The sequence below is a fragment of the Weissella soli genome, assembly GCF_001761545.1.
Lineage (GTDB): Bacteria > Bacillota > Bacilli > Lactobacillales > Lactobacillaceae > Weissella > Weissella soli.
On the sequence record NZ_CP017326.1, the window covers coordinates 461,372 to 692,057 of the forward strand.

The following is a 230,686-nucleotide window of genomic DNA, read 5'->3' on the forward strand; positions in this document are numbered from 1 at the left end:
TGAGACCAACGAAATGGATTATTCGTTATCATTTGAGGGGTCATTGGTGTTTGGCTTGATTCGTAATTATGAACTAGCAACTGGTCGCAATGTTAACCGGGATGCTAAGCAGGTCTTTGAAGCAGCTGAGGCTGGGGATGCCGTGGCCGCTAGTGTCGTGGAACGTTTTTATCTCAGCTTAGCGCATGGCATCTTGAACGCCGTGATGATGATTGATCCTGAGTTGATCCTAATTGCTGGGGGAGTGACAAACCGGAGCACATTTTTGGAAGAATTGCTCACAACATTAGACATTGTGATGAGTGATTTGTTGCGTTATCAAGATATTGAGTTACCACCGATTAAATTAGCCAAAATGAAGGCCGATGCGGGGATCGTTGGGGCGGCGCAATATGCCAAGACCACGCTTTAATTAATAAAGAGGTCATATGACGTGACTGTCCTGACCAGGGTTTTTGCATATTTAAACAATTTTGTTGACAATACATTAAACGACGGTTAAAGTAAGTATCATAAATTAGTTACGAACAGACGAGTAGGTAGTATTTCTTGCACAGAGAGTCGCGCTGAAATTGGGAAGCGATCAAGGAAACTATACGAACCACACCTGCGATTAACTGGTATAGAGACTATATCCGGGTCATTCCGTTATGAATGGGCCACCTGTAGACGTACAGGGGCATGAGTGTCAGGAGAGTAATCCCTGGCAAAATTGAGGTGGAACCACGAGTAATCGTCCTCAGCGTATCAAATATGATGCACTGAGGATTTTTTTGTGTTTAAAACAGCAAGATTTCGTGGTTCTGGTATGACTATTAGCATAAATTACAATGCGATTTGAAAGAGAAAGTGAGTATGAGTATGGAATATGTGATGACCATTTTACCCAGCATGTTATCAGGATTAAAGATGACGGCGGGGGTATTTATCTTAACAATTATTGGGGCTTTGCCTTTGGGCGTGATCGTTTCGATGGCGTTACGTTCTGAAATTTATTTACTACGTTGGTTAACGAATGGCTACATTTGGATCATGCGTGGGACACCATTATTACTACAAATCGTGTTTGTCTACTATGGTTTGAGCCTGGCCCATATCGCAACCTTCCCACGTTTTGAAGCTGCTATTTTTACATTTATTCTCAATTATGCTGCTTACTTTGCGGAAATTTTCCGTGGTGGATTGCAGAGCGTCCCTCAAGGTCAATACGATGGTGCTAAGGTGCTAGGGTTATCACAGTTCCAGACGATGCGAAAGATTGTTTTGCCACAAGTCGTCAAGATCGTCATGCCTTCCGTGGGTAATGAAGTCGTGAATTTGGTAAAGGATACATCACTGGTATATGTTATTGGGTTGGCAGACTTGATGCGTGCCGGTAATATTGCAGCCTCCCGAGATGTGACCTTAGTACCATATCTGATGGTTGGGGTGCTCTACCTCGTACTGACAATATTTGCCACAGTGATCATGCGTCGCGTTGAAACAAACTTGAACTATTACAAGTAAGGAGCTGGATTTATGTTAGAAATTAATGCTTTAACAAAAGCCTATGATGCGCGTGTGATTTTTGAAGATGTGAATTTGACCGTTGCCAATGGTGAAGTCCTAACGATTGTCGGGCCTTCAGGTATCGGTAAAACGACTTTTCTACGGATCATTGCTGGTTTATTGCCAGCTGATGCGGGGGCCATCACTTTAGATGGCTCAAACTTAGATATCACGGGCAACCGCACGGGTGCTGATGGTGCCAAGGTTGGTGTCATCTTCCAGGATTTCAATTTATTTCCACAATACACGGTGCGCGAGAATATCACTTTGGCACCCATCAATGTGGCCAAGTTGGACAAGCAGGTGGCCTTGGCCGAAGCCGATCAATTGATTGCTGATCTGGGTCTGACAACCCAAGCTGATTTATATCCATACCAATTGTCAGGTGGTCAAAAACAACGCGTGGCGATTGCCCGTGCTTTGGCGATGAAGCCTGGTATTTTGGCCTACGATGAGCCTACATCAGGTTTAGATGCAGAATCGACAGCGCGCGTGATTGAAGTAATTAATCAATTAAAGCAACAAGGCGTGACCCAACTGGTCGTAACGCACGATTTGCCATTCGCAGAAGCTGTTTCAGATCGCAAGTTTGATTTTGCGACCGATGTAAAGCGGGGTTAGTTATATGAAGAAAATCAATTGGCGTAAACAAATTATTGGTAACAGTATCGTGTTAGCAGTTGTGGTGGCTTTAATCGGATTAATCTGGTTCCGCGCATCTGCTAATCAGGATACCTGGGCCAAGACCACGGCGGATAAGACGGTCGTGGTTGGATTAGATGACACCTACGTACCCATGGGCTTCCGTGATAAGAACGGCAAGTTGGTCGGTTATGACGTTGATTTAGCGCGGGCGACGTTCAAGAAATTGGGCTTGAAAGTTAAATTCCAACCAATTGACTGGTCAATGAAGGAAACGGAACTCAAGACCGGTCACATCGACATGATTTGGAATGGGTACACAATCACCGCCCAACGTGCGAAAAAGGTGGCCTTCTCAACGCCTTATCACAAGGACCGCCAAGTACTAGTCTCAATGGTTTCCTCACAGATTAAGCAGACTTCTGACATGAAGGGATTGACGCTTGGGTTGCAAACGGGTTCCGCTGGTGCCAGTGAATATAACCAATACAAGTCAGTTTTGAAAGATCAAGTTAAGGATGCAGTACAATATGACACCTTTGATAAGGCGCTGAATGACTTGCAGGTTGGCCGGATTGATGCCGTTTTGATTGATAGTGATTATGCTGGTTACTATGTCTCTCACGAAAAGAATCCATCAGATTTCAAAATCACCACGATTAAGGAATTCCCACAAGATGAGTATGGGGTTGGCTTCCGTAAGGGTGACGCCACCCTGCGTGCGAAGGTTAATAAGCAGCTTGCCAAGTTCCAAAAAGATGGCACCATTGATGATATTTCAAAGAAGTATTTTGGTACCAAGAACAACGATTAATTTGATAAAAAATTAAAACCAGTGCGCAGCTTCAGTTGTGCACTGGTTTTTTGCATGTATCGCTGATGAGATGTGTTTAGCTGGTTCACTGCAATTGAGAAACCGCCTATGCTAAAATGGATAGAAACTGAATTTGAAAGTGAGTAGGGCAATGAGAATTAAAGTTCCCATGACAACGGCCGATTTGGGTCCAGGTGTTGATTCATTAGGCCTAGCATTGAATCGGTATTTAACGGTTGAGGTTGGTCCACTGGCCACGGATTGGCACGTTGAACACAACTTAGGTGCCACGATTCCCAGTGATGACACGAACTATATTGTGGCGGTTGCCACCAAGCTAGCCCCCGATTTGCAGCCCCATAGCTTAACCGTACAGTCAGAGATCCCCTTGCAGTCGGGGTTAGGATCGTCGACAGCGGCTTTAGTAGCGGGTATTGAGTTGGCGAATCAACTGGGTAATTTACAGCTGGATGATTACACGAAATTGGTCCTAGCAACCCGGACAGAAGGACATCCAGGGCATGTGTTACCAGCCATTTTAGGTGGCGCAACGGTGGGGTATTTTGCACAAGGTGAGTTATATGCGTCAGGTGTGGTAGTGCCAGATTATCGTGTATTGATTTATAAACCAACAGAGTCATTAACCCATGCGCGCGCAATGGTAAATGGTCCGGCAGCGACGATGTTATTAGCGGCTTGGCAGAATGGTCAGGTAGCCTTAGCAGGACGCTTAATTGAGGCGACTGAGGTAACCACGCCTGCATTGGAGCGGGTGCGCCAGGCAACCCATGCGTTGGATATTTACGGGACCTATCTGGCGGACACGCGTGGGACAGTCATGGTTTTAGTACCGGCTGATATGGTGACTGATCTCACCGATGTGTTAGGACATATGGATGATTTGACGGGTACCTACGAAGTGGTAGAGATCGCCCCACAAGGACTGGTTGTCGAGTAGCGTGTGTGGAGCTAGTGAATTTTATAAGATGGAAGTAAGTTTAAAATGACTATGAAAACAATCCTCGCCGTGGGCCTTGGTGGCATTATCGGTGGTGGTTTACGAGAATTAATCGAATTAGTAATGGCGAATGCAGCCCCAGTAGGCACAATCATGATTAACCTAACGGGGACTTTTCTATCAGCTTTAGCCGTTGTGTTAATCGCTGGCAATTTGCAACAAGTCACCCAAGTAACGAGTGATTTTGTCTTAGTAGGGATCCTTGGCGCCTTTACAACTTATTCATCAATGTTGTTAGAGATGGTGAAGTATCCAATCGGGGTGGCGCTGGCTGAGGTCAGCATTAGTATCATTGGTGGTGTGATCGCCGTCTTCTTGGCGCGTTGGCTTGGTGGAAAGTTGGTGAAAAACGGATGATGGTACAGGTTGTCATGGCTGGTGGTGGTGCGTTTTTTGGCTCGATTGGCCGATACGCGTTACTACAATGGGCACCAAAATGGTTTGGCAAAGCCAGCAAGTGGATGGTGATGGTCATCAATCTTTCGGCGGCTTTCCTGATTGGTTTAGCCTATGGTCTCAAGCTAGGAGATGTCGCGAGTGCTTTTTGGATGGCCGGCATTTTAGGGGGCTATTCGACTTTTTCAGCACCGATTGTCGAATTGGTCGATGCGTTGCAAGCACCGAGTGAGCTACCAGTAGTGGTTGGAAAAACAGTTCTGGCATTTGCTGGGGGACTACCGGTGTTAATGGCTGGTATCTGGGTGGCACAAAACTTATAATAGAGATATACATTTGATGATCTCTAACATATTGAGAGGGGGACGAATGTATAACACATTCGTCTTTTTTGGAAGGGGCCAATATGGATAACGTTATTGAAAATAAGCGGCGAGCAGGTGAATATGCCGCGACACTCGTTGAAGATGGCATGGTGATCGGCTTAGGAACAGGGAGTACTGTCCGTTATTTTGTCGAAGCGTTGGCTCGGCGTGTGCGTGAAGAGGGATTGGATGTCCTGGGATTCGTCACTTCAGGACGAACCGCGGCGTTGGCTGAACAACTCGGGATTCGAATTCATCAAGGTGACAGTATTATTCCGATTGATTTGACCGTGGATGGGGCGGATTCAGTGGATGCCGAACTCAACGGGATCAAAGGTGGCGGGGCCGCGTTGCTCTTTGAAAAGATTATCGCGACCAATTCGAAACGCAATATTTGGGTCGTTGATGAATCAAAGTTACATGAACGCTTATGGAATTTTCCGGTGCCCGTGGAGGTCGTCCCTTATGGCAGTTTCTCCTTGCTGCGGCGCTTTGAACAGCATGGTTATCAACCAACCATGCGGATGGCCAGTGATGGTGTCCCAATTGCCACGGATGCGGGGCACTACATCATTGATTTACACATTGAAGATCATCCGAATCCACAAGCCCTGGCGACTGAATTAAAGCAAACGGTCGGGGTGGTGGATCATGGATTATTTCTAAATATTGCCGATGCCGTGATCGTCGGTGGCACAGAGTTGCGCGTAGTAAAGAAAGTTACTACGATTCAAGAGGAGGTTATCAAATGATTGGTGTACTAAATTTTAAGAACTTAGTCGATTTTGAGCAGCAGTTGCAGTTTTTGGATGATTTGTCACATGAAGCGGTGGATTTTGAACTGTATGTGGCGCCGACATTGCCGGTTGCCAGTCAGTATGATAATTTCAAAATTGTCAGTCAGAATTTGACTATTCCAACACGGACGGTCGGTGAAATTTCACCCAGTGTGTTGCATCATTTAAACATTGATACCAGTTTTATCGGTCATCTTGAACGGCGTAAGTCATTAAATGAAGGTTTATTGATTGTTCGTGAACGTCTCGCGAACGCGTTGGCCAATAATATTCGACCAATCTTGTCGGTTGGACAATACAGTGATATTCGTTTGGTGGTCGAGGAATTGGACACCTTATTGCATGCACAACCGTTGGCTGGTCGACCAATCATCTTGGCGTATGAGTCACTGGCTTCCACAGAACTGGGCAAGGCTTTGTATTCCATTGATGAATTACGTGATGTGCATAACAATATTCGTCGGTATATGGCTCAAAATCAGCCTGAGGTCGAGTACAAATTTATTGTGGGTGGTCATATGGATGAAGTCGGTGCGCCAATTGCCCATGCGTTAGGTTATGATGGTGTGTTGATTGGGGATCGCTATCATGACGTAAGCGCATTCAAACCTGTCTTAACGGCGTTAAATCAATTAGCATAAAGCAGAATTTTACGACACAATCATGTAACAATGAGAGCAAATCAAGGCTGATTTGCTCTTTTTTGACGACTTAGGACCAATATTATAGAAATCATCCGAACATTAAGAAGTGTTAAAGATGCATTAGACCGGGGCTCTGGCGGTGACTGCCATTTCGTCATGGTTTGTGAAAACAATTGTTTGCGTATTGTAATACCACTGTTATTCAAAATTGGTATGATTGCGTCATGGAATTTTGTCTGATATTTATCGACAAAACAAGTAGCTGGAAGTTGGTTAGCAAATGATGTTTTCAGAAGATATTTGGCATCATCCTCAAGTACAGCGATTAACACTAAAAGGTCAGGTAAAGATACATATGAATGCAAAGAAAATGGTCGGTTTAGCAGTAGCAGCAGCGGGGGTTTCAGTCCCCTTCTTTGGAGGCCAAGCCTCAGCTGATGATTCATCATTCCGTGACAAGTCAGTCGATAACGCTAAGAACGTGAAGGCAGCCTCAAACAAGGTGCCTACATACACGATTCAAAGTGGTGACACGTTGAATTCAATTTCAGAAGCCACTGGCGTATCCGTGACAGACTTGCAAGCATATAATGACTTGTCATCTTCTGACTTGATTGTGTCAGGTTCAGAGTTGAAGTTGGCTGGATCAAAGACTACAACCACTAGCTCAGCTGCCGATGAAACAACTTCTGCTGCGGCGACAAGCGATTCAAGCACGGCGACGACCGCGACATCAACCACGACGACAGCAAGCACTAGTTCTTCTGTTCAAACTTCAGCCGATGCTACTTTGGCAGCCCTTAACGCGATGCGTAAGGCAGCTGGGTTGAATGAATTGATCTGGGATAGTTCATTAGCAGCTACAGCGACATCACGAGCAGCTTTGACGGCAGCTTCAGGTGTACCTAGTGACCACTGGAGCACTTCAGGTGAAGTGATCTCAATCGGGTTCGCTGCTGGTGCCACAGTCGTTTCAGCTTGGTACAACGAAACGAATATGACTTCATCAACTGGTACGGGTCATCGTGACTGGGAAATGAATAGTAGCTACACCCATGTTGGGTTTGGCTACGTTAATGGCGTTATCGTTGGTGAGGCTTACTAAACCAAAATAAATAAGGCTCAGCCGTTATCTCATCAAGAGAGGTATGTGCTGAGTCTTTTTATGTGTTCGAGGGCGATTTGAAAAAGGATAACTCGGATCATCTAATAGAACAGTTGAGAATTCAGGAGAGAAATCATGATTATTAAACATGCCATTTTGCATATTTTGGATAAAGATCAAGGTCAATTGATCGCCTCACAAGCAGAAATGGATATTAACCAGAGTGGTATTCATGAATATTTTGAAAAAATTATTGAAAAATTCAATCAGGGTGATTTCAAAACAGGCCAATTACAGGGTGATGACTACTTGGCAGCGGTGCTTGATGATGGTAATGGGCTGACTTTTGCTGAGAAAACAACCCGTTTAGCTGAAAAGCTATATGACGTGATTCAAGCGCAAACTGAAATTCCAGCCGGTGATATGCTCACACTGGAATTTGCTGAGGGCCAGGCTGACTTTTTTGCTATGTTTAAAGTCAATTTTGCGCCACGCTATTCACACATGGTTGATTATCAAGCAGACGCGATGGTTAATCAATTAGTGTTAAATCAAGCCATTTTGCCAGGAGCGGGTACAACACCCGAAGAAGGCATTATCGTCAATTTAATGACTGGTGCTTATCGCTTGATCGAGAAACAATATCGGGTTGACGGTCACCGGACAAACTATTTTTCAGAACGTTTTTTGGAGATGGTACCTTTGACCAGTGTGAAAGGAAATCTGCAAGGGGTGAAGCAAGCCGTTAAACACATTGCGAATAAATTTGATATTCCAGAGTTCGAAGCTTTAGCGACAACGCAAGCAACGATTTTTCAAAGCGTGTCAGAATTTAGTAAGATCGACACCGACGAAATCGCCGAAGCCGTCTTTAAGGATAATGTGACAGCGAAGGAAGCCTACCACGAATCTTTGCAAAACCGGGCGATTAATCATGAAATCAAGGTCGATAATTCAGAACGCTACCAAAAGAAATACAGCGTCCAAAAGTTCAAGTTGGCTTCAGGAATTGAGATTTCTATCCCCATGGCTGCCTATCAAGACCGTGATCAAGTGGAATTTGCGAATCATCCTGATGGCAAGCTGACGTTGATGATTAAAAATATCGATGGGATTGACAGTAAATTCAACGCTTAGGTAATGCTTGCAGCGCGAGGCGGTGGGCGCCCTGGTTTGATTTTTCAGGAACCCATTGGGTGATGATTAATTTAAACGGGGCGGTCACGGTGGTGAGTTGTGCTAGTAAGGTGGCATAATGGCCAGTATAATCCTTGCCAAGACTATCTGAAACGAGTCGGGAATCGGTGTAAAAAAAGATGGTGTCATCAAAGGCTGCATGCTCATGCAGAAATTCGAATCCCCGGATGGCTGCCAAAAATTCAGCTTCATGGTTGGTCAGATGGTCACCAAGAAAGACTGAGAATTGGTGCTGTTGCCCGTCGAGAACTGCGACCACACCAGCTGCACTGGCGCCCGTTTCATAGCGCGTGGCAGCATCAGTGAATAATTTGATTAACATAGACTTGGCTCCAATCTGGTATACTTTTAAATTAAGAGTAGCATAATGCATTAAAAAAGGAGACACTAACATGAAAGGCTTTTATCAACCAGCTGGCGTCGTGGGACTTGTCGGATGGGCGTGGATCTTAATGATTGCCCTTTTTTCATTAATTATGCAGTTGGAAGTGACCCACTTTAATGTTTGGACGGGGGGGTCATTGATTGTTTTTTTGGTGGTTGCAGGATTTGCGATTTTCCGGCGCCGCGTTGAAATCGATGACGCAGGGTTTGCCCATTTTACGCAACTTTTCAGTCCCCAACGTTTGTCAGTGCGTATCACTGGCTTACATCAGGTTCAATTCACGAAAAATGCCATTCTCTTCCAATACAATGGTGATCATTATTACTTTAAACTATCAAAGGCAATTTATGCCGAATTGAAACAACGAATTGAGGACACAAACGCGTGATTGAAACATTTATAGTAACAGAAAATACCGGACGCTTGGATAAGGTCATCGCCGATGCCTTACCAGACTATTCACGTTCACAAGTGAAGGACTGGATTGACCATGAATTGGTTACGGTCAATGGCATGGTGAAAAAAGCCAAGTACCAAGCAAAGACTGGCGAAGAAATTGTTGTGACGATTCCGGCACCGGTTGAAGTAGATATTCAGCCAGAAGATATTCCTTTGGATATCGTCTATGAAGATGCGGATTTATTAGTGGTCAACAAGCCTCAGGGGATGGTTGTCCATCCCGCCGCGGGCCATGAAAGTGGGACGTTAGTGAATGCTTTGATGTTCCATACGCCACTATCAACCATTAATGGTGAATTCCGGCCGGGCATCGTGCACCGGATTGACAAGGATACGTCTGGTCTACTGATGGTCGCCAAAAATGATAAAGCCCATGAAGCTTTGTCGGCACAACTGAAAGAAAAAAAGAATTTGCGGCTTTACTATGCCTTAGTGCATGGTGAATTCAAGGAAAATGAAGGCACGATCAAAGCACCCATTGGCCGTTCGAATGCTGACCGCAAGAAACAAGCTGTGATCAAGGGTGGGCGTGATGCAGTGACCCATTTCAAGGTTATGAAGCGTTATGTGGGGTATACCTTATTGGAAGTCCGATTGGAGACTGGCCGGACACACCAAATTCGGGTGCACATGGCCTACATTGGCCATCCGGTTGCTGGAGATCCATTATACGGTCCTAAGAAATCCGTATCGGCAACTGGTCAATATTTGCATGCGGCTACGCTTGGGCTAACTCAGCCAACGACTGGCGAAGACTTGACTTTTGAAGCACCATTGCCAGCCAACTTTGAAAAGTTCTTGTCAGAATTAGAGCCCTACGCAGAGATTGAAAAGTAAGCAACCTCCCGGAGTGATCCTGGTTGTTTAACGCCAGTTGCAGCGCATTTTTTACGGCGTCGTGGGCGATGAACGTGCCACCATGGCGGTAGTTTGCCAAGATCGGTGCGTAGTTGACAGAAGTAGAGTGTGTTCTGCTAGATTTTTTGATAAAATAGTACCCAGGGGGCGCTTTCTTAATGACGTACAGAGATACGTCAAGAAGGCAACGAATGAGTCAGTCAAACTCGACGTTGTCTATCAGATGGCGCCGAGTTTATTAATTTAATGAGGATATTAAAAATGGCTACTAAAGAAATTGTTGATGCAATGGCAATGCAACGGGCATTGACCCGAATTACTTATGAAATTATTGAAAAAAACAAGGGTGTCGGTAATCTTGTGATTGTCGGCATTAAAACGCGTGGTGTGTATATCGCACGTCGGATTGCGGAGCGTTTGCAACAACTGGAAAATGCCGAAATCCCTGTCGCTGAATTAGATATTTCAACCTATCGTGACGACAATAAAGAACGCCATGTGGCCGATATCACTGACTTAGGGGTGGAACTAGATGACAAGCGGGTCGTCTTAGTAGATGATGTTTTGTTCACCGGTCGGACAATTCGGGCTGCTTTGGATGCGTTGATGGACCATGGCCGCCCAGCCGCCGTTAATTTGGCGGTGCTCGTTGATCGCGGTCATCGTGAGCTGCCAATTCGGGCTGATTTCGTCGGTAAGAACATTCCCACTGCAGCCTCAGAGCGGATTAGTGTGAAGGTTTCCGAAATTGATGGCGAAGATGCTGTCGAGATTAACTAGTTATTGGCTGATTAATCAACGACTAATCGAGAGAATTTAGTGTGCTGCTTCCAGCACTGATGAAAGGAGTGGTGGTTCGCCACTGAACATCATGACAAAACGATTTTTAATTTTACAAGATGGTTCGGTGTTTGCAGGGGAAGCCTTTGGAGCGCCTGCCACAACTTTTGGGGAGCTGGTCTTCCATACTGCGATGACTGGTTACCAAGAAGTGATTACCAATCCCATTTATCATAATCAAATGGTCATGTTTACCACACCAACGATTGGTGCGGTGGGGGTGAACCACATGGCTGATGAGGCCATTGTGCCAACGATTAAAGGGGTGATTGTCCGTGAAATTGCGGACATTTCAACGAATCGTTTACAACAAATGAGCTTGGATTCTTATCTACAAAGGCATAATATTCCAGGTTTGGCACGCATTGATACGCGGCAATTGGCACGCCATCTCCGTCAAACCGGCACGCAAAAAGCTAGTATTGTCGATGTGCCAGATGACCATGCCTTTGACCAATTACGGGCAATGGTGCTCACGACCCGGCAAGTGGCCCAAGTTTCAACCCCTAAGGCCTATGCTAACCCTGGTCGTGATGCGAACGTGGTGGTGATTGATTTTGGACTAAAAAATGGTATTTTGCGTCAATTAGGTGATTATGATGCCAATGTCACGGTTCTACCTTATGATGCCACGATGGAACAGATTACTAATTTGGATCCAGACGGGATTGTCTTGTCATCTGGTCCAGGTGATCCGCGCCAAATGAACCCTGATTTGATTAAAATGATCCGTGTTTTCCAAGCTGAAGTGCCATTATTTGGCATTGGGTTGGGGCATCAATTATTTGCCTTAGCCAATGGAGCGACCTTGGAACAGCTGCCAGTAGAACATCATGGGATGAATCATCCGATCCGCGAAAAAATTACGGGTCATTTGTTGTTTGCTAATCAAGGCGCCGGTTACGTGGTCGATCCAGCCAGTTTGACAGATACCTCGCTGATGGTCACGCACGTTGACTTGATGGATCAATCAATCCAAGGATTACGCCACCGTGATTACCCAGCGTTTAGTGTGCAATTCTTCCCAGATGCGGCACCTGGTCCATACGAGGCAACCAGTATTTTTATGGAATTCATGGAATTAGTGAACATGCGTAAGGAGGCCCGTTAAAATGAGCGAAAAAATATTAATCATTGGCGGGTCTGCCAATGATTTTGGGCGTGAAACTGAGAGTGATTTAGCCAGTTATCAGATGATTTCAATGTTGCGTAAACGCGGCCATGAGATCATTTTGGTCGATGATAATCCATACAGTTTCACCTTCGAACGCGATGATATCCAAGCCATTACCGCCACGTTAGATGCACCGACATTGGTCACCATCATCACTGAACATGAGATTACCGCAATCGTCGCATCCCTGGGTGGCTTAACGGCGATTCGCTTAAGTGCTGAAATCCAAGAATTAATGCAAGCAGACGCCCCTGAGATTTTAGGGTTGTCTTTGGCGGTGATGCAAGCTACCCAAAATTCAAAGGCCTTGCAAGAACATCTCGCAACCATCAACGAGCCCGTTGTGAAAACGCGGTTAGCTAATACAGTGGCTGAAGCCTTTGATGCGGCGCGTGAGTTTGGGTTCCCGGTTGTGATTCGGCCGGTTGCACCAATGGGTGAAACTTTGCGAATGCAAATTGATGATGCTGAATCACTGGAAGATGGTATTGAAACAGCGTTACACCGTTCATTAACCCATCAAGCAAATATTGATCAGAGTATTGCTGGTTATCGGGAAGTGGCCGTCGTCGCGATGCGTGATCGCCAAGATAATATGCTGATGATTGGTGGTGTTGAGGATCTGGATCCAGTCGGTATCCATTCGGCCGATTCGATCTCGATTACCCCGTTGCAGACTTTATCTGATCCGGCGATGCAAATCTTACGCCAGTCAACTTTCCGCATTTTACGTGGTTTTAATATTCGTGGGTTGACTGAAGTCCGATTCGCAGTGGAACCAAATACGCAAGAGTACGTCGTCACCCGGGTGACGCCCTACTTTGACCGCACTTCAAGTTTGTTGATGGTCGCGACTGGCTATCCAGTTATTCCAGTTTTGACGGGATTGCTGTTAGGTGAGACTTTGGATAAAGTGAAGATTCCATCGGTTTATGCTGAAAACACCGCCATGTTGGAGCCAACAATGGACCATATCGTGGTACGCTTCCCAGTGTTTAGTTTTGGGGAATTAGAGGCTGATTGGATTGTGACTGATCATCGCTTGGGCACCGTACAAAAGTCGGTCGGCGCGACAATCGGGGTTGGTCGCAGTCTAGAAGAGGCTTTGGAGAAAGCGATTCGGGCGGCGCACTTTAATAATCGTTCGTTTTCACCGACTGTCATGAATTCCTTATCAGAAGATGATTTGATTGAACAAATTATTCATCCGCGGGACAACCGTATCTTAGTTTTGATCGAGGCCTTACGTCGCGGTTATATGGTTGATGAACTAGCTGAGCTTACTAAAATTGATGCGTTCTACTTTTATAAGTTGCGCCGCATTATGGAACTAGAGCGTGATGTAAGTACGGCACCTTGGGATTTGGATACTTTAAAGGATGCCAAATACTATGGGTTAAGTGACGGTTTGATTGCTAAACTGTGGGATGACGAATATGAAAACATTCGGCGTTATCGTTGGGATAATAATGTGTTACCGACCTATAAAGCGTTTGAACCATCAGCTGGTGAATTTGAAGAATCTGTTTCTCAGTATTATTCGACTTTTGAATCGGAAAATGAAAGTGAACAGCTTAGCGATAAATCGGCCTTGGTGATCGGTACCGGTGCGTTCCGACTAGGCGATGGGGCGGCGGCCTCATTTGCCATGGCGTCAGTGGCCTCTGAATTACGGCGTCTTAATGTGCCCACGATTGTGATGAATAACAATCCGCACGATTTGTTGTTTATCCCACAGATCGCCGACAAGCACTACTTTGAACCATTGGAGATTTCCGATGTGATGAATGTGATTGAGATTGAGCGCCCATACCATATCTTTGTGCCAGGTAATCGTATCAAGTTGATTACTAGCCTGCGTCAACTTGGGTTACGTGTCCATGTGATCCCTAAGTCCAAATATCTACCCGCAAGCGTCGAGTACGATGAAACGCAAACCATTATTAATTACTTCTTTAATGGGGAACGGCTCTATGTGTTGGCCGTGACACAGCATGATAATGAAGGCATTCAGATTGATCATAACGTGTTAACTGAGTCATTAGTTGATAGCTTGCCAACACCTGAGTTGGCAGTGCTGTCACCTGGCCTTTATCAATTAGTCACGGATCACTTGCCGATTACTGAAGCAGTGACGGCAGACGATATTCGACCAATGCCTTTTACCCATGTGGCGTTTTTGTCGAAGGTCACGGGAATCAATTGGTTACGGATGGTCGTGCGCTACATGCTGCATGCCCAAACGTCGGCTGACGAACACATTTTGACCCACTGGGATGAACAGGATTGGTTGATGGATACTGCACGGTTACGTTATGTTGACCCGGATTACGCTGAGCATCTGAACATCAAGGATGTCGTCGATAATGGTCGGTTTGCAATGGGGGCAACGCTTAAAAAGCTAGGTTAACGTGAAGCCCTGGTGCGTGCGATTTATAAAAATATGTGAAAGCTTTAATGTATTGGTCGATATTCACTGAAATTACTGATACAATAGACTTTGCTGAAAAATAGAAATGAGGTTTTTCCAATATGTGGAAGAAAGTACTAGGCTTTGTGGTAATCATTGCCGCTGCCGTCGGACTAGTCGTTTATGGAATGGGCGGTAACACAAAAAATGTTGCTGTCAGTGATTCTGGCTCAGTCTCTGAGGCAAGCTACTACAAAGAATTGAAGAAAACACCGGCCGGACAACAAGTTTTAGCCAATATGATTATCGAAAAGGTTTTGGCTAAGAAGTTTGGGGATGATGTCTCACAAAAGTCAATTGACAAGCAATATAACAAAGTCAAAAAGCAATATGGTAGTTCATTTGCAACCACTTTGACATCAAATGGGATGACGGAAGCTACTTTCCGTGACAGTTTGTATTTGCAGGCTTTGGAAGAAGCAGCGATGAAGGGAACGACGAAGTTCACGAACGCCGCTTTGAAGAAGGAATACAAAAATTACCATGCTAAGGTAAATATCTCAATCATTACAACTGATTCAGAGAGCGCTGCCAAGGATGTTATTGCTTCTTTGAAGAAGGGTAAGGACTTTGCTACCTTGGCTAAGAGTAAGTCTACTGACACGACTACTAAGTCAGCTGGTGGTAAGATGTCAGCCTTTGACTCAACGTCAACTACGGTGGATTCAACCGTGCAAAAGGCGGCCTTTAAGTTGAAGAAGGGTGAGTACACAACGACCCCTGTCAAGGTCACTTCATCATCAACTGGCACAACGACTTACTACGTAATCAAGATGAACTCACTTGATAAGAAGAAGTCATTTGCAGCGATGAAGGAGAAGTTGAAGAACATTATTGTGACTGATAAGATGAGCGACACGACAACTGTTCAAGCCATGGTTGGTGATCAATTAAACAAGGCCAAGGTGACAATTAAGGACAGCGATCTGAAGTCAATCTTGTCAACGTACTATGAAGCAGCTGAAAGTGCTAAGTCATCTTCATCATCAAGTAAGTAATCGATTAGGAAGATTCTTCAACAAATGTTACTGAGTTATAAAGTACTGAAAAGCACCTTACAAAGTTTTTGTAAGGTGCTTTTCAGTACTTTATTTTTTCAACTTATAGATTGAAATTAAGAGAAATGACGATTTCGTTAATAAATTTTATTAAGTTATTACGAGGCCGTGTGTCTAATTATGGGTACTGATTTGATATAACGTGAGAACACATAAACCTTGTGTTTGCTATAATGTAAGCGTAACCAAATTATAGATTAAGGATCCTAAATTAAAATTATGAGTTACATTTATGAGGAAATTAAACACATTACAGCAGTCGCAATTAATGTTTTTATCGCTTCAATCAACCATTCAAATTATCATTGGCATAATGATTATGAAGTTATGTTAGTGCTCGACGGGAGCGTTCGGTTAAGTTGCAAAAATCAGACAACTCTATGTTCGGCTGGAGATATTGCTTTAGTTAATTCACAGGAAGTACATGAGCTCATTGGTGAAGGTCAAGATAATTTGTGTCTCTTTGTACAAATTGATCGACAATTAATGAGTAATCCAAGTCACCCTGATGCACAGTATTATTTTTATCTGAATAGTGCAAGTGAAAGTTACGAACCTAAAGAAGGTTATGATGTTTTTCGACATACACTGGCAGAAATTGGATTGTTTGCAAAAAAAGAAGATCCAGGATCGCGACATTTATTGCAAGCAAATCTACACCTTTTTTTGGCAGAACTCTACAAAAACTGTATTTATGATGTTCACCCTAACAGTAATGTAGCGGTCGATCAAGAAGATCTTAAGCTATTAACTTTAGTTTTGGACTATGTTCAACTACACTTTTCATCAAAAAATATTCATCAAGATATTTGTGAAGATTTAGGTGTTTCAGATAAAACTCTCTACCGGTTTTTGAAAAAATACTTGGGATTTTCATTAAAAGATCTCGTATTGAAAAATCGAATTGACCATGCTAAATATCTACTTAAATTTGAAGATAGGCCAATAGGTTATATTGTTTCAGCTTGTGGATTTGGCAGCGATAAATCATTTTACCGTGCATTTAAAAAAGAAGTTGGCATGACACCCGCGACTTTTAAACAATCGGATAAAATTATCGAAAAAACCTCTTCGGTTAAAAATTATTTTTCTACAGATTTGGGTAAAGCAATGCGACTATTACGAGAATGGGATTGAAGACCGATCAAAATGTTGCATCTATCATAGAAATTGAGGATCGTAGGATGAAGGTAACAAGAGAATATCGCTTGAGTTTAACAGACAAAGCTCAGGCTATCGTTGACAAGCTTAGCTTAGAAGAAAAAGTTTCTTTGATGAGTGGGAAAGTAGACATTGAGTCGCTGATGGCTGAGGAAGCTCGCAATCCAAATGTGCATTACAATTATATTCCTTTTGGAGCAGGTGGTCTGCCTCAATTTGGTGTCGATGAAATGCTCTTCTGTGACGGCCCTAGAGGGGTTGTTAGTGGAACCGGACAATCGACTTGTTTTCCGGTATCAATGTTGCGCGGAGCTACTTTTGATCGAGAACTAGAAACCGCAATTGGACATGCTATCGGTCAAGAAACTAAAGCTTACGGGGGCAATTTATATGCTGGTGTGTGTATCAATTTACCCTATAACCCTGGATGGGGGCGTAGTCAAGAAACCTATGGTGAAGAAAGTTATCATTTAGGAGAAATGGGTAAGGCACTTACGGAAGGTGTTCAAGAAGAAAATGTAATGGCTTGCGTCAAACATTATGCCTTCAACCAAATGGAAATTTCACGTTTTAAAGTTAGTGTTGATACTGATAAGCGGACTGAAAGAGAAGTCTTTTTACCTCATTTTAAAAAGGTTATTGATGCTGGTGTCGCTTCAGTTATGAGCTCATATAATCTCTATGAGGGAGAAAAGGTGGGTCACCATAACTATTTGTTGAATGAGGTTTTAAAAGAAGAATGGAATTTTGATGGTTTTGTCATGAGTGATTTCTTCTTTGGTATTAATGATACTGTTGCAGCAGCAAACGGCGGTCAAGATATGGAAATGTGTGGCACTGAGTTTTTTGGCCCTCGCTTGGTCAACGCTGTGCGTGAGGGTCAAGTATCGGAAAGTAAAATTGATGATGCAGCGCTACGAATTGTGCGCACTATTTTGGCTTTTACTCAAAATGATGATAAAGCCTACGGAACTGATGTTTTAGCTAATCAAGAACATGTGGCTTTAGCCTTACAAGCTGCACGTGAAGGGATTACGTTGATTAAAAATCAAAATGTCCTACCCTTAGATAAAAAAACAGATAAAAAAATTCTTGTTCTAGGTAAACTAGCTGAGAAAGAAAATATTGGCGATCATGGTTCTAGTCGTGTATATCCACCATACGTGGTTACCCCGCTTCAAGGACTTAGCAAAGTATCACCTGAAAGTGAGTTGATCTACTATAGTGGTGAAGATCTAGCACATGCTAAAGAACTTGCAGAGAAGGCAGACGCAGTCATCTTTGTTGTGGGTTATAATTACGACGATGAAGGTGAATATATCACTGAAGATCAAGAAAATAATTATACAGGTGCAGTTGGTGGTGATCGGACTAAATCACTCGGGTTACATGAAGATGAAGTAGCATTACTTAAAGCAGTCGGACCGGTCAATACTAATAGCATAGCAGTTCTAATTGGCGGTAATATGATTATGATGGAAGACTGGAAAGATACAATTGGAGCTATTATGATGGCCTACTATCCAGGAATGGAAGGTGGCACTGCGATTGCAGAAATTATCTTTGGTGATGTGAATCCAAGTGGTAAATTACCATATGTGGTTCCTTTCCAGGAGTCCGATCTGCCACAAGTTAACTGGGATACTGAAAGTCAATGGTACGACTACTATCATGGCTATACTAAGCTTGAAAAGGAAGGCACCGTGCCCTCAGTTCCATACGGATTTGGTCTCTCATATACAACTTTTGAAACTAGTGCTGCAAGATTTGAGGTTAAGAATCAATCGATCGAAGCACAGGTTACAGTTACCAACACTGGGGATCGTTCCGGTGATGAAATTATTCAATGCTATATCGGTTTTGAAAATTCATCAGTGGATCGTCCAGTTAAAATATTGAGAGGTTTTGAACGAGTCAACTTAGCTCAGGGTGAAAGTAAAACGGTTGCAATCACGGTACCGTTCGAAGAATTGACATGGTTTAATCCTGATACTGATCAATTTGAATTAGAATATATGGAGTATACAGTGTATATCGGTACAAGCTCAGCTAATGATGACTTGCTTGCAGGAATTGTAAGTTTACAGGGAGAAAGTTACGATGTCTAATTTAAAATTAAAAATTGGTATCGTCAGTATGCTGGCACTAAACTTATCTAGTGTAGTCATTGGATCAGCGATTGTGGCGATCTCGCAGTCTTTCCCCCATACCCCGATTTCGACCATCCAGTTACTAAGCACATTACCTGGATTAGGTGTATTATTATCGACTTTGGTTGCGGGACAATTAGCGATGAAATTCTCCAAAAAATATCTGGTATTGTTAGGAGTAGCGTTGGTGACCATTGCAGGGATGTTACCAGCTGTATGGCATAGTTCAGTTATTGGACTTTTGGCATGTTCGGTGGTGCTGGGTGTTGGCCTTGGCTTTATTACAACAATTAATCCAATGTTAGTCTCGGAATACTTTAAAGGCGAGGAGCAATCTAGTATTCTTGGTATGGGAAACGGTGTGACTTCTTTGGTAGGTATGGTGCTGATTGCTGCGGGTGGTGCTTTAGGTGCGACACATTGGTATAACCTATATTGGGTATTTGGAATTGGAATTTTGGTTTTCTTAGTGGTGCTAATCTGTTTACCTAAAGATTTACCACAAACACAGACTGAAGAGAATATCGGTAAGACGTCTACCTTATCAATTATTAAGGCATTTAATCCTTCTATAATGATGATATTTGTCGCAGTTGCCATCATGGGAATCGCTTACACATCTTACCTTTCAAATTTATCGATCGTAGTCAATTCTAAAGGGCTTGGTGGTACGAGTCTTACCGGTATCGTCAGTTCAATTGGGACAATTGGCGGTATCATTGCTGGATTTGGCTTTAAATTCATTAGAAAAATGAGCAAGCCTAACACATTGGCTTTTGGGTTTATTTGTCTTTTAGTAGCGTTATTCTTAGGAGAATTTGCCACTAATGCCTTTATGTTAATCATCGCAGGTTTGCTGTCTAACATTAGTATGGTTACGATCACTTCAACAGCGCCGTTCTTGGCCGCGATGATTTCGGAACCTTATCAAATACCAATGGTCATGTCCATTTATAGCTTTATTAATGGGTTAGCATCAGCTTTAGCTCCAAAAATTATTAGTTTATTGGGCATCTCGGCTGGTGGTCATTCCTTTATATTTGCAGGTGGTTTGTGTGGCATAATGGCTGCTACTTTACTTATTAGTCAATTTGGTAAGAAAGCAGAGGGTGGTCAATTAGTATCAAAGTAATCCAAACTCGCGATGACTTTGAACGGCATACTTGTTCTGAGGAAACAACTATTTGACTAGCTGCTTTCTGACAGTCGATTAGAATCCTATGATGAATTTAAAAAACGAGTGCTCAAGTGGGGACACTCGTTTTTTAAACAATTTCTTTAGTAAATAGCCGTATGGTTTGTCCAAAAATATTTGTAAACTGCGTCACCTCGGTAAATGCGAGGCGTTTTAGGAGGGCGATTGAAGCAGCATTGTTTCCATCAACTTCAGCCGTTATCGTGGTTTGGTGGTAGGTCTGTAGCAAGGCAAGCAAAGCAACGGTCATGATACCTTGATGTCGCCAATCAGGGTGCAAGAAATAGCTGATGACATGCGTCGTTTCAAGCCTTTGACTATCGATATCTTCGTCGAGAAAAATGCCACCAACAATGGTGTTGTCCACACGAATGGCAACAGATGGGGTGGCTAAGTAATGGGTAAAGAGGGTGTGTAAATTACCAGTGACTTGTAAGGCTGTGTTGATGCTTTCCTCGCTCAGTAATTGGATAAAAATCGTTTCATTGGCTGGTTGCCAAGACCGTAATTCCATGGGGTATCTCCTCGAATATGATACAGCTAGCGTACCAAATTTAAGATAATCTGCCTATCTGTTTGACATTCTGTTGAAAGTCCAGTAATATCAATATTTGTAAATTAAATATGACATAGAGGTCGCGATCAACATGAGTAGGTTCTGGAGCTGGCAAGCTTTGAAGGAATCAAAAGGGGCGGTTGCCGAAATGAATGGCTTGGCAAAGTCATTTGTTGGTCTATCCGTGAATAACGTATGGACTGTCGCAGCAAAATTAGTCGGCTGCGGAGCGCTATCGACAAAACTAACGTACTTGATGAGTCCGTGGTCTGTTGTTTAGCAGGCTACGGATTTTTTTGTTCGTTCTGATAGACCTCTCTGGAAGGAGAATTGGTAATGTCACAAGAATCAAATGGATTAAGGCGTACGTTGAAAACACGACACCTCTCAATGATTGCTTTAGGTGGAACGATTGGAACGGGGTTATTCTTGTCATCAGGAGCGACGATCTCGCAAGCCGGACCGTTGGGCGCGTTAACCGCTTATGCAGTCATGGGTGCGATGGTGTTCTTTCTTATGACCAGCTTGGGTGAAATGGCGACCCATAACCCAGTCTCTGGTTCGTTTTCAGTCTACGCAGACAAGTATGTTGAACCGGCGTTTGGCTTTGCTATGGGTTGGAATTATTGGTTTAACTGGGCCATCACGGTTGCGGTTGAAGCAGCGACCGTCGGCGTGGTCATGCAATATTGGTGGCCATCTATTCCTGGTTGGATTTGGGCCGGCGCAGTGTTGCTCTTGATTACCTTGATCAACCTGTTCTCAGCACGGGCCTATGGTGAAACAGAATTCTGGATGGCCTTGATTAAGGTGATTGCGGTCATTTTGTTCATGATTGTCGGTGTGCTAACCATCCTTGGGATCATGGGTAACCAACCAGATGTGGCCAACAACTTATCCGCAGATGGTCACCATGGTTTCATTGGTGGTGCGGCTGGTATTTTGTCAGTGTTTATGGTCGCTGGTTTTTCATTCCAAGGAACTGAAATGGTTGGGATTACTGCTGGTGAATCAGAAACACCAGAAACCTCAGTACCAAAGGCAATCTCACAAGTGTTCTGGCGAATCTTGTTGTTCTACATCTTAGCCATTTTTATCATTGGCGCAATTATTAACTATAAGGATCCATCATTATTAAAGGCTTCAGAATCAAATGTGGCCGTGTCACCATTTACGCTGGTGTTTAAGCAAGCAGGGTTTGCCCTGGCTGCCTCAGTAATGAACGCGGTCATCTTGACCTCAGTCATCTCGTCAGCTAACTCAGGCGTCTACGCTTCATCACGGATGTTGTGGTCAATGGCGCAAAAGGGGATGGCACCAAAAATTTTTGGTAAGACCAATACTCGTACCGGTATTCCTGTACCGGCCTTATTGTTGACAGTGGCCGTTGGTTTGTTCTCATTCCTGACAAGTGTTTTGGGACCAGACATCTACTACTACTTAGTCGCTGCTTCAGGGTTGACCGGATTTATTGCTTGGATTGGGATTGCGGTATCACATTATCGTTTCCGCCGGGCTTGGATCAAGCAAGGACATAGTGTTTCAGAATTACGTTACCATGCTAAGTGGTTCCCATTTGGACCAATTTTGGCTTTGATTTTGTCATTCGTCGTTGTGATCGGACAAGATACCAGCTCATTTGCCGGTTCAATCACGCATTGGAACTGGGAAGCGATTATTACGACCTACATGTCAGTACCATTATTCTTAGTGTTGTACTTTAGTTACAAAATCAAGAATAAGAGTCGGGTACGTAAGTTGGAAGATATCGATTTGTCATCTTCACACTCTGACGTTGAATAAAAAATATCACAAGATTAGCGACGAGCACCTCGAATATTCGGGGTGCTTTTTGTTAGCTCTGACAAAAAATATTTGTAATACTCTAAAAAAGAGTATTACAAGTGAATTTTTCACATAAGTAAATTTATAAAAATTAATTGTATCCGCTTTCATTATTGTGGCAATGCGTTACAGGCTATAAAGCCTAATTTGACGGGGATTTTCGCTTGTGAAATACCGCATATTTTAATGACATTTTTGCAGAAAAACGTTACAATAGTGCTAGTTAGGTATGTTATTTACCGACAAAATAAAAGGAGATTTTTCAAATCATGAAGAAGACCAAGATTGTTTCAACACTTGGACCTGCATCAAGCGATGTAGAGACGATTGCCAAGTTGATCGACGCCGGCGCCAACGTTATGCGTTTTAACTTCTCACACGGAGACCACGAAGAGCACATGGGTCGTATGAACGCTGTGCACGAAGCTGAAAAGGTTACTGGCAAGCGTGTCGGAATCTTGTTGGACACGAAGGGGGCTGAAATCCGTACTACTGTTCAATCAACTGGTAAGATCGAATTTAACATTGGTGATGTTGTTCGCATCTCAATGGATGATTCTTTGGAAGGTACCAAAGAAAAGATTGCGGTGACTTACCCAGGATTGTACGACGACGTGAAGGTCGGCGGTCATGTTTTGTTTGACGACGGTAAGTTGGACATGGTCATCACTGAAAAGGATGACGCAACCAAGGAATTAGTTACTGAAGTTCAAAACCACGGTTTGTTGGGATCACGTAAGGGTGTTAACGCCCCTGGTGTTTCAATTAACTTGCCAGGTATCACTGAAAAGGATGCGGATGACATTCGTTTTGGTTTGACGCAAGGTATTAACTACATCGCTGCTTCATTCGTTCGTAAAGCCGAAGACGTGTTGGAAATTCGTGCCATCTTGGAAGAGACTGGTAACGAACATGTTCAAATCATCCCTAAGATCGAATCTCAAGAAGGTATCGACAACATGGATGCAATCTTGGCTGTTTCTGATGGTTTGATGGTTCCTCGTGGTGACATGGGTGTTGAAATTCCAGCAGAAAATGTTCCTTTGGTTCAAAAGGAAATGATTCGCAAGATGAACGCGGCTGGTAAGCCAGTGATCACTGCGACTGACATGTTGGACTCAATGCAAGAAAACCCACGTCCTACACGTGCCGAAGCTTCCGACGTTGCTAATGCTGTCTTTGATGGTACTGATGCAACGATGTTGTCAGGTGAATCAGCTAATGGTGATTACCCTGTCGAAGCCGTTGCAACGATGGCCCGTATCGATGAAAAGGCTGAATCAGCCTTAGCTTTGAACGGCCGTCACGTTGATAACTTTGATGCGTCAGACACGACTGAATCAGTCGCTGCAGCCGTTGCCGAAGCAACTAAGAACATTGATATCAAGGCCATTGTGGCTTCAACTAAGTCTGGTTACACAGCTAAGTTGATCTCAAAGTACCGTCCAAATGCTGATATTTTGGCATTGACGTACGATGAGAAGGTTGAAAAGGGCTTGATGCTGTACTGGGGTGTGCAACCAGTTATCGCTGAAGCACCAGCTGACACTGATGCCATGATCGCAGCCGCCAAGAATTTGGCAGTTGAAAAGGGCTTGGCAGTCAAGGGTGATAAGATCATCGTGGTCGCTGGTGTTGCGGAAGCCGCTGGTTCAACTAACTTGATGACAATCCAAACAATCGACTAAACTTACTAATCAGCGCTACCCATATTATGGTTGATATGCTGGCGTTATCGGTAAGATTATTGAAGAGACGTACGTTAAAAGCGTGCGTCTTTTTTTGTGGCGTCAACTGACATATCAGCTACTTTTGGCATCGTGCCCCAAAATCATAATTGGCAGACACAAGGTAAAAACGGGCGTTGCAAACGCTTACAAAATGAGTTATGATAAAACCATAAATTGGATTGTAACCACGGCGGTGGGCAAAACCAAACGATTAGCGCATGATTTTTTTGTGGTTCCACGAAAGATATTATGGCGATTGTTTGGTTTTTATTTTTGGCATGAACGATGGTTGGACGGCGCTAGTGAATGATGGTTCAATAGCATTCACTAGCTGAAGTTAGGTCACCAGTGCGGCTGGTGCCCACTTACCCGGTATACAATACCAATGGTGATAGTCGGTTAAGCGTGAAACGTCAATTGTATTAAATAAGGAGAAAACATGGCTTATAGTAAACAAATTCCAACTGGATTTCCCACCGATTTTCTATGGGGTGGTGCCACCTCGGCGAGTCAATTTGAAGGTGGTTGGAATTTAGATAATAAAGGGCTGACACAAGCGGAAGTCACACCAAAATCTGAAGATCGACGGATGAATATTGCCGAAGCCACGTTGGCTTCAATTGAAGCAGCGGTGGCAGATACAACCGATGCCCGTTATCCAAAACGGCGTGGTGTTGATTTTTACCATCGCTATGAGTCAGATATTGCGCTACTAGCAGAGCTTGGCCTTAAAGCATTTCGTTTATCGATTGCCTGGGCGCGTATCTTTCCAAAGGGCACCGAAAGTGAACCCAATGAAGCGGGCTTAGCCTTCTACGATAAGATTTTTGATACGCTAAATAAGTATGGTATCGAGCCGATCGTGACGTTATCACACTATGAAATGCCGATTAACTTAACGATTGAACGTAATGGTTGGTTCGATCGGAAAACAATCGAGGACTTCACACGCTACACTGAAGTTGTCTTCCAAAGGTATCATGACAAGGTCAACTATTGGATGACCTTTAATGAAATTAACGCTGCCCAATGGGGCTTCCATGCTACGGGTGCGGTTGATTTTGGCCTACCTGAAAATGAACAATTAAGCATTCGGTATCAAGCAATTCATCATCAGTTTGTCGCCAGTGCCATTGCGGTACAACAAATTCATGCACTCGATCCCGATGCAAAGATTGGGATGATGTTGGCTCGCATGCAAACCTATCCATTAACCCCTAATCCAGCAGATGTTCAGGCAGCGCAATTAGCCGATCAATTGAATCTATTTTTCGCCGATGTTCAGGTTCGTGGTGAATATCCAGAGTATATGAATCGTTATTTTGCGGCGCATGACATTGTGTTAGATTTTGCGCCGGAAGATGAGGCCACTTTAGCAGCGGGTAAAGTCGATTATATGAGCTTTAGCTATTACACTTCTAGTACGACTAGCGTGGATACCCATGATGTGACCGATGCAAATATGGCCATGGCGGGTGTGAATCCCTATCTGAAAGCGTCCGACTGGGGTTGGCAGATGGACCCAGTTGGCTTGCGGATTACTTTAAATGAATTATGGGATCGTTATCGCAAACCGTTATTCATTGTTGAAAATGGTCTTGGGGCCGTTGATGAATTGACCAGTGATGGTCAAATTCATGATGATTATCGTATCGACTATTTGCAACAACACATTGAACAAATGAAGGAAGCCATTATCGATGGTGTTGATCTGATGGGTTACACCATGTGGTCACCAATTGATCTGATTAGTTTTAGTACTTCAGAAATGAGCAAGCGCTATGGGGTCATTTACGTTGATCAAGATGATGATGGTCAGGGTACCCTTGATCGCATCAAGAAGGACTCCTTCTTCTGGTATCAAGATGTCATTAAAACAAATGGCGAAAATTTGTAAATTAGATATTGTAAGCGTTTACAAAGTGAGTTATAATAAGATTATAAACTTGGATTGTTACCATGATAGTGGGCAAAACCAAACGATGAGTGCATAATATATTTGTTATTAGTTTAGCGATATTATGTCATTGTTTGGTTTTTATTTTTTGTTAAAGTGAGGTGAGGAACGGCTGTGCTGGTTAAAAAGATTTTTAATAATAATGTTTTACTAGCTGAGGAAGCCTCGCAAGAGCTGATTGTGATTGGTCGAGGGGTTGGCTTTCAACAGAAAATAGGTGGACAGATTGATGTGAGCAAAATCGAAAAATCGTATTATCCGCAAGATGACCAGTGGATAAAACTATTCAATGAATTGACAGATTCTATCTCATCGGAATATATCGAAATTGCGTCACATATTATTACAATGGCTGAAGAACATTTAGCGACAACTTTTGATGATTATTTACTCATTGGATTAGCCGATCATATTCAATATGCGGTGACACGTTGGCAAAGTAAGTTGCCGATTAAAAATGAGTTATTATGGGAAACGCAACATTTTTATCCAGAAGAGTATCATATCGGCGAGTTGGCGGTTGACTATATTGCAACACGGCTAAATATTAAATTACCAGTAGATGAAGTTGGGTTTATCGCTTTAAAATTTGTTGAAAAGCGCAATGGTCCGCAAGAAAATGAACGGGCCACGCAAATGATCCAACTCATCGAAGGTATCTTGACCATTATTCGTTATGAATTATTACCCAATATTGATGAATCAGAATTGAATTATCAACGATTAATCGTCCATTTACGTTTCTTTGTCGATCGTTTGCTAGGAAATCACGTGGAAGACGAAGTTGAAAATTCGTTTGATCGCGTGATGGCCGAGCATATGGCGCAACGCTATGTAGCCGCATTTACTTGTGCTCAACATGTGATTACTTATGTTGCCAAGCAAACGCGGCGACAGGTCAATGACAATGAAAAAGTTTATTTAACAATGCACTTGCAACGGATTTTGGATCACTAAGAATTAAATCACGGGATTGTTACTATTCAATTAGGCAAAACCCAAAAGACACATTTTTGAGTGGCGTCTTTTGGGTTTTTTATTTTAAAAAAAGAGGAATGAACATGGATTACGAAGGACTTGCTAAGGATATTTTAAAAGAAGTTGGCGGCAAAGAGAATATTAATACCGCCTGGCATTGTGCCACCCGGTTACGTTTTAAGCTAAAGGATGAGGACAAAGCGAATACAGAAAAAATTAACGACATGCCTGGTGTTGTGACAGTTGTTAAATCAGCTGGCCAATATCAAGTGGTCATTGGTAATTCAGTTGCCAAAGTGTTTGAGCCATTGGCCAAAGCGGCTGGCTTAGATGATGCTGATCAGCAAACAACGACTGACACAACCGAAAAAACCAAAGAAAGTCTTGTAAATCGGTTCATTAGCTTCATCTCAGGTGTATTTACGCCATTCTTGGGAGCGATGGCTGGTACGGGTGTGTTAAAAGGATTACTTGCATTGGCAGTTGCGGCTGGTTGGATGCAAACAACAAGTGGTACCTATCAAATCTGGTATGCCGCTGGGGATGCCTTCTTCTACTTCCTACCAATTTTCCTAGCATTTACAGCTGCCGCCCGGCTGAAAGTCAATCAATACGTGGCAGCGGCGTTGGCTGGGTCATTGCTTTATCCTAGCTTGGTAACGCTTTTGGCTGGATCAAAGCCCGTTGATTTTTTGGGCATCACCGTGGTGGGTACCACGTATAGTTCAAGTGTGATTCCGATTTTATTGGCCGTATGGCTATTATCATATGTGGAACCAGTGCTAGATAAAATGTTCCATGAATCAATTCGTAACATTCTTACACCAATGTTTAGTTTGGTTATCATGGTACCGTTGACCTTACTCGTTGTTGGACCACTAGGAACAGGTCTTGGTTCAATTTTGTCATCAGCAGTTGAAAGTGTCTACAATGTTGCTCCATATGTAGCTGGTGCTGTGCTAGGCGGATTCTGGGAAGTCTTTGTTATTTTTGGAATTCACTGGACTTTCGTGCCAATTATGACGAACAATATTGGTCAACTTGGTCATGATTATATGCTACCAATGTTGGCTGTTGCCGTCTTGGCACAGGCCGGAGCCGCTCTAGGTGTCTTCTTAAAGACTAAGGATCAGAAGATGAAGTCGTTAGCTGGATCAGCGGCTGTGACTAGTATCTTAGGAATCACTGAACCCGCAATTTATGGGGTTACATTGAAGTTGAAGAAGCCTTTCATTTTTGCCTCAATTGCCGGTGCGATTGGTGGTGCGATTGCTGGTATCGGTGGTGCACAAGCGACAGCATTCACTTTGCCTAGTATTTTAGCTTTACCAACTTATCTAGGTAAAGGATTCGTCAGTGTAGTCGTTGGTATTAGTATCAGTTTTGTTTTGGCTACTGTCTTGACTTATTTCTTTGGTGTTCCAAAGAGTGTTGATGTAGCAGAATCAGAAAAATTGACTGACTTCCATGAAGAACAAGTTATGGCGCCAGTCGCTGGCACAATTATTCCATTATCAGCTGTTAAAGATGAGGTCTTTGCAAGTGGTGCGATGGGTTCAGGAATTGCGATCGTGCCAGATTCAAATGATCTAGTGTCACCAGTTGACGGTACCGTCGTAGCGGTTTATCCAAGTAAGCATGCCGTGGGCTTGATTTCTGATAGCGGTGCTGAAATTTTGCTCCATGTTGGTATTGATACCGTACAGTTAAATGGTGAACATTTCGAGCAGTTTGTCCAACAGGGCCAGAAGGTCAAAGTTGGGGATAAGTTGTTGACATTTGATCGGCAAGCGATTGCTGCAGCCGGCTATGACACCACGGTGATGGTCATTGTCACAAATACGGCTAATTATCAGGTTGAGGAAACACAAGAAACCGCAGCTAGCAATCAATGGGTGCTTGCATTAAAGCCCCAAGTACAACCACAAGCTTAAGTTGAAAGCAGGCTGATTCATCAAAGATGATGATGCAGGCGTTTCAGGTAAATGGGTGTGCAGACTTAAAAAAATTAAGTTACTCAACAGATGACCACTTTTAGTGGTCGTCTGTTTGCTGTTTACTGTTTACCTGGTTAAGGCAGGGGGTAAAATTTTAAAAGATGACGAATATTGAAGTCGCAGGATAGTGGGTATGGTATGCTATATGTAATAAATGATGAACGAGGTACCCGATATGGCTTGGCAAGAAATTATTGTCGACACCCAAACGGAAGCTGTTGAAGCCGTTAGTAATATTTTGATGGAAGCTGGGGCTGAAGGAATTCAAATTGAGGACGCGGCCGATGTCCAAAATTTTGAACCAAATGATGCGACAGTCATGGTTGACTGGGATACGGTCGCCCACTTGGAAACCGGTGCTAAGGTGGCGGGTTATTTTATTGAAGATGTCAATTTGCCAGAAGTCATCCATGACGTACAGATGCGAGTACATGGCTTGGCAGCCTTTGGATTGGACGCGGCCCCTGGTTTGGTGCATACGACCAAGGTCGATGAGGAAAATTGGGCGACGGTGTGGCAAAAATACTATCATCCTGTCCGGGTGACGCGTTATTTGACGGTCGTGCCAAAGTGGGAAACCTACACGCCGGCTGATGAGCGGGAGCAACAAATCGTCTTGGATCCGGGCATGGCTTTTGGTACTGGTACGCACCCAACAACTCGGTTGATGCTTGAGGCAGAAGAAGTCCATCTCCGCGGTGGTGAACAGGTCTTAGATGTGGGGACGGGTTCAGGGGTGCTATCCATTGCAGCAAAACTATTGGGTGCCAAAGCGGTCGTAGCGACCGATATTGATGAAGTTGCGGTCCGTTCTGCACAGTTGAATTTGGATTTGAATCCAGCGGCGACCGATATTGAAGTATTGGCTTCGGACCTATTAAATGATGTGCGAGTGCAACAATTCGATGTCATTATCGCAAATATGTTAGCTGAAGTGTTAGTGCCACTGGTGCCACAAATGAGTGCGTTTGTGCACCCGGGTACGAAGATCTTGTTGTCTGGGATTTACTTTGATAAGGCTGAAACTATTAAGCAATTATTAATAGAAAATGGTTACCAAGTCATTGAGATGAGCCAGTTAGGTGATTGGTTTGGCATTGTGGCTGAAGTACCAGTTGAGGACGCTGATTAATGCAACGATATTTTTTAAATGAAAATCCGACACAGCAGTTTCAATTACCTGCGGATGTCGCCCATCATTTTGTGACAGTGCTCCGCGCAAACATCGATGATCAAGCCGAATTTGTGTTACCTGATCAAAAAACAGTGGTGCTTGCCAAATTAGTGGCTTTTAAAGATGAAGGTGCATTGATGGAAATCATCACTGAAAAGACGGTTGATGTCGAGTTACCAGTTACAGTGACACTGGTGCTAGGATTGGCAAAGGGTGATAAACCTGAGTTGGTTGTGCAAAGAGGTACCGAACTAGGCGCCAGCCAATTTATCTTTGTTGAAACGGACTGGTCAGTGGTACACTGGGGCAATAAAGTGGATCGCAAGTTGGCCCGCCTTCGTAAAATTGCCCAAGGGGCTGCCGAGCAGAGTCATCGGTTAGTCATTCCAACGGTGACCTATGTTGCTCATTTGCAGGATATCAACCTAGCTGATGACACAGTCAAAGTGGTGGCGTGGGAAGAGAGTGCGAAACAGGGTGAAACGGCCCAATTTGTGCAGGCAGTTAAACAAGCAGTTGGCGTTGGTCAGATGGCCATCATGTTTGGACCAGAGGGTGGCTTAAAGGAAACCGAATTGGCGTCCTTGACTGCTCGTGGTTTTGTGCCAGTTGGCTTAGGACCACGGATATTGCGAGCTGAGACAGCACCTTTGTATGCACTGAGCGCATTAAGTTACGCGACTGAATTAGAACGAAATGGAGGATAACTATGAAACGTATAAGCGAAGTACTTAGTTGGAAATTTTGGATTTGGCTACCGGTTGTTGGGATCCTTTTGCCCCTGATCTTCAATCTATTACCAGGCGGATGGGTAAACGTGAAGTTGATGGTGGCCTTGTTCATAGTTAACATGCTGTTTAGCATTTATGTCGGTAATTTTTTGCGCCGCCATGGTGCGTTCTCAATCTTGTTAATTGTTTGGCCGTTGATTTTTTTGATTTCAGTTTGGTTGGGCATCAATTCAAAAATGTATGGCTACTACCTAGCCTTAGCTTACTTGGTGATTGAACTATTCGCCTTCACGCGAGGTCAAGAAAAAGAAATTGATATCGAAGATCAACTACCAGTTGATGGTGGTATGCAAGACCTATAAATAATATTTAGTAACACAACGCTGATAACATGTAGCGTTGTGTTTTTTTATTCCCCCCACTTTTCCCCACAAAAAGCGTCATCGACTAAAATCGAAAATAAGGGACTAACGTGATCATACCAGGGTTTAGAGCAACGATCGTCACGGTGAGATGAATGACTCAATTTTTAGGTAAATTGTAATGTTATCGAAATAATGTGCGACGGATGCCTTGCTTAGGGCATTCGTCGCTTTTTTAATGCCTAAAAACGTGGTGGGGGATAGTGTCAGTATGTGGTAAGCAGTGGGGAAAAGTGGTAAATTATACCTACAGACATGTCGACTAAAAAACTCAAATGCACTTTTTCTTTGTTGGGAAACGTGAAATTTTGGAAAGGGGGTTGTGGCCGATGTTTATAGGTACATACGAGCACACCCTTGATACCAAAAATCGTTTAATTATCCCAGCAAAATTCCGTAATCAATTAGGTGATAAGTTTGTCATCACTAATTGGATGGAGCATTCCCTCCATGCCTTTACACAAGAGGGCTGGGAACAATTCATGGCCGAAATAAGTGCGATGAAGTCAACGCGCAAAGAAGTCCGTCAGTTCCAGCGTTTTATCATCGGTGGTGCGACGGATGCTGAGTTTGATAAAACAGGTCGTGTCAGCATTCCTGGTAATTTAAAAGAATATGCTCGACTTGAAAAAAACGTCGTGATTATCGGAACAGGCGAAAATTCCTTTGAAATCTGGGACGCCGATGAATTTAAGGCATATAACGAGGCAACCGCCGAAGATTTCGATGAAATTGCCGAAAATTTGGATTTTGATTTTTAACTAAGAAATGGTGGATGGATAGATGGTTGAATTTAATCACGTGACAGTTTTATTGAACGAGGCTGTCGATAATTTGGCCATCAAGCCTGATGGCGTTTATGTGGACGCAACCCTTGGTGGTGGCGGTCATTCTCAACTACTGGCGAGCCATTTGACAACCGGTAAATTATGGTCATTCGATCAAGACATGACGGCGATTAATTACAACCGTGAACATCTTGCGGCTGAATTAGCAGCCGGAAAAATCGACTTTATTCAAAGTAATTTTCGCAACTTAGCTGAGGCCTTAGTTGAAGTGGGCGTGCATGAAATCGACGGTATCGTCTACGACTTAGGTGTCTCATCACCTCAGTTCGATGATGGCCAACGGGGATTCTCATATAATTACGATGCCCCACTTGATATGCGGATGAACCAGGGCCAGGAGCTCTCAGCGCGCACGGTAGTTAATGAATGGCCCTTTAATGATTTGATGCGAATCTTGTCACGATATGGTGAGGAAAAATTTGCCAAACAGATTGCCCGCGCGATCGAACGGGAACGCGCCATCAAACCAATTGAAACAACTTTTGAATTAGTCGAAGTCATTAAGTCAGCCATTCCAGCACCGGCCCGTCGTACGGGCGGTCATCCCGCTAAAAAGTCATTTCAAGCAATTCGGATTGCGGTGAATGATGAATTAGGCGCAGTGGAAGAGTCACTGCAACAAGCCTTGGAGCTGTTAAAAGTCGGTGGTCGTATTTCGGTCATCACCTTCCATTCGTTAGAAGATCGTTTAGTGAAGACGATGTTTAAAGAAAAGACGACTTTACCAGAATTACCAAGTGGACTTCCCATTATTCCAGATGAAATGCAACCAGATTATAAACTAATTAATCGCAAGCCGATTGTACCTTCTGAAATGGAAATGGCGGCCAATCATCGGGCGCATTCAGCCAAGTTACGAGTAATTGAACGATTGCGTTAGTTATTAGAAAGAGTGAGGACTGACCATGGCGCAAGCTGTTAGAACAATTTCATATCCAGAACAACCCAAGCGGCGTCGTGTCCAGGCCAAACCTTCTGAACGTCGTTTTAGTGTGGCCAATCAACCAGTTCCGATGCGCTTGCAAGATTTCTTATGGTATATCGTAGCGGGTATTGTGGCTTTGACTGCCTTTATTTGCTACTCGGTTGTCAATACCCAAATCGAAACAGCCAATCAATTGGCCGCAACTACCACGGTGCAAACACAGTCAGTGCGTGATAAAAACAACACCCTTAAAGAAGAAATTAGTGCTTTAACGACCCAAACTCGTTTAAATAAAGTCGCCAGTAAAGCAGGTTTGACATTGCAAAATGGCAATATCAAAAATGTAAAATAAAGTAATTAGATTAGGCTTTCTTTAGCAAGAAATTGTGAGAAAGCCTAATTTTGTTTACAATGGTAAGTAGAATACATTTGACAAGGAATACGAAATGGCGAGAAAACGGCAATCATCTAAATCACAAACTGCAACATTCTTGACCTTCGGGGCGATGGTGCTTGCCATTTTAGGGATGGCTTCTGTCTATGCCAGGGTTGCGACGACGCATAAAGTTGATGGTCGTGATCTAAAAGCACAAACGCAACAGATTTATCGTTCACAAAACATCATTCAAGCAAAACGTGGTGCCATCTATGATTCAGTGGGGAACGTGCTGGCAGAAAACGCCTCAACCTACACCATTGCGGCGGTCGTCAAAAAACAGACCGATGGTGATTATGTCAAACCTAAACAAGTCACGCATGTCGCTAAGCTCCTTAAGAAGCAATTGGGTGGTAAGACGAGTTTTTATGCGACAACTTTGCGTGACGGTATTAAAAATGAACAATACCAAGTTGAATTTAGTACGCGTGGGTCTAATTTGTCGGAGAGCGATCATAAAGCGCTCATGAAGTTAAATATTAAGGGGTTGACCTTTGAATCACACCCTGCACGGCTTTATCCAAATGGCCAGTTCGCATCTGATTTGATTGGATATACAAAAACGGTGACTGATTCGGAAACTGGGTTAGATAAGGTTGAAGGATTCATCGGTATCGAAGCGGCGTTTAATCAGAAGTTAGCGGGTAAGAATGGTATCAAGCAGACGAGTCTGGATGCCGCCGATAAGGAAGCCACTAAGGGGACCAAGGCTGTTAAGAATGGGTACGATATTTATACGACTTTGAACATGAAGTTACAGCAATTGCTGGAAACCAAAATGGACGACTTGGACGAACATCTCGCCCCCGAACAAGCGCTTGCAGTTGTGGTGGATACCAAAACTGGCAATATCGTCGCTGAAACACAGCGACCAACGTTTAACGCCACAAAGGGCTTTACGAATTCATGGCAGAATCTCTTAGTGCAATCAGCCTATGAACCTGGTTCAGTCATGAAGGGAATCACCCTAGCAGCGGCGATTGATTCCGGTAATTGGGATGCCAGTGCGACCTATAAATCTGGTACTTTGAAGATTGGATCGCAAAAAGTTACTGACTGGAATGACGGTGTGGGTTGGGGGACCATTAGTTATTCTGATGGGATTGCCTTATCATCAAACGTGGCGATGGCGATGACCGAACAAAAGATGGGGGCCACGACTTGGCGGAAGTACATCAATAAATTCAAATTCTTGAAGTCAACCAAGTCAGGCTTGTTAGGTGAAGAAGTGGGGAACATCCAATTCCGTTACCCCATTGAACAAGCCGATACCGCGTTTGGTCAAGGTATCAAGGTCACCCCGCTGCAAATGATCCAAGCTTATACTGCCATTGCGGGGGATGGTACTGAGATTCAACCACATGTGATTTCAAAAATTGTTGACCCAAATACACATAAAATAATCTACAGTGCCAAGCGTAAGCAGGTCGCCAAGCCTATCTCAGCTAAGACGGCTTTGGCGACGCGTAAACAATTAGAAGCGGTGATTTATTCAGCTAAGGCGATCGGTTCGATGTATGCCATTCCGAATGTGCGGACAACTGGAAAGTCAGGGACGGCGCAAATTGCCACTTCGGCTGGTTACAGTCAGGCAGGCGATAACACCAACGAAATCCACTCCTGGATTGGGATGGCTCCAGCGGATAATCCGCGCTACATGATGTACATTGTGGTGAAGCGACCACAAAAAAACACGAACGATATCTCAACGTCAATGTCAACGGTCTTTAAGTCTGTCATGCAACAAGCTTTGAAGATGGATGCCTCAGATAATAAAGTGGTAGTTAGTAAGTCAGCCACAATCAAGGTGCCTGTTTTGAAGGGTGAAAACGTGACGACGGCCAAGAAAGAAATCGCGGCCAATAATCTGCAAGTGGAGGTGTTAGGAACTGGTGATACGGTTAAGGCGCAATATCCGGCAGCAGGTACGAAGACTTTACAAAAACAAAAGGTTTTCATCAACACTGGTAAAGTGATCACTGTTCCTAATATGCATGGTTGGTCTAAAAATGATGTGACGGCATGGGGAAAGTTGGCAGATATCAAGATTAATATGACGGGTAGCGGTTTTGTCTACGCACAATCCGTTGTGGCGACGACGCGTCTTGATAGCGGTGTGCATGAAATTACGGTAGAATTTAAAACACCGAAGAAATAAGGACAAATATCTAGTTTGATGAAATATGGAGGAAGAGATGATGACGGCTTGGTTAACCGGTCTGATCGTAGCCTTTGTCGCTACGATTATCGTTGAACCATTGTTGCGTGATTGGTTTAAACGTATCAAGGTGCAACAACTTGTAATTCGTGATAATGAACATGGCCCACAACATGCGTTTAAAGCAGGCACGCCAACCATGGGTGGCGCAGGTTTCATTGCAGTTGTCGCAGTGGCTTATACGGTATTAATGTTTGTGTTTGGCTTCCATTTCCAGAGTGCGGGTGGTTGGGCAACGCTCCTCGCTATCGTGATCTATGCGATTGTGGGTGGCTTCGATGACAGTGTCAAAATCTTTAATCATCGTGATGAGGGATTACGGTTCATTCCCAAGTTGACGGCCCAAATCGTCGCCGCGATATTGGCGGTGGTCATTCTGGCCGCTGGCCGGTTTGAATTTATTGTGCATTTGCCATTTGGGCTGCCGGATATCCACAGCGTGGTGCTGTATAGCATCTTTACGATTATTTGGCTCGTTGGTTGGTCAAATGCGACTAATTTGACAGATGGACTAGATGGGCTAGCCACCGGTACTGCTGTGATTGCGTATGTCGCTTATCTGGTGATTGCCTTACAACAAGGTAACCAACCGATAGTACTGTTGAATGCTGTCATGGTTGGTGCGTTAGTTGGTTTCTTTGCCTTTAATCATTATCCAGCAACCATCTTCATGGGTGACACGGGTTCGCTGGCTTTAGGAGCTGGGTTGGCAATGAATGCGTTAGTATTGCACGTTGAATGGTCGTTAATTTTGATTGGGTTGGTATTCTTTGTGGATACGTTGACGGTGATCATTCAGGTGACGTCATACCACTACCGCAAGAAGCGTATTTTCTTGATGGCCCCCATTCATCATGCATTCGAAAAGGGCGGCATTACCATGAATCCAGACAAGCCATGGAATGAATGGCAAGTTGATGCCTTCTTCTGGGGTGTTGGATTGGTCGCCACATTAATTTACTTCTTGGTTTTTAATTAAGAAGTGTCGGGTTTTACCCGAATACATATATTAAAAAAGAAGGTAATTCATTATGGTTAAGCATGTTTTAGTTGTCGGATTTGCTCGTTCAGGCGCTGCTGCGGCACGTCTTTTACATGCAGAAGGTGCTGAGGTGCTGGTATCTGATCCCAAGTTGGATATGACAGACGCACGGGTCCAGTCACTAACGGCAGCGGGGGTGCACTTTACAACTACACAAACCAATGATTTATTAAATGGCATCGATTTGGTGGTTAAGAATCCAGGCATTCCCTATACAGCCCCAATTTTAGTAGAAGCCCAGGTGCGTCACATTGAGATTGTGGTGGAAGTCGCATTGGCCCAGAAATACCTTGTGGGTGATTGGATTGCCATCACTGGTTCAAATGGTAAGACGACCACAACTGAAATGGTGGCAGCCGTTTTACGGCAGGCTGAGACCGACGAACACCATATCTATGTCGCAGGTAATATTGGCGTTCCAGTTTCTGAAACGGCGCCGCAAATGACCGTCCAGGATACGATGGTGACAGAACTAAGCAGTTTCCAATTGTTTGGGACACCGGCGGCACATCCCCATATTGCCGTGATCACAAATATCTTTGCATCACACTTGGATTGGCATGGTAATCGGGATGCCTATATCGAGGCCAAGTTGAACATTACCCGCAACCAAACACCTGCCGATTATTTGATTCTTAACTGGGATCGACCTGAATGGCAGGCTTTAGCAACGCATACGCAAGCGACAATCATCCCATTCTCACGGTTGAACTTGTCACACGCCGGTGCTTACCTACAAGATGGTGATCTTTATTTTAAGGATGAACGAATCATGGCGGCTAATGAAATTGGCGTACCGGGTGATCATAATATCGAAAATGCCTTGGTTGCGATTGCCGTGGGTAAGTTAAATCATATTCCAACTGCAAAGATTGCCGCCGTTTTGCGTCAATTTAACGGGGTAGCACATCGCTTGCAATTTGTGACTGAGTTTGTTGGTCGCAAAATTTATAACGATTCAAAAGCCACGGACATTGAGGCGACGGAAATGGCCTTATCAGGTTTTGAGACACCCGTTATTTTGCTAGCTGGCGGTCTGGACCGTGGCGACGATCAAACGCGCTTGATCCCGGCAATGCAAAAGCATGTCCGGGCAGTCATCACGTTTGGTGAAAATGGGCCACAGGTCGCCGCCGCCGCTAAAGCAGCGGGCTTAAAGACGATGACGGTGGAGAATGCGCCAGCAGCCGTGGCACCAGCGTTTGCCATGAGTGAACCAGGTGACGTCATCTTGCTCTCACCAGCGGCAGCTTCCTGGGATCAGTATCCAAATTTCGAGACGCGCGGTGAACAGTTTATGCAAGCCGTTCATGACTATATTGAGACACACAAACAAGGGGAATAAAAATGAAGGTTGTATTTTCAGGTGGTGGAACGGGTGGTCACATCTATCCTGCACTAGCCACAATTGAAACATGGCAGAAGCAGGATCCAACGTTGGACGTGTTGTATATTGGTGGTGAACGTGGTTTAGAAAAAGAGATTGTACCGGCTGCAGGGTTAGCCTTCAAGGCACTGGCAATACAGGGCTTTGTCCGGTCACTATCGCTAGAAAATGCCCGCACAATTTATCTTTTTTTGACGGCGACGCATAAAGCAAAGCAATTATTGAAAGCATTCCAACCAGATGTCGTGATCGGCACGGGTGGTTATGTCTCGGGTCCGGTCTTGTATGCCGCCCAACAATTGAAGATTCCAACTGTCCTCCATGAACAAAATTCAGTGGTTGGGGTGACAAACAAATTTTTAGCGCGGCATGTCACTAAAGTTGGCGTCGCTTTTCCAGCAGCACTAAAGGAATTTAAACCTGGGTTAGCAGAAGTCGTGGGTAATCCGCGCGCCCAACAAGTGGTTGCTGGCGAAAATGAAGCGCGTTTTGATGTGACGACTTTGGGTCTTCAGCCAAAGGTGCCAACTGTGTTGATTTTTGGTGGTTCACAAGGGGCACCACGAATTAATAAAGCTGTTGCCGAAGCAATCCAACAGTTCAATGGGCGTCCTTATCAGGTCATCTTTGCGACTGGGAAAAAGCGTTTTGGTGATGTCCAGGCATGGTTGCAAGAAAAGCAGGTCACAGTCGCACCAAACGTCGCGATTGTACCGTATATTGCTGATATGCCCCATTTAATGCCCCATGTAGATGTCGTAGTCGGCCGAGCTGGGGCGACAAGTTTAGCTGAACAAACGGCTTTGGGTAAGGCTATGGTCTTAATCCCAAGCCCATATGTCACGAATGACCACCAAACTAAGAACGCCCAAAGTTTAGTCGCCGTTGGGGCAGCGGAAATGATTACTGAGGCGTTTTTGACAGGAACGACCTTATTTGCCACAGTGGATCATCTCATGACAGATCCTAAATATCGTGAAAATATGGCGATGATGTCACAACAATTAGGTGTTCGTGATGCCGCTGATGAATTTATTAAGCTCATCAAGTCAACGGTCAAATAATGACGAAAGGAGTGGGTTGAGATGGATGAAGAAAAACAATTAAATCATTCGGACAAGAAAATGTCGAATCGTGAACGTCTTGATCATCTCGACAAACTCCTTGCGGGGGAAGTGGAGCCGACACCAACGGTTGCAGATGATGTCGCGAGTGGTTCAACCGCGGAATCCGAACAAGTTGATCGCGAGGCTAATCAGAAAACGACCGATGCACCAAGCTATCGCTGGCGACCAACCTTTCACCTCATGCCATACGAAAGCACGGCATTAAAAGTGCTCAGTAGCTTAGTTGCGATTGTGGTGGTTCTGCTTGTGCTTAATTCAAACTTGATGCGCGTGCAAAAGATCACCGTCACTGGGTTAGAACAAATGACTAAAACTGAGGTGTTAAAATCGGCGCGTTTGACCAAAGGCCAATCCATCTTTTTTCTTCAAACTGAACGTAATTATTATCGCCAAAATGCGCAGAAAAATGCGCTAATTAAAGATATTAGCGTGAGCGTGGATAGTACCAATACGGTGCACGTCCTGGTGAAGGAAAATCTAAAAGTCGGTTACTTTGAACGGCATAATAAACGTTATTTCCTATTAGCTGATGGCCAAGTCATCGTCGATGCAAAGAATTATTCCGTGTTGGATTTACCGGAATTTAATGATTTTAACGGCCATGTGCCGACATTGAAATCAGTCGTCAAACAGTTGGGCCAACTTGACCGACCGATTCGGACATCGGTTTCTGAGATTACATATTCGCCCACTAAGGAAAATCCCAAACGGTTGATCCTCTTCATGGATGATGGTAATGAAGTGTTAGTTTCTTCTAATCAACTAGCTAGAAAGTTGAAATATTATCCAGCCATGATTGCCCAGATGTCAGAAAATGGGGTCATTGACTTGCAGGTTGGTGCATTTGCCACGCCGTATGGACAATAAAAACGGCTGCTCTATCGTGAATCGTTAAGTTAGAACGAATATACATTTTTAATCAGGGATATTTTGTCAACTTATTGAACAAATTGCCATAAAACACGCCGTATGTGTAGAAGCAACGGCGTGTTTTATGGTATTATTTTATTAATAATGTTTTTATTGCATTAGTAAAGATTGAATATAAAACCAAATGCAGAATGCGTTTATAATTTCACAGAATGACATCAAAATGAAGAGGGAGGCCTTGATATGGCAAACCATGGTCTTATCGTCGGCCTGGACGTTGGAACTAATACGGTGAAAGTATTAGTTGCCGATGTTCGCAATCAACAAGTCAACATCATCGCCGTTGGACGCACAGTTTCACATGGTGTCAAACGGGGCATGGTAGTCGACATTGAGGCGACAGCCAAAGATATTCAAGCGGCACTTGATCAAGTTGTCGAACAAACCGGGGTGCAGGTTAGTGAAGTGATTGCCAATATTCACGCCGCAGACATCCAGATGCAACATGTTTCTGGCACAATTGCGGTTCAAGATAGTCAGCATATCTCATATGCTGACGTCCAGGCAGCCGTGGATCGCGCGCTTCAAATTCCACTGGCTGGTGAACGGACGGTGATCGACTTACAACCAACCGAATTCGTGGTTGATGATTTTGACGGGGTCCAAGATCCAAATGACATGGTGGGTGTCCACCTAACGATGAAGGGCTTAGCCTATATTGGCGCTCGGCCGTATCTGACAAACCTACGCGCAGCGATCGAACGTGCTGGGTTGACCGTTCGTGATTTTGTGTTAGCACCGTTAGCGTATACCCAAACGATTCCATCAGATGCTGAACAAGATTTTGGCACGATTTTGATGGATATGGGTGCGAGTCGGACCACCGCGATGATTGTCCAAGATCATCAAGTCAAATACATCTCCACGTTCCCCGCTGGAAGTGATAATATTACGCGTGATATTAGTACTGTCTTGAACATCGGGGTGCATGATGCGGACGAATTGAAGTTAAATGCCGGGGTCGCAACCGCTGAATTGGCCAATGCTAAGAACCAATTAACGTTAAATGTTGTTGGTAAAGAGACCCCAATGCAAATTTCTGAAGCTGAATTAGCCGAAATTATTCAGGCCCGGGTTGAACAAATTGTCGGTAAGCTGGGTGATCGGCTAACCAAGGTTTCAGGATTTGAGATGCCGGGTGGTGTGATTATTACCGGTGGCGGGGTGGCCTTACGGGGCATTGAAACTAAGATTGCCAGTGAATATGGCGTCAAGGTACGGCTCTTCTCACCAAGTGATATTGGACTAGGCCATCCTGGTTATGCGGGTGCTTGGTCAATCGTCCATTATGCTGCCCAACAATCACAGGTCGAATTGATCGTCAAACAAGCATTATATGGCTTACCATTGACTTTTGCACAGGCCCGGCGCACAACCGTTCAGCCAGTGCGTGAATCCCCAAAGGCAGCTAAAGCTAAAGTAAAAAGTGAAAAGCCAGTCACAGAACCGATTTCTGAGGCCGAGCCACAGGAAAAAATTTCGCTTTGGGAACGCATTAAGCGGGTTGTCGCTGATTCATTCGAAAAAGAAGACTAAACGGAGTCAACCCAGGTTTCCGTTGATTGGCCAGAGAGTTTTCTCGCTATCAATCAATGGAAATCTGGCAAGATAACTCTGTGAATGAAAAAAATTACATGACATAAAGGAGTTTCTCATGGATTTGCAAATGGATAACAACCAAGTATATGGTGCCACTATCAAAGTTATTGGTGTTGGTGGCGGTGGTGGAAATGCCATCAATCAAATGGTCGCTGCGGGAGCCGATGGTGTGCAATTTATCGTTGCTAACACGGATGCACAGGCATTGGATGCCTCACCAGCTGAAATTAAAATTCAAATTGGTACCAAAGTAACCCGTGGATTAGGCGCTGGTGCACGTCCAGAAATTGGTGAGGCTGCTGCCAAGGAATCAGAACAAGAATTGCAAGACGCGCTGGCCGGTGCTGACATGGTGTTTGTGACGGCCGGTATGGGTGGTGGCACTGGAACTGGTGCCGCACCGGTGGTTGCTAAAATTGCTAAAGACTCTGGTGCTTTAACCATTGGTGTGGTGACACGGCCATTTAGTTTTGAAGGACCTAAGCGTGGCAAGGCTGCCGCTGAGGGCTTAGCTAAGCTGAAAGAAAATGTCGACACGTTGATCGTCATCTCAAACAATAGCTTGTTGCAAATTGTCGACAAGAAGGCTTCCATGTTGGATGCGTTTAAGTTGGTCGATTCAGTCTTGGTTGATGGTGTCTCAGGCATTTCACAATTGATTACTAATCCTGGGTTAATTAACGTCGACTTCGCTGACGTCAAGACAACCATGGCTGATAAGGGAACAGCTTTGATGGGTATTGGTGTTGCTTCAGGTGAATCTGCTGCGGCTGATGCCACACGCAAAGCCATTGAATCACCATTATTGGAGTCAAAGATTGAAGGTGCAACGGACGTTTTGCTTTCAGTTAAGGGTGGCATGGACATGCCTTTGTGGGCTGCACAAGAGGCAGCAGATGCAGTTATCGCAGCGACTGGTGAAGATGTCAACGTGATTTTTGGAACAACCATCGATCCAGACATGCAAGATGAAATTGCCATCACAGTTGTGGCAACTGGTATTGATCGGCCAGCTGTGCAACGTCCCGTTGCCGACTTGAATGTTAATACAAAAACAACAACATCCACGGAAGAGACGCCGACTAAGGCAACGTCAACACCTGCATCATCCAATGATCCCTTTGCTGTTTGGAACACGATTGGTGACACGACGCCTGCGCAATTTGACGAGCCCGCAGCATCTGCCCAAAGTTTCGATACTGGTTCAAGCGATACAACGGAAGAAGAAGTCGAACGGCCACCGTTCTTCTCATTCAAGAACCGCGATAAGAACTAAGGAGGTCACCAAATGGGCTATAAAGATACGAGTGTCTACAAACTCATCATGGGCGATGGTCAAGATGACTTTGAAGGTGATTACTATGATGATGCCGACACACAAGCGACATCGAAACAAGCAACCACGCAAGCTGAGTCACAAACAAATTCAGCACCGCGTTCAAATCGAAATGTGGTCAATATGACTTCTGGCATTTCGGCATCAAATGATGGTGGTAAGATTGTGGTTTTTGTTCCACGAATCATGAGCGATGCTAATACGATCGCACAACGAATGATTGAAGGCGAAGCTGCCGTCGTTGACTTCCAAAATATGGACGAAGCACAAAAACAACGCACACTTGATTTCTTATATGGGGTTAAGTTCGCGATCAAAGGTGAGATTAAGCAAATTGGCAGTTCGAATGTTTATCTGGCCGTGCCACAAAACTTCGAGGTTGGTGGTGAATTAACTCAAACTTTGAAGAATAATTTCTAAAGTAAGAGGTAAATATGTTGGTATTAATCAAATTGGTATATTATGTAATTGAAGGTCTTGAAATGATTATCATTTTAGCGGCTCTCATGTCATGGTTACCTGGCGCCACAGATTCCAAGTTGGGACGAATCGTAAATCGTATTGCTGGATTAATTGTTGATCCGGTACGCCGGATTATGCCACGAACTAGCTTTATTGATTTTTCACCATTGGTTGCCATCTTGCTTTTGCAAGCAGCGCAACTAGGATTAACAGCGATTGTGCGAGTGCTTATTGGAGGCTACTAAGATGGCGGACAATATTGCACAGCATTTCCGACCAAGCGAACAAACATTTATTGCGCAAGGTGAAGATTTTATTCGCCAAGCCCTCGATGAATACCGGGCGGTTTTAACAGATTTTTTAAATCCACGTCAGATCCACATTCTAACAACCATCGTTAATCGGCAAACTGAATTAAAGTTCAAGACTTTTGGTGGTTATGAAGGTGCTGAAAGTCAACGCATGTTAATTTTTCCGAGTTATTATGAAGCCACGTTGGCAGATTTTGACATGACCTTGCTAGAGGTTAATTACCCGACTAAATTTGCTGAGTTACATCATAGTACGATTTTGGGGGCATTAATTCACAGTGGTATTGAACGGAGCAGTATTGGTGATATTCTAGCTGATGATACTGGTCGCTGGCAGATCATCTTGACCAATCCGATCGCTCGATTTGTAATGAGTGAAGTCGATCATATTGGTAAAAATAAAGTCCGCTTTATTGACACACCGTTTGAACAAGTGATTGCCACGACCGAGGACTGGGAAACCAGTTCGTTAACCGTTTCATCGTTACGACTAGATACAATTGTGGCAAATGGTTATAATATCTCTAGGACGCATGCCAAAGAGCTCGTCGAACGTGGTGCCGTACGCGTTAATTGGACTGATATTGACCGACCAGATTTTATGCTAGCGGTAAATGATTTAATTTCGGTGCGTAAATTTGGTCGCTTGAAATTGATGGCCGAAAATGGTTTAACAAAAAAAGATAAGTGGCGCGTCGAGATGGCGGTCATTAAGAAATAGAATGGAGAACTTATTATGCTAACCCCACAAGAGATTCATGCAAAAGAATTTTCAGGACGTGGTCGTAATTACGACAAGGCCGAAGTTAACGAATTTTTGGATCAAGTTGTTATTGATTTCGAGACAGTCACTGAAGAAAATAAGACTTTGAAGACGAAGTTGGCTGAGGCTGATGCAGCTGCTAAGCAAGTTGAAGACATGAAGCAATCAGTTAACGCTTCAATTTTGATCGCGCAAGAAGCCGCTGATCGTTTGAAGAAGCAAACTGAATCTGAAGTCGCTGCAACTTTGCAACAAGCACAAGTTGAAGCACAAAAGATTGTGATGGAAGCGACTGCAAAGGCTAATAACATTACGTCTGAATCACAACAAGTTAATGCTGCTCTTGTTGAGGAGAAGCAGGTATTGACAGCTGATATGGGTAACTTCAAGAATAAGTTGACGAGCTTATTGCAAGCGCAATTAGACTTGATTAACAACTCAAGCGAATGGGCTGAATATGGTGCTAAGCCTGCCGAAGCTGAAGTAACACCAGCGGCCTCAGAAGCAGCTACTGAAGATTCAGCTGAGTCCGTTGAAGCGTCATCTGCTGTTGAAACCGTCGTTGTTTTCCCAGAAAAGAGCAACGAAGCAGATAAGTTCTTGAACAACGACGAAAATTAGACTATGATATAGGTATTCTTTTGACCAAACGGAAATGGTGATACTGTACAGCAACCTGGGTTTGATGCGAGCCAGGCAGTTCCTCATTATTTCTTATCAGCAAAAGAGCAACTCGAATAACTCTTTTTTTGAGGCTGTTTCAGGTACCGTTTACCGGCGAAGAACAGTGAAAACGGGTGGTACCACGTTTACTACGTCCCGCGTTGATAGCAATATCGACGCGGGACTATTTTTTTTGAAAGGCAGATATCGATTCATGAAGATTAAAGAAACGCTGAACATCGGTAAAACCAAATTTCCAATGCGTGGCAGTCTCCCAAAGACCGAACTTGAACGCGAGAATATTTGGTTCGAAAACAAAGTCTATGAGCAACGGCAGAAGTTAAATGAGGGTAAGCCAACCTTTATGTTGCATGATGGACCACCATATGCGAATGGTAACATTCACATTGGTCACGCAATGAATAAAATTTCTAAAGACATTATTGTCCGTTACAAGTCCATGAATGGCTTCCGGTCACCCTATGTGCCTGGGTGGGATACCCATGGTTTGCCAATTGAGCAACAATTGACAAAAGCGGGCCATGATCGTAAGAAGATGAGCAAGGCTGAATGGCGTAAATTGGCTGAAAAGTTTGCGCTTGAGCAAATTGACACGCAACGCGCTGATTTTAAGCGTTTGGGTGTTTCAGGCGACTGGGATCATCCCTACATCACCTTATTGCCAAAGTTCGAAGCCGCGCAAGTACGTGTTTTCGGAGCGATGGCTGGTAAGGGATACATTTTCCGTGGTGGTAAGCCAGTTTACTGGTCATGGTCATCAGAATCAGCTTTAGCTGAAGCTGAAATCGAATACCATGATATCACGTCGAAGACTGCTTTTTATGGCAATGTCGTGGTTGATGGTCGGGGTGTCTTAGAGCCAGGTACCCAGCTGGTTGTTTGGACGACAACGCCATGGACGGTACCGGGTTCTCGGGCCATCACTGTCGGAGCGGACTTTGACTACGCGGTTGTGGTTGTTGATGATGTCAAGTACGTGGTAGCCGAGCAACTCCTTAGTAACCTAGCTGAGTCATTTGGTTGGCAGAACTATACCATCGAAAAGACGGTTAAGGGATCTGAAATTGAGCGAGTTACCGCAGCCCATCCATTTATCGACGGGTTGGAGCTACTAGTTTTGAATGGTGCACACGTCACGCTTGATTCTGGTACTGGGTTAGTCCACACGGCGCCAGACTTTGGTGAGGACGATTACTTTGTCTCTAAGGAATACGGCATTGAGCCCAACACGAACTTGGTGGATGATCAAGGTAAGTTGACTGAGGAAGCCGGGGCTGCATTTGACGGCGTTTTCTATCAAGATGCCGACGATGTGACTTTACGCTTGTTAACTGAGAAAAACCTGCTATTAAAGCAAGTCGATGTGAACCACTCATATCCATTTGACTGGCGGACTAAGCAACCAATTATTTGGCGAGCCGTACCACAATGGTTCGCCTCAATTGATGGTTTCCGTGATGACATCTTAAAAGCGATTGATCAAGATATTAATTTCTTACCAGAATGGGGTAAGAAGCGTTTGTACAATATGATTCGCGATCGTGGTGATTGGGTCATTTCACGACAACGTGTCTGGGGTGTGCCATTGCCAATTTTCTATGCTGAAGATGGTACTGAAATCGTGGACGAAGCAGTCATCCGACATGTCGCTGATTTGTTTGAAGAACATGGATCAACCTACTGGTTTGAGCATGAAGCCAAGGACTTGTTGCCTGAAGGCTACACGAATGAGCATTCACCAAATGGCATTTTCACAAAAGAAGAAGATATCATGGATGTTTGGTTTGATTCAGGTTCCTCATGGAACGGTGTGCTAAACACCCGAGAAGACTTGACTTACCCAGCTGATCTATACCTGGAAGGTTCTGACCAATATCGTGGTTGGTTTAATTCATCATTGATTACCTCAGTGGCGGTCAATGGGCATGCACCCTATAAGAATGTCTTGTCACAAGGATTCGTGTTGGATGGTAATGGTGAGAAGATGTCCAAGTCTTTGGGGAATATCATTGCCCCAGCTGATGTGGTCAAAGAGATGGGGGCTGAAATTATCCGTCTCTGGGTAAGCTCGGTTGATTCATCACAAGATGTTCGTGTTTCAATGGATTTGCTCAAGCAAACGTCAGAAACATACCGTAAAATCCGAAACACGATGCGCTTCCTATTGGCTAACACAGCTGATTTTAATCCTAACGAGGATGCGGTTGCCTATGCTGATTTGACCCCAGTTGATCAATACTTCTATGCGAAGTTCAATAAGTTGGTGGCACAGGTTAAGATGTCATATGATGCCTTTGACTTCATGCGTGTTTATAAGTCAGTTGTGAACTTCATCAATGTTGATTTGTCGGCTTTCTACTTGGACTTTAACAAGGATGTTTTGTACGTTGAAGCACCCAAGGGCGCTTTGCGCCGTTCAGCACAAACGGTTTTGTACAAGGTGCTACGCGATTTGGACAAGTTGTTGTTGCCAATTCTGCCCCACACAGCTGAAGAAATTTTTGAGTACATGCCATATGAAACGGCAGATTTTGCCTACCTGACTGACATGCCAGAGGTTGAAGAGTTAGCTAACGCTGATGAATTGATCGCTAACTGGACTAAATTTATGGCTGTACGTGATGCCGTCAATAAGGCATTGGAAGCAGCTCGTGGTCATGAGTTGATTGGTAAGCCAGCCGAAGCTGCCGTCACGCTTTACTTGACTGATGAACAACGTGCCTTAATTGACGCGCTTGGTCAAGACGTCCGGGTGACGCTGTTGGTTTCTCAATTGCACTTGGCGGCAGTCAATGACGCCGATGCAGAAGTGCCAACTTTTGATGGCTTTAAGATCTTAGTTGAACATGCCGCAGGTGAGGTCTCACCGCGCGATCGTATGTTCCATATTGATCTGGGTGCCGATGTTGATTTCCCAATGTTATCAGCCCACGAAGCACAAATTATTCGTGAAAATTATCCTGAAGCAGTCACTGAAGGATTTGAAGTCTAATTTAAGCAGTAAAAGCGTCTAGTTTTTAATAACTAGACGCTTTTTTTGTAAAAACCGAACTTTAAAATAAATGCATAACTGTAATATTTATGTAAAAAACCCCTTTACAAAACAAAATCAACAGCCATTTAAAACGGTAGTAAACGTTTTATCAGTGAGTTAAATGAATAAAAAATGAGAAATGAAATTGTAAAGGAAAACGACACGCAAAAAAACAACATTTTTAGAGATTGACGAATGTATTGTTCGGGTATAAAGTTGGAAATAAGCATAAACGAAACATAAATCGCTTATGATAAATTTTTTTAAGGAGCATCATCTGATGTATAAGAAGTTCGTTGCTGGGGCATTGTTAGCCGTGAGTGCTGCTACTGCAATTACAGTAGCACCATCAAGCGCCGACGCTGCAAAGAAGAAGGTTTCTCTGAAGGAATTGAATGTGCAATTCGTTCCATCATCACAAGCTGACACGATTCAAGCCAAGGCTAAGCCACTTGAAAAGTTATTGAAGAAGCAATTGGGAATTCCTGTTCACGTAACTATCTCAACCGATTACAACACCATTGTTGAAGCAATGGGTTCAAAGAAGGTTGACATGGGCTTCTTGCCACCTGATGCTTATGTGCAAGCGCACAAGCAATACAAGGCGAAAGTGATTTTGCAATCTGAACGTTACGGTATTAACGACAAGAAAAACGATGGTTCAAACACTGACAAGTTGGTCAGCTACTACCGGGCCATGGTCTTAGTTAAGAAGGATTCAAAGATCAAGTCAATCAAGGACTTGAAGGGTAAGAAGATTGCCGTTCAAGATACAACGTCTGACTCTGGGTACTTGTTCCCGGCCGTTGATTTGTACAATAAGGGTGTGAACATCTTCAAGGGTGGCACCCAACTAGTTACAGTCAAGGGCCACGATCAAGGTGTCTTGTCAGTTTTGAATGGTGACACAGATGCTGCGTTCATCTTTGATGACGCCCGTAACATTGTTAAAGCTGACAACCCAAGTGTCTTCAAGAAAACTAAGGCATTGATGTTGTCTTCAAAGATTCCAAACGACACGATTGCTTTGCGTAAGGGTGTCTCAAAGAAGGATGCTAAAACCATCCAAAAGGCAATGATTAAGGTCTCAAAGACGACGCAAGGTAAGAAGATTTTGAATGATGTCTACTCTTGGGCTGGGGTAGCTAAGTCAAAGGATTCAAACTTCAAGGTTGTGCGTCAATATTCCGCACAACTTGAAAAATTGACTGCCAAGTAATTGCAAAAGTAAATTTAAGAATGGAGGTCTCTTTGGTAGACTTCCATTTTTCATCTATAGGCACACTGGCATACTCAGTGGCGCGTATTAATTAACGGTCCTATTGAGAGCCGTTAATCGTACATACAAAATGATTAGGAGTGAGAATATGGCTGGCCAAGCGGGAACCATTAAAATTAACCATGTTTCAAAGATCTATCCGAATGGAACAATTGGGCTTGATAACATCAATTTGGATATTGCAGCTGGCGAGTTCGTTGTGATTGTCGGCTTGTCGGGTGCGGGGAAGAGCACCTTGTTGCGAGCAATCAATCGATTACATGATGTGACCACGGGTGACATTTTGATTGATGGTCAAGATATTACCAAAGCGCGCGGTCAAGAACTTCGCCACCAAAGGCGTGATATCGCGATGATTTTTCAAAATTTTAACTTAGTCAAGCGCGCAACTGTTGCCCGCAACGTGTTGGCAGGTCGGGTGGGTTATTATTCAACTTTCAAGTCAGCTTTTGGTTTGTTTTCAAAGGCAGACAGAGAAAATGCCGCCAAGGCGTTGCAGAATGTTAACATGGTTGAAAAATACTATACGCGTGCCGATGAATTATCAGGGGGGCAACAACAACGGGTGGCAATCGCCCGGGCGATGGTACAGGCACCAAAAGTTGTTTTGGCCGATGAACCCATCGCGGCACTAGATCCTAAGAATACCAAGATGGTGATGGATGATTTGAAGCGGTTGAATACTGATTTGGGGCTGACGGTCATCGTTAATTTGCATTCGGTACCGTTGGCATTAGAGTATGCGACCCGGATCATCGGACTAAAGGCGGGTAAGCTAGTCTATGACAAGCCTATCGCAGCAGTTTCTGAGCATGATTTTACTGATATTTATGCTGAAGCTAAAGATAAGGGGTGAGCTTAAATGAACGCGATTATTCCAGAGCGTGCATTTGCAGCTAAGTGGCATCTAAAGGGTGCCCTCATCACGCTTTTATTGCTGTTAATTATGATTGGTTCAGGCATTAATACAGGGGTGTCAACTGACTTTAGCTGGGATCAATTTTGGCAGATTTTTATTAAGATGGCGCATCCCGATTGGGGCTACGCCAGCGCTGTCATCACACCACTTTTACAAACCGTACAGATGTCGATTGTCGGTACTTTGTTAGGTACGTTGATTGCAATCCCGTTTAGTCTGTTGGCAGCGCGTAATATTGTGAAAAATCCAGTCTTACGCAATCTAATTCGCTTTGTGCTAGGCCTAGTGCGTTCCTTGCCAGACTTATTGTTGGGGGCATTATTCGTGGCCATCGTGGGTATCGGTCCCATGGCCGGTGTGGGTGCCTTGACTGTGTTCAGTTTTGGGATGGTTTCAAAGCTATTTTATGAAGCGATTGAAACCATTGATGAGGGGCCGATTGATGCGCTCACAGCAACAGGGGCTAATGCCATCCAGACGATTGTTTTTGCGGTCATTCCCCAGGTGATGAATCAATTCTTAAGTTACTTCTTGTACACCCTTGAAATCAATGTCCGGGCATCTACTGTGTTAGGTTACTTGGGCGCCGGTGGTGTCGGACTGTTCCTACAACAAACGATGCAAATGTTCCGTTACGACCGGACGGCAATCGTTATCATTGCCATCTTCATCGTTGTGGTGTTGGTTGACGGACTATCAAATCGACTACGGGAGGCTTTGACATAATGACAACAATTCAACGCAGTCCATGGCAACACTTACGGCCCTGGTTAGTCACGCTGCTGGTATTGGCCATTGTTGGGTGGGCCTTCTCAGGGATTCCGCTAACCAGCTTGAAACCAACGGCCCTTGAAATTACCAAGTCCATTTTGCATGGTTTGTTCCATCCAGAATGGAGCTACGTTTATACTGGTGATGGTGAAGATTTATTGGCAGCTTTGGTTGAGACCTTAGCGATTGCATTCCTAGGAACCTTTATTTCGGCTATTTTGAGTGTGCCGTTTGCTTTCTTGGCGGCCCGTACGTCGCATAAGTTCTTCACGCCCCGTTCAACATTTGGGAAAGTGATTTTGACAATCGTACGTGTGTTCCCAGAATTGGTTTTAGCGATTATGTTCATCAAGGCGGTTGGTCCCGGTGCTTATGCCGGTATGCTGGCGGTTTCCATTCATTCAATCGGCATGTTGGGAAAGTTGTTTGCTGAAGCCATTGAAAACATTGATCATGGTCCAAATGAAGCCATTGTGGCTGCCGGTGGATCAGCGCTCGATGGGTTGGCATTAGCAACATTTCCGGCTGTTTTGCCAGAATTTATGAATTACACCTTATATCGCTTTGAAATTGCGGTCCGTTCGGCCTCTATTTTGGGGATGGTTGGTGCCGGTGGTATCGGTGCGCCCCTCATTTTCGCCTTACAGACCCGTAATTGGCCACGTGTTGGGATTATTCTCTTGGGCATCATCGTGATGGTGACAATCATTGACTACATTTCAGGCAAAATTCGGGCACGGTTAGTTTAGTTAAACCTAATTAATGCTATAATAAGAGTCAAATCATAGATTTGGCTCTTTTTTTGAGCGCAAAAATAAAATTCTTCAAGGTTGGGTCGGTGTGATGGCAGATTTGCTCGAAATTGCCTTACAACTGAATAGTGAACGGCAGATTGTCCATGTTGATATGGATGCCTTCTATGCCCAAGTCGAGATGCGTGAACATCCAGAGTATCGGCAACGCCAGCTTATTCTAGCAGAGGACCCACGGCATAATGGGGGGCACGGGGTAGTGGCAACCGCCAATTATGCCGCCCGTGCACTGGGAGTCCATTCAGCAATGAGTGCAATTGAAGCGTTACGGTTAGCGCCTGACGCGTTATTTGTACGGCCGAACTTCACATTATATCGTGCAGTGTCTGCGCAAGTTCATGAGATTTTCCATCGTTATACAGATATTGTTGAGGGGGTGGCCTTTGATGAGGCCTATTTAGATGTGACGGCCAATAAATTGGGCTTTACAGCCGCGATTGCCTTAGCGCATCATATGCAACAAACGATTTTTGATGAGTTGCACTTAACCTCCTCCGTGGGGGTGTCGTTTAATAAATTTTTGGCAAAATTAGCTTCCGAACACAATAAACCAGTTGGGTTCACTTTTGTCGGTGTTGATGATATTCGATCTTTCCTAGATCCCTTGCCCGTCGGTGATATTCAGGGAGTTGGTAAGCAAACGGAAATTAAGATGAAGGAGCTAGGTATCGAAACTGGCGCACAGCTTTATCAGACGGACCAAAGCACCTTGCTGGCCCATTTTGGTAAGATGGGGTACGAATTTTATCGTCGGATTCGTGGCGTTGATGATCGGCAGGTGGAGTGGCAACGGGAGCGGAAATCATTGGGCAATGAACGCACCTTTAACCCATTTTTGCAATCTGAGGAAGAAGTGCAAGCACAATTGACCCGGCTGGCTGAACTGTTAGCAACGGCGTTAACCAAACGGCAGATGCATGGGAAAACATTGGTGTTAAAAGTCCGCACGGAAGCCTTTGTCACTGAAACAAAACGACTGACGCAGATCGATTTTTATGCCAATGATGCATTGCTTTTTGAACGTTTAGCCCAAGAAATTTGGGAGGACTTGGGTGGCTTCCAGGAGCGGATTCGGTTGTTGGGGTTAACCATGACAGGACTGGCCCCCGTGACCTTTGAGAATTTACCGCTTGATTTATATCATTAAAAGTGTTGAACGTGATACAATAAAGGGTACTAAGCGATTATGTAGTTGTTACCAATAGGTAAGTATAAATTAGAAACGGGTATATCAATGACAGCGCAGACAGCGATTTTAGCGCAAATTAAAGCAGCTGACACCATCATCATTCATCGCCACCAACGGCCGGATCCAGACGCATTTGGCGCACAATTCGGTCTGGCTGAACTAATTAAGTCAAGCTACCCTAATAAACGGGTGCATGTGGTTGGCAAGTCATTTCCAAGCGGTGAATGGATGGGCGCAATGGAAGATATTGCCGATGACATCTATCGTGATGCCTTGGTGATCGTTGTTGATACGGCGAATTCACCACGTGTCGATGATCAACGTTATGATTTGGGGCACACCCTCATTAAAATTGACCATCATCCTAATGATGAACCATATGGTGATTACAACTGGGTTGTTGAGGGTGCTTCATCAACGTCAGCGTTGATTTTTGATTTCTATCGAACTTTCAAAGATGAGATGAAATTGTCCGATGCAGGTGCCTCATACCTGTACGCTGGTATTGTTGGTGATACTGGACGCTTTTTGTATGCAACTACTTCAGACACAATGAGCGTTGTTTCTGATTTGATGACGTTCAATTTCGATTGGTTCAAAATCAATCAGCAAATGGACACGATTTCACCGGTTGCCGCCCAGATGTCTGGTTATGTCTATAATCATATGACGATCACTGAAGAAGGGTTTAACTACATTATTTTGACTAAGGAGATTTTGGAACAATTCGACTTGGGCGATTTTGGAACTTCTTTCGTGGTACCGTTGCTTGGTAAAATTAATACTGTTAAAGTGTGGGCTGTGTTCCAAGAAGATGATGATGGCACTTTCCGAGTCCGTCTCCGTGCACGTAATACCGTTATCAACGGTATCGCTAAAAATCATGGTGGTGGTGGCCATGCCTTCGCTTCAGGAGCAAAAGCCAAAGATATTGATGAAATTAACGACATTGTTGCGGAAGCCAATGCCGTCTTGCGAAAGGAAACGAACTAGTGGCAAAATTTACTGACTATAATCTACGTCCAGAACTATATAAAGCGTTGGCGGAGATTCGTTTTACCACCCCAACAGCCGTTCAAGAAAAATTAATTCCAGTGGTCTTACAAGGACGCTCAGTCGTCGGCGAATCACAAACTGGATCTGGAAAGACCCATACGTTTTTAATTCCAATTTTTGAGAAGTTGGATCTTAAAAATCACAAGGTCCAAGCTGTGATTACCACCCCTTCCCGTGAATTAGCTTCACAAATTCATATCGCTGCTAAGCAATTGGCGAGTGGGTTTGCTGAGGAAGATCAACCCCATATTGGTTACTATATTGGTGGCACTGATAAAGCACGTCAAATCAGTCAGCTCGAAAATAGCCAACCCCAGATCGTGATTGGCACGCCTAGTCGTATCAATGACTTATACCGTTCAGGTGCTTTGGATGTCCACACAGCCACACAAATGGTTGTGGATGAAGCTGATATGACACTTGATGGTGGGTTCTTGCCAGATGTCGACGCCATTGCCGGTGCCTTGCCTGCAGATCTACAAATGATGGTCTTTTCAGCAACTATCCCGCAGAAATTACAACCATTCTTACGTAAGTATATGAATAATCCAGTGATCGAAGAAATTCCCACGGAGACGGTGATTGCCAATACCATTACGAATCTTTTGGTAAGTACTAAGGGTAAGACAAAAGATGAGATGATTTATCAACTCTTGACCATGGGAACACCCTATATGGCCTTAGTGTTCACTAACACTAAGACTCGTGCCAAGGAACTGGCCCATTTCTTGCGCGTACAAGGGCTCAAAGTCGCCGAAATTCATGGTGATATTCAACCCCGTGAACGTAAGCGGACGATGGCTGCCGTCCAACACCTTGATTTTCAGTATGTCGTTGCCACTGACTTAGCTGCCCGTGGTATTGATATTCCAGGGGTTGATTTGATCATTAATGATGGCATTCCTTCTGAACTAGAGTTCTTCGTGCACCGTGTCGGCCGTACTGGTCGAAACGGACAATCGGGAACCGCGATCACCATTTACGATCCTGATGAGGAAGACCGCGTCGCTGCGGTTGAAGGCATGGGGGTAGAATTTATTCCAAAGAACTTCTCCAAAGGGGAGTTGAAGGATGGTATCGACCGGCGCCGTCGTCGTCAACGTACTAAATCTACGGTGAAACTTGATCCAACCATGATTGGTTTGGTGATGAAAAAGAAGAAGAACATCAAACCAGGTTACAAGCGTCAGATTAAGAGTGCGATTGCCCGCGATGCCAAGTACAAAAAGCGGGTTGAAGAGCGTGAAGAGTTACGCTCAAAGCGTAAGGCAAAAAAGAATTCTAGCGGAAAATAAAATGTTCAGTGCATTGGATGGGTGTTTGTTTGCCTAGATGATGACCGATAGTTATTGGTTAAATCGATAATTTAGAAGAAGGTATTTATTTTGATTACATTGAAGTCACAACGTGAAATTGAGGCTATGGCCGAATCTGGTGCCATTATTGCTGGTATGCACCAAGAGTTACGTAAACTGATCAAGCCAGGGATTTCTACTTGGGCCATTGAAGAATTTGGCCGTAAGTATATCGAGGACCATGGTGGCCGTGCTGCTCAAATCGGGTTTGAAGGTTTTGAGTACGCAACCACGATTTCGGTTAATGATGAAGTGGCCCATGCTTTCCCACGTAAGGGATTGTTTCTTAATGAAGGTGACATTGTTAAGGTCGACACGGTGGTTGACTTGAATGGCGCCTACTCGGATTCAGCTTGGACGTATGCCGTTGGTGAAGTTTCGCCTGAAGTGCAACGTTTGATGGATGTGACGAAGCAAGCCTTGTATATTGGTATTGACCAAGCACAAGTGGGTAACCGCTTGGGTGATATTGGGGCAGCCATCAACGCTTTTGTCGAAGATGAAAACGGTTATGGTAACGTGCGTGACTACATTGGTCATGGTATCGGACCGACTATGCATGAAGAACCCGCTGTGCCTCACTATGGGGTGGCCGGTCATGGCTTGCGATTAAAGCCTGGTATGACCATTACCATCGAACCGATGGTTAATTTAGGTGGCTGGGAAGTTGAGACTGACCAAGAAGATGGTTGGACTGTACGCACTTTAGATGGCTCATGGTCTGCCCAATACGAGCACGTTATTGCGATCACTAACGACGGACCCAAGATTTTGACTTCACAAGATCCTGAGTTTGACGCAAAATATTTGTTGTAAAAAATCAATCTGATTCAGATCCGAATGGGGCTGGTTCAGATTTTTTTTGCGTCATTGGCTGACCTCGAAAAGTTAGCCAGCATTGTTGATGTTTTAAAAGCGAATAGAAATAAATTGAGGTGCACATGTTAAAAATTGGAAATGCCCAAGCCACGGCTAAACGCCCAATTATTGCCACCAGTATCACTGCTCAAAATGTGACCGAATTATTAGCACAAATGAAGCTTGCAAATGCTAGTGCGGCGGACGTCATTGAATGGCGGATTGATTACTTGCTAGCCAAGCAACCAGTTGATAGTGCCTTGATTCGACAGGTACGACAGACGGTCATCAAACCAATGATTTTCACTTGGCGAACGGCGACTGAAGGTGGATTATTTGGCTTTAATGCCAAAATGTATCGCAAGCTATACCTGCTTGCGATTAAAGCCGGGTTTGAGGCCATTGACATTGAGGCCGCCTGGTTGTTTGAAATGACCCCATTGCTGACGGCTGCTAGGCAACATCGGGTTGTCGTGATTGGTTCTTATCATCATCCAAAGCGGACGCCAAATGATCTGCGGGCACATTTTGATAAACTGTTTAGCGCGCCGGTTGACGTTGTCAAGGTAGCAACCTTCGCCAATGATGCCGCTGATGTCGACCGCCTCCAAACAGTGAGCGCCGACTATGCAGCACACCAGGTAAAACCATTGATTACGATGGCCATGGGTAGCGTTGGGCAGCGTTCACGGCTTGAAGGTCTTCGTTATGGTTCCGAGTTAACGTTTGGCGCACTTGTGAATGCCTCGGCCCCTGGTCAATTAGCTTTAGCTGACTTAGCAAAGCATTTTTCAACACACTAATGGACAGTGACTCTCTCTTGATTAGAATAATCAAAAGAGGAGCCATCAGATGTTAGTAGCGGTGACTGAAAACGGTCGTTTTGTCCAAGCAAATGAACTCACTGTCCAGGCAAAAACCAAACTGTATCATTGTCCAGCTTGTAAAGGGGCGGTGCGACTGAAGATGGGCGAAGTGAATCTACCCTATTTCGCCCATGTTAATTTGATTGAATGTGATAGTTTTGCTGAAGGAGAATCCGCCGGCCATTTGACTGGCAAATTAGCCATTCGTGATTATTTTCATGCGCAAGGGGCTGTAGTCACTTTGGAGCAATATTTTCCCGAGGTGCAACAACGGGCGGATGTCCTGGTTGAATTCAATGGTGGCCGCTTTGTCATTGAGTACCAATGTGCACCCATTAGCGTCCAAAAGGTCATCCATCGTACGGCAGGCTATCGCCAACTTGGACTACGAGTGATTTGGGTGCTAGGTGATACCTACCAAGCACGCCAGCTTAGCCGGGCAACCTGGGCCAAATTTTCACAGATTTTGCATGGAGAATTGCAGTTATGTGTGTGGCGCATGCAGCCAGGGTGCTTTGAGTGGCTGAGTTGGATGGAACAAGACTTTACTCATCGGCAAAAGCAACACGTGGTGAAAACGAAGTTAGCCGAAATTCAGCTCTTGAAACTACAACAACAAATCACCAGAAAAGACCCGTATTTACAACGCATTGTCCTGGAATTATATCGTTTGCAACGTCGTTTAGTCGGCATGCCATGGATGGTGCACAATATTATTGGACTACCAGGTGGTGTTAAGGGTGAAGCATGGCCGGTCAAGTTAATGCTATATCTAGCAATCGAAAGTGGTCCCAAAACGCAAACCCAGTTACTAAAACAGTTAGCAAATTGTGAATGGCAAAAGTTCGGGGTTGCTTCCGTCAGGCAAGTTCAAGCCCTGTGGTTGAATCGCATGTTAACGCAATGGTTTGAAGCGGGTGAAATCGTCGTGAATGACGGGCAAATCAGTCTGACGACGGCCCCAAATTGGTATGCTGATTACCAAGAAAAACTGGCTGGGTTAAATATAGCTCCTGAAAATAATGAAAAAACATCTAAAAAATGATAAAATGCTAATAATTTAAGGTTTGGTGTACCAAACGAAATAGAGAACTGGAGAAAAAATATGGCTACTGAATTACCAACACGTGACTCGTTGCCTGAGTCAGCGACTTGGGACCTTTCAAAAATCTACGCAACTGATGCAGCATGGGATGCAGAATATGCTGCATTAGAATCCAAGTTGGCACAGGCCGATAAGTATGCAGCTGATTTAACAACCTCTGGTGCTAACCTGTATGCTGGTTTGACATATGGGTTGGAAGTCATGCGTACCCTAGAAAAATTATATGTTTACGCCTCAATGAAGTCTGATCAAGATACCACTAATTCGAAGTATCTTGGCTTGGATTCACGAGCACAAGCATTGGCCGCTCGGGTTTCCGCAGCAATTTCATTCTTTGATCCGGCCGTTTTGGCGCTGTCAGATGAAGCCCTAGAAGCCTTGTTTGCACAAGAACCTAAGTTAGGTGAGTACAAGCACTACTTTGATAGTATTTTGACGCAAAAAGGGCATGTTTTGTCTGCCGAAGCTGAGGCCTTATTAGCAGGCGCTTCAGATGTTTTCGGAGCTTCACAAAATACATTTGGTGTCTTGGATAATGCTGATATCAAGTTTGGCGAAGTTGAAGATGAAAATGGCGAATTTGTCCAGTTATCAAATGGTGTCTACAGCCGATTGTTAGAGTCAACCGATGGGGATGTTCGCCGGGATGCTTTCCAAACCTTTTACGATTCATATATCGATTTGGAGAACACCTTTGCGTCATTGATTGCCAGTCATATGAAGGGACACAACTACTTGGCCAAGGTGCGTCATTACGACAGCGCCCGGCAAGCAGCCTTAGCAAGCAATCATGTCCCTGAGTCAGTTTATGATACCTTGGTTGACGAAGTGAATAAGCACTTACCTCTGTTGCACCGGTATGTCGCTTTGCGTAAGCAACTTTTGCACCTGGAAGAGTTACATACCTATGATTTGTATACGCCAATCTTAGGGACGCCCGATTTAGTCGTCGATTTTGAGTCAGCCAAGGCAGACTCGTTGCAGGCCTTAGCACCACTGGGTGAGGATTACTTGGATATTGTGCAAGAAGCATACGATAACCGTTGGATTGATGTGATCGAAAACAAAGGTAAACGTTCTGGGGCCTATTCAGGTGGTTCATATGACACTAACCCATATATCTTGTTGAATTGGGTTGATAACTTGGACAATTTCTATACCTTGGTGCACGAAATGGGCCACTCTGTACATAGCTATTTGACTCGCCATGCACAACCCTATCATTACGGCGATTACCCAATTTTCTTGGCTGAAATTGCATCAACGACCAATGAAAACTTATTGACTGCCCACTTACTGCAAACCGTTGAGGATAAAGCATTGCGGGCCTACATTCTAAACCACTATCTTGATGGGGTGAAGGGCACGGTGTTCCGTCAAACGCAATTTGCTGAATTTGAGCAGTGGATGCACGAGCAAGATGCAGCTGGTATCCCATTGACCGCCGATGTTTTGAATGAAGCCTATGGTGAGCTGAATCAACGTTACTACGGTGACGCATTGACATTTGATGAAGAGATTGCGCATGAATGGGAGCGCATCCCCCACTTCTATTACAATTACTATGTCTTCCAATATTCGACAGGCTTTGCAGCAGCAACCGCGCTGTCACAAAAGATCTTGACGGAAGGGGAACCAGCTGTGGCGGCATATAAGACTTACCTGAAAGCCGGCTCTTCAGCTTACCCAGTGGATGTGATGAAGGCAGCGGGTGTCGATATGACGAAGGCCGATTACTTGGTTGATACATTTAAGGTTTTTGCAGAGCGTTTGGATGAGTTCGAGGCCCTGGTTGCAGAGCTTGGCAAGTAGGTCAAAAAGTTTGCAAAACACTGATGAATTCGTTATAATAAACTATGTTGATTGAATAGCTCTTAATTGAGTGGCCGGAAGAAATTTTCCTGGCCGCTCATTTTTTTAGAGTAAAGCTGCTGTGCAGTGGTTGCACGATGCAACACCATCACATTGTGAAGGGAGGAGATGACCTATGGCAAATGTTGTAGAAACAGTAAAATCAGTCTTGGAACCGGCGCTTTTTGATAAAGGTTACGATCTTTGGGACGTCGAGTATTCCAAGCTAGGTTCAGATATGATTTTACGAATCTTGGTAGATCGCTTAGAAGGTGCTATCTCAATGGATGATTTAGTGTCTTTGACGGAGATTATCGGTGATTTGGTTGATGGTATTGAACCAGATCCATTCCCAGAAGCCTATATGATGGATATTGCATCGCCAGGCGCTGAACGTGAATTAAAACGCGATCGAGATTTTGATTGGGCAGTTGGCAAATTCATTCATGTGGATTTAAGCACCCCTTTCCAAGATCAAACATCATTTGATGGCGAACTAGTGGCGGTAACTGATGAAGCGCTGACTGTCGCAATCACAGTAAAGGCCAAACGTCAGTTGATCGAAGTTCCACGGGAACTTGTGACACTGGCCCATCTAATTATTGGTATGGAACGTATTTTAACGACCGATGCCGATTACCAATGGGCGTTGAACAAGTTAGTTCGCGTGACAACTTATCAGAAAATTGATGGTAAGAAAGAATTTGAGGGTGAGTTAGCAGAACTAAGTGAGGACCAGCTCGTAATCGTTGATCAAGAAGATCAAGCGTTTGCGGTTCCACGTTCTGCGATTGCACAAGCCCGACATGCAAATAACTTTTAGTGGAGAAAGATAATGAGTAAGGAACTTGTTAGTGCTTTAAACGCTCTTGAACAAGAAAAGGGAATTAAGGCGGAAACGCTTGCCGCTGCCATCGAAGAAGCATTGGCAAAAGCATATGCAAAGGATCACGCTGACGCTGAAAACGTTGAAGTAAACTTCGATTTGAAGAAGGGTGCGATTAAAGTTTTAGCTGTTAAGAAGGTCGTTGATGATGATGAAAAAGAAGATGACAACACAGAAATTTCCTTGTCTGACGCTTTAGATATCAATAAGGCCTACGAAATTGGTGATGAAATTAAGTTTGACCAAACACCAAAGGACTTTGGCCGCATTGCAATTGGCACTGCGAAGCAAATTATTTTGCAAAAGGTGCGTGAAGCAGAACGTTCAATTGTTTATAACCAATATTCAGAATACATTGACGAGATTATTACCGCTGAAGTTGAGCGCGAAGACACCCGTTACTTGTATATGATTTTGCCTGGTGGTCAAACGGCTGCTATGAAGCCAAATGACCAAATTGCCGGTGAAACCTACCGGATGGGTGACCGTATCAAGGTCTTGGTGACGGAAGTTGAAAAAGAAGTCAAGAAGGGTCCTCAAATCTTTGTGTCGCGCGCGGCTGAAGGTTTGGTGAAGCGATTGTTCGAGGCTGAGGTGCCAGAAGTGCAAGATGGCATTGTCGAAATTCGCTCAATTGCACGTGAAGCAGGTGATCGTTCAAAGGTCGCCGTCTACTCATACAATTCAAACCTCGATCCTGTGGGTACCATGGTTGGTCAACGAGGCGTCCGTGTGCAAGCAGTCGTCAACGAATTGTCTGGTGAAAACATGGACATCATTGAATGGAATGAAGACCCAGCACAATTTATCATTAATGCGTTGAGTCCTGCTGAGGTTGTCGAAGTTATCTTTGACCCAACCAACGAGCGCGGTGTGACAGTCTTAGTGCCTGATTACCAATTATCATTGGCAATCGGTAAGAAGGGCCAAAATGCCCGCCTGGCAGCACGTTTAACTAATTTCTCAATTGACATTAAGCCAGAGTCAGACCGTGAAGCTGTGATTGCTGAAATGGAACAACGGGTTGCAGAGCAACACAATGGACCAGTGCGACATGAGCAACCAATCGTTGAAGTGGCTGACGATTTTGAGAATTTTGATTTGGACGCTGAAGACTAAGCTTGTCCGCGCATAAGGAGAACTGTTATGAAACAACGAAAGATTCCAATGCGTAAAGACATCGTTACTGGCGAAATGGTTCCTAAAAAGGAATTGGTGCGTGTTGTACGGACAACCGAAGGAACTGTCGAACTTGATCCAACAAACCGGGCCAATGGTCGTGGGGCATATATCAGTTTAGATGTAGAAATTGCTAAGAAAGCCAAGGCTAAGAAAACGTTTGATCGCGTCTTTGAAACTAAGCTTGAGGACAGTTTCTATGACGATTTGATTGCCTATGTTGATCATCAACAAGCGCGTAAGGAATTGTTTGGCGATGCAAAATAAGCAAAAATTATTAGGATTACTTGGGTTAGCCCGTCGCGCTGGTAAGTTAGTTACTGGTGAAGATATGGTGCTTGGTGCAATTCGCGGTGGCAAGGCTAGTTTAGTCATTTTCGCGGCGGATGGTGGTGCAAGTAGCCTTAAGAAATTTACAGATAAAACAACAAGCTATGGCGTGCCTTTTACAACAGCATTGACCCGTCAAGAAATAGCTGACGCAACTGGCATGGCGCGCACAGTAATCGCTGTCGCTGACCGTGGATTTGCAAAAAAAATGCGAGAATACTTAGAAATATAGGAGGGTGAACATGACGAAGCGAATTTTTGAATTAGCAAAAGAAATGAACGTCTCATCCAAGGAACTAGTCGAAGCTGCCAAGAAAGCTGGCATGGACGTTAAGTCACACATGTCAACCATCGATGATGCACAAGAAAGTACCCTACGTAAGAGTGGTAAGGCATCAGCAACAAAGCCTGCAGCCCCAAAGGACAGCAAGCCTGCAGCCCCAAAGAATCACACTAACGGCAACAAGACTGAAAAGACAGCACCTAAGCCTGCTGCCAATAACCAGCCTACTAATGCTGGGGATGTCGAAGAGACGACGGTACGAATTGTGCGTAATGATAAGCGTAGCGATAAGAACCGGACGCAAAACAGCAATTCACGCCAAAACCAAAACAATCGTAACGGCCAAAATACTGGCGGTAACAAGAACTGGAATGGCAAGAAGGGCAAGAAGAATAATCGTAACAATCACCGTCGCGATGAAAACCGACCAGCCCCAACTGTTCGTAAGAATCAACCATTGCCAGAAGTTTTGGTCTATTCAATCGGGATGAACGTGCAAGATATTGCGAAGTTGATTCACCGTGATGCCAGTGAAATTATCAAGAAGTTGTTCATGCAAGGCGTGATTGTTAACCAAAATCAATCCTTGGATACAGAAACAATTGAATTGTTGGCTTTGGACTATGGTATCGAAGCAGAGCAAAAGGAAGAGGTCGACATCGCCGACATCGACCGGTTCTTTGAACAAGAAGTTGAAAATGACGAAAACCTAGTGCCACGTGCGCCAGTTGTTACAATCATGGGTCACGTTGACCATGGTAAGACGACTTTGTTGGACTACTTGCGTAACTCACATATCACCGAGGGTGAAGCTGGTGGAATTACCCAACATATTGGTGCCTACCAAACTAAGTTGCAAGATCGTTTGATTACTTTCTTGGATACTCCTGGTCACGCGGCCTTTACTGCGATGCGTGCCCGTGGAGCAGATATTACTGACATCACGATTTTGGTTGTCGCTGCCGATGATGGTGTAATGCCACAAACTGTTGAAGCAATCAATCACGCTAAGGCTGCTAAGACACCAATCATTGTTGCTGTGAACAAGATTGATAAGCCTGGTGCCAATCCAGAAAACGTCATCAACCAATTAATGCAATACGAATTGATTCCTGAAGATCTTGGTGGTGACACCATCTTTGTCAATATTTCAGCCAAGTTCGGTCAAAATATCGATGAATTATTGGAAATGATTTTGTTGCAAGCTGATGTCTTGGAATTGCAGGCTAACCCAGATCAACGAGCTGCCGGTTCAGTTATCGAAGCTCGTTTGGACAAGGGTAAGGGGCCAATCGCCACTGTCCTTGTCCAACAAGGTACCATGCATATTGGTGACCCAATCGTTGTCGGAAACACGTACGGAACTGTTCGTACGATGACAAATGATCATGGTCGTCGTATTAAGGAAGCTTTGCCTTCAACCCCAGTTGAAATCACTGGTTTGAAGGATGTGCCACAAGCTGGTGACCGCTTCGTGGTCTTTGAAGATGAAAAGACGGCCCGTGCAGCTGGTGAGGAACGTGCTAAGCGTGCATTGATCGCTGGTCGTAACCGTAATAACATTACATCAGTCAACGATTTGTTTGCCAAGATGCAAGCCAAGCAAATGAAGTCAGTTCCCGTAATTATCAAGGGTGACGTACAAGGTTCAGTTGAAGCATTGCGCGGTTCATTTGAGAAGATTGAAGTCGAAGGCGTACGTGTTGATATCATCCACACGGCCGTTGGTGCCATTAACGAATCTGACGTGACGTTGGCTGAAGCCTCTGGTGCAATCATCATTGGGTTCAATGTTCGTCCTACGCCACAAGCTCGTCAACAAGCCGATGCTGATGAAGTTGATATTCGTTTGCATTCTGTTATCTATAACGCAATCGATGAAATTGAAGCTGCGATGAAGGGTCAATTGGAGCCAGTCTTTGAAGAAAAGGTTGTGGGAACTGCTGAAGTTCGTGAAATCTTTAAGGTCTCAAAGATTGGTACCATCGTCGGAGGTATGGTTATGTCAGGTAAGATTACACGTAACTCAAAGGTACGTTTGATCCGTGACAGTATCGTGATCTATGATGGCCAACTGGGTTCATTGCGTCGTTACAAAGATGACGTTAAGGAAGTCAAGAATGGTTATGACTTTGGTTTGACGATTGATAACTATAACGATGAGCGTATCGGTGATCAAATCGAAGCTTATGAGATGGTTGAAGTACCTGTTAAGTAACCGAGTGTTTCTGTGATGTTACATCATGGTAACCCATGATTGAAATGGAGGGAGCATTATGGCTCAACAAAATTTCCGTGTTGGTCGTTTGGAACAAGAAATTCAACGCGAAGTGAACGACCTGCTTTTGAAGCGGGTGCGTGATCCTCGGATTGAAGGTGTGACCGTCACTGGTGTAGAAGTCACTGGTGATTTGCAACAAGCCACCATCTATTATTCACTTTTGTCTGAATTAGCGTCAGTCAATCAAAAGGCGGCCGATGGTTTAGAATCATCAAAGGGTCTCATTCGTAAGGAATTGGGCGCGCGTCTGACCATTTATAAGACACCAGAATTATTCTTTAAGAAGGATGAATCTGTGCAATATGGTAATAAGATTGATGAATTGATTCGTCAAATGAATAAAAACGATCAAGATTAATAATCAAAAACGCTATTCCAGTGATGGGATAGCGTTTTTAGTTGTCCACAGCCTAAAGTCATGGTTTGATAAAAACTGCACGGTGCCCAGTAAATCGGTAACAAATCAAGGGTGAAGCCTTTATTGTTGCTTGTTTTTTTGGTATGATGTTAGTTGACATAAAACGCGTATCGGATTTTCGTGGCACTGACGATAATGTTAGCAGACCACGTTTTTTAATCAGAAAGAGAGTCGTGATGACACACAAAATTGGAGAAGTCCTGACTGCAACTGTAACTGACGAAAATGAGCAGTATTATTTTGCTCAAGTTGAAGGTATTACCTACGAAATTGATAAAACCGAATTGCTAAAGCCCCTGAATGTAGGTGGCATGGTGACAGGGTTTACCTATGAGAATAAGCATAGTCGTTTGCAATTGACGAAAACTTTGCCAGAGGTTCGTTTGGGCCATTATGCATGGGGAACGGTCACTGACATCCGTCGTGATCTGGGTGTATTCGTCAACATCGGCTTGCCTAACAAGGACGTGGTCGTTTCTTTGGATGAATTACCAACCATCAAGGAATTGTGGCCACAAAAGGGTGATCGTCTAATGATTACGCTACGAATTGATAATAAAGACCGGCTTTGGGGTGAATTGGCACCTAACGAGGTTTTGAATGCGGTACGTATTCCAGCTAAGGCTGATATGAAGGGTAAAAAAGATGTGAAAGCCACGGTTTACCGGTTAAAGATGGTGGGTACATTGGTTATTACATCTGAATACAAGTTTGGCTTTATTCATCCTAGTGAACGTGACCGTGAGCCCCGTTTAGGTGAGGAAATCACGGCACGCGTGATTGGTGTCCGGCCAGATGGATTGATGAATTTGTCACTCAAGCCATTGGCATACAAAGCCATTGGTGAAGACGCCCAAATGCTATTAACGCTATTAGAACATGCAAAGACTCACAGCTTACCCTTTACCGATAAGTCGGATCCAAGTGATATTAAAGATTACTTTAGTATGAGTAAAGGACAATTCAAACGCGCAGTGGGAAATTTGTATAAGCAGCATAAAATCACCCAGGATGAGACAGGCATTTACTTGGTAGAAGAGGCCGATTAATGGCACTTTCAGCAACAAATACAGCCTACATTGAAGACTATCTGCATTATGTGACTGTCGAGCGGGGTTTGTCAGCCAACACACGGACATCATATGGCCAAGATCTACGTCAATTTTTTCAGTACTTAGAGCGTCCTGAACAACCGTTGTCACTGGTTGATGTGGATCGCTTTCATATTCTCAACTTTTTAAGTTATTTAGAGGCCAACGGCAAATCACGTAATTCGATTATTCATATGGTCTCGACATTACGTAAATTTTTCCAATATGCCACACTGACGGTGCAGTGGGTACCAGTGGATCCGATGACGCAAGTTGATCCACCCAAAAAGGCCCAACATCTCCCGGCTGTTTTGACTTTGGCGGAAGTCGAACGACTGCTGCAAGTACCTGATACCACTACTAAGTTAGGCGTGCGTAATCGCGCCATCCTAGAAGTGATGTATGCAACGGGTTTGCGCGTGAGTGAACTCGTGAATTTGAGCCTGGATAATTTACATCTTGAGCTCGGTCTGATCCAAACCATCGGTAAGGGCGATAAGGAACGGATTATTCCAATCGGTGATATCGCGGCAATTTGGTTGACACGTTATTTAAAGGATATTCGACCACAGTTGGGCCGGACACAGGATGATAAAGTGATTTTTCTAAATGATCACGGTCATCAGTTAACGCGCCAGGGTGTTTGGAAGTTAATTAAGCAATTAGTCAAAGCAGCAGGGATTACTAAAGATGTCTCACCCCATACGTTGCGACATTCATTTGCGACACATATCTTGGAAAATGGTGCTGACTTGCGTATCGTACAAGAATTATTAGGTCATTCTGATATCTCAACCACGCAAATTTATACCCATATTTCAAATAAGCGTTTGATGACAGTTTATGAAAAGGCGCATCCCCGCGCGTAGAAAGGTGGCTACCGTGTTAAGTTTAATTGATGATGAACAACCAAAAATTGCAATGGGTTTAACAGCTGGGTTGCCAGAATTTTCAACGTTAGCGGATGTCCAGCGTGAAATCGAATGGTATCAGAGTAATCAGGATCGTGAATTATTTATGTGGCAAGATCCGCTTTCGAAACACTACACCGTGGTCATCGGCGTTGAACAGGTCTATTCTTCGGTGATTGTGCGCTTGATTGCCTTTGGACCTGAAGTTGATGATGCTCATCGTAAGGCAGTGGGGCATGACATTTACCAAGCCTTACAGCAAAGGTATCCCAAACAAGCTATTATGGGGACCATTAGTAATCAAAAAATTGTGAGTGGTTGGGCAGCCTATGAGTGATGTGATTAACTACCATTTAAAAGATTTTGATGGACCCCTAGATTTGCTATTGCATCTAATTAAGGTCAACGAAATGGATATTTTTGATATTCCGATTGTTGAAATTACGGCCCAATATCTTGATTTTTTGCATGAAGCTGAATCACGGAACTTGGATATTGCAGGTGAATTTTTGGTTATGGCGGCAACATTGATGGCGATCAAGTCGACTTATCTTTTGCCACGGCCGGAAGTCACGATGGACGATGATCTTGCCCAGGTGATTGAAGATGCTGACCTCGATCCACGACAAATGTTGATGACCCAGCTCTTGGAATATCAACGTTATCAGCAAGCCGCGGCGGATTTGCGTGAGCGTGAAGATGCCCGTTTGTTACAATTTGGCCGCGCACCGATGCTGGCACCCGCTACGATCGAGGTAGTCCCCTTACCGGCGGGCTTACAACTGGATGATTTACAAAAGGCATTCAGTCACATGCTGACCAAGCGTATCAAAAAAACGGTACGGACGCGGACCATGCAGGGTGAATCTTGGTCAGTTGGCGAACGAATGACGGCCATTATGGCTAAAATACCGCTGACCACCCCCATCTTATTTGAAGATATTTTTGATGACAGTACAGATCGCGAGTTGCTAGTCACGACTTTTTTGGCATTACTCGAGTTAGTCCGGCATCAACAAGTGGCCATCAAGCAAACGATTGAATTTGGTGCGATTGCCATTACCCGTGGTCCGGTACCATTCAATGAGATAGAGAAGGAAATAAAAGATGACGAGCTTGCAACAGATTGAAGCCTTGCTGTTCGTCGCAGGCGATGAAGGCATCACAATTGCTGAAATTGTTAATGTGACCGGCTTTGAAAAGCCAGCAGTGACTGGCTTGTTGGAAGAATTAAATGACAAATATGACCAAGATAGTGATAGCGCGTTAACGTTATTGCAGACAGATGACCGTTATCAATTGGTGACAAAAGTTGAATTAGCAGCTGTGTTGCATCACTATTTTACGGCACCACTGACAACGGCGCTTTCTCAGGCATCCTTGGAGGTTTTGGCGATTATCGCCTATAAGCAACCAATTACGCGGATGGAAGTTGATGAAATCCGCGGTGTGCAATCGAATGCCACCATTCAGAAGTTGGTTTTACGTGATTTAGTGCAAGCAAAGGGGCAAGCCGATCAACCAGGGCGGCCTAACTTATATGGCACTTCGGACTATTTTTTAAATTATTTTGGGTTGCGTGAACTCACTGAATTACCAAAACTCGTCGATGCGCAGACGTTGGATGATTTGCGGCAACATCAACAGGATTCAATACCACTTATGCCAACGTTTGAAACAAACGAAACTTCAGTCTTTGATACTGGATTGGCTGAATTAAAGGAACAAACGGAGAATAACTAAATGGCAGAACGATTGCAAAAAGTGATGGCCCAGGCTGGGGTAGCGTCACGTCGTGCTTCTGAAAAATTAATTGCAGACGGACATGTGACAGTGAATGGCAAAACGGTCACGGAACTAGGTACCAAGGTTGAACCAAGTGATCACGTTGAGGTCAACGGGGCGCCACTTGAAGGACAAGAAAAATTGGTGTATTACCTATTAAACAAACCCCGTGGTGTGATCACGGCGGTTAAAGATGATAAAGATCGCCAAACTGTCATTGATGTCTTGGCTGATGTTCGTGAACGGGTCTATCCAGTGGGCCGTTTGGATTATGACACAACCGGGGCGCTGCTTTTGACAAACGATGGTGAATTAGCCAACCAGTTAATGCACCCGCGTTATAAGATTGATAAGGTCTATATCGCCAAGGTTAAGGGCGTCCCAACTAATGATGAATTGAAAACACTGCGATTAGGTGTGGTCGTTGCTGGTAAGAAGACCGCCGAAGCGCGTGCCGATATCACCAAGCTTGATAAGAAAAAGGGGACGGCGACCATTCAATTGACGATTCATGAAGGGCGCTATCACCAAGTCAAGGAAATGCTAAAGGCGGTTGGCCACCCGGTGATTAAATTACATCGTGAGCGCTACGGTATGCTCGATGTTAACGACTTACTATCTGGTGAATACCGTGAACTACGCTACGAAGAAGTGCAACAATTGAAATCTGGTAAGCAAGTGCGTCGCTCATCAGGCCGCTTATAAAATTTGCAGGATTATTTTGATATTTAATGCATAACTTGGGTTGAATATGTAAATACTTGCAATTCTAGTAGAATTCACGTAATATGAATTGTATTCAATTGAATATCTTCAGGGTAGGGTGTAATTCCCAACCGGCGGTAATCATCTTTAGATGTAGTCCCGCAACCCACAATATGTGGTTGATTAGGTGTGATTCCTAAACCGACAGTAAGCTAACTCGTTAGCAAGTCTGGTATAAAGAAGAAAGAAACGACAAAATGTTAGTCGCTTTTTTGTGCGCCCTGTACAAGAGAGTGGCTTTTTTCATGTCCTGGTAACGCTTGACGAAGTGGCACCAGTATGAATATCAGCACAGCTACTGTGCAAAATTTATTTTTGTCCGAGGGAAAGTTTTATGAATTCTACACGTCGTCTTACGTTGATTGGCTTATTGTCAGCCATTGCTTTTGTGTTAATGGTTTTTGCATCATTTCCAATTATTCCGGGAGTTTCCTTTTTGAAGGTGGATCTTTCATTTATTCCTGTCTTTATTGGCGCATTATTATTGGATTTGAAGGCAGGTTACTGGATTATTATCATTCGGTCTGTTTTGAAGCTCTTGCTAAATAACAGTGGGGTCAACGATTATATTGGCCTACCAATGAATATGATCGCCTTTGCCGTGCTGCTAACCATCTTGTATTTTTTCATCAAGAAGGAAACGGTGTTCACGGCGGTTGTCGGCTTGGTCCTAGGGACGGTGATGCTCACGGTCATGATGGTCTTGCTGAACTATGTTTATGCGATTCCGCTCTATACCAAGTTTGCTAATTTCAACATTCAACAGATTTTTGGTATCAGCAAGTATCTCATTAGCATGGTGATACCGTTTAATTTGGTGCAGGGTGTCATTCTCAGTGGGCTCAGCTACCTGATCTTTGTACCAATGCGTCGCTTTATCAAACATACGAATCCGGCATTTAGTTAGCGCCCATTCACTTGCGTAGTGCCAGTGAGTTGCATAGAATTGTAATTACAAAGCTATGCAAGGAGTGCCACTATGACGGATGATTACTTAATCACCTTGTTTTCGGCGGAAGAAGCGCGCCGAAACCGGGTGATTTTTCATTTACTGACGAACCAATCGACTGTCTCCAGCCTGTACTTTGGGCTACGTTATGGACTCTTGCCAATTATGGGCCTCGAGCCAAAATTGACGAAACCCCAGTTTGACCAACGACTCAACCGGTTGCTTCACGCAGGATTAATTGCCGATACCTCAACAACGGGCATTTTTATCCTCACGCGTGCCGGCCAGACCGCCCAAAAAGAGTTCATGCAAGCACATTATTTTCCGCAACACCTAGATCTCTGGTCGCAATACGATGTGGTTAATTTTCGTGATGGGTTTTTATTAGCCAATCAAGTCGTCTCTGAATTTTCATATGACAATACCCGCTATTATCCATTACAAATTAATTACGGCACGATGATGCAAGTAAAAAAATGGTATCGGCAGGTCTATGCTGATGATTTAGCTGTGCGGTGGAAAAACGATTTATTATCCTATCTAGCGACACTTGATGAACAAACAGCTAATCGTCTCACTGCACGGTGGGTGGGGCATACGGTGCCTGGTACCTTACTAGATCAAATCGATTTCCCTGTTAGTTGGACAGATCAAGATCGACAGTTTTGGGAACTTGATCGCTACGCTGAGTGGTCAGCGCAACTGGCCGACGCAGCCCAGCAACCATTACGGCTGTTATGGGAAATCTTAACACCAAAAACGCGCTTATCACGCCAAGCGCAGTTGAGTTATCACGAGTTAATCGCTGGAATACCACCAGCACAATCGGCGGCTCAGCGACACATTAAAATGAGTACGATCCGGGAACATTGGCTGATGGCGGCTATTTTATTGCCGATAGAGCAATTTCCCTATCGGCAATTCTTGACGGATGAGGTCATGACTTACTTTAATCAACGATTAACGGGTCCCATAGCGAAGTGGCAGTTTCACACGGTCCGTCAATCAGATAATCCCATGGAGTTCACTTTGTTTCGGCTCTATGAAATTTACCGTAGCAAAGAAGAAGGTAAGTAGCGATGACAAATTTGAATAAAGTTCTCAAAGAACGGTTTGGGTTCAATGAATTTAAACCTGGTCAAGCGGCAATTTTAGAGGCCTTGATTGCCGGTCAGAATGTCGTTGGTATTTTACCAACAGGGGGTGGGAAGTCATTGATTTATCAAATGATGGGTTCTTTACGGCCTGGGGTGGTATTGATTGTCAGTCCCCTCTTATCCTTAATGCAAGATCAAGTGGGCCGGCTCAATTTTTTAGGTGAGGCGAAAGCGATTGCCTTAAATTCAACCCTTGATCAGCAAACACGTACGGATGTATTACGCCATTTAGGCGATTTTCACTATATTTTTGTCTCGCCAGAAATGTTGACTAATCCCAGCATTCAACGGGCGCTACGTCAAGTGCAGATTAATCTGATGGTTGTAGATGAAGCCCATACGATTGTTTCTTGGGGACCCGATTTTCGGCCGGAATACTTACAATTAGCTGCTATCCATGCACAATTAAACCGACCCCAATTGTTACTATTGACGGCAACTGCAACACAAAAGATGTTGGCAAGTATGCTAACGGTGATGCAGCTGGATGTGCAACACACCAAAATAGTCCGGCTATCAGTCAATCGTGAAAATATCTATCTGCAAACAACGACCCTGGATAATGAAGGCCAAAAACGAGAAGAAGTCCGCCGATTGGTGCAGCAATTACGAGGCCCGGGTGTGATCTATTTTGCGTCACGTAAACTCGCGACGAGTATGGCCGGTTGGTTGAACGACCATACTGATCTACGGGTGGCAGCGTATCATGCTGGGCTAGATGCCGTAGCGCGCTTTACGATTCAGCAACAGTTTATGCAAGATGAGTTGGATGTTATTACAGCGACTTCGGCCTTTGGCATGGGGATTGATAAAAATGATATTCGCTATGTGATTCATTATCATTTAAGTCGCTCCATGGCTGATTACGTGCAAGAATTTGGCCGGGCAGGACGTGATGGCCAGTCGTCGATTGCGATTCAACTGTATGTGCCAGGGGATGAACGTTTACAATTAGATATGATTAGGAGTACCATTCCGAGTGAACAGACTGTGACACAGGTGTATGGTAAACAAATCGACGAGACATTGTTAGATGCCACGCAGCTTGAACTTATTCACTATTATCAAAGTCAAAATATCTCGGCCAGTGCCGCCAGTGCCATCTTTGCGCGGCGCTTACGGGAGCGTTTAAATGAGTTACAACACCTCTTGCATTATGTCACCCTTACCAGTGGGCTGCGGGATGAGCTTTTAACGACTTTTGATGAGCCAGTTAGTGGGGATGTTCACCATGAAGGCCAAGGCGTCCTGACAGTGGCGGATATCCAAAATTTGGGATTAATGCGTCAGCCGATCACCGTAACCGATACCAGCGATGCAAGACCCAGCTGGCAACAAAAAATTGATAAACTGTTTAATATAAAGTAAAGACAAGCCGTTTTTGATAGGAGCAAACTGGGATATGTGCTAAATTAATGTTTAGTAAATAAGGTGGTGAGGATACTGCTATTTGCGAATATATAGCATGATTTGCCACACCGAATCAGTTTGGAGGCCGAACAAAATGGACAAGCATGACAAAGAATCAAAGCCCTGGGAGGCTTCATTTTCAAGTGAAGAACCGGCTCAAAAATATTCTCGTTCAGCCAATCGTCGCAAGTCACGTCAAGTCAGCGTGATTGTGGGATTGTTTGTCACGATCATCATGATTTTGTCGTTTATTCCAATCTATAACTACTTGCAAGAACTTAACAAGCCTAATAACACCACGGCAATTTCGGCACTATCATCTGCCAAGACAACCACCTCAATTAGTAAGGTTGATAAGGTCACTAAGTCTGAGAAGAAGGCAGCCCAAAAGGCATCTTCTGAGAAGAAAGCTACGTCAGCTTCCGAGGCAAAAGCGAAGTCTGAATCAGTTGCTAAGGCAAAGTCAGCGTCATTGGCTAAGAGTAGTTCCGCAGCTAGCAGCGCGAGCGCATCTAGTTCTAGTTCTAGTTCAACCGGTACAACGGCGGTCTTTTCATCAGGCACTTTATATAGTTTTGCGGTGAGTCACGATACCACGCCAGAAGCTTTGTACACCCTGAACAGTGGGCTAACAGCTAGTAATTACACTAGTTACTATGGTAAGAGCCTCCGGGTCAAATAAACAAAGTTCAAAGGGCACAACTGTTTGCAGTTGTGTCCTTTTTTGATAGACTAAGTAAGGTAAATATTCAGGTGGAACATCATCCTAGAAACGAGTGTAAAAATATGGAACCAATACAAATTGCGATTGATGGACCGGCATCAGCTGGTAAATCAACGATTGCTAAAATTTTAGCGACAGATTTAAATTTTGTGTACGTGGATACTGGGGCGATGTATCGATCAGTTACCTTGGCAGCTTTGAAGCAAGGCGTTAATCCTGCAGCGGAGGCGGATGTGATTGCCTTACTCCCCCATCTTGAAATTTCGTTTGCACCAGGCAACCCAGTCCAAAAAGTGTTCTTAAACGGTGAAGAAGTCACTGATGACATTCGTTCTAATGCCGTGACGGGCAATGTCTCAGCTGTTGCTTCATATGGCGCAGTTCGGACGGCGATGGTTGCCCAACAACGGCAGATTGCAGCCCAGGGTGGGGTTGTCATGGATGGGCGTGATATTGGCACCACGGTCTTACCAGACGCTGAGGTCAAGGTATTCTTGATTGCTTCAGTCAAGGAGCGGGCCTTACGTCGTTTCAAGGAAAATCAAGCTAAGGGAATGACCGAAACACTGGCAGAAATTGAAGCAGCAGTTGAGAAGCGGGACTACTTGGATTCACATCGTGAAATTAGTCCTTTAAAAAAAGCGGCAGATGCGGTAGAATTAGATACTACGGGACTATCTATTGACGGTGTGGTTGATGCAGTTAAGCAAATCATCGCTGAAAAGGTTGGAAAGTAACCTGTAACGGGAACCTAGATACCCGTCATCCATCTAGGATTAATGTTGAAAAAGTCACACTAAACTACTAGTATTTGCGGGTATCATCACGTATAATAGTGAGTAGAGTCGTGTGACCAGGAGGATTTATTGTAATGAACGAAGAGAACAACGAGCTATTAGCAGCTCTTGACGCGCAACCAACTGTTGAAGTTGGTGCTGTTGTCACGGGTGAAGTTTTGGCAATCGACAACGACCGTCAAGTGGTTATTGGTATCGATGGCACTGGTGTAGAGGGTGTTATCCCTGTACGCGAGTTGACTTCAGACCGTGACGCTAACGTCGAGGACTTAGTCAAGGTTGGCGACAAGATTGAGGCAGTAGTTAAGATGCCAGTAACTTCAGAAACTACTGGTTACTCATACATCTTGTCAAAGAAGGCCCTTGATGCTCGTCGTGCTTGGGAAGAAGCTGCAAGCAAGCTTACCGAAGGTGAAATTGTTGAAGCACCTGTTTCTCAAGTCGTTAAGGGTGGTTTGGTTGTCGATGTTAATGGTGTTCGTGGATTTATCCCTGCATCAATGATCGAAAACCGTTTTGTCCAAGATTTGAACCAATACAAGGGTCAAACTGTTAAGGCAAAGATCATCGAATTGAATGCATCAGAAAATCGTTTGATCTTGTCACGTCGTGACGTATTGAACGAAGAACGCTCAGCAGCATTGGCACGTATCTTTGATACGATGGCTGTTGGTGATGTTGTTGAAGGTAAGGTTGCTCGTATGACTAACTTTGGTGCCTTCATCGACTTGGGCGGTGTTGATGGATTGGTTCACGTGTCAGAAATTTCACACGAACGCGTTTCACAACCTTCAGATGTTTTGTCAGTTGGCGAAGTAGTTAAGGTTAAGGTTTTGGGCTTGGATAAGGACAAAGAGCGTATCTCATTGTCAATCAAGGCTACACAACCTGGTCCTTGGCAAAAGGCTGCTGAAGAAGCTCCAGAAGGAACTGTTCTTGAAGGAACTGTTAAGCGTGTGGTAGACTTCGGTGCATTCGTCGAAGTATTCCCTGGTGTTGAAGGTTTGGTCCACGTGTCACAAATCTCACACAAGCACGTAGAAAACCCTTCTGATGTTTTGACGGCCGGTGAAAAGGTTCAAGTTAAGGTTCTTGATGTGAACCCTGACAAGCAACGTTTGTCATTGTCAATCAAGGCATTGCAAGAGGCACCTGCACGTGAAGAACGTAGCAGCAGCAACAACAGTAACAACAATAGTGGAGAGCGTCGTAGCAACAACGGTGGAAACCGTCGCGGTGGTAACAACAACCGTCGTAACAACGCGCCTATGAACTACTCAACTACTGAAGAAGAGGGTTCAGCCACTTTGGGTGACTTGTTCAACTTGAAGGATTTTGACTAATCTTTTAATTAAAGCATAGTTATAAAATAGCTGGCATACTATGTGCTAGCTATTTTTTATTCTATGGAAACAAAGCATTGTTCCGGGAAATGCGTTCGGAAATTGTGCTATAATGGATTGTTATGTAACCATCGCAGTAAAGGTGTAGATGGTTAAGTCTAGTATGTCGTGATGACATAGAAATGAGGTAGATATGGCCTATCCAGTTGTCGCCATTGTTGGGCGACCTAACGTCGGAAAGTCAACCATCTTCAACAATATTGTCGGTGATCGAATTTCAATCGTTGAAGATATTCCTGGTGTGACACGTGATCGAATTTATGCACGTGCAGAATGGTTAACTCGTGAATTCCGTATGATTGATACGGGTGGAATCGAGATGAGTGATGAACCATTCATGTCTGAAATTAAGCAACAAGCTGAAATTGCAATTGATGAAGCCGACGTGATTATCTTTATGGTGAGTGGTCGTGAAGGCCTAACTGATGCTGACGAACAAGTCGCTAAAATTTTGTATCGTTCAGATAAGCCAGTTGTTTTAGCGGTTAATAAAGTCGATAACGTTGAAATGCGTAATGACATTTTTGACTTCTATGCATTAGGCTTTGGGGATCCGTTCCCGATTTCAGGTACTCACAAAACCGGTATGGGTGATTTGTTGGATGCCATCGTTGCTCACTTCCCAAGTGATGCTGATGGGCAAGATGATGACACAGTTCGTTTCTCATTTATCGGGCGGCCCAATGTTGGAAAGTCATCATTGGTCAATGCCATGCTTGGTGAAGATCGAGTGATTGTTTCAGATATTGCTGGTACCACGCGTGATGCGATTGATACCAAGTTTACGACACCAGACGGCGATGAATTTACAATGGTCGATACCGCCGGAATTCGTAAGCGTGGTAAGGTCTATGAAAATACTGAAAAGTATTCCGTGATGCGTGCGATGCGTGCCATCGATGATTCTAACGTCGTTTTGATGGTTTTGAATGCCGAAGAAGGTATTCGTGAACAAGACAAGCACGTCGCTGGCTACGCGCATGAAGCTGGGCGTGCGATCATTATCGTCGTTAATAAGTGGGATACGCTTGAAAAAGATAATCATACGATGAAGGACTTTGAAGACCTGATTCGGAGTGAGTTCCAGTACTTGGCCTATGCGCCAATTGTGTTCGTTTCTGCGAAAACAAAGCAACGTTTGGATAAGTTGCCAGCGATGATTAAGCAAGTTAACGACAATCATCAACGTCGTATTCAATCATCAACTTTGAACGATGTGTTGATGGATGCCTTGGCCTTGAATCCAGCGCCTAATATGAATGGTAAGCGTTTGCGCGTCTACTATGCCACTCAAGTGACAGTGCAACCACCAACCTTTGTGGTGTTCGTGAATGATCCAGAATTGATGCATTTCTCATATGAACGTTTCCTCGAAAATCAAATTCGTAAAGCCTTTGATTTTACGGGTACGCCAATTAAGATTATCAAGCGTGCGCGTACTTAATCAAAGAAACAATGGTTATTTGATTTTACGAAACCAGCTAACTTAAAAATCACATCAAAAAACACATTGAAAGTCTTAAATCTGACATTGAGATGTGTTTTTTTGTAGGCAAATTTGTAAAAATGCTTACAAACCGCATGATATCAACGTTTTAAAACATAAATAACTTGCATCGAAGGTATTAATTTGTTATATTATAAAGCGTCATAAGGAACTGTTCTTATGTAATAGAAAATTGTGTATACACAAAATTTTGGGAGGATAAGTCTCATGGCTAACAAGCAGGACTTGATCAACAAGGTCGCTGAAGCAGGCTTCAGCAAGAAGGATGCAACTACTGCAGTTGACGCTACTTTTACAGCAATTTCAGATTTGTTGGCAAAGGGTGAAAAGGTTCAATTGATCGGTTTCGGTACTTTTGAAGTGCGCACACGTGCAGCACGTACTGGACGTAACCCACAAACTGGTGAAGAGATTAAGATTGCTGCATCACAAATCCCTGCTTTTAAGCCTGGTAAGGGATTGAAGGACGCTGTCAAGTAAGACTTTGTGCCTCCAAAAATAACAGAAATGTTAGTAAAAAGCACTTCCATATTAAGGAAGTGCCTTTTTATTTATTAACCAACAAATGAGCACGACCTGCTTATTTACCCCAAAATCTGATATGATTATAGTAATATGAACTGAAAAATGGGGATTCTTGATATGACAGAAAAAAAGTCGCTTTTGCAACGGCTCACCAGTAAATTTAGTGGTGTGAAGAAACGGTTTCGACGAGCTTATGTCCCGACCAACACACCTGAAGAAGTGACCCGTGCAAATGAATTGAACACGACTGTCCCAAGTGAGTATGCACATTATATTTTTGTGGCAGGCAAGTATGACCGTACCGACAATGTTGGGGTAGGTAGTTTCTTGATTCTGTCACATGAGACGGTTGCCGAACAAGGGGCACATCTATACCCAAGCTATAGTTCAGAGTATGAGGTGATCCTAGCAACCATCATCGAAGCACTTGCAGCAGTTAGCTTAGAGGATCGACAAACCGAAAATTTCGCAGTCGTCACCACTGATCTTAATATCATCAAGGCCTTTAATGATTTTACAATGTTAGCGCAATTTGGAACTTTACCAGAAAATCCGACATCAACTGACCAACTGCAACACGAACTCATCAAGCTTTCAATGACCTTCCGTTCACTACGTATGTCATATACGATGAATCACGAAAAACGGTTTCTTGATTTTTTGAATGAGAAAACGGAGCGAATTCTACACGTTTATATGGAGCAATAATATGAAATTGGTTTTATTGGGTTTGCTGGTTGGCGTCATTGTGATTTTGATAGTCCGGCGGCTGGTGCGACAAAATGGCAAAAAGGAAACCGAAAAGCTCATTGTCGCTTCCCAACACCTGGTTAACACGGCGATGCAAGAAGTGTTACCTAAATTTTATGCAAGGCTTGGTGTCTCAAATGCAGATGAACGCTTGACGTCGACCTTGGTTGCTAATATTTGGGGCCACAATGTGATGGCATTTGAGTTTCAGATCCCAGTGACGACTAAAGTTGAGCCGACGCAGTTAAAAATCGAACTTGATCGTGCTTTAGATCACTATGTGGCTGACCACCACTTGGTTTCAGCCTCGACAGATACAGCGATTCATTCGACAGATGTTTGGTTTGATCAAGTCAAACCGATTTTACATATTGATGTTGCACACGTTGTCAATGAGCAAACAGCCGCCTATATTCGTGATTTGCGGCGTTTGAATCAGACTTTGCAGCAGTGAAAATAGATTGAAGAAACCCTAAAAAACAGGCATAATAATTTAAGAAACTTTTGAAGGAGTACCCCAAGATGTATTTAATGAAAGACATCGTACGAGACGGTGACCCCGTTTTGCGTACATATGCAGCCAAAGTTGAATTTCCTTTGACTGAAGAAGATCAACAGGCGATGAAGAGTATGATGGAATATCTGGTTGTCAGCCAAGATGAAGATGAGAACGAAAAGTACGGTTTGCGTCCAGGGGTCGGTTTGGCCGCACCACAGGTTGGGATTGCTAAGATGTACTCAGCGATCTTGATTCCAAATGAAGACTTGGAAGAGCTCGAAAACCGGGACGATTTGCCAGAAGATGAACTTTACGCCTTTAAAGGTGTCATCATCAACCCAGTGATTACCCGACAATCAGTCAAGCATGCCGCCCTGACGATGGGTGAGGGGTGCTTGTCAGTTGATGAAGATTTACCTGGTTATGTGCCACGAGCAAATCGAATCACGGTTAAGTACCAAGATGAAACTGGTGCGACCCAGGAAATTAAGTTAGAGGGTTACCCAGCAATCGTTTTCCAACACGAAATCGACCACTTACATGGCACGTTGTACTATGATCACATTAATAAACAAGATCCATGGGACACCATCGACAACACGAAATACATTGGGTAAGCGCATGGCTGGTGATAAAAATTTTAAATACCCGATGTTAGATGGCTGGTCAACGCAAGACATTATCACCGTGAGTAACTTATACACGGCAGTTGCCAACGCGTACGAGGGCGGTGTGAACCGTGACGAACTATTACTGGCCTATGATCAGTTCAAGCAAGTCGTTCCTAGTAAAGCAGAAGAAAAGCAATTAGATCGCGCGTTTTGTAGCGAATCAAGCTATAGTATCTATCGCACAATCACTACGGCGCGCAATGCGCAAACGAAGCGCGTAATCATGGAGGGTTAGCCATGAACACAGTGCAGTTAACAAAACTAGATAAGACGGTCAGTGGTTGGATGCATGACATGCAAACACATGTGATGAAGCGACTTACCCAAAAGATGACGATCGAAACAAAATCGAATCATCGTGATCTCGTGACCAATGTTGATCGGGAAACAGAACAATTCTATGTTGAAGCGATTCGCACCTTTGACCCGCAAGCCAAAATTCTTGGCGAAGAAGGGCTTGGCGATCGCGTGACTGATATGGATGGTCATGTTTGGTTTGTGGACCCAATCGATGGCACCATGAATTTTGTGAAGCAACATGCTGAATTCGCATCTATGCTGGCATACTATGAAGATGGCCAGCCAGTGATGGCCTGGATTATGGATGTCGCTAATAATCAAATTGTGCATGGTGGCCCGGAGTACGGTGTGTTTTTAGATGAACAACGCTTAGAAAAGCCTAATTTGGAAAGTCTGGCGGATGGATTGATTGTTTTATCAGGCGCACGTTTGTTGTATGAACAGTATGGTTTCCCAGAAATCGCCAAGGCCGCTTTGGGCTATCGTGTCTATGGATCAGCAGGGATTTCATACTTACGATTATTAACCGGTCGGGCGGTTGGATATATTAGTTACATGAAGCCGTGGGATTTCGCCGCGGGCGTTTTATTAAGTCAGGCACTTGGATTGACCAACGGAACGATTGACGGTAGTACGCTAAATGTGCTACAATCAGGGGTAGTTCTGACAGCAAATGAAAAAGCCTTTGATGATATCATTCAGATTCAACAGAAATGATAGGTCTGGCAATGACGGGTCGTGCATTCGGCTCGTTTTTCTAAGTTGTTATTAAACATTGTTAATTAGTGACGTATACGTCGAAGGAGAAAAGAATTTTGGCTACTCGCGAAAACATTCGTAACATCGCAATCATTGCCCACGTCGACCACGGTAAGACAACTTTGGTTAATGAGTTGTTGAAGCAATCAGATACGTTGGACTCTCGTACGGAGATTGATGACCGTGCCATGGACACCAACGATATTGAAAAGGAACGTGGTATCACGGTTCTTTCAAAGAACACAGCCGTTCGACTTGGCGACAAGCAAATCAACATCTTGGACACACCAGGTCACGCGGACTTCGGTGGAGAAGTTGAACGTATCATGGGTATGGTTGACGGTGTTTTGCTTGTTGTTGATGCCTTTGAAGGTACAATGCCACAAACACGTTTCGTTTTGAAGAAGGCTTTCGAACAAAACTTGACACCAATCGTTGTGGTTAACAAGATTGACCGTCCAGGTGCTCGTCCTGAAGAAGTTGTTGATGAAGTGATGAACTTGTTCATCGAATTGGGTTCAGACGACATTGACTTCCCAGTGGTCTTTGCTTCAGCTATGAACGGAACATCATCATTGGATCCAGCTCTTGAAACTCAAGAGCACACGATGGACCCAATCTTCAAGTTGGTCTTCGAGCACATCCCAGCGCCAGTTGATAACTCAGATGAACCACTACAATTCCAAGTGGCTATGTTGGACTATAACGACTTCGTTGGTCGTATTGGTATTGGCCGTGTGAAGCGTGGAAAGATCAAGGTTGGTGACAACGTTGAATTGATGAAGCTTGATGGATCAACTAAGACATTCCGTGTTACTAAGTTATTTGGTTTCATTGGGTTGGATCGTGTCGAAATTGAAGAAGCCTTGGCCGGTGACTTGATTGCTTTGGCCGGTATGGATGATATCAACGTTGGTGAAACTGTGGCTGACGCTTCTCACCCAGAAGCTTTGCCAATCTTGCACATCGACGAACCTACTTTGCAAATGACTTTCCGTCAAAATGACTCACCATTCGCTGGTCGTGAAGGTAAGTTTGTGACTGCTCGTCAAATTCAAGATCGTTTGGAACGTGCCTTGGAAACTGACGTGTCATTGCGTGTTGAAGACACTGGTATTGCCGGTGCTTGGTTAGTTTCAGGTCGTGGTGAATTGCACTTGTCAATCTTGATTGAAACAATGCGTCGTGAAGGCTTCGAATTGCAAGCTTCACGTCCAGAAGTTATCTATCGTGATATTGATGGGGTGACTTCAGAACCATTTGAATCAGTTCAAATTGACACACCAGACGAATGGGCTTCAGGGGTCATTGACGCCTTGAACCAACGTAAGGGTGAAATGCAAAACATGGAATCTGTTGGTAATGGTCAAACTCGTTTGACTTACATGGCACCTTCACGTGGTTTGATTGGGTTTGCTACTGAATTCATGACTTTGACTCGTGGATATGGTATCTACAACCACACGTATTCAGAGTACCGTCCAGTGATTAAGAACTGGCAACCAGGACGTCGTAATGGAGCTTTGGTTTCAATTACGCAAGGTTCAACGACTAACTACGCCATCATGGGTGTTGAAGATCGTGGTCAAATGTTCGTTGGTGCCGGTGTGGACGTCTACGAAGGTATGATCGTTGGTATGAACTCACGTGACAATGACATCTCAGTTAACGTTACTAAGCCAAAGCCACAATCAAACGTGCGTTCATCAAACAAGGACCAAACTGCAAGCATCAAGACACCACGTATCATGGATCTTGAAGCTTCAATGGAATTCTTGAATGAAGACGAATATGTTGAAGTTACACCTGAAAGCGTTCGTATTCGTAAGCAAATTTTGAATACATCAGAACGTGAGAAGGCTTCTAAGCGTAAGAAGATGGCTTCTCAAGGTTAATTTTCAAAGTGAATTAGTATTCTTATGAAAAATTTAAAGGTCAGCAGGCATTCGCGTGTTGGCTTTTTTATTATGCTAAAATTGGAGTAATTGTATTCAAAAATAAGACATAATGAGGGGGCTGATGATGCAAGTTCCAAATGAACAATCAAAGCCAAAAAAGCACCGTGGCCAACGGTTTTTTCGGGGATTGGATTTACCGTTAATTACTATGATCCTAGCGATGTATGGTATTGGTATGGTTGCAGTAGCCAACGCAACCCCAATTACTGACGATCCAACCGGAACGCTCTTTAAACAAATGGGGTTTGATATAGTGGCCCTTGCAATCTTAGTGGCGATCTATCGGCTACCTATCAATTTTCGATCACGCGGTGAGACCTTTGGTTGGGCAGGGATTGGCATTTCCTTGTTTTTATTCTTTATCGCGATGTTTCAACCAGCAATCAATGGGGCTAAAGGGTGGATCCGGTTAACTGGAGTAAGTATTCAGCCAGTAGAATTTTTTAAAGTGGCGCTAGTCTTGTTATTTTCGAGTTATTTCAGTAGTGAGCGTTCATTTTACAAGCAGCCACCTGTTTATTCAGCTGAGGTGCAGGGTATCGTGCCTAAGCTCCGACGATTTATCCACGATCCAAAGTTCATGTTACGAGATCTACTCCAGTTCGTCACGCATGTCAGAAAGGGGCCCCTTTTGGCCTTTTTCATAGGGGAAGGTTTCTTGTTTTTGTTTCCAGACATGGGTGGTATCTTAGTCACCACTGGTATTCTTGCGATTATTGCTTTAAGTTCAGGTATTTTTAGGAATCATTTGGTCAAGGTAGTTGCTATCATTGCGTTAATTGCAACTGGCTATTATTGGATATTGCCAAATTTCACCCATCTGGTCACCTCTTGGATGCAGCCGTACCAAGCTAATCGTTTGACCGCGTTTCTAGACCCCTGGGCTTCTGCTGATTCGAGCGGGACACAAATCATTAATTCATACTATGCGATGAGTAATGGTGGTTGGTTTGGCCGTGGGTTGGGTGACAGTTTACAAAAAAATGGTTCCTTGCCGGAAGCTAACACGGACTTTATCATGGCCATTGTCGGTGAAGAAGTCGGTGTCATCGGCGTATTTGTGATATTAGCCATCTTATTGTATATTGTTTTCCGGATTATCTACTGGTCTTTCCAGACCAAAAATATGAATTTCCGACTCCTCCTAATTGGCGTTGCCGCATATCTTATGTTGCAAATCATCATCAATTTAGGTGGTGTGACGGGCACTTTGCCGATTACAGGAATTACATTTCCTTTTATATCAGCTGGTGGCTCATCAGCGGTATCGTTAGGCATGGCGATGGGTGTCGTGCTGAGTGTTATCCGCCGTATTAAGGAAGACAACCAAGAAAAAAATGAAGGTAAAGAGTGATGAGTTTTGAAATAACACCACGGCGGGCGTTAATTGTGCATTTGCATAACACGCGTCAAGCACGCCAATTACGACGTTTTGGGATTGTAAAATACATTTCGGACGCTGCAAAATACGCCATCATTTATATGAATGATGATGAAATTGAACAAAAAGCAAAGTTGATTGATCGGCTGGGCTTTGTCGCATCGGTAGAAATTTCTAATTGGCCAGAAGTTGATACAACGGTTGGTAGTGATAATGAAAATATCGAATTTGCGATTGATGATGAAGATTTAGCAGACGAAAATCCAATTACGGATGAAGAATTATAGAGGTATAACATGCGCATTGTAAGTGGAGAATTTGGTGGGCGGCCATTAAAAGCAGTGCCAGGCGACGCTACCCGACCAACAACCGATAAGGTCAAGGAAGCTATTTTTAGCATGATTGGTCCTTATTTTGAAGGGGGGACCTCACTGGATTTATATGCAGGATCAGGTGGCCTGAGTATCGAAGGGGTGTCACGTGGCATTTCGGAAGCGGTTTTAGTGGATCGACAGTTTGCGGCCATTAAAACGATTAATGAAAATATTACCATCACCAAAGCCCCTGAACGCTTTAAAGTCATCAAGTCCACTGCGGACGCAGCCATCCAACGCTTAATTGGTCATGCACCATTTGATATTTTATACTTTGATCCACCATATGCTAAACAAACGATCTTGGCAGACTTGGAAACTTTGTTGCAGCATCATCTGATTGCACCGGCGGCCTTAATTGTGGCTGAAACAGATCAAGCAGCTAATTTACCAGATGAACTGACCGGCTTTTCCTTGTTAAAGCGTAAGGACTACGGTATAACAGTTGTAACCATTTATCAGTATGAGGGGGAAGCGTAATGCGGCGAGTTTTGTTTCCAGGAAGTTTTGATCCATTTACAAATGGCCATTTGGACGTCGTCAAACGTGCAGCAGACATGTTTGATGAAGTCGTTGTGGCTGTTGGTACCAATATGTCAAAAAAGTACCTGTTCAATGGTGCCGAGAAGATTGCACTGATTGAAGCGTCTGTCGCTGAAGCGGCGTTGAGCAATGTGAAAGTCATGACCCTGGATGGGCTCACGATTAACTTCGCGCAAAAGATTGGGGCCGTCGCGATGGTGCGCGGCCTCCGTAATGAGGCGGATTATCTTTATGAACGAGATATTGCCGAAATGAATGAACGGCTTGGTGGGGTGGAAACTGTCTTCTTGATGGCTAAACCTGAGAATCAAAATATTTCTAGTTCGATTCTGAAAGAAGTGGCCTATTTTGGCGCTGATGTTTCTGCATTGGTCCCAGGACCGGTATATACCGCCCTGAAAGAAAAATTCGAAAAGAAGTAATGCTATATGAAAAAAATAAAAATAGCGAAAGCAAAGCGCGTCAAAATTTACAAATGGTCCGCGATTGTCTTAGGAATTGCGGCAGTCTTAGCACTGATTTTGCCGCTACCACTGTATGCTGAATCACCAGGTGAGGCATTGGGGTTGCAAAACTTTATTAAAGTAGAGAAGAAAAAGCCCAAAATTGATGGTGAATTCATGATTACAGCCGTCTATCTGCAACAAGTTAACGGTATTGGGGCAATTATTGGTTGGTTGGATCCAAAAGTTGATATCGAAACATCCTATCAAGTCAACGGTGATGGTACATCAGAGGATAATTACAAGATTAATCAAGTCTACATGGCAACGGCCCTAAATGAGGCTAAGGCGGTGGCTTACAAGGCTGCTGGGATTACCTTTGTCCGCAAATTTAATGGCATCTATGTCATGGCCATCCAACAGGACTCAAACTTTAAGAAGTATTTGCATGTAGGTGACACGATCACTAAAATCGATGGCAAATCTTTGGAGAGCACGGTGGCTATCCAGAAATATATTCGTTCACGTAAAATTGGGCACGCATTGAGTGTGACATACAAACATAATGGTAAGACCAAGACCGTGACCGCAAAAACGGTAAAAATTCAGGGCACTAAGAAGACGCCGGGGATTGGTATTGCGTTAACCGATAATGTGACGATGAAATCTGATACCAAGGTTTCCGCAAATATGGGTGATATCGGCGGTCCATCTGGTGGCTTAATGTTTTCTTTGGAGATTTATGATGCCTTGTCACCAGTCAATTTGGCGAATGGGCGTAAGATTGCAGGAACTGGTACGATTGATAAAGATGGGAATGTTGGTGAAATTGGTGGCATCGATAAAAAGGTCATTGTGGCCGGTCAAGAGGGTGCGAAAATTTTCTTCGCGCCTTATGTCAAGCCAACAAAAGCGATCTTGAAATATGAAGATAATCATATGACGAACTATCAATCAGCTAAGCAGGCTGCAAAAAAATATGCACCAAACATGAAAATTGTACCGGTCAAAAATTTCAAAGAAGCGGTTAAGTATCTAGAAACGCATCAATAAACGGATAAAGTAACTTGGTCCAAGTTACTTTATTTTTTTATTTCCAACTAAAATTATGTTTGTAAAAACTTTTCAGATATTTTTTTATTTTAAAATGATTTTGATAAAGTGGTATAGCTGTGTTATAGTGATATACAATTCATCTAGGAAAACGTTTTCATAAATATGAATCACAGGTTGTCCCGTTTTTATGCGATTTGTATAATCATTAAGGGACAGAAATATTGTGAAAATGTGGTTTGATGAATAGTATAATGAAATTGGTATAGGTAGTACAAATGCATAAACCAAAACTATTTCTCGATATGGATAACACATTGGTTGATACCTTGACAGTGTTAAATGCTAACGTGGCACATGTTGATGAATTCGGGGTTGCCAAGCCAGATCAAATCCCACACATCTTCCGAAATTTGCCACCCTACCCAGGTGCTATCGCTGGTATTCAGGCGTTAGCGCAGGATTGGGAACTGTATATTTTATCAACTGCACCATGGCACAATGAAAGTTCATGGTCGGATAAAATTGCCTGGCTAAATCACTATTTCGGTAATGATGTCGATTCACCATTTTATAAGCGGGTGATCATGACTCATGAAAAAGGGTTTGCCCGGGTGAATGGCGGGATCTTGTTGGACGATCGACCATACCATGGCGCTGCCGAATGGGATGATGAGGCGCATGGGTCAATCTGGATGCAATATGGGCATGACGAGCGGTTAACATGGGACAAAGAGTTGGTTCCTTTTTTGCATGCAGTGGCTCGGACCTTTGCGAACGATGGTGGCACCGAACGCGAGGCGCTCCTGAAGGCTAATGGCACGTTTAACTACGATTTATATGGTGCTCAAGATAGTTTTAAACAGGAAAATTGGGAGAAGTAGGATGACAATTGTTTCTGGTGCAAAAATGATTCAAACTGCACGTGAACACGGCTATGCGATTGGCGCTTTCAATACGAACAATTTAGAATGGACGCAAGCCATTCTACGTGCTGCCCAGGCACAACAAGCACCGGTCTTGGTAGCGGTATCAATGGGTGCAATTAAATATATGGGTGGTGCCAAAGTGGTGGCTGACCTGGTGCGAAACCTGGACTACGGCCTGAATATCACCGTGCCGGTAGCCATTCATCTGGATCACGGTAGTTTTGAAATGGCCAAAGAGGCAATGGCGGCGGGTTTTACATCAATCATGTTTGACGGCTCTGATCTACCAATTGCAGAAAATATCCTGAAGACTAAGGAATTAGTTAGCTGGGCGCACGGCCGGGGGATTGCGATTGAGGCCGAAGTTGGTTCGATCGGTGGCGAAGAAGACGGTATCGTCGGTGCCGGTGAAATTGCTTCCATCGATGAGGCAAAAGCGATGACGGCTGTTGGTGTGGATTACCTGGCGGCTGGTATCGGTAATATCCATGGACAATATCCTGCAAACTGGACTGGTTTGAAATTGGCGCATTTGCAGGCATTGGGCGCAGCTATCGATGAGGTCCGTGGTCGACCGATGCCAATTGTCTTGCACGGAGGTTCGGGAGTGCCAGACGAGCAGATTCAAGAGGCCATTACCTATGGCGTGGCCAAAGTAAACGTCAATACGGAAGCACAGTTAGCCTTTCATCAAGCTGTGCGTGATTTTGTGCTCTCTGATGAAGACCTAGTTGGTAAGAACTATGACCCACGTAAGTTTTTGAAGCCGGGGGTTGATGCGATTCAAGCTGCGGTTGAAGAACGCATTGCTGTGTTTGGTTCTGCTGGCAAGGTGAACTAAAATTAATTGAATGTATCATGCTAAATAGCATCGAGTTTTACACTCGATGCTATTTTTAAGTGAGCTTGCGCAGACTAATCAATCTGCAAAGTTATGCGGTAAATGTTAAAATATGACAAGTAACGTTTTTATAGAAATGAGAAATGACATGGCACAAAAAAATCGGGTGCGCGGGCAAATCTTAGATAAAGAATATACGATTTCAGCTGAGGAGACCCAAGCACATCTAAAAGCGACTTTTGAATTAGCAAATCAGCAATTAACGCAATTGAAAACTTTGCGGCCGCAAGCCAGCACGGAAGAGTTAGCGATCCTATTGGCGTTAAACGCCCTATCAGATCAACTTAAAATGCAAGCAAAGGTAGATCGAACATGATTTTATCAGCAATCATGATCATCTGGATGATCGGGGCCGCACTCTATGGTCGCCATCTTGGCTTGATGCGGACCATCACCGTTTGGGGCGGCCGGGTCTTGATTTGGGTCATTGCAGCCTTATTGTCCCATCGATTTGGGACCTTTTTAAGTGACACCTTTTTAAGTGGCATTCAGATAAAAGGGACCACAGCCTTACCAAGTACGCTGACTGATAAAGCGCTCGAATTCTTTAGTTCTGGGGTGGCTTTTGCACTGATCATGTTCGTCGGTTCATTAACCATTCGCGCAATCAATCGTAGTTTAACTTTTATTAACAAGGTGCCATTGATTGGTGGGTTAAATCGTTTATTAGGGATGCTGGTAGCACTTGTGATGGTTTATGTTGAAATCTTTTTGATTTTGAATATCGTCAGGATCTGGCCCAACACCTGGTTACAGACGCAACTGACTTCTTCACCAATGGCACAATATATTTTGAATCAAACACCGGTGCTTTCTGAGAGCATCTACACATGGTTTATTTCACAATAATTAAATGAGGCAAACAAAATGAATAACAAAGTATTAGCAACGCTAGAATATGATGCTGTCAAACAGCAGATTCGACCATATCTAGCGACAATTGCTGGTGAAATTGAATTAAATAAACTGCAACCAACGTCTGATGCAACCGACATGCAAAGTTGGTTGCAAGAGACCGCTGATGCTGCCAAGGTGCTCCGGCTAGCCGCTGGGATTACAATTCCACGTTTAGCAGATGTGAAGCCCTACATGCAACGGTTAAAAATCGCGGCTAGTTTAAGTGGGACAGAATTGTCACAAGTGGGTCGTGTCTTGTTTGCAGCAGGTCAAGTCCGCGCCTTCTTCGAAAATCTTGAAGCGGACAAGGATGAACATTTTGACGCGCTGGCACCGTACTATACGCGTTTGATGGCCCTCCCTGAATTGACGCGGCGGGTGAATACAGCAATTGATGGGGATGGACGGATCACTGATGAGGCTTCCCCTGAATTACACCGAATTCGTCAGGCAATTACTGGTACAGAAAATGGGATTCGCCAAAAGATGCAGGAATACACACGTGGTAAGTCGGCGCAATATCTATCTGATCCGATTGTGACGATTCGCAATGATCGGTACGTGATTCCGGTCAAAATTGAATACCGGAGCAAGTTTGGTGGGGTGGTCCATGATCAGAGCCAAACAGGTCAAACACTGTATATCGAACCAGCAGATGTCGTGAATATGAACAACCGCTTACGTGAGAATCAGTTAAAAGAACGGCATGAAGAGGAACGTGTTTTGGCCGAATTATCGGAGATACTCCGGCCGGAAGCGGATGCCATTTTACAAAACGCTGAAATCTTGGGCCACTTGGATTTTGTCAATGCAAAAGCGCGGTATGCCGTGAAAATTAAGGCCGTCGAGCCCGAATATTCACCAGACAATCATATTCGCCTAATGCAAGCACGACACCCACTGTTAGATCAGCAAAAGGCCGTCGCTAATGATATTATCATTGGCGAAGACTATACTGCTATTATCGTTACCGGTCCCAATACTGGTGGTAAGACAATCACCTTGAAGACTTTAGGCTTGTTGCAAATTATGGCACAATCGGGCTTATTTATTCCAGTTGGTGAATACTCAACGGTGGGGTTGTTCGATGATATTTTTGCCGATATTGGGGATGAGCAGTCAATTGAGCAATCTTTGTCAACGTTTAGCTCACACATGGTTAACATCGTGGATATTCTGGCCAAAATCACGCCAAAATCACTAGTCTTATTTGATGAGTTGGGCGCCGGAACCGATCCGCAAGAAGGTGCCGCCCTGGCGATGGCCATTCTGGATGCAGTTGGTGCCCAGGGAACATACACGGTGGCGACGACGCACTATCCTGAATTAAAAGTTTACGGTTACAATCGTGTTGATACGATTAATGCATCGATGGAATTTGATGTCGAGACTTTAAAACCAACGTATAAGTTTATGTTAGGCATTCCCGGGCGCTCGAACGCCTTAGAGATTTCAAAACGACTGGGATTGCCTGCCAATATCATCGAACAAGCGGCGTCCTTAACGAGTGATGATTCGCAAGAATTGAATGATATGATTCAGGATTTGGTTGAGCGACGCAATGAAGTCTTAAGTCAGCAAGTTGAATTGGCAAAACAAGTCGTTGAAAATCGCAAGTTAAAAAACGACTACGAGCAGAAGTTGGACAAGATGGAGATGCAACGCGCCCGTACGCTTGAGGAAGCTAAGAAAGAAGCCAACCATCTCGTGGCAGAATCGCGGCAAAAGGCCGACCGCATCATTGCAGACTTACAAAAGATGCAACGTGATGGTGCTAGCATTAAGACGAACAAATTGATTGATGCGAAGGGTGCCTTGAATGCCTTGCACCAAGAACCATCATTGGAGAATAATCGAATTCTGCGTAAGGCGAAAGCGGTAAAGGATCAAGCAATCAAAGTTGGTGACACTATTTTGGTGCGTGAGTATGGTCAACAAGGTGTCGTTAAACGCATTCTTAAAGATGGTAAGTACGAGGTCCAAATGGGCATTTTGAAGATGGTTTTGGCCAACGACGAGGTCGAGAAGCAAGAAGCAACGGCCGCGGTTAGCGCTGTCAAAAAGCCCAAATCCCAAAGCCATGGGGTCAACACTGCCAAGGCAATTAATCGGGCCAATGCGTCTGCAACACTTGATTTACGGGGGGAGCGCTATGACGCAGCTATGGCCAAACTAGATCGGTTTGTCGATTCTGCGCTGCTAAATAACTTATCATCAATTGAAATTATTCATGGTAAAGGGACGGGTGCCATTCGTAAAGGCGTTACCGAATATCTACGCTCACACCGAGCAGTGAAAAATTACAACTTCACGGGACCCGATCAAGGTGCAACTTACGCTGAACTTGGCTAGAATTAGTGACGGATTGTAAGTTCACAGAAAAAACATATCTTAACAACATTTCTTTGTCATATCTTTGGTAATCTGAAAATGTATGGGTACAAAAAATCAGTAGATGAGTAAGACAAGAAATGTTATTTAGTTAGGGGTATGGCATGCTTGAAAATACAGAAGAACGACAATTGATGGAGCGCTATCTGCGTAATTCGCACGTGTTCAATCTAGCCACAGCAGTGGACAATCAACCCAGTAATCGCTTCATGTTTTATTTTACGCCCGTTGAATTTAACGACACCATTTATGCGGTGAGCCCCTTTGATTCGCGTAAATTATTCGAAATTGAACAAAATGCGCAGGTATCATTTGCAACGATGCCAACCCGTGTCGACCAGGGGGTGGTGACATCTAATACAGCCACTGCGACCGTTTCAGATCGATCAATTCGCGATATTTTACCCTTGATTCAGGCACAAATTCCGAATTGGGAAGCCATTGCTGGTGATGTCAAAGACAACTTTGTCGTCATTGAAATTAAATTTCAGTCAGCCAAAATTTTTGGCCACCAAGGAATTACGTCACTATAGTTGCTGCACAACTTATTTTGATAGCATCAAGAAGTGAGAGTCTCTATGAGAGTCTCGCTTTTTTGCGTTTTATGTTAATATTAGTAATGATTTAGAAATATAAACGTTTTATTCCATTATAAAAAGAGAAGTGAGAGACCATGGAAACCATTATTTTCGATGTTGATGGCACATTAATTTCTACTGAAACAATGTACATGAAGTCATTAGATTTCACCTTACGTGCGCATGGGATTGAAAAAAGTTATGACGAATTATACAGTGTATTCGGACTACCCTCACTGGATTCGTTGATTAAACTCGGTATTGAGAATCCAACCGTCATCCAACAAGAGTGGCAGCACCACTACCACGATTTTTGGCAGGAAGTTCATTTATTCGATGACATCCAATTATTATTGTCATCACTGGATGCTGCCGGCAAACAGTTAGGCATCGTGACCTCCAATACACCAACAGAATATGCCGACCATGCGGATGCCTTTGATATCAACCAATATTTTACTGATTTTGTATTTGCTGGCCAAACCCCAAAGATGAAGCCAGCCGCTGATCCAATTCTCAAGGCCCTTGCCGATTTGCAAGCGGACCCCGCCACAGCGATTTATATCGGCGATTCAGTACACGATATGGCGGCAGCTCATCATGCTGGTATCGCATTTGGCATGGCTGCTTGGGGTGTTCGTGATCAGTCTGTTTTTAATGATGAAGCAGATTATATTTTCGCTAAACCAGCCGATTTGTTGACGTTTGCATTAAAAAATAGTTAACCTAGTTTACAGCTGGTCTATAATGACAGTAAGACATTAGTTGAAAGGAAGTATGTTCATGGATAATCGTGCGATTGGGTACATTGACTCCGGTGTGGGTGGCTTAACAGTCGTCAAACAAGCCTTGACTCAGATTCCAAATGAGCAAGTTTATTATATTGGCGATACATTACGCATGCCATATGGACCCCGGCCCCAGGAAGAGGTTCTTGATTTCACTTGGCAAATGGTCAATTACTTGCTAAAAAAAGACATAAAAATGCTCGTCGTTGCGTGTAACACAGCTACGGCAGCAGCGTTACCTGATTTGCAAGCCAAGCTGGCAATTCCAGTGGTTGGTGTGATTCAACCAGGGGTCGATGCCGCATTGGCCACAACGACAGCAGCTGACATTGGGGTCATTGCGACGGCCGGGACGGTGTCATCATTGGCCTATTATAATGCGCTCTTGCAGGGTAACAACACAGCCAAGGTCACGCAGTTGGCAGTCCCTGAATTTGTGGATGTGGTTGAAAACCATGACTACACGTCAGCTGCAGCCCAACAACTGGTTTTTGATAAACTTGGTTATTTTAAAGAGTATCAGGTGGATACGTTGATTTTAGGATGTACCCACTTTCCTTTATTAGAGCCATTTATTCAAGCAGCGATGGGACCAGGCGTGAAATTGGTCAATTCCGGGGCTGAAACGATTAATTTAGTGGAACAAACACTTGAACAATATGATTTGCGTCACGATGCAGGGGTGCCAGTCGACCACCACGATGATGAATACTTCACGACGGGGCATGTGGCTCGTTTTGCTGAATTAGGTGAAAAGTGGTTAGCACTTGAGCAGATGTCAGTTAAGCATCTGGAGCTCGTTGCCGACACCCTAATCATTAACAAAAATACGGAGTTAGATTAACATGACAAAACGATTGATTTTTGCGACTGGCAATGCAGGTAAAGTGCGTGAATTTGAGAGTATGCTGGCGCCAAAGGGCATCGAAGTAGTTTCGCTCAAAGATTTGGAAAATGTACCGACAATCATTGAAGACGGGGCGACTTTTTTAGAGAATGCCACGATTAAGGCTGAGACGATTGCACGTTTTTATAACGAGCCAGTGGTGGCTGAAGATTCTGGCTTGACAATTGATTTTTTGCATGGTGAACCGGGAGTTCATTCGGCGCGTTATGCTGGCGACCATGATGATGATGCCAACAACCAAAAAGTATTGGCTAAGATGGCAGATGTGCCAGATGATCAACGGCAGGCATCATTTCATACGGTGATCGTTGCAATCAAGCCAAATGGTGAACGGTTAGTTACTACTGGCCGGGTTGATGGCAAAATCATGCATGATTTAAAAGGGAATAACGGTTTTGGTTATGATCCACTCTTTTATTATGAGCCATTTGACAAACGGACAGCTGAAATGACGGTTGACGAAAAAAATGCCATTTCTCATCGAGGCAAAGCACTCCGTAAATTCATTGAACAATTTGATGCTTGGTGGGAGGATTAGTGATGGATTATCTTATTATTTCAGATGCACATGGTGACCGGTCTATCCTTGAGAAAATCGTCAATGCTTATCGTGGCAAAGTCCGGGCAATGTTTTATAATGGTGACTCAGAGCTTGATGCTAGTGACGAATTATTTAATGACTTGCTGCCGGTTATCGGCAATATGGATTACGACGAGATGTTTCCAGCTGATCGCGATTTCCAAGATAGTGAGTTGTCGTTGTATCAAACCCATGGTCATTTTTATCATACCGAAATGGATCTGAATCGATTGCGTGAGGCTGTGGCTAGTAAGCCTGCTACGGTGGTGACTTCCGGTCATACGCATGTGATTGGTGCAGAAATGATTGATGGTCGTTTATTCATCAATCCAGGGTCAATTGCATTACCCAAGGGTCCATACGCCTATCTTGGGGGCACATATGCGATTTTGACGGTGACACCAGCTATGTATCAGGTGACCTACTACCAACGTGATATGACGCCAGTGGCAGGTTTTAGCTTTACTTTTAAAAAATAAATGACACTCCAGATTTTTCTGGGGTTTTTTTCTGTCTAAGTCGGGTGTATTGTGTGATGGCACACAATCTAATTGTCAAGGGTTGCATAGTCGATGCTAGTTTATTGTGATAAAATAAAGGAATTCAAAACAGTTAGGTGACACAATCATCTATTCAGAAGGGCATGTTATGGCTACTAGTGAATCTTATAAATCAATCATCAAAAAGCTCGATCAATTACCTTTAATTAATCAACCGGCGGATCGTGTGGGGATGATGCAAGAAATTTTGCAATGGATGGGGCACCCTGAAGCTCGACTACGCATTATTCACATTGTTGGTACCAATGGTAAGGGTTCAACTGGTACGATGTTGGCCAACGTCTTGATTGAAAATGACTATAAAGTCGGTCATTTTTCAACACCGGCGGTCATTGATCAACGGGAAGTCATCACAATTAATAATCAAAATATTTCTGAAACTGAGTTTTTAGAAACCTTTCTGGAAATTTTGACTGAGGTTAAAAGACATGGGGGTGCCTTTGACACCTTGACGAAATTTGAGTGGCTAACGTTAATGGCACTGGTCTATTTTGACCAAAAAGATTTGGATTTTGTGATTTTAGAGGCCAATTTCGGTGGGGCCCAGGATGCGACTAATGCGATTACGAATCCATTCATGGTCATCTTTACTAAAATTTCAACCGATCATTTAGGCCGTCTGGGCAAGAATTTACATGAAATTGCGGAGATTAAAGCAGCCACCATTAAAAAAGATGCGTTGGTGATCTCCTATCCTGGCCAAGACCTTGAAGTTGAAAAGGTCTTACGTGAAAAAACCGTCGCCGTTGGGGCCATTTGGAATGACCAACCTAAACCACAGATTACGGTCTTGAACAGTTCACCAAAAGGTATTCATCTCAATGTTAATCAAATGCATGAATTGTACCTTTCATTAACTGGTAATTATCAAGCTAATAACTTGAGTACCGTGATTGCCGCGTTGAACATGTTGGAAACACACGGGTTTGCTATTGAAAAGGATAAGGCCGCCCAGGGCTTGGCCTACGTGAAGATCAAAGGACGTATGGAGTATGATGCTGATCGTAACATCTTGTTTGATGGCGCACATAATCCAGAAGGTATTCGTGGCTTGGTCGCCTCATTGCGGAGCTGGCATTTACCATTCAAACCAACGGTGATTCTTGGTTTGATGGATAACAACCACGTGCATGAAATTTTGGAAGAGTTGCTTCCACAAGTGGCGACATTAATTGCAGTCACGCCAGATAATGAGCGTGGCCTATCTGCCGATGCATTGGCAGCTCAGGCTGTGCTCATGAGTAACGTTGATGTTGAGATTGCAGATGATCCGTCAGCGGCTATTCAATTAGCCCGACGGATGCGTGAGTCATCACGATCTTTGATTGTGGTGACAGGGTCATTCTATACGTTACGTGCAATTTTAAGTGAGGATAATTTTTAATGTTACAGCGTCTAGTGATTGCCTCAAATAATACGGCAAAAAGCAAAGAAATTATCGATATTTTGACGGTGCTTGGCGTCGTCGCGGTCAATTATCGGGAATTGATTGCTCAGGTCAGCTTTCCAGCTGAGACTACGGACAATATGCGCGAAAATGCGCTGGTGAAAGCCACATTTTTGCACAAAAAATTACCAAACGAATATATCTTAGCAGATGATTCGGCGTTGTTTATTCCAGCCATTCCGGATCATTTTGGCGTGACCACAATGCGTGAATTTATCGCGCAAGGATTACACGAGGATGCTGAGATTAATGACTATGTCCTGGGATTAATACCAGCTGAGGCTGACCGGACGGCCTGGATTAGTTCGTATTTGGAATTGATTACGCCACAGGGCACACGATTCATGACTGAAGGGCGAACCGGAACCCGGGTGGCTAAAGCGCCACGGGGATCGGCCTTAGGATTAGACAACATTATGGAAACTGAAATTGGTCTGACAACGGCCGAAATTGCCATGCCAGCACGCATTAACTACTTGGCTCGTGGGCGCGCAATCATGAAAATGTTAGTCACTTTACGAACTGCCAACGAATGGCAAGGTCAGTTACCAATTGAAAAATAACCAGTATTGGTTACGCAACATGACATATCAAGGGAGGATGAAATGTTAACTGCAGAACAGATCACTAACATTTTGGAAAGTGAGTATTTGTTAGAAACAGCGCCTTCAATCGACGAAAAAACGGAATTTACACATATCTCGTATAACTCCAATGATGTTAGGGCAAATACATTGCTGTTTATCAAAGGCTATTTCAAGCCTGAATATCTTGATGAGGCGATTGCAAAAGGGGTGACTGCGATCGTCGCCTTGGATAGTTTTGTCCACGCAACGAGTCTTCCTACTTGGTCGGTGAACGATAATTTGGCAGCGATGAGTGTCTTAAGCATGGCATTTTACGATTATCCACAAAATAAGTTAGCCCTCATTGGGATTACAGGAACTAAGGGTAAGACATCCTCAGCATACATGGCCTATGAAATTTTGAAAGTTGCTACGGGTAATAAAGTCGCCCTATCTTCAACTTTAATGAGTATCACCGGGCCAAAACCAGAAAACCAACGGCGGGCACATTTAACGACACCGGAATCACTCGATTTATTTATGTGGATGCGCGAAGCCGTTGATAATGGCATGACACATATGGTGATGGAGGTTTCATCACAAGCTTTCAAGATGGAACGGGTCTATGGCTTGCGTTACAATGTGGGCATTTTTCTGAATATTTCACCTGATCATGTTGGTGAAAATGAACATCCTACATTTCAAGATTACATTGAACACAAGATGATGCTTTTTGATCATTCAGAACAGATTGTGTTGAATACTGATTCGCAACACTTTAGTGAATTAATTGAGCACGCAGCCGCGGCGGTACCGCGCGATGGGTTGTGGTTGTATGGTCAATATGACGAAGAAGATAATCGGGCCGATGTCAGCTTTGAAACTGTCGCTGCTAATTTGCAAGGGTCAAAGTTCATGGTCCGCGAAGAAAACCAACAGGCAGGTCGTTTGCGCATTGGTGGCCAATATGCCTTAGATATTCCAGGTGATTTTAATGAGAGTAACGCGACCGCAGTCGCGATTGCGACGCGGCTGGTCGGTGCAGATACGGAAGCCATCAAGGAAGGATTAGCAGTCGTCCAAATTCCCGGCCGGATGCAAATGATGACTTCAAAGATGCATGGCACGATTTACGTTGATTACGCGCATAACTATGCATCAATCTCAGCGTTATTACAGTTTGTCCGTAAAAATGAAACGGTTGATCAGCTCCGGATCGTCGTCGGCGCGCCTGGCAATAAGGGCGTTTCACGACGACCCGGCATTGGACAAGCGATTAATGAGGGGGCGGATGTCGCCTATCTAACTGCTGATGATCCTCAATATGAGGATCCAGCAGCGATTGCGGATGAAATTCAAGCGCAAATTACAGCTGACACGGTGGTGGTTAAGCGCGAAATGGATCGTACCAAAGCGATTGAGCAAGCAATCCGCGAGGCTGGTCCTAATGATGTGGTGGTATTGGCTGCTAAAGGTCTCGATGAGTATCAAAAAATCAAGGGGGTTGATACCCCATATGAAAATGATTGGGTCGTCGCACAGCGCGTGGTTGCCGAACTAGAAAATTAGTGATTTTTTTGGTATAATAGGAGAATTGACCTGTATTTTATAGGCATTGAATTCGGAAATACTGCAAATAAGGTAGATAAGAAAAGGGGTAGTATCGTGGCTAAGACGAACGAACCAGAAGTAAACAACTCAATCTTTGATTTGGGTGATTTTGTTGCCGGTAAGAAATTTGGTAATTTCGAACATGACTTTAAGGGCATTGTTGAAAAAATCTATGAACACTCGTTGTTAGTGTTAATTACTGAAAACGATCCTGAAGATAATGCGACGGTTAATGAATATAACCGTCGTGCCGTGGTGCGTATGTCAGAGACAAAAATTTTGATCAAGACTGAAAATCCAGCACCACGTGAAACACCAAAGGATGAAGAAGAAGAGGAAGATGCAATTCCAGAAGGCATCATTGATGAAGAAACTGACAAAGAAGAGGAGGAGGAATAACATGGACAACAAGGCTCTTGTGGCTCAAGCAATTGCTGTAGCAGTACCTGAATTGGATCTGGCAACCATTACTGCGAAGTTAGAGACACCAAAGTCAGCTGATCTTGGGGATGCAGCTTTTCCAACGTTTACGCTAGCTAAGGTTTTGCGTAAGGCACCACAACAAATCGCCACGGACATCTTAGCAAAGATTGATCAAAGTGCATTTGAAAAGGTTGTCGCGGTTGGTCCATACCTTAATTTCTTCTTTGATAAGAATGCTACGACCAATACCGTTTTGCGCGATGTTTTAGCGCAAGGCGCTGCTTACGGTCAAAATAATGATGGTGCCGGGGCAAATATTACGATCGATATGTCATCGCCAAATATTGCTAAGCCAATGAGTTTTGGGCATTTACGTTCAACGGTGATCGGGAATGCCTTCGCCAACTTGGTTAAGAAGAATGGTTACAACCCAATCAAAATCAATCACCTTGGTGACTGGGGTACCCAGTTTGGTTTGATGATTGCCGCCTATAAAAAATGGGGTAATAAGCCAATCGAGGAATATTCCGTCGATGAGTTGGTTAAGTTGTACGTTGAGATCAATAAGGCGGCCAAGACTGATGAAGCGGTCGCTGATGCCGGACGTAATTGGTTCAAAAAATTGGAAGATGGGGATGCTGAAGCCGTTAGCTTATGGCAAACTATCCGTGATGCTTCATTGAGTGAATTCCAAGAGGTTTATGAGCGTTTGCACATCACGTTTGATTCAATGAACGGTGAAGCCTTCTTTAATGACAAGATGATACCGGTCGTCGCAGAGATCAAGGATAAGAATCTGTTGACGGATTCACAGGGTGCTGAAATCGTTGATTTGCCAACCCTTTTGCCTGATGAGAATTTGCCAATTTCAATGATTTTAAAGTCAAATGGTTCTACTGCCTACATCACCCGTGATTTAGCAGCAGCTGAATTCCGTCAGCGTGAATACGATTTTGTGAAATCATTGTACGTTGTTGGTGCCGAGCAAACTGAGCACTTCCGTCAATTGAAGGCCATTTTGAAGTTGATGGGTCATGATTGGTCAGACGACATCGAACACATCAGCTATGGTTTGATCACCATTAATGGTGAAAAGATGTCAACGCGTAAGGGTAATGTAGTCACCCTTGTTGAGGTGCTAAACATGGCTCACGAAGCTGCCTTGAAGCAAATCTCAGAAAAGAATCCTGATTTGCCAAATAAGGACTTGGTTGCCGAACAAGTTGGGGCTGGCGCGGTTGTGTTTAACGATTTGATGAATGAACGTAAAAACTTCATTGATTTTACACCCGCGGATGCTGTCAAGTTTGAAGGGGATACCGGTCCATACGTGCAATATACGATTGCCCGTGCAAATTCAATTTTGCGTAAGGCTGGCGTAGAAGTGAATGTCAACGATTTGCAATTGGATGACGCTGCTACTTGGGATACCATTACCTTGTTGAAGAATTTCCCAACTGTTGTCCGTGATGCATGGTCAAAGCGAGACACTAGCATGACTGCTAAGTTCGCCCTGCGTTTAGCGCGGGCCTTTAATAAGTACTACGCTAATTCAAAGATTTTGGTAGACGATGAGCAACGCAATAGCCGTTTGGCCTTGGTTAGCGCGGTCATCATCGTGTTAACAGAAGCACTGAATATGCTTGGTGTCGAAGCACCAAGTGAGATGTAGGCTGTTTATCGAGTGACAGACCAATCGAACTAATTTAAATTACCTTAGCACTTGGAAAACTTTCCAAGTGCTTTTTTGTTGTGCGATCTTTCAAGGATTGCGCCGACATCAAAATTAATCATATAAAAAGTTGCCTAGTTGGCAAAATGGGTTAGGCCGGCTTTCATGGTTGACATGACTAGACATTTTAAGTAAAACTGTAAACAACAGTATTGTAAACGTTTTCATGAATGACTAAGATAAGGTTACAGGGGGCAACATGGAAAAATATCGACAAATTTATAATGACATTTTAGAACGGTTGCGCAATGGAGAATTTGATCATGATAATAAGTTGTTGCCGAGTGACCAACAGTTAGTCATGAAATACAAAACGTCGCGTGAAACGGTGCGTAAGGCGATGAAACTTTTAGCCGATGAAGGATATGTGCAACGGCTACGAGGAAAAGGGACGATAGCCATCGAACGTAGACAGTTCTTATTTCCGGTAGCTGAAATTAAAAGTTATCAGGAACTGGTCGATGAGGCGCATCTAGAATCAAAAACGACGGTCCTTTCAATTTCGCAAAGTGCCGTACCAGAATGGCTAGGTCCAGTCAATGATACATTGACCTGGCGAGTGGTGCGGTTACGTGAAGTCGAAAATGAACCTGACGTCATCGATTACGACTATATTTTATGTGACGTGGTGGATGAGATTCCGATCCATGTTGCGCAAAATTCGTTATTTGCTTATTTCGAACAAGAATTAGGCTTGACGATTGATTACGCCATAAAAAAAGTTACAGTTGAGCAGGCGACAATCGATGATCAACGGCATTTAAAAATTTCTGCGCACACACCGATTGTGGTGGTACGTAGTCGGACGTATCTAGCCGATAGTCGCATTTTGTCATATACCGAATCGCGTCATCGTGCCGATCGATTTTCTAGTGTTGAGTTTGCCCGACGAGTACATTAATTTGGAGGATGGAAATGTTTGGATTAGGTAAGAAAAAACTAGTTGCAGATGAACAACTATATGCGCCAGTGACCGGTGACGTCATCGATTTAGGTCAGGTCAGTGATCCGGTATTTGCACAAAAAATGATGGGTGACGGGTTTGCAATCGTGCCAGAGAATGGTGAAGTGGTTGCCCCAGTAACTGGGAAAGTGACGATTGCATCTGGTCACGCTATTGGGTTGCAACGGGCGGACGGGTTGGAAATTTTACTGCATTTGGGTATCGACACGGTGCAACTGAATGGTGCTCCTTTTGATATACAAGTCAAAGTAGGTGATATTGTTGCTGGCGGTGATGCTTTAGTTAACGTGGATTGGCAACAAATTAAAGATGCAGATTTGGACACTACAACCATGATTATAATTACAAACACGGCGGAGAGCCTGGATCAATTAGTTGTGACAAATGATCATTATCAAGCGGGACAAGTTGTCGGTTCAGCAACGGCCAAATAAGGAGTTCAGAAAATGGCACAAAAAGATTATAGCAAATTAGCAGATGACATCATTGAAAACGTTGGTGGCAAAGAAAATGTGAATACGGTGATTCACTGTATCACTCGTTTACGGTTTTATTTAAATGATGAAAAGAAAGCCAATACAGAAAAGATTAGTTCATTGGATGGCGTCGCTGGGGCGGTTTACAATGAGGCGTTGGGTCAATATCAGGTGGTGATTGGTCCGGCAGTTACGGATGTGTACGATGAGGTGATTACTAAATTAGGAGACGAGGTTGTCGATGAAGAAGCGACTAACGCTGCTGTTGCAGCTACTGGTGGTGCTAGTCAACCTGAAAAGCCTAAGTCGGCTTGGGGATGGCTTTCTCGAGCGTTTCAATTATTAATTGGCACGATTACAGGATCAATGATTCCAGTCATTGGGCTATTAGCGGCATCTGGTATTTTGAAGGGTTTTTTGACCCTATTTACGTTCAATTTAGGATGGATAAGCACAGACTCAACTACTTACACAATTATTAATGCGATGGGTGATTCAGCCTTTTACTTCCTACCCATCTTAGTTGGATTTACTGCTGCACAACAACTCAAGTCAGATCCTATTACAGTCGCGGCTATTGGAGGCGTATTGGTCCACCCAACGATCGCAGCTCTATGGAGTGCCCCAACCAAAGGAATGGCAGCCTTATTTGGTATTCCGTTAAATGCTACCTTCTTTGGATTACCGATTCATTTGCCACAGTATACTTATTCAATTTTCCCTATTATTTTCGCAGCTTGGTTGGCACGTCCAGTTGGGAATTGGTTGAAGAAAGTATTGCCATTAAGTTTACGTTCAATTTTCCAACCTTTGTTTACAGTTTTCATCGTCTCCGCTGCAGTCATCGTAGTAATGGGACCGGTGATTTCATTGATTTCAGCAGGATTGGCTGCCGTAATTAACTATTTGGTAACATTTAACGAAGCATTTGCTGGTTTGATCATTGGTGGTTTCTATCAGTGCTTGGTCATCTTCGGCTTGCATTGGATGGTGATTCCAATTATTTCAAATGATATCGCTTCAACTGGCCATTCAGTATTAAATGGATTGATTAATTTCACCATGATTGCGCAAGGTGCCGGTGCGTTAGCGGTTTGGGCAAAGACGAAGCGTGCTGATATTAAGGGCTTGTCACTAGCAGGTGCATTATCAGGTTTCGCTGGTGTGACAGAACCAGCCATGTACGGCATTAACTTGAAGTACGGTCGCGTATTTTGGATGGCTAACATTGGTGGTGCCGTTGGCGGATTCATTGCTGGTCTAATGAAAATTGACATGTTTGGATTCACAGGATCTTGGATCGGTTTTCCCTCATTTTTCTCAAAAACAAATCCAAATAATATTTGGGCATTCTTGATCGCGAGTGTCGTTACGACTGCTGTCTCATTTGGGGCTGTGTATCTTTGGGGATTTAAAGACAGTGATGTTGATAAAGCTAAGAATGCACAAAAAAAGAACGTGTTCAAGCAATCTTAGAACCAGATAGGAGAGCGAACATGAGTTTTTCAGATAAGGTAATCTATCAAATCTATCCCAAATCTTTTCTAGATACGACGGGCAATGGCATCGGTGATTTACGCGGGATTATACAAAAATTGGACTATCTCAAAGAATTAGGGATCGATATGCTTTGGCTAAATCCATTCTATCCAAGTCCCCAACGAGATAATGGTTATGATATTTCGGATTACACCGCTATTAATCCTGATTTTGGAACGATGGCTGATTTTGAAGAGTTAGTGTATCAAGCCAAGCAACATGGTATTGAGTTGATGTTGGACATGGTGCTAAACCATGTATCGATTGAACATGAATGGTTTCAAAAGGCGTTAGCTGGTGATGCAGATTATCAAGATTTTTTTATCCTGCGCGATGAACCAACTGATTGGGTTTCAAAATTCGGTGGCAGTGCCTGGGCGCCATTTGGTGATACTGGTAAATATTACTTACATCTATATGATGTGACACAGGCAGATTTGAATTGGCGTAATCCCAAAGTACGGCAAGCGTTGTATGATGTCGTTAATTTTTGGCAAGATAAGGGTGTTAATGGGTTCCGCTTTGACGTCATTAATGTGATTGGGAAGGATGCTAAGTTGCGTAATCATGCAGCAAACGATGGTAAACCAGAGTACACTGACAAGCCCATTACACATGATTACCTGCGTGAACTCAATGAAAAAACTTTTGGTAAGAATCCTAGTGCCATTACAGTTGGAGAAATGAGTTCCACAACAATTGAGAATTGTGTGCTGTATACTCGATCGGACCGCCATGAACTAACGATGACGTTCAATTTTCATCATCTTAAGGTTGATTATGAAAATGGTCAAAAATGGACTCTGCAGCGATTCGATTTTGCTAAACTACGACAGTTGTTTCATGACTGGGGAGAACAGATGTCACAAGCGGGTGGTTGGAATGCATTATTTTGGAACAATCATGATCAGCCGCGTGCCCTTAATCGCTTTATTGATGTGCAGCATTTCCGAGTAAAAGGGGCTACTATGTTAGCAGCTAGCATTCATTTATCACGTGGTACCCCCTATATCTATATGGGAGAAGAAATTGGCATGTTGGATCCGAATTTTGACACAATAACCGATTATGTCGATGTCGAAAGCAAAAACGCCTATCAGATGTTATTAAAACACGGTAAATCAGCATCAGAGGCACTGACAATAATTAAGGCTAAGTCACGGGACAATTCTCGTATTCCGATGGCCTGGGATAATTCGGCAAATGGTGGCTTTACAACGGGTACACCTTGGTTGAAAGCAGGATATTATGAAAGCATCAATGTCGCAAAAGACAAGGATGGCGAAATTTTTAAATTCTACCAAATGTTAATCCGTTTACGTAAGGAAATGCCTATAGTGGCCGAAGGTAATTATCATGCAGTTTATAGAGATGATGCTAACATTTATGCATTTGAACGCGAATGGCACGGACAGAGAATGCTGGTATTAAATAACTTTACTAATCATATTGCTAATTATGAACCATTAGCTACTTATAAAGATGCGACGCTGCTAGTTAATAATGATGTATCATTCACTGATGGTCAATTACAACCATATCAAAGTGTTGCGCTCATAATTGGAGGAATCTAATATAATGTGCCTCATCAATCTGATTGGACAATAGGCCACACACGGATGTGGTCGGAGTATCATTTATGCAACGCGATAGACATGGCCCATGAATTGGAGAGAGACCAACGCATGGGCTTTTGTGTATCTGATGATCCAGTCACGCTTAAAGCGGTCACGCAGATTGGGTGACAATTGTTTTAGGTTGAAAGGATTTTCAAAAAAGGTTAAAATATAATTAGAATGTACCAGTAATTGATGCATCAGTATTGGAGGGATATATGACACCAGGAAATATTGCACTTCTCATCATTGCTGTGGCAGTGCTACTACTAGTATTATTTATTGGTTTGTTCTTAGTTCGGTTGACCCGGACACTTGGGGTAATCACACGGGATGTCGACATTATTGCTCGTGAGGCTGATGAAATTTTGGCAAATGCGAATGTTTTGTTGACCGATGTCAATGATAAGATGGCTGCCATTGATCCAGTGGTCCAAGCCGCAGCCGACCTGGGAACGAGTGTCTCTGAATTGAACAATGCAACACACCATTTGACCAACAAGGTTAAGGGAACTGCATCAAATAAGAATGTCGCGAATGTCGCTTCTGCCTTTGGTGTTGTCAACAACTTGCGTAAGCATCGCAAGCGTACTGTCACAAAGTAGTCCTTGATAGCGATATCAAATATTTATGAATGCATGGGGTAAATAGTTATGGCAAAGGGATTTTTAAAAGGATTAGCATTGGGAACAGTGGCTGCGGCCGCTGGATACATTTATTACAAGTCACTTTCTGAGCAAGAGCGAGCCGACTTGAAGGCAAAGGCCGATGGCTACTACGGTGATGCCAAGACACAAGCCAAGTCATACAAGGCTAAAGCGCAAGAAGAAGTGAACAAGTATGCTGAAATCACAGGCTTGGCTGACAATGAAGAATTACAAGCCAAGTTGGCGGACCTTAAAATCAAGAGTGATGAATTGAAGGCCCAGGCTAAGGAACTGATTGCCGATGCCAAGGTGAAGGCTGAAGAGCAAGCAGCTGATTTCAAGGCTAAAGTGGCTCCTGAAGTAGCTGAGGAAGATATCGACATCGTCTTAGATGCCGATGCACCTACTCTAAAGGAAGCCTTTGAAGAATTGGATGCTGAGGATGTTGTGGCAGCAGCTTCAGAAGCAGTTGAACCAGTTGTCACAGAAGTTGCCGAAAGCGTCGCAGATATCAAGGATTCAGCGGCTGGCGTTGCTAAAGCCGTTGCAAAAGAAGTTGCCTCAGAAGCTGAGGGCTTGTCAGAATCAAAGAAGTCTGGTTTGAGCGGTTTATAATTAAAAATAGTTGAAGTAGCCACCCCGTTAAGCGGTGGCTACTTTTTAGCTAGAGGTGGCCAAGCATTAATTACAATCTACCAAGTGGGGTCGTTTGTCACCGACATTTGAAAGAAATATAAACGACCTGCTTGAATGAAGATGGAGGCGAGGATGTTCCAATATCAAAAAATCACAGCCGTCTCGGCGACCTATCTGTTAGTCGCTGATGAACACGGTAAACTAGTCTATATTGGTGAGCCAGATGGTTCGTTAGCCGAAATTGAGCACGCTTTTAAGACACAGGACTTACAAGCAAATCATCAATTATTTGCTGAAGCTGAAGGGGCCATGACAGCGTACTTAACCGGGGCCGTTCGTGAACTTAATCTGCCCGTTGGGTATGCTACTGGCACACCCTTTCAACAGGCGGTTTGGACGGCATTACAAAAAGTACCTTACGGAGAAACGGTTACCTATACAGAGTTGGCGACGATGGTTGGGCGACCAACTGCTGTCCGGGCAGTCGCTTCTGCAGTCGGTAAGAATCCATTACCGTTGATCGTGCCATGTCATCGGGTTGTTCGTAAAGATGGTACAATTGGTCAATTTCGGTGGGGGGTGTCGTATAAGCGCCGTCTGTTGCAATTAGAAGGAATTAGCCTACCTTGATCTCTAGTTATGGTGTCGTCTTATGGTAAACTTAGGGTATTAACGAATGAGAGTGAGTAATTATGACACCAATTGAAGCACAATTGTCAACCAAGGTTGATGAATTGAACGTTGACTTAAATTTGTCTGAGTTGCCAGTAAAAGTACTGAAACCAATTGTGATGCAGGGGATGGCTGCTGGGTTTTTGTATGCTTATAGAGAAGTTGTGGCTGATACGCAAGGTCTGAGTGAAGGTGACATGACTGCCGCATGGATTGACCAAGTGGAAGCAGCAGCCCAAGCGTCATATATTACGGTGGAACGAGGTGCGTATAACGCTACCAATGATGTTTACACGCAGATTAAATCAGTTTTAGCTGAAGAAATTGATGCTATCAAGCAGACCGATACGCAAAAATTAACCCTCCAAAACTTGATTATGCCCTATTATAATGGCTGGTTTATTGGTGCTTACTATGCTTACAGCGACTTATTTACAAAGTTAGCGCAGCAGGATCATACCAGTCATATTGATCGCACGCAAATGGCCCAGGCCGCTAGTGATCGCGCTGAAAAGCATGTTGAGATGGTGCGCAACCTATTTAACACCATTCCGTCAGAACGGCAACCGGTGATTACAGAGATTTTAGCAACATTCTAACGAAAACTCCGGGAGTCTCATACTTTCGGAGTTTTTACTTTAATAGGCGTCGGGTCTTTAATGGGGTAGCAAACAACTTGAATGTAGCTAGGATAGGCATCCTTTAAGTGGACAGGTATACTATATTTAGGCAAGATTTTAGTTATCATCAGTTATCAAGGCGTTGGTTTGTTGATGATAACCAAAATCAGTACGCGGATTAGAAAGAGGTTGATGATGGCAGAACAAAAACATGCGCATACGCATGAGGTACAGTTTACAGACGGTAAACGATATTTAGGGGCAACCCTCTTAAATGTTTTGATCTCAATATCAGAGTTGGTCGGTGGCCTGTTGTCAGGGTCATTGGCGTTGATTTCGGATTCAATTCATAATTTCACAGATAGCTTGTCAATTATTGTTGCCGGCATCGCACAGAAAATTTCTGGTAATAAACAAAATCAACGGAACACTTTTGGATATTGGCGTGCGCAGATTATTGCAGCTTTTGTCAATTCAGTTTTCTTGATTATTGTGACAATGATGCTGATTTATGAATCAATTCAAGGTTTTTTTGACCCGCATCCGATCCAAGGCACGGTGATGTTAATCGTAGCCGTAATCGGATTACTGGCCAACTTATTCACCGCTTTTCTATTAAAACCGGAGGGTGATAATTTGAATCGCAAGGCAGCTTTTCTACATATTGTCGCGGACGCCTTGTCTTCAGTTGGTGTTATTTTTGCCGCGGTCATGATCAATCTGTTCAACTGGGTTTGGGTTGATCCGGTGATTACTTTGTTGGTGGCTCTTTATATGTTGAAGGAAGCGTGGCCAGTCCTAAAGCAGGCGACCCAAATTCTGATGCAGTCGAATGTAGTCCTCAATTTGGATGAGGTACGCAGTTTTGTGCAAACCTATCCGCAAGTCAAGGGATGTCACCATTTTCATGCTTGGCAAGTTGATGAAAAGCGGGTGATGCTATCTTTCCACGTGACCCTGCAAGATATGCTGTTATCAGATGCGGAGCTAATCATTCGTGATATGCAACAAAACCTGGCAAAAAAGTTTGATGTACATCATGTCACAATCCAACCAGAAGTCGATCATGCAGATATGCAAATGATTGCTGACTACGATTGGAATGAGGAACAGTAATCGTTTACATTTTTTAGCTAGATTGTGAATAAAGGAACGTTCTCATGGAACGTTCCTTTTGTCGTGAAACTGTAATGTCCAATGGCGGGCTTTTCACTTGCATTCTTTGTCAACTAACTTTACAATAATCAAAGTCGAAAGAATCAGTTTTTCTGATTTTAAAAGTTAGTGAGTTTAAAATAAAATCTAACTAACAAAGTTATCGTGTATATGAGGAGGAAGAGATGGCTAACGGAAAAGAGCAAGCGCTCGATATTCATGGCAAGTCTTATAGCCGTTTTGCAATGGTCCTGTTGTTGTTGATTGCAACATTCGCTGGAATGCTGAATCAAACGTCACTAGGAACTGCATTGCCAACGTTAATGAAAGATTTTGATATTACGCTTTCAACAGCTCAACAAGCAACTACTTGGTTCTTGTTAGCAAATGGGATCATGGTTCCCGTGTCAGCGTTCTTGACCACTCGTTTTTCAACGAAGTGGTTGTACCTGACTGCATATATTGTTTTGTTTGCTGGCATGACTGTTGATGCAGTTACGCCGGCTGATAAAGATATGTGGGTGATGTTCTTAGCGGGACGTATTTTACAAGCTGCGGCTGTGGGTATTATGATGCCATTGATGCAGGTTGTCATGGTAAATATCTTCCCAGCTGAAGAGCGCGGGGCCGCGATGGGACTTGGTGGTTTGGTCATTGGTCTAGCACCAGCGATTGGGCCAACTTTATCTGGTTGGATCTTGGATAAGGATCATGTCATTTTAGGGTTAACATTAAGTGATTCATGGCGATCTATCTTTATCTTACCGATGATTGTCCTGGGCATTACAATTATTTTGACACCCTTCTTTATGAAGGATGTTATTGAAAATAAGCCGATGAAGCTGGATGTGTTGTCACTGATGCTGTCATTAGCAGGTTTTGGTATCTTCCTTTGGGGCTTCACCAACGTTTCAAATGATGGTTGGGGTGCAATGAACACAGTGATTCTGCCAATTGTTATTGGGGTGATCATTATCGGTTTGTTCTTCTGGCGTCAATTACGCATGGATCAACCATTCATGGATGTCCGGGTCTTCGCGAACAAGCAATTCGCTTTGACAACAGCTGGCACTGCGTTGGCGATGATGGCCATGATGGGTGTCGAAATGATGTTGCCAATTTATATGCAAAATGTGCATGGACAAACCGCACTACAATCAGGATTAGCTTTGCTGCCGGGTGCCTTGATGATGGGAATCATGTCACCAATCGCGGGAGCTGCTTACGATAAGGTTGGTGCTAAGCGCTTAGCTCGGGTTGGCTTCACGATCCTGGCAATTGGTACTTTGCCATTTGTATTCTTGAGTATTGACACACCAATGCACATTATTACCTTACTCTACGCATTACGTATGTTTGGTATTGCAATGGTCATGATGCCTTTGACAGCCTCTGCGATGTCAGCTTTGCCTCGTGAGGAAGCGGCACATGGAACTGCTTCAAATAATACCATTCGTCAGGTTGCTTCAGCAGTCGTGGTGGCTTTGTTAACTTCCGTCACGCAAAACATCATTAATACGAACACACCATCACATGCTTTGCAAGTGAATGATCCAATTCGTTATGCTGATCATATGTTACAAGCATCCTTGGATGGGTTCCACGCTTCATTCTTCCTTGGGCTAGTATTTGCCATCATCGGTATTGTCGTCGCTAATTTTTTGCATGACGGTAAAGTCATCGTTGGTCAAACTAACTCAGTCGACGTGCATGTCGAAAAGGAGGTCAAGTAATGATTATTTTTGTAATTGCGCTGCTTGCCGTTTTGACATTTTGGGCGTTCATGTATTTGAAGCATCCGGTTAATACGATTTTAGGCATTTTCTTCATGCTATTGCTTCTCGGCGCAACTTGGTTGACAACGCTGAATTTCCACGATCATTGGGGAATGGAAAAAGTTACCAAGACTGAAACAAAGCAGATTTACACAGCTGGCGAGACTAGTTCACCGGCTGGCATGTTGTTAACACAACAAATTGGTAAAAAATCCGGGAACTATGTGTTGGTGTTCCGTGATACAAAGGATGCTAAAAAGGCGACAGCCCATTATGCACCTGACACCAAGCATATTGTAAATGCAGTGAAGAAGACAGCTACTTATCGGTATGCTGACGTGACCAAGGCAACTGTTACCACGAAGACCACGCGTTGGGCCTGGTCAAATGATTTCGCCAAGTCATTGTTTGGCTTCACGGGGATGGCTGGTGACTTAGTTAAACAAAGCAACCAAGTCACGATTCCTAAGGACACCTGGGTTGCTATGACCCCAGCACAGGCTAAGGCCATGGCTGCAAGTCAGGCTGCCGCGAACAAGGACCCCAAGAAGGCCCAAGCATTGGCAGCACAACAAACGGCGATGAAGACAACCATTCAAAAGAAAGTCATGGCTTATGCGCAAGCACATCCCGGCAAGGATCTTACAGCGTACACGAACACAGTGACGGCAGAAGAGACTGCTAAGATGATTAAAGCAATGATTAAATAACTATTTGTTAACGACTCAGACACGATGTAGTGTTTGGGTCTTTTTTTACGCCATACGCAGGCTTACTGGTTAATAATGGTGTGACGGCGTTTGTTTATTAATCACTGCGGCAGCCAATCAATCTAAATTACTTTGACACACACAGTAGTTTGTGTATAATAATAGTTATAAAGAACAAGTAATTTAGGAGACTGCAATGGCGACAGATATTTCAAAAGACCTCATCCGTGGTCATACCGACACCATCGTGCTAAATATTTTGGCACAAGGTGATTCGTACGGGTACCAAATTGCGAAGACAGTACGCATGTTAAGTCAAAATCAATATGAAATTAATGAAGCAACGCTTTATACAATTTTCCGGCGTCTGACCAAGGCCGACGCCATCGAAAGTTATTGGGGTGACGAGTCACAAGGTTCACGGCGTAAATACTATCACATCACCAATGCTGGGCAAACGATGTTGACGGATGCCCAGGCTGCATGGGACTTTGCAAAAGTTGTCATTGATGAGTTAGTGACGGGTCAGGTCCCTAATCCATCTGGTAAGCCAAATGTTAAAGTAGCAGGAGACGAAGAGATATGAATCAAGTAGAATTAAACATCCGTACACGCTTGGATACCATGTTTGCACCATACACGCCTTCAACTGAATTAACTGAGTTAAAGGAAGAATTAGTTGCTGATTTGCAAGAAGCCTATGCAGAACACCTGGCTGTTGATAGTAACGAAGAAGAAGCCTTGGATGATGCATTTGAGCGCTTAGGTGATATCACACCATTGCTAGATGACATTACTGGCCAAGATCATCAGGCGGCGACAGAAGCGTCTGAACAGGCAACCAACGCCGAAAAGCAAACCAAGGACACTGACTATACAGAAGGAGTGTCATTTGAAAATGGTTTCCATCTAGGCAACTTGCACATTGATCATCAGGGACTGCGGATTGGTTCTGATATTGTGATTAACGGTAAGGATGACAAGATCAAAGTAGGTGACTGGTTAAATGTTGATCATGAGGGAGCCAGGGTTGGTAATAAACATTATCGCTTTGAAGATTTTGATTTCAATATTGATAATGTCCTCAATGGTGATGTGAGCGAAAAGATCGATATCGCACGAGAATTACGCGCTCCGGTTTGGACCAAGGCTGATCGCCAGACGGTTTATCCGGTGAATAATACTGAATTAGTGCAACAATTAATTTTCAATTACCGCGCCGCTGATATCGTTTTAATCGGGACTGATGATAATCAGGTGACAATTAGTGAATTTATTGATCATGATAATGAACGATATTTCACGACCTTCATTCAGGATGCTGAAGGCATTCAGTTTGAACAAGGTGAGATGCCGGTTCTTTGGCCATTGCGGGTTCGGGTGGTCGTACAATTACCGCTAGACGTGCTTTATAATGTCGCCCTCCATGTTAAATCAGGTAATGTGCGACTACTAAACACGAAGCAATTCAACGATGTTACGGGTGAAATCAATAATGGGGATGTCAAGATTATCGGTGGTAAAGCTAATAATGTGCATCTGTTGATGAAGAATGGTAACTTGCATGTGGTCACGAGTGAGTTGACGAGTCTCGATACCCAAGCGATCAACGGGAATATCAACCTGGTCAATGCTGATATTAGCCAAGTTGAACTCACCGCCAAGAATGGGAATGTCAAGGCGGAAAATTTCACGGGTGCTGGTCGGATTGCCCTGGTCAATGGTAATCTCCGTTTGCGCATGGCTAAGATGACTGGTGAGTTACACTTATTGAATAAAAACGGCTCTATTCGGGTGACACATGCAGCGGATCAGGCGGTGAGTTTCGATTTGGAGACTAGTTATGGTAATGTGAAGGTCCCTGAAGAGGTGACATTACATGAAAGTTCACAAACCGCCAAGCGTGGTTTCTTGGGTGAAGAGTCAGCAAAACATCTGATTACCGCTTCAACGCATACAGGTAATATCAAATTATATTAATCGAGATGAGGTAAAAAGATAATGAAGAATGGTCGTAAATTAACGCGTTCAAATAATCGTGTCTTGGGTGGTGTCATTGCAGGAATCGCTGAATATTTTGGGTGGGATATCACTTTGACACGGGTAATTTTTGTGTTCGTAGCGCTGGTCACAAATTTCCCGGGAATTTTGGCCTATCTGATTGCCTGGGTTTTGATACCAGAAAAGTAAGTATGTTTTGAAGAGCATTTTGAGCTATGGTTAGCTGAAAATGCTTTTTTTCATTGAAAAATGGTTTATTCCGGTGATTACCCCGGGTCTGTCAGTAAGTTATTAGGTCCAATCACGAACGGTTTTTTGAAACGCGATTAATTTACTTTTCGTAATCAGTCATTCTATGCGATAATGAAAACACTACTTTTCAAGGAGCAAAACATGAAGAAGCAAGTTGCAATCCTCACACTTGGAGGCCTCTGGAATTACGGTAATCGCCTGCAAGCTGTGGCTTTGTTTGAAGCGTTAAAAAAATTAAATGCTGAGCCAGTGGCTATTCGTAACGGCTGGGATTTGGATCCGATTCCATTAACTAATCACCAACCGGTCAAGGCCGCGTTTGAACACCCATTTCAAACCCTGCGTAAGTATCAGCGTAAGCAAAACTTTGTAAAATTCGCGACGCGTTACTTGGAGCGTTCGGAATTTTTAGACAATCCACGGACAAATCAGTTAAATGACTTGGTTGCGTTTGATTACGTGGTGACCGGATCCGATCAAGTTTGGAATCCAACGATCGTTAATGATCAATACTTTAATTACTTTTTGCTAGAACATATTCCCGCCCAGAAACGGATCTCGTATGCCGCCAGTATCAGTGTCGCGCGTGTTGATGAGGATGCGTCAGCTTTGTTTAAGCATGAGGTGCCAAAATTTAAGGCGGCTTCCGTGCGTGAACAGGCAGGCGTAGAGTTGTTGCAAGCAATTACCGGCACTGACGTATCAGTTGTTTTGGATCCAACCATGTTATTAACACAAGCTGAATGGTCGACGCTCTTTGACTTAGATCAAATTGCAGTGCCAAAGGGTAAGTATGTCTTTACATATGTCCTGGGGCAAAAGTCACCGGCAACCCTGCGTATGATCCAAGATTTTCGTGCGCAAGGTTATGCTATCGTTGAATTTCATAACACGGACTTCCATCAATTACGGAAGTATTTTACCAAGGATCCCGCTGAATTTGTGGCGTTTATCAATCATGCGGCAGCGGTCATCACCGACTCATTCCACGCAGCCGTGTTTGCCACTATTTTCCACACACCATTCACGATTGCCGAACGCGCTGATCAGGCACATCAAAAAATGAGTTCACGTATTGATACCTTATTAGACATGACCGGCCTTGCAAAACGCCGCATGGCTGAAGTTGATACGATCGCCGAAGTTTTAGCCGTTGATTTTGCGGCATCAGATGCACGCATTGCGGAACGTCGCGTCGAATCACTCACCTTTTTACAAGCAGCACTGCGTGACTAGTTTGTTGAGCAACCTAACTTTTTTAGTTAGGTTTTTTTATGCTATGATTTTTTTAAAATGTCAAGACAACATTATATAACTTATTCACAAAGCAATTAAAACACATGCTACAATGAAAATAAGTAAGTTAGATTCAAAGAGTGGGAGATGACAGATTATGAATGAATTATTAAAAGTTGAACAGTTAGGGATGACCAGAGATGGTCAAGAGTTGTTTAGTAACCTTTCATTCACTTTGAAAGAGGATGATTGGTTAACCGTTGTTGGGCCATCTGGTGGGGGTAAAAGTACCTTACTAAAGGCCTTGGCACACTTAGAACAGCCGACAACCGGGACAGTTGAATTAAACAACGGTAACAGTGACCTGACGATTGCTGAGTACCGGCAAACAGTGTCCTATGCTGTGCAAAGTGCGCAGCTATTCGGCAATACTGTACGCGATAATTTAAATTTGCCATTTGAAGTGCGGGGCCTCGAACCTAATGAAAAACGCCAACAAACTGGTTTAGTCCAGATGGGGCTGGACCCGCTTTATCTAGATAAGGAAATCGAGGAGTTATCGGGTGGGCAACGTCAACGAGTCGGTGTACTCCGTAATTTGTTGTTTCCACCAACAGTCTTGTTATTAGATGAGATCACGACGGGGTTGGATCAGGAGAGTAAGCAAGTTTTGTGGCAAGTCATTCGTGACTTACAAAAGGAACATCATTTTGCGGTGGTATCGGTGACACACGATCAGGGTGAAATTACCGGGGCTGCTTGGCAACTCACAATTGGCGAGGGAAAGGTAGGGTTCTCACATGAATGATCAAATTAATATTTCAAATGGTTCGTTAGCCATTGCGCTTGTTTTGGTGGCGATTTCATTGGGCATTAGCTACAAGCAAAAATTGCATTTGGAGAAGGATACCATCATTTCCGTGACCCGGGCAGTGATTCAATTAATTATCGTTGGGTTTTTATTGAAGTTTATCTTTAATTTGAACAATGTCTTTTTGACGTTAGCGATGATGGTGTTCATTGTCTTTAATGCGGCCTTGAATGGTAAAAAGCGGGCACATGGCATTCCAGGTGCTTTTGGGATTGCTTGGTGGGCGTTATTTCTCTCAACCACGATTACCATGACCATTTTGGTCTTAACAGGCGTTTTGAAGGTGGCGCCCTTTCAGTTGATTCCTGTGACGGGGATGATTGCTGGTAATTCTATGAACGCGGTGGGGCTGGTCTATCGCTCATTAAATCAAATGTTTAAAGATCAACATGAACAAGTCTTTGAACGCTTAGCCTTAGGTGCTACGCCGACCCAGGCTGCCAGCCATATTGCGCGTGAAGCAATTCGTTTTGGAATGCAACCTACCATTGATTCAGTCCGAACATATGGCTTGGTATCACTACCTGGCATGATGTCGGGATTGATTATGGCCGGGGTTGATCCAGTTTATGCGATTAAATATCAAATTATGGTAGTGTTCATGTTACTTTCAGCAACGGGCATTGCCTCGGTCTATGCCAGTTACCGGGCCTACAAGCAATTCTTCGATGACAATTGGCAATTACGCCTGCCAAAGGTCTAACGATATCACCAAAAAAATGTTGTTTCGTATGATGACATGGTTGTTTGACTGATTTTCTAAGCATTGTAAGCAGTGCGTAATGACCATGTAACCAAATCAGGATAAAATGGGTGCGGGCAGTTTAGGCTGTTCGCCTTTTTATGTATTGGAGAAAAAAATTGAGTAAACGACATGTCAAAAATTTAGTTCTGTTTTTCATGATGAGTGTGGTTATACTGTTGCCACAAATCAATCAGCATGCCATGATTTTGGGTGATGATTCATTGTTTCATTTGAATCGTTTCTACGACACAGCCATGCAATTGAAAGACCATAATTTACAGTATTTTATTTCAATGTATGGTTATTTTGGCTCTGGACGGATTGTGAACGCTCTGTATGGACCGGGAATCGCCTATTTAAACGGCGTGCTACTATTAATCGGTGGCTCTTGGTTTAAATATCAGTTATTAAGTGATCTGTTTGTCAGCATGTTGGCAGCTATTAGCATGTATTATTTAGTGAATCGTGCTAAAATCGCCCAAAGCCTGCAACCTTGGTTAGTAATCTTATACATGAGTTCCAACGGTGTCCTTGCATGGGCGACTGACCAACAGTTTTTAGGTTGGGGGACCGCAATTTTACCAATTGGCATTGCGGTGATTATTCGATTATTGCAAGATGATGAACCAGTCAACATTCTAGAGATGGCCTTTTCTGTAGCAATTATGGTACAAATGCATATGCTAACAGCAGTTATTTACGTTGCTGTTTTGGCCGTGATTTTCTTGATTCGAATGGTGCAATCGCCACAACGGTGGTCAATGGTCCGCAGTGCGAGTCTGGCGGCAGTCTTCGCACTTGGTTTGACGGCTAATATATGGCTGGGTATGCTGGAGGTTTTTGGAAGCAATCATGTTTTGTCGCCGACTACCCAGGTTACACCGATGGATCATGTGTTATTGATAAATAGTAACAATTACCTTAGTGGCTTATTTAAGATCATTTTTGGGTTGCAACTAGGTTTCGTGGGCCTATTTTTTCACAAAATTTCACGAGTTAATCGGTGGGTCACGATTACAGGTGGAATCTTACTGTTAATGACCATGCCATTTTTACCTTGGAACTGGTTATTTAACCATGTTCCTGGATTATCTATCATCCAATTTCCGTTCCGTTTTTTGCCATTTGCGACGGCTCTTTTAATCATCGGATTCGGATTAAGCTTGACGCAGATTATGGCCGAGATCAGGACAAATGGTCAGGACAAATGGCCGTCTAATCACCGCTTGGTACCGTTCTTTCTCACAGGGTTAGCAACAGTCGCCGTTTTGGTGGCCGCCAACCAGGTATATGATGCGTCCCAATCATGGTCAAATGGTACCGTGGTCAAAACCAGGGTGAATGTGAAACAGGAAGTTTCTAATGAGCAGTTAAAGGAATCCTTCAGTAATTTTTATCCGCTTAATACGGCCCTTGAAAATGTTTGGAAGCCGACGCCAGATTATGTGCCACTACCTAGTGGGAAAATACCAGCACATCCATACTATGAATACCAGTTGGAAATTGGAGACACACGGCATGCATTTACCAGAACAATCCGCAATGGCAAAATGTATGTCACATGGCAACAGAAAAAGGCTGGCTGGCAAGCAGTCAATGTCGTAAAATATGCTCATACTCAGCTAGTGTTAAACAAGCAGTCGCTGTCAAATAAAGATATTAAATTATCAGATATTGGGGTCGTGCGAGTTTACGGTCAAGCCGGTAAGAATGTGTTACAAGTACAATACCAACCACAACCGTTTATGCGGTGGGGCTTCATCGTATTAATTGTAAGTTGGATTAGTTGGCTAGGATTAGCAATATATCGTCACTGGAAAAGGTAATTATAAATAAAAAGCTGTTGAACAATTTTGTTCAACAGCTTTTTTATTTATTGTATAGCCATGAAAAGGGGGCTTAGAGTAGTACTATCAAAATTTTCATCATGAGACCAAACGACAAAATTTGCATGTGTCACGATTTTAGTGAACCCTAAATGGTCTAGCCAAGCATCACGTTCCGTGTTTGTCACAGTGATGACAGTGTTCACCGTGGTGATCAGTGCCTGTTGGTGACTGCTAAAATCATCTTGGGGAATTAAGGCCACTGCAAAGGTTACGTTACCGAGAAAACGATGGCCTTGTTGCATCGCTTCATTTAGCGTTAAGGGGAGATTAGAAAGTTGTTTATTAACAAAAATCCGGGTGTTTGGCATAGTGGCGTCAATGTTTTGGAAAAATTGGAAGCCGTACCAATTATCTAGTAAATGTGCTTCATAGATTGCCAATGAAGTATCATAGGTCGCCGCCAAATCAGCGATCTGATCGCGTAAATTAAAGGTGGCATCGGAGAAATCCTCGCCATTAACAACTAGTTGACCATGCTGATTACGACTCGTCATTTGGGACATTACTTCGGTGACACGTCGCGCAGCTGACCCATCATCATCATGAACGAAGCGGGTCACAAATTTAGCATATTGATCAGCATATTGTGCTTTAATACTTTCAATGTCTTCAATGTGAGTAATCAACTCAGTCAGTTGTTGCGTAAATGGTCCCGGCAATTCGTTAACTTCAAAATATTTGCCACGTGTCGTATCATAATCAATTTGTGTATCATAGAAGAGTACCGGCCGGCCAGTGACTAAAAAGTCAAAAAAGAGTGAAGAATAGTCAGTAATCAGGATATCTGTGTGGGCTAAAAGTACATTGGTTCCCCAAGCATCATCAACCAGAAAAGGAGCAAAACGGGCATCTGCGTTAATCGCTTCAGTAAAGTATGAATGCGGCTTGAACCGGATGGTGTAGGTCGGAAAATGTTGGGCTAGTGTCACCAAAGTGTGGAGATACTTCGTGAGTTCAGCAGTCGCATCACCAGCCGAACTGGCATCGCCAGCCCATGTCGGCGCATAGAGTATCGTCGGCTGACCATTGCGGTAGGCATTTTCCAGGGTGGTTAGTTGACGCTCACTTAACTTTTCAAAAAAAACATCATTGCGTGGGTAACCAAACGTGGATATTTTCCCCTGGTACAACCCAGCTAAACGATAATCACGGTTAAAAATTTTGGCCGTGTACGTATTTGGCATTACTAGTAAATCAGTCATCATGAGTGTCCGGATGACATTCCATGATCCCATGACACCGCCAGGCATGGCATAACCCATTTTTTTCCAAGGGGTACCATGCCAGGTGTTAACGAAACGTTGCCGTCCCCGCTTAACAAAAATATCACTGAAAATCATGGCATTGGTAATGACTGTTTCAGCGGTTAAGAGGGTGCGCATGTGTGCTTCAGTGAAACGATCTACAACTTTAATGCGCGGATCCGCAGTTAACTCCCAAAAAGCTAAAACTTTATAAGCCTTTTTTAAGCTGTCTTTATTTATTATAATAGTATGCGTGGCTTTTGGATTTGTTTTTAGTAAAGTCCGAAGCAAAACAAATGGCGCATCATCTAACTCATTACCGTCTTGCATCTCATACAAAAAGGTATTGGGTCTCACTTGCCAATCACTGTAATGTGCATCGTAATAGCGTTTGGCAATCTCGGCTGGTGTCGCGGCCGTAGCTTGTCGCTCATGAGCCCACTTGGCGTCAGCCTGTTGATACGCATAAAGCTTGTACATTTCTTTAAGTTTATTTATCATTCGTCTACCACTTTCAAGATATATCAATTCCATTATAACGGAATTTGTGACCGGTTGTGGTTAGAATGTAATGAATGTGTAAAGCACATTGCATATTTATCTGAAAAATTACATACTAGAAAAGAGTGTCTTGGAGAAGGGCACTCTGAGGGAGTAAGTTAAAACTATGGAAACATTATCAGTTATCGTCCCGGTGTATAACGAAGAAGAGAGCATTGCAATCTTCTACGATGCCCTGGAAAAAGTTCATCAACAATTAGCAACATATCGCTTTGAATATTGGTTTATTGATGATGGGTCAACGGACCGTACCATTCCTGAAATTCAAGCACTACAAACCAAAAGTGATGCTGTCCATTACGTGAAGTTTTCACGTAATTTCGGTAAGGAAGCTGGTTTATATGCTGGGTTGCAACATGCGACTGGTGAATATGTCGTTGTCATGGATGTCGATTTGCAGGATCCCCCAGAGTTATTACCTGAAATGTTAACAGGAGTAGCCGCTGGTGAATGGGATGCCATCGGGACCCGGCGGACAAATCGAGACAATGAACCTAAGATTCGTTCATGGTTCTCGGATTTGTTTTATAAGTTAATTAATCGCATCTCTGATTTGAATTTGGTCAATGGTGCCCGTGATTATCGCGTGATGTCACGAAAAATGGTCGACGCCATCCTTGAAATGACAGAATATAATCGTTTTTCAAAGGGAATTTTTAACTGGGTGGGCTTCCGCCAAAAGTATCTCGAGTTTAAGCATGTAGAACGTGTGGCGGGGACAACATCATGGTCATTTAATCGTTTAGTGGGTTACGCGATTGAAGGCATGGTGGCCTTTTCACAGGTTCCATTGACGATCATTTCTTTCCTGGGTGTAATTTCATTTTTCGCCTCATTATTGGCGGGAGCTTTTGTTGTGATTCGGGCTATCTTTAATTCTGGAGCAGCCATCGATGGGTGGGCTTCCTTAGTGGTGATTATTCTCTTTATGGGTGGGATACAGCTTTTGAGTCTGGGTATCGTCGGTCGTTATATTTCGGCTATCTACCTGGAAACGAAGAAGCGGCCCATTTATATTGCAAGTGAAGTCAAGTAAGCTATCGGGTTAACTACACACTAAAATAACTATTAAAAACATAAAGACTAATGAGATAGAGGATAGACTATTGAGTTCTGTAAATGTAACGGCTGCGATCGTCACTTACAATCGCTTGGATTTATTGAAAGAATCTTTGGCAGCGGTTTTGGCACAAACAGCCTATTTAACACATATATTGGTGATTAACAATCAGTCAACTGATGGGACTAAAGAGTATCTGGATAGTCTGACGGACCCTCGGTTGATTGTGATCCATGCCTCTGAAAACCTTGGCGGTGCTGGTGGATTTAATCTTGCTGTCAAGCAATTTATCACGGCTTTAGCTGACGACTATGTCTGGTTGATGGACGATGATACCTTACCTGAACCAACGGCTTTGGAAAAAATGGTATCTTTTGCTACCACGCATGCCAATATTGGCTTTACACAATCACAAGTACGTTGGCGTGATGTGAATGGGCCAGCGGCGTACATGAATGTCGTTGCACCACGGGCATTTTATTGGCAGGATGCACTGATCACGCCAAATAATCCGGCCATCGAAGTCGTGAACTCAACGTTTGTTTCGGTCATGATTCCACGTGAGCGTGTGCTGGCTGTTGGACTACCACAAAAAGAATACTTTATTTGGGGTGACGACATGGAGTATACCAATCGGTTAGTTGCCGATGAGATCCACAAAGGCTATCTGGTATTAAATTCTCTGGCTGTCCATAAATCAAAGGAGAATCTCTTGCCAGGAGACATCATCACGGATACGGATACGGATCGGATGTGGCGCTATGATTACGAATATCGCAATCGTATTTTGACGGCGCGACGCATCGGCAAAAAAGAACTCATCAAGACCCTGCTTCGGTCTGGCGTTCGTGATTTACTTAAGATCCTTTTGAAGGGAAATGTTGCCTATCGAGGTAAAAAAGCCGGAATTATTATTCGGGGCACTTGGCGGGGCTTATTCTTTAGACCGTCAATCGAATCAGCAAAGTAACAGGATTAAACCGCTACATTCTTAAAGATTGACAAAGAAGGTAGGTGGTTTTTTTGTTTTGATATATAATTAAATATTGTATGTAAAAAGACAAACAATAAATTACTTGAATACAAAAAGTAAGTTGGAGGAAATCATGGCTGAAAAAGAAGTCGCAACACAAGACCTCGCAAGTTATGACGAGCCGTTTACGCCAGTTGCGCCTTATAAGCAATTGGATGAACCGGGAAATGAAAATCCATCGAATCAACCGATCAAAGTAGCTGCTCGCTACGTGACCAAAGAGTATGACATGGGTTCATCGCGTAAGGATAAAATCGATGCAATTTTGAATCCTTTAAAGTCTGAAGATGAAAAGTTTTGGGGCTTGAAAGGTATTTCTTTCGATGTTTTCGAAGGAGATGTTGTCGGTGTGATTGGGGTGAATGGATCAGGTAAATCAACCTTGCTAAATATCCTATCAGGAGCCTTGGCAGAGACATCCGGATCCCTAGATATCAATGGGACGACATCCTTACTTTCTGTTTGGGATGGGCTGCGACCAAACCTAACTGGTCGGGAAAATATCCGGTTGAAGTCATTGATGATGGGGCGTTCAAATGCTGAAATCGAAGCCGAGATGGATGACGTGATTGAATTCTCAGAACTGGATAAGTTTATTGATCAACCAGTAAAGTATTACTCTTCGGGGATGCGTTCAAAGCTTGGTTTCTCGATTGCTGTTCATCAAGACCCTGACATCATGATTATTGATGAAGCCTTGTCAGTGGGTGATCAAACCTTCTCAAAGAAGGCGTTGGCCAAAATGAAGGAATTCAAGGCACAAGGCAAGACGATCTTCTTTGTGTCACACGCACTCGGTCAAGTCGAAGAATTCACCGACAAAGCCATTTGGATTCAATATGGTGAGTTGCGTGAGTATGGTGAGACCAAGAAGGTGTTGCAGGATTATAAAGACTGGACTGCCTGGTACAACAAGATGGCGCAAAAGGACAAAGATACGTTTGTGAAGGGCAATAAACAGGCTCAAAACGAATTTGACCGTGATCAATTGTGGACTCGCATTGAACAAGACGACCATTTAGATGATAAAGCCAAGACGCGGGCGTTTCGCCGTAATGCTGTGGGTGATCGGTTGCTAGTTTGGGACTGGTTGGTCATTATCGCTAGCGTGATTGCGTTCATCATGAGTGCGTACATGTTCACGTACTTAGCACATTTTTAAGGTGAGGTAATATGCGACAAATTTGGATTTTATTACTAGAAAATTTAAAGTTTTATCCGGTGATCTTTCGCTTAGCCAATTATGAGACGCGGGCGAAGTATAAGGATCATTCATTAGGTGTTTTGTGGGATATTATTAACCCCGTGATGCAAATCGCGACTTACTACTTAGTTTTTGGTATTGCGATGGGTCAAAGTCATTCAATGACTGATGGTGTGCCATATATTGGTTGGTTAGTGATTGGACAAGCCGTTTGGTTATTTCTGAACACCTCATTTATGGACGCAACGTGGAGTATCCGCGCAAATGTTAATCAAGTGTCAAAGATGAATTTTCCAATTTCAATTATGCCATTTGTGCGGACACAGATTAACATCTTACCATTTTTAATTACCTTGGCAGTTGGAATCGTGATGTCATTAAGTTCCGGGGTGACCTTGAGTTTGCACGTTTTGCAATTCGTGTATTATTTCTTCGCAATGTTGGTATTCTTATATGCGGTGGGTTTGTTCAACGCTACGATTACCGTGTTATACCCGGATTATCAACAATTAGTGCAAACAGTCATGCGGTTCATTTTTTGGATGTCAGGAGCCGTCTTTGACATTGGTCAGCGGATCGGTCCAGATCATGCCCGTATCGCACGGTTGATTGAAATTAATCCGTTTTACTATCTAATTAGTGGTACACGTGATGCCTTCCTAAGTACGGGTTGGTTCTGGGAACGGCCAGAGCAAAACATTGCCTTTTGGAGTTTAACTATTTTCTTACTCTTTGTTGGTTCACATTTGCATCTTAAGTTCCGTGCATACTTTGCCGATTTGGTATAATCTTATAATAGACTTTAGCGATTTGAGACCGCGTGACGAAAAGTCACGCGGTCTTTTGACATCAGGGCACGATGAAGGAGGGCAGAGATGAGAATATTACAGGCATATATTAATCGCGTTGCCTATGAATTAACCACGATCATCATTCCGCTGGTGCCATTGACCTATCTGGCCCATATACTTGGGCCAAATGGGGTTGGGATCATTGCCTGGTCATTAACCTCAGTGGAGCTATTCGTCATGTTGTTCTTGCATCCGCTGAGCTTACTCGGACAATTGACATTATCTAATCAGCGGCAAGATTTGCCGGCGCAAATCCAAACATTTGGGAATATTTTATTTCTGCGGCTGATCATGACGCTGATCACCGTCGGATTATTTTTCTGGTATTATCAGTCATCGGCGGGTTGGTTCATCCGGGATTATGCGCATGAACTCCAGTTAGCAAGTGGCTTAATTATTGCCGGCTTTTTAGATATTTCATGGCTTTATCAGGGGACTGGGCGTCGGACCAATGTTGTCTTACAAAGCTCATTTAGTAAAATTTTCCTGTTTTTGTTTGTCTTGCTGTTTGTTAAAACGTCAACGGACATTGATGCGTACATTATTTTAGTGGTCATCATTCAAATTTTAACTAACTTATTAATGTGGTTTCGAATTCCAAATGCCTTTTGGCAAAAAATTCGCCTCCGACCACAACGATACCTCAGACGTTGGGTGCCAATGATGCTATCTGTGGCCGGTTTGCAGTTATTCTATGTGATCGGTCGATTACTATTACCCTTGTACCCACTAGATTTTGAATTGTGGGTCGGTTATCTTGATAGTGCCATCAAGCTACTCAGTGTGGGGACCGTGATCGTCATATCAATTGGTTTGACCACTTTACCGAAGTTTTTTCATCTGGCCAATCATGGTAAGTTTGATGATATGTTAAACCATATGAATAATGTCTTAGAAAATGTGACCGCTTTTGGGATGGCGCTGATGTTTGGTACCTTAGGCATGGCATCAGGGTTGACACAATGGTTTCTTGGGGTCGAGTATCTGCGTGTTGGCCAGCTCATGATGGCTCTGTCACCAGTGCTCGTATTAGTCGGTTGGTCAACGGTTTTAGGTGGCCAATATCTACGGGTAGCCGGTAAGAATACTTTAGTCACGCTGTCGATGTTAGCTGGGCTGGCAACGATGTTAGTATTTGGGGTCCTCCTGGTACCAAACCACGCCGGGTTCGGCGCAGTAGTCGCGATTGATCTGGCACAGTTGGTCATTGTCATCATGCAAGCGTTTTTTGCGCGACAAGTATTAAGCTGGCATCTATTCTTCAAAATAAGTTGGCAATATCTGCTGGCGGGTGCCGTGATGTGGCTGGCAGTATTTATTATCGGTTACCGACAGATCCCGGCACCCTTTATCTCGTTTATGCAATTAGTTATTGGTACAATAGTTTACGTTGGCATCATCTGGGCTTTACGTAGTCCTTTAATCAATGATGCCAAGCAAATTTTGCGAGAGTATAGCCGCTTTTATCGCCGAAATGGATTTTTAAAATGAAAAAATATTTGATTTATAGTCTCAGTCTTGTTGGCATCATGGTCGTTGTTATCTTTGGCGCCTTGATATTTTTATGGGCTCTGCCAAATAACGTGATTCAAAAGCCTAACCAGGAGATGTTCAATCGGAGTACCCAATTATTTAAACACCGCGCTAGTAGTAGTTCCTCATCCGTTGCAAGTAGTTCATCCAGTGCTGTGAGTGCTGGTGATAAGGTCATCAAGTCACTGACCGGTAAAACACTGGACGAGGCAAATACTTATGCCAATAAAAAGGGCGTTCAAGTCATCATCATGTCGACGGTTAAAGGGACGGCGATCACAAAAGCCGTCTTGAATTCTGCGGGATTATTACTCTATATGAATTAAAGCAGGATGATCAAACGACAACGAATGCTGCTGCCCAAGATAAAAGACTGTAATGCAAACGCTATTGTATTACGGCCTTTTTTTAGCTATTATGAAAATCAGATATGAAAACGTGTCATATTTAACACGACTTTCAAATATTCTAGTGAAATCAGGAAAGAACATGCCACAAAAAATATTGACAATCGCAGGTTCCGATATTCTGAGTGGTGGTGGGTTGCAAGCTGATTTAGCCACATTTAATGAATATGGGCTGTTTGGATTGAGTGTTATTACCAGTATTGTCACCGTCACCGCGACTGATTTTATTGTCCACCCGATCGAGCTTAGCCTGGTAGAACAACAATTAGCTTCCATGCGAATGATGGATGATTTAGCGGGAATTAAAGTTGGCCTGGTGCCCAATGTCGCCATGATGCGCGTCATTGGGAACTTTCTGGCCGATTTTGCGGGCAAAATCCCGATTGTGATCGATCCAGTGATGGTTTTTAAAGAGGCTAATTCAGCTCAGCTGACGGCCATTGCCGATGGCATTGCCACTTATTTGTTGCCTTATGCGACTATCACCACGCCAAATTTGACAGAGGCCGAAATTCTAACTAAACAATCGATTCAGCGGGTCAGCGATTTACAACGGGCTGGACGTGTCTTACAAGCGACGGTTATGAATTATGTCATTAAGGGCGGACAACGTTTACCAGGTGAACAGGCCGTTGATTTGGTCGGCGTCGGTGATCAAGTTGAATTAATTACGGCATCAAAGCTAACAGCGCCATTTAATAATGGTGCCGGGTGCACATTTGCTTCGGCCATTGCAAGTAATTTGGTTTTGCAACAAGATATGATGAGTGCAGTCTTGGACGCCAAAGCATTCGTGCATATTGGTATCGAACATGGGGTGACCTTATCTGCGGATTTTGGTAATGTTTGGCAAGCTGCGCGACGTTTTAGTCATTAAGGAGAGGTAGAGAGCAATGAAGAAGACACTAACAACACGGAATATTGCCATCCTAGCAGTCCTGATCGGGGTGAACATTGTTTTGAATTTTTTCTTGCGAATTCCGACAGCTACTGGGTTTATTAGTTTGGTTGAAGCAGGCATCGTGATTGCTGCTTGGAACTTTGGTGCGACTGGCGGGTTGATTGTCGGTGGGTTAACTGGTTTTTTGTTAGATTTGATGTCGGGTTATCCACAATGGATGTTCATCTCATTGATCATCCACGGCGCCGAAGGAGCTGTCTTTGGGTACCTTGGTCGTGAAAAGAGTAGTTTATCACGACTCATCAGCATCATCGCCGGCGGGGCAGTGATGGTCACTGGGTACTTCTTAGGTGGCATTTTATTGCAAGTATTGAATCATGCATCATTCCAAACGGCTGTGTATGCTTCAACCGTTGATATCCTTGGCAATGTCTTGCAAGTTTTGGCGGGCGCGCTTCTAGCCGGATTGATTATTGAGCCAGTTAGTCAACGACTGCTTGCGGATGGTGTATAATAAAGATTAGCGCTTATTCGTTAACGCCTATGAGTTTAGGCTCGTCGGCTGGCTAATCGACGGTAGTTTCATGAGTGATTTGCGTATGTGGGCTGAAATTAATGCTGTGCATGAGCAGATTCCTTGCAAAATAAGCAAGTTGTAAAGTTAAGCAAAAGGCATGTGATATGTTCGCGTCATGGAGCATAACACACGTCTTTTAGTTTTTAATGAAGGATGGAGGAATTATAAACATCGTGGATGAAAAAGTATCAACCAAGACGGCCCTCAGTATTTTGGCGGTCGCATTAGTCTCATTTTCGGGCATCATGTCCGAAACCTCAATGAATGTTACCTTTCCGGTGCTTTCAAAGCTGTTTAATACCTCATTGAATACGATTCAATGGGTGACCACGGCCTATCTATTGTCAGTAACCGTTATGGTGACTACCAGTGCCTATTTAACGAAGCGCTTTTCAGTGCGGACGCTGTGGCTGACTGGGGTTATCATCTTTACCGCGGGGACATTGGTGGGTGGTTTAGCAAACAACGTTCCGGTCCTTTTGTTAGGACGGATCATGCAGGGTGTGGCTGCCGGGATCGCAATGCCATTGATGTTTAACATCATCATTGCGAACATTCCACAGTCAAGAATCGGGACTTGGATGGGGATCGGCTCATTAGTCGTTAGCCTGGCCCCTTCCTTTGGACCAACCTATGGTGGTGCACTAATTGATTCATTTGGATGGCGGTCAATTTTCTTTATTTTGTTAATTGTTCCCATCATATCATTACTGGTTGGGTGGCGGAGCGTGGCCCACACGACACCGGCAAAGTTGACACAAAAATTTGATAGTACGGCGTTTATCTTGTTAGCCATTACATTAACTGCTGCCCTGCTAACGGTTAACCAATTACAGGGTGGCCAAATTAATTGGTCCTTGTTTAGCGTGACTGTGGTCGCTTTGATGGTGTTTATCTGGCGGGCGTTAACTTCAAAGCAATTATTCTTAAATATTCGTTTGTTATTGCGACCACGTTACGCATCTTTGTTGTTAGTTGTTGGTTTATATATGTTTGCCAATTTAGGTTTTAACCTGATTGGACCAAATTTTTTGCAAGACATCCAACATACTTCAAGTTTTGCGGCTGGTTTTTCATTGCTACCAGGTACGTTATTGGGTGCGGTATTAAATCCATGGTTTGGCCGCATTTACGATCTTAAGGGTGCTAAATTACCACTGTATCTAGGTAATTTTATCTTCTTGTTAAGTGTCGTTGTAATGGCCTTGATCGCGCAATCCATGACGTTATGGGTGTTAATCGTGGCCTACATTGTCTTCACTTTTGGTCGCAACCTGGCCTTTGGAAATGGGATGACTGCTGCCGTGGCCGATGTTGAAGTGGATATGAAAGCTGATGCCAATGCGATTATGCAAACATTCCAGATGTTCATGGGGGCACTGGGGACAACTGTCGCAGCTCTGTATGGCGCTGGCAACGCGGGTATGGTCGCTGGGTTTGCGAATTTCCTTTGGGTCATCGTTGGCGTAGCCCTTGTCAATGTGGTATTATTAGTGATTCATTTTAAGAGTAAAGTGGTATAAGTGATTTAGCTCGGTTGGTCAAACTTGACTAACCGAGCTTTTTTTGATGTAATCATGATTTGTTCGACAAAGAAAAGCCACTCAGCTTGTTTGCTGAGTGGCTTTTTTGTCGCTGTTGACTATTTTGTCGCTCTAATTTCCACTTGACTTGGTCGTACCAGTATTCGTAGTTGCGGCCGTGCCAGTGTTGTCGGTTGCACCAGATGCAGGTGTCGAAGTTGTCGTGGCACTACTTGAGCTGCTACTTGAACTGCTTGAACTTACCGAGCTAATCGATGAGCTTTTGACACTTGATGAAGATGAACTGTAAGAAGAAATTCCAGCTGATGAAGAAGAGCTCGAGATGATCTGCGTTGTGGCATCTGCTGAATTCATGCCAATTCCAACGGAAGCTGTTAACGCAGTGCCCGAATCAGTCGTAAAGACACCAGTTGGATCGGCATCCTTAACGTTATAATCACCGGCTGACGTGGTCGATTCTTCAACCGTTGAAGGCATCTTCCACTTTGAACCGTCGGCATTAGATTCTTCTGACATCACATAGTTCATCAAAGCATGGTAAATCTGAAGTGGTAGGCGTGACGTGTTGCCACTGGCACTACCAGAAATACCGTCCAAAGCAACGTTAATGTTGTTTGGTTCGTCATAACCATTCCAAACTGAGATAACGGCTGACTTAGTGTAACCAGTGAACCACAAATCTTGGGCCTTTCCTTCGGCAAATTTTGAATCAGAAGCGTAGTCAGAAGTTCCTGACTTACCGGCTTGCGTGTATGAAGGTGACGTTGGGTTCAACGTAGAGTAGTAACCCAAGTCGTTCACAGTTGTGACTGATTTCAACATACTGGTGATCATGTAAGCCGTTGAGGTCTTCATTGCGCGCTTACCAGTTGACTTGATGGTATGGGTCACCCCGTCTTGCGTGGTCACACTATTGATGTAGTTTGGCTTGTAGTAGGTTCCACCGTTAGAGAAGGCACCAAAGGCGGCAGCTTCTTGTTCCGTTGAAATCTTAATACCGATGGCTGCTGAACCTGTTGAAAGCTTCACGTTAGACATGCCCAGCTTTGATAACCAGGGGTGGGAACCATTCTTTTGATCGATGTAGATTTTGTTATCCCACAAGTTTTGTAGGGTGTTTAGAGCGGGCACATTCAAGGAAGACGTAATGGCCTTACGCATCGTGATACCAGTCTTATAAAGCGGTGTTGAGTTACCCCAGTCACCAACGGAAATACTAGTGCCCTTATAGGTAAATGCTTTGATATCAGGTACTGGTTGCGCAGTTGACCAATTCAAATATTCAATCGATGGGCCATAGTCCACCAGTGGCTTGGCCGTTGAGCCAGATGAACGGGTTGTTTGCGTCGCCCGGTTCAAACCTTGCAATGTATCTGATTTACGACTACCGATTTGAGCCATCACATTACCATTACGAGGATCAGTGATGGTAATACCTGTTTGCACGTATGATTGGTTCCAAGTCTTATCATCAGGGAAGTTGATACCAGCTGCTGTTGCTTTAGCATCATCATTGACTAAGTCGTAGGCTTTTTGCTGAACCTTCATGTTCAAATTCGTTTGTACGGTCAAACCATCAGTATTGATGTTATAACCTTTAGTCTTCAATTCATTCAGTACTGAAGTGATGTAATCGTTTGAAACCTTGGTTGATTTAGCTACGGTAACTTCATCTTCATGTGTGGTGAGCAAGCCCTTGGTGATCGGTACAGCCATATATTTCTTGGCTTGTGCTTTTGTAATCACGGCAATCTTTTTCTTAGCGGTCGGATCGTAGTGAGGCTCTGACATGGCTAACAAAACTTCGTCACGACGGGCCTTGGCATACTTTGGATTGGTGTAAGGATCATAAGCGGTTGGCGATTGTGGCATACCAGCAATCAAGGCCATTTCAGGAATTGTCAAATCCTTCATATCCTTACCATAGTAGTAAGACGCGGCGGTCTTCATACCATAGATACCATTACCTTCATAAACTTTATTCATGTATAAGGTGAGGATTTGATTCTTTGAATATTGTTTCTCTAACTTAATTGCCAACCAAGCATCCTGGGCCTTACGCTTCAGGGTTTGGTCAGCGGCAGAAGTGGAGAAGACTGTTAGTTTAATCAGTTGTTGTGTTAAAGTTGACCCACCTTGTAGACCAAGTGAGGAACCTGTTAGATCGGCAAAAGCGGCACCAATGATTCGGCGCGGATCGACTCCATTGTGTTGGTAGAAACGACGATCTTCGACTGAAATCACCGCTTGACGCAACTTATCAGGAATTTCTGATTGTGCTGCGATTTCACGTTTTTGGTTACCACTAACCCAGATAACATTTCCTTGTTTATCAAGCAATTGTGATTGCGAGGTTCCAACAAGGGCAGCATTGGTCACTTTTGGCGATGATGACGCGTAATACGCAAACACGCCAATACCGGCAATGACACCGATGATTCCCAGCGTAACTAGAGCGAGAAAAACATTTAACAAAACTTTTTGCCAAGTCTTCAAACGGCTCCGTTTTTTGTTGTTAGGGTTGCGAGGGATATGATTCCTCTTTTTAGTGATGCTCGCACTTCCAGTGCGCGAGCCACGTGATGGTAAATGTTCAGCCATGGAACATAATCTCCTTGTCTATAAGTCCAAATTTAATGGTTAGCCAGCATTAAGCGATCAACAGCTTTAAGGTAGGGTAAGGTCGGCATGATATTCTGTTCAATGAGTTGACCGTTGGTAGCAATATCGACGTATGGGATTGATTTACGATGTGTCGCTTGTTGATCCCAATACGCAATCAATAAGGAGGCTTTAATCACATAGGTTTCTGATAATTTTGAGAAACGAATGATAAAGAAAGCCCAGCCACCTTGGTTAACAATATCACGGAGATGTGTTACCTGATGCTCATGGACATTGCTTAATGGAAACGACGTTAAACTAGTTGTTTCTTTGGCATCAAAATCAATATAGTGTCCTTGATAAATGCCATTGTAGTCGGTCGTCGAAGCTTGTCTGAAGTATGCTTCAGTAATTTTAGCTGCCGCGCGTTTAGGGTAGTCTACATTCACGATTTGAATGGGTGTCGGTTTCTTATGAATGTTAGCAATCCCCCGACTCAAATAATATTGATTCGCAAGATTTAATTCATTTTCTAAACTCATACCACGATTAGATTGAGAGTTACCACGCGCAACTGGTTTATCATTAGTATCAGGAACAAATTTGCGTCCATTTGGATAGTGAATCGCCATGAATTCGCCTCCTGAGGTTTGATTATCGTCTTCTGAAGATTGACAGAAATTTAGATATACCATTAAATTATAACAAAGAGTAGACTTAAAGCCAATTTATCTGAAATATTTAGGAGAGGGCGTATGTCACGTATTTGGATTACCGGGTTTCGCGGGTTTGAATTAGGGATCTTTAATAACAAGGATCCCAAACGTCAAGTTATCATCTTCGCGTTGCAAAAATTATTACGAAATGAAATCGAAGATGGCGCCGATTGGTTGATTACCGGTGGGCAAATGGGCATTGAGCAATTAGCTATTGAAGCGGCCTTAGAACTCAAGGAAGCGTATCCTGAATTTCGAGTTGCCTTAATGACACCGTTTAAGAACTTTGGCAGCCAGTGGAAGGAGGCTAATCAAGCAGCATTGCTAAAACTAAAAACGCAAGTCGATTTCACCAGCTCAGTGAGCCAGTTATCCTATACGAGTCCACAACAACTCCATGATTATCAAAACTTCATGTTAGCCCATACTGAAAAAGCCATCATTTTCTATGATGAACAGGCGGAGGAGAGTAAGGCCCGGTATGATTTCTTGGTTGCTAAAAAGGCCGCTGAAAACGCTAATTATGAATTAACGGTGGTCGACTTTGACCGACTACAAGAATTTGCTGATGAATATCAAGAATCCCAACGTGAATGGTAAGTCTATTAGGTTATGATTTTCTAATAATCGTTGTCATTCTGGGACTTTTATTGGTAAACTAGTATTATTGAAACCAATAATGACAGCAAATTGGGCAATTTGATTGTCTCAAGACAATGCAGTTATGCATTGTTACATTAAAAACGAAAATGAGGGAGCACAAAATGGAAAACGTGATGCACACACGCGACGAAATTTTCAACAAAGACTTTAAAAACGGCATGCGTGGTTATGATCGCGCTGACGTTGATTCATTTCTTGACGAAATCATGTCAGATTACATGGCTTATGATAGTAACATCCAAGAATTACAAAACAAGATTAAGGTTTTGCAAGATCAAGTTGATGAATACAAGAAGCAACTATCATCTACTTCGGTTGCCAGCGCCAAGCCTGCCGCACCGATGACAAACACCAATATGGATATTTTAAAGCGGCTCTCAAACTTGGAACGTCGGGTCTTTGGAACATCAACCGAGACGCCAACCGTAGTTGCTATGGAAAAAGATGCAAGTTCTGTAGAATAGGTGTATACTGTTTTACTGATGTGTTAGTGGGTAATTGCGTGCGGTCTATGCCGCATGAGGAAAGTCCATGCTCACACAAACTGCGATGTTTGTAGTGTTCGTGCCAGGTGAAAAAATAAGCCTGGGTAGCCAGCAATGGTTAACGGCCAACGAAACCGCCTAAGGGAAACTATGGCTGATTAGTTGTTAAGGTGCCACAGTGACGAGCTTTCAAAGAAATGCGAAAGGTGGAACGCGGTAAACCCCACGAGTGGGCAACCCAAACGATGGTAGGGGCGCTTGACCTAGCAAATTGAAGTGATGGTCGGGGGAGCAGCAATGCTCGAGATAGATGATTACCACCGATAGGTATCTGCCAGATATCTATCGGTACAAAACATGGCTTACAGCTAATACATTTGGCAACCGACAGCTCCTTGGAGTTGTCGGTTTTTTATTTACTGAGGGTCGCATGATTAACAAATAATCACTAAAATGGTCCTTTCTAAGACAAATTTAAGAAAATCCCGTATAATAGGTGACGTAGGGAAACCAAAACATTGCTGTTTGGCAACGAAAGAGGTATTAGATGAATAATTTTGGAACTGAAGAACCCCGTCTGGTAAATCCAGATCGTACAGGGTTGAATGCCTTCTTCAAGAAGGTTTACGGCTATATGTTCTTGGCTTTGCTGGTCACAGCAGCCACGTCATATGTCGGTGTAACGGTCTTCGCCGTTCAAATTGCAACGATGCTGTCAAATCCCATTGCCATTCTAATTTTGGCTGGTATTATGATGGCCGTGGCTAGTTTTGCATCAGGACAATCAATGTCAAATCCTGGTCGTTCGTTTGGCCTGATGATGGGTTACAGCGTCTTGATGGGTGTGTTCTTCACAGCGATTGCGCTGACAGTTAACCTAGGCATGATTTTTTCAGCCTTTGTGACAACTGCCGCTGTCTTTGGTGGTATGGCATTGTACGGCCTGAACACAAAGCGTGATATGTCAAGCATGTCAGCTTTGTTGTTTGGGGCTGTGATTGCTTTGATTATTGGTGGTATTATCAATTTGTTCTTCTTTAACAGTGTGGTTTACTTACTCATTTCTGTTATTGGGGTCGTGGTTTTCTCTTTGATGACAGCTTATGACATGAACAAGTTGAAGCAACTATACTTCTCAGTGCAAGGTAATACACAGAGTGAGCAAGGCGTTGCGGTCTTTGGTGCTTTGTCATTGTACCTGGACTTCGTGAACTTGTTTATCTACATTTTGCGTTTGTTCCAAATCTTTGGAAATAATAACGACTAAAAATAATATAAGTGTCGCTTTGGTTGGCACCACAAAATGGCAACGAGATTCAATTCGAATTTCGTTGCCATTTTCTATATAATAAAATTAGGGAAATTAATCTGAACAAAGAAAAAGAGGCGCTTATGGCAAAACCTACATTATTATTGATCGACGGAAACTCATTGGCTTTCCGTGCGTTCTATGCGCTATATAACCAAGTTGATCGCTTTACGAACCACGAAGGCTTGCATACGAATGCCTTGGTTGGTTTCAATAATCTACTTGATAAAATTGTGGATCCATTTCACCCGGATAAGGTCTTAGTTGCCTGGGATGCGGGTAAGTCAACCTTTCGTACGACAAAGTTTGATAACTACAAAGGGAACCGTGACAAGACACCAAGTGAATTGGTGGAACAATTTGAACCTTTACGCAAAATGGTGGCATTACATGGTATCAAAAATTATGAATTAATCGACTATGAAGCTGATGATATCATTGGTACCACTGCCAAAATGGGTGAAGCAGCGGGCTATTCAGTGACTATTGTTACTGGTGATCGCGATATGCGGCAACTAGTTTCAGAAGATATTAAGGTCTTGATCACGGTTAAAGGTGTCTCTGAGGTTGATGAGTACACGGTCGCAAAAGTTGCTGAAGTATATGATGGTTTGACGCCTAACCAAATTGTTGATGTCAAAGGGTTGCAGGGGGATAGTTCTGATAATTATCCGGGTGTTCCAGGGATTGGTGAAAAAACAGCTATCCAACTCATCAAGGAACACCATTCTATTCCTGAGTTGTATGAACGGCTAGACGACATGAAAAAGTCAAAACGTAAGGAAAACCTGATCACTTATAAAGCCGATGCCATGATGTCATTGGATTTAGCGCGGATTAGGACTGATGCGCCCCTTACAATTAGCCTGGACGATTTAGACTACCAGGGAATCGATTATCAAGCGTTGGTCGAGTTTTATCAACACCTTGATTTTAAGCAACAACTCGTGAAATTAGCTAATATGGGTTACGTCATTGGTGGTGGTCAAGCTGATGTGGCTGGTCAGGATGCGACGGTGACGCCCACCGATTTGCAAGTCGAGGTACGTGAACTGACCGCGAACAACCTGGCGCACATTGAAGAGTTAGGCAATGAAGTGACCTTCTACCTCGAGTTGGATGGCGAAAATTATCATACTGCGGCACCGGTTGCCTTTGTCATCGGTAATGCCGCCCATGGTTACTTTGCCTCACGTGATATTGAACTGTTATACCAAAAGACCCCGCTTAACGCAGTATTAACGGATGAAAAGGTCGTTAAAAATGTGTTTAATGCCAAAGCGGTTATTGTTGCATTGAAGCGCTTGGATGTCGCATTAAATAATATTGGTTTTGATTTGTTACTCGTAGCTTATTTATTGGATACCAATGACAACAACAATGATTTGGGTGCCTTGGCACAACAAAATGACTATTACGCTGTGCAAACAGATGAAGAGGTTTACGGCAAGGGGGCTAAATTTGCCATTCCCGAGGTTGATGCAGATTTGTTTGAGCATTTGGCACGCAAGGCGATGGCAATTACTAATTTAAAAGACCCATTGATGGCGAAACTAACGGCGCATGCCCAACTAGATCTCTATACAGATATTGAGCGGCCCCTCTCCATGGTATTGGCAGAGATGGAGTCGACTGGGATTACAGTCGATGCCAATCATTTACTGGAGATGCGGTCAAAGTTTGCCGAACGCTTATCAGAACTAGAACAACAAATTTACAACCAAGCCGGGGAAGAATTTAATATTAATTCACCTAAACAGTTGGGGATCATTTTGTTTGAAAAGATGGGTCTAAAGCCTATAAAAAAGACAAAGACAGGCTATTCAACAGCGGTGGAGGTCCTAGAACAGCTGTCTGATGTACCGGTTGTGGAGTCAATTCTACGTTATCGGACGTTGGCTAAGATTCAATCAACCTACATCGAGGGCTTGTTACGGGTTATCCATGGCTCAGACTCCAAGGTGCATACGCGTTACTTGCAGACATTAACGCAAACGGGGCGTCTCTCATCGGTAGACCCCAACCTACAAAACATCCCCGTGCGGATTGAAGAGGGTCGTCAGATTCGGTCGGCGTTTGTGCCTTCACAACCGGGTTGGAAAATTTTTAGTGCTGACTATTCGCAAATTGAACTGCGCGTCTTGGCACACATCACCGGTGATAAGCATTTGCAAGAAGCCTTCATTCATGATGAAGATATTCACGCGGCAACGGCCCGACGCATCTTTGGTCTGGCACCAGAAGAAACCGTTGATCCAAACATGCGACGGCAGGCGAAGGCCGTGAACTTTGGGATTGTCTATGGGATCTCTGACTTTGGCTTAGCTAAGAACATTGGTACGGATCGTAAAACAGCCAAAGCGATTATCGAAACTTACTTTAATGAATATCCAGGTGTTCGGACATGGTCAGAAGCCGTTATTGCCCAAGCTAAACAAGACGGCTTCGTGGAAACAGTGGCTCATCGACGCCGGTACTTGCCAGACATCAACGCCCGTTCATTCAATTTACGCAGTTTTGCTGAACGTACGGCGATGAATTCACCAATCCAAGGATCCGCGGCTGATATCATCAAAATTGCGATGATTCGCATGCAAACTGCCTTAAAAGAGGCCGGTATGCAGACAAAGATGCTCTTACAGGTGCACGACGAATTAATTTTTGAAGCACCGGCTGAAGAAATGGCCACGCTCCATGAAATGGTGCCACGTATCATGGATTCAGCCATGCAACTAGATGTTCCATTGAAAGTCGAGACGCATGAGGGTTTGACTTGGTATGATGCGAAGTAAACGTATGGTCAGTCCCAGTGATCACACAACAATCAGTGGAATCTGATTTTTCAAAACTAAAACAAAATGTTAAACTAGAAGATGCGGTTTTTGACCGCATCTTTTGTCGCTTAAGGGGTAAAGCTGGTCTACCAATGTTGGTTCGAATCCAACCAAAAGGATTAATTGTGAAAGTGAGGCATGGTAACATGCAATTAGAATTTTTGGGTACAGGTGCTGGTACGCCCGCCCGCTATCGTAACGTGACTGGCATTGCTTTGCGTCTGCTTGAGGAAATCAATGCGGTTTGGCTTTTTGATGTCGGTGAAGGCACACAACACCAAATCTTACGGTCAACGATCAGACCAGGGAAGGTTAATAAGATTTTTATTACGCATTTACATGGTGATCATATCTTTGGCCTACCAGGTTTCTTATCATCGCGGTCATTCCAAGGTGGGGAAGATGCCTTAGATATCTATGGACCTCATGGTATAAAGCAATTTGTTGAGACGAGTCTGCATGTGTCACAGTCCCATTTGACCTATAAATTACGCTTCCATGAATTAGCTGATGAAGGGGGCCTGGTGCTTCAGGATGACGACTTTACGGTGATGGCGTTACCACTTGATCACAAAATTCAGTCCTTCGGTTATCGGGTCATTGAGCGGGATCATCCTGGTGAGTTACAAGTTGCTAAATTACAAGATCTAAACATCCCAGCTGGTCCAGTCTATGGACAATTAAAGGCCGGTAAAGATGTTGTCTTAGATGATGGTCGTGAGATTAGGGCAGCTGACGTTGTCGGTGCACCTAAACCTGGCCGGATCATTACCATTCTTGGCGATACTCGGAAACATGAGAACATTGTCCGTTTGGCAGAAGGTGCCACCGTCCTGGTTCATGAATCAACTTATGGTAAGGGTGAGGGTAAATTGGCCCGTAGCTACTATCACTCAACTAGTCTGCAAGCTGGTCAAGCCGCGCATGATGCGGGCGTTGGCCGTTTATTCTTGACTCATATTTCAGCCCGTTATGCCGGTAAGCAAGCCAATGAACTGGCATACCAAGCACAAGGGATTTTTGAAAACACCCGGGTGGTGAATGATTTTGATGTATTTGAAATTCCGATGGGTGTGCAATCAAATAGTAAGCCAATTAAATTAAAGCCGGATCACGATCAGACGATTGTTAAGTAGCACACATCTTTAATGGAGGATAACTACATGATAAATGCTCGTTATGATTGGCATTTTCCAGAAGTGAAGAATGGCGCGGCCGTTAAAAATCTGATGGAAACCTTTGGTATTCCGGAATTAATCGCCAAAATTTTAGTAAATCGTGGTTATGAGGAGGTTGAACAAGCGCAGGCTTTTTTGCGCCCTGATATTGACCAACTCTATGATCCCTATTTATTGCATGATATGGATGCCGCGATTGAACGCATTCAACAAGCGATTGATCATGGTGAGCGCATTGTGGTCTATGGTGATTATGATGTGGACGGGATTACGGCAACGGCCATTATGACGATGGCCCTTGAAATTTTGGGTGCCGATGTTGATTATTTTGTACCCAATCGATTTACTGATGGTTATGGTCCCAATCTGAGTCAATACCAACGGTTAGCCGCTGATGGCATGAATTTGTTAATTACCGTTGATAATGGGGTGAGTGGACAGGAACCAATTGCCTGGTTGATGGCCAACGGCGTTGATGTGATTGTCACTGACCATCATGAATTACCCGTGACCTTACCTGAAGCCGTGGCCGTGGTGCATCCGCGTCACCCAGCTGGTCATTATCCGTTCGGTGGCCTTTCAGGTGCTGGCGTGGCCTTCAAGGTAGCCTCGGCGTTACTGGAGGTTCCAGCTGATGAATTGCTTGATTTAGCGGCGATTGGGGCCATTGCCGACGTTATGGACATTGTTGATGAGAATCGGACGATTGTGGCCTTGGGACTCGAGAATTTACGGCAAGATGCGCGTCCTGGGTTGGCCGCTTTGTTGGCATCAGCAGGGACTGACCCGGCGAGTCTTGATAGTGCAACGATTGGATTTACCATCGGACCACGTTTGAACGCCCTGGGTCGGATGGGTGATGCATCATTAGGTGTACGTCTATTACTGACTGACGATCCGCTGAAAGCTGGGAAAATAGCGGCCACGGTCGAGCAATTGAACCAAGAACGCCGAGAATTAGTTGATGTGATCACGGCGGCTGCTTTGGAAATGGCCACCGCCTTAGATGATGATCCTGTGTTAGTCGTGGCAGGTACCGACTGGCATGAAGGTGTGTTGGGTATTGTGGCCGCCCGGCTGGTTGAGCAAACTGGTAAACCAGCCATTGTCCTAAATACGGACGCAGGGGTGCTGAAGGGTTCAGCCCGTTCCGTGCCAGCGTTTGATATTTTTAAAGCTTTGGATGGTCACCGTGACCTGATGACGGCCTTTGGGGGTCATGCGAGTGCTGCTGGTATGACTGTCCCAGCTGAGAATCTGCAACCATTGCGCGATGTCTTGCGGGATGAAGCCAATCAGCAGGCGTTAGCGACGGCGGGCTTACCAACCTTGCAAATCGCTGATACGTTGTCTGGCGCAGATTTTAATGCCGATAACTATGCCGCTTTGAAAATTTTAGCGCCCTTTGGTGCCGGCAACCCAGAACCACTCTTTGCGGTGCCACTAACCGGTGTTGAAAATGTTAAAACGATGTCGCAAGATAAGCACTTACGGTTAACAGGAATGACCAAAACCCGTTCTGTCCCAATTGTGGCCTTCGGGCGAGGTGATTTGGCGACCGATCTGACGAGCCATTTTGATGAGTTAACTTTTGTTGGGACAATGAGTGAAAATACGTTTAATGGTCAAACGTCCTACCAGCTGCTGACCAAAGATGTTCAAGCTGTGGGCTCATCGATTTTGGACTGGCGAACGAATAAATTAACCAACCAGTTATTCTCACAACCGGCGCACTATGTGTTCTTTAATCAAAAGATGTATCAGCAGGCGACTGGTTTTATGAAAGCACCTGCACAAGCCGTTTGGTGGGAAGATGCCTTTAATATGACCAGTATCGGTACGCTGGCGATGGTTGATTTACCAGCCGATTTAGCGCAACTACATGAACTACTGGCCTTTGTACCAGCAAAACGGTGGGCCCCAATTTTCTACACCAAACATTCGGCATACCTGCAAAAAACGCCTACCAAAGCGGAATTTGGCTTGGTGTACAAGTTTGCAGTCGCGCATCATGATGTCAATGTCCGAGCCCAATTACAGGACTTAGCGATCTACTTGAAGATTGATCTACAGGTGCTTGTTCTGATTTTACAGGTGTTTAATGAGGCAAAGTTTGTTAAAATAGAAAATGGACTGATGAATTCGCTCCCTAGTCCGGCAAAAGTCGCACTAGAGACGATGCCTAGTTATCAAAAATTCTTGGCAAAACGAGAATTAGAAAAAGATTTAATTTATAGCACAACGGCGCAATTAGATGCATTGCTTTCAAAGCTCGCACAGCCATAGTGTATAGGAGAAAAATAATGACATTAGATTTGCACGATTACGTAGCAACGGTTCCAAACTTCCCCGAAGAAGGGATCATGTTCCGTGACATCACACCTCTTTTGGCAGATGGTGCTGCATATGCTGAAGCAACTCGTCAAATTACAGACTATGCAAAGTCTAAGGGTGTGACAGTGGTAGTTGCCCCAGAATCACGTGGTTTCCTGGTCGGCACACCGGTTGCGCATGAACTTGGATTGGGCTTTGTACCGGCTCGTAAGCCGGGTAAGTTGCCTCGTGAGGTCATCTCAGAGAGCTACACGTTGGAATACGGTCAAGCGACTTTGGAAGTGCATAAGGATGCCATTAAGCCAGGCGATAAGGTCCTCATTACAGATGATCTATTAGCCACTGGTGGGACGATTGCAGCGACGATTAAGCTGGTTGAAGCTCTGGGTGGTGAAGTGGTTGGTTTGTCATTTTTAATCGAATTGACGGACTTGCACGGCCGTGACAAGTTGACTGGTTACGACATCCAAGCATTGATGGAATATGGTGGCGAGTAATTCTTGCAATCTTCATCATTTCGTTAGATAATTAACACATAATATTGAACCGATGAAAAAGCTAACTTAGGTTAACGTATCATAGCGAGCAGGGGATGGTGTAAGCCTGTATACGCATCTTAAGGGGACACTTTTGAGGTCGCTGAACAAGCGCGCTGGCCACGTTACGGCATACAAGGCGGGAAACTGCCTTAGCCAAAAACAAGGTGGTACCGCGCAAAAGCGCCCTTGACGATTTGATCGTTAGGGGTGCTTTTCTTTGTATCGCGAGGCGTTCGGTTATAAAAAGAGAGGAATTTAACATGGCAAAGCAAACTTACCAAAAGCCAAAGGGCACAGCCGATTTACTCCCTGGTGAATCGCAAAAATGGCACTACGTAGAAGAGACGGCCCGTATCTTATTTGCCGATTACCAATACAATGAAGTCCGGACACCCATCTTTGAAAACTTTGAGGTGTTTTCACGAACATCAGGAGATACTTCAGATGTCGTCACAAAAGAAATGTACGACTTCCATGATAAAGGGGATCGTCACATTGCTTTACGTCCTGAAGGCACGGCCGGGGTTGTCCGGGCATTTGTTGAAAATAAACTATTTGGTCCAGAGAATGCCAAGCCATACAAGATGTTTTACATTGGACCAATGTTTCGCTATGAACGTCCGCAAGCCGGCCGGATGCGTCAATTCCACCAAATTGGTGTGGAAGCATTAGGCTCAGATTCACCAGCTGTCGATGCAGAGACCATCGCGATGGTTGTTGATTTCTTTCAGACGCTAGGCATTAGTAATCTAAAAGTGACGGTTAACTCGTTGGGTGATCAAGAATCACGGCAAAACTACCGCCAAGCGTTGATTGACTTTTTGCGGCCGCACTTTGATGAATTGTCACATGATTCACAAGTGCGTTTGGAGCAAAATCCATTACGGGTGCTGGATTCAAAGGATGACAAGGATCAAGAAATTGTGGCTGGCGCACCGTCAATTTTGGACTACCTGACAGAACCAGCTCAAGCACATTGGGATAAGGTGAAAACTTTCCTAGATGCTTTGGGGATTGAGTATGAAGTGGATGCCACCACTGTTCGGGGCTTAGATTACTACAATCACACCATTTTTGAAGTGATGACCCAATCACCCGCTTTGGGTAAGGGCTGGACGACGATTGCTGGTGGTGGTCGCTATAATGGGTTGGTTGCAGAATTGGGCGGTCCAGAAATGGCTGGTGTTGGCTTTGGGATTGGCCTGGAGCGTTTGATGTTGCTACTTGAAGATAGTCAAGCAGCTCTACCAACAGCCCTACCAGTCGATGTATATGTGGCTAATCAAGGTGCGGGCACAGATGTAGTAGCCTTGCAATTGGTTCAAGCAATCCGTGCATTTGGTTATTCAGCTGATCGTGATTACTTAGATCGTAAGTTGAAGGCGCAATTTAAGTCAGCTGATCGTGAAAATGCCCGCTATATTGTGACAATCGGTGAGCGTGAGTTAGCCTCACAAAGTGCTAACTTGAAGAATTTGACTACTGGTAAAGAAATTTCGGTTAAATTAACCGAATTGTACACCAACTTACCTGAATATATTGAAGAAGAAAATATAGAAGAGGAAGCAAAATAATGAAGCGTACAAACTATGCTGGCTTGATTGACGAGTCATATCTGGAACAAACTGTGACATTGCAAGGCTGGGTCCAAAAGCGTCGTGACCTGGGAGGATTGATTTTCGTTGATTTACGCGACCGTGAAGGCATCGTGCAATTAGCCTTTTCAGCAGAATTTGGTCAAGATGCTTTGGCCGTGGCTGAAAAAATGCGGACCGAATATGTGATCGAAATCGAAGGTGTGGTTAAGTCACGAGCAGCCGGTGCCGTGAACGATCACCTCAAGTCTGGTAAGATTGAAGTTCAAGTAAAAAGTGCCCAAATCTTGTCTGAGGCGAAGACAACCCCGTTTTATATTGAAGATGGCATCAATGTTTCCGATGAATTACGATTGAAGTATCGTTATTTGGATTTGCGCCGTCCTGAAATGCAAAAGAATCTACGCATTCGTTCGAAGATTACGGCTGCGACCCACGAGTTTTTGGATAACAATGGCTTCATTGACATTGAGACACCTTACCTAGCCAAGTCAACACCAGAAGGCGCCCGGGACTACTTAGTGCCATCACGTGTCTATCCTGGTGCATTCTATGCGTTGCCACAATCACCACAATTGTTTAAGCAATTGTTGATGGGAGCTGGCTTTGATCGTTACTACCAAGTGGCTCGCGCGTTCCGTGATGAGGACTTGCGTGGGGATCGTCAACCTGAATTCACGCAATTAGACGTTGAAATGTCATTCATGAGTCAAGCTGAAATCATGGATCTAGTAAATCATTGGGTCGCTGCGATCATGAAGAAGACAGTGGATTTCGATTTGAATATCGCTGAAATCCCAACTTTGGAATGGGCTGACGCGATGGCTCGTTTTGGAACAGATAAGCCAGATTTGCGTTTTGGGATGGAATTGCAAGACTTAACCGCGTTGATGGCTGATTCAGAATTTGGTGTGTTCGCAAATGCGGTTCAAAATGGCGGTCAGGTTAAAGCCATTGTTGTGCCTGGGGCAGCTAGCCACTTTTCTCGTAAGGATATCGACAAGATGGCGCAATACATCGAACGATTTGGTGCGAAGGGCTTGGCTTGGTTGAAGATTACTGATGAAGGTATCACCGGGCCAATCGCTAAGTTCTTGACGACCAAAGCCGCAGACTTATTAGCCCAAACTGGAGCCCAAACTGGTGATTTGCTGTTATTTGCTGCTGATCAAGCATCCGTTGTCGCACAAACTTTGGATGCCTTACGTCGGATGACTGCAAAGGAAATGAAACTCATTGATGAATCAAAATGGGCCTTTGCTTGGATTACCAACTGGCCATTATTTGAGTACCAACCGGAAGAAGACCGTTGGATTTCAGCACACCATCCATTCACAATGCCAAATGAAGCAGATTTGCCATTGATGGCCACAACTGAGGGTGCGCATAAAGCCCATGCCCAGTCATACGATTTGGTGTTAAATGGTTATGAGTTAGGGTCAGGTTCAATCCGTATTCATCGGATGGAAATTCAAGAACAAATGTTGTCAGCACTTGGTTTCACGAAGCAAGCTGCTCAAGATGCATTTGGCTTCTTGCTTGAAGGCATGGAATTTGGCTTCCCACCAATGGGCGGTATCGCACTTGGCTTAGACCGTTTGGCAATGCTCCTGGCTGGTCGCGATAACATTCGTGAAGTGATTGCTTTCCCTAAGAATTCAAAGGGTACTGAACCAATGACAGAAGCCCCCACGACAGTAGCTAAGGCTCAATTGGCGGAGTTGAATTTGATTGCACCAGCTTATTCTGATATCGATGCACCAAACATGGCGGAAGAATAACCGACGATGCATAATATATGTTAAAATGTACTAATTTTAGTACCAAAAACGAGGGTTATCTCGTTTTTGAATGCCACCATCTCGGTGATGGTATTCAAAAGAGACATAATCAGGCCGCACATAAAAGGAGTTGCGCATGGGACGCATTGAAGATTATTTTAGACAGCATGAGTATACAGGACGACTAAGCGCCGCGATGTTTTACGCGCTCGCTTCAGCGATTGCCTTGAATTTCTTTTGGACGCCTGGTCACATTTATTCATCTGGGTTCACGGGATTGTCACAATTAGTGAGCACCATATTTGAACGCACGCTTGGCATTACTGTTCCAGTTTACATATTGCTTTTGGTATTGAATGCGCCGCTGCTATGGTTGGCTTATCGAAAGATTGGCGCAAGGTTTACTTTATTTACAGCTATCTCATTGGTATTTGCTTCGATTGCGATGCGATTAATTGCTGGGCCTGCCACGCCTTGGGTAGCCGATCCTTTAATGGATGCCATCTTTGGTGGTGCGATTAACGGGTTTGGGACAGGCTTTGCCCTCCGTAATGGCATCTCAACAGGGGGTCTAGATATTATCGGTATCGTTTTGCGACGGACGACTGGTATCAAAATGGGTGCAGCCAATCTTACCTTTAACTTCTTTATTCTGATTAGTTCTGGGGTCATGTTTGGTCCTGAATATGCGCTATATACGGCCATTGGGGTCGTGGTGAACGCCCGCATCATTGATTTAGTCTATACACGTCAGCAAAAGATGCAATTGATGATTATCACCGAAAAACCCCAAGAAGTGGTCCACTCCATTCAGCAGCAATTGCGACGGGGGATTACCATCATTCATCATGCTGAGGGGGCCTATAATCACCACCCTAAAGAGATCTTATTTACCGTGATTTCCTTGTATGAGGAGGGGGATGTCTACAACGCCATTCACCAAGCGGATCCTGGTGCCTGGGCTTCAATGTGGAAGATTGAACGAACGTTTGGACGGTTTTACGAGCCGCGTTTATAAGTTGATGATATTAGTTTGGTCACTATGCGTAGTGGCCATTTTATTTATCTTATTTTTAAAATATACATTTGGGGATGACTGCGTGATTTTTACCGTGACGTGATATGATGGATGTATCGAAAAGAAATTGAGGTAACATCATGTCACAACGAGTATACTTAGCCGGACCATTTTTCTCAGATGCCCAGATTGAGCGTTTGGATAAGGTTAACGCATTACTAACTGCTAATGAAACTATCGGTTATATCTACGAACCCCGGGCACATCAAAATGATGAAATTGTTTCAAAATATCCATCGATGCATGAAGCGATGCAATCAAAGGAGTGGCAAGTTGCCACTTATCGTGCCGATGTGCAAGCCATGCATCAAGCAGATGTGATTGTGGCAGTCTTTGACTTCGATGTTGAAGGGGGCAATGTGCGTCCTGATGAAGGTACGATTTGGGAAATGGGTTATGCCATCGCGATTGGTAAGCCCGTCGTGATTGTCGAATTCTCGCAAAATGATGAGCCAATGAATCTGATGTTGGCAGGTTCATACACGGCCTACTTCTGGGGCACTGAAGATATTAAAAAGCTAGTGAACTACAATTTCATCGACTTGCCATATCACGGCACTGAGAAGGAAGTTTTCTAAGTGCAAGATTGCAGATACGAAGAGGCGCTCATTGGGCGTCTTTTTTATTTTGCCTAATCTTTAGCAAATTAAGACACGCGCTTTAAATTTTTATGAGATATCATCAAATTTTTTGTTGGTATGGCTGGGTGTCGGCCAATTATTCGGACCAATTACTCAAAGTTAGTCGTTGCAATAAATTTAATGATTTATTGAATTTAATAATTGCCAGCTATCTGTTGTCGTCAATTAGTGATACATTAGTGGTGTAACTGAGCCAAAGTGCTCTAGAACTTTGTTGAAACTGAGAAGAGTGACACGCGTCATGACGCACATCTGACACTAACTTTTACTCAATGCTTAAGGGGGCAGCACGATGCTTAATTTATATTTAATTCGTCACGGACAAACTTATTATAATCGGTATAACAAATTGCAAGGGTGGAGTAATGCGCCCCTCACAGACCAAGGTCGTGCTGACGCAGTCTCGGTTGGTAAGCGTCTGGCTGATATTGAGTTTAAAGCGGCCTATAGTTCTGACACCACGCGTGCCATTGATACAGCTAATATGTTACTGGCACAGAATGCATATGCGGTACCGGCATTAATCTCTGATTGGCATTTCCGTGAAGAATTCTATGGGTCTTATGAGGGATCAAATATGGATAAAGCCTGGCTAGATGCTGGTGCCCCAGTCGGCTTAACAACTTATGCTGAGATAGTTGATCAATATGGTGTCGATAAGACAAAAGATCTCCTGAAAGCAGCGGATCCGTGGCATGATGCAGAAGATAGTACCGCGTACTGGCAGCGCGTTGATGCAGGGTTTGCCATGATTTTGGCAAACCCTGCCTTACAAGATGGCGACAATGTCTTGGTCATCAGTCACGGCAATACCCTAATTTCTTTGGCTGAGCGCTATGGTGCCGGAAAAATTCAAATTCACGAGCGGCCAGCCAATGGTAGTGTCACGCAGATTGCGTTGACGACTGACAGTTTACATATCATTAAATATAACGATCAAGTTGTTGAATAATAAATAAACAGCCAACCTTTTGACGGGTTGGCTGTTTGTTTAAAGTTAAATTTATTTACCGGGTGTGACAATAATGCGATCATTATCGGGTTGCAAATTTCGGTTATTGCGTGGATAGATATCATGGAAACGCGCAAGCTGTGCCTCGCTCAAGGTCATTGTCTTAGGTAAGATATACCACTCAACATTTTCTGAGAGGGGTGGGGTCGTTAAGGATCCCAGATAGTGATAGTAGTTTAAATCATCAGGTAGTAGGGCCGTTAAATCAAAACTAAACCGATTTTCCTGTTCGATGTTTGTGAGAAGTTTTTCAAATTCGTCGTTTTTAGGTCCAACTTCAAAGAAAATGGCCATTACCGCAAAACTGCCGACGCGGCGCCGGTGAACAATGTGCAGTTCACCAGCGTGTTGGACACCATCAATGGTGTGTTCAGCGGGTGCGTGAAAGTGGACTTGTTGCGCTTCAAATAGGCGATGGTTAATCAGTGCGGCACCACTGATTGAAGCCTGAATGCTCATGCCAGTATCAACGACGTTCCAAGCAACGCCACTATATACTGGTGAAATCACTCCAAGGGTGTCATCCTGAATGATGTTTGACGTTTCAACGGCAATCGGTGATTGGCGGATACGTGATTCAAACGGCCAGGTTTCTTGAAGATTAAAGTCAAAATGCTCTGTCATGACAGCCTCCTTATGCTTGAAATTAAGTATATCAATGCTGTAAATAAATGCATAGCAACGAATTTTCAAAATTTTTTAATTAGTTCATTAATGTAAACGTTTTCATTGAATGTGAATTTTGTTACAATGAAGGTAATAATTGATCGAGGTGGTAGAATCATGACTGAAAGAACATTAGCATTAGTGAAGCCCGATGGCGTTTCTCAGAAAAAAATTGGCGAGGTTCTGCGACGTATTGAACGAAAAGGGTATGATATCGTTGCCTTGAAGATGGTGCAAGCAGACGAAACTTTATTACGTGAACATTATGCCGAGTTAGCAACACGTCCATTTTTCCCAAGTTTGATTAGCTATATGACTGAAAATCCAGTAGTGGCGATGGTGGTCGAAGGTGAAAATGTTATTAAAGGATGGCGTACGCTGATGGGTATCACGAATCCAACTGAGGCTGCCCCAGGTACGATTCGCGGTGATTTTGGACGTGAATGGTCAGGTGAGGCGGTCCGTAATTTGGTCCATGGATCTGATTCCAGCGAGAATGCTGCCCGTGAAATTAACATTTGGTTCCCAGAATTATCAAAGTAAAGCAGCACAAATAGGCCCGCATGGTAAATATTTACCATGCGGGCTTATTCTATGGCATTATAGTTCAACGTTATGGTAAACGTTTTGAACATCTTCGTCGTCTTCTAGCACATCGATTAACTTTTCGAAATTTTCAAGATCCTCACCTTCAAGCGTGATTTCGCTTTGAGGAATCATTTCAATTGCGGTTTGGTTAAATTCTTCCACCCCTGAATCACGCAAAGCTTGAATAGCTTGGTGGAGGGCAGTCGGCTCAGTTGTGACAACGATGTGATCACCTTGTTGTTCAACATCGCGCACATCAACGTCAGCTTCCAACAATGTTTCCATAACGGCATCTGCATCAGATCCCTCGAAAACAATTTCACCAGTTTCGTCAAACAAGTAGCTCACTGAACCTGAGTTACCAAAATTACCACCGTTCTTAGTGAACGCCATCCGTACATTAGCCGCAGTTCGGTTAACGTTTGAAGTCAAAGTATCAACAATGATTAGTGAACCCGCAGGACCAAAGCCTTCATAACGGCCGTCAGTATAAGCCTCGTCTTTTGCGCCCTTAGCCTTATCCAAGGCACGTTCGATGATGTGCTTTGGGACTTGTGCTTGCTTAGCACGATCAATTGTGAACTTCAAAGTCGCATTGGCCTCAGGGTCCGCTGATCCGCCACGTTGTGCAGCAACGTAGATTTCTACACCGAACTTACTATATACCTTTGCATTGGCGCCATCCTTGGCAGCCTTCTTCATCTTAATGTTTTCCCATTTACGACCCATGTCATTAAACCTCGTCAAAAAAATAGATATCGATTAATTATACAGGAATTTGTGACGTTTTTGTAGGGGAATGTTGTAAGTTGACGGTATTAAATCACTAGTTCATAATTGTGGGTAAGATCACAGGAAGCAAAAATGGAGGCAAAACATGAATTCTTTTAAATATACTAACCCAACCGATATTCGATTTGGCGTTGATTTGTTGGACGAACAACTACATGATGCAGTGGCGCAGTATGGTCAAAACGTTTTATTGGCCTATGGTGGCGGGTCAATTAAGAAGTCTGGCTTATACGATCGGGTGATTAAGGCCTTAGCTGGTTTAAATGTCGTTGAGTTGTCAGGCATTGAACCAAATCCAAAAATCGCGTCTGTTCGTGAAGGTCAAAAATTAGTCAAGGAAAACAAGATTGACGTTATTTTGGCTGTTGGGGGTGGGTCAGTGATTGATGCCAGCAAGGTCATCGGTTCCGCTGCGTTCTATGAGGGTGACCCGTGGGATTTGGTCATTAAGCCAAGTATTCGTCAGACCATTGCACAATTGCCTTTGGTCGATATTTTGACATTGGCAGCCACAGGGACTGAAAATAATTTTGGGTCGGTGATTTCAAATCCAGAAACGCATCAAAAGTTAGGCACCTATGGCCCAAATCGGCCCGCCGTTTCATTCTTGGATCCCTCATTGACAACCTCCGTTTCAAAGTGGCAAACGGCAGCTGGCTCAATCGATATCTTCTCTCATTTGACAGAGCAATATTTTGACCGGTCAAACAATACGATCAATGAAGGGTTAATAGAAGGAATTTATCGGACAGTCATTAAGTTCGGGCCAATTGCCGTTGCAAAACCAGAAGACTTAGAGGCACGTGCTCAGTTAATGTGGGCTTCTACCGTTGCTTTGAATGGCTTGGTCGGCTTAGGTAATCAGAATGGCTGGACCGTTCACCCCATTGAGCATGAATTATCAGCCTACTATGATATTACCCATGGTGTTGGCTTGGGTATTCTGACGCCACGCTGGTTGAAAAAAGTTTACGCAGATCCATCAACGCATGACAAATTTGTCAAGTTTGCCAAGCATGTCTGGGGCTTAAACGGGGCTGATGACGAGATTGCCCAACAAGCGATTCAGGCAACTTATGACTGGGTAAAGTCATTGGATGTGCCGACGACTTTGCCAGGGGTTGAAATCACTGATGATGTTAATTTTGACGAGATGGCAGCATCAGCAGTGAAGGTTGGTTCATTAGAACAGCATGGTTATGTACCATTGAATCAGGCAGATGTCCGTGCATTATTGGTTGCATCAATGACGACAGAAGGTTTTGAGAATTAATCGAAAGCAATACCCAAACACATTACGGTGTGTACCCCGAAAGTTAGCGTAACTTGCGGGGTTTTTCTTTGTTTTTGCCAGTATATACAGTGAAAAAAATGCAGCCAGATACATCGGTGTGATTAGCGATTTTTCCTTGACCTTTACTGAATCGATACAATTCAAAATAATGTAAATGAATTCTATACAAATTTATGTGAGAAGCCGTTACAAATCATGCGTATATTTAAGTATGTAATCAGGACACGCCTTTTCGTCTACTACTACTACTAACCAAGCGTACCTGATTACAAAACTACCTAAAATTGATTTTAGGTAGTTATTACAGTTTTTGACACATAGAATAGAGGTATATGGAATATGTCAAATCGTTATGCAATCAAAACAACTGCGGCTTTGGTGGCCGGTGCCGTCTTGATTTCAGCTGCAACTCCAGCTGTCGCTGTACATGCCGCTTCTGGAAGCAAGGTTTTGGCCGTTGGTTCAACAGCCTTGCAACCACTTGCGCAACAAGCTGCTGAAATGTATCAAGAAGCTCATCCAAAAACAACCGTTACTATCCAAGGTGGTGGTTCAGGTACCGGATTGAGTCAAGTTGGTAAGGCTGGAGTAACGATTGGTAATTCAGATATCTTTGCTGAGCAAAAAGATGGTGTGGATGCTTCTAAGTTGAAGGATCATAAAGTTGCCGTTGTTGGAATCACACCTGTTGTGAACAAGGATGTCAACGTTAAGAATTTGACTACCAAGCAAATCCAAAATATCTTCTCAGGTAAGGTAACGAACTGGAAGGAAGTTGGTGGCCAAGACGAAAAGATCGTTTTGATCAACCGTGCCGAAGGTTCAGGAACACGTGCTACTTTCGAACAATCAATCATGGGTAACGCTAAGACAGCTACTGCTCAAGAGCAAGATGACAACGGTGCTGTTCAAAAGATTGTTGGTCAAACTAAGGGCGCAATCTCATACTTGGCTTTCAGCTACACTAAGGGTACTGCAGCTGAGAACTTGAAGACTGTTAAGATTGACAATGTTGCACCTAAGTACAAGAACGTTAAGAATAACAAGTGGAAGATCTGGGCTTACGAGCACATGTACACTGCTTCAAACGTTAACTCAGCAACGAAGAAGTTCATCAAGTTCATGTCTTCTAAGGCCGTTAAGACAAAGGTTGTTAAGAAGTTGGGCTACTACCCAGTTTCTAAGATGACTGTTAAGAAGGACGCTGATGGTAAGGTTACTACCATCAAGTAAACATTAAATATAAACGCATGTGGCAAGAGCTGGGTAAGTGATTAGTTAGTTGTTGTTGCTGCGACTAAGGCCGTATTTACGGCCTTTTTTAGTATGTAAGTTAACAGACACCTGCAACATTAAAATTAGATTAAATAAAAGGATTGACAGGGATGTTTTGTGAGAGTATTCTAATTATTGTTAATAAAGAGAAGAGGAGCATCAGGCGATGACAAAAGAAGATCTACAAATGAATCAATTGATGGCTACTATCTCAATTATTATTGCGATTATTATTATTGCGCAGTAAATAATTGGGCTTTTCGAATGACCAATTATCACTGCTTACTAGCAAATGATAATTGGTCGCACCAATTTAAGTGTCTTATTAGGCAGCGACCGGTTTACGAAACCAGTCGCTGTTTTTTATTTGGTTTGAAAAGCAAGCGTAGTCAATTCGGTCAGTTAGAAGATGGATCAATAGGAGTATAGGATATGAATAAGGTAGTACGTAATACAATGATGGTTTCAGCAACAGTTTTGGCAGGAGTGACCTTATTGCAAGGGCAAACAGCCGCTGCAACGAAGATGGGAAAGGCCTTGAATTGGACACTGACGGGAGATTTGAGCACCACTGATCCTTCAAATGTACCGGATATCCCTTCACAAGACGCGGTACAAAATACGGGTGAAGGACTTTATCGTGTCGATAAGAACGGCAAATTGCAATTAGCAGCCGCCAAATCAGTTGAGGTTTCAAAAGATGGACTGACATGGTCATTCAAGTTACGGGATAATTTGCGATGGTCCGATGGCTCAAAATTGACGGCGCAGGATTTCGTTTACTCATGGCAACGCACCAACGATCCCAAGACTGCCGCGATTGGTGCCATGTTCTTTAGCGGGGTGAAGAATGCAGATGCTATTCAATCCGGTAAGGAAAAAGATGTCACCAAATTAGGCGTCACTGCAGCTGATGATCACACTTTAGTTGTGACATTGGAGCGTCCCTTACCACAATTCAAGTCGGAACTTGCGATGATGTATTTCTATCCTGAGAAGCAAAGTTTCGTGGAGAAGGCAGGCAAGAAGTTTGGTACGTCAGCACAAAATTCTCTGGCAAGTGGGCCCTATCTATTGAAGAATTGGAATGGTTCAAGTAAGACCTATACATACGTTAAGAACAAGTACTACTGGGATGCTGACAAGGTGCGGACCCCTAAGGTCACCGTCACCACGACGGCAGATGCGACGACGAGTTTTAATTTGTATAAGGCCGGCAAGTCAGACTTTGCACTCTTGAATGCGACGCAAGCTAAAAATTCAACGAAGAATTCAGGCTATAAGGTGGTCAATACCTCGGCGACCACGTACATGACCATGAACGAGCAGAACACCGTTCTAAATAATCTAAAAGTGCGTCAGGCTTTGTCATATGCCGTTAATCGTAAAAAACTTGCCAATAATGTCTTGACTGGTGCAGCGACGGTGGCAAAAACATTTGTGGCACAAGGGTTAGCAAACAACCCAACTACAGGAACCGACTTTACCAAGGATGCGACGACCAAGTATGTGTCGTATAACAAAGCAGCTGCCAAGAAAGCTTGGGCTGCTGGGTTGAAGGAACTTAATAAGAAGTCTGTGAATTTGACATTGGTCACAGCTGACACAGATTCTGCTAAGCAAGCGGCCCAATATTTGCAAGCGCAATTAGAAGCACATTTGAAGGGTTTGACAGTGACTGTCAAAACAGTGCCAGCTAAGCAGACGAGTGCGCTCCTCAAAGCCGGCAAGTTCGACCTAGCAGTATCAACTTGGAATGCGGATTATGCCGATCCAGTCGACATGCTGCAAACATTGGTGACGGGTGCCTCATGGAACATGACCCACTGGTCAGACAAGGGCTTTGACGCACTTTACAAGCAAGCAACCACTACGGATGCCAATAATACCAAGAAGCGCTACGCTGATTTAGTAGCCTTAGAACAATATGCTGAAAAACACGGTGCCGTGGCACCATTGGTATACAGCAAGATGACTTCATTAATGAATCCAAAGGTGACCGGTGTCTATGTCAATCCAATCGGTGGTACTTTTGACTGGAAGTTAGCATATAAAAAGTAGGCGCAACACATTGTTTAACGCACTGTATTCAAGACGTTGAACACAACCAGTTTAAACCAGATAAATAAAAGATAGGGTTTTACCTCATTTGATGAAGTAAAACCCTATTTTTTATTTGAACTGAAAGAGACTCTTTTTCTTTGGTTTGAGGTAGGTAAACCCTTCGCCCAATGTTTCAGAGGTGTTGACAATGGTTACGAAGGCTTTTGGATCAATCTCATGAATTAATTGACGGACCTTGTGCATTTCAGAAGGATCAACGACGGTGTAGAGCACCTTATTATAATCGTGAGAATAGCCACCTTCAGCATGCAGTAAGGTTGTACCACGCTCAAATTCACTCATAATCGCTTGTGAAATTGCCTCGTTCTCTTGACTAAATATCATAAAGGCACGCGCGGTATATGAACCTTGTTGCGTGAAATTTACCATTTGAGCGAAAACAAAAGCGGCAATTAAGGTGTAGACCATTTGGGGGATATTGATGTAGACCAATGAGAGGGTCAACACGCCAGCGTCAATCATGAACAAGGTCCGGCCCATAGGAACGTGAAAACGTTGTTCAAAGATGCGGGCGACAATATCGGCACCACCCGTAGTACCACCAAAGCGGTAGACAAAACCTGATCCAATACCGCCAATTGCACCAGCAAGCAAAGCCGAAACAAACATGTCATGTTCAAGATTAGGTGTCAGACCTGGAATACGTTGCCATACCCATATCCAAAAGGATAGATTGACAATACCCCAAATCGTATAAATGATGTCACGTCTGGTCAATAATTTCATACCTAATAAAATCAATGGTAGATTAAATATAAGTGTGGTGTACGCGGGATCAATATGGAAAAGTGCCCGCGCGATCAAAGTTAGCCCAGTGACACCACCCTCAGCTAAACTATTTGGAATGTTGATGTTAGCTAACCCAAACCCGTAGGCCGCAGTTCCCAGTGCGATCACGATAAAATCGATGGGGCGCATGTTTAAATGATTTTTTTCAATTGTATTACTCATCACATCGTCCTTTTTTGAATCTACTTTCAGAATAATGAATATTAGACTTAAAAGCAAGAAAAACGTGAATAGACCGCGCTAGAGTACGGTTCATTCACGTTTTTTGTTTACAAATACTTATTTTGGGCATCCGTCATTTCTTTCGCAATTTGCGCTAAATCTGACACTGATTCATGCATACCAGTTGAAATCCAGCGAATTGCAATTGCAAGCATCCCCGAAGCAGTAAAATCTGATACGTAATCGACGGCCACTGCTTTCGACGCATTTTCTCGTAAGATATCCGAATACAAGGCGTGCAACACGTCACGTAAAGGTGGGTAGAATTGTTCACGTAAACCGGCATTCAATAGCACGGCAATCGCAATGGCATTTGCTTGGACAAATTCAAAGAACGCTTCAGCAACGACCTTTGCATCACGGGGGAGCGTCTGGGCTTCATTCGTGAAGTCATTTGTTAATTGGGTAACGATGGCACCAATGACCGCTTCCTTTGTACCAAAGTGGCGATAGAAAGCCATCCGAGACACGCCTGCCATGCGGGTAATTTCAGTGACCGCAAGTTGGTCATAGGATTGGCTTTGCAACAAAGTGAGGGTTGCATCGATGATTTGTTCATCCGTTTGGTGACGGATAGTTTCAGTTAACATGTTTTTCATAAATCTAATATACCGAAAAAAACAGCACCTGTTGAGCGCAGGTACTGTAACATCAGCTTTACTTATGGGTCTTTACATTTACACTAACTTCTTAACTAAATATAAAAGAATATATAGGATTAGTGTAACTCACGCTGGTTGGCGTAGTTAAGCAATTCAGGGTCCAAGAGATAGGGCACCTGTAACAATTCAGCTTGCGAACGGACACCTAAGAGTGCATAAATTTTGGCTAAGTGATTTTGCCAACGTGTAACCTCTGTGATCAGGCCACTGGTGTCTTCATTCATCACCGTATGTAGAAAATGGCCAGCCACACCAACGGCTTTGGCCCCCAGAACTTGTGCTTTCACGACATCCAAAGGCGTTTGAATCCCACCTGTTGCAAAAATGGTTGGCTTTTCGGTGAGAGCCTTGGCTTCAAGTAAAGATTCGGCGGTCGTTTGTCCCCAATCATACAGATAGGCATGTTGGTTATCATCTGTACGGTTACGCCGATCTTCAATGCGGGCAAAGTTCGTGCCAGAACGACCACCAATATTGACATATTGCACCCCAATGGCATGCAGTGTCGCGATGGTCTCTTGGCGCATTCCGAACCCAACTTCTTTGACAATCACTGGCACAGCAACCTTCGCGACGATATCAGCCAAATTATCAAGCCACATAAATTCACGATCACCTTCAGCCATCACAATTTCTTGCGCGGCATTCACATGTACTTCCAAGGCGTTGGCCCCAATCATATCAACAACGGTTTGTGCGTGTTGAACAGGATGCCCAGCACCGATGTTTGCAATCATAAAACCATCTGGGTTGATGTCACGGGCAATCGTAAAGGTTGCGATGGCTTCAGTGTCCTTGAGGGCGACTGACTGTGAGCCAACGGCCATGGCTAGGCCGGTTTCTTTAGCCACTTCAGCCAATTTGGCATTAATCCGACCAGTTTTTTGACTCCCACCCGTCATCGCTTCAATATAAAAAGGCGTTGTGAAGGGGAAATTTTTATCGTGGACAGTTAAATCTACATCGGCCACGCGGCTTTCAGGTAATGCATTGTGTAACAGGCGCACCCCGTTTAATGAAGAATTGTAGGGACGTTGGCGCATTTCAAGTTCAGCAACCGAGAGATGTTCATCTTTGCGATGGGCGTGTGCTGATTCCATAGGCTCCTCCTAATAATAGTAAATGTTGAGTGGTAAGGGCATAATCGCATGGCTCTGCCACTGTTGATGGAGCTCAGCGATCATTGCTAACCCATCACTGAATGCCAGCCCGTTGTCGCCATTGCCGGCACCACTGACTTTAGCTGGTAAATTGAGCGCATTTGCATCAGCAATTAATTGCTGCAGTACGGGTGTTAGATAGGGGCGGTTCGTTTGCCGTAAATAGTCAGAAATCAACAAATGATCGGCCAAAACAGCTTTTGCAAAATTTGTGAAATCCTGTGTTTTGATGGCATGCACCAAATGGCTCACAATCATTGTATTATCCGCATCGAATGCTTGCATTAAAGCGGCAGTGGGTTGTTTCACCAATTGACTTTGCGTGTCTGCAGGAGCTTGCGTCCAGCCAATTTGAATTGACCAAGTTGCTGGCCAGTCCAGAGGCTCGATTAATAAGTTTGGCCATGGCATCGTCAACAGTTCGTTTAAATCAGTGTGATTGATGAAACCTTGCGTGGTTGGTTTGGCATACAGCAACAGCCCGCCGAAACTCGCGGCCGCGATATCACCGAATGAACCATGGTTAAACTTGGGGGTATGTAACATTGCTAACACAGCAAGACGATAAATTTCAAGCGGCGTAAGTGTCAGTTGCCAGAAGCTGGCAACTGCCTTGATCACGCCAACGACGGTCGCTCCCGATGAGCCAAGACCAATTTTTTTACCGGCCTCGGTCATATGACTAGATAAGGTTAAATGAAATCCTGGCGTCGGTTGCGCTTTTGTTTGCATGTAGGCGTACGTCACATCAAAGGCAGCGCTGACCAACTGCCACGGGGTGTTTGCACGTTTAGTTGGCCAGGCGGTAGGGGCCTCTAAGGTCACCTCGCCCAATAGATCACTGGTAACCCGGTAGTCATCAGCCGGTGCAATTGTGACTTGCATGAAGCGGTCAACGGCAAACACCACACCCGGGACACCGGGGTGGGTGACTGCATATTCGCCAGCGATGAATAACTTGCCGGGAACCATAAATTCCATCATCAAATTCGATCTCCTTGCACAATTTGAATTCCTGGACCAGGGGTCGCCACCGTGACTTGAATCTCAGGTAGGACTTTACGAAGCGCAACCATAATTTTTTCGGTATCAGCTGGCTGAGAAATTAATTTGACATTTGGTCCTGCATCCATAGTGGCATAGACGGGGATGCCAGTTGCCCGCAAGGCTTTCACAGTTTCGATAATCAACCAGGATACATCGGTTAAATATGTAAATGGTGGGTTGGCGACCATATTTTGCGCATGCATTTGCAGTGCATTTGCTTCAGCTAAGGTGCCAAGGGCCACCAAATCGTGATTGTTAATTGCCGCTTGCATAGCTGGCACTTGGGCATTGGCCATGTCGACCCATTGCTGGTAAAAAGGTGAGTTCGCGCGGGCATTTTGCATGCCCCCACGAGAATCAATTTTTTTAGGTTGATCATTGACAATCAAAGTCAATAGTTGAATCGGCCAATCCACAGTTTCTGTAAGCGCGTGTGCTACGGAAGTTTGGTCATCATGCCCACGATCCCATTGTGCAAAACCCCCAAAGATTGAACGACTCGCTGAACCCGAACCACGGCGGGCTAGCCGTGATAGATCTGCCGGTTCAAGTGATAGACCGGCAGCCGCACTGGCTGCCCCGGCTAATGCGGCAAAAGCGGATGCTGAAGAAGCTAAGCCAGCCGCAGTAGGCACATGATTAATTGAGTGAACATGGACAAACTGGTGCTGATTCGCTCGATCACGGACTAAGTCCATGAAGCGTGTCACTTTTTCGTAACCTCGTCCTTGTAATGAAACGTTATTTAATGTGATGTCATCGGCGGTGAGCTGCTCATCAAACCAAACCGTGGTGTCAGTATAAAATTCATTCAACGTTAAGCTAATTGAGGTGGTCGTGGGGATGATCAAGTTGGTATCAGTCTTACCCCAGTATTTTAAGAGGGCAATGTTTGTATGTGCACGAGCAGTATATTGTGACATGACCATTCTCCTTACTGGGTAGTCGTGTATTGTTGGGTCCAGATTTCACGTGCACCAACCGTTTCCAGTGCCGCGATCACGGCGCTGGTCTGAGCAGGGGTTTTAGTTAAAGCGATCATCGCGCCACCAACGCCACCGCCAGTCAGCTTAGCACCGAGCGCGCCAGCCTGACGAGCAGCCGCAATTAACAAATCCAACTTGGGATGTGAAACGCCCAGAGTTTCCAGGTGAGTTTGGGCTTGGTTCAGGATCGCACCTAACTCGGCAACTTGATTTTTTTCCAGCGCCACCCCGGCTGCACGCGTCAGTTCGCCCAGCGCATCAATCGCTGGTTGGGCAATCTGTGCATTCGTTTCGAGGGTTTCACGGACGACAGAAACCGCTAAACCAGTCTGGCCATGTACACCAGTGTCGGCCAAAATAAGCGTTGCATCGAGATTCATCGGAATCGTCTCCGGTTGTGACCCTTTCACGAACCAGACCGGCTTATTGTGGGCGGTGGTCGCAGCATCAATGCCAGAAGGCGAACCGTGCGTGATCATTTCTTCAACATTAGCCCAGCGTTGTAACTCAACGTCGGGTAGTTCCACTTCAAAGAAATTAAAAAAAGCTCGAATAATTGCGACAGCGCTGGCAGCTGAGGATCCCATACCACGTTCTTGTGGAATCAATGAGTCAATGCGCAGGGTAAACGATAATTCTGTCGCATTGAAATTACGCAAAAGGCGCGTAATCAGTTGACGAATACCTTCATAGGCTTCAGACATCTCACTGAGTTCGCCAGAGTGTTCATTACTAATAATTAATTGACCAGCCGCACGCTTCGTGAGCGTTGCAGTGATATTGATTGCAGGGAGCGGAAGGGCAATCGCTGGTTGGTGATACACTACGGAGTGTTCACCGATTAAAATAACCTTGGCATGACTTGTGCCGGTAGCTTGTTCTAACAAGGTTTTGACCCACCATTTCTATACAATGCAAAATTGCATGTTTATATTCTTTTTGTATGAGTCTTAAACACCCATAAGTTATATAATAACAAATTTCAGAAAAACAAGCATTCATATAGCGCATTCATATAGAATGAAAGTAACTGATAATCAATCCATGATACAATAGAAGACAGAAGCGGGCGTTAACTCGTACTCAGATGAATAGTCGTAGGGAAGACTAAATGATAAATAAAGAGATTTACGCAGTTGTTGATTTAGAGACGACGCGCACTAGAATGACAGATGGACGTATTATTCAAATTGCGATTGCATTTGTCCAGAAAAATAAAATAATTAATCAGTTTAATACATTAATTAATCCAGGAAACCGGGAACGGATTCCAAAGATGATTACCCAACTTACGGGCATCACCCCAAAAATGGTGGCGGATGCACCGTTCTTTGAAGATGTTGCGTTCACCCTGCACGCGATGTTGTCGGGAACGATTTTTGTGGCCCATAATGTCAATTTTGATTTGCCATTTTTGAACGCGGAATTTGAACGGGTTGGGTTGACTAGCCTTAAAAATGAGGCCATCGATACGGAACCATTGTCACGTATTTTGTGGCCAACGGCACCGGCCTATCGTTTGCGTGACTTAACGACTTATCTCAATATCGAGCATGGCCACCCGCATCAAGCAGATAGTGACGCGATTGCAACGGCTGAATTGCTAGTGAAGATTTTTGACAAGGCACGGGCATTACCGATGATCACATTGCAAACTTTAACGGAGATGCCCCTTGTTTTGCCAATGGATTCACGCATGATTTTGGTCGAAGCTTTGGCAGCTAACCGGCAATCACCAGAACCTCTACCAAGTCAGTTACAAGTAGTTGATGGCTTGGCGATTCGGCGTTATTCCATGCCAGATCCAGTGCATAAGCGCATTGCTGACAAGTTTCCTGCTAAAAAAGCGGCTAAGGAAAAGTTGTTTGGTGATCGGTTCGAGTATCGTGATGAACAAGCTAAAATGATGAATCTGATTCATACGCATTTCAATGACAGTGAATTGTCAACAGTGCCAGGACAGAGTAGTCTCGTGATGGAAGCCCCAACCGGCTTAGGGAAAACATTGGGCTTTTTGTTACCAATGGCCTATTTAGCTGTTGAAACTGGGCGTAAAGTCGTCGTGGCTGAACCTACGATTACGATGCAACATCAAGTGCAAACAGTGGTTGAAGAACAACTAAAACCCCTGTTATCCTTTGATATTCGGGTAGCCGTCTTAAAGGGCCATTTGAATTATTTGAATCTGCAAAGCTTTAAACGCATGCTGAAGCGTGATGAGGGATCAATTCCCATGCAGCTCGCCAAGGCCCAGATGTTAGTTTGGCTGACTGAGACCTTAACAGGTGATTTTGATGAACTGAACTTAAATAATGTCTCACAGGAATTCTTGGCCAGGGTGGCCCAGCCGGCCAATAATCCAGCGGCATCAAGTTTTGCGCAATATGAGTTCACAGCTCGCCAAGCCGTGCTAGCTGAGGAGGCCGATTTCATTATCGTCAATCATGCCTATATGGTAAGTCATCATGCAGATATGGTGTTTCAACTGAAGCCATATTTGGTCATTGACGAAGCGCAACATTTGCCAGATACCGTGATTACGCAGAGTCGTCATCAAGTGAACTTCAAGCAGTGGGGTGATGTGGTCCATGCGGGTCTCGATATTTTAGCAGCTCATCACCAGCCAAGTCTGCAAAGCGTCTTTGAACGCTTGCATGGTGGTAGCCGGATGCTGACAAATCTACGGAACCAGTTACAATTATTAGAAGATCAGCTTCCCAAGGTTGAACAAAAATTGTATCGCCGGTTTGGGATGCAAAAAGGGCTTGAATTAGACCATAAGCAAGTAGTCGATAGTGAAATCGAACTTGCAGATTTAGCCCAATTCTTTTTGGATAATGCAGATTTGATCAATGCGATTCAACGGGCGGTTACCGTGTTGACGGACGGATTAGAGACGATGCTGACCAATTTTGCGGAAGCTGACCAAACCTTTAGTGTGAGTGAACGGCAAGAATTGGCTGATTTCAGGCGCATAGTCGGTCAAATTAACACCAATAGCAATCGCATTAATCAATTTAAAAATGAATTAGTGATGTACCCAACCGCCAGCATCTTTTGGTTGTCTGAATCACTTGGTGGCGCAACACCTTCAGTACGGTTGGCCGGTGGCTTGCTACATACCACGAACTACTTTAAACAACGGATTTATCCTAACTTTATGCCACCGGTCTTGACGGGGGCAACCTTGTTTACTTCTAAAAAATCTGGTTACCTATTCAATCGGTTTGATTTGGATGAAGACAGTGCTACCAGTTACCGGTTTGGGGATGTGTTTGATTATGCGAAGCAATCACAGTTATTGCTCGTCAAAAATGCACCACTCCCAACATCGTATAACTATGCGGATTACCTGGCAGAACAGTTACTGAAGATTGCGGATGCAGTTGAAGAGAACACTCTCGTTTTGTTCACATCAAATGATATGATTGCGCATGTGTATAATCGTATGCAAAACAATCATGAATATGGGGATGTTTCCACGACCATCCTGGCCCAGGGAATTTCTGGCACACGTAATAAAATATTGCGTCGTTTGGAAACTGAAAAGCCGATGATGGTGCTTGGATCAGCCAGTTTCTGGGAAGGTATCGATTTGCCGGGTGACCAATTACGGCTGGTCATCATGGCCCGGTTGCCTTTTGAACAACCAGATAATATCGTTGCAAAAGCGGAAGAGGCCGTCTTGATTTCTCAGGGGCGGCAACCGTTCTATCAAAGTACGTTGCCCAAGGCGATCTTGCGCTTCCGCCAGGGTGTCGGCCGACTCATTCGCTCACAGGACGACTATGGTGCCATTATTGTGTTTGATTCACGGTTGATTTCTAAGTCATATGGTCGGTCAGTCCGAAATATGATGCCTGAAGCGATGCCGCAACTTGAAGTTTTAGATACAGAAGTTGTGCCGATCTTAACTGATTTTTTTGCACAACATGAATGACGAAAACATAAAAATTTGGTATGCTTAATTGAGATGTTCAATAACAAAAAAGGAGCCCAATTGCTATGGAAATGCGGGCTAGAATAAATCGCCAACGACAAAAAATGCGTTGGATGCTAGGCACTATCTTCGGTGTGTTAGCTGTGATTGGATTAGTCTACAGTCTCTTGGGTACTGCCACACGCCCAATTGATCAAGCCAACCACAAATATAGTCAGATCGCCCTGGACCAAAAGGCCCTGACTTCGGTGACCAATTTTTATTGGAATGCGCGACAAAAAACGTATTACACTATCTTAGGTAAAGATGCTAAAAATCGGCAAAAAGTGGTCATTGTGGCCAAAGGGACGCAGAAGTTGCACACCTATCTTATGAAAGATGGGGTGACTGCTGAGAAGGCCCAAGCAGTTGTGACGACAGCCTACCAGCCGAAAAAAATTACGAATATTGGTATGTCAATGTATGCCGGGGTTCCTGTGTGGGAAGTCACGTTTATTGACAAAAAAGGGAATTTAAATTACATCACGGTGCAGTTCTACAATGGCAAAATTGTCCGTACAATTCGCAATCTATAAACAACTATTAGGAGAGAGAAAATGGAAACAATTCGTATTGCTGACGCACAACATCACGTAGGTGAGAAAGTTCGTTTGAACGTTTGGTTACGTAACAAACGTGGTTCAGGAAAGATGCAATTCTTGCAATTGCGCGATGGTTCAGCCTTTATGCAAGGAGTTGTCGCTAAAGAAGAGGTTGGCGAAGAAATTTTTGCTACCGCCAAAGGGCTCAAACAAGAAACGTCAATGATTTTGACTGGTACGATTCGAGCTGATGATCGTTCAAAGTTTGGTTATGAACTAGACGTACAAGACATCGAAATTATTGGTGAGTCAGAGGGTTACCCGATTACACCAAAGGAACACGGTACGGATTTCTTGTTTGATAACCGTCACTTATACGTACGTCATGTGAAGCCGTTTGCTGTTTTAAAGATTCGTGACACCATTACCCGGGCGATTATGGATTTCTTCCATCAAGATGGCTTTACGCGTTTGGATTCACCCGTTTTGACTGGTTCAGCCCCAGAGGGTACGACTGAATTATTCGAAACTGATTACTTCGGCACACCAGCCTTCTTGGCGCAAACTGGTCAATTATATGCGGAAGCGGGTATTTTTGGTTTTGGTAAAGTTTATGACTTTGGCCCAGTTTTCCGTGCTGAAAAGTCAAAGACCCGGCGTCACCTGACAGAGTTTTGGATGATCGATGCTGAAATGGCCTGGATGCACCAGGATCAGAGTTTGGATGTGCAAGAACGTTTCATCAAGTTTTTATTGGCGGCCGTTTTGAAGGAAAACAGCTACGAATTAGATTTGCTTGAACGTGATAAAGATCTGTTGCAATCATATATCGACGCTGATTTTCCACGTGTGTCATATGATGATGCCGTCAAGTTACTGCAAGAAAATGACTTTGAAATCAAGTGGGGTGAGGACTTTGGTTCACCAGAAGAAACGTTCCTGGCAAACCACTTTGCTAAGCCTGTCTTCATCACTAATTATCCAAAGGGCGTGAAAGCTTTCTATATGAAGCGCGCCGAGGATCGTGATGACGTGGTCGTTTCAGCTGATCTTTTGGCACCCGAAGGTTACGGTGAAATCATTGGTGGTTCAGAGCGTGATATCGACTTTGATTACTTGCAGAAACGTCTTGAACAAGAAGGCTTGGATTTGGAAGAGTACGAATGGTATCTCGATTTGCGTAAGTTTGGTTCCGTGCCTCACTCAGGGTTTGGTCTCGGCTTGGAACGGATGGTCACCTTCGTTTCTGGAGAATCACACATTCGTGAAGCAATTCCATTCCCACGTACTTTGGGACGTTTGCGACCATAAAATAACGCTTAAGGAGGGGCAGGAGCACAGGCTTCAGCCTTTTTCTTTAGCAACGAACAGAGCGCACGACATGATGACGAGGAAGAAGACATGCATGAATTAGGTTTTGAAAATTATATTAATGCTGGTCAAAGTAGCGTCAGCGTCCTTTTGTTACAGCGGTACCGTGAACTTGGCTTGACTGATCAAGAGTTATTAGTGTTTTTACAGACGAAGGCCATGCTCGATCAGGGTGCAACCGAACCAAACACCACGCAAATTGGTGAGTATATGGGCTTAAGCGCGAAGACCGTTTTTTCCGTGTTAGAATCGATCCGTTCAAAAGGGTTAATCCAATTCGAGACGACGCATGATGCTGATGGCAAGTTGCGGACTATTTTTCGCATGCAACCACTTTATGAAAAATTAATTACGTTGCCTGATGGTGATAGCAAGCGAGCTGGTGCTGAGGATGACACGCCAAAGGTCAATGATGAGCCGAAACGCGCTGATATTTTCAAGTTAGTCGAACAAGAGTTCGGGCGGATGCTATCGCCAATCGAGATGCGCAAAGTGACTGATTGGTTTGATCTGGATCATTTTGAACCAGTTTTAATCGTTGAGGCCATTAAAGAAGCCGTGTTGAATCAAGCTTTGAATCTGAATTATATCGAAAAAATTCTGTTAAATTGGCGTAAATTAAATTTCAAATCAGCGCAGGATGTCCGGACTAACCAACAACGTCGCCGTAACTTAGCCATCAACCAAAATGATGCGCAACAGGTGCATGTTCCGCTGAATGTGGATTTACTGTCGCTGCAATTACCTGAAAATAAGGGATAATAGTGTGACTAGAAACGAATGAGGGAAGCGCATGGCAAAGAAGAATAGTAGTACCCCAGCAATTAATTGGATCAAACTAGGTAACGTTTCTTCGCGTTCGGCGGATTTGCATAAATTCGTGGATAATTGGATCGAACATAACGAGGAAATTCAAATCCTGAAACGGTTTACGGTTGAACCATCTACCTTAATTCCACCAAAGAAGCAAGCCACAGAGGTGCACACTTTTGTGGTCAAGTGGCGCAAGGCGTTACAACAATATAAGGGCAAGTGGCAATGGCGTGATGTTGAATCGTATCTTTACATTGAGAAGACGCCAGTCGCGACTCCTACCCCAACGAAACCGGTTAGTGTGCCTACGATTGCTACAAACCAAGCACAATCCAATTCTCAGGTCGCAGCAACCGGCGCAGTTGATGTGACCCCTAAAGTAAATGCACCGGTTGACAAGTCAGCGGTGCCGGCCGATAAACAAGTGCCGGCTGAAGTCAAATCTGTTGGTAAGGCCAGTGTTCCAAAACCAAAAAAGAGCGTGCTGTCAGCCCAAACAAAACGGGATAAAATACATCCTCAACAACAAAGCAGCCAGCACGAGCTAAAGCATGGAGCATCAAGTTCACGGCATGATCGTGTCAGCCAACGAGTTGATAAGTTCAAAGCGGCACAGCCAGATCATCGTAGTCAACCACATTCAGAGCCCAAAATGGCTACCGTGACCAAAGACGTTCAGCAGCCACGGCCGGAACACCAGGCACGAACTGCCTATACCGAGCACCGTGTGCCAGTCATCTTGGATGGTTTGGCCACAAAGCAACAGGGTGTGTATGGTCGGCGTCATTTGGGGATGAAAATTACAAAGTCAAATTAGTTATCTTGAGATGCATTCTGTCGGGTAGACGAATGCATTTTTGTTATAATGGAATTAATATAACCATGATAGATTGGAGCGCCGACATGTATATTAATGATTTACCAGCCGAGTTCAAGGCCGCCTTGCCAATTCTCGAGACATTGGAAAATGCCGGTTATGAAGCTTATTTCGTGGGTGGATCGGTCCGGGATACCTTATTAGAAAAACCGATTCATGACGTAGATATCGCGACATCAGCCTACCCGGAAGAAGTCAAGACTTTATTTAACAGCACCGTCGACACGGGCATTGAACATGGAACGGTCATGATTTTGGACCATGGTCAAGGTTATGAAACCACCACTTTTCGGACAGAGTCGACCTATACTGATTTCCGACGGCCAGATGAGGTGACCTTTGTTCGTTCGCTCGCAGAAGATTTGAAACGTCGCGATTTTACGGTGAATGCCCTGGCATTGAAACCAAATGGTGAAGTCGTGGATTTGTTTGATGGCGTCCGAGATCTGCAAAACAAGATTCTCAGGGCCGTTGGTCAGGCAGAGGAGCGGTTTCATGAAGATGCCTTACGCATGATGCGGGCCGTCCGCTTTGCCGCCCAGCTAGACTTCAAGATTGAAGAACACACACGCGCTGCGATCAAAGATAATGCCGCCCTGTTGGAGCATATTGCGATCGAACGAATCAATGTAGAATTCACTAAATTGTTACAGGGGTCCAATGCCCGTTATGGGCTGTTAGAAATGATGGCTACCAAGCTCAATAATTACATGCCCGGCTTAGAGAATGTTGACATTGATTTACTAGGTTTTGCTGAATTATTAGGTCAGGCCCAGCCAAAAGATGACACGCAAGCATGGACGTTATTAGCCTTTGAACTAGGTCTGACACCAAGTGACACGGTCATTTTTATGAAAAAGTGGAAACAAAGTGCCGCGCTAATTGGGACTGCTAAAAAGTCGATTGCCTTACTCAATGAGTTGCGCAAAGGCCCCGTTTCCGCATGGCAACTGTATACAACCGGTCAAGCACTTGAAAATGCGCTAGCCGTCGCTGATTTAAGTGAATTAGAGGTTGATACCCAAGCGTTGGCGACACAATTCACGGCTTTACCGATTCATGATAAGCGTGACTTGGCCTTGACGGGTGCTGATTTAACACAAGAACTGGGGCTGCAGCCGGGCCCAATTTTTGGAAAAATTTTGCATCAAGTTGAACAGCAAGTGGTTGCCGGTGAACGAACTAACCAGGCTTCGGAGCTGTTGGCAGTGGCCCGTACTTTAGCTGAGAAAGAGAAGAAATAAATACGATGAAACAGTTTAGAGCGACTGAATTACGGAGTGTCTATGGCGAGAAAACGTTATTAGATGGCATTTCCTTTTTGATTGAAACAGGTGATCGGGTTGGGTTGATCGGGGTCAATGGATCAGGGAAAACAACCCTTTTGAATGCCATTGCAGGGGTAAACCCAGCTGATTCCGGTAAGCTTGATATGCCAAATGATTATCATATTGCCTATCTGCAACAAGAACCCAGCCTTGACCCTGAAAAAACGGTCATGGAAGCAATTTTTGCAGGAGCACAGCCAATATTTCAACTCATCCGTGATTATGAAGATGCGTTGGACGCCTTGGCAGCTCATCCAAATGATGACAAGATTTTACAGCGCTACACCAAGCTTGAGGCACAAATGAACCAAGAAGATGCTTGGTTAGCTGAGTCGGAAGTCAAGTCAATTTTGATGCAACTGCACTTACCAGACTTAAGTTTGAAAATCGCAACCTTGTCAGGGGGCCAACGCAAGCGAGTTGGGTTAGCACAAGTATTGATTGAAGCACCTGATTTGCTGTTACTGGATGAACCAACCAATCACTTGGATTTTGATTCCATCGAATGGTTAGAAAAGTATTTGGCTGATTACAAGGGTGCCGTGTTGACGGTCACCCATGATCGTTATTTTCTTGATAGTGTCGCAAATCGCATCTTTGAGCTATCATTTGGCCAACTATACGAATATACCGGTAATTATCAGCAATTCGTCGTGGCTAAAGCTGAACGCGTCGCAGCCTCAAAAATTGCTGATCATAAAGCGGCGCAATTATACAAGCAAGAATTAGCCTGGATGCGTACGTCTGCCCGTGCCCGGTCTACCAAGCAAAAAGCCCGGGAAAATCGTTTTTCAGAACTGGATGAAAAGCATGGCAATCTGCAACTTGAAGAAGATATTCAGGTGAACTTGGGTCAACAACGGCTCGGGAAGAAGGTCATCGAGATTGAACACGCGCAGTTAGCATTTGACGAGCGCGTCATCTTGAAAGATTTTTCAGCACTGATTCAAGCCAACCAACGTATCGGTATCACGGGACCTAATGGTACTGGTAAGTCAACTTTGCTCAATGCGATCGCCGGTAAGGTCACACTAGACAGTGGCCTGATCACGATCGGTGAAACGGTCAAAATGGCTTACTACACACAAACAAATGAACCGATTCCAGATGACAAGCGGATGATCGCTTATTTATCAGAAGTGGCAGAATCGGTCGTCGATCGCGAGGGTAACCGGGTATCAGTTTCTGAATTGTTGGAGCAGTTCTTATTCCCAAGTCAGATGCACGGGACCCTGATTCGTAAATTATCGGGTGGTGAACAGCGCCGGCTCTATTTGCTCAAATTATTGTTGCAACAGCCGAACGTGTTACTGTTAGACGAACCTACCAATGATTTAGACATCGGTACATTGACCGTGTTGGAGGATTACCTCAAGCATTTCGCAGGCACGGTCATTACAGTCTCCCACGATCGCTACTTTTTGGATAAGGTGGCAGATCGGTTATTCATCTTCCAAGGTGATGGTGTGATTGAGCGCTACGATGGTCAATTCTCAGAATACTTAGCAAATTTTGGTGCACCAACAACCACCCAGGATAAGGGCGCGACGCAGGCAGCTGCCGTTGCTGATGAGCCGGTCAGTGTGGCCCAACCGAAAAAGAAGAAATTGACTTATTCCGAACAACGCGAGTGGGCAACGATTGAAACTGACATTGCCACAATAGAAACTCAAATTGAGCATATTCAGGGCGAAATGGAAGCCAATGGTGCTGATTTTGGTAAACTGAGTGAACTACAGGCGCAACTCGATGAACTCAATGTTGCCCTAGATGAAAAAATGACGCGTTGGGAAACGTTATCAGAAATTGTAGAGGGTGCATAATGGCTGAAAAAATAATGATTTGGGCACAGACGAATAATGGTACGATCGGTAATGAGTTGAAGATCCCCTGGCACCAAAAGAAAGATGTGCAATTCTTTAAGGCCCAGACAACCGGCCAAACGATCTTGATGGGCCGTAATACGATGGCCAGTTTTCACGGCCGGGCCTTGCCTAATCGTTTGAATCTGGTGCTGTCACATCAAACCGACCTCACGATGCCAGCGGGGTTTGTATTAGTTCATTCACTCGCAGAAGCTGAAAAAATGGCAGATGCGCGTGGTGAAAAATTGTTGATTATTGGTGGCAGTGTGGTTTACCAAACCTTGATGGCGGACGCTGATGAATTATTGGTGACCTACCTAGATACTGATTTTGTGGGCGATACGGTCATGGACCCTGTTGATAAGACTATCTGGCAAGGTGAGGTCATTGCGCATGACTTAGCTGATGACGAAAATGATTTCGACTTCGAAATTGTCCGGTTTACCCGGCGATAATTCGTGTAAAAACACGCCTATACAAATCGACGGACACAATCTGATGAGATAATGTGTGACAAAATTGCTTTTGAAGCGTAAACTTAGTGTATTAATTCACAGCCGTAGCGGCGAGGTATGGAAAAATGGCAAAATATATCACCACACTTGTTTGGACATTCATTTTGGGTGAAGTTGTTGGTTACATTGGTAGTGCTTTGACAGGCGGTACGTATAATGCAATGGAAACGTCAATTATTTCAATGTTGATTGGAACCATCGGCGCAGTTTTGATTTATGTCATCTCAAAAGATGCAACAACGTCACCTGAAAATGGTGCCACAAACAAAAACTAACCTTTTGAATAGAAGTTGATCAGCAAAGAACTAGGGCCAATGCTCGCCCTGGTTCTTTTTATTTTCTGCATGGTATAATTAAGTTAAACCAAAGTTTGCAAAGGAGACGCGATGGTACCGCTAAATACAAAATCAGCTTTTACCTTGTTACAGAGCCCATTGATGCCCAATCAATTGGTTAAGCAAGCGGCTGAATATCACTATGAAGCTGTCGGTCTAGCTGATCAAGATGTCTTGTATGGGTTAGCTGATTTTTATACGGCCGCTGTGCAAACACAAATTAAACCAATTCTCGGGTTGACAGTACAAGTGGCAGGTCTTGAAACCAGTATTGCTGATAGTTTTGCGGTGACACTATTTGTTGAAAATCAGACCGGCTACCATCATTTAATTGAAATTTCGAGCCTAGTCAAAACGAACCGCCAAGTGCTTACTTGGCAGGACCTAGCGCCCTTTTTGTCTGGGTTATTCGTGGTCTTACCTGCCGAAAGCGAGTTGACGACGCTCAGTATGACCGCGGAAGCTGAACGGGTGCAAGGATTTATGCAAAAATTAGCCACCATGGTTGAACTGCAACAAGTCTTTCTTGGGGTTGAACTATTCACAAATCGCGGCCAAGTAGCCCAACTACAGCAACTGAGCACGCAATTTGGATTACGTCTTGTCGCCTTTGATCAGGTTGCCTACGGGCATGCTGAGGATGGCTTTGTCCAACATGTTTTGCAAAAAATTGCGAGTGGCGAGACCATCCCAAACCTTGGTCTGGCGCAAAGTACGCCGGCAGCCGCCTATTTGCGTCCTATCGATCAGTGGGTACAAGCATATGAGCAAATTGGCTTGCATGAGGCGGTCACTAATACTGATTGGATAGCTGCCCATAGCACCTTTGAAATGACTAAGACAGCAGTGACTTTACCCGCCTACCAAACCCCACAGCACCAAAGTGCGCATGATTATCTGGCTGCATTAGCCCAGCAAGGCCTCAAAGCTCGTCTGCAGGGATTGCAGGTTGATCAGGCTGTTTATGAGCAGCGTTTAGCTGAGGAATTGCAAATTATCGATCAACTCGGCTTTAACGATTATTTTTTGATTGTGTGGGATGTCATTGATTTTGCCCACCGTAACAAGATTCGAACGGGACCAGGACGTGGCTCAGCGGCGGGCTCATTGGTTGCGTATACACTTTGGATTACCGATGTTGACCCGATCGCCTATGACTTGCTATTTGAGCGCTTTTTGAATCCTGAACGCGCCCAAATGCCGGATATTGATATTGATATTCCAGACAATCGCCGTGAAGATATTTTGCAATACTTACATCAAAAATATGGCCATGAACGGGTCGCACAAATCATTACGTTTTCGACGTTAGCCATGAAAGCGGCCATTCGAGACGTTGCGCGCGTCTTTGGCTTAACGCCAGCGCAAATTGATACGCTCTCTAAATCAATTCCCAATGCCCGTGATATTACGACCTTAGCCAAAGCATATGAGGCTTCGCAAACGTTTCGCAACGCGCTAGTGGATGCCCCAGTCGATGGTCAGCTGTTGTTTAAGACCGCCCAACGTATCGAAGGACTACCCCGTAATCATTCATTGCATGCAGCTGGGGTGGTCTTGTCAGCCAATCCGTTGACTGAGACGATTCCGGTACAGCTAGGGGATGACGGTCGCTTAGTGACTCAGTTAACCAAAAATCCGGTCGAAGCACTCGGTTTGTTAAAAATTGATTTCTTGGCATTGTCGAACTTAAATATCTTAGATATCGCCATCAGAGAAATCGAGAAAGAGACCCATGCGCCCTTTAACATCGCAAAAGTGGATCTAAATGATCCGGCCACGATGCAACTCTTCCAAAGAGCCCAGACGAATGGTATTTTTCAATTTGAATCTTCAGGGATGAAGAACATGTTGCGGCAATTACAACCGGATCATTTTGAGGATTTGGTGGCAGCCAATGCCCTATTTCGACCAGGTCCAATGCAATTTATTAGTAATTTCATCGCACGAAAACATGGGCGCGAACCCATCGAAGTGCCAGATGAAAGCATTGCTGAGTTAGTTGCACCAACCTACGGTATTATTGTCTATCAAGAGCAAGTCATGCGGATGGCCCAACAATTTGCTGGCTTTACATTAGGTGAAGCTGATTTATTGCGGCGTGCGATGTCGAAAAAAGATTTGGCCAAGATTGAGGCAACTAAGGCCGACTTCGTGCGGGGGGCGATCGCACTCGGACATGACGAAGCTACGGCAATCAAAGTCTTTAGCTATGTGGAGCCTTTTGCTCAATATGGCTTTAATCGATCACACGCGGTGGCCTATTCAAAGTTAGCCGTGCAAATGGCTTATTTGAAAACGCATTATCCGCTCGCTTTTTTTAAGGCCGTCTTGAATGATGCAATTAGTGATAGTAAGAAAGTCCGTGAGTATATCGCGGAGGCCAAAGCCGCTGGTGTTGGTCTTTTAGGACCAAATATCAATGAGAGTTGGCAAGGGTATTCAATTCATCATAATCAACTACAAATGGGCTTAGCTTCCATCAAGGGGATGCGCCGGGATTTCCGAGAGGCTATTATTGCCACGCGGCAAAGTAATGGTGCCTTCAAAGATTTGCCGGACTTTATCAACCGGTTAGAGAATAAGTTTCGTAAGGTAGAACTGTTTGAACCGTTAGTATGGTCAGGTGCTTTTGATGTCTTTACGACTAATCGGCAGGCGTTATACAATTCATTGCAGGGGTTTATCGATGCTGCTGGTCTAGCTGGTGAATCAATGGCCCTGTTTAACACCCTGGCCCCTAAAATTCGTGATATTGAGGACTATGCCCCCAGTGAACGGTTGAATCTTGAGCGTGAAACCCTTGGTGTGTATCTAAGTGGGCACCCCATTGAACAATATGTTCAGGCGATTGATGGGCAATATCATCAAGATATTAGCACTTTAGTGGTGGGACAAAAGGGCGCTAAGATTTTGTTATATGTGGAAAATGTCAAGGTCATACGTACCAAAAAGGGTGAACAGATGGCCTTTGTGGACGGAATGGATATGACAGGCAATCTTTCGATCACCGTGTTTGCGCGTCAATTTCAAAAGTATAGTCACTTATTGCAACCTGAAAACATTTTGGCCATTTATGGGAATGTCGAGCAACAACGTGGCCGTGATGACTTGACACTGATTGCCGAACAAATTGTTGAGGCACAAACCTTAGTGCAGCCTGGTACGGCGGTGGCCACGGATTTACCGCCGGCAACCGGCCAATGGTTTTTACGTATTCCAGCCGCCGCGCAAAATCCTCAGGTAGCTGCGCAATTTAATCGTCTGTTTCAACAGTTACATGGTAGTAATCCGGTGCTATTAGTGTACGAAGCCGATGATCGCAAAGTCGCTTTGACCCACGAAAATTATTTGGCAGCTGGACCAGAGGTTGAAGCCGATTTCAAAGCTATTTTAGGGCAAAATAATGTTGTATTTCGGAAAAACTAGTCAGGTATGAGTGATTGGTGAGTTGATTAAATAGCAACAATGGCCTTATTTCTGACACTTATTTAAGAAAAGTGGTAACATGACTCTTTGCTATTATTATTTGGAAAAGAGTAGGGATGATGACAATTGTTTTGATGTTCGTGGCTTTGCTGGCCGGCTTTATGTTGGCCAACCAAAACCCAATTAACGCCGATTTGAAGAAAATTGTCGGTTCACCATTTGGGGCCGCTGCGATTTCATTTGGTGTCGGTACAGTTTTTTTAGGAATCTTGGCGCTCGTAGTTAACCATGCCTTGTTACCAAGTCTCAGTTTTGTTGGTTCCCAACCTGGTTGGATCTGGCTTGGTGGGGTCCTGGGTGGCATTTATCTGACCTCAAATGTGCTATTGTTTGCGCGTTTAGGGGCGATCCAAACGGTGATTCTACCGATTTTAGGACAGATTTTAATGGGGATCATCATTGATACCTTTGGTTGGTTTGGTGGCAATGTTTTGCCGCTAACGTTCTTTCGGGTACTCGGTGTGTTAGTGCTCATTGCTGGCGTGATTGTGGCGGTGGTATTACCTGGTTTCTTGAATCGGGATGTCCGCCAACTAGATGCCGATACACAAGCCAGTGTCTTGCAGCCAACCCTGCTGGGGTGGCGCCTGTGGGCAGTCATCGCTGGGGCATTATCAGCGATGCAACAAGCCATCAACGGCCATTTAGGTGCGTTGTTACAGGCACCTGTGCAAGGTTCGTTTATTTCATTTTTGATTGGGTTCATCCTAATTTTATTGGTATCACTGATGGTTGATAAGCGGTTACCTAGTTGGACCGACTTGCAGCACGCTCAGATTTGGAATTGGTTTGGTGGTATTCTCGGTGGCTTGTTTGTCCTCGCAACCATTATTGTTTTGCCAACGATTGGGGCCGGGATGACCATTACCATGGGCTTACTTGGTCAAATTATTGGTTCTATGTTAGTACAGCAATTTGGCTGGTGGCGTTCAATGAAGGCCCCAGTGAGCCTGGTGCAAATTCTGGGTGTTGTGGTGATGATTGTGGGCGTCGGCTTGATTAAGTTTTTGTAAATATGTTTGGTAAAAACGGCTGTCTCGTGAGGGGATGGCCGTTTTTATCGTGATAATCCATTAAATTAAACTCTCAGTAAAATGTCATAAAATGCCGTAAAGTTGCTATAATGTATACAATAGTGAGGAATTTATATGATGAAATTTAACCAATTTGGAGTAATCGATCGGACTGATGACGAACGGATTGCTGAATTAATGGCAATTAAAATGTTAGCTGAGAACGAACGTCAGCTGGCACCAAAGACTTTATTTGAACGGTTTGTGCGACGTGCCTTGCCAGAGTACCCAACTATTGGCACCCAAAACGATTGGCTACGGGCGCATCTTGCTGACAAGGCTAGTGAGAATGCACTAGCCTTTTTCAGTAACGATACGCCCGTCACGCGCCAGATTGTCTATAACGTGGTCGTTGAGTTATTTGACTTGCAGGAAGCTTTTATTCGTGCTGATTATGATGGTTATCAAGTATTACGTGCGGTCAATTTGCCAGCTAAACAACCTGAAGCCGTGCTGACGACGCATGACTTAATGGTCTTATGGTATGACATATTAACTTGGCACACGCCCGTTGGCTTGCAATTCATTGACGTATTAGCAAGTCGTGGTTATTTTCCACAAGACAACCACTATCGTCAATTTAATGGCAAAACTTTGCCAACTTTTGCGACCAACGACTTGATTCGTGAGACGGTCTATGTGGAGAGTGCAGTTGATACTGATGACGATGGGCTTGGTGACTTAGTGCGTGTGGATGTCATTCGCCCACATACTAGTGAACGAGTGCCAGTCTTATTTACTGCCTCACCTTACTATCAAGGGTTAAACATTGCCGCCAATGACGCGTTATTGCATGATGTCAATGTACCACTGACGCGTAAAGCACCAAATCAAGTGACCTACGATGAGATTGCTTATGAACGGGTCCCATTCGAAGCAGGTAAACGCAGCGTACAGGGAAAGGTCGACAAGGCGGTACAAACGTTTACCAAAGAGCAATCACTGCCTGTGGATATCAGCAATTATTTTTTGTCACGTGGTTTTGCGGTCGCCTATTCTGCTGGTATCGGTACTAAAGATGCGGACGGTTTTCAAGATACTGGGTCACCTGAACAAGTGGAAAGTATGAAAAATGTGGTGGAATGGTTAGCCGGTAACCGGGTCGCGTTTACAGATCAAACGAGCCGGATGGCGGTGACAGCGAACTGGTCCAACCAACGCATTGCGATGACTGGCAAATCATATCTGGGTACCTTAGCCACGGCGGTAGCTACGACCGGCGTGGCTGGCCTGGAGACAGTCATTGCGGAAGCAGCGATTTCAGATTGGTATCAGTATTACCGTGATAACGGGTTAGTCATCGCCCCGGGTGGTTTTCCAGGTGAAGATATGGATGTCTTAGCAGAGTTGGTTTACACACCCATGCAACAACCAGCTATTTGGCGTCAGAAACAAGCGTCATGGCGCGCCTTCCAAGCGAATACAGCCAAGAATATGGATCGTACAACGGGTAACTATTCCAACTACTGGGATGCGCGTAATTATTTGAAGTGGGTGCAGGATATCAAAATTGATATGGTGGCTGTCCATGGGTTGAATGATTGGAATGTTAAGCCACGGCAGGTTTATCGTTTGTGGCAGGCCCTGCAGGCCCAAGGTGGCCACCACAAACTATTCCTTCATCAAGGGCAACATATTTACATTAATAATAATCGTTCCCTCGATTTTGCTGACCAGATGAATCTATGGCTGACACATAAGTTGCTCCAAGTTGACAATGATGCCATTGCGACGGTGCCAACGATTACTTGGCAGGATAATCGGCTACCTGAGACATGGCATGTATTGCAAGCGTGGGGTGGTGGCCAAGCAGAGACCATGGCATTGAGTCCACAGCCCATGCTAGTAAGTTATGTGGATGGGTTATCAGACGAACTTTATCAAAAATATACCACTGACTTTTCCCGGTGGCGTTCAGATATGTTGTTACCAACAGCCCAAGCTTTAGAGCATACCCGGGCACGGTGGCTCATGGCACCTTTGACAGAGACGCGCCGTTTAAATGGCGAGGTGATTTTACATTTACAGATGACCTCTTCTGAAAATGTCGGCTTGGTAAGTGCGATGCTAGTAGATTATGGTGATGCTAAACATCTCAAGCAGACACCTAGTGCCACTGGTGAAAAAATTGACCGTGGGGTCAATTTTGCCCCAGTACCGCTAATGGAATTCACACTCGATAACGTGAGTTCCCATAAAATGATTACGATTGGGCATCTCAACTTGCAAAATCGCACGTCAGCATGGCAAAATGATGACTTACTGCCAAATGAATGGGTCGAGGTATCGTTTGGCTTGCAACCGACTCTGTATGAGGTCGCTGCTGGGCATCAACTCGGCTTACTTCTATATGGTACTGATTTTGAAATGACAATACGTGGTAATCAAAAGATTGCGTACCAAATTGATTTGGCGCAAAGTTCAATTGAATTGCCTTGGGAAGAGTAGGAAAGAAAATGGATGCAAAGCGTCAAAACTTTAGTTGGCCATTATTGGGATCAAATTTCTCATTTGTTTTTGGGGATGGCCTGTATCGGTTTGCGCTAAATTGGTTTTTAGTTGCGAGTTACGGCGATGCCAAAGTGGTTGGTTGGTTAACTTCATTTGGCTTCGTCGTTTATCTCTTAAATGATTTATACGTTGGGGCGTTATTGGATCGATTTAATCGTAAAATTTTGCTCCTGGGTGCCGACGCCTTTGGTGCCTTAGGTTTAGTGAGTTTAGCCTGGTTCGTTAACCCAGACAAACCGCAAATTTGGTTGTTAGCTATTTTAACGTTTATTTTGAATGTTGATATCTCATTTGCTTACCCAGCGGGTCGGGCGATTATTCCTGATGTCATTAAAGCCAACCGCCTGGCACAGTTTAATGCATGGGCCAGTGTTGCTTTTTCAACTGGTGCCACGGTCGCACCGCTAGTTGGGGGGCTCTTGCTGCAGTTAAAATGGGTTGATTTACGTACTTTTCTGATTGGCTACGGGATAATGCTGATGCTCACCGTACTAATGAATATGTTTATCAAATATCAGCCTGAACCGAATAATCAAGTGCACGAGAATATTTTTACGAGCATGGTTGAGGGATACAAGTATGTTGTGAAGCGGCCCCGGTTATTTGAATCCATGTTGATTACCATGTGGGGGAATGTTTTCTTTGAAAGCTTTTTAGTCGCGATCCCATTTTTGGTGCAAAAAGTTTACGGTGGTTCAGCGGCACAATATGCGCTGATGTTAACTTGGTCCGCGATGGCTGGTATTTTAGCCGGTATCTTTCTCACGCGATTTCCACAGTTCAATAATGTCCGGACATTATATTGGGATTTTATTGTCGCTGGTGTCTTGTTCATCGCGGCCACCTTTGTGCCAGTGCTGTGGGTTTTATTCGTGGTTGAGATTGCGTTTGGTTATGCACGCGAAACCTTTGGTGTGAAGATCATGACCATTCGACAGACGGCGAGTGAGCCGGAGTTCATCGGCCGCGTTTTTGGTATTTCATTTATGGTGACTGATCTATTTGTGCCATTCACAACGGTTATTATGGGTTATGTGGTGGGACCATTAGGTAGATGGATTCTCTTTATCTTAGGGGCAGCCTTGATCATCGGGCTCATCATCATTCATCAGATCACCAAACTACGCTTAGCAAAATTTGGTGAAATGTAGCGATCGCATTCAGTTCATTGAACTGAATGCTTTTTTGCTCGGAACAGTTAGTGGGACCGGGCAGGCTTTGCTAGAAAATCTTGCCATGCGTCAGAATGAATATGATAGAATTACTTTGTAGTAGTGTAGACTTAAATTATTATGAATAATGGTGTAATGCCAACGGGAGATGAATTCATGACGAAAATCTTAGTGGTCGATGACGAACCATCATTGGTGACTTTGTTAAGCTACAATCTAGAAAAAAATGGCTTTGAGGTCATCACTGCCACTGATGGCAATCAAGCCATTGAACGCGTGGTGGTTGATAAACCCGATCTAGTATTGCTTGATGTGATGTTACCTGGTAAGTCAGGGACGGATGTGTTACGTGAGTTACGTCAAGAAAAAAATAATGTCCCAATCATTTTAGTGACTGCGGTTGATGATGAAGTTGATAAGATTCTTGGGTTAGAAATTGGTGCTGATGACTATGTCACAAAGCCTTTCTCACCACGGGAAGTGATTGCACGGTTGCGTGCGGTCATGCGGCGTTATGAGATTGGTGGCGATGCAAATCGTGCGAGCGGTCAAGCCACCTCAGATCGGATTCTTACAACAGGTCGGATCACCATTGATTTAGATAAGTTAGTGGTGCAAAAGGCCGGTGAATTGGTGAAGTTGACCCCCAAGGAATTTGAGTTATTGGCCTACATGGCTGACCGAGCTGGCCGTGTATTGGACCGTGAAACCATTTTACATGGCGTATGGGGCTTTGAATATTCTGGACCGGACACGCGGATGGTGGATATGCACCTGTCACATTTACGTGATAAGTTGGAAGATAATCCCAAGGATCCCCAGATTTTGAAGACAGTCCGTGGTTTTGGCTATCGTTTTGAAAAAATCCCCACGCCAAACGAGGTGTAATTTATGAAGAAATTCAGACCGTATATCGTTTTCGCGGTTTTATGTATTATCACCATTTTAAGTGGTCTATTGATTATCGGCTGGGAACCGGGGGCAAAACTAATGATTAGTTCCACCGAGCTAGTCCTGTTTGTATTCACTTTGGTCATTGGGCTGACAATTGTCTTGTATGTCCGTCAGGCACGACGCAACCAACAGATGCAATTGTTTATTCAAAAATTGCAAACTTTGCAAGATGATGGTTCAACCCAAGCCCATATCTTTTTGCATCCTGCTGATGATTTGTTTCCGTTAGCGACGGCTGTCAATAATGTACAATCTTTGCAGCGCCATCAAATCAAAAATTTGGAACGGCAAGAGACCGCATTGAATGCGTTATTAACGAATATGCCCGTGGCTGCCATTCAAATCACGCCCGAACGTGAAATTCTACGATTCAACACCCGGGCAGCGAACTTGTTGAATCTGTCAATGAAATCGGTTGGACGGACCTATGATGACTTAATTTTGTCACATAGTTTGTTGGATTTTTTTGAAAGAGCCATCCGACAAAAGACCCATTTACATGAAACGATTGCGGTTGAGCAAGGCAATCAGACGCGTTGGTATGATACCACTGCAGAGTACTATCATACGCAAGCCAATGAATATGCGTTATGGATATTGTTTTATGATTTAACCGAATTAATTGATTTGCAGGAACGGCAGACCCAATTTGTGGCCAATGCTTCTCATGAATTGCGCACACCACTGACGTCAATCGCTGGGTTTACGGAAACTTTATTAAGCGGCGCGCAAGAGGATCCTGCAGCACGGCAACAGTTCTTGGAAATCATTCAAAAAGAGACAAAGCGGCTATTGGCCTTGGTTCAAGACATCTTATCATTGGCCAAAATTGGTAATAAGACCAATGCCACTGAGACATTGGGTGTACGTGAGATCGTGGAAGATGTCTTGCTAAGCCAACAAGATATGATTCGGTCACAAGGCTATGACGTCAGTGTCGATATTCCAGAAACGGAAGCCTTATCCTTACCAGCGGGCTCACTGCGTCAGATTATCTCTAACTTGATTATTAATAGCTTGAAGTATAATCGGCCCCAGGGAAAGTTACACGTTCAAAGTATGCTAACGGATGATCAAGTGGTGTTAACCTTTGCTGATACAGGGTTAGGGATTTCGAGTGAGGACCAAGCACATATTTTTGAGCGATTTTATCGGGCTGACAAGTCACGTAACCAGCAAATCTCGGGTACGGGCTTAGGTCTATCGATTGTTTATGAACTGGTCACGGCGGTCGAGGGTCAAGTTGAGCTGGATAGCCAATTGAGCGTGGGGACCACCATTACGGTGCGCTTCCCAATTCAAGTGTTGGCTAGCACAAAATATTCATTTGCTAATTAAATACGCTAGGTGCTAAAGATAGGCCTAGCGTATTTTTGCTAGTCACAACGAATTCTGGTAGAATGTAATATTGGAAATCTTTAGTCAAAAGACTTATTTTATTAAAATAAAAATTTAATATTGAAAGTGAAGAATTGTTATGGAAATGCGTCATCCCGTTATTATTGGAGTTACCGGTGGATCTGGTTCAGGAAAGACGACCGTTAGTCGCGAGATTTTCGATCATTTAAAAGGTGAATCGGTGGTCATGATTCAACAGGATTCGTATTACAAGGCGCAAGATAATATCTCAGTTGCCCAACGTCGGCAGAAGAATTATGACCATCCAGATGCCTTTGACATGGCATTATTAGCTAATGATTTGCGTAAGCTAGTGCAGCGTGAAGCCATTGAAGAACCCATCTATGATTACAAAGTTTCGACACGAGCCAAGGAAACTCGGCATGTGGAGCCTGCTGATGTCATCATTGTTGAGGGGGTCTTGTTGTTTGTTGATCAAGAAGTCCGTGACTTGTTGGATATTAAGGTGTACGTTGATACCGATGATGATTTGCGGTTTATTCGCCGCTTACAACGTGACATGTCAGAACGGGCTCGCACTTCTGAATCAGTCATTACGCAATATCTTGAAACCGTTAAACCGATGCATCATCAATTCGTCGAGCCCACAAAGCGCTATGCCGATGTGATTTTGCCAGAAGGTGGCGAAAATAAAATCGGTATCAATATGTTAGAAGCGCGTATTCGTGAAATATTAGCTGATGCCCAACACTAAAGGAACCAGCCTGTCTAGATATTAAAAGAAGGTAAACAAGGATGGAAGCACGCATTTGGAATCGGATTGTAAAGTATACCGAACTTCAGGGAACCTCAGGTCAAGAGTTCATGGTACGTCAGGCCTTTCGTGAAGATCTCACGCCATTGGTTGATGAAACCGTTCAAAATGGCCTGGGTGGTTTATATGGTATTCGCCATCATGTAGCTGCTGATGCACCACGCATTATGTTTGGTGCCCATATGGATGAAGTTGGTTTCATCGTGACGCAGATTACTGAGCGTGGCATGTTGAAAGTGAACGCTGTGGGTGGCTGGAATCCTTATACAGTTTCAGCGCAACGTTTTACTTTATATACACGCGAGCATCGTTATCCAGTGGTTTCCTCAGCGGTAGCACCGCATTTGTTACGTGCTGGTGGCCGCGATGGGGCACCGCAAATTACGGATATCTTATTTGACGGTGGGTTTGAGTCAAAGGCGGAGGCCGAATCTTTTGGTATTCGCCCTGGTGATTTTATTGTGCCAGATGTTAAGACACAGCTTTTGGCCAATGGTAAGCGGGTTAACTCAAAAAGTTGGGACAATCGCTTTGGCTTGGTGACCATCTTAAATGTCTTAGAAAACCTGCAGAACGTGGCGGTGCCCAATACACTGATCATGGGGGCAAACGTTCAAGAAGAAGTTGGCCTCCGTGGGGTCGCACCCGCGATTCATCAATTGCAACCGGATCTATTCTTTGCGTTAGATAGTTCAGCGGCTGACGATTTACAGTCAGCAACTGGGCAGGGTCAGCTTGATCAAGGTGCCATCTTACGGGTCTTTGATCCGGGTGTGATTATGCCAAAGCGTTTGAAGGAATTTGTTTTGGATATCGCATCAGATGAAAAAATTCCCCTGCAGTACTTTGTGGCCGCTGGAGGCACTGACGCTGCCGGTGCCCAGTCAGAGAACTTCGGGGTACCAGCTGTCGCCCTAGGCGTGGTCTCACGCTATATTCATACGCATCAGACGGTTTGGTCGATTGCCGATTTTGAGGCAGCCCAAAAATTAGTTGAGACATTAGCGTTGAAATTAGATAAGAGTACAGTAAACGATATCATTTACGGAGATTAGAATACTATGTTGATTGCAAGTTATAACAAAGCCGCAATGGGCGATGTGTTGGTTCTGTTGACCGCACAATCAGCCAAAGATGATTTGCGTGAGGTTAAGGGTAATGTGACCCGCGTGACCCATGCCAATGGTGAGTTGGTGGGGTTTAACATTTTGAATGTGTCCGCCCAGGTTGCATTGGATGCGACAGTTGCCGGTCAAGTTGCCTTGTCAGTTGAGCAAGTTGCAGCAGTGAATGCAGTGATCGGGGCTGCAGGGTTTGATGATATTTTGGCTGCCGATGATGCACCCAAGCTCGTCGTTGGGTATGTCGAAACGGCCGAGCCACACCCTGATTCAGACCATCTACAAGTTACAACAACCAAAGTATCAGATACTGAGACTGTTCAAATTGTTTCCGGTTCACCAAACATGCGGGCCGGTATTAAGGTGGTTGTCGCCAAAGTCGGTGCTATGATGCCATCAGGTTTGATTATCTGGCCGAGCGCTTTGCGTGGCGTACCCTCAAACGGCATGATCGTTTCTGGTCGTGAATTACAACTACCAAATGCTCCGCAAGTACCTGGAGCATTAATCCTACCAGATGACTACGCTGAAATCGGAACCCCCTTTGATCGTTTCGCAGAAAGCGCCCAAAAGCTATTTATAGACTAGAGGTTGATCAATGAGTCAGCGTCCAATTGTTTACTATCAAAATTTGATGCCAAAATATGATGCATCGGTGACGGCATTGATGCTTGCTAAGACGGATTACATTCTGTTCACGGATGAACCAGTCACAGAACCGATTGTCGTTGAAACGTTGTGGCCGCATGTACCGGCTGAACAGGTGGGTGCAACCAACGTCACGAAAGCCCTGGGTACGAGTCTGACATCGATCTTGGATGAGGAAACGCAAGCAAGTGCACAAGCACCATTAAATTACTTTAAGTAGAAATATCGCAAGTCAAGGAGCTTAATTAAGGGCTCCTTGACTTGCTTTTTTAAATAAATCATTATGTATACAACTTTAATTGCAGTAAAAGTTAATTTAGAAAAAATTTAAGTTTGAAATCTAAGAAAAAAGAGTCCATGATGTACGTGTAGGTTGACAATAAGGAGGGGCACGTGTGGTTGTTATAATGATATCAGGACTAAATTAAAGTAATATAATAATCTTGCTTAGTCATTTGTTTATCTTAAAGGGAAATGTATCTATTATGAAAAAAATAATTAATGTTACTATTACGCTGGTAACTGCACTAACTTTGTTAGCACCAGTTTCGGTTTTCGCGGATGATCTTACAGGTTCAACTGCAACTGATGTAACTTTTACAGCAGGTAGTCTTAGTTTGACGGGTGTGACTACTTCAGCTACTTTTGATGCAACGACGGATGCCTTATCGGCTGGTACAATTTATACAGGTGGATTGGATGCGACTTCGACAACTAAACTTGGAGCAAAAGTAACTGATTTAACTGCAAGTACAAGCGGATGGACATTAACATTGGCAAAATCAGCTTGGACAGCTGGTACGGGTGGAACTACTGCAGGAGTAACAGTTCTTGATAATAACGCTAAAATCCTGGTTAATTCTAAGGAACTAACAACAGCTGGTACAACTATTCAAACAGGCGATGGCAACACGGTTGAAACTACAATGGCTGATTTGCCATTGGAAATTACGTTGCCGACTGGAACTGCTATTAAGGCTGGATCTTATACCAACACTTTGAACTGGAGTTTAGCTGCTGGCGTTTCTACAACACAAAACTAACAAATAAATTAACAAGAAAATCAATGTTTTTTATGCAAATATAATATTGATTCTCTTTTTAATTTTATTAGTTAAATAGGTATTATGTTTTCATGAAAAAATATTTCATAGTTATTCTTTTGTTTGGATTCAGTATATTATATCCAGAAAAAGTTATTCATGCTGACTCTGATATGAATTTTCAAGTGCAAGTTGTTCCTTCAAAGTTACAGCGTGGTCAGGGCGAGGCTTACTTCGATCTAGTAGTGCCACCAAGAAAAAGTACAAGCATACAACTGAATTTAAAAAACACATCAAGTTCAACAGTGAAAGTCGCCATATCAGTCGTACCAGCAACAACTGATATGTCTGGTAAAGTGGCATACGGAGGTAGAAACGGGGATGGTTCATTACCTGAGATGAATTTGGCAAAGTATGTTAAGGGACCGAAGACGATCGTTATTCCTGCGAAGAGTACGGTAACTTATAAGGCGACAATTGAGATGCCGGCGTCCAATTATGCAGGTATTATTACGGGTGGCATTGTTTTGCAGCAAGAAACTGCAGGCTCAAGTCCTTCGAATAATAGTCATAACTCTCTGCAAGTATTGAGTAAGTATCGGTATGTTATTGCATTGTTAGCACGTACTAGTGATACGAATTGGCAACCTGCTGAAAAAATTGGTACGGCAATTGTAGCCAGATCTAAAAAAACTGTTGGTATCAAGGTGCCCATTACAAATACTTCAAACACATTTTTAAATCAACTTTCGATCGACACGAGCGTACAGAAGGATGGTAAAAAATTTGTAACGCATAACGATCATATGCAGATGGCGCCAAATTCAAATTTTAATTATGCTGTTCACTTAGGTTCCCGTGTAACTACTGGAACCTATCAAGTAATGACCAAGACATATTTTGTTGAGGATGAGAGTGGCCAGTATGTTGATAGTAAAGGTACAAAGTATAGATATGCTGTTTCTAAAAAGCAAAATGTGAGCGTTACCTCAGATCAGGCTAACCAATTGAACAAAGCTTTGCAGAAAAACAAACATGTATTCCCAAGCATATTCTATATCGTTGGTATCATATTGTTATTATTGATGATTTTAGTCATGGTAGGTGGCATATTCTTTTGGCGTGGACGAAAGAAACAAGCTGCTCAAATTGCTGAGTTGAAAGCCAAAATATCTGACAAAAAATAATATATGAGTAAGATAGTCGAGTAATTAATTTTGATTGCTCGGCTTTTTAAGTTGTTCCAGCTTCTTCCGTGAATGGCTAGGATAAGAAGGCGGTGCATCTATATGCGTAGATACTATCTGACCCAGTAAGGAAGGTATTAATTCAGTAAATTACCGAATTTTACGGTTACAAATAATTTAAACTTTTATTCAAGTACAATGGTTTGAATGCTGACGCACAATAAAGAGCAACTTTCAAATTCCCAAAAGAAAGACTTTGTCTGAATAATTAAAACATTTTTTCGATTGCACAACGGGTAATCGACGTCATTGGTTCAGGGCCAGATGATGAAATTTTTGGCTGTCACTAAACTTTTACGGTTAATTAGTGTAAACTGATATGAGCGAAAACATAAGTTAGGAATTTTAAAATCATGAATAAGGATACAATCTATTACTTTATTGGCATTAAGGGTTCAGGAATGAGTTCGTTGGCCATGATTTTGCATGATCAGGGATGCCAAGTGGCCGGTTCGGATATTGATGAATATACCTTTACGCAAAAGCCATTGGCAGCTGCTAATATTCCAATGTATTCATTTAATGCCGCAAATATTAAGCCTGGTATGACCGTGATTCGTGGGAATTCTTTTACTGATGACCAAGTTGAAGTGGCCGCGGCCTTAGCTTTAGGTGAGGCTGTCACAGTCGTCTCATATCCGGATATGGTGCAAGCACTGATTCAGCAGTACACCTCAATTGGTGTGGCTGGTGCCCACGGGAAGACTTCAACCACTGGGTTATTGGCGCATGTGCTATCTGGCATTGCACCAACCTCATTTTTGATTGGTGATGGGACCGGTAAAGGGGTGCCTGATGCTCGGTTCTTCGTCTTTGAGGCGGATGAGTATCGACGGCACTTTGCGGAATACACCCCCGACTACGCCATCTTAACGAATATTGATTTTGATCATCCTGACTATTACACGGGTATTGATGACGTGTTTGATGCCTTTGAAGGCTTTAGTCAACACGTGAAGAAGGGAATCTTTGCGTGGGGTGATGATACCCAATTGCGTAAGCTTTCGGTTGATGTGCCCATTTATTACTACGGTACTAATCCGGAAACGGACGATTTCGTGGCATCAGACATTAAGCGTTCAACGACCGGATCAACTTTTGACGTGTCTTACAAAGGTGAGTTCTTAGGTAATTTCCAAGTACCCTTGTTTGGTAAGCACGGCGTGTTGAACTCATTGGCCGTGATCGCGGTAGCCTATTTTGAACAAATTGATTTAGATTTGTTGCGGCAGGAATTGACAACCTTTCGGGGTGTGAAGCGCCGTTTCACAGAAAAAACCGTGGGTGAAGTCACGATTATTGACGATTACGCCCACCATCCTTCTGAAATCACAGCCACGCTAGATGCGGCCCGTCAAAAATTCCCCGGTCGTGAACTAGTCGCCGTTTTCCAACCACACACGTTCTCACGGACAATTGCTTATCTCGATGAGTTTGCCACATCCTTGAATCTAGCGGACAAAGTTTACCTCACTGACATTTTTGCATCGGCACGTGAAGTTGCCGGTGAAATTTCTTCAACAGACTTAGGTGCTAAGATTACCAAGTTTGGCGGTATTGTCTCACCCACGAATGTTGCGCCATTGCTGGATCATGAGGATCCTGTAGTGGTCTTTATGGGTGCCGGTGATTTACAAAAAACCGAATTTGCCTATGAAAACATTTTGGCCAACTTAACTGAAAATCTACAATAAAATATCAAATCACCAGCGTTTGGACAGTGTATGTTCAGACGCTTTTTGGTACTATAATAGATACTAGTATGCAGTTGCTGCATGAACAGTTTGCAAGAAAGATGGGGGAAAGACATGCCAGAATTACCAGAAGTGGAGACGGTCCGCCGCGGTTTGATGCGTTTAGTTGCCAAACGCCGGATTATATCAACAGAAGTTCGGTGGGAGAAGACTGTCGGCATGGATCCAGCAGCATTTGATGCTGAACTAGCTAATCGGGTAATTGAGCAAATTGATCGGCGTGGTAAATATCTCCTGTTTCGTTTAAGTGGTGGTTTGACCATGGTGTCGCACTTACGGATGGAAGGTTCATATTACACAGTTCCGGCTGGTACTGAACCAGGAAAACACGATTTGATCACTTTTCACCTGGATGGCGATGTTGATTTGTTTTACCGTGACACGCGTAAGTTTGGCCGTATGAAAGTGGTCAGAGATGAGGCGGTTATGACCGTAGCCGGGCTGGCCACAATTGGTCCCGAACCGACGGCTGATGCGTTATCCTTGGATTACATGGTTAATGAATTTCAACGGAGTAAGATGCATATTAAGCCTTTTTTACTTAATCAAAGTCATATTGCCGGCTTGGGTAATATTTATGTCGATGAAACGCTATGGCAATCTAAAATTCACCCTTTACAGCCCGCTAATAGTTTAACGACGCCCAAGTTAACCGAGTTACGCACAAACATCATTCATGAGATGCAACGAGCTATTAAGCATCACGGGACGACGGTGCACAGTTTTACAACTGCTTTTGGTGAGGCTGGTGAGTTCCAAAATGAACTACAAGTTTACGGTCGCCAGGGCCAACCATGTATGCGCTGTGGGACGCCTCTAGAGAAAACAAAGGTTGCCCAACGCGGGACGACGTATTGTCCACATTGCCAAGTATTACAGTAAAAAGGTAAAGGAGAAAATTCATGATCAAATTAGGATTAACCGGTGGTATCGCGACAGGGAAGTCGACGGTTTCAGCCTATATTCGTGAATTAGGGATCCCGGTGATTGATGCGGATGTGACTGCTCGTGAAATTGTCGAGCCGGGGGAACCTGCTTATGATGATATTGTCAGCTATTTTGGCCCAGAGATTTTGCAAGCAGATGGTACTTTAAATCGCGCCGCTTTGGGTAAAATCGTCTTTAGTCATGCGGAAAAGTTAGCCAAATTAAACGAATTCACCCATCCCCGTGTCTTCCAACGGACGCAGGAAAAGACAGCCGCGCTAGTGGCGACAGGGGCAGACGTCATTGTCTATGATATTCCCTTGTTATTTGAAGCTAACCGGCCAGATTCATTTGATGCGATCATGGTCGTGACGATTCCCCGGACATTACAAATTCAACGATTGATGGCCCGCAATCACTTTGATGAACAAGAAGCCGTCAAACGGATTGAGGCCCAGATGCCAATGGCCGAAAAAGAAGCGCGGGCAGACTATGTCATTTATAATGACGGTGACTTACAGACCACATATCGCCAAGTGGACCAGATTATCGCAGATGTGAAAAAGAAATTGGAGTAAGTGATGGCCTTTCATACAAATCAACATTATCGGGTCATCATTCCAACGGAGCCCTTGACCCAAACTCATACCCAAGCGCTGGCACAATTGTACCTACCGATTATCGGTCCGGAAGCGTTTGCCGTCTATTTTTCGATGGTGACTGGTAAAGTCAGTGATGAACCCACTTTAAATCATACGGATTTGCTAGATCAGTTGGCAATTTCATCACCCCATTTTCTACAAGCGCGTGAAATGCTTGAGGGATTGGGCCTACTAAAATCATTTGAACAAAAGCTGACGACAACGACGCAGTGGGTGTATCAATTTTTCTTACCGCTCACGCCAAGTGCTTTTTTTCATGAAAAACTATTATTAGGCCTTTTGAATCACTATATCGGCACTGAACAGACCACCGATCTAGTGGGGCGTTTATTACCGCATACCGCAGAAATTCCAGGTCAGGATGTTTCAAAACATTTCTTTGATGTTATCCGTCACCAACAGATGGCCGATTTGGACATTGTTGTTCCAGAAAACAGGATTACTTCGCCACTAGTGGACGCCTTGGGTGCTTCAAATACATCGATTGATTTTGAATTGATTCAAGCGATGTTGAAAAGTTTCCAGGTTCAACTCGTGGAATTAAAGCGACATGAAAGTAATTTGTTATTAATCAAGGACTTGTACGGGGTTTCTGATACGGACCTCGCACGCGTGATTGGGCAAAACTTGAATAACGACAAAAGTGTTAATATCAAGGGTGTTGAACAGAGTTTTGCCCGCAATTATCGTGCTAGTTTCAACACACCCCGTCATGCCGGTCAACCGGCCGAGACGATTAGCGGTGACACTGATGACAATCCACTGATTGCAGCTGCTAAGAAATTAAGCCCACTTGAATTTTTAGGCGATATTCGCAAGCAGAGTGGTGGCATGGTTACCAGTGGAGAAGAGTTTGAAATCAAGAAATTGGTGCAATTAGGTAAATTACCCAATGTTGTACTGAACATCATGCTATACAATTTAACGATTGTCGAGCAACGCACCACCCTCTCGCAGGCATTTATGGAAACGGTCTATAATGATTGGGCTCAGGTAGGCATACAAACCCCAGAAGCCGCGATTAAATATCTGCAGGAACGGCAGGTGAAGAAGCAACAAACGACCCAAAAACGTGGGGGAACGCACTATCAAACGACACCCCGGGTGATTGAGAAACGTCCAGACTGGCAAAAGCAGCAGGCCCGCACATTATCAAGCGATGAAAAACAGGCAGCTGATCAGATGTTGGCGGAACTCCAAGCACGGCGCAATCAACGCAATCAAAATGAAGGAGAGAATTAATGGCGGAAGAATTTGAAATAAAATTGCCCAGTCAACCTAACGAATTCACCTCAGTTAGTGATTCAATTAAAGACACAATGCAAAAAAAAGGGCTGACGGCCAAAGTTAATGCACTTCAACAACAAGTTTTGCAGGATGCGGAGGTCAATCAGTTTATCCAGGCCCATCAACCAGCACTGACCCAAGCGGTTTTTAATCGTGATTTTGCGACAATTTTTGAATATGTTAACCAACGGAATAAACAACGGGCCGGCGATGCGGTGGTCCATGACGGTTATGAACCTCATCTGGTTTTTAGTAATGACCGTATTCTGGTCACCTACACGGAGACCGAAGCACATCGCCAAGCCAATCGCCAAGCGGTTGCCAAAGAATATATTCACCTGGTCGGCATGTCAAAGCAGTTACGCAAGGCTAGTCTGACCCAATTTGCGGATGTTTCTGGTATGTCTGAAGCTTGGAGCAAAACATTGAAGTTTATCACGGCTTACCTGGCGGATCCAGAGCAAGTTGAATTCCATCGCGGCTTGTACCTCCATGGCGCATATGGAATTGGTAAAACTTATTTGATGGGTGCGATGGCAAATGAGCTAGCGGCCCAAAAAATTGAAGTTAGTCTCATTCACGTACCAACTTTAGCGACCGAACTTAAAGCTTTGATCAGTGGGGATGCGACTGATATTCAAAATCGGCTCCGTGAACTACGTGAGGTGCCGGTACTTGTGTTAGATGATATCGGCGCTGAAGCTGATGGGACGGGATGGATTCGCGATGATGTCTTGGGGGTGATTTTAGACGCCCGCATGCAAAATGAACTCCCTACATTTTTCACATCAAACTTTTCAATGGCAGATTTAGAAAGCCAGCATTTTGCGCAAACTAAGCAAGGCATTCAAGAGGTCAAAGCTGAGCGACTGATGCAACGTATCATGTTCCTCGCTGAAGAAGTCAATGTGACTGGTCCTAATCGACGTCTGAACGGTTAAAAATATGCATGGAATCAAAAAAATAATGATTGTTGTCGCAGTCATGTTATTGGCTTATGTCGGTTTGCGCCATGATACTGTGTTTTACCAGAGACAGCTGGCAGAAGTGGTGACCGTGCAAAAAACTAGGACGACGACGCAACACGATGAATTCAATAATGTGACCCACCATATCAACCAAAGGGTGCACATTCGATTATTAAATGGTAAGGCTAGGGGGACCGTCACGACGATCAGTAACAGCTATGATTCTAGTTTGGCGCTAACCCAACCTCTCAAGCCGGGCATGCAGATTTTCTTATCGAGTGTCCACGGTGGCCACGGTTGGCAATTTCGCACAATGAAGCGGGATGCCACCTGGCTGCCCTTATTGTTAGGTATGTTTACCTTGGTGATGGTCCAGATGGGCCAAGCTGGTCGTAAAACGGTGCTTGCGATGGTCGTCAATATGGGGTTATTCATCTTGACAACTTATCTTAGTAGCAGGATGCAGGACGCTGCTGTGTTCTGGTTGTTTATCATTTTTAGTGTGCTCGCTGCGATCATAACGTTAGGCTTAGTCATGGGCTTTCAACAGGAGCAGACCTGGACGGTGATTATCACCGTCGTTTCCACGATTTTTCTGACATTAGGGTTGGCCCAGCTTGTATTTTGGTTGACCAATGAGCGGGGCATGCATTTTGAATTGATGACTTTTATCACCCAGCTACCCGGCCCAATGTTTATGGCGATGACGCTGGTTGGTGTCCTTGGGGCGGTGATGGACGAAGCGACGGACATGATTGCAACATTGTATGCATTACTGATGGCCAATCCCAAAGTGACGGTCCGCCAGCTGATTACTGCGGGACGGCATGTCGGTCAAGAAATCTTTGGGGCCCTCAGCAATGTCTTGTTCTTAATTTTTATGGCTAATGAAATTCCGATGACACTGCTGTATCTGCGCAATGGCAATAACATTGGCTATACCTTCCAAATGAATTTGTCACTGGGGATGATTCAGACCCTCATTTCGGCGATAGGGATTGTATTGACCGTACCGGTCGGGATCTTTTGGGTATGGTTGTTCCGGAGTCGACGGACGCGGGGGATGATGCCATGACAGTGACGATGATGTTAGCGTTTATTTTATTGGTTTTGATGGTATGCATTGGTGGTGTGAAGGGCTTTGGTGCATTTATCAGTTTATGGATTAATTTTGTCATTATGATTGCCATGTTGGTGATGATTAATTTTGGTTTTAATGCCGTGATTGTCCTTTTGATTGGTGGGGTGTTACTACTTCTAGTGACCATTTTAAGCGCTGGTGCTGATGATGAAATCACATCTATCACGATGGGGGCGAGTTTCATTGTGATGGTCGCACTCATTATCCTGATGTTACCCGCTGAATATTTAAACTTAGCACAAGGGTTTGCTGAAGAGAATTCAGAAGAGCTGGAAGGGTTGTCATTGTCCATTGGGTTGAACTTTGTCTCAATTGGGCTTGTGGCTGCCGTTGTCGCAACTTTGGGTGCCATTGCCGAGGCATCAATTGCCGTGACTGCTGGCACTTATGAGTTGATTGAGCATAATCCAAAGATGACAGCGACTGAAATTTTTAAAACTGGGAGTCAGCTGGGTTATCAAATTGTTGGTACCGCAGTCAATACGGTTCTCTTTGGCTTTATGGCTGATTTCTTAAGCTTAGGCGTGTGGTATGCCAAGCTAGATTACGCGCTCGGTGACATTATTAATTCAAAGCTCTTTGTCTCAACTATGTTGTCGATGATTTATGCTATTTTGGGGGTCATTCTAGTATTACCAGTTTCCTTAGGCTTAATCGTTTGGCAACATCGTCGTCGCCATGAGAGCACCTGACTAAAAAAATGAAAACCCCAAAATGTCGGGGGTTTATCTATAAAAAATGAGAAGCTTATGGTATGATTAGACCGTAAGTTTTTTAGTTATCATAATGACTAATTAAGTATTAAGAAAATCGAAGAAAGTTGGTACGTTACATGAGTAAAGTACTTGTTATTGAAGATGAAGTAAATTTGGCGCGCTTCGTTGAACTTGAACTACAGCACGAAGGCTATGAGCCACAAATTGAAGACAATGGTCGCTCTGGTTTGGAAGCTGCCATGAAGGATGATTTTGACCTCATTTTATTGGATTTGATGCTTCCTGAACTGAGTGGTTTGGAAGTTGCTCGTCGTTTACGTGAAGTCAAGAACACGCCTATTATCATGATGACTGCCCGTGATTCAGTGATTGATCGTGTCTCAGGGTTAGACTATGGTGCTGATGATTATGTCGTGAAGCCATTTGCGATCGAAGAATTATTGGCACGCGTACGGGCTTTGTTACGACGGATCGACATTGAAACCGAAGAGCATTCAACGCACCAAAGCGTCGTTAAGTACCGTGATTTAACTGTTGAAAAAGAAAACCGGATTGCTCGTCGTGGTAATGAAATTATCAATTTGACGAAGCGTGAGTACGAGTTGTTGTTGATTTTGATGGAAAACATCAATGTTGTGCAATCTCGTGAAGAGTTATTGAAGAAGGTTTGGGGTTACGAATCAGACATCGAAACAAACGTTGTGGATGTTTATATTCGTTATTTGCGAAACAAGATTGATCAAAAAGATTCACGGGCATCATATATCCAAACCGTTCGTGGTACCGGATATGTCATGCGTCAGTAAATAAGTGAGGTCTTACAATGGATAAATTGTCCATTGTCAATGAAACGCCCCGCGCAGAAGGTTTGTCTCTTAAGTGGAAGTGGGCACTCGGTTCTGCCGCGGGCGTTTTTTTGATATTTATAATTTTTAGTATTTTTTTGGTGACTGCTTTTTCAAATTCAATGATTCAGACCGAGCGTAAAGAGGTCCGGGATACGTTACAAACCGTGAGTTCACGGCTCCATTCATTGAAGGCAACGCAGATGTTACCAGCCGAAATCGACAAGAGTTTGCAACCAAAAGAGGGCCTCGGGTTTCAAGAAACCTTGCAGGATCCAGTCTTGATGTCGATTTCGCGGGATGATACGGTCGTACGTGTCTATAATAACGCGAAGGCTCAAGTATATCCGCTCGATGGTCAGCGACTGGACGTTAAACTAACCAGTCACCAAAAGATTAGTACACTGTTCAAAGATGGCCAAGAAATGATTATCGGTCAGATTCCTTTGTATGATAAAAAAAATCAGCGCATTGGCACGGTTGTTATCGAAAATCAATTAGCCGACTATAATCAACTCTTCAAGCGTATTTACGCTATTCTGGCGGTTTTGATTACGCTGGGCTTGATTCTGATTGCCTTATGGGGCTATTGGCTAGCGGATTATTTGTTACGGCCCGTGACGACCATTGAACAGGTTGTGAATGATTTGCAAGCTGATCCGCAATCACAAAGTCGCGTACCGATTCCAGCTAAACACCATGATGAACTCACCGCACTGTCGCAACTGATGAATACAACGCTTGATCGGATGCAAGATTTCATTTTAGCGCAGCATCAATTCGTTGAGGATGTCTCACACGAATTACGCACCCCAGTGGCCATTGTTAAGGGGCACATGGAGTTGTTGAACCGTTGGGGTAAAGATGATCCCAAAATCTTGGAAGAATCGATTCAAGCTTCGCTACAAGAGATGAGCCGGATGCAAGGATTAGTACAAGAAATGCTTGATTTGACACGTGCTGATCAGGTTGAGATTACCTTCCGTGATGGCAAGACTGATGCTAAGGAAGTCATGAATGCAGTGTTCAATAATTTCAAGATGATTCATCAAGATTTCTTGTTTGGGTTAGACGACTCACTATCAGGCCCGACTTACATTAATATGTCCCGTGATCACCTTGAACAAATTTTGATTGTTTTGTCAGATAATGCGGTCAAGTACTCACAGACTCGCAAAGAGATTCACTATGCAATTGCGCGGACTTCGACCATGGTCCAGATTGCGGTGCAAGATTTTGGTGAAGGTATCAGTGAAGAAGATGCCAAACACGTTTTCGACCGTTTTTACCGAGTGGATAAGGCACGTTCTCGTAAACAAGGTGGTAATGGACTCGGCTTGAGTATCGCCCAAAAGCTGGTCGAAGGGTATGGTGGCCGCATTGAATTGGAGTCTTCACTGGGGAATGGTTCGATTTTTCGGTTAAGTTTACCAATCAAAGTAGCTAAAAAATAAGCACACAGACGTGTTTATTTGGCGGAACCAAGGTATAATGACGTTATATCTGGTTGTGATGAGGCTTTAAAGTTACAGATTTAACGAGGTGTTTAACATGAATTTTTATCAACCAACTGTCGAAAAAGACGACATTATCAATGAAAAAATTGCCCAATCTGGTCGCTCAATGATGTTTTTGACCGCAGATTGGTGTGGTGACTGTAAGGCTATCAAGCCATTTGTTCAAGATTTCCGCGACACCGTGGAGAGCAAGGATATCAAGTGGTTTGACGCTGACCGCGACGAAAATATCGAAGTGGCTAAGGCGCAAGGATTGATGGGTATCCCATCATTTGTACTGTTCGAGGATGGTCAACAAGTGAAGCACTTTGGGAACGGTGAACGGTTGAACCCAAAAGAAGTTGCTGCATGGGTTGCCGCCTTGTAAACAAAATTTAAACGACTGAAAGCGTATTGTGATACATTTTTAGTCGTTTTTTGTTATCCTAGAATAAGGATAACTGTTACAAGGGGTAGCACGTTGATCTCAAAATACATGGAACCAGTAAATCATGACATACGCAGAATTTTTATTAGCCACTAAGGGCATGCCAGATACATATTTATTGGCAGTTGCTGTTAGTAAAAAGAGAGTCACGTCAATCACTGAAGTGACTTTAAATGATACTGACATTATTTTAGTTACGGGCACACAGCACCAGCCACTACAACTCGGTGAATTTAGCAGGCTTAGTTTGCACGACACGGCAAAATTGACATTGGCATCAGGTAAACCCGTTTTTGGTTACCGCGTGGCAGCAGAAAATTTGATATTAGGATAGGTTATATGAATAAAAGAATTTGGTATATTTTAGCAGCATCATTAGTATTATTGGTCGGTGTGGGTGGATTCATTTTGACCAATGCCCATACTATTTCGACATCACCCAAGGAAACCTTGTCTGACCATCGCACAACTAAACCCATTCAAGGTTCAACCAAAAAGAGTCAATTAGAAAACAAAAAAGCCTACAGTGTTCCCAAAGCAGACAAAAGTTCTGCTAACTACGTCGCATCTGGTCATGCGTCAAAAATCGGTGAGTATACCATTAGTTCCCAGGGCAATAAGGCGGTGTTAGCAGCAAAGTCAAACGTCACACAAACAATTTCCAATGGTGATTTGACTTATACGGTTAGCAAGGTCACCAAGTATAATAATGACCCTAAGACGGATGAAGCCGTCGAGATGGCCCGACTGGCGTTAAATACGCGCGACATCGATGGCGCCTACACGACATTAACGATTAAATATACGATCGAAAATACGGGATCAAAGAACCTTCAAACTGATGGTGTGTCAACAGTTGCATATACGGATGGTAGCATTGTGAGTCCATTAAATGGCCTAGATAATGATGCCAGTCTCGCGCAAACAACTTTAGCAGCTGGTGATAAGAAAACGACCTTTGCCGTGGTCTTAGTACCAAAAGCGTTAGCAGCAACGGTGAAATCAATTCAGATCGAATTTGCTTCAATTGCTAATAGCAGTCACCAAAAAGTTCAAAAAGCTTCTGACGGATTGACCGTCAATTTCTAATTTTTCTTAAGAAAACAGCGTGCTAATCGCTAATCGTGTATAATGAGATTTTAGGTTATGCGGCAATGTATAACATCAAATTGAGTTAGAATGGAAGACACAGTTATGATTAAACGTCCTGGATATACATTTTCAAAACGCTTTCTCGATATCTCTGTGGCTTTGTTTGCATTAATATTATTATCACCAGTATTTGCAGTGATTAGTTTGTTCTATGTCTTCGGCGCAAATAAGGGGCCGATATTTTACAAGCAACGACGCATTGGAGAAAATGGACAGCCGTTTTATATTTTTAAGTTCCGCTCGATGGTGGTCGGTGCTGAAGAAAAGCTCTACAGCAATCCAGCATTGTATGATAAATTTGTGGAAAATGGCTATAAACTACCAACTGAGGAAGATCCCCGTATCACGAAGTTTGGTGCCTTTATTCGCAAAACGTCATTGGATGAATTACCCCAGTTTTTTAATATCTTAATCGGGGATATGACCGTGATTGGTCCAAGACCCGTTGTGGAATCAGAATTAGTCGAATATGAATCTCCCGAGCGAATTGCGAAGTTTCTTTCCGTTCGTCCTGGGGCAATGGGATTATGGCAGGGATCTGGCCGGAGTGAGATTGCTTACCCGCAACGGGCTGATATTGAGCTGGAGTACGTGGATCAGGCTAGTATCTGGTTTGATTTCGTCGTGCTATTTAAAAATGTCGGGGCAATTTTTGCTGGCACCGGCGCTGAATAAAATTATCTAGACACAGACTGTAAAGACTATTGACTTTACAGTCTGTTTTTTGTATTATATATAACTGAACAAAGTGTCTAGCTAGATTAAACAATATAGTTAAATTAAACACGGGAAGGGAGGGAATCTATCATGGCAAAGGTTGTTGTTCGTAAGAATGAATCACTTGATGATGCTCTCCGTCGTTTCAAGCGTGGTGTGTCAAAGGATGGTACATTGCAAGAATACCGTAAGCGCGAGTATTACATCAAACCATCCGTACAACGTAAGCTTAAGGCTGAAGCTGCACGTAAGCGTAAGAACAAGAAGAGCCGTTAATTTGGTTCTGCCGGACTACTTAGCGGTAGTTCGGCTTTTCTTTTAAATTTTTTTTGGAGGTAAGGAACATGAGTTTACTTGCAACGTTAACTGCAGACATGAAGACGGCGATGAAGGCTAAGGATAAGGTGACGCTAAGTGTTGTCCGTATGCTGAAGTCATCAGTTTCAAACGAAGAAATCAAGTTAGGGCATGAGCTATCAAGTGATGAAGAAGTCGCGGTGTTGTCACGTGAATTAAAGCAACGTGTCGAAGAATTCGATTCATACAAGGATGCTGGTCGTGACGAATTGGCGGCTGACATTGAGGCCCAAATTGCGGTTGTTAAGCAGTATATGCCAGCGCAATTATCAGCTGAAGAAGTAACCACAATTGTTAAAGAAACCATCGCTGAAGTCGGCGCTACATCAAAGGCTGACCTGGGTAAGGTGATGGGGGCTTTGATGCCAAAGGTGAAGGGTAAAGCCGACGGTAAGTTGGTTAATAAGACTGTGCAAGACTTGTTGGCATAACCCATAAGGAAGACGTAGCCAGGTATGGCTGCGTCTTTTATTCTGTGATAAAACACCCCGTCAAGGGCGCATTCCTGTTATAATGGAATAAATTATTTTAAAAAGGGGTACGATTTTTGGCAAACGTCGAAAAGATTTATATATTTGAGAACCCTGAACAAGAGATTGGGTTAATTGGGGCACAAGATGTTAACTTAAACTTGCTTGAAGAAGGTATGCAAGTGAAAGCTGCCACTTTTGGTGACCAACTGAAGATATCCGGTGCTGAAGAGGCCGTGCAACAAACATATGACATCGTTGCGCAATTAACCGGCCTCATTCAAAAAGGTATCAAAATCCATGCCGCCGACATCGTTTCAGCTATCAAAATGAGCGAACGGGGTACATTAGAATACTTTTCTGATTTGTACACTGAGACTTTGGGCCGGAACGCCCGTGGTAACGCGATTCGTGTTAAAAATTATGGGCAACGGCGCTATGTGCAATCAATTCGGCACAATGATGTGACTTTTGGTATCGGCCCTGCTGGTACGGGTAAAACATATTTGGCTGTCGTCATGGCAGTCGCTGCCTTGAAGCGTGGTGATGTTGATCGCATCATCATTTCACGGCCAGCGGTCGAAGCGGGTGAAAGTCTTGGCTTCCTCCCAGGCGACTTAAAAGATAAGGTAGATCCCTATCTACGGCCGATTTATGATGCTTTACATAATATCTTTGGTAAAGAACATACTGAACGTTTGATGGATCGGGGGACGATTGAAATCGCTCCCTTGGCCTATATGCGTGGCCGGACGTTAGATAATGCGTTTGTCATTTTGGATGAAGCGCAAAACACCACACCGCAACAGATGAAGATGTTTTTGACGCGTTTGGGATTTGGCTCACGGCTGATTATCAATGGGGACATTTCCCAAATTGACTTGCCAACCAAAACGAAGTCGGGCCTCATTCAGGCACAAGCGGTTTTAAATAACGTGCCACATATTGAATTTGTCCAATTTGATTCAGCTGATGTTGTCCGTCACCCAGTCGTCGGTGCAATTGTGACGGCCTATGAGCGCTACGATGCTGCGCAAGAGGCAGCCAAGCAACAACGTATCCGGGAACACAAGCAAGAGAATAACTAGGGGTTACTGATTATGGATTTGGCTATTTTTGACCAAACAACGGCTGGTGTGGCCGAACAACACATTCAACTGGTGCATGATATTTTAAACTATGCCGGTGAGTACATGCAACTGGCCGATAACACTGAAATGTCGGTTACCTTCATGAACAATGATGCCATTCAGTCATTCAATCGTGATTATCGTGGTATTGACAAGCCCACGGACGTCATTTCTTTTGCGATCGAAGAAGGCGATGATCTACCAATTCTGCCGGATGAAGCCATGGCTGAAGACATTGCCCCCAACATCGGTGATATTTTAGTCTCGATCGACAAAGTTGGCGAACAAGCCAAGTATTTAGAACATTCATGGGAACGTGAACTTGGGTTCCTAGTCGTGCATGGTTTCTTGCATTTAAATGGTTTCGACCACATGCGTGGGGATGAGGCTGAAAAAGAAATGTTCAATTTGCAACGGGAGATTCTTGATAGTTATGGACTCACAAAATAAAAAAGGACCCCAACCAGTTAAAGAACAAATTGATAAAAATGCCACTTTTATGCAGTCGTTAGGCCATGCCGTTGAGGGTATTGGCCAGCTGCTGATTCGTGAACGTAACATGCGTTTTCATTTCTTGGCAGCACTCATGGTGATTAGTGTCGGCATTTGGCGACATATTGGCCGCGCGGATTGGCTGTGGATCGTGGTCGCCATTTTTATCGTCGTCATGGCTGAATTCGTTAACACAATGGTTGAAGCTATCGTGGACCTGGTAGTGGGTGATGAATTTCATCCGTTGGCCAAGATTGCCAAAGATGTTGCCGCCGGGGCGGTCGTTTTTGCGGTCGTCTTCGCGATTGCGATTGGTTTTTTGATTTTCCAGCCATATTTTTTTCCATCTTTGAACAATATATATTAAGTAGTACGCATTTAGCGTGGATTATTTAGGAGATTTTAGAAAATGAGCACCCCAGATTTTAAGTCAGGCTTCGTTGCCTTAGTCGGTCGCCCAAACGTTGGTAAGTCAACGTTGTTAAACAAGATGATTGGTGAAAAAATTGCCATCATGTCACCAAAAGCCCAAACAACTCGTAACAAGATCCAAGGTATCTATACGACTGATGATGGCCAAATTGTGTTCATGGATACACCAGGTATTCATAAACCCCAAAACTCATTGGGTGATTTTATGGTCAAAACAGCTATGTCAGCCATTCGGGAAGCCGACATGGTCTGGTTCTTAGTCAATGCTGACGAGGAGCGTGGTGGTGGTGATGATTTCATTATTAACCGTTTGAAGGATACTAAGACTCCGGTTTACTTGATTATTAATAAAATTGATTTGGTTAAACGTGAAGACTTGTTAGCCCAAATCGCTGATTATTCTGCCCAAATGGAATTCGCCGAAATCTTCCCAATCTCAGCCTTAAAGGGCGATGGTGTCGATGGGTTGCTTGAGTTTACGATGGGCAAGATGGAAGCTGGCCCTCAGTACTATCCGGCTGATCAAATTACCGATCACCCCGAGCGTTTCATCATGGGTGAGTTGATTCGGGAAAAGGTGTTGCAATTGACCCGTCAAGAAGTGCCCCATTCAGTGGCGGTGGTGATCGACAAGATTGAGCGTCAAGACGAGCACCATTTGCACGTGCAGGCAACAATCGTGGTCGAACGACCAACGCAAAAAAATATCATTATTGGTAAGCAGGGTGCCATGATTAAAGAAATCGGTATCCGTGCCCGTAAGGATATTGAACGACTTTTGGGTGACAAAATTTTCCTTGAGACATGGGTTAAGGTTGAAGAACGTTGGCGTGATAAGCCACAAGCGCTCCAAACTTACGGTTACAAGGAAGACGAAATCTAAACTGAGAGTCGTCTAAATGGCAACTTTAGAAACGGATACAGCGGCTGAAATCGCTTGTATCCGTTTTTGGTGTCAACTTGTTTGGCGACAACAGTGCTATATTAAAGTGAATGATCGGTTTTAATGGTAAAATGAGAAGACACGTTTTTGAAGGGAGTCATCATGCAAATCATCAAGTTACATCATCCGGTTGATCACACCAAATTGACAACGGAACCAGTTGTTTTAGCAATGGGATTCTTTGATGGGGTACATGCTGGGCATCGTGAGGTGTTGACCACTGCACGAGCCAAAGCGGCTGAGTTGGGCGTTAAATTTAGTGTGTTGACTTATAATCAACATCCTTCAATTGTTTTTAAGCAACATACACGGCCCATCCGGTATCTGACGACGCTGAACCGAAAGTTAGCGTTGTTTGAAGAGCTTGGCGTGGAGATTGCCTATGTGGCTGATTTTACTTCAGCGTTAGCGCAGTTGACACCGCTCGATTTTGTAAATCAATACATGGTCGGCCTAAACGCTCAGGCGGTCGTTGCTGGTTTTGATCATACGTATGGTCCCAAAAATGTCGCAACGATGGCACAATTACCCGGTTTTGCTGCGGGCCGTTTTGAGGTGATCGAAGTCCCTGAAGTCCGCATTGATGGTTTTGAGGGGGCGTCCACCCACGCACGTGAGTTGGTCGATCATGGTGAAATCGAGGCTTTGAACCATCTGTTGACGATTCCCTACCAAACAAGTGGGGTCGTCGTCCATGGTGAAGCTCGGGGCCGTGAAATGGGTTTTCCAACCTTAAATATTGAAACTACCGCCGGCGAAAGATTACCAGCAGAAGGTGTGTATATTACGACCGTTAATGTAAATGGTGTTTGGTACCAAGGCATGGGCCAAATCGGCCATAATATCACATTTGGTGATCACCGGCCACAGACCCTGGAAATTAACTTACTAGACTTTAAAGCAGAGGTTTACGGTGAATTTGTTGCAGTTCGTTGGCATAAATATTTGCGTGGCGAAGTTAAATTCACGGGTATGCCTGGGTTAATTGAACAATTGGAACAAGATGAACGCGATACGCGTACGTATTTCGCGCAACAACAGTAGAAGAAAGGGGCGCAGATGTCCTTTGATGGTTTATTCACTCATGCCATGGTGCATGAGTTAAATGCAACTTTAGCGGGTGGTCGGATCATGAAGATCCACCAACCCTATCCGAATGAAATTTTTCTCGTTATCCGGGCTAATCGACAAAATTATCCGGTGTTGCTCAGTGCACACCCCAGTTTTGCCCGGGCGCAAATTTCACGAATCAAATATAGCAACCCAACCACTGCACCTAACTTTGCCATGATGCTGCGGAAGCACTTGGAAGGTGCCCAATTATTGGCGGTTGAGCAGATTGAAAATGACCGGATTATCAAATTCTCGACCACCGGGCGCAATGAACTTGGGGATGAAGAAAAGACGTCCCTTTATTTGGAAATGATGGGGCGTCACTCGAATCTTTTCCTAGTCGATGAAGCTTCACAAAAGATTATTGATTTGATTAAGCACGTCCCAGCAGATCAGAATCGAGTGCGTTCGCTCATGCCTGGTGGGCAATATATCATGCCACCTAAGCAAGATGTTATTAATCCTTACCAATCTTTGAATGGCTTGGCAAATCTTATTCTAGACTATCCTGAAATTCCTGAGCTTGCTAAACAAATTCAACAACATTTCCAAGGATTTGCTCGCGATTCCGCCCTGGAGTTAGCGAATGTGCTATATCAAGATGGCGACAGCATGCAAGCTGCCCACGCTTGGTTTGCGCATTTTGATCAACCGGCACCACAATTAATCACGACCGAAAAGGGGCTTAATTACGCACCCTTTGACTGGTTGACTTTACCTGGTCAACGGGTGGCCTATTCGACTCTTTCAGAGATGCTGGATAGCTACTTTGAGGAAAAATCAGAACGTGATCGGGTCCAACAACAAGCATCGATCGTGATCCGTGCGGTTCGTAATGAGTTAAAGAAAAATCAGACTAAGATTAAAAAGTTCTATCAAGAATTAGCGATGGCTGATAATGCTGATGATTTTAAGGTGAAAGGCGAGTTATTAACCACTTACATGCACATGGTTGAACGGGGCATGACTGAAATTGAATTGCCTAATTATTACGACGATAACAAACCTCTGAAGATCAGCTTGTCGAATCAAATTGGACCTTCTCAAAACGCGCAAAAGTACTTTACGCGCTATAACAAGTTGAAAACTTCGATCAAATTTATCAATGAACAAATGGCTTTAGCTGAAAAGGAAGTCGCTTATTTTGAGAATTTGATGGCTCAAATTGAAATTGCCTCGCCAAAAGATATTGAAGAAATTCGCCAAGAATTGATTCAAGAGGGGTATATGCGGGTGCAGACCAAAAAGAAGCAGAAAACTCAGGTGAGTGCACCGGAAAAGTTTTACGCAACAGATGGAACATTGATTGAGGTCGGCAAAAACAACCTGCAAAACGAACGGTTGTCGATGAAAACTGCAGCTAAGTCAGATATTTGGCTACACACAAAGAACATGCCCGGCTCCCACGTCATCATTCATGATAGCGACCCTAGTGAGGCAACTCTTTTGGAAGGTGCCAAATTGGCAGCCTACTTTTCAAAGGGGCGTGATTCCGCGAATGTCCCTGTTGATTACTTACCCGTCCGTCGTTTACGGAAGCCAAATGGCTCAAAACCTGGGTTTGTTATCTTTGAAGGACAGAGTACGGTCGCAGTAACACCTGATTTTAGCTTGGTGCAACAGTTGCGTCAGAACAAACCGGCGCCTCAAAGCGCGGCCAAGGAACTATAAAGAATTCCTAAGAAAACGAACGACATTGGGTGGTTCGTTTTTTTAACCACTAAAACAGGGTAGAATAGATAGAAATGGGAAACGAGGGGGCCAAGCATATGCTTCGTGAAATTGCACTGGCAGATTTAAACACCTTACAATTGGCAATTAATGCCGGCATTGAGCGGGTTGAACTGAATGCCCATCTGGAACTTGGCGGGGTCACACCAGCTGACGAGACCGTCCAAGAGGCCGTTCGTATGACCGAAGCCGCCGGTATCGATCTGGTGGTCATGGTTCGGCCACGCGCCGGTGATTTCAATTATTCATATAATGAGATTGAAGAAATGCTCCAAATCATCAAGCGTTTCCGTACGCTTGGGGTCAAAACAGTGACATTTGGGGTCTTGACGGCCAATCATTGTTTGGCACGTGATAAGATGTTTAAATTAATCGAAGCCGCAAAACCGATGCAAGTCGTTTTTCACATGGCTTTTGATGATATTGTGCCGCAAAAGCAAGGGCAAGCGTTACGTTGGTTAGCTCGTTATGGGGTGATTCGGGTTTTGACCCACGGTGGGCCACTTAGTGAGTCGATTGATGAGACGTTGCCCCATCTAAAAATCATCAAGTCACTCGCACAGCAAGACATTGAAATTTTGCCTGGTGGCGGGGTAACTCACGTCAATGCGCATCAAATTGCAACGAGCTTAGCGGTCAATCAAGTTCATGGGACGCATATTATCAAGATGTAATTTTAAAACGAAGAGGATTTATTATGCGTCACGACCTGTGACAGTTCATGATGAATCCTTTTCATTTAGCTACTTTGCGTGTGACAACATATTTAATGTTGTTTAGACTATTTGTGTAGTACAATTATAGTAATTGTTTTTACAAGCAGAGAGGTTAGTATGAAAACAATCTTAGAAGCACTGCGCGATACTGAAAAAGCGTATCGCGATGTATTAAAAAAGATCAGTAAAGAAAACGGCATTACGATTGCTGAATGGTCATTATTGGGCTTTCTAGCAGACGGTTTTGACACACAAGATAAGCTGAGTAAGGAAATGAATTTGGATAATTCAACGCTGTCACGTCAGCTAAGCTCTTTGGTGAAAAAAGAGCTCGTGTCAAGTGTGGCAGTGGGTCGGGATAGGCGCCAACTCATTTACGAAATCACCACAGCGGGTGAATTAGTATTGACATCAGTGAACGCACAACACCATGCGTATGAAAATAACGTCTTTAAGTTGTGGTCTGACGAAGAGAAGTCAATGATCCAAATTTTGTTGAATCGTTTAGAAAAGTCACTTCAAAAATAGGAGGTTGACATGGCAAAGCACGCAATTGTGATTTCGCTTGACTCATTAGGTTTTGCGGATTTGCGAGACCGACTACAATTTTTGCCCAATTTAGCAGCACTGGTCAAGCAGGGTACCTGGGTCAAAGAGGTCAAGGGCGTTTATCCATCAATTACCTATCCATCGCATACATCGATTATCACGGGGACCTATCCGAAAACACACGGGATTGTGAATGCGACTCTGATGCAACCTGAACGGATTTCTCCAGATTGGTACTGGTATGCCAAGGATATTAAAGTGCCAACGGTCTATGATTTAGCCCAAGCGGCCGGGTTGAAGACGGCGGCGTTTTTGTGGCCTGTGACGGCCGGCGCAAAAATCAACTGGAATATTGCTGAAATTTTCCCCAATCGTATTTGGACAAATCAAGTGACCACCTCACTGAAGGCCAGTTCACCCTTATTTTTGCTTGGTATGGATCGTAAGTTTGGTCACTTGCGACAAGGGATTGAACAGCCAGCGTTAGATAATTTCATTACGGCTGCGGCGGTTGATACCATTATCCGAAAAAAGCCCAATTTAACCTTGATTCATCTGGTGGACATGGATAATCACCGTCATCGTTATGGCGTGCGTTCGCAACAGGCGATCGATGCCTTGGATCGGTTAGACAAACATGTTGGTGAATTGGTGGCCGCGGCCAAAGAGGCGGGGATCTATGCTGACACGAACTTTATGATTCTGGGGGATCACTATCAATTAAACGTTGATAAGATGATTCACCTGAATATGATTTTTGCCGATCGCGGTTGGTTGAAGAGCACGCGTAATGGTCGGGTTAACCGGCATTGGCGCGTGATTGCTAAACATGCCGATGGCGCAGCGTATATCTATGTAAGAGATTCTAGTTTAGTGGATGAAGTTCGCCAAGCAATCAAGCCAGTCAAAGGTGTCAAGACCGTCTTTGAGCATGCCGAAATTGCCGAGTTTGGGGCAGATACAAATGCAACTTTCATGGTTGAAGCGGCAGATCGGTACTTCTTTACGGATGAAACTGATCGACCAAATGTTGTGGAAAATGTCACCAATGCGATGCTGGAAGCTGGTGAACCTGATCGTTATAAGGGGACCCATGGTTATCATCCTTGGCATAATGACTATACGACAACGGCGATTTTTGCGGGTCCCGATATTATCGTTGATCAAGTCTTAGATTTAGACGTCGATTTAACCGATGAGGGCCCAACGATGGCTAAATTACTGGACTTAGAATTTGACACGCCCGTTGATGGTCACGTGATGGCCGCCATTTTTAAGGATTAAAAAACAGCTTGTCAAATAAGACAAATGAACACAACTTCTGACGATCACGGTCTCTGGCTGGTGATACCCAACCAAAGGTGCAAACTCATTCATTATTTTGCTATTTATTCCATTAGGCATTTCTGGCGGATGATCACTTGGCAGATTGACCAGCATTGTTGGAAGCGTCAGATGCCTTATTTGGCGAGAACATATTTTGATCACTTAACTTTGCGCGCCCTAAATATGGATGCAAGTATGCGTGATGTTTTTCATTGCGTAGCATGCCACGTGCCCTCAATTTGGGATGGTAATCGAGCTTAAAAGAGAGAAGAAATAGAGGAATAGTTTATGAAGGTCGCCATTGTGACTGATTCGACATCATATTTGACAGAAGCAGAAATTGCGAAATATGATATTAAAATTGTACCAATGCCGTTTATCTTGAAAGACAAGATTTATAAAGAAGGGGTGGACGTCACGACTGCAGAGTATTATGCCATGCTGTCGGAATCGGATAGTTTCCCCACCACATCACAACCATCTGTTGGTGAGATGATGGCATTATACGAAGAACTCAGGGATGAAGGCTATGAAGCGGTGATTTCAATTCATTTGGCTTCAACAATCTCTGGCTTTGTTTCCAATGTGGCCTCATTGGAAGGCAGCATTGAGGGCCTGGATATCTACGCCTATGATTCAAAAATCACGGTGCGGTTAATGGGTAATTTAGTTTTGAAGGCCGCGCAAATGGCGGCCGCCGGTAAAACACCTGCTGAAATTTTGCCGGTTTTGGACGAATTACGGGACACCATCGATGAGTATTTTGTCGTCGACGATTTGCAAAATTTGGTGCGTGGTGGGCGCTTATCCAATGCTGGTGCGCTGATTGGCGCGGTGTTGAAAGTTAAGCCTATCTTGACCTTTGACAACAATACCAATCATATCGTGCCTTTCGAAAAGGTCCGTTCAATGAAAAAAGCCTTGAAACGGACAGAAGAATTATTTAATGAGGCCTTGGCTAAAGCCGATTATCCGGTGCGGGCGATTGTCATTCATGCCAATAATGAGGCTGGTGGTCGCGCTTTTCAAGCTGAGGTACAAGCGCAACATCCTGATATTCCGGTTGATTTGTCATACTTTGGTCCAGTCATTGGTACCCATTTGGGACAAGGTGCAATTGGCTTAACTTGGATGCGCGATATTGATTCACTGTAATATAATTGATTAGAGGGGTGTGCCGGGGCGCACTGGAAATATCATTGAAAGAAGAGAAATTATGACGAAAATCAAACTTGTGACAGATTCAACTGCTATTTTATCTGATGCTGAAATTGCTGAATACGCGATCACTGTCGTGCCATTGACCATTGTCATTGATGAGACAACCTACCAAGATGGTGTTAATTTGGGGCGTGAAGAATTTATGGATAAGATGGCAGCGGCTAAGAATTTGCCTAAGACTTCAACACCTTCAATCGGCACTTTCCAAGAAACCTATGAACGCTTGTTAGCTGAAGATGACGACACGCACATCATTTCAATTCACTTGACACCTGGTTTGTCTGGTACTTACAACGCTGCCCAACAGGCTGCTAATATGTTTGATGGTGATCGGATTACGGTCATTGATTCCGCATTTATCGATCGTTCATTGAGTTTCCAAGTGTTGCATGCTGGTCAGCTGATCAATGCTGGCGCTAGTGTTGCTGAAGTCGTCGCTGAGATCGCCAAGACCGAAGCGAATACTGAATTATATTTGACGGTGGCATCACTGGATAACCTTGTTTCCGGCGGGCGTTTATCAAAGACCGTTGGGTTAATTGGTGGCCTATTGAATATCCGGATCGGTGCCCATGTGGTTAACGGTGATATTCAAGTTGAAAATAAGGGGCGTGGCGCTAAATCAACGAAGGCCTACTTGGCTAAAGTGATTGAAAAAATGCACGCTGCCCCCAATGGCATTGAGCAAATTGGTTTGTCGCATGCGGGTATTCCTGACGCGGCACAGGCATTTGGCGAAATCTTGCGGACGGAGTTCCCGGATGCCCAAATTGCCATTAACCAAACATCGCCAACAATCTCAACACATACTGGGGTTGGCGCCTTTGGTTTGAGTTATTTAAAGAAGTAAGTCCGCAAAAGGCACCCCATGTCAATGTGAGGTGCCTTTATCAAATTACCGGCCAGTGCTCGGCAATTTGATAAGGGCAAGTCCATCACAAGGAGGGCTAGATGGGTAAATATTATTTCAAAATAGGGCTCATCTTGATGAGTTTGATGTTGACGATGCAAGGGTCACCCGCGTTGGCTGCTGAGAATATTCCCCGCGCTGACCGTAAAAAAACGGTTCGCATCGTGGCTGTCGGCGATTCATTGACTGAAGGGGTTGGGGATACCACTAATCAGCAAGGCTATACCAAGCGTATCGCGCGAAGTCTCAAGAAGCAGTTTAAGACGACAAAGTTTAAAACGGCCAACTATGGCAAGGCTGGTGATCGTTCTGACCAGATTTTACAGCGTGTGCAGCTGAATGCTGCTGCCGTCAAAGATATCAAACGGGCTGACGTCGTTCTATTGACAGTGGGTGGCAATGATCTGCAACAAACCTTATTTACGGCGATCTTTGCGCAATCAAAAAGCCAAATTAACCACAAGGTTGCCAAGAGTTTACCAACTTACTCAAATAAATTAACCAAATTAGTGAAATATATTCGTAAAAACAATGCTGATGCTAGCATTTTTATCTTTGGTAATTACAACCCCTTATATGTCTATTTTGCAAATCGAACTGATTTAAATATCGCAGTCAAGCAATATAATGCGGTCAATCTGGCCAAGGCAGCGCTTGAAACCAATATGTATTATGTCTCGACTTTCAAACGGTTAACCTATGGTCAATATCAGACGACTGCTGCGAGGGCGAAACTCGTCAAAGTAGCTAAATCAGCTAACCGTGGTTCAGTCAAAAATAAGCTGGTTGAAGAGGCCTTAACTGAGAAAGACCATGAAAAAAATGCCTACATTACCACATTGGATCACTATCATCCTAATGATAAGGGGTATGATGCCATGACGAAGTTGTTGAAAATAAAGATGGTGGCACATCAGGAAGGTTGGCTACAAAAGTAATGCAAAATTATAACAAGCTCGGTTTTTTACGCCCTTCGCGGGATCGCGTGCAAGGCATGATTGCTGGTATTGGTGGTACCTTAGTCGTCCTGGTGGTGCTTGCCACAACCCTGCTTTTTCTGCCAACTAATGGCCAGATCAATGAAGGCACCAAACAAAATATCGGCAAGGCGGCCTTCGTGGTCAGTGTCAACCGCACCCAACTTAATGCACTGGTCGACCAATACTTAAATTCAGATCCTAAGTTGAAGGATAAGCTTCGTTTAGAGATGGGCAAGCATGACATGATGGTATATGGTACCCAAAAGTTATTGGGTCAGTCGGTCGACTTTGGCATTCGTATGAAACCAGAGGTGACAAAACATGGTAGTATCACGCTCCACGCTGAATCGATTGCGGTGGGTCAGCTACCACTACCGGTCACATTTATCATGAGGGCCTTAAAGAATATGGCTAATTTACCCGTGTGGATGCAAGTGGATGCGCAGCAAAAAACGATTACCATCGATATGGGTAAGACACCAAAGATGCAGGGCGTGCAGTTTAAGGCTGTGAAAATTAACCCCGAGAAAAATCAATTTGTCTTTAAGGGAGGCTTTGAATAATGCGCCGTCCATTTTATCAATGGTTGATGACTCAACGTAATCCGGTGGCTGCCGATGAAATCCAAACTTTCGCGAATGCTGCCTTTTATGATCAAATTTTTCCCAAGCAAAGTGAAAACTTTCAGGAGATTTCAAGCTATTTAGAAGAAAATGCCAGCTATCTACAGAATATGTCGGTCTATGACGCAGCCTGGGAACAGTATCTGCGCGCAGAGGATTAAGACCATAGCTTAGCTGCTGATTGAAAGTGAGAACACGATGGCTGTTCTCACTTTTTTTGGCATGCCTATGGCACAGTGGGCTTCTGTTTGCTGGCATAGATCGGCGACTGGTAAAAACATTTGACTGAATTTCGGTTAACTTTTATACTTAAAATATGAATGCAATTTATTATACTTTGACGATTGAAAATGATTTATTACTGCACTTTTGGCATGCGGGGACCTATGCTCGTTTCTCCTTTACAGAGGACCAGACACTTTTTCTCTCTAAATTGGAGTGGTTAACCACGAATCAAACGTATTACAAAATCGCTTACCGTGGTGGCCATGTGGAAAAGCCACTCATGATTGCAGTCCAACTACTGTCGCAGACAGACTTATCCCAGGCAGCCATCTTGACAAAGTTAAGCGACTTGCAGGCATTAGAAGGGGCGCCAAGCAAGCGGCTTGGTCAAGTATTAAAAGATGACGCCAAAGATTATTACGACCGCTATTTGGAACTATTAACGCTGCCACGCTTGTTGGACATTGAAACCTTCGATGGTCGTATTTATCATAACCGTTTCGATCGGTTAGAAATTCAAGCCCAATTATTACCAGCTCGTTCCACCGCAGAATACTTGCAGCATTTGGAGATAATTTTTTTAACGCCCGCTTTTCAGGCTGTTTTTCAGCAAAAACAGTATTTGTTAGCAACGTTTGCTGATCACTTTCACATCCCAGTTAATGCAACAACGACGGATGCTCAATTAACTGAGTCTTTTTACACCCAGGGCAAGTTGTCCGACGCTAAGGGTGTGTTCATTCCGAAGCGCTTTCTGAGCTTTACCTATTTTCTCAAAGGCGACTTAAATAAACTTTATCAAATCTATCAGATGCGTCATCCCAAGCAGGCCATCAAAAAAGCCTTTGGTAAGAATGGGGCGTTGACGGTTCTGGGGGATTTTGTCATTTCTTCGGCCGCGGCGGCACCGATGGGTTTTCAAATCGCAGCTTTCAATCCGGCTAAGCTCTGGACCAATCAGACCAAGCCACTGCACTATCAGCAAGCGATTCGTTTAGATCTCACCCATATTCAAGCAGCGATTATGAAAGAGACTGTGGCAGATACGTATTTCCAAGCATCTTTAGGGGTAGTTTTGGATAAGTGGTGGCGTGAACCAGACCATCGCGTAGCTTTAAACCGGCTTTTGTACCCCATTCAGGGGACCATGGATACGCCTTTTAAACATGACTTGCAAACACCAAACTATGCCTATAGTATGCGGATGACCCATAATCTCTTAGTGGTGGGGCTATTAACAACCTTGGTGGCAGAGGGGATGCGCCCAATCAGTCTGAATAATGAAGTGATTTTTTTGGAGCTGACTAATTTTAATCAGGATCGGTTTGAACAGCATTTGCAAGTCCTCAATACCTATTATCATTACACCTTGGTTAGCCAACTGGTCATTAAAGATACCAATAATTACACCTACTATGATGAGACACTGGGAGAACAGGTCTTTCGGGGGGCTTCCTTTAATCATCATGAGGGTGCTGATGTGACGACCAATATGGATACGCCACCCATCGTGGATCGGGTTTTGCAGATGATGGTGACGGAACTTGGTACGTTTAGGCCTGAATTAATTGCGACATTCGTCACCCGTTTCGTGACGAGTTTGGATGCGGCTAGTTTAAAAGAATATGTCATGGTACCAGTGTATCCACTCAAAAATCGCCGTCAATATCTTTATCGTGCTGATGCCTATCGGGAAATCACGACGGCACAGGCTTATTTTGCGTCTAAATCTGCGGAGGCTTGGCAATATAAGCAGTTATATGTCAGTAAAAGTAAACCAAAAGATCCAGCAGTGACTGCTTTTTTGCAAAAGTATGATCTTGATTCGTCAGATAATTTGCAAGAGGTGGCACATAGTCGCTTGATCTTGGAGGATATTGCCAATGTGACACCTGAGAAGCTGGATTTAGACTACTATGTGGCATTAATTGAACAAGAAATGGCCTTGTGGCTGTAGAAAAGAGGTCCTGTGAGGATGCCGGAATAACCGGTATCCTCACAGGACCTCTTTGACGCATTAGTTAAGTGTGTCAGGCCAGATGATTTCTGAAAAACGTCAACATTGTCTGATTGCATTCTTGGGCGACGGCATCTTTAATATCGTAATTAAAGACGTGCCCCTTTGGATCCTCAGGCGTACCATAGCTGTGGAATTCGTGATTAATACCTTTGGCTAGTAAGAAACCATCCAAACGAACGGTGCTATCGCGAATAAAATCTTGATTCGCAGTGGTGAGGAAAAGGGGAGGTAAATCAGTCGTCATGTACTGCTCGGTTGTTAGCATGTCGGCTTTATTTGCCAACACGTCATCTGTGAAATAGGCCTGTGGCGCACCAGTCAGTGTACCAGGGCGGTCAATAAAGGATAAGCCACAGTTGATTGCGGCTGCTCGCACTGTGAAACCTGGTTGTTCATAACCAAATTTTGCACGAAAATCAGCATTCGTCAAAATGGTTAGATACTGCATCGCCATTTGACCACCAGCACTGTCACCGACAATGAATACATTATCTAAGTCAAGGTCATACTCAGCGCCGTGTGTGGCTACCCAGTGCATGGCCAGGTTGACGTCATCTAGTTCACCGGGGAATTGAACGTCAGGTGCGAGTTGATAATTGAAATTAACAAAGGCAAAGCCGGCCTTTGCTAAACTTAAACCAAAGAATTGATAGGTCTCTTTGGTCGCATAGACGTAGCCACCACCATGGATGTTGATGATGGTTGGCACTTTACCATGCCGTTTTTTAGGTAAATAGACATCCAACAGATGCCACTTTTCTTTAGGACCATAAGTAATATCGTCAAAACGCTCAACTTCAGGAATTTGTGTTGGTAAATTAGCGTCACGCTTATCATCACCTTCTTTGAAGAGTGCCTTTAGGGCCGCTGCTTCGGCTAAAATTTCCTTACTGACAACCATGTGGATACCTCATTTTTATCTAGTTATTGGTTCACGATTTTAAGAAAATCGTTAATCGTGTCACTCGGAATATTAACCATGCCTAATGCCCGCAAAGGAATATTTGCGAAAATGGCATCGTTGCCTGATCCTAAAATTGGCTTAATTTTTTCTTTTAACCCAGAATCTTCAAGCGCTTGTTCAATCTTAGAATCACCGGTTTCCCAGATTTCACTGATATAGGTGTTACCAGAGATAGGGGCAGTTGATTCACTACCAATCGTGAGCTCAAAGGCTGCTTGCAAACGAATATCGCGGGAAGAGGAACCAATGAAGAACTCGTATTGGCCATTATCGGTCCGCCAACTGGCAGTTGCGCTATCATACCAGGCAAAATCACGGCGGGAGAGGCTGGTCTTGATTTGCTTACTTTCGCCAGGATTCAAGTCAACTTTAACGAAATCACGTAGTTCCTTGATGGGCATCTCAACTTTACTAGTCTGGTTACCAACGTAGATTTGGGCAACTTCTTTACCAGCTACTTTACCAGTATTGGTAATCGTAAAGGTGAGCGATACCTGATCAGCATCTTCGGTAATCGTGAGATCATGGTAATCAAAGGTGGTGTAGCTGAGGCCATGGCCAAATGGGAACAGGACGGCGAGATCTTTGGCATCGTAATAACGATAGCCGACAAAGATTCCTTCATGGTAGGTCTCGTTTTGCAGATCACGGCCAAAGGTTAAAGCAGTGGGGTTGTCAACCACGCGCAGTGGGAAGGACTCAGAGAGCTTTCCTGACGGATTAACTTGACCAGTCAAAATATCCCAGGTCGCTTCACCAACGGCTTCACCTGCCAAGTAGGTCTCAACAATGGCTGCGACATCATCCACCCAAGGCATTTCGACTGCGGAACCATTTTGGAGTACAACGGTCACGTTGGCATTGACGGCTGCAATTTTTTCAATCAAGTTGTTTTGATTGGCTGGCAGGGTGATTTTGTCTTTATCAAAGCCTTCCGTTTCCCAATCTTCAGGGTAACCTGCAAAGATCACTACATGAGAGCTCGTTTGGGCCAACTGCAGTGCTTCTTGGCTGAGACGCTCATCGTCGGTATCATCATTTAAGACATAACCTTGGGCGTAAGTAGCCGTTGTAGGCATTGCATCAACCGGGGTGACAAGATGATAAGCATTGACATGGGAACTACCACCACCTTGGTAGCGTGGTCGTGCGGCCAGTTCACCAATGACGGCAATCTGCTCATCTGACTTGAGTGGTAGTTGCGCAGCGTCATTTTTTAATAAGACGATGCTTTCAGTTGCCAATTGGCGAGCGAATGTATGTTGCTCGTCTTGATCATAATCGGTGGTAGGGGCATCTACGGGCCGGCCCCACTTAGTGATGATCGTTAAGATACATAGAACAGCCCGGTCAAGAACCGATTCTTGTAACCGGCCATCTTTGACGGCGGTGACGATTTCATTGACAGACTCCGGCCCCTTACCAGGCATTTCTAATTCAAGACCAGCTTTTAACGCCGCGACATGATCGGCCACGGCCCCCCAATCAGACATCACAAAACCTTCAAAGCCCCATTCGTCTCGCAGGATTTGGGTTAATAAGCGCTGGTTTTGAGAAACGAGTTCACCATTGATTTTGTTATAAGATGCCATAATCGTTGCTGGCTGGGCTTCTTTCACAATCCGTTCAAATTGTGATAAGTAAATTTCACGTAATGTTCGTTCGTCGATATTAGATGACGAAGTAAAACGTTGATTTTCACGGTTATTAGCTGCAAAATGTTTGACACTTACACCAACACCTTGGCTTTGAACACCCTTGACATAATTGACCCCCATACGACCTGATAGCAGGGGGTCTTCTGAAAAGTACTCAAAATTACGCCCAGCTAGGGGACTACGTTTGATATTGACCCCTGGGCCAAGGAGGATTCCGATGTTTTCTGCTTTTGCGGCCACCCCTAGATGTTGTCCCAACTCAAAGAGGAGGTGATCATCAAAGGAGCTTGCGGTCAAGGCTGAACTAGGGAAAGCAATCGCGGCGACACTATCGTTAAGACCTAGTGCATCAGCGCCATCAGCTTGCTTGCGTAACCCTGAAGGGCCGTCAGTCATCATGCTGGCGGCCACCCCTGGTACCTTAGCGGTGAACCAGAAATCTTTTCCTGACACGAGTGAAGCTTTTTCTTCCAGGGTCAATCCTTGAACAAATTTCAGATCAATTGTTGCCATATGATAATGCCTCTTTTCTTTTTGTGCACAATTGGAATTGTCTAACGTGGGCGATATTATATCGCATGCTATTTATATAACGGATATAAAATAGTCTGTCAAGAAAAATTAAAATATGATGAAGGTCAATAAAACACTAGATTTTCAGGTATTTGTCGATGCACGGGGGGGTTGAGACGATTCAACGTGAAAAAAGTTTATTATGTTCTTGTTAATTTCTTCTCAAACTCCTACAATAGCTTTATTCTAAATCAGAAAGATAGGTATTACAAATGGCAATAGACAAACAAGCTTTAGCAGCTGGCCGGCAATTTCAACACACAGTGAACGATGCAACGATTAATGCTCACGTTAATGACTATGGGGTTGATATGCAGTCAGATATTCCTTATATCGATGATGGCTCAGCAGATCATCTGTTAGATATCTATTCACCGGCAGATGCAGATAAGACACAAATGTTACCCGTTGTGATTTTGATTCATGGTGGTGGCTATTCTAGTGGTTTTAAGGAGTTGGATCGTCGACTCGGACAATTAATTGCAACGCATGGTTTTCGGGTCGTCAACATCAACTATAGCTTGATGCCAGAAGTTGGGTTTGGCCAAGAATTACGTGAGATTATGACCGTCGCCAATTGGATTAGTGATCATCGCGTTCAATATGGTTTTGCTGATCAAAATATTTCCATTATGGGTGATAGTTCTGCTGGCCACTTGACTCTGCTAGCAGCAGCAACTCAGAATAATCAAGAATTACAAAATTATTTTGAAGTCACTCCCTATGCCAAAGACTTTAAGGCTTATGTAGCGATTTGCCCGGCTACGTTTGAAAGCATTACGAGCTCTGACAATGTGATTATTGCTGGGGTGCGGCAGGTCTTGTCTGATTGGCTATCTCAAGAAGACTTTGTCAAACATGCACTTTATACTAACTACATGGCTGACAATTTCCCAGAAGTGATGATTGTTACCACACCTAGTGATTCAATCTTGGCTGAACAGGCTATTGCCATGCATGACTTCATGACGGCAAACCAAATCAAGCATGTCTACAAGAGTTATGAAGGGGTGGAAAATAAAATTGACCATGTCTTCAATGTCTTGTTCCCCGAATATGAAGAGAGTCAGCGTGCGAATGCTGATATTGTTGCGTACCTTAAGGAAAAGAATACCTAGACGCATCACTTATGCAGGTCGATGGCTCGAATTAAACAAAAGTCATCAATTGATTTTTCTTTTTCAGGTTACCTGTTTCGGGATGTGCTATGATTAATCTATGCATGTGCATACATGTTGTTAAAAAGTAATCCGTGAGATTACTGCTAATCGAAGATGTTTAGGAACGGAGTAATAGTGGTGACTTTATTTGAAGAATGGTTACGCTTTTCACGAGAACAAAGGCGGATTGAAAAGGAATTGGATACTTGTTTACGAGCTGAGGTTTGCGATGGTGGGTTGACTTATCAAGAATTTTTGATTTTATCCTACCTGGCAACATGCCCAGATAAAATTGCGAACCAGCAAGCCATGGAATCCTATGTCGGTTTGACCCAAAGTGCCTTGTCACGGGCAATTAATAAAATGCGCGCCAAATCTTGTGGGGTCATCGAAAAGATTGATAACCCTGAAGATAAGCGGAGCCACTTTATTCGGTTGACCGCTAAAGGGAGTGTCATTCAAGCAAAAGCACTCACAGTTGTTAACCGGGTCCTAGACGAAAATTTCAAAACTCATTTGGAGGAAAAGTAAAATGTCAAGTATCATGTATCTGATTGAAACGACTGTTAAAGAAGAAAACAAGGCGGCCGCTTTGGAGCTGATCGATCGTTTGGTAGAAAGCACCAAAAAAGAAGCCGGCGCTGTTGACTATCACTGGTCTATCAACGGTGACAAGATCAATATTATTGAACATTACGCTGATAACGTGGCAACCAAGCTCCACTTGGACGGCTTTGCAGTTAATTTTGGTGAAGATTTTTCAAACTTGTTTGATGTGCACAGTTGTACCGTTTATGGCGACCCTAACGCTGAAGTCAAGGAAATCTTGGACGGCTTCGGCGCTGTTTACATGACAACCGTTAATGGTTTTGTTAACTCAAAATAAGTAGTTCCAATTTAGTTGGTCTGCTGCAATAATTGCAATGAGAACTCTTGAAGCGGCAGACCAATTTCTCGTCCCAACGGGTATGGTTTGTTTTTTTTAAGAGTTTTTTTCATGGAAAAAGTAAGTGGAGGCATAGAAATGTACTATCAAAAGAGTGGTGATGATTATTTTTTAAGAGTGGAAAAGGGTGAAGAGGTGTTAGAGTCAATTCTGGCGCTCTGCCAGCACGTTGGTATTAAAACCGCGACCTTCCAGGGTATCGGTGCTTGTGATCGGGTCGTTGTTTCGACTTATATTCCTGAAAAATCCGACTTCATTGCACATGAACAGCAGGGGATGTTAGAAATGGTTTCGCTGATGGGGAATATCAGGCTGTCAGGAACGGACGTCACGACACATGCGCATGGTTCTTTCTCATATCTTGATGATGCGGGTAGTGTCCGTGTGTTGGCAGGTCATTTAACGAAGGCCTATGTTTCTTACACGGCTGAGATTAGGATCAGTCCGGCCGCCGAGGCCATCTCGTTAACTTTTGATCCGACAACTGGCATTGATGTTTGGCATTTGGCGAATAAGTTAGCCTAACTACCCTGGTTCTAAGGTAAGGTTGATTCTGGTTGCTCCAGCTATTGGAAAGGCAACAAAATTGATGTTTTGACCATACTTAGTAAAAAATATTGACCTTTTTTGGTACTTTTGATAGCATAACGTTAACTTATAGATTGAATTGCATGGTTACATCACCATTGAAGGCGCTGTAACATAACTGTTTAAGGAGAAAATAATGGTTAAAGTAGCAATGGTAACTGGTGCAGCGCAAGGAATTGGTGCGGCAATTGCAAAGCGTTTGGCAGCTGATGGTTTTGCAGTCGCCGTCGCGGATTTGAATATCGATAAGGCGACTGAAGTCGTTAATGATATTAAGGCGCAAGGTCAAACAGCTTTGGCAGTGCAACTTGATGTTTCTGACCGTGATAGTTTTTTCAAAGGTGTTCGCCAAACCGCTGATAGCTTAGGTGGTTTTGATGTTTTGGTTAATAATGCTGGTATCGGTCCTGGTACGCCGATTGAAAGCATCACACCAGAGCAGTTTGATCAAGTTTTCCATATCAACGTTGCTAGTATCGCTTGGGCAACCCAAGCAGCCTTAGAACAATTTGAAAAGAAAACGCGCCAAGGTTCTGAAATTGTTGGTAAAATCATCAATGCTAGTTCACAAGGGGGGGTTGTCGGCAATGCGGGTGCCATCCTCTACAGTGCCTCAAAGTTTGCCGTTCGTGGTATGACGCAAGTCGCTGCTAAGGATTTGGCAGCCAAGGGCATCACTGTGAATGCTTATGCCCCAGGAACCGTTAAAACGCCAATGCTATTGGGTGCGGTCAAGGATATTGCCGCTGCCAATGGTCAAGATGAAGAATGGGCTCTGCAACAATTTGCCCAAAACATTACGCTTGGTCGTCTGTCTGAACCAGAAGATGTCGCGGCAGGAGTTGCCTTCCTTGCTGGTAAGGATTCTGATTACATGACCGGACAAACGCTTGAAATTGATGGTGGAATGCAGTTCCATTAATTGGGCCATGGGCCAGCGCCTAATAATTAAACGACACCGACGGGCTGATGATGCGTACTTTGTGGGTGATAGATTGTAACTCTTCAGGAGCTATGCCATTTCAGAAACAATGACATGGCGCCTGAAGAGTTTTTATGTGTCATAAGGGGCAACCCTGTCGCTTAACCGGCTAATTTTTTTACTTAAAATAAGCAAAAAACAAGTAAAAATATTTGACTACATGCGAGAATGAGCTATAATTAAAAAGACATATTACTAACAAAGTAGAAGTTGGGTATTGCGAAAAACGGTCAGCAAACGTTTAGCTTAATTTCAATGATGTTCAGTAAAAAGAGGCATAACTTCATTTTGATAACATGTCCAAAGGCACCGCTGACCTAAAAAATAAGTTGTTTTCTTATATAAGTAGGCGGTGGTAATTAATGAAGAAAAGGAGGGATTGAATGGCGATTAAAGCGAAAGATTATGCACGCTATCGTGATGAGCAGTTTTCGGTATTTGAAAATTATGCCCGCAAGAATAGTTTGAATAGCAAATCGATGCTAGTCTTGATGTGGATCTATTATAGTCAGGGTGAGATGACGCAGGATTTGATTGCTAAGCGTACGTATTCTACTAAACAAGTGATCCAAGCGATTATTAAAGGTTTTCAAAATAAAGAGTTACTCTATCTGGAACCATCAGTTGCTGATCGACGAAAAAAGATTATTCGGTTAACTGAGCGTGGGCAGGCCTACGCAGCCGAAATATTGGATCCGTTGCGTGCGGCTGAAGATCTGGCGATGAGTAAGCTCTCAGAAGAACAGCAGGTCGCCTTGTTGGAGGCGACGCGTGTTTTTTCACTTGAACTAAAAAATAATTTAGAAAGTAGCGCAGGGCAATTAGATGATTAAGGATATGACAACCTATTTATCTGAGAACACTAGTCAATATCTGACCTACATTTGGCAGCATATTAGTTTGAGTTTTGAGACCCTCCTAATCGCGCTCGTGATTGCATTACCATTAGGGTATCTCGCTTATGAAAAAGCTTGGGTCAAGCAATTGGCAACAGCATTGACGCAAGGTTTGCGCGTCATTCCGAGTTTAGGAATTCTCTTTATTCTCATACCTTTTATCGGGGTTGGGCGCCTACCAGCGTTGATTGCCTTGGTCATCTTAGGCATGCCACCCATTTTACTGAACACGATTGTTGGGTTTTCATCCGTGTCAGGGACACTCATTGAAACCGGTTTGGGTCTTGGCATGACCAAGCGTCAACTCTTGTTTCGGGTGCAATTTCCGCTAGCACTGCCATATATCCTAAATGGAATTAAGCTGGCTTTGGTGGAAATCATCGCCAGTGCCACTTTAGCTACCTATATTGGGGCTGGTGGTCTTGGTACACTCATTTTTACAGGGCTCGGCCTGTACCGCTATGATTTACTTTTGATTGGCGGTGGCACGGTTGCCTTGCTATCACTTATTAGCATGGTAGCATTTGATTTATCAATTAAAGGGGTAGAACATTATGAAAAGTAAGAAAACCATTCTTGGCGTGATTATCGCCATCATCGTTATTGTTGTGGGGGGCGTTTGGTATTACAATAGCCAGTCAAAAGAAGCAGCTTCACCATCGGACACAACGATTCGGATTGGGTCGAAAGACTTTACTGAAAGTTTAGTTGTGGCTGAAATTTACGCGCAAGCTTTGGAAGACAATGGTTACAACGTCAAGCGCGTCTATAACATTTCAAGTTCGTTGGTTCACAAATCAATCGTTAATAATAAAATTGATCTTTATCCAGAGTATACTGGAACTGGTCTGATGACCATTCTTGGTATGAAGATGATGACCGATCCGGACAAAGTTTACCAGACTGTTAAGGCCAAGTATGAAAAGAAATACCATTTGACATGGTTGAAGTATGCTAAAGCTAATGATAGTAGTGGTTTGGCTATGCGTAAGGCTACGGCTGATAAGTATAACATCAAGACTATTTCAGATTTGCAAGCGAATGCAAGTAAGATCCGTATGGCTTCACAAGGTGAATACGAACAACGTGCCGATGGCTTGCCAATGCTTGAAAAAGTCTATGGTAAGTTCAACTGGAAGTCATCAAAGGTTTATGATAACAGCCTTAAGTATGAGATCCTTGATAAGGATGAAGCCGATGTCACACCAGCCTACACGACTGAAGGACGTTTGGCCGAGACCAAGAAGTTTGTTTTGCTAAAGGATGATAAGCATGTTTGGCCACCATATAACTTGGCACCAGTTGTTCGTGATAATATTTTGAAGGCAAACCCTAAGATCGCCGGTATCCTCAACAAGGTTTCTGCTACGCTCGATACCGCCACTGTGACGAAACTAAACGCGCGTGTTGATATTGATGGTGAAGAATACACGAAGGTTGCTAAGGACTATTACAAGAGCATTAAATAGAGAATAGATAGGAAGGGCCCAAAGATGCCAGAAACGATTATTCAATTCGATCATGTGAGTAAGCTTTATGACGACAAGGCTGTCGTCGATGATATCAACTTTACCATTGAGAAAGGCGAATTCATCACGATTTTAGGCACATCGGGGTCTGGTAAGACGACCACCCTAAAAATGATCAACAAGTTGATCACAGCTAGCCAGGGGACGATTCGTTTCAAAGGGACCGATGTCAATTCCTTAGATTCAGTCACTTTGCGTCGTCAAATTGGCTATGTCGTGCAACAGATTGGGCTCTTTCCTCACATGACCGTGGCGGATAATATCGCAACTGTGCCAAAGCTGTTGGGCTGGGACAAAGATAAGATCACCGCGCGGGTCAAGGAATTACTGACGCTGATGCAGTTGCCATTTGAGCAGTACGCTAAGCGCTATCCTAGTGAGCTTTCGGGTGGGCAACAACAACGGATTGGTGTCGCCCGGGCCCTAGCTGCTAATCCTGATGTCATGCTTTTTGATGAACCCTTTGGGGCGATTGATGCGATTACTCGAAATGACCTACAAGCCGAGCTGGCCCGGATTCATGCGCAGTTAGGTGACAAGACCTTTATCTTCATCACGCATGACATTAACGAGGCTTTCAAGCTCGGGACGCGGGTGTTGATTATGGATCAGGGCAAGATCAGCCAATTTGACACGCCTGAGGGCATCATCGCTAATCCTGGTAATGAATTTGTGCGCAAGCTCATCAATACAGCCAGAGAGCAGGGCGAGATTTGGAGGGTGCACCATGATTGAGTATTTTCAAAGTGCCTCTGATCAGCTGATCGCGGCACTTGTGCAACATATTGAATTGACGGCCTATGCGCTCTTTTTTGCCTTGATTTTTGCTAGTATCGTGACGGTTATCCTGATGTTTTATCCTAAACTACAGCAAGTTTCCGTCTATGTGTTGTCGCTACTTTATGCCATTCCAAGCTATGCTCTGTTTGCTTTGCTGATTCCCTTTACAGGGTTAGGATCAGCGACGGCAATCGTCGTCTTAGTGGTTTACGCCCAATATACGCTCGTACGTAATTTCTTGGCCGGACTGACTCAAGTCGATGCTAGTGTCGTTGAAGCCGCCAAAGGCATGGGGATGACGCAGTGGCAAGTTTTGACCAAGGTGCAACTACCATTAGCGCAGCCTGCAATTTTTGCGGGGTTACGCTTGGCAGCAACCTCGATCATTGCGATTGCGACCATCGCTGCCACCGTCAATGCTGGTGGCCTGGGTACGGTGCTCTTCGACGGATTACGGACCATGAGTTTGGTAAAGCTCGCCTGGGGGATTATTTTGACCGTTGGTCTGAGTTTACTGGTTAATTTGTTGCTCTATTTATTTGAAGAACTCTTTAAAAACGAGAAAGTTAGCTGAGGCTAGCTTTCTCGTTTTTTGCAGTGTGATTGTATGATGATTGACTAGTTTTGCGAGTGCTAAAACTACGTATTTAGGAAGTCACACACGAACATTGCTGAAAATATGCTATAATTGATGGTTATATTCGATTGCGCCTCATCTGTTAGTTAAGCTTGTTATGCATTACAAAAATAAGCTATTAAGAGATTGAAACCCCTGATATGAAAGGAATTATGATAAATGGCAACTATTATTCAATGGTATCCCGGCCACATGGCCAAAGCCTTCCGTTTGATGCGAGAAAACCTAAAGTATGTTGATATCGTGTTGGAACTGGTGGATGCCCGTATCCCAATGGCCTCACGTAACCCAGAATTAGATGACGTGTTGGGGGATAAGCCTCGCTTACTCGTCCTGACTAAAACTGATTTGGCTGATCCTGATCGGACAAAGGCATGGGTCCGTTATTTTCGTTCAAAAGGCATGGCGGTAGTTGCGCTAGATTCCCGTGATCGCAAAACACCCCAGATCATCACGAAAGCAGCCCGCGAAGTCTTAGCTGACAAATGGGCTGCTTTGGCTGAAAAGGGGGTCAAAGACAAGGCCATTCGGGCCCTAGTAGCGGGAATTCCAAACGTTGGTAAATCGACCTTACTGAACCACCTAGTGATGAAGAATGTTGCCATTACTGGTGATCGACCAGGGGTGACCAAAAAGCTGCAATGGTTGAAGACACCCACTAATCTTGAATTACTAGACACGCCAGGTGTGCTTTGGCCAAAGTTTGAAGATCAACGGGTTGGTCAACATTTGGCGATGACCGGGGCAATTAAAGATCAACTCATTAATTTAGATGATATTGCCTTAGTCACCTTGAAGTTTATGCGGGATTACAACCCTCAGAGCATCATTGAGCGTTATCATCTGCCAAGTAATGCTTGGGAAACGATGACTGACGTTGAAGTGTTATTGGCAATCACCGCTAAATTAGGCTTTAAAGAAGACTATGACCGTGCGAGTGAGCGCTTATTAATTGATTTGCGTCGTGGTAAATTAGGCACCTATACCGTGGAGATGCCTTCGGACAATATCGGTCTGGTGGTTGATGGTGATGACAACAATTAACCAAATCAAGGCTCGTTTAGCAGCTGAGCCCACAGAGACTGAATTGGCCAGCTGGTCACAAGATTCACGGCTTGGCGTGCAAAAATTACTCACGAGTTACCATAAACAACAGCTTAAATTGGAAGCGCAGCGCATGGCTTTTGAAAAACGCCTAGTCTTTGAAAGGGCGGCTTGGCGGCAGGGGACGGTTTTGGCAGGGATCGATGAAGTTGGTCGCGGACCACTTGCCGGCCCTGTTGTCGCCGCGGCCGTGGTCATTGACGAACACTTTGACTTGATTGAGGTGCATGATTCTAAACAATTATCCGAACCCAAACGGCGGGATTTAGCTGCGAAAATTAAGCAACAAGCCGTTGCTTACGCCTATGGTGTCGTTGATGCAGGCACGATTGATGACATCAATATCTATGAAGCCGCCCGCGTGGCCATGAAACAGGCGTTAGCTGGTCTGGCAGTGCCCGTTGATGGCTTATTAGTGGATGCGATGGTTGTCGATTCTCCCTTGCCACAAGAAAAACTCATCAAAGGTGATGACCGTAGTATTAGTATCGGGGCCGCCAGCATCATTGCCAAAGTTTTCCGGGATGAACTGATGGCTGCTTATGCCGTTGAGTATCCCGGTTATGGCTTTTCCCACAATGCTGGTTATGGGACGGCGGAACATCTCGCGGGCATTGCGGCCCATGGGATTACCCCCATTCATCGGCGTAGTTTTGCACCTGTTAAAGCGTACTTAAAGTAATTTTCAACAACTAGCCACATGGATACTCTCTTATTTCTTAATTGGAGGTGAGTGTATGTCAATGCGGCTTTTTTTGTTGTGGTTACTGTTAATACCAGGCTTAGGTATGCGGGGCCGGTATCATATCTGGCAATATTTAATGAAACATCCTGACACGCCATTACCACTACCTTTAGCAGAGATCTTGCAATTAGGTGGTGTTAAGCGTCCCCAATGGGATAAAATTCGCACTAGCCTGAATGATGAATCAACCTGGCAACAATGTCTGCACACGCCCTTTGTCACCCTGGCAGATGCAGCTTATCCAACCCTTTTACGGCAGATCGATTTACCCCCAGTGGTGCTCTTTTTTCAAGGTGATTTGACCCTGGCAAACACCTACACTATTGGGATTGTGGGGAGTCGTCAGCCTTCTTTGTATGGCACTCAAATCTTACGTGATTGGATTCCGGGCATCGCGCAAGCAGGGCTGACCACTGTCTCCGGACTGGCCGCGGGGGTAGATGGCATGGTGCATGCCCAGACCCTCTTACATCATGGCAAAACGATTGCCGTGATTGGTAATGGATTACAACGCATTTACCCCAGCAGTCATCAGCAACTTCAGCCACAAGTTGGCCAACACGGGCTGATTCTGAGTGAATATTTACCCATGGACGGGCCACAGCGTTGGCATTTTCCCGAACGTAATCGCATTATTGCTGGTTTATCACGACAGGTTTTGATTATCGAAGCACGCGAACGCTCGGGTTCTTTGATTACGGGGATGCTGGCACTCGACGCGAATCGGGAAGTCTTAGCCGTGCCGGGGCGGATAAACGACGAAAATTCGGCTGGTTGCAACGCTTTAATCGTCGCCGGTGCCCAACCAGTGACTTCGGTTGCCGATGTTTTGACTAACTATTTAAACTCTTATTGGTTACTCTAAATCCCCTATTTTAAGTTAAATAATTGTCCTTTTCTGTGGTTCGGTGTTTGTTAAATCAGAACTTTATTGTATAGTATATGTTTGTAGGAACATAAATCATGTATTATATAGTAGAAAACACAGGAAAGAAGGCAGTTGCATGGCAGAAAAAACTGCAGCAAAGAAAACAACTAAAAAACGCGCAACCGCCAAAGCAAAGAAAAACTTGGTTATTGTGGAGTCGCCTTCGAAAGCGAAGACGATTGAAAAATATCTCGGCACCAACTATAAAGTGGTGGCTAGTATCGGGCATATTCGTGATTTACCTAAGTCACAAATGGGCGTCGATATTGAAAACGATTATGAACCAAGGTATATCAACATCCGTGGTAAGGGTGACATTATTAAGGGCCTGAAAAAAGAAGCCAAGGCTGCTAAACGTGTCTATCTCGCTTCCGACCCGGACCGTGAAGGTGAAGCCATTGCCTGGCATCTATCCCACATTTTGGACCTTGATTTAGAATCTGGCGAGAATCGTGTGGTGTTCAACGAAATCACCAAGGATGCGGTTAAAGAGGCGTTTAAGCATCCCCGGCAAATCAAAATGAATTTGGTTGATGCCCAGCAAGCCCGGCGTATTTTGGATCGTTTAGTCGGCTACTCAATCTCACCAATTCTTTGGAAGAAGGTGAAGAAGGGGTTATCGGCTGGCCGTGTCCAATCCGTCGCCTTGGGGTTAGTGATCGATCGCGAAAAGGAAATTCAGGCCTTTGAACCTGATGAATACTGGACCATTGATACTGAATTCAAAAAGGGCGCTAAGAAATTCAAGGCGAATTTCTATGGCGTGGATGGCGAAAAGCTTGAATTGCCCGACAATGAAACGGTGCAATCAGTGATGAAACGTCTGCAAATCAAGGATGATTTTGCCATTAGCGATGTGACTGCTAAGGAGCGCAAGCGCAATCCACAGCCTCCGTTTACGACCTCAACCATGCAACAAACAGCCAATACGCAGTTGAACTTCCGGACGCGTAAGACCATGATGGCCGCACAACAATTGTATGAAGGTATTAACCTTGGTGGTAAGGAAGGTACTGTGGGGTTAATCACCTATATGCGTACGGACTCAACTCGTATTTCAGATACTGCCAAAAACGAAGCGTCACTGTTTATCCATGAGGAGTATGGCGATGAATACGCCGCACTCAAGCCGGTCGAAAGTAAACTGCAAGAAGGGGCCCAAGATGCCCACGAAGCGATTCGACCAACTTCAGTGTTCCGTACACCAGCTTCATTGAAAGATAAATTAACGTCTGACCAATTCCGGTTGTACCAGTTAATTTGGTCACGTTTTGTCGCATCACAAATGACCCCTGAGATTTTGGATACGATGCGCGTCACAATCGAACAGAATGGCGTGCAATTCCGTGCGAATGGTTCAAAGACGAAGTTCCCTGGATTTACAAAGGCGTACCCAGCGGCTAAAGAAAAGGACAATGTCCTACC

General features: G+C 44.0%; 223 protein-coding genes, 1 other RNA gene and 2 riboswitches (2 of these 226 cut by a window edge). Of the genes, 209 read left to right on the forward strand and 15 right to left on the reverse strand.

Annotation, left to right across the window (positions count from 1 at the left end; genetic code table 11):
* The 11 genes from WSWS_RS02190 to WSWS_RS02240 all read left to right on the forward strand — a co-directional run.
* Nucleotides 1-412: the 3' end of an ROK family protein gene (locus WSWS_RS02190; protein ID WP_070229724.1), read on the forward strand. The gene continues 485 nt to the left of window position 1, outside the view; 412 of the gene's 897 nt are visible here — the last part of the coding sequence; its start codon lies off the left edge, out of view; it ends in the stop codon at nucleotides 410-412.
* Nucleotides 413-861: 449 nt separating this feature from the next.
* A complete protein-coding gene (locus tag WSWS_RS02195) occupies nucleotides 862-1,506 on the forward strand; it encodes an amino acid ABC transporter permease (protein ID WP_070230806.1) in 645 nt (214 codons plus the stop codon).
* 12 nt (nucleotides 1,507-1,518) lie between these two features.
* On the forward strand, nucleotides 1,519-2,169 hold the full coding sequence (locus WSWS_RS02200; protein WP_070229725.1) for an amino acid ABC transporter ATP-binding protein: 651 nt from the start codon (nucleotides 1,519-1,521) through the stop codon (nucleotides 2,167-2,169).
* A 4-nt stretch (nucleotides 2,170-2,173) separates the two neighbouring features.
* Nucleotides 2,174-3,004 (forward strand): amino acid ABC transporter substrate-binding protein, encoded by an 831-nt coding sequence (locus WSWS_RS02205; RefSeq protein ID WP_070229726.1) that lies wholly within the window; start codon nucleotides 2,174-2,176, stop codon nucleotides 3,002-3,004.
* A gap of 151 nt (nucleotides 3,005-3,155) precedes the next feature.
* Nucleotides 3,156-3,962 carry a GHMP family kinase ATP-binding protein gene (locus WSWS_RS02210; RefSeq protein WP_070229727.1) on the forward strand — a complete coding sequence of 269 codons (807 nt, stop codon included), beginning with the start codon at nucleotides 3,156-3,158 and terminating at the stop codon, nucleotides 3,960-3,962.
* A 45-nt stretch (nucleotides 3,963-4,007) separates the two neighbouring features.
* Nucleotides 4,008-4,379, forward strand: a complete 372-nt coding sequence (locus WSWS_RS02215) for a fluoride efflux transporter FluC (protein WP_070229728.1) — start codon at nucleotides 4,008-4,010, stop codon at nucleotides 4,377-4,379.
* The gene (locus WSWS_RS02220; RefSeq protein ID WP_070229729.1) at nucleotides 4,376-4,741 is read left to right on the forward strand and encodes a fluoride efflux transporter FluC; all 366 of its coding nucleotides are present in this window, start codon (nucleotides 4,376-4,378) and stop codon (nucleotides 4,739-4,741) included. The genes WSWS_RS02215 and WSWS_RS02220 overlap by 4 nt, the downstream gene beginning before the upstream one ends.
* Before the next feature lie 83 nt (nucleotides 4,742-4,824).
* Nucleotides 4,825-5,535, forward strand: a complete 711-nt coding sequence (gene rpiA, locus WSWS_RS02225) for a ribose-5-phosphate isomerase RpiA (protein ID WP_070229730.1) — start codon at nucleotides 4,825-4,827, stop codon at nucleotides 5,533-5,535.
* Entirely contained in the window at nucleotides 5,532-6,221 is a 690-nt protein-coding gene (locus tag WSWS_RS02230) for a triose-phosphate isomerase (protein WP_070229731.1), read from the forward strand. Before rpiA ends, WSWS_RS02230 begins: the two co-directional genes overlap by 4 nt.
* 358 nt (nucleotides 6,222-6,579) lie before the next feature.
* The gene (locus WSWS_RS08305) at nucleotides 6,580-7,329 is read left to right on the forward strand and encodes a CAP domain-containing protein (protein ID WP_070229732.1); all 750 of its coding nucleotides are present in this window, start codon (nucleotides 6,580-6,582) and stop codon (nucleotides 7,327-7,329) included.
* A 135-nt stretch (nucleotides 7,330-7,464) separates the two neighbouring features.
* Complete coding sequence (locus WSWS_RS02240; RefSeq protein WP_070229733.1) at nucleotides 7,465-8,466, forward strand: nucleoid-associated protein; 1,002 nt, start codon at nucleotides 7,465-7,467, stop codon at nucleotides 8,464-8,466.
* Here the strand turns inward: WSWS_RS02240 and WSWS_RS02245 are convergent.
* Nucleotides 8,456-8,848 carry a ribonuclease HI family protein gene (locus WSWS_RS02245; RefSeq protein ID WP_070229734.1) on the reverse strand — a complete coding sequence of 131 codons (393 nt, stop codon included), beginning with the start codon at nucleotides 8,846-8,848 and terminating at the stop codon, nucleotides 8,456-8,458. The two genes, WSWS_RS02240 and WSWS_RS02245, sit on opposite strands and share 11 nt — an antisense overlap.
* A 70-nt stretch (nucleotides 8,849-8,918) precedes the next feature.
* On the opposite strand from WSWS_RS02245, the gene WSWS_RS02250 reads away from it, so the two are divergent.
* The 9 genes from WSWS_RS02250 to WSWS_RS02290 all read left to right on the forward strand — a co-directional run bounded on the left by WSWS_RS02250 (nucleotide 8,919) and on the right by WSWS_RS02290 (nucleotide 20,213).
* Nucleotides 8,919-9,299 (forward strand): EbsA family protein, encoded by a 381-nt coding sequence (locus tag WSWS_RS02250; RefSeq protein WP_070229735.1) that lies wholly within the window; start codon nucleotides 8,919-8,921, stop codon nucleotides 9,297-9,299.
* Entirely contained in the window at nucleotides 9,296-10,207 is a 912-nt protein-coding gene (locus tag WSWS_RS02255; protein WP_070229736.1) for an RluA family pseudouridine synthase, read from the forward strand. The genes WSWS_RS02250 and WSWS_RS02255 overlap by 4 nt, the downstream gene beginning before the upstream one ends.
* 282 nt (nucleotides 10,208-10,489) lie before the next feature.
* Nucleotides 10,490-11,008 (forward strand): bifunctional pyr operon transcriptional regulator/uracil phosphoribosyltransferase PyrR, encoded by a 519-nt coding sequence (gene pyrR, locus WSWS_RS02260; protein WP_070229737.1) that lies wholly within the window; start codon nucleotides 10,490-10,492, stop codon nucleotides 11,006-11,008.
* Between the two features lie 91 nt (nucleotides 11,009-11,099).
* Nucleotides 11,100-12,179 (forward strand): carbamoyl phosphate synthase small subunit, encoded by a 1,080-nt coding sequence (locus WSWS_RS02265; RefSeq protein ID WP_070229738.1) that lies wholly within the window; start codon nucleotides 11,100-11,102, stop codon nucleotides 12,177-12,179.
* A 1-nt stretch (nucleotide 12,180) separates the two neighbouring features.
* On the forward strand, nucleotides 12,181-14,652 hold the full coding sequence (locus WSWS_RS02270) for a carbamoyl phosphate synthase preATP-grasp domain-containing protein (protein WP_070229739.1): 2,472 nt from the start codon (nucleotides 12,181-12,183) through the stop codon (nucleotides 14,650-14,652).
* Between the two features lie 122 nt (nucleotides 14,653-14,774).
* A complete protein-coding gene (locus WSWS_RS02275; RefSeq protein ID WP_070229740.1) occupies nucleotides 14,775-15,710 on the forward strand; it encodes a peptidylprolyl isomerase in 936 nt (311 codons plus the stop codon).
* Between the two features lie 279 nt (nucleotides 15,711-15,989).
* Nucleotides 15,990-16,907 carry an AraC family transcriptional regulator gene (locus WSWS_RS02280; protein ID WP_070229741.1) on the forward strand — a complete coding sequence of 306 codons (918 nt, stop codon included), beginning with the start codon at nucleotides 15,990-15,992 and terminating at the stop codon, nucleotides 16,905-16,907.
* A gap of 47 nt (nucleotides 16,908-16,954) precedes the next feature.
* Nucleotides 16,955-19,039, forward strand: coding sequence for a beta-glucosidase (locus WSWS_RS02285; RefSeq protein WP_070229742.1), 2,085 nt, complete (start codon nucleotides 16,955-16,957; stop codon nucleotides 19,037-19,039).
* The gene (locus WSWS_RS02290; protein WP_070229743.1) at nucleotides 19,032-20,213 is read left to right on the forward strand and encodes an MFS transporter; all 1,182 of its coding nucleotides are present in this window, start codon (nucleotides 19,032-19,034) and stop codon (nucleotides 20,211-20,213) included. The genes WSWS_RS02285 and WSWS_RS02290 overlap by 8 nt, the downstream gene beginning before the upstream one ends.
* Before the next feature lie 133 nt (nucleotides 20,214-20,346).
* Here the strand turns inward: WSWS_RS02290 and WSWS_RS02295 are convergent, their stop codons facing one another.
* Nucleotides 20,347-20,790 (reverse strand): GNAT family N-acetyltransferase, encoded by a 444-nt coding sequence (locus WSWS_RS02295; protein ID WP_070229744.1) that lies wholly within the window; start codon nucleotides 20,788-20,790, stop codon nucleotides 20,347-20,349.
* A gap of 108 nt (nucleotides 20,791-20,898) precedes the next feature.
* Nucleotides 20,899-21,075, forward strand: a riboswitch (Lysine riboswitch).
* 93 nt (nucleotides 21,076-21,168) lie between these two features.
* On the opposite strand from WSWS_RS02295, the gene WSWS_RS02305 reads away from it, so the two are divergent.
* From WSWS_RS02305 to WSWS_RS02795, 98 genes are all read left to right on the forward strand, one after another.
* Nucleotides 21,169-22,635, forward strand: a complete 1,467-nt coding sequence (locus WSWS_RS02305) for an amino acid permease (protein ID WP_070229746.1) — start codon at nucleotides 21,169-21,171, stop codon at nucleotides 22,633-22,635.
* 311 nt (nucleotides 22,636-22,946) lie between these two features.
* On the forward strand, nucleotides 22,947-24,365 hold the full coding sequence (gene pyk, locus WSWS_RS02310) for a pyruvate kinase (protein WP_070229747.1): 1,419 nt from the start codon (nucleotides 22,947-22,949) through the stop codon (nucleotides 24,363-24,365).
* A gap of 481 nt (nucleotides 24,366-24,846) precedes the next feature.
* Nucleotides 24,847-26,304: a glycoside hydrolase family 1 protein gene (locus WSWS_RS02320; RefSeq protein WP_070229749.1), complete on the forward strand. Its 1,458-nt coding sequence runs from the start codon at nucleotides 24,847-24,849 to the stop codon at nucleotides 26,302-26,304.
* Nucleotides 26,305-26,478: 174 nt separating this feature from the next.
* A complete protein-coding gene (locus WSWS_RS02325; RefSeq protein WP_070229750.1) occupies nucleotides 26,479-27,321 on the forward strand; it encodes a PRD domain-containing protein in 843 nt (280 codons plus the stop codon).
* Nucleotides 27,322-27,425: 104 nt separating this feature from the next.
* Nucleotides 27,426-29,276: a beta-glucoside-specific PTS transporter subunit IIABC gene (locus WSWS_RS02330; RefSeq protein WP_070229751.1), complete on the forward strand. Its 1,851-nt coding sequence runs from the start codon at nucleotides 27,426-27,428 to the stop codon at nucleotides 29,274-29,276.
* A gap of 238 nt (nucleotides 29,277-29,514) precedes the next feature.
* Nucleotides 29,515-30,471 (forward strand): 50S ribosomal protein L11 methyltransferase, encoded by a 957-nt coding sequence (gene prmA, locus WSWS_RS02335; protein ID WP_070229752.1) that lies wholly within the window; start codon nucleotides 29,515-29,517, stop codon nucleotides 30,469-30,471.
* On the forward strand, nucleotides 30,471-31,220 hold the full coding sequence (locus WSWS_RS02340; protein WP_070229753.1) for an RsmE family RNA methyltransferase: 750 nt from the start codon (nucleotides 30,471-30,473) through the stop codon (nucleotides 31,218-31,220). The genes prmA and WSWS_RS02340 overlap by 1 nt, the downstream gene beginning before the upstream one ends.
* A 2-nt stretch (nucleotides 31,221-31,222) precedes the next feature.
* Nucleotides 31,223-31,606: a hypothetical protein gene (locus WSWS_RS02345; RefSeq protein WP_070229754.1), complete on the forward strand. Its 384-nt coding sequence runs from the start codon at nucleotides 31,223-31,225 to the stop codon at nucleotides 31,604-31,606.
* A gap of 389 nt (nucleotides 31,607-31,995) precedes the next feature.
* Nucleotides 31,996-32,427, forward strand: coding sequence for a division/cell wall cluster transcriptional repressor MraZ (mraZ, locus tag WSWS_RS02350; RefSeq protein WP_070229755.1), 432 nt, complete (start codon nucleotides 31,996-31,998; stop codon nucleotides 32,425-32,427).
* A gap of 22 nt (nucleotides 32,428-32,449) precedes the next feature.
* Complete coding sequence (gene rsmH / locus WSWS_RS02355) at nucleotides 32,450-33,394, forward strand: 16S rRNA (cytosine(1402)-N(4))-methyltransferase RsmH (RefSeq protein WP_070229756.1); 945 nt, start codon at nucleotides 32,450-32,452, stop codon at nucleotides 33,392-33,394.
* A 25-nt stretch (nucleotides 33,395-33,419) separates the two neighbouring features.
* Nucleotides 33,420-33,791, forward strand: coding sequence for an FtsB/FtsL family cell division protein (locus WSWS_RS02360; RefSeq protein ID WP_070229757.1), 372 nt, complete (start codon nucleotides 33,420-33,422; stop codon nucleotides 33,789-33,791).
* Nucleotides 33,792-33,885: 94 nt separating this feature from the next.
* Nucleotides 33,886-36,033 carry a penicillin-binding protein gene (locus WSWS_RS02365; protein WP_070229758.1) on the forward strand — a complete coding sequence of 716 codons (2,148 nt, stop codon included), beginning with the start codon at nucleotides 33,886-33,888 and terminating at the stop codon, nucleotides 36,031-36,033.
* 40 nt (nucleotides 36,034-36,073) lie between these two features.
* On the forward strand, nucleotides 36,074-37,072 hold the full coding sequence (gene mraY, locus WSWS_RS02370; RefSeq protein WP_070229759.1) for a phospho-N-acetylmuramoyl-pentapeptide-transferase: 999 nt from the start codon (nucleotides 36,074-36,076) through the stop codon (nucleotides 37,070-37,072).
* Nucleotides 37,073-37,124: 52 nt separating this feature from the next.
* Nucleotides 37,125-38,480: a UDP-N-acetylmuramoyl-L-alanine--D-glutamate ligase gene (gene murD, locus WSWS_RS02375; protein WP_070229760.1), complete on the forward strand. Its 1,356-nt coding sequence runs from the start codon at nucleotides 37,125-37,127 to the stop codon at nucleotides 38,478-38,480.
* A 2-nt stretch (nucleotides 38,481-38,482) separates the two neighbouring features.
* The gene (murG, locus tag WSWS_RS02380) at nucleotides 38,483-39,586 is read left to right on the forward strand and encodes an undecaprenyldiphospho-muramoylpentapeptide beta-N-acetylglucosaminyltransferase (protein ID WP_070229761.1); all 1,104 of its coding nucleotides are present in this window, start codon (nucleotides 38,483-38,485) and stop codon (nucleotides 39,584-39,586) included.
* A 21-nt stretch (nucleotides 39,587-39,607) separates the two neighbouring features.
* Entirely contained in the window at nucleotides 39,608-40,516 is a 909-nt protein-coding gene (locus WSWS_RS02385) for a cell division protein FtsQ/DivIB (protein ID WP_070229762.1), read from the forward strand.
* Nucleotides 40,517-40,762: 246 nt separating this feature from the next.
* Nucleotides 40,763-42,115 (forward strand): cell division protein FtsA, encoded by a 1,353-nt coding sequence (ftsA, locus tag WSWS_RS02390; protein WP_070229763.1) that lies wholly within the window; start codon nucleotides 40,763-40,765, stop codon nucleotides 42,113-42,115.
* Between the two features lie 118 nt (nucleotides 42,116-42,233).
* Complete coding sequence (ftsZ, locus tag WSWS_RS02395; protein ID WP_070229764.1) at nucleotides 42,234-43,454, forward strand: cell division protein FtsZ; 1,221 nt, start codon at nucleotides 42,234-42,236, stop codon at nucleotides 43,452-43,454.
* A gap of 12 nt (nucleotides 43,455-43,466) precedes the next feature.
* Complete coding sequence (locus WSWS_RS02400; RefSeq protein WP_070229765.1) at nucleotides 43,467-43,934, forward strand: cell division protein SepF; 468 nt, start codon at nucleotides 43,467-43,469, stop codon at nucleotides 43,932-43,934.
* A 14-nt stretch (nucleotides 43,935-43,948) separates the two neighbouring features.
* The gene (locus WSWS_RS02405; RefSeq protein ID WP_070229766.1) at nucleotides 43,949-44,221 is read left to right on the forward strand and encodes a YggT family protein; all 273 of its coding nucleotides are present in this window, start codon (nucleotides 43,949-43,951) and stop codon (nucleotides 44,219-44,221) included.
* A gap of 1 nt (nucleotide 44,222) precedes the next feature.
* The gene (locus WSWS_RS02410; protein ID WP_070229767.1) at nucleotides 44,223-45,008 is read left to right on the forward strand and encodes a YlmH family RNA-binding protein; all 786 of its coding nucleotides are present in this window, start codon (nucleotides 44,223-44,225) and stop codon (nucleotides 45,006-45,008) included.
* Nucleotides 45,009-45,023: 15 nt separating this feature from the next.
* Nucleotides 45,024-45,671 (forward strand): DivIVA domain-containing protein, encoded by a 648-nt coding sequence (locus WSWS_RS02415; protein WP_210726287.1) that lies wholly within the window; start codon nucleotides 45,024-45,026, stop codon nucleotides 45,669-45,671.
* A 256-nt stretch (nucleotides 45,672-45,927) separates the two neighbouring features.
* Complete coding sequence (gene ileS / locus WSWS_RS02420) at nucleotides 45,928-48,726, forward strand: isoleucine--tRNA ligase (RefSeq protein ID WP_070229769.1); 2,799 nt, start codon at nucleotides 45,928-45,930, stop codon at nucleotides 48,724-48,726.
* Nucleotides 48,727-49,048: 322 nt separating this feature from the next.
* The gene (gene phnD / locus WSWS_RS02425) at nucleotides 49,049-49,987 is read left to right on the forward strand and encodes a phosphate/phosphite/phosphonate ABC transporter substrate-binding protein (RefSeq protein ID WP_070229770.1); all 939 of its coding nucleotides are present in this window, start codon (nucleotides 49,049-49,051) and stop codon (nucleotides 49,985-49,987) included.
* Nucleotides 49,988-50,135: 148 nt separating this feature from the next.
* Nucleotides 50,136-50,903, forward strand: coding sequence for a phosphonate ABC transporter ATP-binding protein (gene phnC, locus WSWS_RS02430; RefSeq protein ID WP_070229771.1), 768 nt, complete (start codon nucleotides 50,136-50,138; stop codon nucleotides 50,901-50,903).
* Between the two features lie 6 nt (nucleotides 50,904-50,909).
* The gene (gene phnE / locus WSWS_RS02435) at nucleotides 50,910-51,692 is read left to right on the forward strand and encodes a phosphonate ABC transporter, permease protein PhnE (RefSeq protein ID WP_070229772.1); all 783 of its coding nucleotides are present in this window, start codon (nucleotides 50,910-50,912) and stop codon (nucleotides 51,690-51,692) included.
* Nucleotides 51,692-52,486 carry a phosphonate ABC transporter, permease protein PhnE gene (gene phnE, locus WSWS_RS02440; RefSeq protein ID WP_070229773.1) on the forward strand — a complete coding sequence of 265 codons (795 nt, stop codon included), beginning with the start codon at nucleotides 51,692-51,694 and terminating at the stop codon, nucleotides 52,484-52,486. Before phnE (WSWS_RS02435) ends, phnE (WSWS_RS02440) begins: the two co-directional genes overlap by 1 nt.
* Before the next feature lie 91 nt (nucleotides 52,487-52,577).
* Entirely contained in the window at nucleotides 52,578-53,696 is a 1,119-nt protein-coding gene (dinB, locus tag WSWS_RS02445) for a DNA polymerase IV (RefSeq protein WP_164699418.1), read from the forward strand.
* 87 nt (nucleotides 53,697-53,783) lie between these two features.
* Complete coding sequence (locus WSWS_RS02450; protein WP_070229775.1) at nucleotides 53,784-54,731, forward strand: DHH family phosphoesterase; 948 nt, start codon at nucleotides 53,784-53,786, stop codon at nucleotides 54,729-54,731.
* Nucleotides 54,731-56,089 (forward strand): DEAD/DEAH box helicase, encoded by a 1,359-nt coding sequence (locus WSWS_RS02455; RefSeq protein WP_070229776.1) that lies wholly within the window; start codon nucleotides 54,731-54,733, stop codon nucleotides 56,087-56,089. The genes WSWS_RS02450 and WSWS_RS02455 overlap by 1 nt, the downstream gene beginning before the upstream one ends.
* 90 nt (nucleotides 56,090-56,179) lie before the next feature.
* On the forward strand, nucleotides 56,180-56,965 hold the full coding sequence (map, locus tag WSWS_RS02460; protein ID WP_070229777.1) for a type I methionyl aminopeptidase: 786 nt from the start codon (nucleotides 56,180-56,182) through the stop codon (nucleotides 56,963-56,965).
* 125 nt (nucleotides 56,966-57,090) lie between these two features.
* On the forward strand, nucleotides 57,091-57,810 hold the full coding sequence (gene aroD, locus WSWS_RS02465) for a type I 3-dehydroquinate dehydratase (RefSeq protein WP_070229778.1): 720 nt from the start codon (nucleotides 57,091-57,093) through the stop codon (nucleotides 57,808-57,810).
* 49 nt (nucleotides 57,811-57,859) lie between these two features.
* Nucleotides 57,860-58,918, forward strand: a complete 1,059-nt coding sequence (locus WSWS_RS02470) for a competence protein CoiA (protein WP_070229779.1) — start codon at nucleotides 57,860-57,862, stop codon at nucleotides 58,916-58,918.
* 60 nt (nucleotides 58,919-58,978) lie between these two features.
* Nucleotides 58,979-60,790 (forward strand): oligoendopeptidase F, encoded by a 1,812-nt coding sequence (gene pepF, locus WSWS_RS02475; protein ID WP_070229780.1) that lies wholly within the window; start codon nucleotides 58,979-58,981, stop codon nucleotides 60,788-60,790.
* Between the two features lie 175 nt (nucleotides 60,791-60,965).
* Nucleotides 60,966-61,652, forward strand: a complete 687-nt coding sequence (locus WSWS_RS02480; RefSeq protein WP_070229781.1) for a hypothetical protein — start codon at nucleotides 60,966-60,968, stop codon at nucleotides 61,650-61,652.
* A gap of 12 nt (nucleotides 61,653-61,664) precedes the next feature.
* Nucleotides 61,665-62,834: a transcription termination factor NusA gene (gene nusA / locus WSWS_RS02485; protein ID WP_070229782.1), complete on the forward strand. Its 1,170-nt coding sequence runs from the start codon at nucleotides 61,665-61,667 to the stop codon at nucleotides 62,832-62,834.
* Nucleotides 62,835-62,861: 27 nt separating this feature from the next.
* Complete coding sequence (rnpM, locus tag WSWS_RS02490; RefSeq protein ID WP_070229783.1) at nucleotides 62,862-63,161, forward strand: RNase P modulator RnpM; 300 nt, start codon at nucleotides 62,862-62,864, stop codon at nucleotides 63,159-63,161.
* Nucleotides 63,151-63,456, forward strand: coding sequence for a L7Ae/L30e/S12e/Gadd45 family ribosomal protein (locus tag WSWS_RS02495; protein ID WP_070229784.1), 306 nt, complete (start codon nucleotides 63,151-63,153; stop codon nucleotides 63,454-63,456). The genes rnpM and WSWS_RS02495 overlap by 11 nt, the downstream gene beginning before the upstream one ends.
* 10 nt (nucleotides 63,457-63,466) lie before the next feature.
* Nucleotides 63,467-65,725: a translation initiation factor IF-2 gene (gene infB, locus WSWS_RS02500; RefSeq protein ID WP_070229785.1), complete on the forward strand. Its 2,259-nt coding sequence runs from the start codon at nucleotides 63,467-63,469 to the stop codon at nucleotides 65,723-65,725.
* A 58-nt stretch (nucleotides 65,726-65,783) separates the two neighbouring features.
* Nucleotides 65,784-66,146 (forward strand): 30S ribosome-binding factor RbfA, encoded by a 363-nt coding sequence (gene rbfA / locus WSWS_RS02505; RefSeq protein ID WP_070229786.1) that lies wholly within the window; start codon nucleotides 65,784-65,786, stop codon nucleotides 66,144-66,146.
* Between the two features lie 236 nt (nucleotides 66,147-66,382).
* Nucleotides 66,383-67,255, forward strand: a complete 873-nt coding sequence (locus WSWS_RS02510; RefSeq protein WP_070229787.1) for a CvfB family protein — start codon at nucleotides 66,383-66,385, stop codon at nucleotides 67,253-67,255.
* The gene (gene xerD / locus WSWS_RS02515) at nucleotides 67,255-68,166 is read left to right on the forward strand and encodes a site-specific tyrosine recombinase XerD (protein WP_070229788.1); all 912 of its coding nucleotides are present in this window, start codon (nucleotides 67,255-67,257) and stop codon (nucleotides 68,164-68,166) included. The genes WSWS_RS02510 and xerD overlap by 1 nt, the downstream gene beginning before the upstream one ends.
* A gap of 13 nt (nucleotides 68,167-68,179) precedes the next feature.
* On the forward strand, nucleotides 68,180-68,545 hold the full coding sequence (locus WSWS_RS02520) for a reductase (protein WP_070229789.1): 366 nt from the start codon (nucleotides 68,180-68,182) through the stop codon (nucleotides 68,543-68,545).
* Nucleotides 68,538-69,338 carry a segregation and condensation protein A gene (locus WSWS_RS02525; RefSeq protein WP_070229790.1) on the forward strand — a complete coding sequence of 267 codons (801 nt, stop codon included), beginning with the start codon at nucleotides 68,538-68,540 and terminating at the stop codon, nucleotides 69,336-69,338. The genes WSWS_RS02520 and WSWS_RS02525 overlap by 8 nt, the downstream gene beginning before the upstream one ends.
* Nucleotides 69,316-69,951 carry an SMC-Scp complex subunit ScpB gene (scpB, locus tag WSWS_RS02530; protein ID WP_070229791.1) on the forward strand — a complete coding sequence of 212 codons (636 nt, stop codon included), beginning with the start codon at nucleotides 69,316-69,318 and terminating at the stop codon, nucleotides 69,949-69,951. Before WSWS_RS02525 ends, scpB begins: the two co-directional genes overlap by 23 nt.
* Complete coding sequence (locus WSWS_RS02535) at nucleotides 69,952-70,698, forward strand: pseudouridine synthase (RefSeq protein ID WP_070229792.1); 747 nt, start codon at nucleotides 69,952-69,954, stop codon at nucleotides 70,696-70,698. It abuts the gene before it with no gap.
* 100 nt (nucleotides 70,699-70,798) lie between these two features.
* Nucleotides 70,799-70,947: riboswitch (FMN riboswitch) on the forward strand.
* A 145-nt stretch (nucleotides 70,948-71,092) separates the two neighbouring features.
* Entirely contained in the window at nucleotides 71,093-71,665 is a 573-nt protein-coding gene (locus tag WSWS_RS02540; RefSeq protein WP_070229793.1) for an ECF transporter S component, read from the forward strand.
* Nucleotides 71,666-71,737: 72 nt separating this feature from the next.
* Nucleotides 71,738-72,784: a YpbB family protein gene (locus WSWS_RS02545; protein ID WP_070229794.1), complete on the forward strand. Its 1,047-nt coding sequence runs from the start codon at nucleotides 71,738-71,740 to the stop codon at nucleotides 72,782-72,784.
* Nucleotides 72,785-72,786: 2 nt separating this feature from the next.
* Nucleotides 72,787-74,232, forward strand: coding sequence for a RecQ family ATP-dependent DNA helicase (locus WSWS_RS02550; RefSeq protein ID WP_070229795.1), 1,446 nt, complete (start codon nucleotides 72,787-72,789; stop codon nucleotides 74,230-74,232).
* Nucleotides 74,233-74,368: 136 nt separating this feature from the next.
* Nucleotides 74,369-74,956: a peptidoglycan-binding protein gene (locus WSWS_RS02555; RefSeq protein WP_070229796.1), complete on the forward strand. Its 588-nt coding sequence runs from the start codon at nucleotides 74,369-74,371 to the stop codon at nucleotides 74,954-74,956.
* 104 nt (nucleotides 74,957-75,060) lie between these two features.
* Nucleotides 75,061-75,735 carry a (d)CMP kinase gene (cmk, locus tag WSWS_RS02560; RefSeq protein ID WP_070229797.1) on the forward strand — a complete coding sequence of 225 codons (675 nt, stop codon included), beginning with the start codon at nucleotides 75,061-75,063 and terminating at the stop codon, nucleotides 75,733-75,735.
* A 134-nt stretch (nucleotides 75,736-75,869) separates the two neighbouring features.
* Nucleotides 75,870-77,138 (forward strand): 30S ribosomal protein S1, encoded by a 1,269-nt coding sequence (gene rpsA, locus WSWS_RS02565; protein WP_070229798.1) that lies wholly within the window; start codon nucleotides 75,870-75,872, stop codon nucleotides 77,136-77,138.
* 193 nt (nucleotides 77,139-77,331) lie between these two features.
* Nucleotides 77,332-78,642, forward strand: coding sequence for a ribosome biogenesis GTPase Der (der, locus tag WSWS_RS02570; protein ID WP_070229799.1), 1,311 nt, complete (start codon nucleotides 77,332-77,334; stop codon nucleotides 78,640-78,642).
* Nucleotides 78,643-78,912: 270 nt separating this feature from the next.
* Nucleotides 78,913-79,185 carry an HU family DNA-binding protein gene (locus WSWS_RS02575; protein ID WP_070229800.1) on the forward strand — a complete coding sequence of 91 codons (273 nt, stop codon included), beginning with the start codon at nucleotides 78,913-78,915 and terminating at the stop codon, nucleotides 79,183-79,185.
* A gap of 162 nt (nucleotides 79,186-79,347) precedes the next feature.
* Nucleotides 79,348-79,938: a hypothetical protein gene (locus tag WSWS_RS02580; RefSeq protein WP_070229801.1), complete on the forward strand. Its 591-nt coding sequence runs from the start codon at nucleotides 79,348-79,350 to the stop codon at nucleotides 79,936-79,938.
* A gap of 1 nt (nucleotide 79,939) precedes the next feature.
* The gene (locus tag WSWS_RS02585; protein ID WP_070229802.1) at nucleotides 79,940-80,434 is read left to right on the forward strand and encodes a hypothetical protein; all 495 of its coding nucleotides are present in this window, start codon (nucleotides 79,940-79,942) and stop codon (nucleotides 80,432-80,434) included.
* Between the two features lie 68 nt (nucleotides 80,435-80,502).
* Entirely contained in the window at nucleotides 80,503-81,096 is a 594-nt protein-coding gene (gene def / locus WSWS_RS02590) for a peptide deformylase (protein ID WP_070229803.1), read from the forward strand.
* A gap of 4 nt (nucleotides 81,097-81,100) precedes the next feature.
* Nucleotides 81,101-81,385 (forward strand): UPF0223 family protein, encoded by a 285-nt coding sequence (locus WSWS_RS02595; RefSeq protein WP_070229804.1) that lies wholly within the window; start codon nucleotides 81,101-81,103, stop codon nucleotides 81,383-81,385.
* A 2-nt stretch (nucleotides 81,386-81,387) separates the two neighbouring features.
* The gene (locus tag WSWS_RS02600; protein WP_070229805.1) at nucleotides 81,388-82,167 is read left to right on the forward strand and encodes an inositol monophosphatase family protein; all 780 of its coding nucleotides are present in this window, start codon (nucleotides 81,388-81,390) and stop codon (nucleotides 82,165-82,167) included.
* Between the two features lie 98 nt (nucleotides 82,168-82,265).
* Nucleotides 82,266-84,104, forward strand: coding sequence for a translational GTPase TypA (typA, locus tag WSWS_RS02605; protein ID WP_070229806.1), 1,839 nt, complete (start codon nucleotides 82,266-82,268; stop codon nucleotides 84,102-84,104).
* A 127-nt stretch (nucleotides 84,105-84,231) separates the two neighbouring features.
* Complete coding sequence (locus WSWS_RS02610; RefSeq protein WP_164699420.1) at nucleotides 84,232-85,521, forward strand: FtsW/RodA/SpoVE family cell cycle protein; 1,290 nt, start codon at nucleotides 84,232-84,234, stop codon at nucleotides 85,519-85,521.
* Nucleotides 85,521-85,835 carry a YlbG family protein gene (locus WSWS_RS02615; RefSeq protein ID WP_070229808.1) on the forward strand — a complete coding sequence of 105 codons (315 nt, stop codon included), beginning with the start codon at nucleotides 85,521-85,523 and terminating at the stop codon, nucleotides 85,833-85,835. The genes WSWS_RS02610 and WSWS_RS02615 overlap by 1 nt, the downstream gene beginning before the upstream one ends.
* A 9-nt stretch (nucleotides 85,836-85,844) precedes the next feature.
* Entirely contained in the window at nucleotides 85,845-86,402 is a 558-nt protein-coding gene (rsmD, locus tag WSWS_RS02620; protein WP_070229809.1) for a 16S rRNA (guanine(966)-N(2))-methyltransferase RsmD, read from the forward strand.
* Nucleotides 86,402-86,887 (forward strand): pantetheine-phosphate adenylyltransferase, encoded by a 486-nt coding sequence (gene coaD / locus WSWS_RS02625; RefSeq protein WP_070229810.1) that lies wholly within the window; start codon nucleotides 86,402-86,404, stop codon nucleotides 86,885-86,887. The genes rsmD and coaD overlap by 1 nt, the downstream gene beginning before the upstream one ends.
* 6 nt (nucleotides 86,888-86,893) lie before the next feature.
* Nucleotides 86,894-87,961, forward strand: coding sequence for a SepM family pheromone-processing serine protease (locus WSWS_RS02630; RefSeq protein WP_070229811.1), 1,068 nt, complete (start codon nucleotides 86,894-86,896; stop codon nucleotides 87,959-87,961).
* Nucleotides 87,962-88,239: 278 nt separating this feature from the next.
* Complete coding sequence (locus WSWS_RS02635) at nucleotides 88,240-88,845, forward strand: 5' nucleotidase, NT5C type (protein ID WP_070229812.1); 606 nt, start codon at nucleotides 88,240-88,242, stop codon at nucleotides 88,843-88,845.
* A 1-nt stretch (nucleotide 88,846) separates the two neighbouring features.
* Nucleotides 88,847-89,731, forward strand: a complete 885-nt coding sequence (gene fba, locus WSWS_RS02640; protein ID WP_070229813.1) for a class II fructose-1,6-bisphosphate aldolase — start codon at nucleotides 88,847-88,849, stop codon at nucleotides 89,729-89,731.
* Nucleotides 89,732-89,879: 148 nt separating this feature from the next.
* A complete protein-coding gene (gene zapA / locus WSWS_RS02645) occupies nucleotides 89,880-90,107 on the forward strand; it encodes a cell division protein ZapA (protein ID WP_070229814.1) in 228 nt (75 codons plus the stop codon).
* Nucleotides 90,104-90,640: a CvpA family protein gene (locus tag WSWS_RS02650; protein ID WP_070229815.1), complete on the forward strand. Its 537-nt coding sequence runs from the start codon at nucleotides 90,104-90,106 to the stop codon at nucleotides 90,638-90,640. Before zapA ends, WSWS_RS02650 begins: the two co-directional genes overlap by 4 nt.
* A gap of 18 nt (nucleotides 90,641-90,658) precedes the next feature.
* On the forward strand, nucleotides 90,659-93,040 hold the full coding sequence (locus WSWS_RS02655; protein WP_070229816.1) for an endonuclease MutS2: 2,382 nt from the start codon (nucleotides 90,659-90,661) through the stop codon (nucleotides 93,038-93,040).
* Between the two features lie 143 nt (nucleotides 93,041-93,183).
* A complete protein-coding gene (locus WSWS_RS02660) occupies nucleotides 93,184-93,612 on the forward strand; it encodes a pyridoxamine 5'-phosphate oxidase family protein (RefSeq protein ID WP_070229817.1) in 429 nt (142 codons plus the stop codon).
* A gap of 140 nt (nucleotides 93,613-93,752) precedes the next feature.
* Nucleotides 93,753-94,382, forward strand: coding sequence for an HAD family hydrolase (locus WSWS_RS02665; protein WP_070229818.1), 630 nt, complete (start codon nucleotides 93,753-93,755; stop codon nucleotides 94,380-94,382).
* A gap of 58 nt (nucleotides 94,383-94,440) precedes the next feature.
* Nucleotides 94,441-95,289, forward strand: coding sequence for a glutamate racemase (gene racE / locus WSWS_RS02670; protein WP_070229819.1), 849 nt, complete (start codon nucleotides 94,441-94,443; stop codon nucleotides 95,287-95,289).
* Between the two features lies 1 nt (nucleotide 95,290).
* Nucleotides 95,291-95,890 (forward strand): XTP/dITP diphosphatase, encoded by a 600-nt coding sequence (locus WSWS_RS02675; RefSeq protein ID WP_070229820.1) that lies wholly within the window; start codon nucleotides 95,291-95,293, stop codon nucleotides 95,888-95,890.
* Nucleotides 95,891-95,892: 2 nt separating this feature from the next.
* The gene (locus WSWS_RS02680) at nucleotides 95,893-96,411 is read left to right on the forward strand and encodes a YfcE family phosphodiesterase (RefSeq protein ID WP_070229821.1); all 519 of its coding nucleotides are present in this window, start codon (nucleotides 95,893-95,895) and stop codon (nucleotides 96,409-96,411) included.
* Nucleotides 96,412-96,580: 169 nt separating this feature from the next.
* Complete coding sequence (locus WSWS_RS02685) at nucleotides 96,581-97,876, forward strand: bifunctional folylpolyglutamate synthase/dihydrofolate synthase (RefSeq protein ID WP_070229822.1); 1,296 nt, start codon at nucleotides 96,581-96,583, stop codon at nucleotides 97,874-97,876.
* A complete protein-coding gene (locus WSWS_RS02690; RefSeq protein WP_070229823.1) occupies nucleotides 97,876-98,502 on the forward strand; it encodes a non-canonical purine NTP pyrophosphatase in 627 nt (208 codons plus the stop codon). Before WSWS_RS02685 ends, WSWS_RS02690 begins: the two co-directional genes overlap by 1 nt.
* A gap of 42 nt (nucleotides 98,503-98,544) precedes the next feature.
* Nucleotides 98,545-100,074: a UDP-N-acetylmuramyl-tripeptide synthetase gene (gene murE, locus WSWS_RS02695; protein ID WP_070229824.1), complete on the forward strand. Its 1,530-nt coding sequence runs from the start codon at nucleotides 98,545-98,547 to the stop codon at nucleotides 100,072-100,074.
* Nucleotides 100,075-100,170: 96 nt separating this feature from the next.
* A complete protein-coding gene (locus WSWS_RS02700; protein WP_070229825.1) occupies nucleotides 100,171-100,515 on the forward strand; it encodes a hypothetical protein in 345 nt (114 codons plus the stop codon).
* Between the two features lies 1 nt (nucleotide 100,516).
* The gene (argS, locus tag WSWS_RS02705) at nucleotides 100,517-102,211 is read left to right on the forward strand and encodes an arginine--tRNA ligase (RefSeq protein WP_070229826.1); all 1,695 of its coding nucleotides are present in this window, start codon (nucleotides 100,517-100,519) and stop codon (nucleotides 102,209-102,211) included.
* Between the two features lie 259 nt (nucleotides 102,212-102,470).
* Nucleotides 102,471-103,172, forward strand: coding sequence for a trehalose operon repressor (treR, locus tag WSWS_RS02710; protein WP_070229827.1), 702 nt, complete (start codon nucleotides 102,471-102,473; stop codon nucleotides 103,170-103,172).
* A gap of 14 nt (nucleotides 103,173-103,186) precedes the next feature.
* On the forward strand, nucleotides 103,187-103,669 hold the full coding sequence (locus WSWS_RS02715; protein WP_070229828.1) for a PTS sugar transporter subunit IIA: 483 nt from the start codon (nucleotides 103,187-103,189) through the stop codon (nucleotides 103,667-103,669).
* 12 nt (nucleotides 103,670-103,681) lie between these two features.
* Nucleotides 103,682-105,187, forward strand: a complete 1,506-nt coding sequence (locus WSWS_RS02720; RefSeq protein WP_070229829.1) for a PTS transporter subunit EIIC — start codon at nucleotides 103,682-103,684, stop codon at nucleotides 105,185-105,187.
* Nucleotides 105,188-105,207: 20 nt separating this feature from the next.
* Entirely contained in the window at nucleotides 105,208-106,824 is a 1,617-nt protein-coding gene (treC, locus tag WSWS_RS02725; protein WP_070229830.1) for an alpha,alpha-phosphotrehalase, read from the forward strand.
* Nucleotides 106,825-107,084: 260 nt separating this feature from the next.
* Nucleotides 107,085-107,471, forward strand: coding sequence for a DUF948 domain-containing protein (locus WSWS_RS02730; protein ID WP_070229831.1), 387 nt, complete (start codon nucleotides 107,085-107,087; stop codon nucleotides 107,469-107,471).
* Nucleotides 107,472-107,519: 48 nt separating this feature from the next.
* Nucleotides 107,520-108,128: a hypothetical protein gene (locus WSWS_RS02735; protein ID WP_070229832.1), complete on the forward strand. Its 609-nt coding sequence runs from the start codon at nucleotides 107,520-107,522 to the stop codon at nucleotides 108,126-108,128.
* 153 nt (nucleotides 108,129-108,281) lie between these two features.
* A complete protein-coding gene (locus WSWS_RS02740) occupies nucleotides 108,282-108,779 on the forward strand; it encodes a methylated-DNA--[protein]-cysteine S-methyltransferase (RefSeq protein ID WP_070229833.1) in 498 nt (165 codons plus the stop codon).
* Between the two features lie 62 nt (nucleotides 108,780-108,841).
* Entirely contained in the window at nucleotides 108,842-109,420 is a 579-nt protein-coding gene (locus WSWS_RS02745) for a hypothetical protein (protein ID WP_070229834.1), read from the forward strand.
* Nucleotides 109,421-109,636: 216 nt separating this feature from the next.
* A complete protein-coding gene (locus WSWS_RS02750) occupies nucleotides 109,637-110,557 on the forward strand; it encodes a cation diffusion facilitator family transporter (protein WP_070229835.1) in 921 nt (306 codons plus the stop codon).
* A 224-nt stretch (nucleotides 110,558-110,781) separates the two neighbouring features.
* On the forward strand, nucleotides 110,782-112,329 hold the full coding sequence (locus WSWS_RS02755; protein WP_070229836.1) for an MDR family MFS transporter: 1,548 nt from the start codon (nucleotides 110,782-110,784) through the stop codon (nucleotides 112,327-112,329).
* Entirely contained in the window at nucleotides 112,329-113,081 is a 753-nt protein-coding gene (locus tag WSWS_RS02760) for a DUF4811 domain-containing protein (protein ID WP_070229837.1), read from the forward strand. Before WSWS_RS02755 ends, WSWS_RS02760 begins: the two co-directional genes overlap by 1 nt.
* Nucleotides 113,082-113,277: 196 nt before the next feature.
* Nucleotides 113,278-113,667 (forward strand): PadR family transcriptional regulator, encoded by a 390-nt coding sequence (locus WSWS_RS02765; RefSeq protein WP_070229838.1) that lies wholly within the window; start codon nucleotides 113,278-113,280, stop codon nucleotides 113,665-113,667.
* Nucleotides 113,664-115,061 carry a DUF4097 family beta strand repeat-containing protein gene (locus WSWS_RS02770; protein WP_070229839.1) on the forward strand — a complete coding sequence of 466 codons (1,398 nt, stop codon included), beginning with the start codon at nucleotides 113,664-113,666 and terminating at the stop codon, nucleotides 115,059-115,061. Before WSWS_RS02765 ends, WSWS_RS02770 begins: the two co-directional genes overlap by 4 nt.
* 21 nt (nucleotides 115,062-115,082) lie before the next feature.
* Complete coding sequence (locus WSWS_RS02775) at nucleotides 115,083-115,271, forward strand: PspC domain-containing protein (protein WP_070229840.1); 189 nt, start codon at nucleotides 115,083-115,085, stop codon at nucleotides 115,269-115,271.
* Between the two features lie 204 nt (nucleotides 115,272-115,475).
* Nucleotides 115,476-116,570 (forward strand): polysaccharide pyruvyl transferase family protein, encoded by a 1,095-nt coding sequence (locus WSWS_RS02780; protein ID WP_070229841.1) that lies wholly within the window; start codon nucleotides 115,476-115,478, stop codon nucleotides 116,568-116,570.
* Between the two features lie 157 nt (nucleotides 116,571-116,727).
* Nucleotides 116,728-117,378: an ABC transporter ATP-binding protein gene (locus WSWS_RS02785; protein ID WP_070229842.1), complete on the forward strand. Its 651-nt coding sequence runs from the start codon at nucleotides 116,728-116,730 to the stop codon at nucleotides 117,376-117,378.
* Complete coding sequence (locus WSWS_RS02790) at nucleotides 117,371-118,144, forward strand: ABC transporter permease (protein ID WP_070229843.1); 774 nt, start codon at nucleotides 117,371-117,373, stop codon at nucleotides 118,142-118,144. The genes WSWS_RS02785 and WSWS_RS02790 overlap by 8 nt, the downstream gene beginning before the upstream one ends.
* Before the next feature lie 158 nt (nucleotides 118,145-118,302).
* On the forward strand, nucleotides 118,303-120,012 hold the full coding sequence (locus WSWS_RS02795; protein WP_070229844.1) for a hypothetical protein: 1,710 nt from the start codon (nucleotides 118,303-118,305) through the stop codon (nucleotides 120,010-120,012).
* A gap of 47 nt (nucleotides 120,013-120,059) precedes the next feature.
* Here the strand turns inward: WSWS_RS02795 and WSWS_RS02800 are convergent, their stop codons facing one another.
* On the reverse strand, nucleotides 120,060-121,820 hold the full coding sequence (locus tag WSWS_RS02800) for a CDP-glycerol glycerophosphotransferase family protein (RefSeq protein WP_070229845.1): 1,761 nt from the start codon (nucleotides 121,818-121,820) through the stop codon (nucleotides 120,060-120,062).
* A 166-nt stretch (nucleotides 121,821-121,986) separates the two neighbouring features.
* On the opposite strand from WSWS_RS02800, the gene WSWS_RS02805 reads away from it, so the two are divergent.
* The 9 genes from WSWS_RS02805 (at nucleotide 121,987) to WSWS_RS02845 (ending at nucleotide 130,969) form a co-directional block, all read left to right on the forward strand.
* Entirely contained in the window at nucleotides 121,987-122,916 is a 930-nt protein-coding gene (locus WSWS_RS02805; protein ID WP_070229846.1) for a glycosyltransferase family 2 protein, read from the forward strand.
* A 70-nt stretch (nucleotides 122,917-122,986) separates the two neighbouring features.
* Entirely contained in the window at nucleotides 122,987-123,910 is a 924-nt protein-coding gene (locus WSWS_RS02810) for a glycosyltransferase family 2 protein (RefSeq protein WP_070229847.1), read from the forward strand.
* A gap of 136 nt (nucleotides 123,911-124,046) precedes the next feature.
* Nucleotides 124,047-125,135, forward strand: coding sequence for an ABC transporter ATP-binding protein (locus WSWS_RS02815; protein WP_070229848.1), 1,089 nt, complete (start codon nucleotides 124,047-124,049; stop codon nucleotides 125,133-125,135).
* A gap of 11 nt (nucleotides 125,136-125,146) precedes the next feature.
* Entirely contained in the window at nucleotides 125,147-125,965 is an 819-nt protein-coding gene (locus WSWS_RS02820; protein WP_070229849.1) for an ABC transporter permease, read from the forward strand.
* An 87-nt stretch (nucleotides 125,966-126,052) separates the two neighbouring features.
* Nucleotides 126,053-127,519 (forward strand): MATE family efflux transporter, encoded by a 1,467-nt coding sequence (locus tag WSWS_RS02825; RefSeq protein WP_070229850.1) that lies wholly within the window; start codon nucleotides 126,053-126,055, stop codon nucleotides 127,517-127,519.
* Nucleotides 127,516-127,887, forward strand: coding sequence for a hypothetical protein (locus WSWS_RS02830; protein WP_070229851.1), 372 nt, complete (start codon nucleotides 127,516-127,518; stop codon nucleotides 127,885-127,887). The genes WSWS_RS02825 and WSWS_RS02830 overlap by 4 nt, the downstream gene beginning before the upstream one ends.
* A gap of 163 nt (nucleotides 127,888-128,050) precedes the next feature.
* On the forward strand, nucleotides 128,051-128,845 hold the full coding sequence (locus WSWS_RS02835; protein ID WP_070230807.1) for a bifunctional hydroxymethylpyrimidine kinase/phosphomethylpyrimidine kinase: 795 nt from the start codon (nucleotides 128,051-128,053) through the stop codon (nucleotides 128,843-128,845).
* Nucleotides 128,846-128,861: 16 nt separating this feature from the next.
* Nucleotides 128,862-129,383 (forward strand): ECF transporter S component, encoded by a 522-nt coding sequence (locus WSWS_RS02840; RefSeq protein WP_070229852.1) that lies wholly within the window; start codon nucleotides 128,862-128,864, stop codon nucleotides 129,381-129,383.
* Nucleotides 129,384-129,619: 236 nt separating this feature from the next.
* Nucleotides 129,620-130,969 (forward strand): MFS transporter, encoded by a 1,350-nt coding sequence (locus WSWS_RS02845; protein WP_070229853.1) that lies wholly within the window; start codon nucleotides 129,620-129,622, stop codon nucleotides 130,967-130,969.
* Nucleotides 130,970-131,101: 132 nt separating this feature from the next.
* Here WSWS_RS02845 and WSWS_RS02850 read toward each other — a convergent pair whose 3' ends face one another.
* Nucleotides 131,102-133,591, reverse strand: a complete 2,490-nt coding sequence (locus WSWS_RS02850; RefSeq protein ID WP_070229854.1) for a transglycosylase domain-containing protein — start codon at nucleotides 133,589-133,591, stop codon at nucleotides 131,102-131,104.
* Between the two features lie 32 nt (nucleotides 133,592-133,623).
* Nucleotides 133,624-134,226 carry a Holliday junction resolvase RecU gene (gene recU / locus WSWS_RS02855; RefSeq protein ID WP_070229855.1) on the reverse strand — a complete coding sequence of 201 codons (603 nt, stop codon included), beginning with the start codon at nucleotides 134,224-134,226 and terminating at the stop codon, nucleotides 133,624-133,626.
* Nucleotides 134,227-134,349: 123 nt separating this feature from the next.
* Between recU and WSWS_RS02860 the strand changes: the two genes are divergently transcribed.
* From WSWS_RS02860 to WSWS_RS02920, 13 genes are all read left to right on the forward strand, one after another.
* On the forward strand, nucleotides 134,350-134,910 hold the full coding sequence (locus WSWS_RS02860) for an SLOG family protein (RefSeq protein WP_070229856.1): 561 nt from the start codon (nucleotides 134,350-134,352) through the stop codon (nucleotides 134,908-134,910).
* Between the two features lie 164 nt (nucleotides 134,911-135,074).
* A complete protein-coding gene (gene gpsB / locus WSWS_RS02865; RefSeq protein WP_070229857.1) occupies nucleotides 135,075-135,437 on the forward strand; it encodes a cell division regulator GpsB in 363 nt (120 codons plus the stop codon).
* A 22-nt stretch (nucleotides 135,438-135,459) separates the two neighbouring features.
* Nucleotides 135,460-135,828: RNase P RNA component class B (gene rnpB, locus WSWS_RS02870), an RNA gene on the forward strand.
* A 177-nt stretch (nucleotides 135,829-136,005) separates the two neighbouring features.
* Nucleotides 136,006-136,725, forward strand: coding sequence for a Bax inhibitor-1/YccA family protein (locus WSWS_RS02875; RefSeq protein WP_070229858.1), 720 nt, complete (start codon nucleotides 136,006-136,008; stop codon nucleotides 136,723-136,725).
* Nucleotides 136,726-136,850: 125 nt separating this feature from the next.
* A complete protein-coding gene (polA, locus tag WSWS_RS02880; protein WP_070229859.1) occupies nucleotides 136,851-139,559 on the forward strand; it encodes a DNA polymerase I in 2,709 nt (902 codons plus the stop codon).
* Between the two features lie 188 nt (nucleotides 139,560-139,747).
* Nucleotides 139,748-140,737: a ribonuclease Z gene (rnz, locus tag WSWS_RS02885; RefSeq protein ID WP_070229860.1), complete on the forward strand. Its 990-nt coding sequence runs from the start codon at nucleotides 139,748-139,750 to the stop codon at nucleotides 140,735-140,737.
* Nucleotides 140,738-140,764: 27 nt separating this feature from the next.
* Nucleotides 140,765-143,065: a single-stranded-DNA-specific exonuclease RecJ gene (recJ, locus tag WSWS_RS02890; RefSeq protein WP_070229861.1), complete on the forward strand. Its 2,301-nt coding sequence runs from the start codon at nucleotides 140,765-140,767 to the stop codon at nucleotides 143,063-143,065.
* A gap of 17 nt (nucleotides 143,066-143,082) precedes the next feature.
* Nucleotides 143,083-143,610: an adenine phosphoribosyltransferase gene (locus WSWS_RS02895; protein WP_070229862.1), complete on the forward strand. Its 528-nt coding sequence runs from the start codon at nucleotides 143,083-143,085 to the stop codon at nucleotides 143,608-143,610.
* A gap of 302 nt (nucleotides 143,611-143,912) precedes the next feature.
* Entirely contained in the window at nucleotides 143,913-145,226 is a 1,314-nt protein-coding gene (hisS, locus tag WSWS_RS02900) for a histidine--tRNA ligase (RefSeq protein ID WP_070229863.1), read from the forward strand.
* Entirely contained in the window at nucleotides 145,226-147,028 is a 1,803-nt protein-coding gene (aspS, locus tag WSWS_RS02905; protein ID WP_070229864.1) for an aspartate--tRNA ligase, read from the forward strand. The genes hisS and aspS overlap by 1 nt, the downstream gene beginning before the upstream one ends.
* 136 nt (nucleotides 147,029-147,164) lie before the next feature.
* Complete coding sequence (locus WSWS_RS02910; protein WP_070229865.1) at nucleotides 147,165-148,046, forward strand: YitT family protein; 882 nt, start codon at nucleotides 147,165-147,167, stop codon at nucleotides 148,044-148,046.
* Nucleotides 148,047-148,186: 140 nt separating this feature from the next.
* Nucleotides 148,187-148,684: a nucleoside 2-deoxyribosyltransferase gene (locus WSWS_RS02915; protein ID WP_070229866.1), complete on the forward strand. Its 498-nt coding sequence runs from the start codon at nucleotides 148,187-148,189 to the stop codon at nucleotides 148,682-148,684.
* 355 nt (nucleotides 148,685-149,039) lie between these two features.
* Nucleotides 149,040-149,699 carry a histidine phosphatase family protein gene (locus WSWS_RS02920; RefSeq protein WP_070229867.1) on the forward strand — a complete coding sequence of 220 codons (660 nt, stop codon included), beginning with the start codon at nucleotides 149,040-149,042 and terminating at the stop codon, nucleotides 149,697-149,699.
* A gap of 51 nt (nucleotides 149,700-149,750) precedes the next feature.
* Here WSWS_RS02920 and WSWS_RS02925 read toward each other — a convergent pair whose 3' ends face one another.
* On the reverse strand, nucleotides 149,751-150,383 hold the full coding sequence (locus WSWS_RS02925) for a carbonic anhydrase family protein (protein WP_070229868.1): 633 nt from the start codon (nucleotides 150,381-150,383) through the stop codon (nucleotides 149,751-149,753).
* Nucleotides 150,384-150,542: 159 nt separating this feature from the next.
* Here WSWS_RS02925 and ndk point away from each other — a divergent pair, with 159 nt between their 5' ends.
* Complete coding sequence (gene ndk / locus WSWS_RS02930) at nucleotides 150,543-150,968, forward strand: nucleoside-diphosphate kinase (RefSeq protein ID WP_070229869.1); 426 nt, start codon at nucleotides 150,543-150,545, stop codon at nucleotides 150,966-150,968.
* Between the two features lie 57 nt (nucleotides 150,969-151,025).
* Here ndk and WSWS_RS02935 read toward each other — a convergent pair whose 3' ends face one another.
* Nucleotides 151,026-151,742: a YebC/PmpR family DNA-binding transcriptional regulator gene (locus WSWS_RS02935; RefSeq protein WP_070229870.1), complete on the reverse strand. Its 717-nt coding sequence runs from the start codon at nucleotides 151,740-151,742 to the stop codon at nucleotides 151,026-151,028.
* Nucleotides 151,743-151,890: 148 nt separating this feature from the next.
* Between WSWS_RS02935 and WSWS_RS02940 the strand changes: the two genes are divergently transcribed.
* From WSWS_RS02940 to WSWS_RS02950, 3 genes are all read left to right on the forward strand, one after another.
* The gene (locus tag WSWS_RS02940) at nucleotides 151,891-153,078 is read left to right on the forward strand and encodes an iron-containing alcohol dehydrogenase (protein ID WP_070229871.1); all 1,188 of its coding nucleotides are present in this window, start codon (nucleotides 151,891-151,893) and stop codon (nucleotides 153,076-153,078) included.
* Nucleotides 153,079-153,438: 360 nt separating this feature from the next.
* Nucleotides 153,439-154,332: a phosphate ABC transporter substrate-binding protein gene (locus WSWS_RS02945; RefSeq protein WP_070229872.1), complete on the forward strand. Its 894-nt coding sequence runs from the start codon at nucleotides 153,439-153,441 to the stop codon at nucleotides 154,330-154,332.
* 474 nt (nucleotides 154,333-154,806) lie between these two features.
* A complete protein-coding gene (locus WSWS_RS02950) occupies nucleotides 154,807-156,435 on the forward strand; it encodes a peptide ABC transporter substrate-binding protein (RefSeq protein WP_070229873.1) in 1,629 nt (542 codons plus the stop codon).
* Between the two features lie 111 nt (nucleotides 156,436-156,546).
* On the opposite strand, the gene WSWS_RS02955 is transcribed toward WSWS_RS02950, so the two are convergent.
* The 6 genes from WSWS_RS02955 to mvk all read right to left on the reverse strand — a co-directional run bounded on the left by WSWS_RS02955 (nucleotide 156,547) and on the right by mvk (nucleotide 162,251).
* Nucleotides 156,547-157,449, reverse strand: a complete 903-nt coding sequence (locus WSWS_RS02955) for a YitT family protein (RefSeq protein ID WP_070229874.1) — start codon at nucleotides 157,447-157,449, stop codon at nucleotides 156,547-156,549.
* 107 nt (nucleotides 157,450-157,556) lie between these two features.
* On the reverse strand, nucleotides 157,557-158,099 hold the full coding sequence (locus WSWS_RS02960; protein ID WP_236150644.1) for a TetR/AcrR family transcriptional regulator: 543 nt from the start codon (nucleotides 158,097-158,099) through the stop codon (nucleotides 157,557-157,559).
* Between the two features lie 128 nt (nucleotides 158,100-158,227).
* The gene (fni, locus tag WSWS_RS02965; protein WP_070229876.1) at nucleotides 158,228-159,271 is read right to left on the reverse strand and encodes a type 2 isopentenyl-diphosphate Delta-isomerase; all 1,044 of its coding nucleotides are present in this window, start codon (nucleotides 159,269-159,271) and stop codon (nucleotides 158,228-158,230) included.
* A 9-nt stretch (nucleotides 159,272-159,280) separates the two neighbouring features.
* Nucleotides 159,281-160,315: a phosphomevalonate kinase gene (locus WSWS_RS02970; protein WP_070229877.1), complete on the reverse strand. Its 1,035-nt coding sequence runs from the start codon at nucleotides 160,313-160,315 to the stop codon at nucleotides 159,281-159,283.
* Complete coding sequence (gene mvaD / locus WSWS_RS02975; RefSeq protein ID WP_070229878.1) at nucleotides 160,315-161,301, reverse strand: diphosphomevalonate decarboxylase; 987 nt, start codon at nucleotides 161,299-161,301, stop codon at nucleotides 160,315-160,317. The genes WSWS_RS02970 and mvaD overlap by 1 nt, the downstream gene beginning before the upstream one ends.
* 11 nt (nucleotides 161,302-161,312) lie before the next feature.
* Complete coding sequence (mvk, locus tag WSWS_RS02980) at nucleotides 161,313-162,251, reverse strand: mevalonate kinase (RefSeq protein ID WP_070229879.1); 939 nt, start codon at nucleotides 162,249-162,251, stop codon at nucleotides 161,313-161,315.
* 224 nt (nucleotides 162,252-162,475) lie between these two features.
* On the opposite strand from mvk, the gene WSWS_RS02985 reads away from it, so the two are divergent.
* The 51 genes from WSWS_RS02985 (at nucleotide 162,476) to WSWS_RS03235 (ending at nucleotide 215,708) form a co-directional block, all read left to right on the forward strand.
* Nucleotides 162,476-165,304 carry a helicase C-terminal domain-containing protein gene (locus WSWS_RS02985; RefSeq protein ID WP_070229880.1) on the forward strand — a complete coding sequence of 943 codons (2,829 nt, stop codon included), beginning with the start codon at nucleotides 162,476-162,478 and terminating at the stop codon, nucleotides 165,302-165,304.
* Between the two features lie 65 nt (nucleotides 165,305-165,369).
* Nucleotides 165,370-165,879: a cell wall elongation regulator TseB-like domain-containing protein gene (locus WSWS_RS02990; RefSeq protein ID WP_070229881.1), complete on the forward strand. Its 510-nt coding sequence runs from the start codon at nucleotides 165,370-165,372 to the stop codon at nucleotides 165,877-165,879.
* A 21-nt stretch (nucleotides 165,880-165,900) separates the two neighbouring features.
* The gene (asnS, locus tag WSWS_RS02995) at nucleotides 165,901-167,196 is read left to right on the forward strand and encodes an asparagine--tRNA ligase (RefSeq protein ID WP_070229882.1); all 1,296 of its coding nucleotides are present in this window, start codon (nucleotides 165,901-165,903) and stop codon (nucleotides 167,194-167,196) included.
* Between the two features lie 90 nt (nucleotides 167,197-167,286).
* Nucleotides 167,287-168,018, forward strand: coding sequence for a DnaD domain-containing protein (locus WSWS_RS03000; protein WP_070229883.1), 732 nt, complete (start codon nucleotides 167,287-167,289; stop codon nucleotides 168,016-168,018).
* 31 nt (nucleotides 168,019-168,049) lie between these two features.
* Nucleotides 168,050-168,886: a hypothetical protein gene (locus WSWS_RS03005; protein ID WP_070229884.1), complete on the forward strand. Its 837-nt coding sequence runs from the start codon at nucleotides 168,050-168,052 to the stop codon at nucleotides 168,884-168,886.
* An 86-nt stretch (nucleotides 168,887-168,972) separates the two neighbouring features.
* Nucleotides 168,973-170,190, forward strand: a complete 1,218-nt coding sequence (locus WSWS_RS03010; RefSeq protein WP_070229885.1) for a CCA tRNA nucleotidyltransferase — start codon at nucleotides 168,973-168,975, stop codon at nucleotides 170,188-170,190.
* 5 nt (nucleotides 170,191-170,195) lie between these two features.
* Nucleotides 170,196-172,097, forward strand: a complete 1,902-nt coding sequence (locus WSWS_RS03015) for an ABC-F family ATP-binding cassette domain-containing protein (RefSeq protein WP_070229886.1) — start codon at nucleotides 170,196-170,198, stop codon at nucleotides 172,095-172,097.
* Nucleotides 172,097-172,594 (forward strand): dihydrofolate reductase, encoded by a 498-nt coding sequence (locus WSWS_RS03020; protein ID WP_070229887.1) that lies wholly within the window; start codon nucleotides 172,097-172,099, stop codon nucleotides 172,592-172,594. Before WSWS_RS03015 ends, WSWS_RS03020 begins: the two co-directional genes overlap by 1 nt.
* A gap of 125 nt (nucleotides 172,595-172,719) precedes the next feature.
* Entirely contained in the window at nucleotides 172,720-172,929 is a 210-nt protein-coding gene (locus WSWS_RS03025) for a YjzD family protein (RefSeq protein WP_070229888.1), read from the forward strand.
* Nucleotides 172,930-173,040: 111 nt separating this feature from the next.
* Complete coding sequence (locus WSWS_RS03030) at nucleotides 173,041-176,418, forward strand: DNA polymerase III subunit alpha (RefSeq protein ID WP_070229889.1); 3,378 nt, start codon at nucleotides 173,041-173,043, stop codon at nucleotides 176,416-176,418.
* A gap of 119 nt (nucleotides 176,419-176,537) precedes the next feature.
* Complete coding sequence (locus WSWS_RS03035; RefSeq protein WP_070229890.1) at nucleotides 176,538-177,491, forward strand: DMT family transporter; 954 nt, start codon at nucleotides 176,538-176,540, stop codon at nucleotides 177,489-177,491.
* 135 nt (nucleotides 177,492-177,626) lie between these two features.
* Nucleotides 177,627-179,999, forward strand: a complete 2,373-nt coding sequence (locus WSWS_RS03040) for a Xaa-Pro dipeptidyl-peptidase (RefSeq protein ID WP_070229891.1) — start codon at nucleotides 177,627-177,629, stop codon at nucleotides 179,997-179,999.
* Between the two features lie 8 nt (nucleotides 180,000-180,007).
* Complete coding sequence (locus tag WSWS_RS03045) at nucleotides 180,008-181,213, forward strand: MFS transporter (RefSeq protein WP_070229892.1); 1,206 nt, start codon at nucleotides 180,008-180,010, stop codon at nucleotides 181,211-181,213.
* A gap of 177 nt (nucleotides 181,214-181,390) precedes the next feature.
* Nucleotides 181,391-182,122 carry a response regulator transcription factor gene (locus WSWS_RS03050; RefSeq protein WP_070230808.1) on the forward strand — a complete coding sequence of 244 codons (732 nt, stop codon included), beginning with the start codon at nucleotides 181,391-181,393 and terminating at the stop codon, nucleotides 182,120-182,122.
* A gap of 3 nt (nucleotides 182,123-182,125) precedes the next feature.
* Nucleotides 182,126-183,526 (forward strand): sensor histidine kinase, encoded by a 1,401-nt coding sequence (locus WSWS_RS03055; RefSeq protein ID WP_070229893.1) that lies wholly within the window; start codon nucleotides 182,126-182,128, stop codon nucleotides 183,524-183,526.
* A gap of 139 nt (nucleotides 183,527-183,665) precedes the next feature.
* Complete coding sequence (udk, locus tag WSWS_RS03060; protein ID WP_070229894.1) at nucleotides 183,666-184,301, forward strand: uridine kinase; 636 nt, start codon at nucleotides 183,666-183,668, stop codon at nucleotides 184,299-184,301.
* 41 nt (nucleotides 184,302-184,342) lie between these two features.
* Nucleotides 184,343-185,416, forward strand: a complete 1,074-nt coding sequence (pepA, locus tag WSWS_RS03065; protein WP_070229895.1) for a glutamyl aminopeptidase — start codon at nucleotides 184,343-184,345, stop codon at nucleotides 185,414-185,416.
* Between the two features lie 6 nt (nucleotides 185,417-185,422).
* Nucleotides 185,423-186,070, forward strand: a complete 648-nt coding sequence (ytpR, locus tag WSWS_RS03070) for a YtpR family tRNA-binding protein (RefSeq protein WP_070229896.1) — start codon at nucleotides 185,423-185,425, stop codon at nucleotides 186,068-186,070.
* Between the two features lie 10 nt (nucleotides 186,071-186,080).
* Nucleotides 186,081-186,350, forward strand: coding sequence for a hypothetical protein (locus WSWS_RS03075; protein ID WP_070229897.1), 270 nt, complete (start codon nucleotides 186,081-186,083; stop codon nucleotides 186,348-186,350).
* Between the two features lie 265 nt (nucleotides 186,351-186,615).
* Nucleotides 186,616-187,173, forward strand: coding sequence for a hypothetical protein (locus WSWS_RS03080; protein ID WP_070229898.1), 558 nt, complete (start codon nucleotides 186,616-186,618; stop codon nucleotides 187,171-187,173).
* A 92-nt stretch (nucleotides 187,174-187,265) separates the two neighbouring features.
* Nucleotides 187,266-188,360 carry a WxL protein peptidoglycan domain-containing protein gene (locus tag WSWS_RS03085; protein WP_070229899.1) on the forward strand — a complete coding sequence of 365 codons (1,095 nt, stop codon included), beginning with the start codon at nucleotides 187,266-187,268 and terminating at the stop codon, nucleotides 188,358-188,360.
* A gap of 413 nt (nucleotides 188,361-188,773) precedes the next feature.
* Complete coding sequence (murC, locus tag WSWS_RS03090; protein ID WP_070229900.1) at nucleotides 188,774-190,114, forward strand: UDP-N-acetylmuramate--L-alanine ligase; 1,341 nt, start codon at nucleotides 188,774-188,776, stop codon at nucleotides 190,112-190,114.
* A 114-nt stretch (nucleotides 190,115-190,228) separates the two neighbouring features.
* Complete coding sequence (gene mutM, locus WSWS_RS03095) at nucleotides 190,229-191,056, forward strand: bifunctional DNA-formamidopyrimidine glycosylase/DNA-(apurinic or apyrimidinic site) lyase (RefSeq protein ID WP_070229901.1); 828 nt, start codon at nucleotides 190,229-190,231, stop codon at nucleotides 191,054-191,056.
* A gap of 20 nt (nucleotides 191,057-191,076) precedes the next feature.
* Nucleotides 191,077-191,679, forward strand: coding sequence for a dephospho-CoA kinase (coaE, locus tag WSWS_RS03100; RefSeq protein ID WP_070229902.1), 603 nt, complete (start codon nucleotides 191,077-191,079; stop codon nucleotides 191,677-191,679).
* Nucleotides 191,680-191,682: 3 nt separating this feature from the next.
* The gene (locus WSWS_RS03105; protein ID WP_070229903.1) at nucleotides 191,683-193,005 is read left to right on the forward strand and encodes a DnaD domain protein; all 1,323 of its coding nucleotides are present in this window, start codon (nucleotides 191,683-191,685) and stop codon (nucleotides 193,003-193,005) included.
* Nucleotides 193,005-193,991 carry a primosomal protein DnaI gene (dnaI, locus tag WSWS_RS03110; RefSeq protein ID WP_070229904.1) on the forward strand — a complete coding sequence of 329 codons (987 nt, stop codon included), beginning with the start codon at nucleotides 193,005-193,007 and terminating at the stop codon, nucleotides 193,989-193,991. Before WSWS_RS03105 ends, dnaI begins: the two co-directional genes overlap by 1 nt.
* Nucleotides 193,992-194,016: 25 nt before the next feature.
* Nucleotides 194,017-195,093, forward strand: a complete 1,077-nt coding sequence (locus WSWS_RS03115) for a YibE/F family protein (RefSeq protein WP_237342598.1) — start codon at nucleotides 194,017-194,019, stop codon at nucleotides 195,091-195,093.
* On the forward strand, nucleotides 195,090-195,851 hold the full coding sequence (locus WSWS_RS03120) for a YibE/F family protein (protein WP_070229906.1): 762 nt from the start codon (nucleotides 195,090-195,092) through the stop codon (nucleotides 195,849-195,851). Before WSWS_RS03115 ends, WSWS_RS03120 begins: the two co-directional genes overlap by 4 nt.
* A 140-nt stretch (nucleotides 195,852-195,991) precedes the next feature.
* Nucleotides 195,992-196,681: a response regulator transcription factor gene (locus WSWS_RS03125; RefSeq protein ID WP_070229907.1), complete on the forward strand. Its 690-nt coding sequence runs from the start codon at nucleotides 195,992-195,994 to the stop codon at nucleotides 196,679-196,681.
* Nucleotides 196,682-196,698: 17 nt separating this feature from the next.
* Complete coding sequence (locus tag WSWS_RS03130; protein WP_070229908.1) at nucleotides 196,699-198,174, forward strand: HAMP domain-containing sensor histidine kinase; 1,476 nt, start codon at nucleotides 196,699-196,701, stop codon at nucleotides 198,172-198,174.
* Nucleotides 198,175-198,271: 97 nt separating this feature from the next.
* Nucleotides 198,272-198,604 carry a thioredoxin family protein gene (locus tag WSWS_RS03135; protein WP_070229909.1) on the forward strand — a complete coding sequence of 111 codons (333 nt, stop codon included), beginning with the start codon at nucleotides 198,272-198,274 and terminating at the stop codon, nucleotides 198,602-198,604.
* 124 nt (nucleotides 198,605-198,728) lie between these two features.
* The gene (locus tag WSWS_RS03140) at nucleotides 198,729-198,998 is read left to right on the forward strand and encodes a hypothetical protein (RefSeq protein ID WP_070229910.1); all 270 of its coding nucleotides are present in this window, start codon (nucleotides 198,729-198,731) and stop codon (nucleotides 198,996-198,998) included.
* Between the two features lie 5 nt (nucleotides 198,999-199,003).
* On the forward strand, nucleotides 199,004-199,753 hold the full coding sequence (locus WSWS_RS03145) for a DUF4352 domain-containing protein (RefSeq protein WP_070229911.1): 750 nt from the start codon (nucleotides 199,004-199,006) through the stop codon (nucleotides 199,751-199,753).
* A gap of 105 nt (nucleotides 199,754-199,858) precedes the next feature.
* Entirely contained in the window at nucleotides 199,859-200,491 is a 633-nt protein-coding gene (locus WSWS_RS03150; protein WP_070229912.1) for a sugar transferase, read from the forward strand.
* 132 nt (nucleotides 200,492-200,623) lie between these two features.
* Entirely contained in the window at nucleotides 200,624-200,809 is a 186-nt protein-coding gene (gene rpsU, locus WSWS_RS03155; RefSeq protein ID WP_070229913.1) for a 30S ribosomal protein S21, read from the forward strand.
* A gap of 68 nt (nucleotides 200,810-200,877) precedes the next feature.
* Nucleotides 200,878-201,321 (forward strand): GatB/YqeY domain-containing protein, encoded by a 444-nt coding sequence (locus WSWS_RS03160; protein WP_070229914.1) that lies wholly within the window; start codon nucleotides 200,878-200,880, stop codon nucleotides 201,319-201,321.
* A gap of 116 nt (nucleotides 201,322-201,437) precedes the next feature.
* The gene (locus tag WSWS_RS03165) at nucleotides 201,438-202,448 is read left to right on the forward strand and encodes a PhoH family protein (RefSeq protein ID WP_070229915.1); all 1,011 of its coding nucleotides are present in this window, start codon (nucleotides 201,438-201,440) and stop codon (nucleotides 202,446-202,448) included.
* A gap of 12 nt (nucleotides 202,449-202,460) precedes the next feature.
* Nucleotides 202,461-202,940, forward strand: a complete 480-nt coding sequence (gene ybeY / locus WSWS_RS03170) for an rRNA maturation RNase YbeY (protein WP_070229916.1) — start codon at nucleotides 202,461-202,463, stop codon at nucleotides 202,938-202,940.
* Nucleotides 202,924-203,349, forward strand: a complete 426-nt coding sequence (locus WSWS_RS03175; protein ID WP_070229917.1) for a diacylglycerol kinase family protein — start codon at nucleotides 202,924-202,926, stop codon at nucleotides 203,347-203,349. The genes ybeY and WSWS_RS03175 overlap by 17 nt, the downstream gene beginning before the upstream one ends.
* Nucleotides 203,350-203,391: 42 nt before the next feature.
* Nucleotides 203,392-204,297, forward strand: a complete 906-nt coding sequence (era, locus tag WSWS_RS03180; protein ID WP_070229918.1) for a GTPase Era — start codon at nucleotides 203,392-203,394, stop codon at nucleotides 204,295-204,297.
* A 162-nt stretch (nucleotides 204,298-204,459) separates the two neighbouring features.
* Complete coding sequence (ribF, locus tag WSWS_RS03185) at nucleotides 204,460-205,401, forward strand: riboflavin biosynthesis protein RibF (RefSeq protein WP_070229919.1); 942 nt, start codon at nucleotides 204,460-204,462, stop codon at nucleotides 205,399-205,401.
* Nucleotides 205,402-205,416: 15 nt separating this feature from the next.
* The gene (locus tag WSWS_RS03190) at nucleotides 205,417-207,141 is read left to right on the forward strand and encodes an NFACT RNA binding domain-containing protein (protein ID WP_070229920.1); all 1,725 of its coding nucleotides are present in this window, start codon (nucleotides 205,417-205,419) and stop codon (nucleotides 207,139-207,141) included.
* A gap of 98 nt (nucleotides 207,142-207,239) precedes the next feature.
* A complete protein-coding gene (locus WSWS_RS03195; RefSeq protein ID WP_070229921.1) occupies nucleotides 207,240-207,875 on the forward strand; it encodes a copper homeostasis protein CutC in 636 nt (211 codons plus the stop codon).
* Between the two features lie 159 nt (nucleotides 207,876-208,034).
* Nucleotides 208,035-208,445, forward strand: a complete 411-nt coding sequence (locus WSWS_RS03200; protein ID WP_070229922.1) for a MarR family winged helix-turn-helix transcriptional regulator — start codon at nucleotides 208,035-208,037, stop codon at nucleotides 208,443-208,445.
* Nucleotides 208,446-208,454: 9 nt separating this feature from the next.
* Nucleotides 208,455-209,750 carry an alkaline phosphatase family protein gene (locus tag WSWS_RS03205; protein ID WP_070229923.1) on the forward strand — a complete coding sequence of 432 codons (1,296 nt, stop codon included), beginning with the start codon at nucleotides 208,455-208,457 and terminating at the stop codon, nucleotides 209,748-209,750.
* A 330-nt stretch (nucleotides 209,751-210,080) separates the two neighbouring features.
* Entirely contained in the window at nucleotides 210,081-210,947 is an 867-nt protein-coding gene (locus WSWS_RS03210) for a DegV family protein (protein WP_070229924.1), read from the forward strand.
* Nucleotides 210,948-211,008: 61 nt separating this feature from the next.
* Entirely contained in the window at nucleotides 211,009-211,863 is an 855-nt protein-coding gene (locus WSWS_RS03215; RefSeq protein WP_070229925.1) for a DegV family protein, read from the forward strand.
* A 101-nt stretch (nucleotides 211,864-211,964) separates the two neighbouring features.
* Nucleotides 211,965-212,861, forward strand: a complete 897-nt coding sequence (locus WSWS_RS03220; RefSeq protein WP_070229926.1) for a GDSL-type esterase/lipase family protein — start codon at nucleotides 211,965-211,967, stop codon at nucleotides 212,859-212,861.
* On the forward strand, nucleotides 212,846-213,466 hold the full coding sequence (locus tag WSWS_RS03225; RefSeq protein WP_236150671.1) for a YpmS family protein: 621 nt from the start codon (nucleotides 212,846-212,848) through the stop codon (nucleotides 213,464-213,466). Before WSWS_RS03220 ends, WSWS_RS03225 begins: the two co-directional genes overlap by 16 nt.
* Nucleotides 213,466-213,687 carry a YozE family protein gene (locus tag WSWS_RS03230; RefSeq protein WP_070229928.1) on the forward strand — a complete coding sequence of 74 codons (222 nt, stop codon included), beginning with the start codon at nucleotides 213,466-213,468 and terminating at the stop codon, nucleotides 213,685-213,687. Before WSWS_RS03225 ends, WSWS_RS03230 begins: the two co-directional genes overlap by 1 nt.
* A gap of 155 nt (nucleotides 213,688-213,842) precedes the next feature.
* Nucleotides 213,843-215,708: a hypothetical protein gene (locus WSWS_RS03235; protein ID WP_070229929.1), complete on the forward strand. Its 1,866-nt coding sequence runs from the start codon at nucleotides 213,843-213,845 to the stop codon at nucleotides 215,706-215,708.
* Nucleotides 215,709-215,781: 73 nt separating this feature from the next.
* Here WSWS_RS03235 and WSWS_RS03240 read toward each other — a convergent pair whose 3' ends face one another.
* Both WSWS_RS03240 and WSWS_RS03245 read right to left on the reverse strand, forming a co-directional pair.
* Nucleotides 215,782-216,672, reverse strand: a complete 891-nt coding sequence (locus WSWS_RS03240) for an alpha/beta hydrolase (RefSeq protein ID WP_070229930.1) — start codon at nucleotides 216,670-216,672, stop codon at nucleotides 215,782-215,784.
* A 23-nt stretch (nucleotides 216,673-216,695) separates the two neighbouring features.
* Complete coding sequence (locus WSWS_RS03245; protein ID WP_070229931.1) at nucleotides 216,696-218,906, reverse strand: glycoside hydrolase family 3 C-terminal domain-containing protein; 2,211 nt, start codon at nucleotides 218,904-218,906, stop codon at nucleotides 216,696-216,698.
* A gap of 272 nt (nucleotides 218,907-219,178) precedes the next feature.
* Here WSWS_RS03245 and WSWS_RS03250 point away from each other — a divergent pair, with 272 nt between their 5' ends.
* From WSWS_RS03250 to topA, 14 genes are all read left to right on the forward strand, one after another.
* Complete coding sequence (locus WSWS_RS03250) at nucleotides 219,179-220,084, forward strand: alpha/beta hydrolase (RefSeq protein WP_070229932.1); 906 nt, start codon at nucleotides 219,179-219,181, stop codon at nucleotides 220,082-220,084.
* Nucleotides 220,085-220,264: 180 nt separating this feature from the next.
* Nucleotides 220,265-220,657, forward strand: a complete 393-nt coding sequence (locus WSWS_RS03255; protein ID WP_070229933.1) for a MarR family winged helix-turn-helix transcriptional regulator — start codon at nucleotides 220,265-220,267, stop codon at nucleotides 220,655-220,657.
* Between the two features lies 1 nt (nucleotide 220,658).
* Nucleotides 220,659-221,012 carry a putative quinol monooxygenase gene (locus WSWS_RS03260; RefSeq protein ID WP_070229934.1) on the forward strand — a complete coding sequence of 118 codons (354 nt, stop codon included), beginning with the start codon at nucleotides 220,659-220,661 and terminating at the stop codon, nucleotides 221,010-221,012.
* Nucleotides 221,013-221,150: 138 nt separating this feature from the next.
* Nucleotides 221,151-221,597, forward strand: a complete 447-nt coding sequence (locus WSWS_RS03265) for a PPC domain-containing DNA-binding protein (RefSeq protein ID WP_070229935.1) — start codon at nucleotides 221,151-221,153, stop codon at nucleotides 221,595-221,597.
* 199 nt (nucleotides 221,598-221,796) lie between these two features.
* Nucleotides 221,797-222,582, forward strand: a complete 786-nt coding sequence (locus WSWS_RS03270) for an acetoin reductase (RefSeq protein WP_070229936.1) — start codon at nucleotides 221,797-221,799, stop codon at nucleotides 222,580-222,582.
* Between the two features lie 443 nt (nucleotides 222,583-223,025).
* Nucleotides 223,026-223,475, forward strand: a complete 450-nt coding sequence (locus WSWS_RS03275) for a MarR family winged helix-turn-helix transcriptional regulator (protein WP_070229937.1) — start codon at nucleotides 223,026-223,028, stop codon at nucleotides 223,473-223,475.
* Complete coding sequence (locus tag WSWS_RS03280; protein ID WP_070229938.1) at nucleotides 223,468-224,103, forward strand: ABC transporter permease; 636 nt, start codon at nucleotides 223,468-223,470, stop codon at nucleotides 224,101-224,103. The genes WSWS_RS03275 and WSWS_RS03280 overlap by 8 nt, the downstream gene beginning before the upstream one ends.
* Complete coding sequence (locus WSWS_RS03285) at nucleotides 224,093-225,007, forward strand: glycine betaine ABC transporter substrate-binding protein (RefSeq protein ID WP_070229939.1); 915 nt, start codon at nucleotides 224,093-224,095, stop codon at nucleotides 225,005-225,007. The genes WSWS_RS03280 and WSWS_RS03285 overlap by 11 nt, the downstream gene beginning before the upstream one ends.
* A gap of 24 nt (nucleotides 225,008-225,031) precedes the next feature.
* Entirely contained in the window at nucleotides 225,032-225,802 is a 771-nt protein-coding gene (locus WSWS_RS03290) for an ABC transporter ATP-binding protein (protein WP_070229940.1), read from the forward strand.
* Nucleotides 225,795-226,421 carry an ABC transporter permease gene (locus tag WSWS_RS03295; RefSeq protein ID WP_070229941.1) on the forward strand — a complete coding sequence of 209 codons (627 nt, stop codon included), beginning with the start codon at nucleotides 225,795-225,797 and terminating at the stop codon, nucleotides 226,419-226,421. The genes WSWS_RS03290 and WSWS_RS03295 overlap by 8 nt, the downstream gene beginning before the upstream one ends.
* 222 nt (nucleotides 226,422-226,643) lie before the next feature.
* Nucleotides 226,644-227,528: a ribosome biogenesis GTPase YlqF gene (gene ylqF / locus WSWS_RS03300; protein ID WP_070229942.1), complete on the forward strand. Its 885-nt coding sequence runs from the start codon at nucleotides 226,644-226,646 to the stop codon at nucleotides 227,526-227,528.
* A complete protein-coding gene (locus WSWS_RS03305; RefSeq protein ID WP_070229943.1) occupies nucleotides 227,509-228,270 on the forward strand; it encodes a ribonuclease HII in 762 nt (253 codons plus the stop codon). The genes ylqF and WSWS_RS03305 overlap by 20 nt, the downstream gene beginning before the upstream one ends.
* A gap of 55 nt (nucleotides 228,271-228,325) precedes the next feature.
* Nucleotides 228,326-229,198 (forward strand): DNA-processing protein DprA, encoded by an 873-nt coding sequence (dprA, locus tag WSWS_RS03310; RefSeq protein ID WP_070229944.1) that lies wholly within the window; start codon nucleotides 228,326-228,328, stop codon nucleotides 229,196-229,198.
* 139 nt (nucleotides 229,199-229,337) lie between these two features.
* On the forward strand, nucleotides 229,338-230,686 hold the 5' portion of the coding sequence (topA, locus tag WSWS_RS03315; RefSeq protein WP_070229945.1) for a type I DNA topoisomerase. Its footprint extends 751 nt past the window's final position; 1,349 of the gene's 2,100 nt are visible here — the first part of the coding sequence; the start codon lies at nucleotides 229,338-229,340; the stop codon falls past the right edge of the window.

Bases quoted from the DNA above. Each gene is read 5' to 3' on its own strand.
- WSWS_RS02875 (WP_070229858.1), top strand. From the start codon at position 136,006: ATGAATAATTTTGGAACTGAAGAACCCCGTCTGGTAAATCCAGATCGT.
- dnaI (WP_070229904.1), top strand. From the start codon at position 193,005: ATGGCGGAAGAATTTGAAATAAAATTGCCCAGTCAACCTAACGAATTC.
- WSWS_RS03015 (WP_070229886.1), top strand. From the start codon at position 170,196: ATGAAACAGTTTAGAGCGACTGAATTACGGAGTGTCTATGGCGAGAAA.
- WSWS_RS02685 (WP_070229822.1), top strand. From the start codon at position 96,581: ATGGCTACTAGTGAATCTTATAAATCAATCATCAAAAAGCTCGATCAA.
- WSWS_RS02760 (WP_070229837.1), top strand. From the start codon at position 112,329: ATGATTATTTTTGTAATTGCGCTGCTTGCCGTTTTGACATTTTGGGCG.
- WSWS_RS02365 (WP_070229758.1), top strand. From the start codon at position 33,886: ATGGCGAGAAAACGGCAATCATCTAAATCACAAACTGCAACATTCTTG.
- WSWS_RS02950 (WP_070229873.1), top strand. From the start codon at position 154,807: ATGAATAAGGTAGTACGTAATACAATGATGGTTTCAGCAACAGTTTTG.
- fni (WP_070229876.1), bottom strand. From the start codon at position 159,271: ATGGAATCAGCACACGCCCATCGCAAAGATGAACATCTCTCGGTTGCT.
- WSWS_RS03240 (WP_070229930.1), bottom strand. From the start codon at position 216,672: ATGGTTGTCAGTAAGGAAATTTTAGCCGAAGCAGCGGCCCTAAAGGCA.
- WSWS_RS08305 (WP_070229732.1), top strand. From the start codon at position 6,580: ATGAATGCAAAGAAAATGGTCGGTTTAGCAGTAGCAGCAGCGGGGGTT.
- WSWS_RS02735 (WP_070229832.1), top strand. From the start codon at position 107,520: ATGGCAAAGGGATTTTTAAAAGGATTAGCATTGGGAACAGTGGCTGCG.
- coaD (WP_070229810.1), top strand. From the start codon at position 86,402: ATGCGGCGAGTTTTGTTTCCAGGAAGTTTTGATCCATTTACAAATGGC.
- WSWS_RS02595 (WP_070229804.1), top strand. From the start codon at position 81,101: ATGGCTGGTGATAAAAATTTTAAATACCCGATGTTAGATGGCTGGTCA.
- treC (WP_070229830.1), top strand. From the start codon at position 105,208: ATGAGTTTTTCAGATAAGGTAATCTATCAAATCTATCCCAAATCTTTT.
- WSWS_RS02360 (WP_070229757.1), top strand. From the start codon at position 33,420: ATGGCGCAAGCTGTTAGAACAATTTCATATCCAGAACAACCCAAGCGG.
- WSWS_RS02615 (WP_070229808.1), top strand. From the start codon at position 85,521: ATGAGTTTTGAAATAACACCACGGCGGGCGTTAATTGTGCATTTGCAT.
- WSWS_RS02205 (WP_070229726.1), top strand. From the start codon at position 2,174: ATGAAGAAAATCAATTGGCGTAAACAAATTATTGGTAACAGTATCGTG.
- WSWS_RS02200 (WP_070229725.1), top strand. From the start codon at position 1,519: ATGTTAGAAATTAATGCTTTAACAAAAGCCTATGATGCGCGTGTGATT.
- phnE (WP_070229773.1), top strand. From the start codon at position 51,692: ATGACAACAATTCAACGCAGTCCATGGCAACACTTACGGCCCTGGTTA.
- WSWS_RS02990 (WP_070229881.1), top strand. From the start codon at position 165,370: ATGGAAATGCGGGCTAGAATAAATCGCCAACGACAAAAAATGCGTTGG.
- WSWS_RS03055 (WP_070229893.1), top strand. From the start codon at position 182,126: ATGAAGAAATTCAGACCGTATATCGTTTTCGCGGTTTTATGTATTATC.
- WSWS_RS02820 (WP_070229849.1), top strand. From the start codon at position 125,147: ATGCGACAAATTTGGATTTTATTACTAGAAAATTTAAAGTTTTATCCG.
- WSWS_RS03290 (WP_070229940.1), top strand. From the start codon at position 225,032: ATGCCAGAAACGATTATTCAATTCGATCATGTGAGTAAGCTTTATGAC.
- WSWS_RS02545 (WP_070229794.1), top strand. From the start codon at position 71,738: ATGACGGATGATTACTTAATCACCTTGTTTTCGGCGGAAGAAGCGCGC.
- WSWS_RS03080 (WP_070229898.1), top strand. From the start codon at position 186,616: ATGAAAAAAATAATTAATGTTACTATTACGCTGGTAACTGCACTAACT.
- rnz (WP_070229860.1), top strand. From the start codon at position 139,748: ATGCAATTAGAATTTTTGGGTACAGGTGCTGGTACGCCCGCCCGCTAT.
- WSWS_RS03285 (WP_070229939.1), top strand. From the start codon at position 224,093: ATGAAAAGTAAGAAAACCATTCTTGGCGTGATTATCGCCATCATCGTT.
- WSWS_RS03125 (WP_070229907.1), top strand. From the start codon at position 195,992: ATGAGTAAAGTACTTGTTATTGAAGATGAAGTAAATTTGGCGCGCTTC.
- xerD (WP_070229788.1), top strand. From the start codon at position 67,255: ATGGCACTTTCAGCAACAAATACAGCCTACATTGAAGACTATCTGCAT.
- WSWS_RS02805 (WP_070229846.1), top strand. From the start codon at position 121,987: ATGGAAACATTATCAGTTATCGTCCCGGTGTATAACGAAGAAGAGAGC.
- WSWS_RS02690 (WP_070229823.1), top strand. From the start codon at position 97,876: ATGTTACAGCGTCTAGTGATTGCCTCAAATAATACGGCAAAAAGCAAA.
- WSWS_RS03265 (WP_070229935.1), top strand. From the start codon at position 221,151: ATGTACTATCAAAAGAGTGGTGATGATTATTTTTTAAGAGTGGAAAAG.
- WSWS_RS03250 (WP_070229932.1), top strand. From the start codon at position 219,179: ATGGCAATAGACAAACAAGCTTTAGCAGCTGGCCGGCAATTTCAACAC.
- polA (WP_070229859.1), top strand. From the start codon at position 136,851: ATGGCAAAACCTACATTATTATTGATCGACGGAAACTCATTGGCTTTC.
- WSWS_RS02385 (WP_070229762.1), top strand. From the start codon at position 39,608: ATGGATGAAGAAAAACAATTAAATCATTCGGACAAGAAAATGTCGAAT.
- WSWS_RS02400 (WP_070229765.1), top strand. From the start codon at position 43,467: ATGGGCTATAAAGATACGAGTGTCTACAAACTCATCATGGGCGATGGT.
- era (WP_070229918.1), top strand. From the start codon at position 203,392: ATGAGCACCCCAGATTTTAAGTCAGGCTTCGTTGCCTTAGTCGGTCGC.
- WSWS_RS03085 (WP_070229899.1), top strand. From the start codon at position 187,266: ATGAAAAAATATTTCATAGTTATTCTTTTGTTTGGATTCAGTATATTA.
- pyk (WP_070229747.1), top strand. From the start codon at position 22,947: ATGAAGAAGACCAAGATTGTTTCAACACTTGGACCTGCATCAAGCGAT.
- WSWS_RS03150 (WP_070229912.1), top strand. From the start codon at position 199,859: ATGATTAAACGTCCTGGATATACATTTTCAAAACGCTTTCTCGATATC.
- WSWS_RS03235 (WP_070229929.1), top strand. From the start codon at position 213,843: ATGAATGCAATTTATTATACTTTGACGATTGAAAATGATTTATTACTG.
- WSWS_RS02840 (WP_070229852.1), top strand. From the start codon at position 128,862: ATGAAGAAGACACTAACAACACGGAATATTGCCATCCTAGCAGTCCTG.
- WSWS_RS02650 (WP_070229815.1), top strand. From the start codon at position 90,104: ATGATTTTATCAGCAATCATGATCATCTGGATGATCGGGGCCGCACTC.
- WSWS_RS03270 (WP_070229936.1), top strand. From the start codon at position 221,797: ATGGTTAAAGTAGCAATGGTAACTGGTGCAGCGCAAGGAATTGGTGCG.
- WSWS_RS02785 (WP_070229842.1), top strand. From the start codon at position 116,728: ATGAATGAATTATTAAAAGTTGAACAGTTAGGGATGACCAGAGATGGT.
- WSWS_RS03050 (WP_070230808.1), top strand. From the start codon at position 181,391: ATGACGAAAATCTTAGTGGTCGATGACGAACCATCATTGGTGACTTTG.
- WSWS_RS02330 (WP_070229751.1), top strand. From the start codon at position 27,426: ATGGATTACGAAGGACTTGCTAAGGATATTTTAAAAGAAGTTGGCGGC.
- def (WP_070229803.1), top strand. From the start codon at position 80,503: ATGTATTTAATGAAAGACATCGTACGAGACGGTGACCCCGTTTTGCGT.
- WSWS_RS02675 (WP_070229820.1), top strand. From the start codon at position 95,291: ATGACAAAACGATTGATTTTTGCGACTGGCAATGCAGGTAAAGTGCGT.
- ribF (WP_070229919.1), top strand. From the start codon at position 204,460: ATGCAAATCATCAAGTTACATCATCCGGTTGATCACACCAAATTGACA.
- WSWS_RS02825 (WP_070229850.1), top strand. From the start codon at position 126,053: ATGAGAATATTACAGGCATATATTAATCGCGTTGCCTATGAATTAACC.
- WSWS_RS02510 (WP_070229787.1), top strand. From the start codon at position 66,383: ATGACACACAAAATTGGAGAAGTCCTGACTGCAACTGTAACTGACGAA.
- WSWS_RS02665 (WP_070229818.1), top strand. From the start codon at position 93,753: ATGGAAACCATTATTTTCGATGTTGATGGCACATTAATTTCTACTGAA.
- cmk (WP_070229797.1), top strand. From the start codon at position 75,061: ATGGAACCAATACAAATTGCGATTGATGGACCGGCATCAGCTGGTAAA.
- WSWS_RS02830 (WP_070229851.1), top strand. From the start codon at position 127,516: ATGAAAAAATATTTGATTTATAGTCTCAGTCTTGTTGGCATCATGGTC.
- WSWS_RS02580 (WP_070229801.1), top strand. From the start codon at position 79,348: ATGACAGAAAAAAAGTCGCTTTTGCAACGGCTCACCAGTAAATTTAGT.
- hisS (WP_070229863.1), top strand. From the start codon at position 143,913: ATGGCAAAGCAAACTTACCAAAAGCCAAAGGGCACAGCCGATTTACTC.
- WSWS_RS02635 (WP_070229812.1), top strand. From the start codon at position 88,240: ATGCATAAACCAAAACTATTTCTCGATATGGATAACACATTGGTTGAT.
- WSWS_RS02935 (WP_070229870.1), bottom strand. From the start codon at position 151,742: ATGGGTCGTAAATGGGAAAACATTAAGATGAAGAAGGCTGCCAAGGAT.
- WSWS_RS03295 (WP_070229941.1), top strand. From the start codon at position 225,795: ATGATTGAGTATTTTCAAAGTGCCTCTGATCAGCTGATCGCGGCACTT.
- WSWS_RS02960 (WP_236150644.1), bottom strand. From the start codon at position 158,099: ATGTTAACTGAAACTATCCGTCACCAAACGGATGAACAAATCATCGAT.
- recU (WP_070229855.1), bottom strand. From the start codon at position 134,226: ATGGCGATTCACTATCCAAATGGACGCAAATTTGTTCCTGATACTAAT.
- WSWS_RS02410 (WP_070229767.1), top strand. From the start codon at position 44,223: ATGGCGGACAATATTGCACAGCATTTCCGACCAAGCGAACAAACATTT.
- racE (WP_070229819.1), top strand. From the start codon at position 94,441: ATGGATAATCGTGCGATTGGGTACATTGACTCCGGTGTGGGTGGCTTA.
- WSWS_RS02680 (WP_070229821.1), top strand. From the start codon at position 95,893: ATGGATTATCTTATTATTTCAGATGCACATGGTGACCGGTCTATCCTT.
- ftsA (WP_070229763.1), top strand. From the start codon at position 40,763: ATGGCAAACCATGGTCTTATCGTCGGCCTGGACGTTGGAACTAATACG.
- WSWS_RS02305 (WP_070229746.1), top strand. From the start codon at position 21,169: ATGTCACAAGAATCAAATGGATTAAGGCGTACGTTGAAAACACGACAC.
- WSWS_RS02750 (WP_070229835.1), top strand. From the start codon at position 109,637: ATGGCAGAACAAAAACATGCGCATACGCATGAGGTACAGTTTACAGAC.
- rpiA (WP_070229730.1), top strand. From the start codon at position 4,825: ATGGATAACGTTATTGAAAATAAGCGGCGAGCAGGTGAATATGCCGCG.
- WSWS_RS02245 (WP_070229734.1), bottom strand. From the start codon at position 8,848: ATGTTAATCAAATTATTCACTGATGCTGCCACGCGCTATGAAACGGGC.
- phnD (WP_070229770.1), top strand. From the start codon at position 49,049: ATGTATAAGAAGTTCGTTGCTGGGGCATTGTTAGCCGTGAGTGCTGCT.
- rpsA (WP_070229798.1), top strand. From the start codon at position 75,870: ATGAACGAAGAGAACAACGAGCTATTAGCAGCTCTTGACGCGCAACCA.
- WSWS_RS03010 (WP_070229885.1), top strand. From the start codon at position 168,973: ATGTATATTAATGATTTACCAGCCGAGTTCAAGGCCGCCTTGCCAATT.
- WSWS_RS02250 (WP_070229735.1), top strand. From the start codon at position 8,919: ATGAAAGGCTTTTATCAACCAGCTGGCGTCGTGGGACTTGTCGGATGG.
- WSWS_RS03230 (WP_070229928.1), top strand. From the start codon at position 213,466: ATGCGCCGTCCATTTTATCAATGGTTGATGACTCAACGTAATCCGGTG.
- fba (WP_070229813.1), top strand. From the start codon at position 88,847: ATGACAATTGTTTCTGGTGCAAAAATGATTCAAACTGCACGTGAACAC.
- treR (WP_070229827.1), top strand. From the start codon at position 102,471: ATGGAAAAATATCGACAAATTTATAATGACATTTTAGAACGGTTGCGC.
- prmA (WP_070229752.1), top strand. From the start codon at position 29,515: ATGGCTTGGCAAGAAATTATTGTCGACACCCAAACGGAAGCTGTTGAA.
- murE (WP_070229824.1), top strand. From the start codon at position 98,545: ATGTTAACTGCAGAACAGATCACTAACATTTTGGAAAGTGAGTATTTG.
- ftsZ (WP_070229764.1), top strand. From the start codon at position 42,234: ATGGATTTGCAAATGGATAACAACCAAGTATATGGTGCCACTATCAAA.
- recJ (WP_070229861.1), top strand. From the start codon at position 140,765: ATGATAAATGCTCGTTATGATTGGCATTTTCCAGAAGTGAAGAATGGC.
- WSWS_RS02925 (WP_070229868.1), bottom strand. From the start codon at position 150,383: ATGACAGAGCATTTTGACTTTAATCTTCAAGAAACCTGGCCGTTTGAA.
- WSWS_RS03000 (WP_070229883.1), top strand. From the start codon at position 167,287: ATGCATGAATTAGGTTTTGAAAATTATATTAATGCTGGTCAAAGTAGC.
- WSWS_RS03040 (WP_070229891.1), top strand. From the start codon at position 177,627: ATGATGAAATTTAACCAATTTGGAGTAATCGATCGGACTGATGACGAA.
- WSWS_RS02280 (WP_070229741.1), top strand. From the start codon at position 15,990: ATGAGTTACATTTATGAGGAAATTAAACACATTACAGCAGTCGCAATT.
- dprA (WP_070229944.1), top strand. From the start codon at position 228,326: ATGTCAATGCGGCTTTTTTTGTTGTGGTTACTGTTAATACCAGGCTTA.
- WSWS_RS03215 (WP_070229925.1), top strand. From the start codon at position 211,009: ATGACGAAAATCAAACTTGTGACAGATTCAACTGCTATTTTATCTGAT.
- WSWS_RS03145 (WP_070229911.1), top strand. From the start codon at position 199,004: ATGAATAAAAGAATTTGGTATATTTTAGCAGCATCATTAGTATTATTG.
- aspS (WP_070229864.1), top strand. From the start codon at position 145,226: ATGAAGCGTACAAACTATGCTGGCTTGATTGACGAGTCATATCTGGAA.
- WSWS_RS02800 (WP_070229845.1), bottom strand. From the start codon at position 121,820: ATGATAAATAAACTTAAAGAAATGTACAAGCTTTATGCGTATCAACAG.
- WSWS_RS02480 (WP_070229781.1), top strand. From the start codon at position 60,966: ATGGCAAATGTTGTAGAAACAGTAAAATCAGTCTTGGAACCGGCGCTT.
- WSWS_RS02765 (WP_070229838.1), top strand. From the start codon at position 113,278: ATGGCGACAGATATTTCAAAAGACCTCATCCGTGGTCATACCGACACC.
- WSWS_RS03030 (WP_070229889.1), top strand. From the start codon at position 173,041: ATGGTACCGCTAAATACAAAATCAGCTTTTACCTTGTTACAGAGCCCA.
- WSWS_RS03210 (WP_070229924.1), top strand. From the start codon at position 210,081: ATGAAGGTCGCCATTGTGACTGATTCGACATCATATTTGACAGAAGCA.
- rsmH (WP_070229756.1), top strand. From the start codon at position 32,450: ATGGTTGAATTTAATCACGTGACAGTTTTATTGAACGAGGCTGTCGAT.
- WSWS_RS02715 (WP_070229828.1), top strand. From the start codon at position 103,187: ATGTTTGGATTAGGTAAGAAAAAACTAGTTGCAGATGAACAACTATAT.
- rbfA (WP_070229786.1), top strand. From the start codon at position 65,784: ATGGCTCAACAAAATTTCCGTGTTGGTCGTTTGGAACAAGAAATTCAA.
- WSWS_RS02295 (WP_070229744.1), bottom strand. From the start codon at position 20,790: ATGGAATTACGGTCTTGGCAACCAGCCAATGAAACGATTTTTATCCAA.
- WSWS_RS02210 (WP_070229727.1), top strand. From the start codon at position 3,156: ATGAGAATTAAAGTTCCCATGACAACGGCCGATTTGGGTCCAGGTGTT.
- asnS (WP_070229882.1), top strand. From the start codon at position 165,901: ATGGAAACAATTCGTATTGCTGACGCACAACATCACGTAGGTGAGAAA.
- ytpR (WP_070229896.1), top strand. From the start codon at position 185,423: ATGTTGATTGCAAGTTATAACAAAGCCGCAATGGGCGATGTGTTGGTT.
- WSWS_RS02215 (WP_070229728.1), top strand. From the start codon at position 4,008: ATGACTATGAAAACAATCCTCGCCGTGGGCCTTGGTGGCATTATCGGT.
- phnE (WP_070229772.1), top strand. From the start codon at position 50,910: ATGAACGCGATTATTCCAGAGCGTGCATTTGCAGCTAAGTGGCATCTA.
- WSWS_RS03305 (WP_070229943.1), top strand. From the start codon at position 227,509: ATGGTGATGACAACAATTAACCAAATCAAGGCTCGTTTAGCAGCTGAG.
- WSWS_RS03035 (WP_070229890.1), top strand. From the start codon at position 176,538: ATGACAATTGTTTTGATGTTCGTGGCTTTGCTGGCCGGCTTTATGTTG.
- WSWS_RS03045 (WP_070229892.1), top strand. From the start codon at position 180,008: ATGGATGCAAAGCGTCAAAACTTTAGTTGGCCATTATTGGGATCAAAT.
- WSWS_RS02240 (WP_070229733.1), top strand. From the start codon at position 7,465: ATGATTATTAAACATGCCATTTTGCATATTTTGGATAAAGATCAAGGT.
- ylqF (WP_070229942.1), top strand. From the start codon at position 226,644: ATGGCAACTATTATTCAATGGTATCCCGGCCACATGGCCAAAGCCTTC.
- WSWS_RS02780 (WP_070229841.1), top strand. From the start codon at position 115,476: ATGAAGAAGCAAGTTGCAATCCTCACACTTGGAGGCCTCTGGAATTAC.
- WSWS_RS02835 (WP_070230807.1), top strand. From the start codon at position 128,051: ATGCCACAAAAAATATTGACAATCGCAGGTTCCGATATTCTGAGTGGT.
- WSWS_RS02775 (WP_070229840.1), top strand. From the start codon at position 115,083: ATGAAGAATGGTCGTAAATTAACGCGTTCAAATAATCGTGTCTTGGGT.
- WSWS_RS03245 (WP_070229931.1), bottom strand. From the start codon at position 218,906: ATGGCAACAATTGATCTGAAATTTGTTCAAGGATTGACCCTGGAAGAA.
- rsmD (WP_070229809.1), top strand. From the start codon at position 85,845: ATGCGCATTGTAAGTGGAGAATTTGGTGGGCGGCCATTAAAAGCAGTG.
- WSWS_RS02405 (WP_070229766.1), top strand. From the start codon at position 43,949: ATGTTGGTATTAATCAAATTGGTATATTATGTAATTGAAGGTCTTGAA.
- WSWS_RS02230 (WP_070229731.1), top strand. From the start codon at position 5,532: ATGATTGGTGTACTAAATTTTAAGAACTTAGTCGATTTTGAGCAGCAG.
- WSWS_RS03220 (WP_070229926.1), top strand. From the start codon at position 211,965: ATGGGTAAATATTATTTCAAAATAGGGCTCATCTTGATGAGTTTGATG.
- WSWS_RS03190 (WP_070229920.1), top strand. From the start codon at position 205,417: ATGTCCTTTGATGGTTTATTCACTCATGCCATGGTGCATGAGTTAAAT.
- WSWS_RS03075 (WP_070229897.1), top strand. From the start codon at position 186,081: ATGAGTCAGCGTCCAATTGTTTACTATCAAAATTTGATGCCAAAATAT.
- WSWS_RS02745 (WP_070229834.1), top strand. From the start codon at position 108,842: ATGACACCAATTGAAGCACAATTGTCAACCAAGGTTGATGAATTGAAC.
- WSWS_RS02270 (WP_070229739.1), top strand. From the start codon at position 12,181: ATGAGCGAAAAAATATTAATCATTGGCGGGTCTGCCAATGATTTTGGG.
- WSWS_RS02915 (WP_070229866.1), top strand. From the start codon at position 148,187: ATGTCACAACGAGTATACTTAGCCGGACCATTTTTCTCAGATGCCCAG.
- WSWS_RS02630 (WP_070229811.1), top strand. From the start codon at position 86,894: ATGAAAAAAATAAAAATAGCGAAAGCAAAGCGCGTCAAAATTTACAAA.
- WSWS_RS02320 (WP_070229749.1), top strand. From the start codon at position 24,847: ATGGCTTATAGTAAACAAATTCCAACTGGATTTCCCACCGATTTTCTA.
- WSWS_RS02600 (WP_070229805.1), top strand. From the start codon at position 81,388: ATGAACACAGTGCAGTTAACAAAACTAGATAAGACGGTCAGTGGTTGG.
- pepA (WP_070229895.1), top strand. From the start codon at position 184,343: ATGGAAGCACGCATTTGGAATCGGATTGTAAAGTATACCGAACTTCAG.
- mraY (WP_070229759.1), top strand. From the start codon at position 36,074: ATGACGGCTTGGTTAACCGGTCTGATCGTAGCCTTTGTCGCTACGATT.
- mutM (WP_070229901.1), top strand. From the start codon at position 190,229: ATGCCAGAATTACCAGAAGTGGAGACGGTCCGCCGCGGTTTGATGCGT.
- WSWS_RS02730 (WP_070229831.1), top strand. From the start codon at position 107,085: ATGACACCAGGAAATATTGCACTTCTCATCATTGCTGTGGCAGTGCTA.
- WSWS_RS03140 (WP_070229910.1), top strand. From the start codon at position 198,729: ATGACATACGCAGAATTTTTATTAGCCACTAAGGGCATGCCAGATACA.
- WSWS_RS02985 (WP_070229880.1), top strand. From the start codon at position 162,476: ATGATAAATAAAGAGATTTACGCAGTTGTTGATTTAGAGACGACGCGC.
- WSWS_RS02770 (WP_070229839.1), top strand. From the start codon at position 113,664: ATGAATCAAGTAGAATTAAACATCCGTACACGCTTGGATACCATGTTT.
- WSWS_RS02535 (WP_070229792.1), top strand. From the start codon at position 69,952: ATGGCAGAACGATTGCAAAAAGTGATGGCCCAGGCTGGGGTAGCGTCA.
- WSWS_RS02920 (WP_070229867.1), top strand. From the start codon at position 149,040: ATGCTTAATTTATATTTAATTCGTCACGGACAAACTTATTATAATCGG.
- mraZ (WP_070229755.1), top strand. From the start codon at position 31,996: ATGTTTATAGGTACATACGAGCACACCCTTGATACCAAAAATCGTTTA.
- gpsB (WP_070229857.1), top strand. From the start codon at position 135,075: ATGGAAAACGTGATGCACACACGCGACGAAATTTTCAACAAAGACTTT.
- nusA (WP_070229782.1), top strand. From the start codon at position 61,665: ATGAGTAAGGAACTTGTTAGTGCTTTAAACGCTCTTGAACAAGAAAAG.
- zapA (WP_070229814.1), top strand. From the start codon at position 89,880: ATGGCACAAAAAAATCGGGTGCGCGGGCAAATCTTAGATAAAGAATAT.
- WSWS_RS03005 (WP_070229884.1), top strand. From the start codon at position 168,050: ATGGCAAAGAAGAATAGTAGTACCCCAGCAATTAATTGGATCAAACTA.
- WSWS_RS02290 (WP_070229743.1), top strand. From the start codon at position 19,032: ATGTCTAATTTAAAATTAAAAATTGGTATCGTCAGTATGCTGGCACTA.
- scpB (WP_070229791.1), top strand. From the start codon at position 69,316: ATGACGAGCTTGCAACAGATTGAAGCCTTGCTGTTCGTCGCAGGCGAT.
- WSWS_RS02525 (WP_070229790.1), top strand. From the start codon at position 68,538: ATGAGTGATGTGATTAACTACCATTTAAAAGATTTTGATGGACCCCTA.
- WSWS_RS03195 (WP_070229921.1), top strand. From the start codon at position 207,240: ATGCTTCGTGAAATTGCACTGGCAGATTTAAACACCTTACAATTGGCA.
- coaE (WP_070229902.1), top strand. From the start codon at position 191,077: ATGATCAAATTAGGATTAACCGGTGGTATCGCGACAGGGAAGTCGACG.
- WSWS_RS03135 (WP_070229909.1), top strand. From the start codon at position 198,272: ATGAATTTTTATCAACCAACTGTCGAAAAAGACGACATTATCAATGAA.
- WSWS_RS03280 (WP_070229938.1), top strand. From the start codon at position 223,468: ATGATTAAGGATATGACAACCTATTTATCTGAGAACACTAGTCAATAT.
- WSWS_RS03130 (WP_070229908.1), top strand. From the start codon at position 196,699: ATGGATAAATTGTCCATTGTCAATGAAACGCCCCGCGCAGAAGGTTTG.
- WSWS_RS03020 (WP_070229887.1), top strand. From the start codon at position 172,097: ATGGCTGAAAAAATAATGATTTGGGCACAGACGAATAATGGTACGATC.
- WSWS_RS02655 (WP_070229816.1), top strand. From the start codon at position 90,659: ATGAATAACAAAGTATTAGCAACGCTAGAATATGATGCTGTCAAACAG.
- WSWS_RS03175 (WP_070229917.1), top strand. From the start codon at position 202,924: ATGGACTCACAAAATAAAAAAGGACCCCAACCAGTTAAAGAACAAATT.
- murD (WP_070229760.1), top strand. From the start codon at position 37,125: ATGGTTAAGCATGTTTTAGTTGTCGGATTTGCTCGTTCAGGCGCTGCT.
- WSWS_RS02195 (WP_070230806.1), top strand. From the start codon at position 862: ATGGAATATGTGATGACCATTTTACCCAGCATGTTATCAGGATTAAAG.
- WSWS_RS02940 (WP_070229871.1), top strand. From the start codon at position 151,891: ATGAATTCTTTTAAATATACTAACCCAACCGATATTCGATTTGGCGTT.
- WSWS_RS03205 (WP_070229923.1), top strand. From the start codon at position 208,455: ATGGCAAAGCACGCAATTGTGATTTCGCTTGACTCATTAGGTTTTGCG.
- rpsU (WP_070229913.1), top strand. From the start codon at position 200,624: ATGGCAAAGGTTGTTGTTCGTAAGAATGAATCACTTGATGATGCTCTC.
- rnpM (WP_070229783.1), top strand. From the start codon at position 62,862: ATGAAACAACGAAAGATTCCAATGCGTAAAGACATCGTTACTGGCGAA.
- WSWS_RS03200 (WP_070229922.1), top strand. From the start codon at position 208,035: ATGAAAACAATCTTAGAAGCACTGCGCGATACTGAAAAAGCGTATCGC.
- WSWS_RS02265 (WP_070229738.1), top strand. From the start codon at position 11,100: ATGACAAAACGATTTTTAATTTTACAAGATGGTTCGGTGTTTGCAGGG.
- WSWS_RS03115 (WP_237342598.1), top strand. From the start codon at position 194,017: ATGATTGTTGTCGCAGTCATGTTATTGGCTTATGTCGGTTTGCGCCAT.
- WSWS_RS03025 (WP_070229888.1), top strand. From the start codon at position 172,720: ATGGCAAAATATATCACCACACTTGTTTGGACATTCATTTTGGGTGAA.
- WSWS_RS03160 (WP_070229914.1), top strand. From the start codon at position 200,878: ATGAGTTTACTTGCAACGTTAACTGCAGACATGAAGACGGCGATGAAG.
- mvaD (WP_070229878.1), bottom strand. From the start codon at position 161,301: ATGTCACAATATACTGCTCGTGCACATACAAACATTGCCCTCTTAAAA.
- murC (WP_070229900.1), top strand. From the start codon at position 188,774: ATGAATAAGGATACAATCTATTACTTTATTGGCATTAAGGGTTCAGGA.
- WSWS_RS02585 (WP_070229802.1), top strand. From the start codon at position 79,940: ATGAAATTGGTTTTATTGGGTTTGCTGGTTGGCGTCATTGTGATTTTG.
- WSWS_RS03260 (WP_070229934.1), top strand. From the start codon at position 220,659: ATGTCAAGTATCATGTATCTGATTGAAACGACTGTTAAAGAAGAAAAC.
- murG (WP_070229761.1), top strand. From the start codon at position 38,483: ATGAAGGTTGTATTTTCAGGTGGTGGAACGGGTGGTCACATCTATCCT.
- WSWS_RS02285 (WP_070229742.1), top strand. From the start codon at position 16,955: ATGAAGGTAACAAGAGAATATCGCTTGAGTTTAACAGACAAAGCTCAG.
- WSWS_RS02850 (WP_070229854.1), bottom strand. From the start codon at position 133,591: ATGGCTGAACATTTACCATCACGTGGCTCGCGCACTGGAAGTGCGAGC.
- pepF (WP_070229780.1), top strand. From the start codon at position 58,979: ATGGCTACTGAATTACCAACACGTGACTCGTTGCCTGAGTCAGCGACT.
- WSWS_RS02550 (WP_070229795.1), top strand. From the start codon at position 72,787: ATGACAAATTTGAATAAAGTTCTCAAAGAACGGTTTGGGTTCAATGAA.
- argS (WP_070229826.1), top strand. From the start codon at position 100,517: ATGGACAACAAGGCTCTTGTGGCTCAAGCAATTGCTGTAGCAGTACCT.
- WSWS_RS02555 (WP_070229796.1), top strand. From the start codon at position 74,369: ATGGACAAGCATGACAAAGAATCAAAGCCCTGGGAGGCTTCATTTTCA.
- WSWS_RS02450 (WP_070229775.1), top strand. From the start codon at position 53,784: ATGACAGCGCAGACAGCGATTTTAGCGCAAATTAAAGCAGCTGACACC.
- WSWS_RS02815 (WP_070229848.1), top strand. From the start codon at position 124,047: ATGGCTGAAAAAGAAGTCGCAACACAAGACCTCGCAAGTTATGACGAG.
- WSWS_RS02860 (WP_070229856.1), top strand. From the start codon at position 134,350: ATGTCACGTATTTGGATTACCGGGTTTCGCGGGTTTGAATTAGGGATC.
- WSWS_RS02470 (WP_070229779.1), top strand. From the start codon at position 57,860: ATGTTAGTAGCGGTGACTGAAAACGGTCGTTTTGTCCAAGCAAATGAA.
- der (WP_070229799.1), top strand. From the start codon at position 77,332: ATGGCCTATCCAGTTGTCGCCATTGTTGGGCGACCTAACGTCGGAAAG.
- pyrR (WP_070229737.1), top strand. From the start codon at position 10,490: ATGGCTACTAAAGAAATTGTTGATGCAATGGCAATGCAACGGGCATTG.
- WSWS_RS02895 (WP_070229862.1), top strand. From the start codon at position 143,083: ATGACATTAGATTTGCACGATTACGTAGCAACGGTTCCAAACTTCCCC.
- udk (WP_070229894.1), top strand. From the start codon at position 183,666: ATGGAAATGCGTCATCCCGTTATTATTGGAGTTACCGGTGGATCTGGT.
- WSWS_RS02340 (WP_070229753.1), top strand. From the start codon at position 30,471: ATGCAACGATATTTTTTAAATGAAAATCCGACACAGCAGTTTCAATTA.
- WSWS_RS02740 (WP_070229833.1), top strand. From the start codon at position 108,282: ATGTTCCAATATCAAAAAATCACAGCCGTCTCGGCGACCTATCTGTTA.
- WSWS_RS02970 (WP_070229877.1), bottom strand. From the start codon at position 160,315: ATGATGGAATTTATGGTTCCCGGCAAGTTATTCATCGCTGGCGAATAT.
- WSWS_RS02660 (WP_070229817.1), top strand. From the start codon at position 93,184: ATGCTTGAAAATACAGAAGAACGACAATTGATGGAGCGCTATCTGCGT.
- ndk (WP_070229869.1), top strand. From the start codon at position 150,543: ATGACTGAAAGAACATTAGCATTAGTGAAGCCCGATGGCGTTTCTCAG.
- WSWS_RS02345 (WP_070229754.1), top strand. From the start codon at position 31,223: ATGAAACGTATAAGCGAAGTACTTAGTTGGAAATTTTGGATTTGGCTA.
- WSWS_RS02790 (WP_070229843.1), top strand. From the start codon at position 117,371: ATGAATGATCAAATTAATATTTCAAATGGTTCGTTAGCCATTGCGCTT.
- aroD (WP_070229778.1), top strand. From the start codon at position 57,091: ATGTTAAAAATTGGAAATGCCCAAGCCACGGCTAAACGCCCAATTATT.
- WSWS_RS03275 (WP_070229937.1), top strand. From the start codon at position 223,026: ATGGCGATTAAAGCGAAAGATTATGCACGCTATCGTGATGAGCAGTTT.
- WSWS_RS02495 (WP_070229784.1), top strand. From the start codon at position 63,151: ATGCAAAATAAGCAAAAATTATTAGGATTACTTGGGTTAGCCCGTCGC.
- WSWS_RS02945 (WP_070229872.1), top strand. From the start codon at position 153,439: ATGTCAAATCGTTATGCAATCAAAACAACTGCGGCTTTGGTGGCCGGT.
- WSWS_RS02415 (WP_210726287.1), top strand. From the start codon at position 45,024: ATGCTAACCCCACAAGAGATTCATGCAAAAGAATTTTCAGGACGTGGT.
- WSWS_RS02910 (WP_070229865.1), top strand. From the start codon at position 147,165: ATGGGACGCATTGAAGATTATTTTAGACAGCATGAGTATACAGGACGA.
- infB (WP_070229785.1), top strand. From the start codon at position 63,467: ATGACGAAGCGAATTTTTGAATTAGCAAAAGAAATGAACGTCTCATCC.
- ileS (WP_070229769.1), top strand. From the start codon at position 45,928: ATGAAGATTAAAGAAACGCTGAACATCGGTAAAACCAAATTTCCAATG.
- WSWS_RS02220 (WP_070229729.1), top strand. From the start codon at position 4,376: ATGATGGTACAGGTTGTCATGGCTGGTGGTGGTGCGTTTTTTGGCTCG.
- WSWS_RS02610 (WP_164699420.1), top strand. From the start codon at position 84,232: ATGCAAGTTCCAAATGAACAATCAAAGCCAAAAAAGCACCGTGGCCAA.
- phnC (WP_070229771.1), top strand. From the start codon at position 50,136: ATGGCTGGCCAAGCGGGAACCATTAAAATTAACCATGTTTCAAAGATC.
- WSWS_RS02955 (WP_070229874.1), bottom strand. From the start codon at position 157,449: ATGAGTAATACAATTGAAAAAAATCATTTAAACATGCGCCCCATCGAT.
- ybeY (WP_070229916.1), top strand. From the start codon at position 202,461: ATGGATTTGGCTATTTTTGACCAAACAACGGCTGGTGTGGCCGAACAA.
- WSWS_RS03120 (WP_070229906.1), top strand. From the start codon at position 195,090: ATGACAGTGACGATGATGTTAGCGTTTATTTTATTGGTTTTGATGGTA.
- WSWS_RS02540 (WP_070229793.1), top strand. From the start codon at position 71,093: ATGAATTCTACACGTCGTCTTACGTTGATTGGCTTATTGTCAGCCATT.
- WSWS_RS02755 (WP_070229836.1), top strand. From the start codon at position 110,782: ATGGCTAACGGAAAAGAGCAAGCGCTCGATATTCATGGCAAGTCTTAT.
- WSWS_RS02575 (WP_070229800.1), top strand. From the start codon at position 78,913: ATGGCTAACAAGCAGGACTTGATCAACAAGGTCGCTGAAGCAGGCTTC.
- WSWS_RS03105 (WP_070229903.1), top strand. From the start codon at position 191,683: ATGGCCTTTCATACAAATCAACATTATCGGGTCATCATTCCAACGGAG.
- WSWS_RS02275 (WP_070229740.1), top strand. From the start codon at position 14,775: ATGTGGAAGAAAGTACTAGGCTTTGTGGTAATCATTGCCGCTGCCGTC.
- WSWS_RS02720 (WP_070229829.1), top strand. From the start codon at position 103,682: ATGGCACAAAAAGATTATAGCAAATTAGCAGATGACATCATTGAAAAC.